Source organism: Pseudomonas sp. S2_A05 (assembly GCF_054668485.1).
This window is the reverse complement of sequence record NZ_CP162775.1, coordinates 4875001-5105686: the sequence shown is the minus strand read 5'-3', so window position 1 is coordinate 5105686 and position 230686 is coordinate 4875001. Positions and strand designations below refer to the sequence as shown.

The following is a 230686-nucleotide window of genomic DNA, read 5'->3' as shown; positions in this document are numbered from 1 at the left end:
CCACGAATATGCCACGTTGCAGCGTCACGCTGACCTGGCCAGCTGTCTGGAAAGTCTGGGTAACCCGCGCGTGTTCGCCTTCACCACCAAGGGCTCGCGGCCGTTCCATGATGCCGCGTTCGTGCCCGGCGACGCGTTTCTGTTCGGTCCGGAAAGCCGTGGCCTGCCAGCGGACGTGCTCGACGCCCTGCCCGCCGAACAGCGCCTGCGCCTGCCGATGCGCGAAGGCTGCCGCAGCCTGAACCTGTCCAACACCGTGGCGGTCGCCGTGTACGAAGCGTGGCGGCAGAACGACTTCAAGTAACGCCGCAAGCAAATGTGGGAGCGAGCCTGCTCGCGATTACGGAGTGTCAGTCAACATTGATGTGTCTGACAGACCGCTTTCGCGAGCAGGCTCGCTCCCACATGGGTATTACTGAACCGTCTTACTGAACGGTCGGGGTCTCGCCGCTTTCCTGCATGCGCTGCAGCTCTTGCGCGTACAGGGCGTCGAAGTTCACCGGGGCCAGCATCAGCGCCGGGAACGAACCGCGGGTGACCAGGCTGTCCAGGGTTTCGCGGGCGTACGGGAACAGGATGTTCGGGCAGAATGCACCGAGGGTGTGGCTCATCGAAGCCGCGTCCAGATTCTTGATCAGGAAGATACCGGCCTGTTGCACTTCAGCGATGAAGGCCACTTCTTCGCCGTTTTTCACGGTAACGGAAAGGGTCAGCACCACTTCGTAGAAATCGCCTTCCAGCGCTTTCTGGCGGGTGTTCAGATCCAGACCGACCGCCGGATCCCACTGCTGGCGGAAGATCGCCGGGCTTTTCGGGGCTTCGAAGGACAGGTCGCGTACGTAGATGCGCTGCAAGGAGAATTGCGGTGCGGTTTCTTCTTCGCTGGCTGCAGTGTTCTGTTGGTCAGTCATCTCAGATCCTTATCGATCTTGGGTCTTTTAGGGAGTGCTGTACGTGGGTGCAGCCGTTCAGCCCTTGAGCAGCGCGTCGAGTTTGCCGGCGCGCTCCAGAGCGTATAAATCATCACAACCGCCGATGTGCTTTGCGCCGATCCAGATTTGCGGCACGGACGTGCGCCCGGCCTTTTTGGTCATTTCGGCACGCAGCTGCGGCTTGCCATCGACCTTGATCTCTTCGAAGGCCACGCCTTTGCTGGCGAGCAGATGCTTGGCGCGCGAGCAGTAAGGGCAGTAATCGCTGGAATAGACGATGACTTCGCTCATGTCATTTCACCAGCGGCAGGTTGTCGCCTTTCCAGCTGGAAATCCCGCCGGACAGCTTGGCGGCGGTGAAGCCGGACTTCATCAGTTCGCGGGCGTGGGTGCCGGCGGTCTGACCGAGGGCGTCGACCAGAATGATGGTCTTGGCCTTGTGCTTTTCCAGCTCGCCGACGCGGGCAGCCAGTTTGTCTTGCGGGATGTTCACCGCGCCGACTATGTGGCCAGCGGCATAATCCTTGGCCGGACGGATGTCCACCACCACGCCTGCGTCTTTATTGACCAGTGCGGTCAGTTCGCCGGTGCTCAGGCTCTTGCCGCCGCCCTGCATCGTGTGCGCCAGCAACAGAGCCAGAAGTACGACGAAGATACCGACAAGAATGTAGTGGTTAGTGGCAAATTCAATCAGGTGAGCAACCATCGAAGGAGGTTCCAGGGCGTTAAAATGTCGGCCAGTATACACAGCCACTATGGTCGGCCAAACCCCGTCCGGCGGTGACGCGGTCGGAACTTCGCTTTAAACTCCAACTCCGTTTTCCATCGCCCTCTTCTTTATCAGCCACGAGTGGATTCCATGACGACTACGCCCAAACCTTTGGTCCTGATGATTCTCGACGGCTTCGGTCACAGCGACAGCCCCGAATCCAATGCTGTGTTCGCGGCAAAGAAACCCGTGCTGGATCGTCTGTGGGCCACCGTGCCGAACGGCCTGATCTCGGGCAGCGGCATGGACGTCGGTCTGCCGGATGGCCAGATGGGCAACTCCGAAGTCGGCCACATGAACCTCGGCGCCGGGCGCGTGGTGTATCAGGACTTCACCCGTGTGACCAAAGCGATCCGCGACGGCGAATTCTTCGACAATCCGACCATCTGCGCCGCTGTGGATAAAGCCGTGGCCGCCGGCAAAGCCGTGCACTTCATGGGCCTGCTGTCCGATGGCGGCGTGCACAGCCATCAGGATCACCTGATCGCCATGGCCGATCTGGCCTTCAAGCGCGGCGCCGAAAAAATCTATCTGCACGCCTTCCTCGATGGCCGCGACACGCCGCCGAAAAGCGCTGCCTCGTCGATCGAACTGCTCGACGCGACGTTCCAGGCATTGGGCAAAGGCCGGATCGCCAGCATCATCGGCCGCTATTTCGCCATGGACCGTGACAACCGTTGGGATCGCGTCGCCCAGGCCTATAACCTGATCGTCGACGGCAATGGCGAATTCAACGCCGCCACCGCTCAGGAAGGTCTTGAAGCTGCCTACGCCCGTGGCGAAAGCGACGAATTCGTCAAAGCCACCTCCATCGGTGAGCCGGTGAAAGTTGAAGACGGCGACGCAGTGGTGTTCATGAACTTCCGTGCCGACCGCGCCCGCGAGCTGACCCGGGTGTTCGTCGAAGACGATTTCAAGGAATTCGCGCGCGCCCGTCAGCCGAAACTGGCCGGTTTCGTCATGCTTACCCAGTACGCCGCAAGTATTCCGGCACCGTCGGCCTTCGCCGCCGGCAGCCTGGAAAACGTTCTCGGTGATTATCTGGCGAAAAACGGCAAGACCCAGCTGCGCATTGCTGAAACCGAAAAATACGCTCACGTGACCTTCTTCTTCTCCGGCGGTCGTGAAGAACCGTTCCCGGGCGAAGAGCGCATCCTGATCCCGTCGCCGAAAGTCGCTACTTATGACTTGCAGCCGGAAATGAGCGCGCCGGAAGTCACCGACCGTATCGTCGACGCGATCGAAAACCAGCGTTACGACGTGATCGTGGTCAACTACGCCAACGGCGATATGGTCGGCCACAGCGGTGTGTTCGATGCGGCGGTAAAAGCGGTCGAGTGCCTGGACACCTGCGTCGGTCGCATCGTTGAAGCGCTGGAAAAGGTCGGCGGCGAAGCACTGATCACCGCCGACCACGGCAACGTCGAGCAAATGGCCGATGAATCCACCGGTCAGGCGCACACCGCGCACACCACCGAGCCGGTGCCGTTCATCTACGTCGGCAAACGCGACCTGAAAGTGCGCGAAGGCGGCGTGCTGGCGGACGTAGCGCCGACCATGCTGATGCTGCTGGGTCTGGAAAAACCGGCGGAGATGACCGGTACCTCGATCCTGGTCTGAGCCGAATCCGGAAAACACCGCAAAAACCCTGTGGGAGCTGGCTTGCCAGCGATAACAATCTGACAGCCAGCATTTATGTTGAATGTGCAGCCGCCATCGCTGGCAAGCCAGCTCCCACAGTGGTTTGTGCTGGGTTCGAAGATTATTTTCAGCTGTATCTCCAGCCAGTTATCACACAGCCCCAATTGGGCGTTTTTTTTGCAGCCTCGGGCGGGCATACTAGGCCGTCCCTTACCCTGGTGCCGCCCGCCCCTATGCTTCGCGTCCTGATCGCCCTTGCTCTGACCTGTCTGCTCCAGCCGGCCTTCGCCGACGAGCGCGCGCAAACCCAACAGCAGTTGGAGGCCACGCGTCAGGATATCGCCGAGCTGAAAAAGCTTCTGGGCAAGCTGCAGGAAGAAAAGTCCGGCGTGCAGAAAGAGCTCAAGGGCACTGAAACCGAGATGGGCAAGCTGCAGAAGCAGGTCGACGCGCTGCAGAAAGAACTGCAGAAAAGCGAATCCGAGCTGCAGCGGCTCGATGCAGAGAAAAAAACTCCAGAGCGCGCGCACTGAACAGCAGCGACTGATCGCCATTCAGGCCCGAGCGGCGTACCAGAACGGCCGCCAGGAATACCTCAAGCTGCTGCTCAACCAGCAGAATCCCGAGAAATTCGCCCGCACCCTCACCTATTACGACTACCTGAGCCAGGCACGCCTGGAGCAGTTGAAGAACTTCAACGAAACCCTGCGCCAACTGGCCAATGTCGAAAAAGACATCGGTCTGCAGCAAGCGCAGTTGCTGGTGCAGAAAAGCGACCTCGACACGCAGCGCGAAGCACTCGAGAAAGTCCGCAAGGAGCGCCAGCAGGTTCTCGCCAGACTCAATGACGACGTCAAGGCCCGCGACCAGAAACTCGCCGCCCGCGAGCAGGATCAGGCAGACCTGTCTAAAGTCCTTAAAACCATTGAAGAAACCCTGGCCCGACAGGCTCGTGAGGCAGAAGAGGCGCGGCAGAAAGCGCTGATCGCCCAGCAGGAAGCGGAAAAAAAGCGTTTGCGTGAGGCGCAGGCTGAAAACAGCGACGCCCCACGAAAACCCGCCAGATCAAGCCCCGGCGCGCTGGTATCGAGCAGCGGCGAAACGTTTGGCGGGCCTTTTGCTGCAACGCGGGGAAAACTTCCGTGGCCGGTTGATGGTCGATTACTCGCACGCTTCGGTGAAAGCCGTGGCGACGACGCCCGCACCAAGTGGGATGGCGTGATGATCAGCGCCTCCGCCGGCAGCCAGGTGCACGCCGTACACGGCGGGCGCGTGGTGTTCGCCGATTGGCTACGCGGTGCCGGTTTGCTGGTGATTCTTGATCACGGCAACGGTTTTCTGAGTCTTTACGGCCACAACCAGACGCTGCTCAAGTCGGCGGGTGATGTGGTCAAGGCGGGCGAGTCGATTTCCACTGTCGGTAACAGTGGCGGTCAGGACACGCCAGCGCTGTATTTCGCAATTCGTCAGCAGGGTCACCCGAGTGATCCGGCGCAATGGTGTCGTGCGCAAGGATAAGCGCACCACCTAATTCAGGAGTTCGTTCGACATGCTGCATTTGTCCCGCCTTACCTCGCTGGCCCTGACGATCGCCCTGGTGATCGGCGCGCCTCTGGCGTTCGCCGCGCAACCGGCCCCGACCGTCGCTCCGGCAGGCACTGCCGCGACCGCCAAGGCGCCGTTGCCACTGGAAGAGCTGCGCACCTTCGCCGAGGTCATGGACCGGATCAAAGCCGCGTACGTCGAGCCTGTGGACGACAAGACCCTGCTGGAAAACGCGATCAAGGGCATGCTCAGCAACCTCGATCCGCATTCGGCCTACCTTGGCCCGGAAGATTTCACCGAACTGCAGGAAAGCACCAGTGGTGAGTTCGGCGGTCTGGGCATCGAAGTCGGCGCCGAAGACGGCTTCATCAAGGTCGTCTCGCCGATTGATGACACGCCAGCGTCGAAGGCTGGCATCCAGGCCGGTGACTTCATCGTCAAGATCAACGGCCAGCCAACCCGTGGCCAGACCATGACCGAAGCCGTCGACAAGATGCGCGGCAAGATCGGCCAGAAAATCACCCTGACCCTGGTTCGCGATGGCGGCACGCCGTTCGACGTGACCCTGGCCCGTGCAGTGATTCAGGTCAAGAGCGTCAAGGCGCAGCTGCTGGAATCGGGCTACGGCTATATCCGCATCACCCAGTTCCAGGTCAAGACCGGCGAAGAAGTCTCCAAGGCTCTGGCCAAACTGCGCAAGGACAACGGCAAGAAGCTCAACGGCATCATCCTCGACCTGCGCAACAACCCCGGTGGTGTGCTGCAATCGGCGGTGGAAGTGGTCGACCATTTCATCACCAAGGGCCTGATCGTCTACACCAAGGGCCGCATTGCCAACTCCGAGTTGCGCTTCTCCGCCACCGGCAAGGACGAGAGCGAAGCGGTACCGATGGTCGTGCTGATCAACGGTGGCAGTGCCTCGGCTTCGGAGATCGTCGCCGGCGCCCTGCAGGACCAGAAACGTGCCGTGGTCATGGGCACCACCAGTTTCGGCAAGGGCTCGGTGCAGACCGTGCTGCCGCTGAACAACGACCGCGCGCTGAAGATCACCACCGCGCTGTACTTCACGCCGAACGGCCGCTCGATCCAGGCTCAGGGCATCGTGCCGGACATCGAAGTGCGCCGCGCGAAGATCACCAACGAAGCCGACAGCGAATACTTCAAGGAAGCCGATCTGCAAGGTCACTTGGGCAACGGCAACGGCGGCGCCGACAAACCGAGCGGCTCCGGCGGCAAGGCCAAAGCGATGCCGCAGGATGACGATTACCAGTTGGCCCAGGCCCTGAGCCTGCTCAAAGGCCTGAGCATCACGTCCGGCCGCTGAGGATGTTGTTGCGTTCCCTCTGCGTTCTGTTGTGCTGTCTGGCGGGTCTTGCCCAAGCAGAGCCCGCCAGTTCCTCGCCGCACAAGGCCTACCTGACACTGATCATCGATGACCTGGGGCAGAACCTGCCCCGGGATCGTCGCGTGCTCGCCCTGCCCGGCCCGGTCACGGCGGCGATCATGCCCGATACCCCCCACGCCACCGAATTTGCCCGCGAAGCCCATCGCGCCGGCAAGATCGTCATCCTGCACATGCCCATGGACCCGGCCACCGGGCCGTACGCCTGGCACCCCGAACTGCCCATTGAAGAGCTGCAGAAACGCCTGAATGCCGCGTTTGAAAAAGTCCCGTTCACTGCCGGCATCAACAATCACATGGGCAGCCGCATGACCGCGCAGCCTGCGGCGATGGCGTGGTTGATGGGCGAATTGCAGCGTCGGCACAAGTTCTTCGTCGACAGCCGCACCAGCGCTCAAACGGTCGCTGCGCAGCAGGCGCAGAAGATCGACCTGGCCAGCGTTTCCCGTGATGTGTTTCTTGATGATGAGCGCACCGAAGCGGCCATTGCCACTCAGTTGCAGACCGCGATCGCCCTGGCGCACAAACAGGGTTCAGCGGTGATGATCGGCCATCCGTATCCGCAGACCCTGGCGGTGCTCGAGCGCGAATTACCCAAGCTCAAAGCGCAGGGCATCGACTGGATCGATATCAGGCAGATGATCAGCGTGCGCAGCAACCGCGCCATGGCTGGCCATGGCAAGGATGGCGTTTACCGGTAACACCCGGTCACGTTGCAATACATAGTTACCACCGAACGCCCCTCCCCCTTCCGGATAGTGAGACCTGCAACAGGTCGCGACTCCTTTGAGTCGCTTGCAACTATCAGGAGTGCCCATGACAAACAACGCCCCGATTATCCCGCCCGTTGGGCGGACTGAACCGATCCGCATCGATAACCTGCTGATCAACTTCACAACAGAATTTCTGCGCATCTGGGATACCAACGGTTTGTCGGCCAGACCCGCGTCGTTCTGGCGCCCGACCCCGGCTCCCGACGCGCTACCCGGTTATTTCCCCTTGGGCGACTTCGTCACCAGAGGCGTTGGCAACATCAACGGTGAACGCGTGGTCGCGGTTGTTTGTGAGGCAGACATTGCCAGCACTGACCCCACCAAAGGCAGGGCACTGCGACGTCCCGATGATTACGAGCTGGTCTGGAAGGACTCCGGATCAGGCTCGAAAAGAGATCTGTCGATCTGGCGACCGCTAGCTCCCGCAGGCTACGTAGCGCTGGGGTCGGTGTGCTCGAACGATCATGAAAAACCTTCGCTCAACGCGGTGCGCTGCGTTCGCGAAGACCTGGTGATCGCGTCGAATACCACCGATCTGATCTGGGACGACAAGGGCAGCAAGGCCCGACAGCGCGTCAGCACCTGGAGCGCCGTTCCTCCAGCCGCTTTGCCGGGCGAAGTCTACTTGGCATCGGGCAGTTTTTTCAGCTTGAGTGACTACACCCGACCGGCCAGTTTCCCGGTCTACTGCTTGCGCTTGCAGATCGGCCTGCAGATGTCTACACGCCCATCGCCACCGGTGCTCTGCGGCGAGACGCCAACACCTGTAGAGCCAACGGACGATGCGACTTACACCGCCAGCCTCCCCTGGTTCACGGTCAACGATCCGCGTTACACCGCCGCTGAGCAATGGCGTCACTCGCCCTTCTATCTGCTTGAACGCAAGGATCGCTACATCCTCGTCGGTCACGCACGCAACAGTGGCAACGACAGCCAGATATTCAGGTGGAATGCGCAGCGCGCCCAGCGTACTGGCGGCTTGCGTACTTTCACTCAAACCACCTGCATCGAATTCGGCGCGCAATGGCAAACCCGTCAGCACGGCGCGTTGATGTTTTCCGCACGGCTGGGCCACGATTTCACCCAATGCGAACTGCATTCGAATGAATGGCTCAATACAGCGACCATCGAAGTGGTTGCGGTGGTGGACAAAAACCGCTCAGTGGCCGCCTACCTGGCCCAGAGCGAATACAGACTGGTGCGCGCGGACGGCACGGCAGTGACGGATGGTTTCATCTACACCGATGGCAATAGCCTGCACATCAGCCAGTACGCACCCACCGAGCCTGCAACCATCGTCGCGTCGGAGCCAGAGGCGGTCGAAGATCAGACTGTGCTTGCGCCTGCGACCGAGGGCGAAATCAGCACCTCCCTGCCAGAGCCCGAGGAGTCAGCCGTTACAGATAGCGCGCCATGATTTCATCGACCACGCCTTCCTTGCGCAACTGATCCAGCGCGGTCTGTAGCCTGTTGACCACCTCATCGGAGACGTCCTTGTTCAGCGCCAGATATAACTCGGCGCTGTTGAAGCGCAGCACGGTCTTCAGGCCGGTCACGCCATCCTGCCGCGCCAGATAACGGCCGGCAGGATCACCCGTGGCCCACAGATCGATCTGGCCATTGAGCAGTTTTTTTGCGTTGTCCTGATCGCGCAGCACTACTACCGGTTTGAGGCCTTGCTTGGTGAGCGTCTCGGCAATCGCATCGCCCTTGTAGGCGCCGATCTTGTATTTGCGCGCATCATTGAGGGTTTCGAGGGTGATCTTGCTGTCAGCCTTGGCCAGCAGGATCCAGTCGTCCGGGCCGATTGGGCCGACCCATTTGAACAGTCTTTCGCGATCGGGCAGGCGCGCCATGACGAAGGCCCCGTAGCCGGGATTCTCCAGGGCGAGTTTGTAGACACGCTCCCAGGGGAAACGCAGGGTCAGGCTGTAAGTGAGGCCGGCGCGCTGGAACATCTCGCGAACGATGTCCGTGGCAATGCCGTTGATGTTGTCGCCCTGGGCGAAATTCTTGCCGTTCTTCGCCATGTTGTACGGCGGGAAGTTCTCGGTGAGCAGTACCAGATCGGTGTCGGGACTGGTTTCGGCCCGGGCATTGCTGATGAACAACAACGAGGCGCTGGCGAGAACAACAAGCAGGCGTTTGATCATGTCGGGCTACCGGAATCCATGGCGTGCCCAAGAGTGCCTTGGGCGCGCCATGCTGTCCACTGGCCTGTACGCTTTAGCGCATGACGATGCCGCGATGCGACATGTAGGCCTTGGCTTCCTGCACGGTGTATTCGCCGAAGTGGAAAATACTCGCCGCCAGCACCGCACTGGCATGACCTTCGAGAATGCCATCGGCCAGATGCTGCAGATTGCCGACACCACCGGAAGCGATCACCGGAATGCCCAGCGCGTCGCTGATGGCGCGGGTCACGCCGAGGTCGAAACCGTTTTTCATGCCGTCCTGATCCATGCTGGTCAGGAGGATCTCGCCGGCACCGAGGCCTTCCATTTTCTTCGCCCACTCGACTGCGTCGAGACCGGTCGGCTTGCGCCCGCCGTGGGTGAATATTTCCCAGCGCGGGGTTTCGCCGGGACCGGAAACTTTCTTGGCGTCGATGGCAACGACGATGCACTGCGAGCCGAAATGCTGCGCGGCCTCGCCGACGAACTCGGGGTTGAACACGGCGGCGGTATTGATCGACACCTTGTCCGCGCCGGCATTGAGCAGGTTGCGGATGTCCTGCACGGTACGCACACCACCGCCGACGGTCAGCGGGATGAATACCTGGCTGGCCATGCGCTCGACGGTATGCAGCGTGGTGTCACGGCCATCGACGCTGGCGGTGATGTCGAGAAAGGTAATCTCGTCGGCGCCCTGCTCGTCGTAGCGACGGGCGATTTCCACCGGGTCACCGGCGTCGCGGATGTTCTCGAACTTCACACCTTTGACGACCCGGCCGTTGTCCACGTCCAGGCAAGGGATGATGCGTTTGGCCAGCGCCATGGTCAGTCCTCAGCCTTGGTACGAATCGCAGAAAGCTTGCGCTTCGGCGACGTCGAGAGTGCCTTCGTAGATCGCCCGGCCGGTAATCGCGCCGATGATGCCCGGTGCCTTGGCGTCGAGCAGCGACTTGATGTCACCCAGGTTATGGATGCCGCCGGAAGCGATCACCGGAATCCCGGTGGCAGCGGCCAGCGCAGCGGTGAACGGTACGTTGCAGCCCTGCATCATGCCGTCTTTGGCGATGTCGGTATAAACGATCGAGGACACGCCGTCGGCTTCGAACTGCTTGGCCAGGTCAATGACCTGCACGGTGCTGATTTCCGCCCAGCCGTCGGTGGCGACGAAACCGTCTTTCGCATCCAGGCCAACGATGATCTTGCCCGGAAAGGCGCGGCAGGCCTCAGCAACGAACGCCGGATCTTTTACGGCTTTGGTGCCGATGATCACGTAGCTCACGCCCGCCTTAACGTAATGCTCGATGGTTTCCAACGAACGAATGCCGCCACCGATCTGGATCGGCAGGGTCGGGTAACGCTTGGCGATTGCGGTAACCACTTCGCCGTTGACCGGCTGGCCTTCGAACGCGCCGTTCAGGTCGACCAGATGCAGACGGCGGCAACCGCCCTCCACCCACTTGGCAGCCATGCTCACCGGGTCATCGGAGAACACCGTGGAATCTTCCATGCGGCCCTGGCGCAGACGTACGCAGGCACCGTCTTTGAGATCGATAGCGGGAATAATCAGCATCTGGCAAACCTTAAAATTGGAATGTTCAGCTTGGCTCGGGAATCAGTTTTTCTCGAGCGCCCACAGGTCGCTTTCGATGCTTTCAAACCGTTCCTTGAGGTGGGTCTGCACATCGAAAATCGCCCTGTTGTAATAGTGCGGAGCAATCTCGCGGGTAAACAGCTCAAGAATTTCCGCCGCTTCGAACGAACCCAGGTCCAGTTCGAAACGGTCTTCCATGAACCGCTGGATCTTGCGATTGGCCTCGCTCTCCTGCTCGGGAGTGAGGGTCAGGATCGGCGGTCTGGACTTCTTGACAGCCATTTACCAGCGACCGTCCCACGCAGCGAAGTTCTGCAGCAGTTGCAGGCCGTGGGTATGGCTTTTCTCCGGGTGGAACTGCACGGCGAAACGCGAACCGTCGGCCAGCGCTGCGGCGAAATCGACACCGTAATGACCGCTGCCCACCACCTGCCGCGCATTGGCGGCGGCGATGTAGTAGCTGTGCACGAAATAGAAACGCGCCAGGTCGGGGATGTCGTGCCACAGCGGGTGACTGATCTTCTGCTTTACCTCGTTCCAGCCCATGTGCGGGACTTTGAGGTGCTCGCCGTCTTCGTGCAGATCCTTGCCGAAGAATTTCACCGCGCCCGGAAACAGGCCGATGCAGTCGACGCCGGCGTTCTCTTCGCTGGTATCGAGCAGGGCTTGCATACCGACGCAAATGCCGAGGAACGGCCGATCCTGGCTGACCTCACGGACCAGCGAGTCGAAGCCGAGGCGACGGATCTCCGCCATGCAATCGCGAATCGCGCCAACGCCCGGGAATACTACACGGTCGGCTTCTCGAATCACGTTCGCGTCGCTGGTAATCAGCACCTTGCCGGCGCCGACGTGCTCGAGCGCTTTGGCCACCGAGTGCAGATTGCCCATGCCGTAGTCGATAACTGCAACCGTCTGCATTACAGAACGCCTTTGGTCGACGGCATTTGCCCGGCCATGCGCTCGTCCAGCTCGACGGCCATGCGCAGCGCGCGGCCGAAAGCCTTGAACACGGTTTCGATCTGGTGGTGAGTGTTGGTGCCGCGCAGGTTATCGATGTGCACGCTGACCAGCGCGTGGTTGACGAAGCCCTGGAAAAACTCCTGGAACAGGTCAACGTCGAAACCGCCGACGGTGGCGCGGGTGTACGGCACGTGCATCTGCAGGCCCGGGCGACCGGAGAAATCGATCACCACGCGCGACAGCGCTTCATCGAGCGGCACGTAGGCATGGCCGTAGCGACGGATGCCTTTCTTGTCGCCGATGGCTTTAGCGAACGCCTGGCCGAGGGTGATACCGACGTCTTCCACCGTATGGTGGTCGTCGATATGCAGATCGCCCTTGCATTCGATATCCAGGTCGATCAACCCGTGACGGGCGATCTGATCCAGCATGTGCTCAAGAAAAGGTACACCGATATCGAATCGGGCCTTTCCGGTGCCATCAAGGTTGATCGAGGCTTTGATCTGGGTTTCCAGAGTGTCGCGCTCGACAGACGCCTTACGTTCGGCCATCACCAGCTCCGCAAAATCATTGGGCGAAAAAGGCAGCCATTATAGGCACGCAGGAGGCAAACAGAAACACGAGAGGAGAGATGCCTGACGGATAGAACGCCCGGCTGTCGCGGGTAGACATGTCCATACAAGCCATTACAGGCATGCCAGAAACAAATGTGGGAGCGAGCCTGCTCGCGAATGCGGCAGGCCAGCCAACATTGATGTCGACCGGTGCTCCGTCTTCGCGAGCAGGCTCGCTCCCACAGGTTCGGCGTTTATTCAGCTAACACCTTAGTGAAACAGTACCGCCGTCTTCTGCAGGGTCACCCACACACCCCACGCCAACGGAATACCCACCACCAGCCATGCCGCGATCGCCAGAGGCTTGGTGCCCGGCGCCGCTTTCCACTCCAGAACGGTGCTGGCATCAGCACCTTTGTCATGACCCAGCGCCTGTTCGGCGGCCAGTTCGGCGTCGGTCATGAAGTACTTGTCGGCCACCGGGCGCACCATCAGATTGCACAGGAAGCCCAGCACCAGCAGGCCGGCGAGGATGTACAGGGTGATGTCGTAAGCGGCAGCGCGTTCCACGCCGATACTCAACTGATATTCACGCAGGTAGTTCACCAGCACCGGACCGAGCACGCCGGCAGCGGCCCAGGCAGTCAGCAGACGACCGTGGATCGCACCGACCATCTGCGTACCGAACAGGTCGGCCAGATACGCCGGGACCGTGGCAAAACCACCGCCATACATCGACAGGATGATGCAGAACGCCGCCACGAACAGCGCAACGTTGCCCAGATGGCCCATGTTCGGAATCAGCGCGTACAGGGCAAAACCCAGCGCGAAGAACACGAAGTAAGTGTTCTTGCGCCCCAGGTAGTCCGAGAACGAAGCCCAGAAGAACCGGCCACCGATGTTGAACAGGCTCAGCAGACCGGTGAAGCCCGCTGCGATCGCCGCGATCGAGGCCAGTTGGCCAGCGTCGAGCTGACCGAACGGCACATCGACGCCCAGCAGTTTGCCGCCGAACACTTCCTGCAACAGTGGCGAAGCCATGCCGAGGATGCCGATACCCGCCGACACGTTCAGGCACAGCACCAGCCAGACCAGACGGAATTGCGGAGTTTTCCACGCTACATTCACGTGAACGTGACGGTTGGTGATCATCGCGTTGGAAGCTTTCTTCGCCGGAGCGGTCCAGCCTTCAGGCTTCCAGCCGGTTGGCGGCACGCGGTAGGACAATGCGCCACCGATCATGAACACGAAGTAAATGGCCGCCATGGCCACGAAGCTCTGCCATACGCCCACGCCTTCTGGCGATGCGAAGTGGCTCATCAGCGCAGTCGCCAACGGTGCACCGACCATCGCGCCGCCACCGAAGCCCATGATCGCCATGCCGGTCGCCATGCCGCGCTTGTCCGGGAACCACTTGATCAGGGTCGACACCGGCGAGATATAGCCCAGGCCCAGACCGATACCGCCGATCACGCCGGAGCCGATCCACATCAGCCAGATCTGGTGGGTATAGATACCCAGCGCGGAAATCAGCAGACCGCCGCACCAGCACAAGGCCGAGACCACGCCCGCTTTACGAGGCCCGGCGTGTTCCAGCCAGCCACCCCAGATCGCTGCCGAGCAGCCGAGGAAGATGAAGAACAGCGTGTAGATCCAGCCGAGCATGGAGATCGGCCAGTCGCAGTTCGACGAAAATACCTGTGCGATGAAGCTCATGTCCGGCGCGCAAGCCACCGGCGCGGTAACGCCCAGCGCCTTGGACAGCGGCAACCAGAACACCGAGAAGCCGTAGGCCATGCCGATGCACAGGTGAATGGCCAAAGCGGCCGGTGGAACCAGCCAACGGTTGAAACCGGGCTTGGCGATGATGCGTTCCTTGGACAGGAACGCAGGCTGGTCGGCTCTGAGGCCGTCCGCCGTGATGCTCGTGCTCATTGTGTATCCCCCAATTGTTAGTATGGTTCGCCAGCCACTGCTCACCCTCGGCCTTATGCACGCAGGCATGACCGTTTTTTTAGGTGAAGCTCCTTGAAGGCGCGACGTTAAGTCGCAGACGGGCGGACGAACTGGCGAAGGTTACCATTCTCAGGTGACAGAAAAACCAAACTGATATCACCTTTTTTCAAGTCATCTGTTCTCGTACGACTCGGGAAGCCGCCAACCCCGCGTCTGCAAAGGCACCACGCCGCTTGCTACTTGTCCCATTTATGCGTGCGAAAAGTTACCCGTCGTCTGGGCGTGACTGAACGACGGGTGAACCAAGCGCAAAAAATGGCGTCGCAAGCGGGGGCCGGATTGCGCCCTCTGGCGCCCGCCGGGCATCCTCAAGCGCAGGCCCTGTGGCGAAGTTGCAGGTGCCGCCGCCGACCCTCGGCAGATGACGCCACACCGAACCGGGCGCCGGCAGCGCTATACTCCCCGGCCATATGACCAATTCGACTAACTACAAGGACTCGCCCATGAAAGCGTTCGGCAAAATCCTGGGTCTGGTACTTCTCGGGCTGTTGCTGATCATTGTGGCGGCAGGCTTTGCCCTGACCCACCTCTTCGATCCCAACGACTATAAAGACGAGATCCGCCAGATTGCCCGCGACAAGGCCCACATCGAGCTGACGCTCAATGGCGATATCGGCTGGAGCCTGTTCCCGTGGCTTGGTCTGGAACTGCACGAAGCCAGCGTCGCCACCCTGGCCAAGCCTGCCGAACCGTTTGCCGACTTGCAGATGCTCGGCCTGTCCGTGCGCGTGCTGCCGTTGTTGCGCCGCGAAGTGCAGATGAGCGACGTGCGCGTCGAAGGCCTCAACCTGCGCCTGAACCGCGACAAGAACGGCCACGGCAACTGGGAAGACATCGGCAAGGTGCCAGTGGCACCCGGCTCGACGCCACCCGCCACAACGGGCACGACCGCCAGCGAGCCGACCGTCGCCGTGGAAAAACCGGCGCAACCGATCCGCCTCGACATCGACAGCCTGACCGTCAACAACGCCCGCGTTGAATACACCGATGAGCTGACCGGCAAGCAGTTCAGTGCCGAAAGCATTCAGTTGAGCACCGGCCCGGTACACGATTCGACCAATATCCCGGTGAAAGCCACCGCGTTCCTCGGCACCAATCAACCGGTGCTGCGCGTGCGCACCGAGCTCAACGGCGAGCTGCGCTTCGAGCGCGCCCTGCAGCGCTACAAGTTCGAAGATCTGAAGCTGACCGGCGAGCTCGCTGGCGATCCGCTGCAAGGCAAGACCATGACCTTCTCTGCTCAAGGCCAGTTATTGCTGGATAAAGCGGCGAACGTCGCCGAATGGACCGGCATCAAGATTTCCGCCAACCAGTTGCGCGCCCTGGGCGAGCTGAAAGCCAACGACCTCGACAAGACGCCACAGATCAGCGGCGGCATTTCCATCGCCCAGTTCGATCTGGCGAAATTCGTCGACAGTATCGGCCAGACACTGCCGGCGATGGGCGAAGGCAGCCTGAGCAAGGTCGAACTGGTCAGCCGCGTTGCGGCCACCCCGACCAGCCTGTCGTTCGACAACATCAACCTGAAACTCGATGACAGCAGCTTCAGTGGCCGCATCGCCGTCGAGGACTTCGCCAAACAGTCGCTGCGCGCGATACTCAAGGCCGACACGTTCAACGTCGACCGCTACCTGCCACCGAAATCGGCTCAGGCCAACAACGCCACGCAAACCCGTCAGGCCGAAGTCGCCAGCACCGAGGCCGGCGCCGTCGCGGGTACCACGCCGCTGCCGGACAAACCGAGCAAAACCGCCTGGAGCACCGAGCGCCTGCTGCCGGTCGAACGCCTGGCCAAGCTGGATGTGGACGCGGACCTGACTTTCGGCCAACTGACCCTCGACAAGCTGCCGATCCAGAACGCCGCGCTCAAAGCCACCGGCCAGGGCGGCTTGCTGACGCTGACTAACCTGAGCGGCGATCTGTACAACGGCGGCTTCGTCGCCAACGGCACACTCGACGTGCGCCCAAGCGCGCCAGTGCTGAACCTGCAGACCCGGCTCAACCGCGTGCCGGCGGAAAAAATCATCGAAAGCCAAGGCAAAAATCCGCCGGTCAAAGGGCTGGTGACGCTGACCAGCAGCCTCACCGGCAGCGGCAACAGCCAACAGGCGCTGATCGACACGCTCAACGGCAACGCCAGTTTCGTCATCAACAACGGCGTGCTGCTCAACGCCAATCTCGAACAGCAATTGTGCAAAGGCATCGCCACCCTCAACCGCAAGACCCTTAGCGGCGAGCCTCGGGGCAAGGACACGCCGTTCGAGGAGCTCAAGGGCAACCTGACCGTGCGCAACGGCGTCGCCAGCAACCCCGACCTGAAAGTGCGCATCCCCGGCATGACCGTCAACGGTGACGGCGACATCGACCTGCGCGTGCTCGGCATGGATTACCGCGTCGGCATCATCGTCGAGGGCGATACCAGCGCCATGCCCGACCCGGCCTGTCAGGTCGGCGAGAAGTTCGTCGGCATCGAGTGGCCGCTGCGCTGCCGTGGCCCGCTGGAACTGGGGGCCAAGGCCTGTCGCGTCGACAATGACCGCCTTGGTCAGGTCGCCAGCAAAATGGCCGGCAACAAACTCAGCGAAAAGATCGACGAGAAATTGGGCGACAAAGTCAGTCCGGAACTGAAAAACGCATTGAAGGGGCTGTTCAAGCGATGACAGCGGAGCAGTTTTCCACGGCGGTGCTGGAATGGTTCGACCGCCATGGCCGCCACGATTTGCCGTGGCAGCAGGACATCAATCCGTACCGGGTCTGGGTGTCCGAGATCATGTTGCAGCAGACTCAGGTCAGCACCGTGCTCAACTATTTCGAGCGTTTCATGGCGGCGCTGCCAACAGTCGAAGCGCTGGCCGAAGCGCCGGAAGACGAGGTGCTGCACCTGTGGACCGGGCTGGGTTACTACACTCGCGCACGCAATCTGCAGAAGACCGCGAAGATCGTCGTCAGCCAGTACGCTGGCGAATTCCCGCGCGACGTGGAAAAACTCACCGAGCTGCCGGGCATCGGCCTGTCCACCGCGGGGGCGATCGCCAGCATCAGCATGGGCCTGCGCGCGCCGATCCTCGATGGCAACGTCAAACGCGTGCTGGCGCGCTTCACGGCGCAAGAGGGCTACCCCGGCGAACCGAAAGTCGCCAAACAGCTGTGGGCCAACGCCGAGCGCTTCACCCCGCACGATCGGGTCAACGCTTACACCCAGGCGATGATGGATCTTGGCGCCACACTCTGCACGCGCAGCAAGCCGAGCTGTCTGCTGTGCCCGCTCAAGCGTGGCTGTGAAGCGCACATGCTTGGTCTGGAAACACGTTATCCGATTCCCAAGCCACGCAAGGCCATCCCGCAGAAACGCACGCTGATGCCGATGCTCGCCAACGGCGAAGGCGCGATTCTGCTTTACCGCCGCCCGTCGACGGGACTGTGGGGCGGTTTGTGGAGCCTGCCGGAACTGGATGATCTGGAAGATCTGCAACATCTGGCCGATCAGCACTCGCTGACCATGGGTCAGCAGCAGGCGCTGCCGAGCCTGATTCACACCTTCAGCCACTTCCAGTTGTCCATCGAACCGTGGCTGGTTCAGGTGCAGGAAGCCAGCCATCACGTGGCCGAGGCCGACTGGCTCTGGTATAACCTCGCCACCCCGCCGCGCCTGGGCCTTGCTGCCCCGGTCAAGACCTTGCTCGAACGCGCGGCCGCCGTATTGAATGCAGGAGAATCGCCATGACCCGCACCGTAATGTGCCGCAAGTACAAAGAAGAACTGCCCGCGCTGGAGCGAGCCCCTTTCCCGGGCGCCAAGGGCCAGGATATTTTTGACCACGTCTCGGCCAAGGCCTGGGCCGACTGGCAGAAACACCAGACCCTGCTGATCAACGAAAAGCGCCTGAACATGATGAACGCCGAAGATCGCAAATACCTGCAGGGCGAAATGGACAAGTACTTCTCCGGCGAGGAATACGCCAAGGCCGAAGGCTACGTGCCGCCAGCCGAATAACCCGCAGATTTCGTAAGCGACGGAATTAATTTAAGAAATTTTCAAAAAGTCGTTGACGTAAATCCGAAAAACCCTTTTAATGCGCCCCGTTGCCCAGATAGCTCAGTCGGTAGAGCAGGGGATTGAAAATCCCCGTGTCGGCGGTTCGATTCCGTCTCTGGGCACCAAATACCGAAAACCCTGAATCGCAAGATTCAGGGTTTTTTTATGCCTGCGATTTGACCCCCTCCTCTCTTCGTCCTTCGATACACCCGGATTCCAGCTGTACTGGAAAAAACCCGAAATCTGTATCTCTCCGTGTAGATGGCGTTTCGCCAATACTTCAAGCAAGCCTTGGCGAGCCAATGACTGGCTCTACTTTGCGCCCCGCAACACTCTGGACTCCTGTAGCCCTCAGAGCGCAAACCCTGATTTTTTGAATCGATCGGCGTCGCCCGCAAGGTCACTTCCTGTCCAGCAAAAAATCTGAACCCAACCCACAGGCGAACTGCAGTTACTGCTTTTCAAACATTCCAGGATGAATGCTGGCGCCCCCGTGCGCCCGGCAAAAGAGCGAAACGGACGACGTATGATCAAGCAACTCATCAATGAAGACAGTTATGTGCAGATCGGCGATCTTTGCAGCGCAACGATCCAGCTGAAAATCGAAGGACTGAATCCCGCCGGCTCCATCAAGCTGAAGACCGCGCACGCGCTGATCACTGATCTTGAAGTTCGCGGACTGATCAACCACAAGACCCGCCTTATCGAATCCTCATCGGGGAATCTGGGCGTTGCGCTGGCCATGGTCTGCGCCGCCAAGGGCTACAAGTTCGTTTGCGTAATCGACCCGAATATTTCCGCGCCGAACCGCAAGCTGATTCAAGCCCTTGGCGCGCAAATGCTCATGGTCGATCAGCGTGACGAGAACGGCGGTTACCTGAATTCGCGGATTCGCCTGATCGAACAACTGGTCGCTGACAACGCCGACTACATCTGGCTCAACCAGTACAAGAATCCGACCAACCCCCTCGCCCACTATCAAGCGACTGCCAGGTCCATCGCGCGCAAGTTTTCCCAGGTGGATTACCTGTTCGTCGGCGCGGGCACCACCGGCACGCTGATGGGCTGCAAGAACTACTTCGCCGAACATCATCCGCAGACCAAAGTCATTGCCGTCGATACCGTCGGCTCGGTGACGTTCGGCCTGCCGGGCGGCACGCGCCATATCCCGGGGCTCGGCACCAGCCGCCTGCCGGAGATATTCGAGTCGTCGGGCATTCACGACTTCCTGTCGATTCCCGAGGAACAGACGATCAAGGTCTGCCGTTGGCTGGCGCAACGCTACGGCCTGCTCTTCGGCGGCTCCACCGGCACTGTGCTCGCCGGCATCCGCCAGTGGGCGCCGCATATCCGGCCCGACGATGTCGTGGTGGCGATCTCCCCCGACATGGGTGAGCGCTATCTCGAAACCATCTACTCCGACGACTGGGTCACCCAGCGGATCGGCGCAACCGCACTGCAGCCCCTTTTCCCTGAAATCGCTCTGGCACTCTCGGCGTAATCCTCATGACCACACAGAATCCGATCCAGCCGTTCCACGTCATCCCCGGCGCTGTCGTCAAAGACATCCTCAACGGGCTGCGGCATGCAACCATCGACATGGTGGCGCAGACCTACCTGACCCACGAGCGTGGCGAAACCGTTAACCCCGACAGTTATTTCCTGCGTTTCCCTGCGCAACCGGCGAACCGGATCATTGCGCTGCCGGCGGCCATCGTCGACAGCGAGGGCGATCAATCCGTCTCCGGGATCAAGTGGATTGCCAGTTATCCCGACAACATCAAGTCAGGCATTCCGCGCGCATCTGCCGTGCTGATTCTCAACGACCCGCAGACCGGTTATCCCTACGCCCTGCTCGAAGGCGCGCTGATCAGTGCCGTGCGCACGGCGGCGTCGGCGGTATTGGGTGCCTGGTGGCTGAATGGCCAGAACCGCCACGCGGCGACACTTTCGATCATTGGTGGCGGGGTAATCTCAAGAAATATCCTCGAGACTTTCGTCGCGGACGACTGGTCCTTCGACAGCGTGGGCATTCACGATCTCAACGCCGAATCGGCGCAAGCCCTCGCGGAATTTGGCGAACAACTGGGCCTGCCGGATGTGCGTCTGCTGTCGCTCGAAGACGCACTGACAGCCGACATCGTGGTGTTCGCCACCAGCGCGGGCGAGCCCTACGTAAAAGGCCAGGGCACGTTCCGCCCGGGGCAGATTGTTCTGAACATCTCGCTGCGGGATATCGGCGCCGAAATCATCGAGGAAAGTTACAACTACTTCGACGACATCACCCATTGCCTGAAGGCCAATACCTCACCGCATCTGGCCGAGCAGCAATACGGCCATCGCGACTTTGTCACCGGCACAGTGGCGCAGCTGATTCGCGGTGACCTGCATGTCGCCCAAGACAAACCGCTGATCTATTCGCCATTCGGCATGGGCATTCTCGATCTCGCGATTGGCCGGATGATCCACGACATTGCGGTGGCGGCCGGTACGGCAATTGCCATCCCGTCATTTTTTGGCGAGGAGCGCAGATGGTGAAGGCGCCTGTGCACATCGGCCTGGTCGGCTGCGGTTCGCGCGGAATGTCGGTATTCGAGCGCCTGTTGAGCCGCGCCGAGGAACGCCCGCAACAACCGGTCGTCATCGACATCTTCGAGCCCAACGTGCTCGGCAGCGGCGCGCACTGGCCCGATCAACCGGACTACCTGTTGCTCAACACCGTCGCCGGTCAGCTCGGAGTATTTCCCGACGCAGCAGCGTTCGGTGATCTGACCGACGCCCGGGAACGGCCAGGGCCGGACTTTCTCGCGTGGTGCCGAGCACAGCGCGTCAAGGTTGACCCCGACAGCGGCCTGCTCGCCGCCGACGGTCGCGACGTCGAGCCGGAGGATTTTCTGCCACGGCACCTGCTCGGCGCTTATCTGGCCGACGCCTTCACGCGGATCCTCGCGACCGCACCCGCTTGGGTCACGGTCAATCTGAATCGGCATCAGGTCACGGCGGTCGAGCGCAACGAGAATCAGCAATACCTTCTGCTAACCGCAGAAGGCGCTGCGGTGACGGTGGATCGTCTGGTGCTGACCGTTGGCCACACCGGGCGCCTGCGCCTGGCGGGGCAGAACCGGGTCGACAACGTTTACCCGCTGCCGGGCAGCCTCACCACCGTCGAGCCCGGCGAAACGGTGTTGATCGAAGGGTTGGGCCTGGGCGCCATGGACACCCTGGCGGCGCTGACGGCTGGCAGAGGCGGGATCTACAAACCCATGGCTGATGGCAGTCACACTTACCAGCCTTCGGGTCAGGAGCCGGTGATCTTCATTCAGTCGCGGGACGGGCTGCCGTTTCGCACGCGTCCCAATGGCTTGATCGGCTTCCCCCGCCATAGCGCCGTGCTGCTCACGAGCGAGCGTATCGAGTCGTTGCGGCTCAACGCGCACAACCGCCGACTGGATTTCGAACGGGACATTCTGCCGCTGATGCTGCTGGAGATGCGTGCCGCTGCGGTCGCCGTTCTGCATAAACCTTCAGCGCCGCAACAGCTGCTTGAGCAGCTCAGAACCGTCAGCGTTGCCGGCCCTGCCGGTGTGGCCGCTTGTGAAGCCTTGCTGCGCGAGTTCGAAGCGATTGCCGGCGCAATCAGTCCGCTGGAGCTGATCAGCCACAAACTGCCCGACAGCGTCACGCCTTACAACTATCACGCATGGATTTACGACACCCTCGAAGCCGACTTGCATGAAGCACGTCTGGGACGCGGCGCGTCGCCGATCAAAGCCGCCATCGAAGTCTGGCGCGACTTGCGTGACCGGCTGCGTGAGGCGGTCGATTTCGACGGGCTCACCGAAGATTCGCATCGGCAGTTCTATGGCCGCTGGCACAAGGCGATCAACCGTCTGGTCGCCGGCCCGCAGAAGGAGCGCCACGCCGATCTGCTCGCGCTGTGTGATGCCGGTTTGCTGACCTTTCTCAAGCCCGGCTCACGCCCCGCGATCGATCACTTCAAGCGAGTCGCCGGTTACGTCCAGAGCAGCGGCGTCACCCACAGCGACTGCGCACCTGTGCGCGACCTCGCGCGCCTGGGCCTTGTGCGTCCGCGCACCGATGTGCCGGGCATCGACGGCATCGATGTCGACGCGGCGTCCAACCCCAAGTCGAACAGCGGCGAAGCGGTGCGTGACATCTGGGTGCTGGGACCGCTCGCCGAAGGCTCTTGCTATTACAACCACTACGTCACCTCGGCGGGCGCACCTTCGCGGCTGTTCATGGACGCCCATCGAGTCGCCACCGCCATCCTTGAGACAGGAACTCGCGCATGAAACTCTACTATCAGACGCATTCGCCGTACGCCCGCAAGGTGTTGGTGCTGGCTCACGAACTTGGCATCGCATCGAGCCTTGAGGTGATACATCACGAGACCAGCCCGACTTCACCGAACGCGACCATTTACCAGGCCAACCCCTTGGGTAAAGTGCCGGTGCTGATGCTGCCCGACGACACCGCACTGTTCGATTCCATCGTGATTTGCGAATACCTCGATGACCTGAGCAACGGCCGTAAATTCATCCCGGCCAGCGGCCCCGAGCGCTACAAGGCGCTGCGCCTGCAGGCATTGGCGCAGGGCATGTGCGACGTCGGCATCAAGCTGCGCTGGGAAGTCGAGCGGCGCCCCGAGGCTTTGCGCTATCCGGCGTACGCGGACGGCCAGGCCTACAAACTCAAGGAGGCGTATCGCTTCATCGAAGAGCACGTCGACCTCAATGGCCCGATCACCGTTGGCCACATCGCCTTGGCGACCGCGCTGGACTGGATCGCTTTCCGTCAACTCTCGGACTTCTCGGCGCAAGCACGCCTGAGCGAGTGGTATCAGACGTTCTGCCAGCGCGCGTCCATGCGGGCGACCGAGTACAGCGGACAGACGCACGATTAAGCCAAGGAAACCGCTATGAGCTCTCTCTTGCTGCAAATGTCACCGATCGCGCTGGTGATCGCGCTGATCCTGATCCTCCGGCGTCCGCCGGTACAGGCCGCGCTGGCCGGTGTGGTGCTGGTCCTGGTGCTGTGGGCACTGGGCGCTGCCGGGCCGGTGTCGGCGGCGATCTCCTCGGCGATTTTTCAGGACACCACGATCCTGTTTCTCAGCACCGCGTGCGTCATCGTCCCGGGGCTGGCCTTCGTCATTCTGGTCGAGCGCGGCGGCGCGCCACAGGCCATCGGCGCGTGGGTCAAGGAACTCGGCTGGACACCCCCGGCGCAGGTGATTTTCATCGTGCTGGGTCTGGCGCCGCTGCTGGAAGCGATGACCGGCTTCGGCGTTTCGCTGATCGCCACGGTGCCGCTGCTGATGGGGCTTTTCACTCGCCAGTCGGGGATGAAAATCGCCCTCGCCGGCATGGTCATCATGCCGTGGGGCACGCTGGGTCTGGCAACGGTGATCGGCGCCTTGCTGGCACATTTGCCGGCGCAAACCCTCGGTAGCCATTCAGCGCTGATCAGCGCGCCGGTGTTCCTCTGCCTGGCGTCGCTGGCCTTGTGGCAGGCCGGCATCCGCAGGATTACTCCGTGGCTGGGGCTGATCGTCGTGACCGCCCTGTTCGTTGCCGTGCTGTATTGCGTCAACCTGTGGGTCGGCCCGGAAGTTTCCGGTGTGCTGGCCGGGCTGGCCGTGGCTTGCGTCGGCCTGGGCATCTCCTGGGCGCAACGGAAAAAACTGGTGCGCTGGCCGAGCGCGGCATGGCCTTATCTGGCCTTGCTGGGAGTGATTGTGGCGTCGCGCGGACTGTTCGTGCTGTCGGGTTGGGATGGCCTGTGGGTCATCAGGGGCGAACACGTTTCATGGAAGCCGCTGGCGTCTCCAGGGCTGGCGCTGCTGATCGTGACCGTGCTGATGGCGTTCAGGCAAACCGCGAGCGCGGGTTTCCCGTGGCCAGCGCTGTTCAACCGGGCGAAGTTTCCGGTCACGACAATCTTCCTGTTCCTGCTGCTGTCCCAGGTGATGGTCAACGCTGGATTCCTCGTCGAGGCGCAAAGCGCATTGCAATCCATGTCGGGTATTTCGCTGGCGCCGACGATCGCTCTGCTGGCGGGGATTGCCGGTTATGTCACCGGCTCCAACGTCGGCGGCAACACGCTGGTGATGCCGTCCATTGCCGCGCTGAGCAGCGAACACGGGGCGTGGCTGGCGGCAATGGTCAACAGCGCCGCCGGCCATGGCGCACTTGGCTCGCTGTCGATTCTGTCGTTGATCACCGGACTTGCCGGGGCCAACCGCCAGGAAGAAAACAGCCTGATCCGCTTCGCCTTCGGTCTGGTGGCGCTGAACATCGTCATAGTTGCTGCAACCGGGATCGTTTTGCTCTACTTTCTGTGAATTGTTTCGAATCATCACAGAGAACTTATGGACAGGTTTGATTTGCCGGACAAGCGCTGGCGGATAGTCAAGGACTGGATTATTCGCCAGATCGACAGCGGTGACCTGGCGGCCGAAGCGAAACTGCCGTCAATCCGCGTTCTGGCGCGGATGTTCGAGACCAGCATCACCACGGTGCAGCGGGCGCTGGCCGATCTCGAGGCCGACGCCTACGTCTCGACGGTGCCGCGCGTCGGCTACTTCGTCTCGGCATCAGGGCGGGCAAAACCGTCCGGCGCTTTCGACTTTTCCAGTGTCACCGTCAACGTCAATCATGCGGTGGTTGCGATGCTCTCCGAAGCGGCCTCGCGCACCACCGCATCGCTGAATTCGGCTGTCCTGCACAGCGATCTCACGCCCAACGTGCTGCTCAACAAATGCCTCTCGGTGCTGGCCGCCAAGACTGACAACACGCTGAGCGGCCTGGTCGCGCCACCCGGCCTTCCCGCGCTGCGAAGGCGTATTGCCGGCCTGATGCTGACTCGCGGAGTGGTATGCGGGCCGGACGACATTCTGGTGACATCGGGCGACACCATCGCTCTGGAACTCGCCCTCGAAGCAGTCGCGTCGAAAGGCGCTACCGTCGCCATCGAAACCCCGACCTATTACGGCATTCTGCAGACCATCGAACGCCTGGGCATGCGCGCCCTGCCTATCCGCACCGACGGCCGCACGGGCCTGGATGTCGATCATCTGGAAGAAGCCCTGAAGCAAAAAAGGTCGCGGTGATTTTTCTCAACCCGACCCTGCAGAATCCGCGTGGCTTCATCATGCCCGACGAAGCGCGCGCGCGACTTTCAAGGATCGCCCGGGAAGCGGATGTGCCGATCATCGAAGACGACATCTTCTTCGACCTGGTGCCCGAAGCTGATCGGCCGCGCGCCCTCAAGAGCTACGACAGCAGCGGCCAGACGATCTACTGCTCGTCCTTTTCCAAAACCATCGCGCCGGGTTATCGCGTCGGCTGGTGTCTGGCCGGCAAATACCGCAATGCCATCCTCGCGCAGATGTTTTCGCGCAACCTGGCCGTTTCCAGCCTGGCGCAAAATGTTCTCAATGAATTCATCGGCCGTGGCTACATGGACGAGCACTGCGCCAGATTGAGGTCGCAACTCTCTTCGCTGGCGAGTTTTGTCGAAGCGCTGGTGCGCACGGATTTCCCGCTCGGGACCGTCTATGTGCCACCGCGCGGCGGTTTCATCCACTGGGTCGAAATGCCTGCACACACCGACATGCCGGCGCTGCAGCAACTGGCCACGGAGCGTGGTTGCCACGTGGCTGGCAGCGGCATATTTTTCGCCGATGGCCAGGCCTCCACAGGCGTGCGCATTTGCCTCGGCACTACGCTGACCCCGGCGGTGATCGGCATTCTCAAGGTGATCGCCGAATGCGCCCACCTTGCCGCACGCCCGACGAGCCTTCAACAGATGCCGACTGAACAACTTCAAGAGCTGGCAGTTTCCTGACCGGCTTGCGCGAGCCTCGCTTATGAATCAGAAAAGAACCCGTATTCGCTTGCCGCATCCCCCGCCGTATCGCCCGAGCCACTGGACATTCTGGCTGACGGTGCTCGCTGGCGTGCTGATTGCCTTAGCCGTGTGTCTTTCGATCTACATGCTGATCGAAAGCTGGATCAGCGGTTCCATCACCACCAACAATCGCGGACCGCGCAGCACCTACACCTTGGCACTGCAACCTCGGCGATACTGGTTCGAGTTCATGTGGCAGAGCTTCTGGACCGCGTTCATGTTGGCCATCGGTGTGTTCGGGCTGTGGATTTATCGCAAAGGGCGGGTGCGTGAGCAGAGGCCGAAGGGCAAGCGCACAAGTCAATAGTGCATGCCGCCTTCACAGAGTGTTGATGTAATCGACGGGCAACAAGACTGTATCCACAGCGGCATCCACTGGCAGGGATACAAGAGTGATGACCGGGCAGACGATCATCATGTAACAGATGATCGCTGCCGGCATGCCATCGCTGCCTCCTCCCCGAACACCGAGCAGGTGTAGGCCGCCATCGACCCCTCGGTAATATTCGGCGTCGGACAGACCATCATTCAAGCGCCCGATAAACGTTCCGCAGCCAACCAACAGCAGTGCCAGGCCTATGACACAGCCAATTCGCAGAATCCCTTTCAAAACAGCGCTTCCTTACGTCACAAAATACTGGGCGCGGGATTGTACTCGCGCCTTTCGCTCGTGACTGCTTTACCTGCTGACTCGGCATATCGGTTAAACCAGATTGCCTGTTGCGCGACGGCGCATTCGAACGCTGTCATGTTGGCATTACGCCGCTGCGCGTTGCATGAACTGGAGCGGATGTGAAATGAACTGTCTCTCGGACTTATGTAAATCGTGACGCAGCGCGTCACGAATTCGATCACATTGAATTCGGAACGCACTGCGTTCCGTATGTTGCTCGGCGCCAGTTCCAGGCTCATTCTCGATCCACCTTCGCAAAGGCCGAGCCCTTATGAACAAATGCCTTTCGACCGACCCGGTAACCATTGGCGAATCGTTCATAGAGAACGCAGCCGACGGCTACGCACTCGGCGGCTTCACCTGGCGCCACAGTTCGCCCGATCCACAGCGCCCGGTGGTCGTCATCAACGCCGCCACCTCCGTGCGCTGTCGCCATTACTCAAGGTTCGCAGCCTATCTGTTCAGTCACGGCTTCGACGTCATGACCTACGACTACCGGGGCATTGGCGAATCACGCAGCGAATCGATCAAAGGGCTGCGTGCCTCGTGGACCGACTGGGGCGCGCTGGATTTCGAAGCGATGCTCAAACGCGCGCAGCGGGAGTTTCCCGGTCAGCCAATCGATGTGGTCGCCCATAGTTTCGGCGGTTGCGCGGCGGGCTTGGCGGAGTCGGGCAAGGTGATCCGACGGTTGGTAACCGTCGGTGCGCAGTTCGCTTACTGGCGCGATTACGCCCCCGAACAGCGCTGGCGGATGTTCGGCAAGTGGCATGTGGTCATGCCTTTGATGACGCTGCTCTGCGGCTATTTTCCAGGCAAGCGGATCGGCTGGCTGGAGGACACGCCAACCGGCGTAGTCTGCGACTGGAGCACACCCACCGCACGTTACGAGCAACGCCCAAGCGGTCGCGCGCTAATGAAAAAAACGGGCGCCGTGCCCTTCGCCAACGTCCGCGCGCAGACCCTGGCTATCAGCCTCAGCGACGACCCTTACGGCACGACTCCGGCGATCGAACGCCTGCTCGGCTACTTCAGCAACGCGGCAAAAACCCATCTGCGCATTGCGCCGCAGGACATCGGCGAACGACAAGTCGGACATTTCGGCTTTTTTCGCAGCGCATACCAAGCCACACTATGGCCCATTGCTCTGACCTGGCTGCAGACCGGCGCACTGGCCGCCGATACACCCGGCCGACAAGTGCCACGCAGCTGAGCCCCTCTCAACGCACGACGGAACACATCATGGCCTCCGCCAACAAGCAGCAAAAACGCGCCACCCGGGCCAAAGCCAAGGCCAAGCAGAACCGCACCAAGCGCGCCGAAGCGCCGGTCGAGCTGGACCCGAACGACGACCGCATCGATTTCGAATCGGTGGACTTGACCGAGCTGTTCAAGACAATGATCGACGCCGAAAAGATCAGTCAGCAAGCCATGTGCAGCGCGTTCCTTGAAGATCCGCTGCTGGAACTGGTCTATGAGCAGGAGGGTGAGGAAGGCGCGATGGATTTCATCCTCGCCGCGCTGATCGAGTATCGCCAGTGGTCGCAGGAAACCGACGAGGCCGGCGCGCTGGCGTGGATCGAATCCCCGGCCTTCCAGGCTGACTATGTAGCGGCATCCGACGCGATCGCTGCACAAACCCAACAGAAGAACTGAGCTCCCATGGCATCCCTGAACAAGCAACAGAAACGCGCCAAACGCGCCAAGGCCAAAGCCAAACAGATCCGTATGGTCGGGCGCAAACCGCTGGATCAGGACGAAGAGCTCGGCCACCTCGCCGAGCCGATCCCGGAATACACCCTGGCGATGTTCAGCAAAATGCGCGACGCCGAAGCCGTCAGCCGCAACGAAATGCTGCTGACGCTGCTGCGCGAACTGGCCTTCATCATCGTCGACCACCCCGAACTGCTCGACATGGAAAACGCCGACAACGAAGGCATGGCCGCCACCCACCTGGCCGCCGACATGCTCATCGACTACCGCATGTGGGCCGACGGCATGACCATCGAACAAGCCCAGGCCTGGCTGAGCGAGCCGCAGTTCATTACGGATTTCGGGGTGGCGCTGGATGCTTATGGGAAGTCGGTAGACACCCAGGAAGACAAGAGCGAATAAGCCCTTCTCAGAAACAAAAACGGCCGCTAGTCATCCCTGACAGCGGCCGTTTTTGTTTGGATGGCCTAGCTACTCTTTGTCCGGTGACGATGTATATCCCATTGACATATCCCCAGCACGATCTATCCTGAGCTAATCACAGGAACAGACCCGGGAGCTCGAATATGGAGCAGACCACAATTTTCATGAGCAACAGAAGTCAGGCAGTCCGACTGCCAAAGGCAGTTGCGATGCCCGGCGACGTTAAACGAGTGGAAGTCATCGCGATTGGCAGAACACGCGTCATTACGCCTGCTGGAGAAAGCTGGGATAGCTGGTTTGATGGCGACAGCGTCAGCCCTGATTTCATGGCTAACCGTGAGCAACCCACTGAACAGGAGCGCGAGTCGTTCTGATGATCAAGTACATGCTGGATACAAATATCTGCATCTTCACCATCAAGAACAAACCACAAATTGTCCGGGAAGCCTTCAATCGACATTCCGGGCAGTTGTGCATCAGCGCTATCACGCTTATGGAGCTTATTTACGGTGCTGAAAAGTCGGCGGCCCCGGAGAAAAATCTGGCAATTGTTGAAGGATTTGTCGCGCGACTGGATGTCTTGCCTTTCGATAACGACGCAGCCGCACAGGCCGGGATGGTTCGATCTGAACTCGCGAAGGCTGGAACGCCGATCGGGCCATACGACCAAATGATCGCTGGCCACGCACGCTCACTTGGACTCATTGTAGTGACGAACAACGTACGGGAGTTTCAACGCGTTTCCGGTTTGCGAATCGAGGACTGGGTTTAACCTGACTGGAAAGCTCAGAAACAAAAACGGCCGCTAGTCATCCCTGACAGCGGCCGTTTTTACATCACGCGTTACGACTCAGTTCAACACCACCGCACCACGCTTCTCCAGCTTGCGACGGCGCGACACCAGCAGACCAGCGGCTACCACCATCAGGCTCAGCAGGCCCGTGGCAAGGATCTCCACGCGGTGGGCTTCCTGGAACAGCATGATGGTCAGCGCGGCGACGATGAAGATGATCACCGCCCAGGTCAGCCCGGGGAACAGCCACATGCTGAAGACGATTTTCTCGCCGCGCGCCATGCGCTGTTTCCGCATGCGCAGTTGCGAGAAGGCGATCACCAGGTACACCAGCAGGGCGATGGCGCCGGAGCTGGCCAGGAGGAATTCAAACACCGCGGCCGGAGCCACATAGTTGGCGAAGGTGCAGAGAAACGCTGCGCCGGTCGACAACATCACCGCCCAGTAAGGCGTACCGCTCTTGTTGGTGCGGGTCGACATGGCCGGGGCATCGCCGCGCTTGCCGAGGGAAAAGAGCATGCGCGAGGAGGTGTACAGCGCCGAGTTCAGGCAACTGGTCACTGCGACCAGTACGACGATGTCGACGATCATCTTGGCGTTGGGAATGCCCATGCGCTCAAGTACGGTCTGGTAGGAACCCAGGTTGGCCAAGGTAGGATCGTTCCACGGCACCAGCGCAACCACGATGAAAATCGACACCAGATAGAACAGGCCGATCCGCCAGATCACCGAGTTGGTCGCTTTGGAAATCTGCTTGCCAGGGTCTTTCGATTCCGCCGCTGCGATGGTGACGATTTCGGTACCCATGAACGAGAACATGGTGGTCAGGATCGCGCCCAGCACAGCACCCATGCCATTGGGCAGAAAGCCGCCGCTGTCGAACAGGTGCGAAACGCCACTGACCTGGCTGGTCGGCAGGAAGCCGAAAATCGCTGCAAGGCCGAGGCCGATGAAGCCGATGATCGCAAGCACCTTGATCAGGGCGAACCAGAACTCGAACTCACCGTAATTCTTCACGCTGAACAGGTTGGTCACGGTCAGCAGCATGGTGATCACCAGCGCGAAAGCCCAAATGTCGACACCCGGGAACCACGCATGCAGGATGGTCGCGGCGGCGTTGGCTTCCAGCGGAATCACCAACACCCAGAACCACCAGTACAGCCAGCCGATGGTGAATCCGGCCCAGTGACCGATCGCGCGATCAGCGTAAGTCGAGAACGAACCGGTGTCCGGCGAAGCCACGGCCATCTCGCCGAGCATGCGCATCACCAGCACCACCAGAGTACCGGCAGCGGCGTAGGCCAGCAGCACGGCCGGGCCGGCGGCAGCGATGGCGTGGCCGGAGCCGACGAACAGACCGGCGCCGATCACACCGGCGATCGACAACATGGTCACATGACGCGGTTTGAGCCCCTGTTCGAGGCCAGTGGAGCTTGGGGTACTGCTCATAGAGACTACCTTTGCAAGGAAAGCGAGTGCGTCCGGCGCGTCTGTAAATTCTTTCTCGTAAAAAGAATCCAACGGCCTGTTCCTTATTCTGCACGCAATATTTGCGCCAAAATGTTTCAAGTCCTTGAGGGCCGGGGGCTCCGGCATCCGATGCAAGTCCTTGAGTTTAATGGCTATTCGCCAGAACGTTACCCGGCGACTCACTTTCAAGACGAATCCGCGCACCAGAAACACACAGAAAAAGTGTGCGGCGCACAGAAAAAGGGCGAATAAGGAACGTTCGGCCGGATAGCGCTTCCAACACCCCGCCAAAGCTGGCAACATCGCGCCTTTTTTTACGCGGCACCCACGGGTTTACACGATCAAACACCCGTTCGGTTGTTGACGGGGCGACAGTCTGCTGCGCCGATGCGACAACCCGCCACATGCCACCCGTTTACCGCTCGTAGCGCTGTTGGCTGCCATTGAAACGCTATGCTAGCTTGGCCGCCTCGCCAGGAAGGCCCGCCAACAGCAGGAGCGCAACATATATGAGGAACGCACATGGCTGAGGCCACGCCCGCGCTTGAAATCCGCAACTTGCACAAACGCTACGGACAGCTGGAGGTGCTCAAAGGCATCTCGCTGACCGCCCGCGACGGCGACGTGATCTCGATCCTCGGCTCTTCCGGTTCCGGCAAGTCCACGTTCCTGCGCTGCATCAACCTGCTGGAAAACCCGCATCAGGGCCAGATCCTGGTGGCCGGTGAAGAACTCAAGCTCAAAGCCGCGAAGAACGGCGAACTGGTCGCCGCCGACGGCAAACAGATCAATCGCCTGCGCTCGGAGATTGGTTTTGTATTTCAAAACTTTAATCTGTGGCCGCACATGAGCGTGCTCGACAACGTCATCGAGGCCCCGCGCCGCGTGCTCGGCCAGAGCAAGGCCGAGGCCATCGAAGTCGCCGAAGCGTTGCTGGCCAAGGTCGGCATCGCCGACAAGCGCCACGCCTACCCGGCGCAATTGTCCGGTGGTCAGCAACAACGCGCAGCGATCGCCCGCACGCTGGCGATGCAGCCGAAGGTGATCCTGTTCGACGAACCGACCTCCGCGCTTGACCCGGAAATGGTTCAGGAAGTACTTAGTGTCATCCGCGCATTGGCCGAAGAAGGCCGCACCATGCTGCTCGTGACCCACGAAATGGGCTTCGCCCGCCAGGTTTCCAGCGAAGTGGTGTTCCTTCATCAGGGCCTTATAGAAGAGCAAGGATCGCCACAGCAGGTGTTCGACAACCCGCTTTCGGCGCGCTGCAAACAATTCATGTCCAGCAACCGCTAACGGAGCAACATGCATGCAGAATTTCAAAAAGGTCTTCCTGGCCGCCGCCGTCACCCTCGCGTTCAGTGCCGGTGCCATGGCTGAAACCCTGAAGATGGGCATCGAAGCGGCCTACCCGCCGTTCAACAATAAAGACGCCAGCGGCCAGGTGGTCGGCTTCGACAAGGAAATCGGCGACGCCCTGTGCGCGAAGATGAAAGCCGAATGTTCCGTCGTCACTTCCGACTGGGACGGCATCATTCCGGCGCTGAACGCCGAGAAGTTCGACTTCCTGATCTCCTCGCTGTCGATCACCGAAGAGCGCAAAGCCGCGGTGGACTTCACCGACCCGTACTACTCGAACAAATTGCAGTTCATCGCGCCGAAAAACGTCGACTTCAAAACCGACAAGGACTCGCTCAAGGGCAAGACCATCGGCACCCAGCGCGCAACGCTGGCCGGCACCTGGCTGGAAGACACCTACGGTGACGATATCAAGGTCAGCCTCTACGACACCCAGGAAAACGCCTACCTCGACCTGACCTCCGGTCGTGTCGACGCGATCCTCGCCGACAAGTACGCCAACTATGACTGGCTGAAAACCGACGCTGGCAAGAACTACGAGTTCAAGGGCGACCCGGTAGTGGAAAGCGACAAGATCGGTATCGCCGTGCGCAAGGGTGACAACGAACTGCGCAACAAGCTGAACGCCGCGCTGAAGGAAATCGTCGCTGACGGTACCTACAAGAAAATCAACGACAAGTACTTCCCGTTCAGCATCTATTGATCTGACCTGTGGGACCGGCGCCGCGATCAAGCGGCACCGGCTCCCGACTTTGCCTGCCGCAATTTGAACAGAAACCCATGATTATCGACCTCTACGGATTCGGCCCGGCGCTCGCCGCTGGTGCGCTGATGACCGTCCAACTGGCCCTCACCGCCCTGTGCCTGGGCCTGGTGCTCGGCCTGCTCGGCGCCTTGGCCAAGACTTCCCCGTACAAGCCGCTGCAATGGCTTGGCGGTACCTACTCGACACTGGTGCGCGGCGTCCCGGAATTGCTCTGGGTGCTGTTGATCTACTTCGGTACGGTCAACCTGATGCGCGCCCTCGGTGAGTACTTCGGCAACCCCGACCTGCAACTCAACGCTTTTGCCGCCGGTGTCATCGCACTGGGTTTGTGCTTCGGCGCCTACGCCACGGAAGTGTTTCGTGGCGCCCTGCTGGCCATTCCCAAGGGCCACCGTGAAGCCGGCCAGGCCCTGGGCCTGTCGAAATGGCGGATTTTCACCCGGCTGATCATGCCGCAGATGTGGCGCATCGCCCTGCCGGGCCTGGGCAACCTGTTCATGATCCTGATGAAAGACACCGCGCTGGTATCGGTCATCGGTCTGGAAGAAATCATGCGTCACGCGCAGATCGGTGTGACCGTGTCAAAACAACCGTTCACCTTCTATATGGTCGCGGCGATCATGTACCTCGGCCTGACAGTGCTGGCGATGACCGGCATGCACTTGCTGGAAAAACGCGCCGCCCGCGGCTTTGCGAGGAGCGCGCAATGAACTGGGAAGTCATCATCAAGTGGCTGCCAAAACTGGCACAGGGCGCGACCCTGACGCTGGAACTGGTCGCCATCGCGGTCATCGCCGGCCTGCTGCTCGCGATTCCGCTGGGCATCGCCCGATCTTCGAAGCTGTGGTACGTGCGCTCGCTGCCTTACGCCTACATCTTCTTTTTCCGGGGCACGCCGTTGCTGGTGCAGCTGTTCCTGGTCTATTACGGCCTGGCGCAGTTCGACGCCGTACGTGAAAGCGCGTTGTGGCCCTACCTGCGCGATCCGTTCTGGTGCGCGACCGTGACCATGACCTTGCACACAGCGGCGTACATCGCCGAGATTCTGCGCGGTGCCATTCAGGCGATTCCACCGGGCGAAATTGAAGCCGCGCGAGCGTTGGGCATGTCCAGACCGAAAGCGATGTTCTACATCATCCTCCCGCGTGCTGCGCGCATCGGCCTGCCGGCCTACAGCAACGAAGTGATCCTGATGCTCAAGGCCAGCGCCCTGGCCAGCACCGTGACCCTGCTGGAACTCACCGGCATGGCCCGCACGATCATTGCCCGCACTTATCTGCCGGTGGAGATTTTCTTCGCCGCCGGTGTGTTCTATCTGGTCATGGCTTACGTGCTGGTTCGCGGCTTCAAGCTGCTGGAACGCTGGCTGCGCGTCGATGCCTGCCAAGGCCGCTGATACTTCCCACGTGCTGACGGGCGAGGCCCTACTCGCCCGTTTCACGGCGCTGGATGCTTTTCTGATTGAGCATCAGGCGCTGTGGAAACCTCGACCGTTCACTCACCTACAACTTCCATGGGAAGCGTCCTACCCGGAGTTGTCTGCGTGGCTACGCGGGCGGTCGCTGGAAGATGCAGAACGCGCGCATAACCATCCTGCTGATCTTGTCGATGCGCCAGAGCCGTTCGCTTCATTGGCGAAGTTGTCGGCAGAGTTGAGTGCGGTCGGTGAGTTTTCGGGGCATGCGCTTGAGGCTGCCGGGCATCGCTTGAATGTCGATGTGCCCGGGCGCAAGTGGCAGCAGATTGAAGCATTTGCCACTCGTTTGTCTTTTGCCTCGCAGCCGACGCATTGGCTGGACTGGTGCTCGGGCAAGGGACACTTGGGGCGGCGCTTACTGGGGTCGGGGCAGCAACTGACTTGCGTTGAATACGATCCTTTCTTGGTCGCCAGTGGTCAGGCACTGAGTCAGCGTCACCACTTGCACGCCCTGCATGTCGAACAGGATGTACTCGCGGCAGACGCCCCGGCCGTATTGAACGCCGCCCACACCCCCGTCGCCCTCCACGCATGCGGTGATCTGCACGTGCGCTTGATGCATTTGGCCAGTGCTGCCGGCTGCCAGCAAATGGCGATCGCACCGTGCTGTTACAACCGCATCAGTCGTAACGAATACCAGGCCTTGTCCTGCGCAGGATCGGCATCGCTTCTACAGCTCTCGCTGGAAGATCTGGCGCTGCCGATGAACGAAACCGTCACCGCCGGTGCGCGCGTCCGGCGCCAGCGTGACACATCGATGGCTCGTCGCCTGGCTTTTGACCTGCTGCAACGGCAAGTGCGCGGCGTCGATGAATACCTGCCAACGCCCTCCCTGCCCAGCGCCTGGCTGGACAAACCGTTCGCCGATTACTGTCGCGATCTGGCTGTGCTCAAAGAGTTATCCACAATCGGTGAGGCAGATTGGCCCGCACTCGAAGCAACCGGTTGGCAGCGGTTGGCCGAAGTTCGCAATCTCGAATTGCTTTGCGGTTTGTTCCGCCGACCGCTTGAGCTCTGGCTGAATCTGGATCGGGCGCTTTTCCTCGCAGAACAGGGATACGTCGTACGCCTCGGCACCTTTTGCGACGCCTCACTCACACCGCGTAACTTACTGCTGCTCGCCGAGCGCGCCTAAAACGTTACGACCTGTGGATAACTCTGTTGATGGATTTGCTGTGGATCCAATATCTGCGCCTGTTTCGTCGCTTTAACAACACTGGTCATTTTTTGTTCACATGAATAAAAAACCTGTAAAACAGGGATTTGCGAACAAGATGAGAATGGGTTCACAACACCTCGCATAAGCCAGTATCCGCGCCCCTCAGTTGTGCATAAGCTGCCAATCAAAACGACATAACCGACGAATATTGGGCTAGCCGAGTGAATAATTGTGGGGTCATGAAAGCCGAAGCTGACCCGTACGCCCTGTATAAATGTCTTACTACGCGCGAGGTACAAAAGCAGCGCATAAATTTGCGCTGGGCCTGATTTTTCCGGAATGCAAAAATAGTCTGAATTCAGGGGTTTACAGGATCTACCCAATCGCTATAATCGTCGCCCACACGCCGGTATAGCTCAGTTGGTAGAGCAACTGACTTGTAATCAGTAGGTCCCGGGTTCGACTCCTGGTGCCGGCACCATACAAAACAAAGCCCCTGCAGAAATGCAGGGGCTTTGTTGTTTCTGAGTCAGCCAAGACGTCCAAAATGGGGATCGGGCAGGATGTAAATCCCGCAACGCCTCAGGATGCTGACTTGCGACCCGCAAGAGAGTCTGCGCTGCACCCGTCGGTTGCCTGCGCCCCTGCTCCCAATCCTGCAAAGTCCGCGCTTATGCCTCGCAGTATCTGCACGAGCCAAGCAAGGCACTGATCGATGATGTGGTGAAAGTAATGGATTCGCCACCAGAAAGGCATTGATGCAAACCGCCATTCGAAGCCCTCGTTGATGCGAGGGCTTTTTGCATTTCAGGCCTGCCGAAAACATGCCGGCCTTCCTCAAGGTCCCTTGGTGCGGGGACATATCCGACTTCCCTCCTGCATCTATCCAGACAACCCGCCAGCCACTGGAGCGTTCTTGGCCAACGCATCGGCTGCCCAGCGGCCAATTGGGAACTAACGCCGAGCGCAACACTCCCTTACAAAGCGCGGCGCTGTGGAAGAGTCATCCCGCTTCATCACGTCAGCACAACGGACTGAATGCATGACATGGACCTAGAGACCATCGATGAACTCGACATCAAGAACGCCAAATGCCTCCCCACTTCCCCTCCACGTCAGGAACTTTGCTGACTGCCGAAATATCGCTCACGGCGCTGCATTCATCATCGTTTCGGGCAGCTCCGCGAAAGATTTTCCCATTGAACAGTTTGCCGACATCCCGATGATCACGGTGAACGGTGCGATATCCATGTTCATGGGAACAGGCATAAAGCCGTTCTTCTATGCATGCACCGACACCAGTTTTTCGATACAACAGCCTGACTTGTTTGCCTATGCGATGCGCACCAGTCAGCGAGTAGCTCTCTGGGCTCGCCAGGCCCAGGAACTGGCCGTTGAACCGACAGGTGATCTCTATCTTCTGAAGAAAGCGCCCAAACCAACCCTGACTGAATGGCTACTGCGCAACAACCAGGATCTGGTACGTAGTCGCGCTGTTCTAGGTAGCCGAAACCGCAGTATCGGATTCAGCAAAAACCTGGCCCATGGTTTTTTTGATGCCCGCACAGTCTTGTATCTCGCACTCCAACTTGCCTATCACGCAGGCTTTTCAAAGGTGATTTTGGTGGGAGCGGATATGAACCAGTCCGCGGGGCGCTTTTACGAGACTGATGGAAGCTCTATCTCGCCGTGCGGTCTGGACCAGCATTTTCATTCCAGAATTCTTCCATCTCTGAAACTCATGTCCGACAAAGTCGTCGGCAAAGAGTTTGCCGTTTACAACTTGTCGCCCTCTTCGCGAATTCCTTCCGGCGTCATTCCGGTCAAAACACTCGACGAAGTCAAAGCGATAATTCAGACCTGACTGACCTCGAACACAAACGAAATTCTGCCCTCACTTGCGCTCCAGACATAGCGCAAGTGCTTGCCCTGCTTCGGAATCGATACCGCCGGCGGACGAAACGCCGCAACGCATTCATGCCCAGGCAACCGGACGCTGCTATAGAGCAAGCCCCACGACTCGACGTCGCGCAGTTGCCGCGCGAACAGCTGTGATGGGCCATAGGCTTCAGGATCAGGCTGATGCAAGTGATCAAAGCCATGGCGGACATCATGCAGCGGTTTGGTCACCTGATTGATATAGGTACGCATGGTCAATTCGAGATCGGCTTCCCGGGTCGCGGCAAGAAAGCGTTCCTGGTGAAAACAGGTTTCGGCGATGGCCGCAGCCTGGCTGCTGGCGGCGTAATAGACGCCGAAGGTGCCGTCACTGAAACGGCTGCGTTTGCCGACGTGAGTGAACGCAGCCATCACCGGGCTGGAACCGGGGCCGGACAGGCGATCTTCGGGACGTACGCGGGCGAGTACGCCGGCCTGTTCGATCAGGCGATCATTGGTCAGCGCTTCGATGGCGTAGGCAACTTCGAGGTCCTCGGGATCGAGGACATCTTCGAACAGCGCAATCGGCGGGAAGCTGCTGTTGACGATGCGATACGCCCGCGGCCATGGCACATCCACCGGCGCCGGCGCTTTCAACCGCGCACTCCGTCGAGGTAGCGGCGTACATCGGCGATATCGACCACCCGGCCCGCCAGCATGTAATCCAGCGCGGTTTTGCCATTGAACGGTGCCGTGTTGTTCGGGCTGCTGACCCACTTGTAGGCGCGCTCGCGACTATTGCTGAAGATGATGCTCAACGCCTTGTGAATACCCATCAGGTAAGAGATGCGCTCGAGGGTGTCATGGGGCAGGCGTATGTTTGGCAGGTGTTTGTATTTATAGAACGTGGTGTTGCCGACTCCTCCGAGCAGGGTGCGTTGTTGCTCGGCGTTGCAGCCCCAGTGCTCCATGAGGTTGAAGAAGAACTTCAGCGCAACGCGGCCGGCTTCGGGGGCGTCGAGTTGTTCGCGTGGGGTGAGAGCTGGGGATGAGGTAGGCATAGACGCCTCCTGATTTTTTGTCTTAGCTGAAGACTAGTACATAACTGTAATTTTTTAGCGTTTTGATACACAAATGAACGAATCGTAACAATCACACGCACAGAAGCCGGAGTTAAGCCGGCTTATGTTTTTCTGCGCTATTTAAACAGTTCTGAATGACTCCCTAAACGATCCCAAGACTTCTTGAATTCAGAAGTCTGTGCACACTGTTTAGGCCGATCATCGCGTTTTTGCGTTTTCTCCTGTTTCGCCATCAGCATTCCTTAGCATGTCGTCTATCGAGTCGAAACGCTGACGGATTTCTCGTGCTTCCATCATTGCGCGGGCCGTCTTCTCCGATGGAACTCGCACCTCGAAGGGAAGCCCCTGAGTAGCAACAACCTGTCGCAGAAAAAGTCGCATGGCGTCGCTAATGCTCAGCCCGCAAGCGTTCAAGACTTCAGTGGCACGCGCTTTCAAATCCTCATCAATGCGGCAGCGCACATCGGTAGTTTTCAGTAGTGCAGCCATTTCAATTACCTCATCGCGGTTTTGTAGCTACATCAGCGCTACCTCTGCATTGTGTTCGGAGTGATCTTTGTGGGTCAATGCGAAGTTGATAGGTGGTTATCTACCACCATGGCTCGCATGCCAGACATCCATTTCAACTCCTTTGACTGTTGGGCGCTATCAGCTGAATCGTTACTTTACCTGAGACCTATCTGCGTATGACGCAGGCAAAAAGCTAGGAAGATGTAAGCTGTTTCTCTTCGAAAAAAATCTCACCGCGCACCAAAACCACGCACTTTTTTGACCTTCATCACCCCCACCCCAGCAAAAACCCCGATCCTCTGTCAGCCTCCAGCCATCGGCGGGGAAATCAATTCGCTACTAAATCCGCGACAACTATGCTCAGGTGCAGGAATATAGCCGGCATATGGCGCCGTTTCGGTCGTTTCGTAAACAACAATACCCAGCCCACTTCAGAGGGCATTACCCATGGATAGCAGAACCTTACGCAACCTCATGCGCATCGTGCAGACCGGCTCGTTGTCGGCCGCAGCCGAGCATTCGTGCCTGACCGTGCAGGCGTTGGCCGCACAGTTGAACAAGGTCGAAGAGCAGTTCGGTTTCCGCTTGTTTCGCCGCTCCAACAAGGGCCTGACGCTGACGCCGCAAGGTACGGAGCTCACGCCTTACATCGACAAAGTGTTGATCGCCACGCGACAGATGGAAGAAAAGGTCGAGGCGCTGAAGGTGCCCGGGCAGCGCACGTTGAAGGTGGCGTTGAACAACACGCTGTCGCCTGATTTCAACCGACGCATGATCGGACGCCTGATTGAGGTGTTTCCCGATTACCAGATGGAATTCAGCTACGCCGAGTCGATGGAAAACCTCAGCAAGCTGAGGAACGAAGATTTCGACCTTGCCGTGCTGATCGGCCCGCAGCGGCCGGGGCTGCCGAGCATCGTGCTGCCAGAGGTGCAGGTGCAGGTGGTCGGTGCGCATTGCGGTCAGGAAAACGATCCGCTGACCTTGCTGGGCAACAAGTTTCAGGTGCGTCCTGCGGAAGATTGTCCGTATTCCCACAGCTTCTTGCGGTTTCTCGACGCCGGGCTGGGCAATCACGAGAACGGCCAGCGCATGGTCTATTCCTGCAGCGAAACCCTGACGCTGTCGTTGATCACGCAGATGGATGCGGTCGGCATGGTCTCGCGTGAAGCAGCGCAGAAGAACGGTCTGACGATTTTTCCCGGTTTCGAGGATTTCCTCGAAGTGCGCCTGGCGGTAAACAATCCGGAGCTGTCGCACCAGGCGCTGAACGACGTCGTTGATCTGCCGCTACATGAACGAGCCGAGCGCAATGTACGCAGCCGTCCCCACCGCCACACTGAGAAAGAGGTTTTTGCTGAAATACGCACATAGCAACGTCGGAATCGCAGCATAGAATTCCGGGCGATCGAGCTGGATCTGCCGATCCTTGATCAACAGGGGTGTGAGGCTGATCGCAGCGACGATCGCCACCGGCAGATATTCCAGCGCCCGCGCCACGAACGGCGGCCAGTGTTCGGTGTTGATCTGCAGCGGCAAGGCGCGCGGCAGGAAGGTCACGGCCATCATCAGCACCACCACCAGAATCAGGAACGTTTGGTCAGGCATACACCCACTCCGCAGCCCACGAACGTGGCGATAAATACGTTGAAGGGCGAACTGCCGATCAGGCTCAGCGCCCCCATGCAGACCACGGCGGCAGCGGCGGCAATCAGTTTGTTGCGCGTGTTGCACAGCGAGACCAACACGTAAAGCATCATCGCCGTCAGCGCGTAGTCGAGCTGATATTTGATCAAGTGCGCCGCGTACTGCGCGCAGACCGCACCGAGCAAACCGCCGAGCACCCACGAGGTGTGGCAGAACAGATTGAAACCGATCAGATAACGCACGTTGACCGGCGCGCCTGTACCGAGCTTGACGCTGTGAAAGGCGAAGGATTCATCCGTCAGGCCACCGGCGTAAGCCCAACGCTCCATGCGGCTCAAGCCAAGGGCGCGCAGCGCCTCGGCCATGTACACCGACATCAGCATGTGCCGCGCATTGATCAGGAAAGTGGTCAGCACAATGGTGGTCAGCGATGCGCCGCTGGAGATCAGCGCCAGCGCGGCGAACTGCGAGGCGCCGGCATAGACGAACAAGCACATCGCTACTGGCAGCCACATCGGCAGACCGGCGTTTACCGCCATCAGCCCGAAAACAAACGACACGGTGAAATACCCGGCGACCACCGGGCTGGCTTCGGCAAACGTGCGCGACGGCTGATGAGTCGCCATCAGCGGCGCGCTGCCGGACCTTTCATTCATAGATCCCTCTCAAATGTTCGTTCGCCGTGAGGCTCGCAAAAACCCTGGGCAGTCCAGAATCGCTTGCCCGCGAGGTTAGCATCGTCGACGAACAGAAACATCCGCAGCACCCCGACCCGTTTCATGTCGGACGACGCTGCTTCAACCAGACGCTGGCCCACGCCCTGGCTGCGGTAGCGCGGGCTCACGGCCAGATGATTGATCGTGCCGCGACTGCCGAGCATGCCGCCGAGCACCGCGCCGACGATCTCGCCAGCCACATCGAACGCCAGATACGCCGTGGTGGTTTTCTGGATCAACACGCCGCGCAGGCATTTGGCGTCCTGCCATTCGCAGAACGACACTTCGTCGAACTGGCGGAAGAAGCGCTCCATGCGTTGCGCATCCTTGGCGGTGGCGCGGCGCAGTACCACTGGCGTCGAGCACTCGACGCCGTCGATTAGGGTGATCTGATTAGCGAACAATGTCGAAAGCGGTCCCGGGCCGCGAGAAGGAAATCGCCAGAATCTGCCGGTACGCCATGGCATGGGTGTGGGTATTGCGCGCCGGGGTCACGTAGTGGCGCATGTCGCGATCGAGGAAGAAGGTGGTATCGAGAATTTCCTCGTAGGTGGTCGCCGCCAGCTGATGCTCGTGGATGTCGTACAGTCGACTCTCGGCACCCTCTACGTTACTGCGGCCCCAGAAGTGCACACCGCTGAACGGATAGCCGTCGCAATGAATACCTTCAGGAGTGATTTCCAGCTGTTTGCCGGGTTTGATCTCGATGCGGATCTGATGGATCTGGCACTGCCAGATTTCATCGTGCAACTCTTCCGGCAGGACACTTTTGTACACTTCGAAATCGGTGTCGATCAGGCTGCGCATCACCGGCGAGGAGATCACTTCCTCGGAAAAGTCCTGGAAGTGGCGCACCACGCCACCGACGTAAGCGTTGTTCTCTTTCGATTGCACATAAGCGCGATGCTCAAGTTGCTTGAGCTCGCGGGTTTTCGGGTTGTATTCAAAGTCGCTGTAACGACGATAACGCATGCCGGCTTCGGCCTGACCGTAGTAGCTGTCTGGCTCCATGTTTTCCCAACTTTTGGTCAGTCTGACGAAGTCGGCAAAATGACCGTAGAGATTGAAGTCACCACCCTGGACGTTGACAAACTTGTCGCGCCGTAGCGATTCGCCCACTTCTCTGTTCAAAACGATCATTACCAAATTCTCCGCTGCGTTGAACGCCCTAATCTATTGGGTGGAGAATTTGCGTCCATGAGAAAGAATTTCAGGCATTTGAAGCACTGCTTGAAACGGAATCTGCAGCGCTTGAAAAACGACTTTTACATGACAAAAACACCGGTTATTTGCGGTTTTCGCTGAAGAACCGGCGAAAAAAAACCCCGATCGAATCGAGGTTTTCTCATTTCTCTTACAGCGGATCGATCATCAGAAGATGTTGATCGGATAGTCCACGAATACACGCAGCTCGTTACCGCTGACGTTGTACTCGCTGGATTTCTGCGACACGCGCAGGATCGAGCTGCGCAACTTCACGCTCAGGTCTTTGGCCGGGCCACTCTGCACGACGTACTTGAACTGGTTGAAGATTTCGCGCTCGGTGCCGCCTTCGCTGGTGGACGTGGTGATGTTGTCGCCGCGCACGTAAGCGAAGTTGTAGCTCAGACCCGGAACGCCGAACGAACCAAAGTCCAGACCGTAACCCAGCTGCCAGCTGCGTTCGTCTTCGGCGTTGAAGTCAGACCAGTAGGAGTTGGCCAGATAGATGGAGTTACCACCGTCGCCGACACGACCCTGGTCTTTCTGATAGCCGCCATAGGCGTAGCCCAAGTTACTGTCGCCAGTGGAACGCTGATGCGCCACGGTGAACGAGTGCGGGCCGGTGGCGAAGGTGGCTGCCAGGCTCCAGATCTTGTTGTCGCGACCGGTGACGATGCTTTCGCCCGGCACGGTGTTTTCGCGTACGTACGAGCTGTCCAGCTTGGTGCGATAACCGTTGAAATCCAGGGTCAGCGACTGATCCTTGTTGAACGGAATCACATAGTTGGCATTCACGTACTGTTTCTTCAAGACGTCCTCAACGTCGGAGGCGTACAGCGCGCCTTTGAAGTTTTCGGTGAACTGATAGCTGCCGCCCAACACGTTGATCGACTTCAGACCGCCGCTGTCACGGCCTTCATCGCTTTTGCGCGACTCGGCAGTGAAACGCCCGGCGTTTAATTCCAGGCCTTTGATCTCACGGGAGGTGATCAAAGTACCGGTATAGCTTTCCGGCAGCAGACGCACGTTGTCGTAGCTCAGCACCGGCAGGGCCGGCATCTGGTCGCCATAGGTCAACACGGTGTTGGAAACACGGAATTTGACCGCTGCGCCGCCCTTGGCAATGTCGTGGTTCGCGCGACCATCATTTTCCTGCCTGAAGAAGTCGATGCCGCCGGCGCCGCTACGGCCCTTGCCGCCGTCCAGGCGCAATGCGTACAGACCGAAAGCGTCCACGCCGACACCAACGGTGCCTTGGGTGAAGCCCGACGAGAACGTACCGATGGCCGCTTGGCCCCATTCGGCCTTGTCCTTGTTACCGTCTTTGTAATCACGATTGATGTAGGCGTTGCGCAGCAGCACTTTCAGGCTGCTGTCTTCAACGAAACCCTTGGACTCGGCCTGGTCGTTAGCCATGGCCTGTGTAGCACTCAACATCCCCAGTGCGATCAGACTGATTCGCTTGTTCAACATTTTGTTTTCCTTATTACGGGTTGAAACGCGCTGTGTCGAACGGCTGAAACGGCGCTTTCTGCACTCTTGTATTCACCCCGAAACAAAAAAGCCCGCCGACGTTAACGTCATGGCGGGCCTGCTCCTTATTTTGAGTCATGGCGGTTAGCCACAGGCGTTGGGCCGAATCGTAGCCGCGCCCTGAACTGTGTGTCAATTTCAAGAATCGTCTTTAAATAGGCGAAAAACGTCTAAGAAACGTAATTTTCTTGCTGGGCGGTTGCAGAAAAAACGGATTAAACAGGGAGTTTGAACTGTGGGGAGCGAGCCTGCTCGCGAAGCGCTGGATCAGTCAACAAAGTCATTGGCAGTGCTGACGTCTTCGCGAGCAGGCTCGCTCCCACTTCTGAATACCTGTGGATAAAAATCAGGCAAAAAAAGCGCCGCCATCCCGGCAGCGCTTTTACCAATCCCTATTGTTCTTATCCTTCCATCACATCCCACAAGGCTTCCAGCTCGGCCTCGCTGAACAGGCCAGCGGGGTAACGCTCGATCATCATCCGGCGCGGATCAGGTTGTCTGATCTGACGCGTTCCATTGGACTTCAACCAGTGCGCGACAAGCTGGAGCGATTCGCCGTTGACGGCCATGGGATGCACAGTCCGCTCGCTGATTACGTTCACTTCGGCGTTCATTTCAGCGCTCTCTCCCCGTTCGTGAGCGGCTACGTTATCCAAGGTTTGTGACAGAACTGTTGAAGTTCCCCGCCCTCCCTAGTGCATAAGGAGCAATACAAGAGCTATGCCAAGGCGACTCGAATGTCGACCGGCGGATACAAACAAGCCCGCGGTCCTGACGGGCCGCGGGCTTGCTTTCATGCAGAGCGAGCTAATCATTGCCTGGCTGATTTGTGAATCAACTCAAGCTGTTACGACTCAACTCACTCTTTGTGCGGGGCTGGCTGCTGTTGGGTAAGGCAGTGAATATTGCCGCCACCCAGTAACAGTTCACGGCCCGGCACCATCACGACTTCGTGTTGCGGGAACAGCTTCTGCAGGATTTCCCTGGCCGGGGCATCCATCGGGTCGTCGAAGCTCGGCGCGATAATGCCGCCGTTGACGATCAGGAAGTTCACGTAGGAACCGGCCAGACGCACGGAAGGATTGCGCTCCTGCGAGCCGTCCACCGCATCGACGCCGGCACACTCTTCTTCGGTCGCGTACAGCGGCCCCGGAATCGGCATTTTGTGCACCGTGAACGGGCGGCCCTTGGCGTCGGTGCTGCTTTGCAGCACTTTCATTGCGGCCTGGCAGCGCGGGTAGTTCGGATCCTGCGGATCATCGGTCCACGCCAGCAGCACTTCGCCTGGACGCACGTAGCAGCAGAAGTTATCCACATGGCCGTCGGTCTCATCGTTGAACAAGCCATCCGGCAACCAGATGATCTTGTCCACAGACAGGTTGTCGCTGAGTACGGCTTCGATTTCTTTGCGGCTCAGGTGCGGGTTGCGATTGCGGTTGAGCAAGCATTCTTCGGTGGTGATCAGCGTGCCTTCGCCGTCGACATGAATCGAACCGCCTTCGAGCACGAAACCTTCGGTGCGGTAACGCGGGCTGCGTTCGATCTCGAGGATCTTGCCGCCGACCTGCGAATCACGGTTCCACGGTGCATACAGGCCGCCATCGAAACCGCCCCAGGCGTTGAAATCCCAGTTCACACCGCGCACTTCGCCATGGTTATTGATCACGAAGGTCGGGCCGCTGTCGCGAACCCAGGCATCGTCGCTGGACATTTCCACCACGCGGATATTCGGCACATCGAGGCGCGCGCGGGCGTTTTCGTATTGGCCGGCGGAGACGGCAACCGTGACCGGCTCGAAGCGGGCGATGGCTTTGGCCACTGTGGCGTGCGCGGCCTGCGCCGGTTTGCCGCCCAGACGCCAGTTGTCCGGGCGCTCGGGCCAGATCATCCAGGTCTGGGTCTGTGGCGCCCACTCGGCCGGCATGTAGAAGCCATCGGCGCGTGGGGTACTTTTCAATGTGGTCATCAGGACTCCAGGGAACCGTCGAGGGTTTTCAACGCGCCGTACAGATTCGGCCGGCGGTCGCGGAATGAACCCCACGCGCTGCGAATATGTTCCAGCTCGTCGAGGTTGAACGTGTGCACAAGAATACCTTCTTCGGTTTTATTCAGCTCCTGCACTTTTTCGCCGAACTGGTTGGCGATGAACGAAGAGCCATAGAAGGTGATGTCGTAGCCGTCCTGCTCTTCATTGCCGATGCGGTTGCTGGCAACCAGCGGCATCAGGTTGGCGCCGGCATGGCCCTGCTGCACTCGCTGCCAGTGATCGCGCGAAGATATGGTCTTGTCGTGCGGCTCGCTGCCGATCGCGGTTGGATAAAAGAGAATTTCCGCGCCTTGCAGGGCCATGCTGCGCGCCGCTTCCGGGAACCACTGGTCCCAGCAGATGCCGACGCCGATTTTCGCGTAACGGGTATTCCACACCTTGAAGCCGGTGTCGCCCGGGTTGAAGTAATACTTCTCGTGATAGCCCGGGCCGTCCGGAATGTGGCTTTTACGATAAATCCCGAGGTTGCTGCCGTCGGCGTCGATGATCGCGATGCTGTTGAAGCGTGCACGCCCGGCCAGTTCGTAGAAGCTGATCGGCAGCACCACTTGCAGCTCTTTGGCAATTTTCCGGAAATGCTTGATGGCGACGTTTTCTTCAACCGTCGTTGCCAGTTGCAGGTAATCCGGATTCGGCTTCTGGCAGAAATACGGTGCCTCGAACAGTTCCTGGATGAGGATGATCTGCGCGCCTTTGCCGGCGGCTTCACGGACCAGTCTTTCAGCGGTTTCGAGGTTGGCTTCCAGGTCCCACGAACAGGCCATCTGCGTGGCGGCGACGGTAACGATACGGCTCATGAATCATCTCCGGACTAGTGCTTTGACGGTCGAAGAATTCGACCGAAAGAAAACGCGTGCACCGGACAAAAGATCGTCATGCCGGAGCAATGGCGAATTTATAACCGATAAATATCGGCTTTAAAAGCTATAAATCAGTAATCTCTTCGTTTGAACGCTAATTAAATCGATACAAATCGAACTTAAGAGCGAAAAAAAATGTGGGAGCGAGCCTGCTCGCGAATGCGCTGTGTCAGTCATCGCATGTGGCGACTGATACACAGCTTTCGCGAGCAGGCTCGCTCCCACAGGGGATGTGCCTTGCTTACAGGCCTTCGCTCAACACCCGATCCAGCATTTCGACGAAGAAATCCACGCTCTGGCGCGACGTCACCATCGGTGGCTTGATCTTGAGGATGTTCAAGTCATCGCCCGTCGGCTGCATGAAGATCCCCAACTCGCGCAGACGATCACACAGCAACGCAGTTTCGGCGGTCGCCGGCTCCAGCGTCTGGCGATTGCGGATCAGTTCCAGCCCGAGGTAGAAACCGGAGCCGTGCACCGCACCGACCAGCGGATGTTTATCGATTAACGCTTCCAGGCGCGCCTTGAAGTAACCGCCGACGACCTGGGCGTTTTCCCAGAGCTTTTCCTCCTCCATCACATCCAGCACCGCCATGCCGATCTGGCAACTGACCGGACTGCCGCCCGCCGACGAGAAGAAATAACCTTCGGCCTCCAGCGCCTCGGCGATTTCCCGGCGGGTGATCACCGCGCCAAGTGGCTGGCCGTTACCCATGCCTTTGGCCATGGTGATGATGTCCGGCACCACGCCCTGCTCTTCGAAGCCCCAGAAGAAATGGCCCATGCGCCCGTAACCGACCTGCACTTCGTCAGCGATGCACACCCCGCCCTGCGCGCGGACCTTTTCATACACCTGCGGCAGATAGCCCGGCGGTAAAGAAATACCCCCGGCATTACCGTAGACCGGCTCGCAGATGAAACCGGCCAGTTGCCGCTTTTGCTCGGCCAGTTTTTGCAGGTGATGTTCGACGCTGCGCACGTAATCCGGCGCCGAATCCGCGCCACGGAATTCGCCCCGATAAGTGTTCGGCGCCGGCACCGGATGCACCCAGTCCGGGCGACTTTCCAGCGCCCTCGGGTTGTCGGCAATCGACGTCGATACCGCATCGGCACCGATCGTCCAGCCGTGATACGCCTCGAGCACGCTGATCATGTCGCGCCCGCCGCTGAAAGCCCAGGCCAGACGAATCGCCAGGTCATTGGCCTCGCTGCCGCTGTTGACCAGGAACACGCGATCCATGCCCTTCGGCGCCAGCTTCAGCAAGCGCTCGGAGAACTCGGCGACCGCCGCATAGTTGAAGCGCGAATTGGTATTGAGCAACGACCACTGCCGCGCCGCGACCGCCGCCATCCGAGGGTGACCATGGCCGAGAACCGCGACGTTGTTGAGCATGTCCAGATAGGATCGGCCGTGCATGTCGATCAGGTGATTGCGCCAGCCGCGTTCAATACGTGGCGGGTCAACGTAATAGTGTTTTTGCGTGCGGGCGAAACTGGCATCGCGGCGTTCGAGCAGGGTTTGCGCGTCCAGCTCAGGCTCGGCGTCGCAGGCCAGCCCGAGCAAAGTCGCCGGTGACGGGCACACCGCCTGCCATGCGGATGCACGGGACGGCGTGCAGAACAGCGGCGCGTCGAGTTCTGCTCCCCGGCACATCTGCACTAGCAGCGGGCCCGTGACCGTACCGAGCTTCTGGCCTCGATCCAGTGCCGCGTCATGGCCAAGAACTGGCGTCACGCCCCACAGGCGAACGCTGAACTGCGGGCCATCGAGTTGCAGCGCCCCGTTTGCCGCTTGATTCAGAACGCCGGGGAACGGTGCTTGCACCTCGCTTCCGGTCGGCACACGCAATTCGACATGCAACGGGAACGTATCCGGTTCAGTCGCACTGTCCGGGCGGGTGCGTGACAAGCGGTACTGGCCATAACGCGTCGCCGCCAGCCCATGCACCGCTGCGGCTTCTGTCAGCAAGCGCTGATCAATGCCCGGCTGCTCCCAATTGCCCGCTTCGAAATGCGGACTCAACACGCCCAGATCGATCAGCGCAAATTCACGCCCGACCAGCCCGGGCAACAATGGTGCAAATTCTGTGTTTTCAGCCTCCGGCACGGTCTGTCCCACGGCGGTGAGAATCGCCGCTTCCATCAGCTCCAGTGGCACCGAGGTCGCGACGCGGAAGATTTCCCACTCGTGGCTGAGATTGTCGCGGCTATAAGTATTGGCGGGATCGATGCTCACCTGTTGCTCGCCACTGAGCACCAGCACCGCCGCCCGCGCCACGATCAAGGGCCACAGCGCTTGCAGTTCTGCGTACTGCAACGGATTGACCGCGTGATACGCCTTGACCGCCGGCAGGATGACAAACGGATCGCCATCGGCGTGATGCAGCAAAGCCGCACAGGTCACGGACAAATCAGTGATGCGCCAGGTGCGCACCAGATCACCGAAGTCGATCACCCCCTGCAATTGCCAATGCCGCTGGGCATCACGCGCCCAGACGACGTTGTCATCGGTGATATCCATGTGAATCGCCTGCACCGGCAGCTTGTCCAGCAGCGGCTGCAAACGGCGCTCGGCCTGCTCGGCGGCAGCGCTGATCACCGCACGCTGCTGCACGTCCGAGATCACCGGCAACAGATGACTGATCAAAGCGTTGGCGTGACGCGCGTCCCACTGCAAGGTGCGTTCAAGGCCGGGGTGATCGAAGCCTGCCAGCGCCAGATCCATCTCGCCACAGAGTCGGCCAAACCCGGCAACCACGTCCTGGCCAAGATGATCGAAATCGGTCAACGGCTGCCCGTCGATGTACTCCAACAACCGCACATGCACCGTTTCGCCATTGGCTTGCAACGACAACAGATCCGCACCGTTATTGGCTGCGATGACGCGCGGCACCTTGATCGCCGACTGCTCGGCCAGATAATTGAGGCCTGCGTGCTGGGCTTGCAGTTCCACAAGAGCGTAGTCGCCACGACAGACTTTCAACACGAAGCGCCCATTTGCGCTGTCGACGCGGTAATTCAGATCCTGCTGGCTGCCCAGCGCCTGCAGCGTGCCGCCAAGTCCGTAATATTCGGCCAGCCATTGCAGCGCCTGCGCCTCTGAAACCTGCGGACCGGGCAAACTGGCGCGATGAATCAACGTGGCGAGCGGCATGAAACGACCCCTGAAATTTTATTAGGCGCTTATATCGCCATTGCCTTGGCGGTTACGCAACCCCCAGCGTGACTGAACGGCCCAATTCAAACCGAACGCTCGCGCCCTGCAGCACTTTGCGCAAGAATGTCGGCCATTCACACCTGTCTATGGAAATCCTCATGAATGTCATCACCACCGATCTGCCCGGTGTTCTGATCATCGAACCCAAGGTGTTCGGCGACGAGCGCGGTTTTTTCTACGAGAGTTTCAATGCCAAGGCGTTTCAGGACGCTACCGGTCTGGAAACGCAGTTTGTGCAGGACAACCATTCGCGCTCGCAAAAAGGCGTGCTGCGTGGCCTGCATTACCAGTTGCAGAACACCCAGGGCAAACTGGTTCGCGTGACCGCGGGTGAAGTGCTCGATGTGGCGGTGGACATCCGTCGCAGCTCGCCGCATTTCGGTAAATCGGTGGCGGTGCGCCTGTCGGCGGAAAACCATCGCCAGCTGTGGGTACCGGAAGGTTTCGCTCACGGTTTCGTGGTGCTGAGCGAGTTCGCCGAGTTCCTCTACAAGACCACCAACTATTACGACCCGACCTCCGAACGCAGCATTCGTTGGGACGACCCGGCGTTGGGCATCGATTGGCAACTGGAGGAAGCGCCGAAGCTGTCGGCCAAGGACCAGGCGGCTGCGCTGCTCAAGGACGCTGACGTCTTCGCCTGAGGCCGGGCATAATGCGCCTGTCCCTACAGGCGTATCCGGCACATGAAACCACCGCTTCCCCGCAGACCTCGCTGGCGCAGCCTCGCGCTGTTGGCCCTGTGCCTGGCGCCGCTGCTGTGGCCGCTGGAGCACCTCGCCGAACGCTATTACCGCAGCGAACTCGCCGGACAGAATCGCCAGACCCTCGACCTCTACGTCGCCAATCTGCTCGGCACCCTGCATCGCTATGAAGTGTTGCCGCAGATTCTCGGCGATCTGCCGGCCCTGCGCGCGGTGCTCGGTGCGCCGGACGACGGCGTGACCCAAGGCAACGCCAATCGCCTGCTGAAAAACATCGCTGCGCAGACCGGCGCTGAAGTCATGTATCTGATGGACACCTCCGGCCAGACGCTGGCGGCGTCGAACTGGGACAAACGCGACAGCTTCGTCGGCCGCAACTTCGCCTTCCGCCCGTATTTCAGTGAAGCCATGGCCGGGCGCCTCGGACGCTTCTTCGGCCTCGGCACCACCTCGGCCAAACGCGGCTATTTCTTCGCCGCTGCTGTGCGCAACGGCGAGAAAATCATCGGCGTGCTGGTAATCAAGGTCGACCTCGACCACACGGAAAGCCTGTGGGGCAAAACCCCGGAACAACTGCTGGTGACCGACCATAACGGCGTGGTCATCCTGACGTCGCGCCCGGAATGGCGTTTCCGCTCCACTCGCGAGTTGAGCGATGCCGAGCGCGCCGCGATCACCGCGATCCAGCCCTACCCGACCCGTGAACCCCGGCCGCTGAACCTGAGCCCTGACGCCTGGCTGACGCAGACCCACGACATCGCCGAGACCGGCTGGAGCGTGAGCATCCTCGCCCCGCGCACGCTGATCGATCGTCCGGTGCGCACGGTTGTCGCGATCGGCGGCGCCACACTGTTGGTGGTGATGCTGCTGGTGGGTTTGATGATGCAACGTCGCCGGCATTATCTGGAGCGCATCGCTTTCGAGGCCAAGGCCCGCCGCGAACTGGAAGGCCGGGTGGCCGAACGTACCAGCGATCTGGAGGGCCTCAACCGGCGTTTGAAACAGGAAGTGCTCGAGCGTGAGCAGGCCCAGCAGGAGCTGGTACGCGCCCAGGACGATCTGGTCCAGGCCGGCAAACTGTCGGCGCTGGGGACCATGTCGGCGAGCATCAGCCACGAACTCAATCAGCCGCTGGCGGCGATTCGCAGCTATGCGGAAAACGCCGAAGTGCTGCTCGATCATCAGCGCACCGAGGATGCGCGCGGCAACCTCAAGCTGATCAGCGAACTGACCGGGCGCATGGCCTCGATCATCGCCCATCTGCGCGCCTTCGCTCGGCGCGATCGCCACGCACCGGAAAGCGTTGCCCTGCAACCGGCGCTGGACGATGCGCTGGCATTGCTGGCCAAACGTCGGCGCAGCATGGAAGTCGAACTGATCCGCGACCTGCCCGCCGCGACGCTGTGGGTCGAGGCCGGCGAAACCCGACTGCGCCAGGTGCTCGGCAATCTGCTGGCCAACGCCCTCGATGCGCTTACCGAAAAAGGCCCGCCGCGCAAATTGTGGCTGAGTGCCGAAGCCACCGCCGACGGCGTCAATCTGTACATTCGCGACAACGGCCCCGGGTTCTGCATGGAAGCTCTTGGCCGCGCCAGCGAGCCCTTTTACACCACCAAGACCCGCACACAGGGTCTGGGTCTGGGACTGGCCATTTGTGAAACGCTGATGCGCGCATTTGGTGGCGAGCTGTCGTTCGCCAACCACAAACAAGGCGGTGCCCTGATTACCCTGCGCCTGCGCGCCGGCGCGCCCGGAGTCAGCCTGCAACCGTCCGAGGATCGAAGTGCATGACCATCGACAATCGCATCCAGGTAGTGTTGATCGACGACGATCCGCACTTGCGCCAGGCTCTCGGCCAGACCCTGGACCTGGCCGGCCTGAAAATTCTGCCGCTGTCCGAAGCCAAGGGCCTCGCCGCACAGCTTGAGCGTGACTGGCCAGGTGTGGTGGTCAGCGACATTCGCATGCCGGGCATGGACGGCCTCGAGCTGCTCAGTGAATTGCACGCACAGGATCCCGAGTTGCCGGTGCTGCTGATCACTGGCCATGGCGACGTACCGCTGGCAGTGCAAGCGATGCGCGCCGGTGCTTACGATTTTCTGGAAAAACCCTTTGCCAGCGATGCACTGCTCGACAGCGTCCGTCGCGCCCTCGCGCTACGGCGGCTGGTGCTGGACAACCGCAGCCTGCGTCTGGCCTTGAGCGACCGCAACGAATTGAGCGCGCGGCTGGTCGGCCATTCGACGCCGATGCTGCGCCTGCGTGAGCAGATCGGTGCGCTGGCGGCGACCAAGGCTGACGTGCTGATCCTCGGCGAAACCGGTGCCGGCAAAGAAGTCGTGGCCCGCGCGCTGCACGACTTGTCGAGCCGCCGCAACGGTCCGTTCGTAGCGATCAACGCCGGCGCCCTGGCGGAATCGGTGGTGGAAAGCGAACTGTTCGGTCACGAGCCCGGCGCCTTCACCGGGGCGCAGAAACGTCGCATCGGCAAATTCGAATTCGCCAACGGCGGCACGCTGTTTCTCGACGAAATCGAAAGCATGAGCATGGACGTGCAAGTGAAACTGCTGCGCATGCTGCAGGAGCGCGTTGTTGAACGCCTGGGTGGCAATCAGTTGATACCGCTGGACATCCGCGTCATCGCCGCGACCAAGGAAGACCTGCGCCAGGCGGCGGATCAGGGTCGCTTCCGCGCCGACTTGTATTACCGCCTCAACGTCGCGCCGCTGCGCATCCCGCCGCTGCGCGAAAGGGGCGAAGACGCATTGGTGCTGTTCCAGCATTACGCCGATGAAGCCAGCGCCCGCCATGGCTTGCCGCCCCATGAGCTGCAGCCGGCACACCGCGCCCTGCTGCTGCGCCACACCTGGCCGGGCAATGTACGTGAACTGCAAAATGCCGCCGAACGCTTCGCCCTCGGCCTTGAACTGGCACTGGACAACAGCGCTGACGGCAGCGGCGGCGCGCCCGTAGAAGTGGTCAGCGGCGGCCTTAGCGAGCAAGTGGAAAACTTCGAAAAATCGTTGATAGCCGCCGAACTGGCGCGCTCGCACAGCTCGGTGCGCAGCCTCGCCGAAGCTCTGGGTATTCCGCGCAAGACCCTGCATGACAAGCTGCGCAAACACGGTCTGAATTTCGGCGACAGCAGCCACGGGGAAGACAACGAATGAGCAGCGAAAGCGAATACCTGCAAACGGTGCTGCATCACGACATTCCGCTGACCGCCGAAATGGGCCTCGAGGTGCTTGAGTGGCGCGAGCAGCAACTGAGCCTGCACCTGCCCCTCGCGCCCAACGTCAATCACAAGAGCACCATGTTTGGCGGCAGCCTGTACTGCGCAGCGGTGCTGGCCGGTTGGGGCTGGTTGCATTTACGTTTGAAGGAAGAAGGGATTGCCGACGGACATATCGTCATTCAGGAAGGACAGATCAGTTATCCGCTGCCGGTGACGGGAGACGCCGTGGCCATTTGCCCGGCGCCGGAGGCCGCGGTGTGGAAACGCTTTGTGGCGATGTATCGGCGATATGGACGGGCGCGGCTGACGCTGGATACGCGGATACTGAATGCGGGAAGTGAGGACGAGGCGGTGAGATTTACCGGGCAGTACGTTTTGCACCGTTGAAGATCAACAGCCCCTCACCCTAGCCCTCTCCCGAGGGAGAGGGGAACCGATACGGGGATGCTACAGATTTACGTCGACCTGAAACTGCTTCGCCGAATCCACGACTCGATTCTCCAGGTCGATGCATAGCGCCAGACAACTCGGTCGGCTCCCTCTCCTGGGGGAGAGGGCTGGGGTGAGGGGAATTGCGGATCAGGCAGTTAGCCTCGGGCCAACTCCAACAACCGTCCGCGCCACGCAGCCTTCGCCGGCAGCGCCAGAAAGAACTCGTTCAACAGCGATTCTCGCGGCGGATAACTGAACGCTTCACCCTTCAAATCCAGCACCTCGCCCCCCGCCCCTTCCAGCACGCCCTGCGCTGCCGCCGTGTCCCACTGCGAAGTCGGCGCCAGTCGCGGATAGCAATCAGCAGCACCTTCGGCCAACAGACAGAACTTCAAGGAACTGCCGATATTGGCCAGTTGCAACTCACCAAGACTGGCGCTCAACCCGGCCAGCAAACGCTCTTGCTCGGGACTTGAATGTCGACGGCTGGCCACCACAGTAAACGCCTCGCCCGGCGCAGGCACATCGCGCACCTGAATCGCCGTCGGCGTACCGCCCTCGTCGCCACGCCAGGCTCCAAATCCGGCGCCGCCGACATAAAAACGACCGTTGGTCGGCATCGTCACCACACCAAACACCACCCGGCCATTTTCGATCAGCGCGATGTTGACGGTGAATTCCTCGCTACCGCTGATGAACTCCTTGGTACCGTCCAGCGGATCCACCAGCCACCAGCGCTGCCAACCGGCGCGAACACTTTGCGGGATGTCGGCGTCCTCTTCGGACAGCACCGGAATGCTCGGTTCCAGCGCCGTCAGCCCGGCAACGATAAGGTGATGGGCGGCCAGGTCGGCGGCCGTGACCGGCGAATCATCGGACTTGGCCGTGACTTCAACGCCGGCGCGCCAGAACGGCAGAATCGCCTCGCCAGCCTGTAAAGCCAGCGCAACCACAGGTGCCATCAGCGGATGGGGAAAATTCATCGACGTCTCACTCATAGCTGAACACCCCGCGCTGGCTCAGCAGGTCGCGGGTCAGATACAGCGCAGCCAAGGCGCGGCCCTCGGAAAATTGCGGATTCTGCGCCAGTGCCGACAGTTCGCGCAGGTTGACCTTGTCGACCCGCATCGGCTCCGGCTCATCACCTTCCAGCCGCTCTTCATACAGGTCGGTGGCCAGCACCACCTGGATTTTCTGGCTCATGTAACCGGGCGACAGCGACAGCTCGGTCAGATGTTCCAGTTGACGTGCGCCATAACCGGCCTCTTCCTTGAGTTCCCGCTCAGCGGCCGCCAGCACGTCTTCGCCCGGCTCGATCAGGCCTTTGGGCAGAGACAGTTCGTATTCGTCGGTGCCGCCGCAGTATTCCTCGATCAACACTGCGTGTTCGGCATCAAGCATCGCGACGATCATCACCGCGCCGTAGCCCGCACCCTTGCCGACCAGACGCTCGTAAGTGCGCTCCACGCCATTGGAAAATCGCAGCTTGAGTTCTTCGACGCGAAACAGGCGACTGGTGGCGACGATCTCGCGGGCGAGTACGGTGGGTTTCTGGCGCATGCAAAGCTCCTTGGCGTGAACGCGCTACTATAACGCGGCTTTCCCGATTGTTTGCGTCGGATATCTTTTCACCGTTCGAGACGTTGCCATGCCTTCTTTACCGTGGTCCGACATCGATACCGTTCTGCTCGACATGGACGGCACGCTGCTGGATCTGCACTTCGACAACCATTTCTGGCTCGAACACCTGCCCCAACGCTACGCCGAACTGCACGGCATCAGCCGGGCCATGGCCGAGCTGGAATTGCAGCCGTTGTTCGAACGCCACGCTGGCCAGTTGCAGTGGTACTGCCTGGATTTCTGGAGCGCGGAACTGAAATTATCGGTGCGCGAACTGAAACAGGAAACTGCCCACTTGATCGCCCTGCGCGCCGATGCCGATACCTTTCTCGGCGCAATCAAACGCGCCGGCAAACGGGTGATCATGATCACCAACGCGCACCGCGATTCGCTGTCGTTGAAACTGGAACGGATCGAACTGGCGCCGTACTTCGAGCGGCTGATCAGCTCGCATGACTACGGTTATCCCAAGGAGAACCCGCAGTTCTGGGATGCCTTGCAGGCGGACATCGGTTTTGATCCGGCGCGCAGCCTGTTTATCGACGACACCTTGCCGATCCTGCGCAGTGCGCGGGATTTTGGCGTGGCGCACTTGCTGGCGGTGAAAGAACCGGACAGCCGCAAAGGGCCGAAGGACACAGCGGAGTTTGCCGCAGTCGAGGATTACCGCGATTTGATTGCAGGGCTTTGACCCCTGTAGGAGCTGCCGCAGGCTGCGATCTTTTGATCTGCTTTTTTAAAGTCCAAGTCAAAAGATCGCAGCCTTCGGCAGCTCCTACATGATTGCGTTATTTTGGAATGCGCAGTTTTTGTCCCGGATAGATCTTGTTCACATCCTTGAGCATCGGTTTGTTGGCATCGAAGATTTTCTGGTACTGGTTGGCATTGCCATAGACGCGCAGGGAGATCGCACTGAGCGTGTCACCTGCCTTGACCTCGACAAACTCGGCAGCCACGACGACCGGTCCGGTCACCGTGATCTGATCATCGACACTGCCTACGCCCGCAATGTTGCCCACCGCGAGCAGAATCTTTTCCTTCTCTTCCTGGCTCGCCACTTCACCGGTCACCGTCACCTTGTCGCCATCCACGGTCGCCTGCACGTTGGGATTGCCCAACCCGACCTTGCTGATATGTTCCTTCAACTGCTCACTCGCATTGGCATTGCCTGGGGTCAACAGATCAATCAGCTTCTCACCGGCCTCTTTCACAAAGCTCAACAGACTCATAGCGCACACTCCTTGATTTGGGTTCCAGTCGTCCAAGCCTAGACCACCCCGGCCAAACCCGGTTCCAGTCCGACCAATGACGCTGCCGCGCCGCTGGCGGTAGAATCGCCACACCCCGCCAACCGCCCGGAGCGAAGATGGACATCAAGCAACTGAAATTCCTCATCGCCCTCGACGAAACCCGCCATTTCGGCCAGGCCGCCGCGCGCTGCCACATCACCCAGCCGACCCTGTCGATGCGCTTGCGCAGCCTCGAGGAAGAACTCGACCTGCCATTGGTCAATCGCGGCCAGCGCTTCGAAGGCTTCACCGCACCGGGCGAACGCGTGCTGGCGTGGGCGCGTACGGTGCTGGCAGCCTATGACGGCTTGCAGGCGGAAGCGGCGGCCTGTCGCGGCAACCTGATCGGTACGCTGCGCCTGGGCGTGGTGCCGCTGTCGAGTTTCGATCCGTTACCGCTGATGCAACGACTGCACGCGGCGCACCCGGACCTGCGTTTCGAGCTGTCTTCGCTGAGCTCCGAGCAGGTGCTCGAACACCTGGCGAACAACCGCATCGACATTGGCGTGTCGTATCTGGAGCGTCTGGACAGCGAGCGCTTCGATTCGCTGGCCTTCAACGAGACGCGCATGGGCCTGCTCTATGACGAGCGCTCGTTCAGTTTCGGCGATGAACCCCTGAGCTGGGAATCGCTGATCGAACTGCCGCTGTGCATGCTCACCAGCGGCATGCATTTTCGCCAGTCCATCGACCACAACTTCCACAGCCGTGGCCTGACGCCGCAACCGCTGTTGCAAACCGACGCCGTGCATCAACTGCTGCAAGCAGTCCACGGCGGTTTTTGCTGCGCAATCATGCCCCTCGACGGCGGCGCGGAAACCCTCGCCGATCACCTGCGCCTGCAACCGATCGAAAATGCCCACACCCTCGCCCCGCTGGGCCTGATCATGCGCCGTGGGGCGCCGCGTTCAGCGCTGGCAGAAGCCTGTTTCGCGCTTTATCAGAAATCGTCAAAAGACGCTTGATCGACGGCATCTATCGGTAGATCGGTAATAGCGATTAGACGCGACAACTTGCCGCGCCTAGTCTTGACCTAGATCAAACCGTCGGTGATGCCATGAACGCCAAGCGCCCAGCCTGCGCGGCGCCAGCAATTGAAACGCCCGCGCCAGCCGCCAGCCAGACCTACAGCTACAGCGATCTACCCTTTGAGGCATCGGCCAGCACCGCGCTGGCCGAGGAAGTCGCGTTGGCGATCGCCTACAACGGCATCAGCCAGGCGGTGATGCTGGTGACCCCGACCGATCTGGAAGACTTCATTGTCGGCTTCAGCCTCGGCAGCGGCATCATCGAAGACGCCAGCGATATCTACGATCTGCAACTGACAGGCGCAGGCTCGGCGCAATACGCGCAAGTGACCATTGCCAACCGCGCGTTCTGGAACCTCAAACAGCAGCGTCGGCAGTTGGCCGGCACCAGCGGCTGCGGACTGTGCGGCGTCGAAGCGGTCGAACAGGCACTGCCTGATCTCAAGGTATTGCCGGGCGCAGCCTTGCCACCGATCGAATGGCTCGACGGTTTGCGCCAGCGCATCGGCGCGTTCCAGCCGCTCGGTCAGCACTGCGGCGCGGTGCACGCGGCGGTATTCATGAACGCCAGTGGTGAACTGCTGCTCGGTCGTGAAGACATCGGTCGGCATAACGCGCTGGACAAGCTGATCGGCGGACTGATCCGCCAGAAGATATCCACAGAGGGCGGGCTGGCGATCGTCACCAGCCGTTGCAGCCTCGAATTGATCCAGAAAGTCTTGCGTGCCGGCATCCAGACCCTGGTCAGCCTGTCGGCGCCTACCGGCCTGGCCGTGCAATGGGCCCGGCGCCACAACCTCAATCTCATCCACCTGCCGCAGAAAAGTGCGCCGCGGGTGTACAGCCCCGCGATGGAGAATCAAGCGTGAGCCAACATCATCAAGCCGACCAGAAACCTGTCCCGCGCTACAAGCCTTACAAAGGTGCCGCCGGCGGCTGGGGCGCCCTGATCAGTGTGGCCCAGGCGTGGCTGACCAGCGACAACGCCCTGAAAAACCTGCGCATGATGCTCAAGACCAACCAGAACGGCGGCTTCGACTGCCCGGGTTGCGCCTGGGGTGATTCGCCGGAGAGCGGCATGGTCAAGTTCTGCGAGAACGGCGCCAAAGCGGTGAACTGGGAAGCGACCAAGCGTCGCGTCGATGCCAAATTCTTCGCCAAGCACAGCGTCACTTCGCTGCTGGAGCAGAGCGATTACTGGCTGGAATATCAGGGTCGCCTGACCGAGCCGATGGTCTACGACGCCGAGTCCGATCGCTACAAGCCGATCAGTTGGGAAGATGCCTTCGCTCTGATCGGCAAGCACCTGCGCAATCTGCCGAGCCCGGATCAGGCAGAGTTCTACACCTCGGGGCGCGCCAGCAACGAAGCGGCGTATCTGTATCAACTGTTCGTGCGGGCTTACGGCACCAACAATTTCCCTGACTGTTCGAACATGTGCCACGAGGCCAGCGGCGTAGCGTTGGCGCAGAGTGTCGGGGTCGGCAAAGGCACGGTGACCTTCGACGACTTCGAACACGCCGACGCGATTTTCGTCTGGGGCCAGAACCCCGGCACCAACCATCCGCGCATGCTCGAACCGTTGCGTGAAGCGGTGAAACGCGGCGCCCAGGTGGTGTGCATCAATCCGCTGAAAGAGCGCGGTCTGGAGCGTTTTCAGCATCCCCAGCACCCCATCGAAATGCTCACCAACGGCGACAAGCCGACCAACACTGCGTACTTCCGCCCGGCACTCGGCGGTGACATGGCGGTGCTGCGCGGCATGGCCAAGTTCCTTCTGCAATGGGAACGCGATGCGCAGAAGGCGGGCGAGCCGGCGGTGTTCGACCATGACTTCCTCAATGCTCACAGCGCCAACGTGCTGGAGTACCTCGCCACGGTCGACGATACCTCGTGGGAGCAGATCGTCGAGCAATCGGGCCTGACCCTGGTCGAGATCGAGCAAGCAGCGCGCATGTACGCCAAAGGCAAGAACGTGATCATGTGCTGGGCCATGGGCATCACCCAGCACCGTCATTCGGTGCCGACCATTCAGGAAATCGCCAATCTGATGCTGCTGCGCGGCAATATCGGCAAACCTGGCGCCGGTCTGTGCCCGGTGCGTGGTCACAGCAACGTGCAGGGCGACCGCACCATGGGCATCAACGAGCGTCCACCGGTGGCGTTCCTCGATTCGCTGGAGCGTCGCTTCCAGTTCAAGGTGCCGCGTCATAACGGTCACAACGTGGTCGAGGCAATCCATGCGATGGCCGAAGGTCGCGCCAAGGTGTTTATCGGCTTGGGCGGCAACTTTGCCCAGGCCACGCCGGACAGCTCGCGCACTTTCGAAGCGCTGCGCAACTGCGACCTGACCGTGCAGATCAGCACCAAGCTCAACCGCAGCCACCTCGCTCACGGCAAAGACGCGTTGATCCTGCCGTGCCTGGGCCGTACCGACATCGACATCCAGACCGAAGGCCCGCAAGCGGTGACCGTGGAAGACTCGTTCAGCATGGTCCACGCGTCCAACGGCCAGTTGCAGCCGCTGTCGAACCAGATGCGCTCGGAGCCGTCGATCATCGCCGGCATCGCTGCCGCGACGTTGGGTAGCCAACCGGTGGACTGGAACTGGCTGGTAGCCGATTACGGGCGCATTCGCGAACTGATCGCCGACACCATCCCGAGTTTCAAAGACTTCAACGACAAGATCAAAAACCCGGGCGGCTTCTATCTGGGCAACTCGGCTGGCGCCCGCAAGTGGAACACGCCATCGGGCCGTGCCAATTTCCGCGCCAACCAGTTGCCGAAAGATCTGGTTCACGAACGCACCCGCGCCACCGGCCAGGTGCCGGATCTGATCCTGCAATCGATGCGCTCACACGATCAGTACAACACGACGATCTATGGTCTCGACGACCGTTATCGCGGCGTGAAGGGCCAGCGTGACGTGCTGTTCGCCAATGAGGCCGACATCATTCGTCTGGGCTTCCGTCCAGGGCAGAAGGCCGACATCGTGTCGATCTGGGACGACGGTCGCGAGCGTCGGGTGAAAGGTTTTACATTGTTGGCGTTCGATATTCCTGCGGGGCAGGCGGCGGCGTACTATCCGGAGGTCAATCCGCTGGTGCCGCTGGAAAGTACGGGGGATGGCAGCCACACGCCGACGTCGAAGTTCATTGCGATCCGGCTGGAAGCGGCGAGTGAGACTGGGTTGATCATGGCTAAATCCGCTTAACCGCGGAGCCAGATCCGGCCCCTTCGCGAGCAGGCTCGCTCCCACACTTGGAATGCATTTCAAAGGTGGGAGCGAGCCTGCTCGCGAATGCGATCGACCTGTCAACAGATCTGCCGTGGCGAAGATTTTCGACCGCCCACAAAAAAGGCCGTTTCTGCATGAAAACGGCCTGTCCGAAGTAGCTAAAGACCGGCGAAAATCGGTTAAGTTCCGGTGAAAAAACAGTAACTTGCATTATTGTATACAAGTCGTGTTATTCGTCGGATTTTGATTGTCACGCCCAATGCAGAGCCTCAGGATCGGCGCCGTCATCCCTTTGAGGCTCATCCTCTATGAAGTTCTCCTCGATTCTCTTGTTGTCCCTTGGCCTGGTCAGTGGCTTCGCTTCTGCCGGAGGCACCACCGAAGCAGGTGTGGGCGGCGCATTGGGCGGGGTTCTTGGCTCGGTCGTCGGTCAATCGTTAGGCGGCAACACAGGTTCCACCATCGGCGCAGCCCTGGGCGGCGCGGGTGGTAGTGCGGTCGGCGCAGACAAGCGCAGCCGTGGCGAAGCGGCCATCGGCGGTGCACTGGGTGCAGCCGGCGGTAACGTGGTTGGCCGTAGTCTCGGCGGCACCACCGGCAGCCTGATCGGCTCCGCCGCTGGCGGCGGCGCAGGTGGCGCACTGGGTAACTACATGGGCAACAAGAGTGACGACGATGATCGTCGTTACGACCGTCGCCATGATGACCGTCGCTACTACCGCGACCGTGGTCATCCAGGTCGCGGCCATGCCTACGGCCACCGCAAGCATCACAAGTACTATCGCCACCACTAAGGCGAAGGCTTGAACAAAAAATCGCAGCTTTTGGGCTGCGATTTTTTTGCGCGTCTAGACCACCAGCCGCTCCAGCGCCCCGCGTAAACCGGCAGGAATCGGCACCGGCTGATTGCTCGCCCGATCGACAAACACATGCACGAACCGCCCCGCCGCACACGCCTCGCTTCCGCCAACCTTGAACACAGCCAGTTCGTATTGCACCGAACTCTTGCCCAGCTTGCCGACCCGCAGTCCGATCTCGATCAGATCGGGGAAAGCGATCGAGGCAAAGTAATCGCAGGCGGAACTGACCACGAACCCAACCACTTCGCCGTCATGAATATCCAGGCCACCGACCTGAATCAGGTAGGTATTCACCGCCGTGTCGAAGAAGCTGTAGTAGGTAACGTTGTTGACGTGACCGTAGGCGTCGTTGTCATGCCAGCGTGTGGTGATGGGCTGGAAGTGGGGGTAGTCGCAGCGTTGATTCATGCAGGGTTCTCGCATTCTCTTAATTGAATTTGATCGTGATGACGAACACTTTACCTGTGGGAGCGAGCCCGCTCGCGAAGGCGTCAGCACAGCCGACTGGTGTCAACGATCAGCAAACCCCTTCCCCTGCGCCGCCAGTTCGCCAATCAACCGCGCCGGCTTCCACTGATCGCCCTGGCGTGTCTCCAGCGCCAGCAAGCGCTGATGAATATCCGCTAGCCCCTGCCGATCCGCCCACGCCATCGGCCCACCCTTATCCGCTGGAAAACCATAGCCGTTCAAGTACACCAGATCGATGTCATGGGCCGAGCCGGCAATGCCTTCCTGCAAAATCTTCGCGCCTTCGTTGACCAGAGCCAGCAAACAGCGCTCAACGATTTCTTCGGGACCGATGTCGCGACGCTGGAAACCCAGATCTTCGCTGACCCGCAGTACCAATGCATCGACCTCGGGATCATGCTCGGCCTGGCGACTGCCCGGCTCATAATGGTAATAACCGTTACCGGACTTTTGCCCGAACCGGCCCATCTCACACAGGCGGTTATCCACCTGAACTTCGGGCGCATCCTGCCCCTTGCCAGCTAGCTCCCGAGCACGCCATTCCAGATCGATGCCAACCACGTCGTACATGCGAAACGGCCCCATGGCGAAGCCGAAGCCTTGCAGCGCGGTATCCACCTGCTGTGGATAAGCGCCTTCGAGAAGCATCTTGCGCGCTTCCAGTACATACGGATGCAGCATGCGGTTGCCGATAAAACCGTGGCAGTTGCCCGACACCACACTGACCTTGCCCATGCGCTTGCCGAGTGCCAGCGCGGCCTCCAGCGCCGCTGGCGAGGTCTGCGCACCGCGCACGATTTCCAGCAATTTCATGATGTGCGCGGGGCTGAAGAAATGCAGACCCAGCACCTGTTCCGGGCGCCGGGTCGCAGCCGCGATGGCGTCGATGTCCAGCGCCGAGGTGTTGCTCGCCAGCAAAGCCTCGGGCTTGAGCAAGCCATCCAGCTCGCGAAAGATCTTCTGCTTCAGTTCAAGGTTTTCGTACACCGCTTCGATCACCAGATCGACATTGCGAATCGATGCGTAATCCGCCGCTGCTGATACGCGAGCCATTCGCGCATCCGCTTCGGCCTGATCGATGCGGCCCTGACGCACGTTGTGTGCATAAGTTTGCGCGACCGTCGTCAGCGCCTGCTCAAGCATCTGTGGATTGTTGTCCACCCACTGCACGCTCACGCCGGCATTGGCCAGGCACATGACGATGCCACGGCCCATGGTGCCCGCACCGATCACCGCAGCTTGCTGGATTTCGAAGGATGTCTGGCTCATGTTGTTCTCTTGTGGGTGGCCCGAAGACAGATTCCAACCTTAGTCAGGCAACGGCGGTTTTTGAAGTTTATTAGCGTGATGATCGACATTCAGCGGATGGATGGAGGCTCTGCCTTGATGACACTTGAAGTAGGAGCTGCCGAAGGCTGCGATCTTTTGATCTTGAAAAAATCAACATCAAAAGATCGCAGCCTTCGGCAGCTCCTACAGGGGTCAAAGGTGCTCTTGCGCCCACTCGCGGACCTGCGCGTAGGGGTATTCTTCCAACGCAGCAAAACCCGGTATCGCCCGCGCCTTGAGTTTGGTGAACAACGGCACGCTGATTCCGCACAGGAACCGCGTTAGGCGTTCGGCCGATGGAATACGCCCTGTTTGCTGCTCATGCCTGTGGATAAATTCACCACACAGCTGCGCGAAGTTTTTATCCACAAGCGGCGGCAATGGCGACGGCTCCGGCAACCGCGCGATCTGGCCGTGACATACCGAACAATGGCCACAACGCTCGGGGGCATTGTGGTCACCGAAATACTCGGCCAGGCGATAACCCAGGCAGCGTTCGGTGGCAAACACCTCAAGCATGGCGTGAATCCGCGCCACTTCAGTCTGTTCGTGGCGGGTGAAATACTCGTGCAGTTCAGCGCTCAGGGCGTCGCTGGCAAAATCACTGTGCAGCAGGCTGTAGACCTCGGTCATCTGCTTGCTCTCCAGCTCGACCCAGCCCTTTTCCTGAAAGTAATCCAGCGCTGTCACCACGCGATTGCGCTCGGCGGAATACTGCGAATACATCGCCTCGAAATCTACTGTGGCCCAGGTGCGTGCTCGTGTGGACGTCCTGATGATCGCCGCAACGAAATCCCTGCGCTCGCCTTCGAAGCGCTGGAGCAATGCCTCCGGCTCGAGCAGATATTTGAAGCGATACTCGGCGTAATAGGCATAACGCGGCGCGATCAGACCGCGCAGTTCCAGCTGCACCAACAACGTCTTCAATGGCAACGAGCGAATATTGCTCTGATCCGCCAATGGCCCAAGCAGAAACTCCCATTGTCCGTCCGGCACTGAGGCTTTGAGCTCTTCGAGCACATAATGAATCCCGTCGCGTTCGGGCGTATCACCGTAGACGAAGTTTTCCAGCACATTGAGGCTGTCGCGGTTGGCCAGTACCAGGCAGTCGGAGGGCTGTCCGTCGCGTCCGGCGCGGCCGATTTCCTGGCTGTAGTTTTCGATGGATTTGGGCAGATCAAAATGCACCACGTTGCGGATGTCGCTCTTGTCGATGCCCATGCCGAAGGCAATGGTGGCGACAATGCAATTGGACTGCCCGGCCATAAAGCGACGTTGAATGTCTTCACGCTGATCGTGGGGCAAACCTGCGTGGTATGCCTCGGCCTGGATTCCGTTGCGTTGAAGATGCTCGGCGATGTGCTCGGCGGTCTTCTGCAACGTCACGTAGACAATGCTCGGTTGCCCAGGACGCGCGCTCATCCATTCGACCAGACGCCGACGCTTGTCCTGACCGCGTACAGGCTCGACCAGCAAATTGAGGTTGGGCCGATAGAAACCAGTGGTCACTACATCGTCCGGAGCGATGGCGAATTTGGCCTGCATGTCGGCGATGACTTTTGGTGTCGCCGTGGCGGTGAGCAGCAAAGCCTGCGGAATGTTGAACTGACGCTGGTAGTCGGGGAGTTTCAGATAGTCCGGCCGAAAGTTGTGGCCCCATTCGGAAATGCAGTGCGCCTCGTCGACCACCAGCAACGAGATCGGCACCTGCTGCAGGAAATTGCGGAAGCGCTCGTTCTTCAAGCGCTCGACGGAGATCATCAGAATTTTCAGCTCGCCCGAACGCGCACGGGCCATGACGTCGTTGGCATCCTCGCGGCTCTGCGCCGAATCGATACTGCCTGCCGAGATGCCGCGGGACTTGAGAAACGCCAGTTGATCCTGCATCAACGCCAGCAACGGCGAGACCACCAATGTCAGGTGTGGCAGTAAAAGTGCCGGCAGTTGGTAGCAAAGCGATTTGCCGGAGCCGGTGGGAAAGATCGCCGCCGCGGATCGCCCCGCCAGCACCGCGCTGACAGCGGCCTCCTGACCGGGGCGAAACTGTGGATAACCAAAAACCTGTTCCAGGGTGTGGTGCATTTGCTGTCACTCCTTTGACTGCTGCCATGCCCAAAGCCTAGCGGGCGATTGCAGCGAGTCGAGAAAAGGTCGGGGTTGAATCAATACTGAATGATACATGGGAAGCGAAAACCAAGCGTTTAACAATCGAAGCGTCTCGACATACTTTCGAAAAGCTCAGCTACATATATATAACAAACTTCACATTACAAACACAGATACAACAGCGCCCTTTATTTTTTACACCACCTAAAACTAACTTGGCTGCTCTTATACATATGCAAGAGCAACGAAATGACAACTTTAACAATATTTTTCTGCGGCACCGGCTCCAACAAATTTGATGACAAACATAAAAGCTTCTGGGACGGCGAAATCGTTTCTACGCTCGCTGCACACCACAGCGGACGCGAATTTGCCGAGTGGATCGTCGTCGATGGCCCTGGCAGCGGCAATATGCAAGCCGACGACCTGTTCACCAAGACCTCTGAATACGGCCTGTCCGGCACGCTGTTCGGCAAAGGCTGGGATGAAAACGTGCAGCACGCTGTGAACATTATCAAAGGCAAATGCGACTGGCAGCGTAAACAACTGACCGAGTTAGAATATAACCGTCTGAAAGCCGCAGGCATTCCTATTGAAGATGTGAAAGTGGAAGGCTCCTGGTTCTGGCGCCAGTATAACTATGGCGATCGGAGTATCACGCAACAGAAGTTGCAGGAACAGATCATCAAGACTTTCCGCAAGAACGGCGTTATTCCTGCGCGAGTCAATCTGGTCGGCTGGAGCCGTGGCGGTATCAGTTGCCACATGCTCGCCAATGCGATGTTCCAGGACGCTGCACTCAAACATATTCCGGTGAATATATTTGCGATTGATCCAGTCCCGGGCATCGGCAACTTCCAGGAAAACCGCGTCAAACTTCAATCCAACGTCAAGGAATACATCGCCTTCTATGCCCGCGACGAGCGCTCAAAAGGCTTCAGCTGCGTGATCCCGCAAACCGCTACCGGCACCAAAACCTCGATCTATCCAATGGCCGGTCGCCACGCCACCCTCGCCGGCAACGCCACGGCCCTCGGCGGCGATCCCACCAACAGCAGCGACCTCAATGCGCTGATCGAGCCCGGCCGCATCGTTCGCCATCTGGCGGAAATCTGCCTCAAGCGTTGGGGCGTGCCACTGAGCAAAACGCTCAACCTGAGCGATGCCGACCTGCTGCGCTTCACCGGCACCATCGTCAGCGACGAAGCCCGCTACAAGAAGATGCACAGCCAGTCCTACACCTATTTCACCGAACAGGACAAAGGCGAGCGCTATGTCTCGCTGGGCAGCAAAGGCGTGCCGTTCTCGGCAGTCAAAGGCACGATCTACCGGCCGGCAACAGGACTGACCACAAGCCTGCTGGATATTTCTGGCTACCAACATTTGCGTTGAAAAGCGTTTAAGAATCGGTAGCAACGTCTGGCGAATTGTTCGTCCCGTTCCTACTTCACGCAATGCCTTGTCGGCTATCGCGAGCGGGTGGTGCGAACCTATAGTCGTGGGTGTCGCTGCTTTGGCAGCGACACCCACATCACCCACGCCCTGTACCTGCTGACACAGGACGGCTGGGACCTGCTGCAAGTCAGATGCCCCCGGCCAAGTAACAAACGAAACATCATCGCTGCACACGCCGTGTCCAGCACCAGGAGTCAAAATTTGCAAACTACTATTGATTGCGTACGATGGGAGCCATTACTCAGCGAAGGGCTCGCATTTATGGCCAGCACTGAAATCATCGATCACAGCGCCCTCGTTCGCTTGGTCGAAAACGGTTCTGTGAGCGGCACAATTATCGTCGCGAAACCAGGAGGCTGGTCGGTCGAGATTCGGCAAGGCAGCCGCAAATGCGCGCTGACAGCACAACGCAGTGGTCAGGTGCGCCTGTTCAAGAGGCTGGAGACGCTTGTGACCTATCTGCAGGGCTTGGGCATCAGCCAATTCAACGTGGATGCCTCCGGCTATGACCCGCTGCAACTGAAAACCTACGCCAGGCCTGATCGCTCTGAAGCGTTGAAACAAGCCCATGAAGCGGCCGCTTATGAGGAATGGTTCAAGCGACAGGTGCAGATCAGCATCGATGATCCAAGGCCAAGTATCAGCGATGAAGATGCTCGCCGAATATTCGCCGCCAAGCGTGATGCCCTGCGTCAACGAGGGCGCTGATGAGGTTGGTCTGGCGCCCGGAAGCGCTTGCTGACCGAGACCGGATAATGGACCGAATCGGTCAGGACAACCCAGACGCTGCTGCGGATCTCGATGAAATGTTCGAATCAAAAGGGGAAATAGCAAGACAGCGCCCAACCTTGTACCGAAAGGGCAGGGTCCTCGGAACACGTGAAATCGTTGCGGCCGCCAACTACGTCATCGTCTACGCAATCAAAAAAGACCGGGTGGAAGTGCTGCGTGTCATGCATGCACGGCAGCAATGGCCTTAATTAGAGGATCATGTTGCAGTACTGTTGAGTGGCATTACTCTGGCCGTATCAGGCCAAAAATGAATGAATACTGCTACATGGCAAGTGACGAACCGCCGTTGAGATGAGCTTACCCAAATCTTCGCCCATGAAAAAACCGCCCCAAAGGGCGGTTTTTTATTCACTGCAAACTACTACTTACAACTTCGGCCCAGCCGCCTTGATCGCGTCGCTCACTTCGAACTTCTTGAAGTTCTCGATGAACAGACCGGCCAATGCTTTCGCTGCCTCGTCGTACGCAGCCTTGTCAGCCCAGGTGTTGCGTGGGTTGAGCAGGTTGGTGTCGACGCCCGGAACGGCCAGTGGCACGTCGAGGTTGATGGTGTCGAGGTGCTCGGTGGCAGCACCGATCAGAGCGCCGCTCTGGATCGCTGCGATCACCGCGCGGGTGGTCGGGATGTTGAAGCGTTGGCCGACGCCGTAGCCGCCGCCGGTCCAGCCGGTGTTGACCAGGTAGACCTTGGAGCCGAAGCCGCGGATGCGCTTGATCAGCAGTTCGGCGTATTCGCCAGCCGGACGCGGGAAGAACGGTGCGCCGAAGCAGGTGGAGAAGGTCGACTTGATGCCGCTGCCCGAACCCATTTCAGTCGAGCCCACCAGTGCGGTGTAGCCGGAAAGGAAGTGGTAGGCCGCTTGTTCTTCGTTGAGGATCGACACTGGCGGCAGTACGCCGGTCAGGTCGCAGGTCAGGAAGATCACCGCGTTTGGCTCGCCACCCAGGTTCTTCTCGGAACGCTTGGCAACGTGCTCCAGCGGATACGCCGCGCGGCTGTTCTGGGTCAGGCTGACATCGGCATAATCGGCGTGCTTGGCGTCGTCGATGACGACGTTTTCCAGCACCGCGCCGTGCTTGATGGCTTTCCAGATAACCGGCTCGTTCTTCTCGGAGAGGTCGATGCACTTGGCATAGCAACCGCCTTCGATGTTGAACACCACGCCTTCGCCCCAGCCGTGTTCGTCGTCACCGATCAGGTAACGGCTTTCGTCGGCCGACAGGGTGGTTTTACCGGTGCCCGACAGACCGAAGAACAGGGTCACGTCACCGTCTTCGCCGATGTTGGCAGCGCAGTGCATTGGCAGCACGTCAGCGGCCGGCAGCAGGAAGTTCTGCACCGAGAACATGGCTTTCTTCATCTCGCCGGCGTAACGCATGCCAGCGATCAGCACTTTCTTCTGCGCGAAGTTGATGATCACGCAACCGTCGGAGTTGGTGCCGTCACGCTCAGGCACACACTCGAAGTTAGCAACGTTGAGCACTTGCCATTCTTCACGGCCAGCCGGGTTGTACTGGGCCGGGTTGATGAACAGGCAACGACCGAACAGGTTCTGCCAGGCAGTCTGTGTGGTCATTTTCACGGCCAGGTAGTGATCTTCCGCCGCGCCTACATGCACGTGGGAAACGAAGTGCTCTTGCGCGTTGTTGAAGGCCTCGACGCGAGCCCACAGGGCATCGAACTTGTCGGCCGGGAACTTGCGGTTGATCGGGCCCCAGGCGATAGCGGCCTGGGTGGAAGGCTCTTCAACGATGAAACGGTCGACTGGCGAGCGGCCGGTGCGGTGACCGGTGCGAACAACCAGAGCGCCGGTATCGGCAAGCTCGCCTTCACCGCGATTCAGGGCTTCTTTTACCAGATCATCAACACTCAGATCGGTGTACACGGCGTTATTGGCTTGCGTCATGAGGTTCCCCGTCGGCCAGTGGCCGAGTGTGCTCCAAACGTTTTGTAGTAGAAAGTCGTGCACTACTACCGCGAAAAAAGTGGGCCGGATTATGCCAGAAAAGCCCAAAAAGAGTAGGGTCCTCCCGTCGTAACGGCGATATTCCGTCATTCCGCAGTGAATTTACCTGCGCTGAACCGTTTTAGTGACGGGTATCTGACGGCGTATCGACGCCCGCGCCAGCGAACAATTGAGCAATATCGGCTGCGTCAAACAGGTACTGCTGATTGCAGAACTGGCAATCGATCTCGACTTTGCCGCCCTGCTCGGCGGCCAGCGCCAGCGCATCTTCCAGCCCAAGACTGACCAGCGCATTGCCGGAGCGTTCCCGCGAGCAGCTGCAACTGAAGCGCAGATGCTGCACATCAAACAGACGTACCTGCTCTTCGTGGTACAGGCGATGCAGCACGGTTTCGTTGTCCAGACTAATGAGCTCATCAGCGCTCAAGGTGCTGGCCAGTGCGGTGAGATGCTGCCAGCTGGCGGCGCGTTCCTCTTCGTCTTTCAAGCGATCGGCGGGGAGTTGTTGCAGCAACATGCCACGGGCACGACGACCGTCGGCGAAGAGCTTGAAGCGGGTGCCGACCTGTTGCGACATGACGAAATAGTTGGTGAAACAGTCCGACAGGGTCTCGCCGTCAAGATCAACAATGCCCTGATAGCGCTGGCCAACAGTCGGGTCGACGGTCAGGGCCAGAACGCCGTTCGGCATCAAGTCGGCAAGGGTCGCGTCAACCGCGATCTGCTCGGCGTTGTAACGCGCCAGACCACGGATCTCACGCTCGCTGGAGCACTCGATCATCAGCAGCGGAATCGGCCCTTCCGAGCGCGCCTGCAAAATCAGCAAGCCATCGAACTTGAGCGTGCCGACCAGTAACGACGCGGCCGCCATCAGTTCGCCGAGCAACTGCGCGACCGGCTCCGGGTACGGGTGTTTGGCGAGGACTTCGGCGTAGCTGCGCTCCAGCGCTACCAGTTCGCCGCGAGTGTCGCTGTCATCGAAGATGAAGCGTTGAGTGAAATCGGTATCCGCTAGGTCGGTCATAGGTCTGGGTATCTGAATGTGATGACAAAATGGTTACAAAACGTGAAAATTTGCGCTTGCTGGCACTTTTTTTGGTGCCGGCGCTTTTTCGCCATGGGAGGCATTTTATGAACAATCCGGGTTTGTTCCAATCAAGGTGGAACCTCGGCCGGCTGGTTCTGTGTAACGTAGTGCCGCTGGCGCTACTGGCTTTCTGGTTATGGCCTACCGGTCAGATGCTGTGTGTGATTTTCGACGAGTGGCTGTTCCGCTCGCTGAACGCGCCGCTGGCCAGCAACCCGATATGGCTCCACATTTGGGCAATTGCAAGTCTGCGCCCGTTCGACATCGTCGTCGGACTGATTCTGCTGACGCTGCTGATCAAGGGCGATTGGGTTTTCAGGGCGATCGACGTGCGTCGCGCGTTCTTCGGTTTTTTCTCGATCCTGCTGCTGATGGTGGTGATCCGCGCGCTGTTTTCCAAATTCGCCGATCACATGGGCTGGCAACACAGCAGCCCGTCAATGGTGCTTGAGGGCGCCGTGCACATCAGCGATTACTTTCCGCATCTGGAAAAAACCTGGGAGCTGAAGGACCGTTCGGGCCAGAGTTTTCCCGGTGATCATGCCTCGGTGTTGTTGATCTGGGCGTTGTTCATGGGCGTGTTCAGCCGCACCGTCGGACAATTTCTAACGGTCTGGGGTCTGGCCGTGTTGTTCATGTTGCCGCGTCTGGTGGCAGGCGCGCATTGGGGTCAGGACGACTACATCGGTGGTGTGCTGCTGGCGGTATGGGCGTTGGGCTGGGGTTACTACACGCCGTTTGCCTATCACGCGTCGAACCTCTGGTTGAAGCTGACCGCGCCGATTTTCGCGTTGCTGGGCAAGCTGCCGATGGTGTCGCGGATGAGTGTGGTGCGTAGCGCCTGATACCGCGTCGTACTCGATTCGCGAGCAGGCTCGCTGCCACAGACGACTCGATCGAATGTGGGAGCGAGCCTGCTCGCGAAGAGGCCGGCACAACGTTTCAATCTTCGTTGCTGCTACCGCGAAACTTGAACAGATCCCGCCGCTGCTTCTTGCTCGGTTTGCCATCGGTGCTCACGCCCAACGAGCCCGCCTTGCGCATCGCCGCAGCCGCTTCACGCTTGGCGACACTCGCTTCGGTCTCCGCGTACAAGGTTTGCGCCTCGGGTGCGCCACGACGCACGATCGACAATGCCTCGACCCTCACCGTGCGCACTTCGAAGCCGGTGCGAATCTCGAACTCATCACCAATGCGCGGCTCCTTGCCCGGCTTGCAGCGCTCGCCACGACAATGCACCTTGCCGCTTTCGATTGCTGCTTTGGCCAGAGCACGCGTCTTGTAGAAACGCGCCGCCCATAACCACTTATCGAGACGGACCTTGTCGTCCTCCTCCTGCTTCTGTCCCATATGAATTCCTCGCTCAGCCAGTAGTCGGAACTGTACTACCGTTTCTGTCGGGCGCAAGAACTCGGCCCTCCAGATTGATTGTGATCTTCGCCGCCCGACCGGCCTGGAGTGACCGCGTGACTAAATTTCCAACTTCGTTGACCTCACCCAGGGGCGGTTGCCAGGGCTGCCAGCAGAGCGAACCGCTGGATTTCGATTTTGCCTTCGCCTACCAGCCGATTGTTGACCTGCGCGATCAATCGGTATTTGCCCACGAAGCGCTGGTCCGAGGCGTGTCAGGGGAAGGTGCACTGTCGGTGTTAAATCAGGTTACAGAAGACAACCGCTACCGTTTCGACCAGCTCTGCCGGACCCGCGCGATCGAAGGCGCGGCGAGCCTAAATATGCAGACACACTTGTCGATCAACTTTTTGCCCAACGCCGTCTACCGTCCAGAGCTATGCATTCGCAGCACACTGGAGGCCGCACGAAAACACAACTTTCCGATCGACCGACTGATTTTCGAAACCCTGGAAATCGAGCACGTAGATAATTATCGCCATTTGACCAATATTCTGCGTGAATACCGCGAATTCGGCTTCAAGACCGCCATCGACGATTTCGGTGCCGGTTATTCGGGGCTCAATCTGCTGGCTGATTTCCAACCGGATCTGATCAAACTCGACATGGCTCTGATCCGCGATGTTGACCAGGATCGTGTCCGTCAGGTGATCGTTCGGGGGATTGTCACAATGTGTGCGGAGTTGGACGTTACAGTCATTGCCGAAGGCATAGAAAGCGCCGGGGAACGGGATTTCCTCGCGGACTGTGGAATATTCCTGATGCAGGGCTACTGGTTCGCCAGACCTGCGTTCAAAGCGTTGGCCCAGGTGCCGGACGAGGCCTGGAAGCGTTAACCCTTGGTTTTTTCTTTGAAGACATTTGATCATTTGACCGTTGTCGGTCTGCGCGAGTGGGTGGCGCTCCCGGGTTTGGGAGTTGCGGGCCTGCGCGCAAAAATCGACACCGGCGCCAGCACCTCCAGCCTGCACGCCACCGACATCGAGCCGTTCGAACGCGACGGCGAGAAATGGGTGCGCTTCACTGCGCATCTCGGCACGGTGGTGCAGTTGCGTCACCGGCGCTGCGAAGCGCCGCTGGTCACGCGCAAAACCATCAAGAGCTCCAACGGCCATGCCCAGGTGCGCTATGTGATCAGCACCACGCTGGCCCTGGGTGATCGGGTCTGGCCGGTGGAGTTCACTCTGGCCTGCCGCAAGTCCATGCGTTATCGCCTGCTGCTCGGTTCCAAAGCCCTGATCGATGGCCAGTTGGTGGTCAATCCGGGCATCAAATATGTACAAGACAAGCCGGTGTTCCCGGTATCTACCTCCTCCACAGGTGTTGCATGAAGATCGCTGTGCTGTCGCGTAATCCGCGTCTGTATTCCACCCGCCGTCTGGTCGAAGCCGGAATCGAGCGCGGGCATGAAATGGTAGTGATCGACACCTTGCGCGCCTACATGAACATTGCCAGCCACAAGCCGCAGATCCATTACCGCGGCAAACCGCTGGAAGGTTTTGACGCGGTGATCCCGCGGATCGGCGCATCGGTGACGTTCTACGGCTGCGCGGTGTTGCGTCAGTTCGAAATGATGGGCGTGTTCCCGCTCAACGAGTCGGTGGCAATTGCCCGCTCGCGGGACAAATTGCGTTCGCTGCAACTGCTGTCGCGGCGCGGCATCGGTTTGCCGGTCACCGGTTTTGCCCACTCGCCGGACGATATTCCCGACCTGATCGCCATGGTCAACGGTGCACCGCTGGTGATCAAGGTACTGGAAGGCACCCAGGGCATCGGCGTGGTGCTGTGCGAAACAGCCACGGCGGCAGAGTCGGTGATCGAAGCGTTCATGGGTCTCAAGCAGAACATCATGGTTCAGGAATACATCAAGGAAGCCGGCGGTGCGGATATCCGCTGCTTCGTGGTCGGCGACAAGGTGATCGCCGCAATGAAGCGCCAGGCCAAACCGGGCGAGTTTCGTTCCAACCTGCATCGCGGTGGCAGCGCCAGCCTGATCAAGATCACCCCGGAAGAACGCATGACCGCGTTACGCGCTGCCAAGGTCATGGGCCTGGCGGTGGCGGGTGTGGATATCCTGCGCTCCAATCACGGTCCGCTGGTGATGGAAGTGAACTCGTCGCCGGGACTGGAAGGCATCGAAACCACCACTGGCAAGAATGTCGCCGGAATCATCATCGAGCATCTGGAAAAGAATGGCGGGCCGAATATGACCCGCACCAAGGGCAAAGGTTAACCCAGAGATATTCGGCGGCTGGAAAGCCGCCTTCGCGAGCAGGCTCGCTCCCACAGTTGATCGCATTCCAAAATGTGGGAGCGAGCCTGCTCGCGAAGGGGCCATCCGCCCTCTTGAAGATCTCAGCGCTTAAACAGCATCACGCGGCAACATCAACCCCAACGGCAATCTCACCCGCGCCTCCAGTCCACCCCCGGACCGGTTGCGCAATTCGACATTGCCGCCATGCATCGCCGCAATCCTTTTCACGATCGCCAGCCCCAGCCCGGTGCCTTTGCCACCGCGAGCCCGATCACCTCGGGTAAACGGGTTGAAGATCGCCTCAAGCTCGGACGGGTCAATACCCGCGCCACGGTCCATAACGCTAAGGACCACATACGGCGCGCTGGTATCTCCCGACACATAAGCCGCGACTTCAACACCCGTGCCGGCATGGTTCAAGGCATTGCCGATCAGGTTGTTGAGCAGGCGTTTCATCGACACCCGACGCAGCGGAAACGGCTGGATCGGTTCCAGGCGCAGGCGCACTTTCTCTTCGTTCTGGTTGTATGGCGCGGCGACTTCGCGCACCAGATCGCTGAGGTCGACCTCTTCCACCGACTCGTCACGACCGTCGCGAATGAACGCGAGGAACTGGTCGAGAATCGCGTCCATGTCCTCGATGTCGCGGACCATGTCGTCGGTGAGGTCGGTGTGATCGCCCATCAGTTCCAGCGACAGGCGCAAGCGCGTCAGCGGTGTGCGCAAGTCGTGGGAAACCCCCGCCAGCATCAGCTCCCGCTCACGTCCGGCCTGTTCGACGTCCTCGGCCATCTGGTTGAAGGCGCGATAAACCTCGGTCATTTCGCTCGGCGTATCACTGATCGGCAGACGTACGCTGCGGCCCTGGCCGAGTTGCCGCGCGGCATACACCAGGCGCTTCAACGGCTGGTTGAGCTGGCTGACGAAAATCCATGCCGACGCCGTAGAAAGCAGGCCGATGGCGAGGAACCAGCCGAGCACGTTCCAGATCTTCTGGCCGCGCAGCGGGTGCGGATACAACGGCACTTTCAGCCAGCCATCGCCCAGGCTCGGTGCCCTCACCCACAATGCCGGCGGCGAGTGCATGCGCAAACGCACCTCGGTGTCGGCACCCAGTTCCGCCTGCATCTGACGTTGGTAGATTTCGCTGTACGGCCAGTGCTGTTCGCCTTCCGGCACACCGGCGCCGACCACACGAATCAGGGTCGCGGCATCGGCAATTTTTGCGCGGTTCTCTTCGTCGGCGGCCCAATAGGCGCGCAGCGTCAGAGCGACGCCATGGCTGTATTGGCGATCCACCAGCACGTCCTCGTTCATCAACAGATAAACCAGGGTCAGCGCCTTGGAAAACAGCACGACGATCAGCACCAGCCAGAGGGTGCGGGAGAAAAAACTTTGGGGGAACCAGACGGGGGTTTTCATCTTTAACCGCTACACACTTGCAGGAGCGAGCAATGCTCGCATATTGCGGATTGCGAGTCTGTGGCAATGGCCGTGCGACCAGAGCCTTGCAGACCCGCTCCTACAAATCACCGATCACTTGGTGGCGGTGCCATCCGGTACGAACACGTAACCCACGCCCCAGACAGTCTGGATGTAGCGCGGTTTCGACGGATCGGGTTCGATCATGCGGCGCAGACGCGAGATCTGCACGTCGATGGAACGCTCCAGCGCATCCCATTCACGGCCACGGGCGAGGTTCATCAGCTTGTCGCGGGTCAGCGGCTGACGGGCGTTCATCACCAGCGCCTTGAGTACCGCGAACTCACCGGTGGTGAGCATGTGCACTTCATCGCCACGCTTGAGCTCGCGGGTCGCCAGCGACAACACGTAATCACCGAAGGTGACGTTTTCGTCCTCACTGCCCGGTGCGCCCGGCACCGGTGCGGCCTGACGGCGCAATACCGCTTTGACCCGAGCCATCAGCTCGTCCGGGTTGAACGGCTTGGCCAGGTAATCGTCGGCACCCAGTTCAAGGCCCTTGATACGGCTCAGCTCATCGCCCTTGGCGGTGAGCATGATGATCGGAATCTGGTTGTTCGCGCTGCGCAGACGGCGGCACGCGGTCAGGCCGTCTTCGCCCGGCAGCATCAGGTCGAGAACGACCAGATTGAACACTTCACGCGCCAGCAGACGGTCCATCTGCTCGGTGTTCGGAACGGTACGGGCACGGTAGCCCTTGCTGACGAAGAAACGCTCCAGCAGGCTGCTCAGCCCCGGATCGTCATCAACGATAAGAATTTTTTCGCCTTCAGCAGTTTGTGCTGTGCTGCTCATTGGATGCTCCTTTTAGCTCGGCGCGCATTATGGCGTAGCTGCCGTTATACGCACCGTGTGCATTGTTAGCAGATTTTTCCTTCACTGCCAGAAAACCGAGGTTTATGCCTACAGCCTGCAACGCCCCCGAATGACAGAACGCTGGTTATAATGCGCGGCGTTTTGCGCCAGGCAACGTCTGAATCGTTACCGTAAGTGGCCGGTATTTTTTCCGGCCCTGTGCAGTAACTGTTCGATTTCACGGGTCAATGGGCAGCTTCTTGATCCAGGCAGCGGCAATTTTCCAGCCGCTCAATCAGCCTCCAGGCCATTATCTGCGTGCCTGCGAGCCTGCTTTCATACTATGTCAGGTGGTTTTATGGACAGCATCAACAGCCGCATCGCCGAGGAACTCGGCGTACGCCCACAACAGGTCGAAGCGGCCGTCGCGCTACTCGATGAAGGTTCTACCGTCCCCTTCATCGCCCGTTACCGGAAAGAAGTCACCGGCAGCCTCGATGACACCCAGTTGCGTCATCTGGAAGAGCGCCTGCGCTACCTGCGAGAACTCGACGAACGGCGCATCAGCATCCTCGCCAGCATCGAGGAGCAAGGCAAGCTCACCCCTGCCCTGGAACGCGACATCAAGCTCGCCGACACCAAGACCCGTCTCGAAGACTTGTACCTGCCGTACAAGCAGAAGCGCCGCACCAAGGGCCAGATCGCCCTCGAAGCCGGCCTCGGCGAACTGGCCGACGGCTTGTTCAACGACCCGAACCTGTCGCCGGAAACCGAAGCCGCGCGCTTCGTCGACGCCGAAAAAGGCGTGGCCGACGTCAAGGCTGCGCTGGAAGGCGCCAAATACATTCTCATGGAGCGCTTCGCCGAAGACGCCAGCCTGCTGGAAAAGCTGCGTAATTTCCTCAAACAGGAAGCGATCCTCAGTGCCCGCGTCATCGCCGGCAAGGAAGAGGAAGGCGCCAAGTTCCGTGATTACTTCGAACACGACGAGCCTCTGAAAAGCATGCCATCGCACCGTGCCCTGGCGATTTTCCGTGGCCGCAACGAAGGCATTCTCAGCTCCGCGCTGAAAGTCGGCGATGAGTTGCCCGGCACCATGCACCCGTGCGAAGGCATGATCGGCCAGCAGTTCGGCATCCAGAACCAGAACCGCCCGGCGGACAAATGGCTCGGTGAAGTGGTGCGCTGGACCTGGAAGGTCAAGCTCTACACCCACCTGGAAACCGACCTGCTCGGCGAGTTGCGCGACGGTGCCGAAACCGAAGCGATCAACGTTTTCGCGCACAATCTGCACGACCTGCTGTTGGCCGCTCCGGCCGGCCCTCGCGCGACGCTGGGCCTCGACCCGGGCCTGCGTACCGGCTGCAAGGTGGCCGTGGTCGACTCCACCGGCAAGCTGCTCGACCACGCCACGGTTTACCCGCACGTGCCGCACAACAAATGGGATCAGACCATCGCCATCCTCGCCGCCCTGTGCGCCAAGCACTCGGTGGATCTGATCGCCATCGGCAACGGCACTGCCAGCCGTGAGACCGACAAGCTGGCGATCGAACTGATCAAGAAATATCCAGCGATGAAAATGACCAAGGTCATGGTGTCCGAAGCCGGCGCCTCGGTGTACTCGGCCTCGGAACTGGCGGCCAAGGAATTCCCGGATCTGGACGTGTCGATCCGTGGCGCCGTATCGATCGCCCGTCGCTTGCAGGATCCGCTGGCCGAACTGGTGAAAATCGATCCGAAATCCATCGGTGTCGGCCAGTACCAGCACGATGTCTCGCAGCTGAAACTGGCGCGCGGTCTGGATGCCGTGGTCGAGGACTGCGTGAACGCCGTGGGCGTGGATGTGAACACTGCCTCCGTGGCATTGCTGGCGCGGATTTCCGGCCTCAATGCAACGCTGGCGCAGAACATCGTTGCTCACCGTGACGAACACGGCGCGTTCAAGACCCGTGCAGCGCTGAAGAAAGTCGCGCGTCTGGGCGAAAAAACCTTCGAACAGGCCGCCGGTTTCTTGCGCGTGATGAACGGCGACAACCCGCTGGATTCGTCGGCGGTGCACCCGGAAGCCTATCCGCTGGTGCAGCGCATTGCCGCTGAAACCGACCGCGACATCCGTTCGCTGATCGGCGATGCCGCGTTCCTCAAGCGCCTGGATCCGAAGAAATTTACCGACGAAACCTTCGGTCTGCCGACCGTCACCGACATCCTGCAAGAACTGGAAAAACCCGGTCGCGATCCGCGCCCGGAGTTCAAGACCGCCGAGTTCCAGGAAGGCGTCGAGGACCTCAAGGATCTGCAACTGGGGATGATCCTTGAAGGCGTGGTGACCAACGTGACGGCGTTCGGTGCGTTCGTCGACATCGGCGTGCATCAGGATGGTCTGGTGCACATCTCGGCGCTGTCGGAGAAGTTCATCAAGGACCCGCGCGAAGCGGTCAAGGCCGGTGACGTGGTGAAAGTGAAGGTCATGGAAGTCGATATCCCGCGCAAACGCGTCGGTCTGTCGATGCGCATGAGCGACACTCCCGGCGAGAAAATCGATGGCGCCCGTGGCTCGCGTCCGGGCTCGGCACCGCGCCAGTCTTCGGGCAACGCGCCGCGCAAGGAAACCGCCACAGCCGCGCCGGTGAACAATGCGATGGCCTCGCTGTTCGCCAACGCCAAGCAGTTGAAGAAACGCTGATGGAGATGCCGGCCGGGCTCGTCGAGAGCGCGTTTTTCAAGCTGTTGGGCTGTCGCCTGCACAGTCTCGAAACCGGGGTGGCGCAAGTCGCCCTGGCGCTTGAGCCCGAACTGCGCAATCGCGGCGGCAAACTGCACGGCGGCGCGCTGTTCAGTCTGGTCGACATCGCCATGGGCCTGGCTTGTTCCAGCAGCCATGGCTTCGATCAGCAGAGTGCGACCATCGAATGCAAGATCAACTACATCCGCGCCGTTTCCGACGGCGAGGTGCTGTGCACGGCGCGGGTGATCCACCCGGGCCGGCGCACGCTGGTGGTCGAAGCCGAGGTGATGCAGGGCGACAAACTGGTCGCAAAAGCGCAAGGCACCTTCGCTGTCCTGTAGATGTTGCTCATCATTTTGAGTTAATTTCGGCGCAACGAATCCTGTGGGAGCTGCCGAAGGCTGCGATCTTTTGATTTTGTTTTTCAACAGCAAGATCAAAAGATCGCAGCCTTCGGCAGCTTCTACGGGTTCATGTGTGCGGCTGACAGGCTAGAAAACCAGGCGATAACGCCAGTTTCAACTTCACCCTTGTAGACCGTCTTGCCCACCCCCATATTGGGGCGACTGACGCGTGAAGGAATCCAAATTGAGCGAACTTCTCAACCGCCGCCTGGCTCTGCTCGGCGAGCGCGCTAACCTCTCTCTGCTCAAGCAGTGCCTGCACGGTATCGAACGTGAATGCCTGCGCGTGACCAGTGAAGGTCGCCTGGCGCAAACGCCGCACCCCGAAGCCCTGGGTTCCGCGCTGACCAACGAACAGATCACCACCGACTACTCCGAGTCGCTGCTGGAATTCATTACGCCAGCCCTGCCGGATCCTGCCGACACGCTGGCGAGCCTGGACAAGATTCATCGTTTTGCCTACAGCAAACTCGGCAACGAGTACCTGTGGAGTCCATCGATACCGTGCCCGTTGCCGGCCGAGGAAGATATTCCGATCGCCTATTACGGCACCTCCAACATCGGTCAGCTCAAGTACGTTTATCGCAAGGGCCTGGCCCTGCGTTACGGCAAGACCATGCAATGCATTGCCGGGATTCACTACAACTTTTCCCTGCCGGAACAGCTCTGGCCATTGCTGCGCGAGGCCGAAGGTTTCGTCGGCACCGATCGCGATTTCCAATCGGTTTCCTACATCGCGTTGATTCGCAACTTCCGTCGCTACAGCTGGCTGCTGATGTACCTGTTCGGTGCCTCGCCGGCGCTGGACGCCGGCTTCCTGCGCGGGCGTTCGCATCAGCTCGAGCAGCTCGATCCGGACACGCTGTATCTGCCGCACGCCACCAGCCTGCGCATGAGCGATCTCGGTTATCAGAGCAATGCCCAGGCCGGCCTGACACCGTGCTACAACGACCTGGCGAGCTACACCGACAGCCTGCGCGAAGCCGTGGCCACGCCCTACGCGCCATACGTGGAAGTCGGCACGCACAAGGATGGCGAATGGGTGCAGCTCAACACCAACATCCTGCAGATCGAAAACGAGTACTACTCCAACATCCGCCCGAAACGCGTGACCTACACCGGTGAGCGGCCGATCCAGGCGCTGATGGCGCGCGGCATCCAGTACGTCGAAGTGCGCTGCCTGGACATCAACCCGTTCCTGCCGATGGGCATCGACCTCACCGAATCGCGCTTCATCGACGCCTTCCTGCTGTACTGCGCGCTGAACGACAGCCCGCTGCTGACCAACACTTCGTGCGGCAACGCCACCTCGAACTTCCTCAGCGTGGTCAAGGAAGGTCGCCGTCCGGGCCTGCAATTGCAGCGTGACGGTCAACCGGTCGAGATGAAGCAATGGGCGGCCGAACTGCTGGAACAGATTGCTCCGCTGGCGGCGATGCTCGACCAGAGCGTCGGCGGCGATGCCCACAGCAAGGCGCTGGATGCGCAACTGGCCAAGGTCAACGACCCGTCCCTGACCCCATCGGCGCAGGTGCTGGCGGCCATGGCTGAGCACAAGGAAAGCTTTGCGCAGTTCTCCCTGCGCCAGAGCCAGACCCACGCCGAGTTCTTCCGCAGCGAGCCGTTGGCGGCTGACGAGCAAGCGAAGTTTGAAGAACTGGCGCGCGCATCGCTGGCGCAGCAGACCGAGCTTGAACAGAACGAGGTTGGCGATTTCGATGTGTTTGTTGGCGCGTATCAGGCGAGCATCCTCGCCATCAGCAATTAAAAGCCCCTCACCCTAACCCTCTCCCAAAGGGAGAGGGGACTGACCGCGTTGTTCTTGCGAGCTACACCGACCTGAAATACCGGGCCGAACTCAGGCCTTGAAAAGCATGAAGATCAGCTCCCTTTCCCCCTCGCCCCCTTGGGGGAGAGGGCTGGGGTGAGGGGGCAAAGTTCTGACGTCGAACGAATCATCCGAAATCCCCACACCCTCTCCTATCCTTAGATTTTTCCGCTCATATGCTCATTCGAAAAAGTTATTTATTTATCGATTCTTAGATCATTTAGTCTCCATTCACGCCGACATTCGGTCGCCTGATCTGGAGCTCTCAATTGAAACTGAATTTCCCGCTTCGCCTGCTCGCCGCCGCCTCGCTGGCCGCTGCAAGCTTCCTGGCCCAGGCGGCCGATCTCACCGTCGCCTACCAGACTACCGTCGACCCGGCCAAGGTCGCTCAGGCCGACGGCGCCTACGAGAAAGCCACCAAGGCCGATATCAGCTGGCGCAAATTCGATAACGGTGCCGACATCATTGCCGCCATCGCGTCCGGCGATGTGCAGATCGGCTATCTCGGTTCGAGCCCGTTGACCGCTGCGATCACGCGCAAAGTGCCGGTGGAAACCTTCCTCATCGCCACCCAAATCGGCGCCGCTGAAGCATTGGTCGCGCGTGACGGTTCCGGCATCAAGACTCCGCAGGATCTGATCGGCAAGAAAATCGCCGTGCCATTCGTGTCCACCGGGCACTACAGCCTGCTCGCGGCGCTCAAGCACTGGAACATCGACCCGTCGAAAGTCACCGTGCTCAACCTCGCGCCGCCAGCCATCATCGCGGCGTGGAAACGCGGCGATATCGACGCCACTTACGTTTGGGATCCGGCACTGGGCGTCGCCAAGGAAAACGGCAAAGTGCTGATCACCTCCGGCGAACTGGCCAAGTTCGGCGCGCCGACCTTCGACGCTTGGATCGTGCGCAAGGACTTCGCCGAGAAGCACCCGGAAATCGTCACCGCGTTCGCCAAGGTCACCCTCGACGCCTACGCCGCTTACCGCAAGGATCCGCAGGCCTGGCTGGCCAATCAGAGCAACGTCGACAAACTGGTCAAACTCTCCGGCGCCAAGGCCAGCGACATCCCATTGCTGCTGCAGGGCAACGTCTACCCATTGGCGGCGGATCAGGTCAGTGACCTCGGCGCGCCGACCACCAAAGCCATCACTGACACCGCCGCGTTCCTCAAGGAGCAAGGCAAGGTCGAAGCCGTCCTGCCGGACTACGCGCCTTACGTCAGCGCCAAATACATCACCAACTGATCGGGAGATACAGCGATGGCCTTGCTACAGCTGGAGCGCATCAGCGCACAGTACCCGGGCAGCCCGGAGCCGGTGCTGGCGGATATTTCTCTGACCCTGGGGCCGCAGCAATTGCTGGTCGCCCTCGGCCCGTCCGGCAGTGGCAAGACTTCGCTGTTGAACCTGATTGCCGGCTTCGTCGAGCCGAGTGCCGGGCGCATCACCCTTGACGGCGTGCCGGTCAAAGGCCCGAGCGCCGAACGTGGCGTGGTGTTTCAGGACGACGCCTTGCTGCCTTGGCAGGACGTATTGGCCAACGTCGCCTTCGGCCTCGAACTGGCCGGTGTCGGCAAGGACAAACGCGAACAGCGCGCCCGTGAAATGCTCGCGCTGGTCGATCTTGCCGGCTTCGAAGACCGACGCATCTGGCAATTGTCCGGTGGCCAGAAACAACGCGTCGGCCTCGCCCGCGCCCTCGCCGCCGACCCGCGCGTGTTGCTGATGGACGAGCCTTTCGGCGCCCTCGACGCGTTCACTCGCGAACAGATGCAGGAACTGTTGCTGCAAGTCTGGCAACGCACGGCCAAGCCGGTTTTCCTGATTACCCACGACATTGAAGAAGCGGTGTTCCTCGCCACGGACCTGATTCTGCTGGCACCGAATCCGGGGCAGATCGTCGAGCGCCTGCAATTGGATTTTGGTCAGCGTTATGCCGCTGGCGAGTCGGCCCGCGCGATCAAATCCGATCCGCGTTTTATCGAAACCCGCGAGCATGTACTGAGCAAAGTCTTCTCGCAACGCAGCGCCGTACCCCGGCAGGAGCGCGCATGAGCAGTTACGACGTTTCCGCTGCGGCGGTGAAAACACCTTCGGTGAGCATCCCGCTGCGCCGCAGCCTCAGCACTCGCTGGATCAGCCTGCTGACCCTGTTCGGCCTGTTGGCGGTCTGGTGGGCGGTGACAGCTACCGAGTTGATCGAACCGCTGTTCTTGCCACCGCCCTCTGCCGTGCTGCAAAAAGGCTGGCTGCTGGCGACCTCGGGATATATGGATTCGACGCTGTGGCAGCACCTGGGCGCGAGCCTGAGCCGCATCGGCCTGGGTCTCGCTTTTGCGATTCTCACCGCCGTGCCGGTGGGTATTGCCATTGGTGCAAACCGCATCGCTCGCGGTGTGCTCGATCCACTGATCGAGTTCTACCGCCCGATCCCGCCGCTGGCGTATCTGCCGCTGATCGTGATCTGGTGCGGCATTGGCGAGTTGTCGAAAGTGCTGCTGATCTACTTGGCGATTTTTGCGCCGATTGCCATTGCCACCGCGACGGGTGTGCGCACGGTTGATCCAGCAAAACTGCGCGCGGCGCAGTCGTTGGGCGCAACGCGCGTGCAGTTGATTCGCCATGTGATTCTGCCCAGCGCACTGCCGGACATTCTCACCGGCGTGCGCATTGGCCTGGGGGTTGGCTGGTCGACCCTGGTCGCCGCTGAACTGATCGCGGCCACCAGTGGCTTGGGCTTCATGGTGCAGTCGGCTGCGCAATTCCTGGTCACCGATGTCGTGGTGCTGGGGATTCTGGTCATCGCCCTGATCGCCTTCGCCATGGAAATGGGCCTGCGCGCATTGCAGCGCAGACTGGTGCCATGGCACGGCCAGGCGCACTAAATCGCCTTGTGAAAATTCCCCTGTGGGAGCGAGCCTGCTCGCGAAAGCGTCAGATCATTCACTGCACTGTCGCCTGACACTCTGCATTCGCGAGCAGGCTCGCTCCCACAAAAGCATGACACTCCGAATTCGAAGAGAACGACCATGAGCACCCTCAACATCACCCCGTTAAGCTCGGCCCTCGGTGCGCAGATCAACGGCGTCGACATCAGCCAGCCGCTGAGCCTGGAACACCGCGACGTCATCGAACAGGCGCTGCTCAAATATCAGGTGCTGTTCTTCCGCAACCAGCCGATCGAGCCGGCACAGCAGGCACGTTTCGCGCATTATTTCGGCGACCTGCACATTCATCCGATCTACCCGAACGTGCCGGAACAACCGGAAGTGCTGATCCTCGACACCGCCGTCACCGACGTGCGCGATAACGCGATCTGGCACACCGACGTGACCTTCCTGCCAACGCCCGCGATGGGCGCAGTGCTCAGCGCCAAGTTGCTGCCGGAGTTCGGTGGCGACACGTTGTGGGCCAGCGGCATCGCGGCATATGAAGCGTTGTCGGCGCCGATGAAAACCCTGCTCGAAGGTCTGACGGCCACCCACGATTTCACTCGTTCGTTTCCGCTCGAGCGCTACGGCAACACGCCTGAGGCGCTGGCGCAGTGGGAAGAAGCGCGGCGCAAGAATCCGCCGCTGTCGCACCCGGTGATTCGCACCCACCCAGTGAGCGGGCGGCGCTCGCTATTCGTCAATGAAGGATTTACCTCAAAGATCAACGAATTGTCGGAAACCGAGAGCGAGGCGATTCTGAAGTTTCTGTTCGCCCACGCGACACGGCCGGAATTCACCATTCGCTGGCGCTGGCAGAAGGACGACATCGCCTTCTGGGACAACCGCGTGACGCAGCATTACGCGGTGGACGATTACCGCCCGGCGCGGCGGGTGATGCAGCGGGCGACGGTGTTGGGGGATGTGCCGTTTTTTCGCTGAGCCCTTTTAAAGGCAAAAGCCCCTCACCCTAACCCTCTCCCGGAGGGGAGAGGGGACTGATTGGGGATGCTGTAGAAGTACGCCGACCTGAACGTACTTTGCTGAATCCATAATCGACTCGGTATTTCAGGTCGATGTAAGACGCAAGACACCTCGGTCGGCTCCCTCTCCCTCTGGGAGAGGGCTGGGGTGAGGGTGGCTCACTCCGCCGTCGAAGGCTTCTCCCAAAGATTGATCCCGCCCTCCTGGGCAAACCGGTCAATCTCCGCCAACTCTTCAGCACTGAAATGCAGATTCTTCAGCGCGCCGACGTTCTCGATGATCTGCTCCGGCCGGCTCGCACCAATCAGCGCCGAGGTCACTCGTGGATCACGCAGCGTCCACGCAAGTGCCAGTTGCGCCAGGCTCTGGCCGCGACGCTGGGCGATCTCGTTCAACGCTCGCACGTGAGCGATGTTGGCCTCGGACAAGTGCGAAGCCTGCAACGAACCACCGCCGGGACGATTGACTCGCGCATCGGCCGGCACGCCGTTGAGGTATTTGTCGGTGAGCAAGCCCTGCGCCAGCGGCGTGAACGCGATGACGCCCGTGCCGAGTTCATCGGTGGTATCGAGCAGATCCTTTTCCACCCAGCGATTGAGCAGGTTGTACGCCGGCTGATGAATCAGCAGCGGCACTTTCCACTCTTTCAGCAGCGCGGCCATTTCTCGGGTTTTCACCCCTGAGTAGGACGAGATGCCGATGTAAAGCGCCTTGCCCTGCTGCACGGCGGTGGCAAGGGCGCTGGCGGTTTCTTCCAGCGGGGTGTCCGGGTCGAAGCGGTGCGAATAGAAGATGTCCACATAGTCCAGACCGAGGCGTTGCAGGCTCTGGTCGAGGCTGGCCAGCACGTATTTGCGCGAACCGCCGCCCTGACCATACGGGCCGGGCCACATGTCCCAACCGGCCTTGCTGGAGATGATCAGCTCGTCGCGATACTGCTTGAAGTCTTCGCGCAGCAGGCGACCGAAATTGATCTCGGCGCTGCCGTATGGCGGGCCGTAGTTGTTGGCCAGATCGAAATGATTGATGCCCAGATCGAACGCGGTGCGCAGCAAGGCACGCTGGGTCTCGATCGGCGTGCTGTCGCCAAAGTTGTGCCACAGGCCCAACGACAAGGCCGGCAGCACCAGACCGCTGCGGCCGACGCGGCGGTAGGGAATGGAGTCGTAGCGATTTTCGGCAGCGGTGTAAGTCATCGAATCCTCTCTTGTCTGTCTTTTAGTCATCTGCAACCGGACACCTTTGTGGCGAGGGGATTTATCCCCGATGGATGGCGAAGCCGCCCCAAAACCTGAAACCTCGGCGAATCTGGTGTACCGAATGCGCTGTTTTACGACTGCTTCGCAGCCGAACGGGGATGAATCCCCTCGCCACAAAAGCCCCATCAATCATGCAAAGCGATTTGCAGGTCGAACCAGCCCCAGGTTCTGCCGCAGCGTGCGGCCTTCATATTCAGTTCTGAACAAGCCACGCCGTTGCAGTTCCGGCACCACGCCATTGGCGAAATCTTCCAGCCCGCCCGGCAGGTGCGGCACCAGCACATTGAAGCCGTCCGCCGCGCCTTGTTCGAACCACTCCTGCAGGCAATCGGCAATCTGTGCCGGCGTGCCGACCAGGCTGTGATGCCCCCGCCCGCCAGCGATCCTGCGACCAAGCTCGGCGAGGGTCAGGCTCTCCCGCCCGGCCAGCTCGGTCAGCAATTTCTGTCGGCTCTGCTGACCGCTGTCAGTCAGCGGCAATGGCGGCAGCGGCCCGTCCAGCGGGTACTTCGATAAATCGAAGTTGCCCAGCATACGCCCAAGCAGCGCGACGCCCACCTCCGGTTCGACCAATTGCTGAAACGTTTCAAACTTTTCCTGCGCTTCAGCTTCGGTAGCAGCGACCACCACGAACACACCGGGCATGATTTTCAGCGAATCGGTGCTGCGCCCGAACTTGGCCAAGCGTCCCTTGATATCAGTGTAAAACGCCTGTGCGGCGGCCAGCGAAGTCTGCGCGGTGAACACCACTTCCGCCGTTTGCGCCGCCAGTTCGCGCCCGGCTTCGGAAGAACCGGCCTGGACGATCACCGGTTGCCCCTGCGGCGAGCGCGCGACGTTCAGCGGGCCTTTGACCCGGAAATGTTCACCGACATGATCGAGCACGTGCAGCTTCTGCGGGTGGTAATAGGCGCCGCTGGCCTTGTCGCGGTGGAAGGCATCGTCTTCCCAACTGTCCCAGAGCCCGGTGACCACCTGATGAAACTCACGGGCGCGGCTGTAGCGTTCGGCGTGGCCGATGTGTGCGTCGCGGCCGAAATTCAGCGCCTCGGCCGCATTGTCCGAAGTCACCAGATTCCATCCCGCCCGTCCGCCCGACAAATGATCGAGCGAAGCGAACTTGCGCGCGACGTGGTATGGCTCGTTGTAACTGGTGGTGGCCGTGGCGATCAGGCCGATGTGCTCGGTCACCGCGCTCAGTGCCGAGAGCAAGGTCAGCGGCTCGAAGTGATCGGAGCGCGCCATGCGGCTGGCGATGTTTTCGGTCGGTGCGGCGACGCTGTCGGCGACAAACAGCGCATCGAACTTTGCCGCTTCGGCGATCTGCGCCAGACGTTTGTAATGGGCGAAATCCAGCCCAGCATCCGCCGGCACGTCCGGGTGCCGCCAGGCCGCTACGTGATGCCCGGTGGCCATGAAAAACGCACCGAGTTTCATCTGTCTGCTCATCTCAGAAATCCTTGCGCAGTTGCACGCCGAAATAGCGCTCGTCATCCCGTGGCACGGCGCGATAGATGTAGCTGCCGCCACTGGCCAGCAATGACGAATAGGATTTGTCGGCGAGGTTCTTGCCGAGCAGGGCGACACGCCAGCCATTGCTGTAATCGGCCAAGGCGACGCTGGCGTTCCACAGCCCGTAGGCGCCCTGTTTGGTATCGGGGTTCTGGCTGATGTCGTACTGCACTTCGCTCTGCCAGCTGTAGTCAGTGCCCAGTTCGATATCGAGACCGTTGTCCAGCGGAATTGTGTAGTCGGCGCGCACGTAGCTTTTCCAGTCCGGGCTGAACGGCAATGGTTTGCCGTTGACGTTGCACGACGCCGCCGCGCCGGCCGGGCAGGCGAATTCGTCGATGCGTGCGCGGGTGTAGGCCAGTGAGCCGGAGAACTTCAGTTGCTGGGTGGCTTGCAGGGCGTAATCGAGTTCGATGCCTTCACTGGTGACGCTGCCGGCGTTGATCAAACGCGTCACCACCTGCCCGGCGACGGTGTCGAAAAAGTTCGCCTGATAGTTGTCGTACTCGCTGTGGAAGATCGCCAGGTTGGTGGTCAGGCGGTTGTTCCAGGAGGTGGCTTTGATCCCCACTTCCCAGGTGTTGGAGGTCTCCGGTTTCAGCGCTTCGGTGTCGCGCGGCTGCATGTTGAAAAACACGTTGTACGCCGGGCCTTTGTAACCGCGCGAATAGGTCAGGTAACTGGTAACGGTATCGCTCAGGTCATATTGCAGACCGAGGCGACCGGACCAGCCGTCCTCGTCCACCGAGCCAGAGCTACTGGTCGCCGGTTGAATGCCGCTGACGGTGGTCGCTGATGTTGAAACGCGACGGTGATCGTATTTCAGATCATCGTGGGTATAGCGCAGACCGGCGATGCCGCGAAAGTTCGAAGTGAAGTTCAGCGTGCTCTCACCAAACACCGCGTAGCTGTCGCTGGTGGTGCTGTAATCGGCAACGCCACGGTCGGTGCGTGTGGTGGTCGTGAGGGTGCGCTGATAGGTCTCGTCGTCCTTGCCGTGCATGTAGAACAGGCCGCCGACGTACTCGAGAAACTCGCCCTTCGGTGAGGCCAGACGCAGCTCTTGCGAATACTGGTCGAAGGCCAGATCGCCTTTATCTGCCGTGCCGGGGAACGCCGCCGTCACGGTGCCGAGGCGATCACCATCCTGATACTGGGTATTGTCCCAGCCGCGCCATGCGGTGATCGATGTCAGCGTGTAATCGCCCAGTTGCCAGTCGAGCTGGCCGGACAGGCCTTTGTTGATGTCCTCGATGTGAGAGCGGGTGTCGGTGTTGATGTCGCGGTTGTGGCTGCTCGCGCTCACCGGACTCAGCGCGTTGGCGAAGGCCGGCGTCAGCGCTTGGCTGACGACACCATTGGGCGCGTCATCGTGGGACTGCATGTAGTCCGCGATCAGGGTGAAAGTAATGTCGTCGTTCGGGGTGAATTCGAGTTTGCCGCGCACACCGCGGTGGTTGTAACCGTTGACCTCGTGGCCGTTGTGTTGATTGTCGATGTTACCGTCGTACGTGCCGAACAAGGTGCTGATCGAGCCCTTCAGCGTGTCCGGAATCAGACTGCCGCCAAGGCCGAAACGGCTGCGGCTTTCGTTGCCGCTGTAGAACGCCTGATCGATATAGCCGTGTGTTTCGGCGGTCGGTGCCTTGCTGGAGATGTTGAGTACACCGGCCGAGGCGTTCTTGCCGAACAGCGTGCCTTGTGGGCCACGCAACACTTCGACGCGCTCCAGATCGAGCAGATCCAGCGTGGCCTGACCGGGCCGCGCGTACACCACGCCGTCGATCACTGTCGCCACGGTCGGCTCGACGCCGGGCGAGGTGGAAATCGTGCCGACGCCGCGCACGAATAACGAGGTGTCCTTGTTCGAGGCGCCGGTACGGAAATTCAGCGACGGCACTTGCTGAACGATGCTCGCCAAGCTATTGCGGTTATCGCGTTCGAGCTGTTCGCCGTCGAGCACGGAAACCGCCACCGGCACTTTCTGCAGGGACTCTTCGCGGCGAGTCGCGGTCACCGTGACGGATTTCAGCGTCGGTTCCTGATCGCTGCTGTCAGCGGCAAACGCCATGGGCAGCGGCAGCGCCGCCAGCCCGGTGAAAATCCAGCCCGCCGCGTGTATCGACTGCGTCAGTGTGTGTAATGCCCCAGGAAAATTACGCATAGGTGTTCGCTCGAAAATGGCCCTGAACCGCTGCCGTTCTGCGACGACAGCGCCTGAATCTGTCTTGGGCATTCGCTCGAGCGAGTAGCAGACAACGCGCCTTGTTAGCGCTAACATCGGCAATATTGGCCATCGGCGAATAGAGCGTCCAATACTGAAAAATTACTTTTATATGCGATTTGGTTTTTAGAAAGGATCGAGTCTTGAACGTTGAAAAACCGCGTAAACGTCGTGGCGCCGGCCGTGTAACGTTGAATGCCGTGGCGCGTGCGGCCGGGGTGTCGGCGATTACCGTGTCGCGGTATTTCAATCAGCCCGAACAGGTTTCGCCCGAGCGGCGCGAGCGTATTGCAGCGGTGGTTGCCGAGCTCGGTTATGTGCCGAATCTGGTGGCGGGTGGTCTGGCCTCGGCGCGGGGGAAAATCGTCGGCATGGTCATTCCGAACATCTCCGGGCCGATTTTTGCCAACACGATCCAGGGCTTCAGCGACACCCTTAGCCGTCACGGTTATCAACTGTTGCTGGCGTCGAGTTATTTCGATATCAAGCAGGAAGAAAATGCCGTGCGCACGTTTCTCGGCTGGTCGCCGGCAGCGCTGGTGCTGACCAGCCACTTCCACAGCGCAGGCACCGAGAAGATGCTCGCCGAGGCGGATATCCCGGTCATCGAAACCTGGGATTACCAGCCGGAACGCGGGCCGATGCAGATCGGCTTTTCGCATTTCGAAGTGGGCGTGACGGCGGCAAGGCATCTGCTGGAAAAAGGCTACCAACGCATCGCCTTCGTGCAAAACAGCGCGCCGGGGGACTTCAGTGCCTTGGAGCGCCGCGATGGTTATGCCGCCACTCTGCGAGGCGCAGGGAGGGAGCCATGGCTCTTCGCCCCGGACGCCGACCGCGCACCGTTCGAGGCCGGTAAGCAGGCGATGGAAGCCTTGATGAATGCCTCACCACGCCCCGACGCGATCATCTTCGCCAACGACAACCTCGCCGCCGGCGGCCTGCTCGCCGGGCAACGCGCCGGTTTGAGAATTCCCGAAGACTGCGCCGTTCTCGGCTTCGGTGATTACCCGTTCGCCGAGATGCTGTTGCCCAGCCTGAGCACGATCAAACCACCGGCACTGGAGATCGGTGTACTCGCCGCGACACGCGTGCTGGAAAGCCTTGGCGTGTTGCCGAGCGACGAAGTGCAGCGGCTGAATCTGCTGCAGTGCCAGGTGATCGAGCGCGAAAGCATCTGATGAATATGGCGGGGGCTGGATTGGCTATGCTCTGAAGGACACAGAGGTGGCCCTTTCGCGAGCAGGCTCGCTCCCACAGGGATTTCCTGTGTACATGAAATTTATGTCCAGCCGAGATCCAATGTGGGAGCGAGCCTGCTCGCGAAGGGGCCCTTCCCGGCACTGCACCTCCATCAGGCAGAACGCACCATGCACACCACCATCATCATTGTCTTCGGCCTGGTCCTGCTCGCGCTGATGCTTTACATCGGCGAGCACATCGGCTTCAGCCGCCACACGCTGGCCTACGCTTTCGCAGCGCTGTGGCTGGCGTTGACGCTGATCAACGGGGCGGTCGGCGTGGTGCATGCGGGGCAGCCGTTGGGGACGGAGATTGCGATGGGCAGTGCGGTGTTTGGCGTGCCGGTGGCGGCGATGGTGTTGTTCATGGTGCTGAGCGCCGAGGCGTAAAACCTCTCGGCGCTCAGCCGCTGGATCAACGCACCAGATGCAGGAACTGCATGTGCCGTTCGTACTGGTCGAGGATGTCGTTGATGATCTGCTCTTTGGTGTAGCCGACCAGATCGTAGTCCTGACTGCCCTCGCTCAAGTGCACTTCGGCGCGGTAGTAGCGGCGATTGTTGAGTTGCTTGGAACCCATGCCGCCGCGCGCGAACGATGGCGTGAAGTAGCCGCGCATCTGCACCTGATAGATGAACGGATGCTGCTCGCCATGACCGATTTCCAGGCTGACGTTGTCATGCGCCGGATCCGGCTGGGTAACCACGTGCAGGCCTTTTTCGACGAACACGGCGGTCACTTCTTCGATCGCCGGGCGGACGGTGCTTTCCATGAAGCGGTACACCTCGTCGCGGGACGGGAAGTGCACGGCCTGACTCAGGCGCTGACGCCAGCCACCGGTGCCACGCCGCGAACCGGAGACCGGCGCCAGCGAATGCAACTGCGCGATCTGCTTCTGCGACTCCAGATAGAACGCCTTGTGCAGGCCCCACATCATCAGCAGCAGAATCAACGAGAACGGCAATGAGGTCAGCACCACCGCCGACTTCAACGCGTCGATGCTGCCGGAAAACAGCAGTGCGCTGGTGATCAGCGCGGTCATCGCACCCCAGAAGACCCGCAGCCATTTCGGCCCGTCTTCATCCGGGTTGCCGCCTTTCGCCGACAGGGTGGAGAGCACCACGGTGCCGGAATCCGCAGACGTCACGAAGAACACGAAGCTGATGAACACCGTCACGGCGATGACAGTCTTGCTCCACGGATAGGTTTCCAGCAGCAGATAAATGCTCATCGACGGATTGTCGATGGCCGACATGCCCAGCGCACTCATGCCGTGATTGAGCACTTGATCCAGGGCGCTGTTGCCGAAGATCGACATCCACGCCAAGGTGAAACCGAGCGGAATCAACAGCACGCCGAAGACGAATTCACGGATGGTGCGGCCACGGGAAATCCGCGCGATGAACAGGCCCACGAACGGCGACCATGCGATCCACCAGGCCCAGTAGAACACGGTCCAGCCGCCCAGCCAGTCGCTCGGTTTGTCGTAGGCGTAGAGGTCGAAACTCTTCATCGGCAGCGCGCCGAGGTAATCGCCGACGTTCTGGATCAGGGTGTTGAGCAGGTGCTGTGTCGGCCCGGCAAACAATACGAACAGCAGCAGCCCGCAGGCCAGCAGCATGTTGATGTCCGACATCACCCGCACGCCTTTGTCGACGCCGGAGACGGCCACAATGATCGCCGCACCCATCATCAGCGTGATCAGGCCGACCTGAATCCACTGCGTGTGGGCGATGCCGAACAGGTAGTCCAGCCCGGAGTTCAGATGCAGCACGCCGAAGCCCATGTCGGCACCAAGACCGAACACCGTGGCGATGATGCCGAAGCCGTCCACCGCATAGCCGATCGGGCCGTTGATGCGTTTGCCGATCAGCGGATACAGCGCCGAACGCAGGGCCAGCGGCAGATTGTGCCGATAGGCGAAATAGGCCAGCGCCATGCCGACGAAGGCAAACACGCCCCAGCCATGCAGGCCCCAATGCAGGAACAGGATCTGCATCGCCTGGCGTGCCGCATCCGCCGTGCCCGCGTCGCCTTGCGGTGGCTGGAGCATGTGGGTCAGCGGTTCGGAGACGCAGAAGAAAAACAGCGTGATGCTGATCCCGGCGGCGAACAGCATGCCGGCCCAGGACAGGTAACTGAATTCGGGTTCGTCGTGGTCGGCACCGAGTTTTATCTTGCCGTAGCCGGATAAGGCGGTGACCACCACGAAGATCAGATACAGGGTCATCGCGAGCATGTAGTACCAGCCGACCGTGTTGGCCGCCCAGTTTTGCGCTTCCAGCAACCAGGCGCCGGCCTGCTCGGGGATGGCGATGACGACAAGACCAAACAGCAGAATGACCGTCGCGGCGAAGTAGAACACCGGCGGATTCATGCGCACCAGACCGCTGGCGGGGGTAGACGATGCACTCATGAAAGGTGCACCTCGAAGGGTTGAAACGTGGCTGAAATGATCGGACTCAGCAAAGGCAAGCCTCCTGTTGTGAGCGGGCAGCGAACCACCGGTTTAACTTGAATGAACGTTCAAGTTAAACATGAATGGGGTGGTAAGGACTAATCGCAGGGCTGGGCGGTAGGTTTCCTACAGCGCCCGAGGAGGTTTATGACGCGGGTTTTGTGAGATTCGTTCACTGCGCCAAGCAAGAATCAAAAGCCCCTCACCCTAACCCTCTCCCAGAGGGAGAGGGGACTGATTGGGGGATGTTCAGAATGTGCGCCAACCTGAGGAAACCGTGCCGAATCCATAATCGACCCGGTATTTCAGGTCGATGTATGACGCAAAACACCTCGGTCGGCCCCCTCTCCCTCCGGGAGAGGGCTGGGGTGAGGGGAAAAGGATTCCACGGCCTACTTCTGCGTCCCGTCATCATGCTGCAGATTTGCCTGCGTCAGATTCGCCCCCGCCGGCACACTGCGCGTCAGCCAGACGTTGCCGCCAATGGTCGAGCCCTTGCCGATGGTGATCCGTCCGAGAATCGTCGCCCCGGCATAAATCACAACGTCATCCTCAACGATCGGATGGCGCGGGTGGCCCTTCTGCAATTGGCCGTCCTCATCCGCCGGAAAGCGCTTGGCACCCAAAGTCACCGCCTGATAAATGCGCACCCGTTCGCCAATGATCGCGGTTTCGCCAATCACTACGCCTGTGCCGTGATCGATAAAGAAACTGCGGCCGATCTGCGCGCCCGGGTGGATATCGATGCCCGTCGCCGAGTGCGCGATTTCCGCGCTGATCCGCGCCAGCAGTGGCAGTCCGGCACGGTATAAATGGTGCGCCAGGCGATGGTGAATCACCGCAAGAATGCCCGGATAGCACAGCAGCACTTCATCAACGCTGCGCGCCGCCGGGTCGCCGTGGTAGGCCGCCAGCACGTCGGTGTCGAGCAGCGTGCGCAAACCCGGCAATGCGAGGGCAAAATCCTGCACGATCTGAATGGCGCGGGTCTCGACTTCACTGTCGTCCTGCGCGCTGTGGCGGGCAACGTAACGCAGCTCCAGGCGCGTCTGCGCCAGCAATGCATTGAGCGCTACATCAAGCGTGTGGCCGACGTAGAAGTCTTCACTTTCTTCACGCAGATCGACCGGCCCCAGACGCATCGGGAACAGCGCGCCACACAGCGCCTCGAGGATTTCCGCCATCGCCGCTCGCGACGGCAATTCGCGGCCGCCCTGCTCTCCTGAAGCCCGACCATTCTGTGCGCGCCACTGATCCCGCGCGCTGCGCAGCTGGCTGACGATGGTCTGCAATTGCCAATGGCTGGAACGCTCGCTCACGGTAAAGACTCCTCACGGGCGGCCGGACTGTCTGGCCGCGTCAACGGCGCCTACTTTACGGCATGCCTTTGCCGACGAATTAAGAACCGATAGTGCTGGCCTCAGTCCATTTGGCTATAAGCGATTGGCGGTTGCCCGGGCAAAAACGCGTGCCTATAGTCCTTTCATTCTTCTGCGCCAGTACGGACCCATGATCAAACAACAGCTGCAACGCTTCCCCCGTCTCGAACTGCTGAGCCACCCTACTCCGCTGGAAAAACTCGAACGCCTGTCCACCTGGCTTGGTCGCGAGGTGTACATCAAGCGCGATGACCTGACGCCGCTGGCGATGGGCGGCAACAAGCTACGCAAACTCGAATACCTGGCCGCCGACGCGCTCGCGCAAGGTGCTGACACGCTGATCACGGCCGGTGCGTTGCAATCGAACCACGTGCGCCAGACCGCCGCGCTGGCCGCGAAACTCGGCCTCGGTTGTGTGGCGCTGCTGGAAAACCCGCTCGGCACTGATGATGGAAATTACACCGGCAACGGCAACCGCTTGCTGCTGGATCTGTTCGACACCAAAGTCGAGCTGGTCGACAACCTCGATAATGCCGACGAACAACTGGCCGCCCTCGCCGTGCGCCTGCGCAGCAACGGCAAGAAGCCGTATCTGGTGCCGATCGGCGGCTCCAACGCCCTTGGTGCTCTGGGTTATGTGCGCGCCGGGCTGGAACTGGCTGAGCAGATCAAGGACAGCGGCCTCGATTTCGCCGCTGTGGTGCTGGCTTCAGGCAGTGCCGGTACTCACAGTGGTCTCGGACTGGCGCTGAGTGAGGTGCTGCCGCAACTGCCGGTGATCGGCGTGACCGTTTCGCGCAGTGAAGAAGATCAGCGCCCGAAGGTTCAGGGTTTGGCCGAATGCACCGCTGAGCTGCTGGGCATCGAGTTGCCGGCCAGCTTCAAGGTCGAGCTGTGGGAAGAATATTTCGGCCCACGTTATGGCGAACCGAATGCCGGGACTTTGGCGGCGGTGAAACTGTTGGCGGCTCAGGAAGGTCTGTTGCTTGACCCGGTGTACACCGGCAAGGCCATGGCCGGCCTGTTAGACGGGATTGGCCGGCAGCGATTCGATGACGGCCCGGTCATCTTCCTGCACACCGGGGGCGCGCCAGCGTTGTTTGCCTACAAGGATTTTCTGTAAGAGCAGATCAAGAGATTGCAGCCTTCGGCAGCTCCTACATGAGATCACCTGCAGCGGCTGCCGAAGGCTGCGATCTTCAAGCAGTCACACATATTCCTGAAATGAATAACAATTTTAGTATTAAGTATTTTCAAGTCTAAAACAGACATCTTATAGTCTCGCCGCAGGCGAATTTCGGGCGAGACGCTTAAGCTGCTTTAAGGCAGGATAGCGCTGTCGTCCAGATCACCAATTTGCCTACATTCCTTAAGCGTCTTCCATAAGAAAACACAGGGGCTTGTCATGAATTTTTCCGCACTACGTCGCACTCTGCTGGTCGGTTCGCTGGGTCTTGCGCTCAGCGCCGGCCTGATCGGTCAGGCAGTGGCCGGTGAGCAGTTGCAACAGATCAAGGACAAGGGCGTTCTGAACGTCGGCCTGGAAGGCACTTACCCCCCGTTCAGCTATGTCGACGAGAACGGCAAGCTGTCGGGTTTTGAAGTGGAGCTGTCCGAAGCGCTGGCGCAAAAGCTCGGCGTCAAGGCCAAGATTCAGCCGACCAAATGGGACGGCATCCTCGCCGCACTGGAATCCAAGCGTCTGGATCTGGTGGTCAACCAAGTGACCATTTCCGACGAGCGCAAGAAGAAGTACGACTTCTCCGAACCGTATACCGTCTCTGGCATTCAGGCCCTCGTGCTGAAAAGCAAAGAGTCGGCGCTGAACATCAAGACTGCCGCTGACCTGTCCGGCAAGAAAGTCGGTGTCGGCCTGGGTACCAACTACGAGCAGTGGGTCCGCGCCAACGTGCCGGGTGCTGACGTGCGCACCTACGATGATGATCCGACCAAATTCGCCGACCTCAACAACGGTCGTACCGATGCCATCCTGATCGACCGTCTGGCTGCCCTCGAATACGCCAAGAAAGCCCCGAAAACCGTAGCTGCCGGTGAGGCCTTCTCGCGTCAGGAATCCGGTATCGCCCTGCGCAAAGGCGAGCCTGAACTGCTGGCTGCGGTGAACAAGGCGCTCGACGAACTGCGTGCTGACGGCACTCTTGAGAAACTGTCGAAGAAATACTTCAACGCAGACGTCACTAAATAATGGAAGAGGCTTTCCAACTCGCGCTGGATTCCGCGCCCTTTCTGTTGAAGGGCGCGTACTACACGGTAGTCCTCAGCCTCGGCGGGATGTTCTTCGGTCTGCTGCTGGGCTTCGGCCTCGCGCTGATGCGCCTGTCGCGCTTCAAATCGGTCAGCTGGCTGGCCCGCATCTACGTGTCGTTCTTTCGCGGCACGCCGTTGCTGGTGCAGTTGTTCGTGATCTATTACGGCTTGCCGCAACTGGGCATGGAGCTTGATCCGCTGCCAGCAGCGCTGATCGGTTTCTCGCTGAACATGGCCGCCTACGCCTGTGAAATCCTTCGGGCCGCGATCGGTTCGATCGAACGCGGTCAGTGGGAGGCTGCTGCGAGTATCGGCATGACCCGCGCGCAGACCCTGCGCCGGGCCATCCTGCCGCAAGCGATGCGCACGGCATTGCCGCCGCTGGGCAACAGCTTCATTTCGCTGGTCAAGGACACGGCGCTGGCCGCGACCATTCAGGTGCCGGAGCTGTTCCGTCAGGCGCAGCTGATTACCGCCCGGACTTTTGAAGTCTTCACCATGTATCTTGCCGCCGCGCTGATCTACTGGATTCTGGCCACGGTGCTTTCGCACTTGCAGAACAAGTTGGAAGAGCGGGTCAATCGGCACGACCAGGAGTCCTGACGCGATGATTGTCGTGGAAAAACTGACCAAGCAATTCAAGGGACAGGTCGTGCTCAACGGCATCGACCTTGAGGTAAAGGAAGGCGAAGTCGTCGCGATCATCGGTCCCAGTGGTTCGGGGAAAACGACGTTCCTGCGCTGCCTGAATTTCCTCGAAGAACCCACCAGCGGCCGGATCAAGGTCGGCGATATCGAAATCGATACCAGCCGCCCGCTGAACCAGCAGCAAAGCCTGGTGCGCAACCTGCGCCAGCACGTCGGCTTCGTGTTCCAGAACTTCAACCTGTTCCCCCATCGCACCGCTTTGGAAAACGTCATCGAAGGCCCGATCGTGGTCAAGAAGATGCCGCGCGACCAGGCAGTTGCTCTGGGTAAAAAGCTGCTGACCAAAGTGGGGCTTGCCGGCAAGGAGGACGCGTATCCGCGCCGGCTTTCCGGTGGCCAGCAACAGCGCGTGGCAATTGCCCGGGCGCTGGCGATGGAGCCGGAAGTCATTCTGTTCGACGAACCGACCTCCGCCCTCGACCCGGAACTGGTCGGCGAAGTGCTGGCGACCATCCGCGGTCTTGCCGAAGAAAATCGCACCATGGTGATTGTCACCCATGAAATGGGTTTTGCCCGTGACGTGGCCAATCGCGTGGTGTTTTTCGACAAGGGCGTAATTGTTGAACAAGGTGAAGCCAAGGCACTGTTTGCCAACCCGAAAGAAGAACGCACCAAACAGTTTCTCAGCAAGTTTCTGAATCACGCCTGAGAACTTTCTCTACCACAGCCCTCAACTTCCACGGACGGAAGTTATCCCTCCCCCGGCATTTCATTCTTCTAAATATTTATTACTTGTGCGCGCAGATATACATTGCGCAACGATGACGCACGTTCTCGACTCGTCATATTTCCACACGTTTGCCGGTGAACGAACCCGCACAAAACGCCGCGAAACCGCTGTTTATCTGTAGCTGATTTCGCGCTTACGCCTAGGCTTAGTGCCTCGATGACGTAGGAGCTTTCTGATTAACTTGTAATTTACGCATTAACTAATCCCCTCTATTGACACCCCTCTCCGCAGACTTTTATCTAGTCGGCAACCGGCGCCCATTAGTTCAAACAACCCGCACTAATACCGAGCAAATACTTGTCGCTTTTATTGCCAGTTGATTCGCGCCTTTTTTGTTTTCCAGAAACGGATTTCGCTGCAAGACTTCAAGGAGAGAAACCGATGACCCGCACTTCGCACACACCCGAACTTGCAGCGCCAACGCTGGCATGCGCACAAAAAACCGGCATTAACCTGGCAACAGCAGCCCACCTGCTCATCGACGTGCCGCCCTACTGCGACATGGACGTTGGCGATCTGATCGAACTGTTCTGGGACAAATGCTATGTCGCGTCAAAAGTCCTCAGCGCGGCCGATGTGGGCGAGTCGGTCAGCCTGCGGGTGCCGGAGAGTTTCATCACCAACGGCACCGCGCGCATTCACTACCGCGTGATGCAGGTCGGCCAGGGCGCCGCGCTTTCGGCAACGACGCGGATACAGGTCAAACTCGATTGCCCGGGTGGCCAGCCCGCTGCGCACTGCGAAGATGAAAACCAGCAACTGGCACCGGTGATCATCCCCGAAGCGATTCGCCGCCAGGGCGTCAACCCCAGCCAGATCAAACGCGGCGTGCCGCTGACTATCGAGCCTTATCTGAACATGGCCGAAGACGACGCCATCACATTGCGCTGGGGTGATGTGCGCATGGATCTGGCGGCGCTCACTGCGGCCGACGTCGGGCTGCCGATTCAGGTCTGGGTGCCACCGGCGGTCATTGTCGAAGCGGGCGAAGACCTGCGGCTGGACGTGACCTACTGCATCCTCGACCGGGTCGGTAACAACTCGCGCTGGGCACCGCCGCGCACACTCAAAATCGGTTGCGTGAATCCGTACGTGAAAGTCCCGTTGAAGCCCGAATTCAAGGCCGCTGAATCACGTACCAAGTGAGACCTGCTCAAGGTGGGAGGTCAGTTATCTCTCACCTGAACCTCGTTAACCAAGCCGAACATCCACCCTTCTATGCATATTCCTAAAAGTTAGTTCATTTAATTTTTATACACGCTTAGGGTATATGCACCGGACCACCGGACATTCTTTCAATCGTCGCACTCCGCGGCGTTTTTCATGAGATGTGAGGTAGGTATGGTCCGGAACACAATCACCCCAGTGCAGATCGCCAGGGCATTGCGTGCAGCCAGGGAGCGGCACTGATGTCCAGTCTGGCAGATGCGAATCTGCAGTCCGATCTGGACATCGCCCCACTGTTATTGCCCGCGCAAGTACTGCGCAACGACGCTCAAGCCATCAAGGCCGCCCACGAGCTGGCGCAGGCCGCCCGCGTGCAGGCGGCCAAACGCGACCGTCAGCGCAAGCTGCCATGGTCGGAAATTGAACAGTTCACCCGCAGCGGTCTGGGCAGCATTGCCATCCCGCGCGAATACGGTGGCCCGCAGGTTTCCTTCGTCACATTGGCTGAAGTATTCGCGATCATTTCTGCCGCCGACCCGGCGCTCGGACAGATTCCGCAAAACCAGTTCGGCATCATCCATCTGGTGCTCGGCACCGCTACCCAAGCGCAGAAAAAGCAGCTGTTCCAGAGTGTTCTGGAAGGTTGGCGCATCGGCAATGCCGGCCCGGAACGCGGCACGAAAAACACCTTGGAACTGAAGGCGCGAATCAGTGCAGATGGCGACGACTACGTGATCAACGGCCAGAAGTTCTATTCCACCGGCGCCCTGTTCGCCCACTGGGTCGCGGTGAAAGCGCTCAACGATGACGGCAAGCAAGTGCTGGCCTTCGTCCGTCGCGGCACGCCAGGTTTGCGCATCGTCGATGACTGGTCGGGTTTCGGCCAGCGCACCACCGCCAGCGGCACGATCCTGCTGAACAACGTGCGCGTCGAGTCGAGCCTGGTCATCGACAACTGGAAGATCAACGACAAGCCGAACACCCAAGGGGCAGTGTCGCAGCTGATTCAAGCGGCCATCGACGCCGGCATCGCACGCGGTGCTATCGACGACGCCATCGACTTCGTCAAAAGCCGCGCGCGGCCATGGATCGACGCCAAGGTCGAGCGCGCCAGCGATGACCTCTACGTGATCGCCGATATCGGCAAACTGAAAATCGAACTGCACGCCGCCGAAGCGCTGCTGCGCAAGGCCGGACAAGTGCTTGATCAGGTTCACGCGGCGCCACTCACTGCTGAGTCCGCTGCTCGCGCTTCGATCGCCGTGGCTGAAGCAAAAGTACTGACCACCGAGATCTCGCTGCTGGCCAGCGAAAAGCTCTTCGAACTGGCCGGCAGCCGCGCGACCCTCGCCGAATTCAACCTCGACCGCCACTGGCGCAACGCCCGCGTGCACACCCTGCACGACCCGGTGCGCTGGAAATATCACGCAGTCGGCGCCTATCGCCTGAACGGCACCTTGCCGGCTCGCCATTCCTGGATCTGAGACGACCAGTCATCTGGAGAACCCCCTATGACGCTTTCCCATCACGTCGCGCTCATCACCAGCGATGAGCAAGCCCTGATCGTCGCCAGCGACCTGGCCGAAGATTTCAAACGCGACAGCGCCCTGCGCGACCGCGAACGCCGCCTGCCATTGGCAGAACTGGAAGTGTTTTCCCGCTCCGGCCTGTGGGGCATCAGCGTGCCGAAGGAATATGGCGGCGCAGGTGTTTCCAACGTCACCCTGGCCAAAGTCATCGCCCTGATTGCGCAGGCCGACGGTTCACTCGGGCAAATTCCGCAGAACCATTTCTACGCACTGGAAGTGCTGCGCGTGAATGGCAGCGATGAACAGAAACAACGTCTGTACGCCGAGGTCCTCGCCGGTCAACGCTTCGGCAATGCGCTGGCAGAACTGGGCACCAAAACCGCTCACGACCGCGTCACCAGCCTCGAACGCGACGGCGCTGGTTATCGCATCAACGGTCGCAAGTTCTACTCGACCGGGGCGATTTACGCGCAGCGCATTCCGACGTCGGTGGTCGATGAAAACGGCGTACAGCAACTGGCCTTCGTCCCGCGCGAGAGCAAGGGCCTGACGGTGATCGACGACTGGAGCGGCTTCGGCCAGCGCACCACTGGCAGTGGCTCGGTGGTGTTCGAAGATGTCTATGTAGCGGCTGAAGATGTGCTGCCGTTCCAGAGCGCTTTCGAACGCCCGACCACGGTCGGCCCGCTGGCGCAGATTCTCCACGCCGCGATCGACACCGGCATTGCCCGCGCCGCTTTCGAAGATGCCTTGCATTTCGTGCGCAGCAAAACCCGTCCGTGGATCGATTCCGGCAACGACAAGGCCACCGAAGATCCGCTGACATTGAAGAGCTTCGGCCACTTGAGCATTCGGTTGCACGCCACCGAAGCCTTGCTCGAACGTGCCGGCGAAATCCTCGATGCCGCGCAAGCCGAAACCAACGCCGAAACCGTCGCCGCCGCATCGATCGCGGTTGCCGAAGCGCGGGCGATCAGCACGGAAATTTCCCTCGCCGCCGGCAGCACCCTGTTCGAACTGGCCGGCAGCCAGGCGACGCTGAGTGAACACGGCCTCGACCGCCACTGGCGCAACGCCCGAGTGCATACCCTGCATGACCCAGTGCGCTGGAAATATCACGCAGTTGGCAATTATTACCTCAACGACGAAAACCCTCCGCTGCGAGGGACGATCTGATGAGCGCTGCGAAAAAGAAAATTCTGCTCAACGCGTTCAACATGAACTGCATCGGCCATATCAATCACGGCCTGTGGACGCATCCGCGCGACACTTCGACCCGCTACAACACGATCGAATACTGGACCGAACTGGCGCAGTTGCTTGAGCGTGGATTGTTCGATGGTTTGTTCATCGCTGACATCGTCGGCGTCTACGACGTCTACCAGAACTCGGTGGACGTCACGCTGAAAGAGTCGATCCAGTTGCCGGTCAACGATCCGCTGCTACTGGTTTCAGCGATGGCAGCCGTCACCAGAAACCTCGGCTTCGGCCTGACCGCCAATCTCACTTACGAGCCGCCATATCTGTTCGCCCGACGCATGTCGACGCTCGATCATTTGAGTCGCGGCCGGGTCGGCTGGAACATCGTCACCGGTTATCTGGACAGCGCCGCCAAAGCCATGGGCCTGCGCGAACAGGTCGAACATGACCGCCGCTACGACCAGGCCGAAGAGTATCTGCAGGTGTTGTACAAGCTCTGGGAAGGCAGTTGGGAGAACGGCGCGGTGCTCAACGACCGCGAGGAGCGTATCTACGCCAATCCGGAAAAAGTGCACAAGGTCGAGCACAAGGGCGAGTTCTATCAGGTCGAGGGTTATCACCTCTGCGAGCCGTCACCGCAGCGCACGCCGGTATTGTTCCAAGCCGGCAGCTCCGATCGCGGCTTGCTCTTCGCCGGGCGTCATGCCGAGTGCGTATTCATCAGCGGCCAGAACAAACCATCGACCAAAGTGCAGGTCGACAAGGTCCGTGCCAGCGCGGTCGAAGCCGGGCGCAATCCTCAAGACATCAAGGTGTTCATGGGCCTCAATGTGATCGTCGGCGCCACCGAAGAAGCGGCGTGGGCCAAGCATGCCGAGTACCTGAGTTACGCCAGTGCCGAGGCCGGCGTGGCGCATTTTTCCGCCTCCACCGGCATCGACTTTGCCCAGTACGAAATCGACGAACCGATCCAGTACGTGAAGAGCAACGCGATTCAGTCGGCGACGAAAAACCTGCAAAACAACGACTGGACCCGGCGCAAATTGCTCGACCAGCACGCCCTCGGTGGTCGTTACATCACCGTGGTCGGCTCGCCCGAGCAAGTGGCGGATGAACTGGAATCGTGGATCGCCGAAACCGGTCTGGACGGCTTCAATCTGACCCGCATCGTCACCCCGGAAAGCTATGTCGATTTCATCGAGCTGGTGATTCCCGAGCTGCAGTGGCGCGGCTCGTACAAGACTGCGTATGACAGCGGGACCTTGCGCGAGAAGTTGTTTCACGGTGAGGCGCAATTGCCTGAGCAACACAGCGGATCTTCGTACAGGCATCAGAAGCTTCGCGAGCAGGCTCGCTCCCACATTTGAAATGCGTGCCCCTGTGGGAGCGAGCCTGCTCGCGAAGAGGCCCTCCCCGACAGCAAAAATTCATGCACTGACTGGAAAAACCACCATGACCAAAAAAATCCTGACCCACCCAGTCAAAGCACTGGCTCTGGTCTTCGGCCTGTTCAGCTCGGCGGTATTCGCTGCGGATGCGCCGCTGAAAATCGGCACCACCGCCGCTTTTGCCATCCCGCTGGAAGCCGCCGTCGAGGAAGCCTCCAAACAAGGCCTGAAAGTCGAACTGGTGGAATTCACCGACTGGATCGCGCCCAACGTCAGCCTCGCCGCTGGCGACATCGATGTGAATTACTTCCAGCACATTCCGTTCCTGGAAAACGCCAAAGCCGCGTCCGGTTTCGATCTGGTGCCATTCGCTCCTGGGATCATTAACAACGTCGGTCTGTATTCGAAGCGATACAAAAGCTTCGATGAGCTGCCCGAAGGCGCCAGCGTCGCCATCGCCAACGACCCGATCAACAGCGGACGCGGTTTGCAATTGCTCGCCAAGGCCGGGTTGATCAGCCTGAAACCGGGCGTCGGCTACAAAGCCACCGAAGACGACATCGTCGCCAATCCGAAGAAGATCAGGATTCTTCAGGTCGAAGCCGTGCAACTGGTGCGCGCGTATGACGACGCCGATCTGGTCCAGGGTTATCCAGCCTATATCCGCTTGGCGAAGACCTTCGATGCCGGCTCGGCACTGCTGTTCGACGGTCTCGATCACAAGGAATACGTGATCCAGTTCGTCATCCAGCCGAAGAGCAAAACCGACCCGCGCCTGATCAAGTTCGTCGACATCTATCAGCATTCGCCGGCCGTTCGCGCGGCACTGGACAAGGCCCACGGCAAGCTCTATCAGGCCGGCTGGGAAAGCTGAACATGACTGCGGCGATCCAACGGCGACTGGAGCTTCCAGAGCCACACAATGCTGAAAAAACCGAGCTGCACCCCGAGTTGAATCGCGCCCACGTACGCTTTATTGGCGTGGGCAAAACCTACAACGGCCGGCAAGGACCGGTCGCGGCCTTGCAGGGCATCGACCTGGCGATTCAGCGTGGTGAAGTGTTCGGCATCATCGGCCGCAGCGGCGCCGGCAAGTCGTCGCTGATTCGCACGATCAATCGCCTGGAACAGCCGACTTCAGGACGCGTGCTGATCGATCAGGTCGATATCGGCGAGCTCGATGAAGACCGTCTCGTCGCTCTGCGCCGGCGTATCGGCATGATCTTCCAGCACTTCAATCTGATGTCGGCCAAGACCGTCTGGCAGAACGTCGAGTTGCCACTGAAAGTCGCCGGCGTGCCGAAGGAACAGCGCGACAACAAGGTGCGCGAACTGCTCGAACTGGTCGGCCTGCAAAGCAAGCACAAGGCCTACCCGGCACAACTCTCCGGCGGGCAGAAGCAGCGTGTCGGCATCGCCCGCGCGCTGGTGCATGACCCGGACATTCTGCTCTGCGATGAAGCGACATCGGCACTCGATCCGGAGACCACGCAGTCGATCCTCGGCCTGTTGCGCGAGATCAACAAACGCCTCGGCCTGACCATTGTGCTGATCACTCACGAAATGGCAGTGATCCGCGACATCTGCGATCGCGTCGTCGTGCTTGAGCATGGCCATGCGGTCGAGCAAGGGCCGGTGTGGCAAGTGTTCGGCAATCCGCAACACGAGGTCAGCCAGACCTTGCTCGCGCCGCTGCAACACGCCTTGCCGGAAGAATTGCAAAGCCGTTTGCAGGCGCAATCCACGGCTTCTGATGCAGCGTTGGTGTTGCGTTTGCAGTTCACCGGCAGTGCCGCTGATGAGCCGGATCTGGCTGCATTATTTGCGGCATTGGGTGGCCAAGTGAAGCTGCTTCAGGGCGGCGTGGAAAGGATTCAGGGTCACGCACTGGGGCAGCTGTTGCTGGCCGTCAGCGGCTCGGCGTTCAGCGCCGGGCAATTGCGCGAACGCGCCGGGCAATGGGCGCAACGAGTGGAGGTATTGGGCTATGTGGTTTGATCGCTTGCTGCAGGGTTTTATCGACACTTTCCTGATGGTCGGCGTGTCGTCGCTGATCGCGCTGCTGGTGGGGATTCCCATGGCGGTGATTCTGGTCACCAGTGACAAGGGCGGGATCTATGAGGCGCCGCTGTTGAACCGTGCGCTGGGCGCCTTCGTCAATCTGTTCCGCTCGATCCCGTTCCTGATTCTGATGGTTGCGCTGATTCCGTTCACCCGCCTGATCGTCGGCACCACCTATGGCGTGTGGGCCGCTGTGGTACCGCTGACAATCGCCGCAACGCCCTTCTTCGCGCGGATCGCCGAAGTGAGTCTGCGCGAGGTCGATCATGGCCTGATCGAAGCCGCGCAGGCCATGGGTTGCCGGCGCTGGCATATCGTCTGGCATGTGCTGCTGCCCGAGGCGCTGCCGGGGATTGTCGGCGGTTTCACCATCACCCTGGTGACGATGATCAATTCGTCGGCCATGGCTGGGGCAATTGGTGCTGGTGGGCTGGGGGATATCGCTTACCGCTACGGTTATCAGCGCTTCGACAGCCAGATCATGTTGACGGTGATTGTCTTGCTGGTGGCGTTGGTGGCGGTGATTCAGTTGGGTGGGGATCGGTTGGCTCGGGGGTTGAATAAGCGGTGAAGCAGACTCTTTGCTTCCGATGGCTGGGACGCCAGCGCCCACCATCAGATGCGAACTGGTGGCGCTACTGTGAGTGTTCACCCGACATAACCTGGAGTAATCGAATTTTTTTTCAGAAAAGCCCGGGTATTTCCCTGATCAAGCGTGTTTTCCATGTTTTCTCTTGTCTGAAAAATCAGACTCGTCATGTCTTTCCACTTCACGCTGTTATGAGATTGCCACTCCACATACTCATCAGGCGAAGCCAGATCCGTTTCGACACCCGACATAATCCTTGTCAATACTTGCCACGTTTTGGATTGCATTTTGTGAAACACTGGATACAGATTTCCAAATGAAGCCAGATTATTGATTGAAGGCTTCAGATCAAAGCTGTCGACTCCGGTCAACGTCATATATTTACGTGACTCATCCTTCAGATGGAAGGCAGCAGCCCCATAGGCTGAAGCGCCACCCGCGCTGGCCAGACCGGAAGAGAGTTTCAAAGCCCCATAAAAAGGCCTGAAATCCCCATTGAATTTCGGATGATCTAGCGAGCCATACTCTTTTATTATTCTGGAAGGGGAATGAGCATAGTCAAACATGCCCATTTCGAAACCATCCCGGATCTCCGTTGCAAAACCTGGTTTAACCCCTTGATGCCACATATTCATGAGGCCATCACCTTCTAGATCAGGGATGCTTTCCGGATTGATATTGAAAGTCAGTTTCGCCCTGGATATGACATCAACAGCGGCTTCCAGCAATTCATCCGCAGCCACATCGCTCTGGATGCGCGCCAGCTTTTTAATTTTGCCAATGGCAGAACTCTTATCCGTGTCCTTTCTAGCCATGATGCTGGGGAGCAAATGCAATTTGAAATGGGCCCTGCGCGCATGCTCCGCGTCACTTTCGCCGCTCAAAACGCTACTCAAACCTCTGACCGTCCCCTGTTCATCAACGAAAATCAGCGGACTATTTCCTAGCATTGCGTAAAGATTGATTCCATCGATATCTCGGCCAGGATCGGGACTTGTCCAGCGCTGTAACCACGGCGCGTAATAACGATAGCCATAATAGTAAAGACCGGTCGCATCCCGCTCTTTGCCTGAGTAACGAATCGTTTTGTTTTTCACCGCCAATGAATTCTTACCCGCCCAGCACGCCGTGCCACCAAACGGGTAATAGTGCTCCTGAGTCAAAATCCCCGAACCATCATCCAATTCCAGCGTGCTGGAACCAAGATGATCATTGAGGCTGTAACGCAGTTGGTCGCTTTCCACCCCGCTTGGCCAGTGCAGCAGTCGTACCTGATTGCGCCCGGTGTCGACACTGAAGACATGTCGCTCGACACCATCGACTTCGCGATGAATCTCAAGCCCCGGCAGATAACGAAGTTCTACCGTCAGCTTCTGACCGGACGCTTGGCTGACAGTCGTTTTACGCAACCGATGGCCCGGCTCGTCGTAGCCATAACACTCGTAGTCATCGCTTTCATTCGGACGTTTCAGCAACACAACCCGGCTCAACTCATTGCGTACGTTCCAGCACATGGCCTGACCACGTTGCAACTCCAACTGATTACCCGCCGCATCAAATCCCTGCGCTATCTCCGCTTCCCCGGGCAAGGAACCATCGTCGCGCTGCATCAAGCTTCGGTTGCTGCGATGGGAGGTGTACATCGCAAAACCCGGCGCACCGCTGTGGTGGCGAGTGATCAGGTTGCCCGCTGCATCGTAGTCGAATTTCTGCGTGTAGTTGCGCCGTTGATTAGGATCCAGCGGCGTTGGCAGCAGCTCCGGCAAGGCCGGGCCATGACTGGGCTGGCTGACTTCCCAGCCGCTGGCCTCGACCAGTTGATAAAGGCTGTCGTAGCGATACCGACTGACCGGATCGATGCGCTGATTGTTGAGCCAGGACACGGCTTGAGTCTTGTCTTCCAGGCTGATGATGTTGCCCACCGGATCGTAGACGTAATTCAGATCCTGCAACGGAGGGTGCGTGCCGACACTGGCGAGCAGGCTCAGCAACCGGCCGTCATCGCGGCTGTATTCGGCGCGGGCGATGACGCCGTTGCCGGCCGTTTCGCTTTCGATCTGACCCTGCGCGTTGTAGCGAATCGCGCTGACCAGGCACTTCGGCTGCCTGCCCTCGCCGGCCTGCAACAGCCAGGTCGCGCAAGCTTGCCCGGCGATGTTGTAATGCTGGGTCCGGAGGTTGCCTACCGCGTCGGTGTGATGCTGCAACTCGCCGGTTGGAGTGAAAGTCTGCCGGGTGACGTAGGTTGTTTCCTCGAGATAGTCATCCCGCCGGTCGGGTTCGAGTGGCCAGTCAGGCGTCTCGAGCTCGATCAAAAAGCGTCGCGACTCAACCATCACTGCGCCAGCGAGGCCGTAGCCATCGAAATGCCGATTGCCGGCCGGGTCGTCGTGGCGGATTGGTCGACCGCACTGGTTGTGCTGTGCGTGATCATCGGTGGCTTTTGCATAGGTCCAGCGCTCGACCACGCGAGGCTGCCCGTCGTGCGCCTGCTCGGTGAGGGCTAGCGGTCGCAGCAGATCATCGTATTGGCGGTGACTCTGACTGCCCCGGGCATCCCAGCCAGAACACATCGAGCCCGCTTCATTCAACAGCCGCACCTGCCAACCGGCGTCGACGCTGTCTGCGAGTAAGTCTTGACCGCTCAATGCGTAGAGTGTGGCCAGATTCGGCTTGGGCGCAACGCCGTACAAACGCGGATCCCACGACGCTACCTGACGCCCCGCCTCATCAAAGATCTGCCGGGTGATGCGCGATTCGATGTCGGCTTTATCCGGGTGTCGGCAATAGGCAACGCTGCGAACCACCAGTGCGCGCGGGTCAATGACCGACAAGGTCGGAGTGGCGGTGTCATGGCGGGTATTCACGGCTACGCGAGTCCCTGATGTCTATACGCTGAGACTGAACCAGTTTTCTCCATCCCGATACTGTAAGAACTACCAGTTGCATTCAGGTTTGCGCACCCATGCGGTCATTCAGACAGGCTGGCGCGAGGACTGAATAAGCGCTAAGGTCGATGGCGGCAGGTGGCCATCAATCAGGCCCTTGTGATCGCGATATCTTAGGCAACGCCCTTCGCAAAAATCAGATGCTTCCTACACCACTTTTGTCGTTTCGCCAGCCCGAACCACGGGGGTTTGCAGGACGATTCCTAGAATATTTTGCCCGCTTGTACCCGAAATATCCTGTAGCTAATCTCCGGTCGTCACTGTTTTGCGGTGACTGGATTCAGTTGTCCGGCCGGCGACTGATCCGCGTGCAGCCGCCGTCCTGCTCGTTTAGTCGCGAAATGGTTGGCTCCCACTTGAAGTCAGGAGTTTACCCATGGAAAAAAATCTTGCCGATCCGCCACTCAGCCTTACCTCAAGCAAGCGGTTCACCGAGGATTTGCTCAAGGATCGCTCTGCACTGTGCCGCGCCGTCGACTCACATCTGGCCGGCAATCAGGTCACGTTGGCGGGACAGAAACGCGTCTACAGCATCAGCGAAGATGTGACGCTGGAGGACGCCCAACTGTATGTTGCCGATCTACTGCGCTGCGCCTCGGTGACCGTCCATCAATGCGGTGACCAGCTCGGGGGCGCGGATCGGGCCATGGTGTTCTCGGTCTGGCATCTGCTGGAAATGGCCAAGGCGATGATGGACCGCTCGATCGATTGTCTGGGAGCGAAGCAGCACTGAAGCCTGGCACCCATTGCCGCCTGCACTGGCCCCAGCGCAGGCGGCGTTTTTTTGCCGGTGAAAAGGCTTATAGTCCGCCCTCACACCGCCAATACAGCATTGATCATGAAGCAAACGCCCAGCGACCTCGAACAGATCACCGCCACCACCCTTGGACACTACAACTCGGTGGCCGAGGATTTCCGTGAAGGCACGCGCGACCACGATGTCAGCCAGAATATCGAGGCCTTGCTGCGCCACATTCACGGTGAAGCACCCTTCACGATTCTCGATTTCGGCTGCGGGCCGGGGCGGGATTTGCAAACCTTCACGCGCATGGGCCACGTCGCGATCGGCCTTGATGGCTCACAGGAGTTCGCGCGCATGGCCCGCGAAGACAGCGGTTGCGAAGTCTGGCAGCAGGACTTTCTCAAGCTCGATCTACCCGCCGAGCGCTTCGACGGGATCTTCGCCAATGCCGTGCTGTTTCATGTGCCGTTGCAGGTGTTGCCGCAAGTGCTACGGCAACTGCACGGCACCTTGAAACCGGGTGGCGTGCTGTTCAGTTCCAATCCGCGTGGCGACAACCAAGAGGGCTGGAACGGGCCGCGCTACGGCTCGTATCACGATCTCGAGGCCTGGCGCGGGTTGCTGACGGCGGCGGGGTTTGTCGAGCTGGAGCATTATTACCGGCCTGCGGGCTTGCCGCGCGAACAGCAGCCGTGGCTGGCGAGCGTGTGGCGTCGAGTTGATTGAAGATCAAAAGATCGCAGCCTTCGGCAGCTCCTACGTTGGAATGCGTTTCCCTGTAGGCGCTGCCGAAGGCTGCGATCTTTTGCTTTTGCTTCAGGAAGATTCTTTTTCAGGCTCGCGAATCTTGTACCAGGCCACATACAGCGCCGGCAGGAACAGCAGCGTCAGCAGCGTCGCCACGACAATCCCGCCGATCATTGCGTAGGCCATCGGTCCCCAGAAAACTTCGCGGGCGATCGGGATCATGCCCATGCTCGCTGCCGCTGCGGTCAGCAGGATCGGTCGGCGCCGGTGTTCGGTGGCTTCGACCACCGCGTCCCACGGCGCATAGCCTTTCTGCTCGAACTCATCGATCTGCGTCACCAGAATCACCGAGTTGCGGATGATGATGCCGATCAGCGCGAGAATCCCCAGGATCGCCACGAAGCCCATCGGCGTGCCGGTCGGCACCAGCGCCAGGACCACGCCTATCAACCCCAGCGGCGCCACACTGGCGACCAGGAACATCTTCTGCACGCTGTGCAACTGAATCATCAGGAACGTCGCCATGAGGAACAGCATCAGCGGCAACACCTTGGCAATCGGCCCTTGGGCCTTGCCGCTTTCCTCGACCGTGCCGCCGGTGGCGACCTTGTAGCCGACCGGCAGTTTCGAGGCAAAAGCATCGATCGACGGCTTGAGCAGTTTCACCAGATCGGTCGGCTGAATCTCGTCGCGCACCGAGGCCTTGATGGTAATGGTCGGCAAGCGGTCGCGACGCCAGACCAACGGCTGCTCCAGTTCATAGCGCACGGTGGCAAACGCCAGCAGCGGAATCGAGGTGCCGCTCGGCGTGACGATCTGCAGGTTCTGCAGGGTTTCCGGGGTACCGCGCTCGGAATCCACGGCGCGACCGACCACGTTGATCAGGTAGATATCGTCATCGACCTGGGTCAACGGCGAGCCGCTGACAATGCTGTTCATCAGGTTGGCGACGTCTTCGGACGACAGCCCGAGTTGCCGCGCCTTGTCCTGGGCAATATCGATGCGCAGGACTTTGCCGGGCTCGTTCCAGTCGTAAATGATCTCGCCGATGTGCGGGTTCTTGTCCAGTTCGGTGGCCAGGTCGATGGCGTGTTTGCGCACCTGATCGACGTCTTTGCCGCTGACTCGATACTGAATCGGACGCCCCACCGGCGGGCCCATTTCCAGAGCCTGCACGTAGCTGCCGATGCCGACGAAGTCTTTGTGCAGGCGCTCACGCAAGCGCTGGCTGAGTGCCTCGCGGGCTTCGAAATCCTTGCTGACGATCACCAGTTGCGCGTAGTACGGGTTCTGCAACTGTTGGTCCAGCGGCAGGTAGAAACGGATCGCCCCCTGACCGATGTAAGTGCTCCAGCGCACGATGTCCGGGTCGCCCTTGAGCGTCGCTTCGAGCTTGTCCACCGCCTTGCGGGTTTCGTCGATCGAGGCGTTTTGCGGCAGGTTCAGGTCGACCAGAATTTCCGGGCGGTCGGAAGCGGGAAAGAACTGGTTCTGCACGAAACGCATGCAGAACACCGCCAGCACGAACAACAGCACGGTGACGCCGATCGCCCACCAACGATTGCGCATGGCCCACAACAGACCACCGTTGAAGGCGCGACCGACGCGACCCGGCTCGGCATCGTGGGCCTTCACCTTGTCGCTGAGGATGTGCACGCCAATCACTGGTGCGAAGAACACCGCCACCACCCACGAGACGATCATCGCCACGGCAATCACCGCAAACAGCGTGAACGTATATTCACCCGCCGAACTGGCGTTGAGACCAATGGGCACGAAACCGGCGACGGTCACCAGCGTACCGGTGAGCATCGGGAATGCCGTCGAGGTGTAGGCGAACGTCGCCGCCTGCTCCTTGCTCTCGCCCATTTCCAGGCGCGTGACCATCATCTCTACGGTGATCATCGCGTCGTCCACCAGCAGACCGAGGGCAATGATCAATGCGCCGAGGGAAATCCGCTGCATGGTGATGCCGCTGTACTCCATGAACACGAAGACCATGGCCAGCACCAGCGGAATCGAGCAGGCCACCACCAGACCAGCGCGCACGCCGAGGCTGATGAAACTCACCACCAGCACGATGATGACCGCTTCGAACAGCGCGCTGGTGAAACCGCCGACGGCCTCTTCCACCACCACCGCCTGATCGGAAACGGTGTGCACGCCGACGCCGACCGGCAAATCTGCGGTGAGCTGGTCGATGCGCTCATGCAGCGCTTTACCGAATTCCTGAACGTTGCCACCCTTCTGCATGGCAATCGCCAGGCCGATCGCCGGTTTGCCGTCGAAGCGGAATTCCGGTGTCGCCGGATCGACGTAGCCACGGCTGATCTCGGCGATGTCGGCCAGACGATAGAAGCGATCGTTGAGTTTGAGATTGACCTCGGCCAGATCTTTCTCCGATTCGAACTGGCCCGAGGTGCGCACGGAGATCCGCTCCGGCCCCGCCTCGATCACCCCGGCCGGAGTCACTGCGTTCTGCGATTGCAGGCTCTGCACCACCTGGCGCTGGTCGATACCCAGTGCGGCGAGTTTGCGCGTGGAGAAATTCAGGTAAATCGTTTCGTCCTGCTGGCCGACCATTTCGATCTTGCCCAGCCCCGGCACGCTGCGTATTTCGGCGCGCGCCTGTTCCACGTAATCGCGCAACTGACGCATGGTCAGGCCGTCGGCGGTGAAGGCGTAGACCGAGCCGTACACGTCACCGAACTCATCGTTGAACCCCGGCCCCTGAATGCCCTGGGGAAACTGGCCGCGAATGTCGTCGATCTTCTTGCGCACCTGGTACCAGATTTGCGGAATGTCCTCAGCGCTGGTGGTGTCGCGCAGGTACACGTACACCGTCGACTCGCCGGGGCGGGTGTAGCTTTTCACGTAATCGAGGGAATCGAGCTCTTCGAGTTTTTTTTCGATGCGGTCGGTGACCTGCTTGAGGGTTTCTTCCTGGGTCGCGCCCGGCCATTTGGTCTGGATCACCATGGTCTTGATGGTGAATGACGGGTCTTCTTCGCGGCCGAGATTGAAGTAGGAGAACACCCCCATCAGCAGCCCGACGAACATCAGGTACCAGACGAATGACTGGTGCTTCAAGGCCCATTCGGAGAGGTTGAAAGAGCCTTTCATTGACTGTCCTCGTCAAGTTTTACCGATTGTCCGGGTTTGAGACTGTTGACGCCGGCGCTGACCACGCGCTCGCCGTTTTGCACGCCACCGGCCAGCACCACGCTGTTGTCGCCACGGCTGACCACGCTGACGTCGCGCGGGTTGACGGTTTTGTTCTGCGTGTCGATGACCCAGATCCGGGTTTTACCGTCGGCTTCCTGCAACGCCGTCACCGGCAGTTCGATGCGCGGCTTGATCGCCGAGCTGAGGGTCACGCTGATCGCGGTGCCGAGGCGGAAACCGTCCGGCGTATCCGACAGGGTCAGGCGCGCGCGGCGGGTGCGCGTGGCGCTTTGCGCCCTGGGGTTCGATCTCGCGGATGATCGCCGTGGTGTTGATGCTCGGGTCGAGTTGCGCGGCCACCGAGAACACCACGTCGCTGGGCAACTGATCGACCAGCGTATCGGGCAGATCGATCACCGCTTCCTTGATGTCCGGTTGCGCCAGCGTCACCACCTGTTGGCCGGCAGTTACCACTTGCCCGGCTTCGGCGTTCCACGCGGTGACCACGGCTTTGTGATCGGAGCGCAGCTCGGTGTAGCTCAGTTGATCCTTGCTCTGGCTGACCGCCGCGCGTGCCTGATCGAGCGAGGCCTGAGTGGTTTTCAGATCGGTGTTGGCGACGTCCAGTTGCGCCTGCGCACCGACGCCGCGATCGAACAGCGCTTGCTGACGGCGTGCATTGGCCTGGGCGTTGATCAACTGCGCCTGGATCCTCGCCAGATCGCCTTGAGCCGAGCGCAACTGGTTTTGCTGATCGGACGGATCGAGGGTGGCGAGCAAGGTGCCCTTCTGCACCTCGGCGCCGACATCGACGTTGCGGCTGGCGATGCGTCCACCGACGCGGAAACCGGTGTTGCTCTCGTAACGCGCCTGAATGCTCCCGGCAAAGCGCCCGAGGCTTTCTTCGTTGAGCGCTTTGACCGTGACCGACAGCACCGGACGTACCGGTTCCGGCGGCGTTTCCTTTTCCGAGCAGGCGCCCAGCAGCAACGCCATGCACAACAGGCCGAGGCGCTTCATGGCTGCGCTCCCGGTTGCAGATCCTTGTAGGTGTTTTCGGCAATCTCGACTTTCATGCCGGGGTGCAGCAACTGGCCGCCGGCGACAATGACTTTCTCACCGCCCTTGAGGCCTTCGCTGATGATCACTTTGCCGGTCAGGTAACGGCCGACCGTGACCGTATGCAACTGCGCCTCGCCCTTGTCATCGACCAGCCATACCGCCGGGTCGCTGATGTTTTTTGTCAGCGCCGACCAGGGCAGTTCCACCGCCGATTTGCCGGTGCCTTTTGCGGTGGCGCTGACCACAGAACCGAGTTGCATGCCCGGCGGCAGCTTGTCGAGGCTGACCTTGACCTGCACGGTGCCCGATTGCGCCGACACCGACGGCGTGATTTCACGCACGGTGCCGGTGGTCTTGATCTCGGGATTGTCGAGCAGGCTGACCACGATCGAGCGATCGGACGGACGCTCGGCCAGCAGCGATTCGTAGACATTGAACACCGCGTCGCGGTCGCCATCGCGGGCGAGGCTGAAAATCGGCGCGGTGGCCTGCACCACCTGGCCGACTTCGGCCTGGCGCTCGGTGATCACCCCGGGTGCATCGGCGATCAGCGCGGTGTAGCCGAGCTGGTCCTTGGCGTTCGCCAGTTGCGCCTGCGCCGCGCTCAATGCGCTCTGACTGCTGCGCAGCGCGGCTTGTGCCGAATCGTATTCGCTCTGGCTGGTGTAGCCCTTGGGCAGGAGTTTTTGCTGACGCACGAAAGCGGCTGCCGCTTGCTTCACGCGGGCCTGTTCGGCGACGACCTGGGCCTGAGCGGAATCGACGTTGGTCTGCAGATCCTTCGGATCGAGTTTGGCCAGCACCTGTTTGGCCGTGACGCGGTCGCCGACATCGACCATGCGCTGGATGATTTTGCCGCCGACGCGAAATGACAGCTGGGTCTGCACCCGCGCCTGCACATCACCGGTGAGGGTCACCGCTGCGGCGTAGTTGGCCGGTTCGACCTCTTGCACAAAGACCCGTGGCAAGTATTCCTCAGCAGGCTTCTTGTCGCCGCAAGCGGTGAGCAACGCCATGGCGCTCACGGCCATCAGCACTTTCAATCCGGGACCCGCCATGCACACTCCTTGGCCTTAAATGCTGCTGTCGAGACGATACGACTTCAGAGCTTAGAACAGGGTTCCACGGTTGCGGACGCCAACACCAGATTTATCTCATTAAAGGTATGCTCCCCGCGTATCGCAGTGACCCGGAGAAGGATTTCATGCTCAACACCCTGGCGGTGGCCAACTACCGCTCGATCAACAAACTGGTGATTCCGCTCGGGCGCCTGAACCTGATTACCGGGCCTAATGGCAGCGGCAAGTCCAACCTCTACCGCGCCTTGCGCCTGCTGGCGGAAACCGCCCAGGGCGGTGTGGTCAATGCACTGGCGCGTGAGGGCGGGCTGGAATCGACGTTCTGGGCCGGGCCGGAAACCATCAGCCGACGCATGCGCAACGGTGAAGTGGCGATCGAGCCGACGGTGCGCCAAGGCGTGAAAAGGTTGCGCTTGGGATTCGCCGGCGAGGATTTCAGTTACGCCATCGGCCTGGGCCTGCCGGAGCCGAGCACTTCATGCTTTTCCTCGACCCGGAAATCAAGCGTGAGTGCATCTGGGCCGGCCCGGTGTTTCGCCCGGCGAGCCTGCTGGTCGACCGCAACGGCCCGATGATCCGCGCCCGTGAAGGTCGCGCCTGGGATGTGCTGGCGCAACACACGCCGAACTTCGACAGCCTGTTCGATCAGGTCGGCAATCTGCGCAGCTCGCCGGAAGTGTTTCAGATGCGCGAATTCATCCGGCGCTGGCGCTTTTATGATCACTTTCGCAGCGATGCCGACGCGCCGGTGCGTCAGCCGCAACTGGGCACGCGCACGCCCGTCCTGCACCACGATGGCCGTGATCTGGCGGCGGCCTTGCAGACAATTATCGAGATTGGCGATCCGCAAGCACTGAGCGCGGCGATCAGCGATGCGTTTCCCGGCGCGCGGCTGAATATCGCACTGTTGGCCGGTGGCCGTTTCGCTATCGAGTTTTATCAGGAAGGCTTGTTGCGACCGCTGTCAGCGGCAGAACTGTCGGACGGCACTTTGCGTTATCTGCTGCTGATCGCCGCCCTGCTGACCCCACGACCGCCATCGCTGATGGTGCTCAACGAACCGGAAACCAGCCTGCACCCGGACCTGCTGCCGGCGCTGGCGCGGCTGATCATTCGCGCTTCGGAGCAGTGTCAGGTGTGGGTGGTGTCACATGCGCGACGATTGATCTCGGCGTTGCAGGAAGACCCGGAATGCAATTGCATCGTGCTGGAGAAGACGCTGGGCCAGACCGGGATTGTCGGGCAGCGGGTGCTGGATGAGCCGGCGTGGCAGTGGCCGGATTGAGGGTGCCAGCGAAAAGCCCCTCACCCTAACCCTCTCCCAGAGGGAGAGGGGACTTCACCGAGTTGTTTGCGAGAGTTACGCCGACCTGAAAGCCTGAAGTCGAACCTGATTTTGAAAAGCCCAGACATCGGCTCCCTCTCCCTAGGGAGAGGGCTGGGGTGAGGGGCGAGCCTCACCGCTGATCCAACGGGCAATCACCCCAACCACTTGCCCCCTTCACCAATCACACTCTCAGGCCGGGTGTCATCACTCAGCTCTTTGCGCACATATTGGGTGACCGAATTTTGCTTAGCCCATCTGGGCTGCCCACATTCATATCGCTTAAACATTATTCTGCGGGTTTGCCGGGAAGGAATAAGACGGCTATTTTTCCTTGCGCTGTAGGACGGATCTTTTTTTCAGGAAAGACCTCCAAGGACCCACAGCTTTTGGCCAGACTCTCCGGCCCATCCACCACAAGGAAGAACAACATGGACGTAAAAGTGCCGCAGCGGCTGGATCCGCAGGACATTGTGAAATTGCTCAGGGCGTTGCGCCGGGCGTTGAAGACTACAGCGTAAGTCGAAAGCCCCTCACCCCAACCCTCTCCCTAAGGGTGAGGGGGCCGACCGTGGTGTCTTTCGTCGTACATCGACCTGACGAACCGAGTCGATTATGGATTCAGCGACGCACGAACAGGTCGGCGGGCCTCTACAGCATCCCCCAATCGGTCCCCTCTCCCTCTGGGAGAGGGCTAGGGTGAGGGGCTTTTCAAGACACACAAAAACGCCGATGACCATCACTGGCCATCGGCGTTTTCACGTCTGAAGCGGATTCACTCAAGCGTCAGCTCAGAACGCCGGCAATACCGCGCCGCTGTACTTCTTCTCGATGAAGGCTTTGACTTCCGGGCTGGTCAGGGCCTTGGCCAGTTTCTGGATCGCGTCGCTGTTCTTGTTGTCCTCACGGGCCACCAGGAAATTCACGTACGGCGAGTCAGCGCCTTCGATCACCAGCGCATCTTTCTGCGGGTTGAGCTTGGCTTCCAGCGCGTAGTTGGTATTGATCATGTCCAGATCAACTTCTTTCAGCACGCGCGGCAGCAGGGCCGATTCCAGTTCCTTGAACTTGAATTTGTGCGGGTTCTTGGCGATGTCTTTCGGCGTTGCCAGAGCGTTTTTCGGATCTTTCAGTTCGATCAGACCGGCCTTCTGCAGCAGGATCAGCGCACGGCCGCTGTTGCTGCCTTCGTTCGGGATGGCGATGGTGGCGCCATCCGGCAGTTCAGCCAAGGTTTTGTACTTGCTCGAGTAACCACCGAACGGTTCAACGTGGACGCCCTGCACGGTCACCAGGTACTTGGACTTGTCGTCCTTGTATTTGCCCTGGTTGAAGCTGTTCAGGTACGGCAGGGTCTGGAAGTAGTTGGCGTCCAGACGCTTCTCGCCAACCTGTACGTTCGGCTGCACGTAGTCGGTGAAGACCTTGATTTCCAGATCCACGCCTTCTTTGGCCAGGGTCGGTTTGATCAGCTCAAGGATTTCAGCGTGGGGCACCGGCGTTGCGGCAACCACCAGTTTCTCGCCGGCGTTGGCGAAAGAAGCCGTCAGCGCAGCCGCCAATGCGGTAAACAACAGAACCTTTTTCATGCAGTGTCCTTATCGAAAATCACGGTCGTCATCGACGACGGCATTTAATACGTGTGCCAGTGAAGTGATATCGCTGGCGTGGGTCGGACAATACCCGGATTTTTTATTCCCGGACAATAACGTTTATTCAGCTTCATATTCCATTTTGTTCATGTTGAAGAAAATGCTCACACCGCCTCGCTCAAGCGAATCAGCCAATCTTTCAAGGCCTTACGCTCTGCACTGCTACCGCCGATGTGGGTCTGCCTCACCAGACGTTCGATCTGAACCTGCGGCGCAGACGCGTCAGGCAGGTTCAGATGTTCCGGCAGGATCTCGTCGCCGGTGCTGACCAGCAGAGCGAAATGAATGACGTTTTCCAGCTCGCGGGTGTTGCCCGGCCAGCTGTGTTGTTCGAGTACATGCTGAGCGGCTTCGCTGATCAGCGGCACGGGCAGGTCAAGACGCTGGCTGTAGATGCCAAGGAAATACTCGGCGAGCGAGAGAATGTCGCCAGTCCGCGCGCGCAACGCCGGCAGCTCCAGATGACCCTCGCTGAGATAGTGATAGAGCCGCTCGTGAAATTTCCCGGCGTCCACGGCCTGGGCCAGATCGATGCTGGTCGCCGCCACCAGGCGCACATCCACCGGGCTCGGCTGATGCGCACCGACGCGGGTGACTTCGTGGTTTTCCAGCGCCGCGAGCAGCTTGACCTGAATCGGCAGCGGCAAATCGCCGATCTCATCCAGGTACAAGGTGCCGCCGTTGGCCGAACCGAACCAGCCGGCGCGGCTGCTGGCCGAACCGCTGTAACTGCCGGCGGCGTAGCCGAACAGCTCGGCGTCGGCGTAGGTCGGGCTGATCGCGCCGCAGTTCACCGAAACGAACAGACCGCTGCGGTCACTGGCGCGATGGATATGCCGGGCGAGCAGCTCTTTACCGGTGCCAGTCTCACCGCGAATCAACACTGAAATCGAACGGGGAGCCAACTGCTCCAATTCCTCGCGCAATTGCCGCGAGCGTGGGTCGACGAACACCAGGGCCTTGGCGCGAATGCTCAGAGGGCTTTTTTCCGCATCGGGAAAGGTCAGCAAGGGCTGACCGAAGGTTTCAAAACTCATGGCAGGCTCCCGCCCAAAACCGCCAGCCGACGGGGGCGTTGAAAAATTAGATCAGGCGCGACGGCGGGCGTGGTCTTCCAGGCGGTTTTGCAGGCGATAGAGATAGGCGAAACCCTGCTCCCAACGCTGATGCCCGGACTTGACGTTGATGTGCCCGGCACCGGCAAGAATCCCCGCCTCCGCCCCCCAGTTGCGTGCCAGTTCGAGCGCGCGCGGGGCACTGACGGCGGCGTCGTTGTCGGAGCTGATGACCTGACTTGGGAACGGCAGCAGGTCCGTCGGTATTGGTGCGAAATTGCGCAACGCCGGCGCGCACGCAGGACGCTCGACATCGGCGGGCGCAACCAGCAACGCCCCGCGCACCTGACGCAGGTATTGCAACGGCGCTGTCGCCGCCCAGTGGGCAACGGTGATGCAGCCGAGGCTGTGAGCGATGAGGATCACTGGCGTGCTGTCGGCGGCAATCGCTTCGGCCAGCGCGGCGACCCAGTCCTCACGGCGCGGCGTCAGCCAATCGGCCTGTTCCACCCTTGCGCTGTTCGGCAGGCTGTTCTGCCAATGGCTTTGCCAATGATCTTCTGGCGATCCTTGCCAGCCCGGCACAATCAGGTAGCGGATTGATTCGTTGCGCATGGGGAAGCTCTCCTGCGTCGTGTCTGTTCCGGGTCGAGTATAGGGAGAGGAGTTATATTCGTTAAGGAATAAGAAGCTATTTATTAAGACCTGTATCGAATATGTGATCTGTGTAGGGCGTGAGATTCTTCCCCCTCACCCCAGCCCTCTCCCCCAAGGAGCGAGGGGGAAAGGGAGCTGATCTTCAGGCTCTTCAAATCTTGAGTTCGACTGGATTTCTCATATCGGTGTATAGCCGCCAGACAACCCGGTCAGTCCCCTCTCTCTTCGGGAGAGGGCTAGGGTGAGGGGCTTTTCAAAAACTGAACGCAAAAAAAGGGCCGCACCCTGCCAAGGAGACGGCCCCGGAAAAACGAAAATCTGTTACCGCGCAGTAATCACCGACAACTTGGTAATCCCCGCCCGTTCGATCGAAGCCATGGCTCGCGCCACTTCGCCGTAATTCACCCCGTCATCGGCCTGCAATTGCACGCGCACCTCCGGGTCCTTGGCTTTGGCCGACTTGAGGTTGAATTCGAGCAAGTCGGGCTGAATCTCGTCCTTGTTGATAAACAGTTTGCCGGCGCCGTCGATGCTCACCACCAGCGGGTCCTTCTGCTCGACCGGCGCCACCGCTTCGGTCTTCGGCAGGTTGATCGGGATCGCGTTGGTCAGCAGCGGCGCGGTGACGATAAACACCACCAGCAGCACCAGCATCACGTCTACCAGCGGCGTCACGTTGATTTCACTGAGCACCTCATCCGTGTCTTGCGTGGAGAAGGCCATATCAGGAGGCCTCCTTCACTTTTGCCGCGTTGCCCGACGTTGCCACCTTGTGTGCGGTCGGGTGGATCAGCACGCGGAACGCGCTCTTCTGCGCCAGGCTGTAGAAGTCGTGGGCGAAGTCATCCAGATCCGCGGCGGTCAGTTTCAGCCTTCGCAAAAAATAGTTGTAAACCAGCACCGCCGGCACCGCGACGGCGATGCCCACGCCGGTCGCGACGAGTGCCGCACCGATCGGCCCGGCCACCGTTTCCAGGCTCGCCGAACCGGCGGCGCTGATGCCTTTCAAGGCCTCCATGATTCCCCACACCGTGCCAAACAGACCAATGAACGGCGAGGTGCTGCCGATACTCGCGACAACCGCCAGACCGGTTTCCAGCGAACGCCGTTCGCGGACGATCTGCTGGCGCAAGGCACGCTCGAGGCGATCCTGATGGTTGATCGCCTGGCTCAGATCATTCGCCTGCGGCGCCTCGCCCACCTGGATCGCTGCATAGCCAGCCTGCGCCACTCGCGCTGCGGCGCCGGGCTGGGTTTCGCTCAACTCTGCCGCGGCATCCAGACTCGACGCCGCCCAGAAACGTTTGTGAAAGCGCCGATCCTGCGCTTTCAGACGACCGAACTGCACAGCCTTGAGCAACGCCAGGCCCCAAGTGGCGACGGAAAAAACCACCAGCAGCCAGATCACCGCGCTTTCGATGGATTCCAGTGGAGATGCCAGTAACGTCATGATGTGTTCCCTCGTGTAAACATTTCGCGCGAATTTGGTTTCGGTTTAATGAATCTTGAAATCGATGGGCACGCTGACCCAGCCGTCCTGGGCGACATCACCCTGTTTGGCCGGAACGAAACTCCAGCGCTTTACAGCGTTGAGCGCTGCGTCGTCGAGCTGCTGCCGGCCACTGCTTTTGGCAATCTGGATCTCGCCCGGTTTACCGCTGGCCAACACATGCACCCGTAACAACACCGTGCCTTCCCAACCGCGCCGCTGGGCCAGCGACGGGTATTCCGGCGCCGGATTTTTCAGATACGCAGCGTTGGCTGAAGCCGGGGTAACGGGCGCCGGTGCCGGTGGCGCAGGAGGCGCTGGCGCGGCGACCGGGGCTGCCGGTTTCGCTGGCGCTTGCTCCACCGGCTTGGGCGCGGGTTTGGGCGGCGCCTTGACCACCGGCTTGGGTTTGGGAATCGGCTTGGGCGGCGGCGGTTTTACCGCCAATTCGTCTTCCACTGGCGGTGGCGGTTCGACCACCGGCGCCGGCGGCGGCGGCGCAACAACCGGCGGCGCGGGCGGAGCCGGACGCGAAAACTCGATGGTCATCGGCGGAATTTCCGGCGGTACCACCGGCAGCACTGGCGTCGGCTTCTGGCTGACCCAGTAAATCACCGCGCCATGCACGACCAACGCGAGCACACCGAGCAAAAGGGTTTCGCGTCGACTCAAAATGCCCTTGGGAGCACGTTGCAAACGCAACTGCCCCAACGGCACCCTATGCGGCCGGCCAAGATCGACCAGCTCGCCACTCGGCGTGTGCCGCCACAGCAATTCCCCTGCGCTGGCGGCGGTCTGGACATTGCCCATTGTTCAACTCCCTGCGGTCTCTTTCGTTCTACTAGCCAAAGCGATCGTCTCGCCATTCGTGAAGCCCCCACGGCGTAGTCGACGGGGCAATCATTGGGCCTGAACGCTTATCACCGAAAGTAATCTTTGAAGTTATGTATAGATCTGCATGGAATATACAAATCGGCCTTTTTCACCGAGGCCACGCGCTACAAGGGCTGCAGCGATGAGCCGTAAATCGCATGCCTTTGCGGCATGAAAAGTATTCGTCCACGGCATCCATCCGCGCCCTTCAACGGCTGGCATTGGTTTGCTGCACGCCGACAGCGGGCGCGATCACTGCAGTCTCTGAACGCGGTGTACCGGCAGGCACCCAGTCATAGCTCACCGGCAGCGCTCGATACACCCAGTTGCTGATTGCATCGCTGCCCGGCGCTTTGCCCAGATACGGGCTGACGTATTCCCAAACGTTTTCACCACTGGCGGTTACCTGGAAAAACCGTCCGTTCATGCCTTCGTCGATCAACGTGTTGCCGTTGGGCAACCGCCGCGCACTGCTGATGAACGAGCTATAGAACGCCCAGCCCGGCTGCTTCGTATTGGCCGCGCTGTACTGCCAGACGATTTGGTTTTTCTGTGGGTCGATTTCCAGCACCCGCGAGCCGGATATCAACCCAAGGGTGACGTTTGGATAGCCCGCCGAGCCCTGGTTATCGAACACCAGCAGATTGCCGGCGCCGGGCAGCCCGGCGGGGATGATGTGCGCGTCATGCTGGCCGACGAACTGATCGACCGGACGCGGCAGTTTCTGCGCGGTTTTCGGATTGATCAGCGGCAGATTCGGCCCCAGCCGCCAGACCACTCTGCCGCTGCTTTTGTCGATGATGGCGATGAAGTTGGCGTTGCGTGAATCGATCAACAGATTGTCCGGACTGAAGCGCTTGTCACCGGCGTCGAACCACTTGTTCGGCCCGACCAGACTGAGGTTGTTGATGTGCAGGTAATCCGGATTGTCACTGGCGCGCACCAGTTTCAATTGCTCGGCAGTGAAGCCGAATTCGCTCAGATGATCCGAGGCCAGCCACTGCCATTTCACTGCACCGTCGGGGCTGACTTCGTAGATCACATCATCGATTACTTCGGGCGCCTTGAAGCCTGTGACCTTGTGCACCTTGTTCGCCAGCACCACGGTGTTGCCATTGCTCAAGCGCCGCTGATCGTGATGTTGCTGCGCCGCGCCACCAGGAGCCTTGTCGCCCCACTGCCAAACCACTTTGCCGTCCCAGTCGAGTTCGCCGACGCTCTGGTTGCCCAGGCCATTGCCCGCCGAGCCGAGCTTGCCGGGGTCCTTGTCACTCAATTGCAGCAGCACATGGCCGCGTTTACCGCCGACCAGTTGCGGATCGATGATTGCGGACGGGAAACCTGCCTGCGGCCAGGTCTTCACTTCGTTGCCGTTCATGTCGATCAGGTGCGTCTGTTTGTCGGCACCGCTGAAGATCACGTACTGGTTAAACGCCTTGTCTGGGTCATAACGGGTGACTCCAGTCGGGTACACACTGGGCGCGGCGAAAGCACCGCTGCTCAGGACTGCGCCGGATAGCAGCAGGGGTAAAGCGCTTTTGATGGGCAACATGGTGCAGCTCCTTGAAGGCAAATCAGAAGTCGTAGCGACCGGTAACGCCGAGGGTGCGCGGGGTGCCGAGCAGGCCTTCATAGCCGCCGTTACCGCCGGTCCACAGGGTCGTGTAGTAGGTTTTGTCGAAGGCGTTCTTCAGCCACAGCGAGACATCCCACTGGCCCTGATTGAAATCGCCGCGCAGGCCGGTGGAAAGGTTGACCACCGCGTAACTGGGTATCTGCCCGTAATCGGAATCCTCGACCGTGCCCACCGCTTTGGAGCGAAACGCATAGCTGCCGGTGACGTAGGGTTCGAAGCCGTTAGCCAGATTCCATTTGTATTCGCCGTTGGCGTTGCCGATCCATTTCGACGCGCCGACCACTTGATGGCCGCTGAGGTCGCACGAGGCCGGTGCACCCGGGGCCTGGCTGACTTCCGGCGGGCACGGCGCATCCTTGTACGAGAGGTAGCTGACGTCGTTGTACGAGCCGTTGAAATTCAGGGTCAGGCCACGCAGCGGCACCAAGCTGCTTTCGAACTCGATGCCACGCGAGCGCACCGAGCCTGCGTTGGTCAGGTATTGCACGCGGTTGGCGGCGTCGTAGGCGTTGGTCTGGTAAGCGTTGACCTGGGTCCAGAACACGTTGGCGTTGAGTTGCAGGCGGCGATCCCACAGGGTGCTTTTGAAGCCGAGTTCGGCGTTGTTGGCGCGCTCGGTGCCGATCAATAACGAGTCGGCGCCAGCGGTAGGTGCGGAGCCGACCGCAAGGTTGACCCCGCCGGATTTCTCGCCGTGGGACAGCGTGGCGTAACCGAGTATGTCGTCGGTGATGCGATAGCTCAGGTTGAGCAGTCCCGAGGGGCTGGAGCTGTACTGATTCAAGTCTCCGGAATCGTAGACGCCGGCACGGCCGCGACGCGCATTGGCTGCCGCACCCGCCACCGCCATGCCACCGAGCGGCGCGTTGCGGCTGACCGAGGCGTTTTTCTCCTCGTAGGTGCCACGCACCCCGGCGGTGAAATCCAGCCGCTCGCTCAGGTGCCAGGTGCCTTGGGCAAACAGGGCGAAACTGTCGGTCTTGATATGGCCGTTGCCGACGCTGCTGACGTTGGCCAGGGCGCCTGCCGGCGTGCCGTTCCAGATATCCGCTTGCGGGCCGTAATAGGCGAAGGATTTGTTGTCCAGGTCCGAGCCGAAATAGTAGGCGCCGACCACGTAATCGAAGAACTCGCCCTTGGGCGAGGCCAGGCGAAATTCCTGCGAATACTGTTTGTCTTCCACCGACACACCGGCGTTGTAACTGGCCGGCACATTGAGGCCGTCATCGTTGCGCGGGGTGAAATTCCAGAAACGATAAGAGCTGACCGACGTCAGGGTGAAGTCGCTCGGCAACGTCCAGTTGGCTTCCACTGAAGTGCCGCCCTGATGCACGGTGACGTGCTGGTCATTGTCGAGATTGACCTTGCGATGCCGGCCGTTGACCAGCGTCGCCCCGGCCGCGCTGGCCCGCGATTCATACAGATTGACGCCGTTGATGGTCGGCCCGGTGTTGTACAGCACGCGGGTGCCGGCACTGGAATCTTCTTCGTTGTAATCGCCGATCCAGCGCAGATTGAAATTTTCATTGGGCTTGAACAACAGCTGCGCGCGGAAGCCCTCGCGGGAGCCGCCGTTGAGGTCGTGGCCGTCATATTCGTTCTTGATGTCGCCGTCACTGCGCGTGCGATAGGCGGAAAAACGTCCGGCCAACTCATCATTGAGCGGCCCGGAAATCGTGCCCTTGGTCTGGAAATAACCGTCCTCGCCGACCGATGTTTCGATGCTGCGCTCAGGCGTGAAACTGGGCGCGCGGGTGCTGATATTGATGACCCCGGCGGTGGTGTTCTTGCCGAACAGCGTGCCCTGCGGCCCGCGCAAGACCTCAAGCTGCTCGATATCCATCAAGTCGAACACTGCCATACCCGGACGGCCCAGATAAACGTTGTCGATGTACAGGCCAACGCTGCCTTCCAGGCCATCACTGGCCGGGTTGTTACCCAGGCCACGGATCGACACGCTGGACTGCCGCGCATGCATGTAAGCGACGTTGACGCTGGGCACCAGTTGCTGCAAATCCTGAATCCGGTAAACCCGTTGCGTCTCCAGATTCTGCCCGCTGACCACGCTCATTGGCGTCGGCACGTCTTGCGAACTTTCTTCGCGGCGGCGCGTGGTGACGGTCACGGTTTCCAGCTGCGAACCGTTGGCCGCCGCTGTGTCTGCGGGGACGGGCGGAGGGGTTTCGGCTTCGGCGGCATAGCCGTGAGTCCAGCTGGCGCTGCCTGCCAGCAACAGCGCCAAAGGCAGGCGTTTGAGCCGTCGGGGAGATGGGGGTAACGCGAGATTCAACGGACTCATGGCGCGGCTCCTGGTCAAAAAACACACAGACATCTTCAGTGCTGCATATTCTTTTCAGTTATTTATTTATGGATTTACAAATATTTACTGCATAAGAGATTGCCTTTATAAGGAGTCGACCTAATGCATATCCAATGCATTTCCCGGATATTTTTTATGTGAAAAATGCATATCGACTTGCGCCAATTGCGTCACTTCATCGCTCTGGTTGAGCAACGCAGCTTTGTCGCTGGCGCGCAGGCGGTGAACCTGTCGCAGTCGGCATTCAGCCGCAGCATCCAAGCACTGGAACACAGCGTCGGCTGCCAGTTGGTCGACCGTGGGCGCAAGGAATTGCCGCCGACCAAACAGGGCCATGTGCTGCTCGAACATGCGCGGCGACTGGTCAGCGGTGCGCAGCAGATGGCCAATGAGATCAGCCAGTTCAATGGCCTCGAGGCCGGGGAATTGCGCTTTGGTTGCGGGCCGGCGCCAGCCGCCGGATTGATCCCGCGCGCGATCGGCGCATTCATCGGCCGCTACCCGAAGGCGCGCGTACAGTTTCTGGTCGATGACTGGCAGAGCCTGAGCAAACGCCTGCTCAGCGAAGAGTTCGAATTTTTCGTCGCCGATACCCGACAATTCGAGGCCGACCCGGATTACCAGACCCACCGCCTGCGGGCGCGCAAATGGCATTTCTGCTGCCGCGCCGGGCATCCGCTGACGGCGTTCGAACGCATCACCGCCGAGCAGTTGCTGAGTTATCCACTGGCCGTAAGCATTCGCCCGCCGAACCTGCGCAAGGTCATCGTCGACCTCAGCGGCCGCCCTGATTTCACCCCGAATGTGGAATGCGAAAACGGTTCGACGCTGTTGAGCGTGGTGCTGCGTTCGGAGGCGATCGGAATTGTCGGCGCGTATTCCGATGCGCTGCATCTGGCCAAGGGTGAGCTGGTCTGTTTGAAGATCGAAGGCCTGGCGGATGATCTGGAGGAGCTGTACACCCGCTATGGGATTGTCAGCCGCGCGGGGTATCGGTTGTCGCCACTGGCCGAGGCGATGATCGAACAGATCAAGGCGATTGATGCGGAGGATGAGGAGGTGTGTTCGCTGGAGAATTTCGCGGTCTGAGCTGGCCCCTTCGCGAGCAGGCTCGCTCCCACAGGAATACGCATTTCAAATGTGGGAGCGAGCCTGCTCGCGAAGAGGCTGATGCAATCGCTGCATAAAAACCATTCCCCAAATGCACTTGCCGAAAACCCCCACCGACAGCGAAAACCCTCACCTGTCCCACTGACCGGTGAACTCCATGCCCACCCCATCCAACCCCGTGCGCAACGTGCTGTACATCATGTGCGATCAACTGCGCCGCGATTACCTGTCCTGCTACGGCCACCCGCATCTGCACACACCGAACATCGATCGCCTCGCTGCCGAAGGCGTTCGTTTCAGCCGTGCCTACACCCAAGGTACGATCTGCGGCCCGTCGCGGATGTCGGCCTACACCGGGCGCTATGTCAGCAGTCATCAAGTGGCCTGGAACTCGGTGCCGTTGCCGCTGGATGAATTGACGATCGGCGATTACCTGCGACCTCACGGCATCCGCACCGCGCTGGTCGGCAAGACCCATGCGACGGCCAATGTCGACGCCTTGCAGCGGCTGGCGATCAACCCGCAAAGCGCGCAAGCCGAGTTGCTCAATGAGGTCGGCTTCGAACCGTACCTGCGCCACGACGGCATCTACCCCGACGATCCGTCATTCGACGACAAGCGCGAATCCGCGCCCTATACCCAATACCTGCGCGCGCAGGGCTTCGATGGCAAGAATCCCTGGCACGACTGGGCGAATGCCGCCGAAGGCGAGAACGGTGAAATCCTCAGCGGCTGGAAAATGCGTCATGCGAATTTGCCAGCACGAATTCCCGAGCAACACTCAGAGACCGTCTACACTACAACTCGGGCCATCGACTTCATCGCTGAGCAAGGCGAGAAATCCTGGTGTTTACACCTCTCGTACATCAAACCACATTGGCCATATATCGTACCGTCGCCATACCACGCCTTGTACAGTACGAAATCGATTCTGCAACCGATCCGCGCGACGCTCTCCGAAGCCAGCAAACACCCCGTATACACTGCCTTTCGCCAACATGAGGAAAGCCGCAACTTCTCCCGCGATTCAGTACGATTGAATGTAATCCCCACCTACATGGGCCTGATCAAGCAAGTGGATGATCAGTTGGGGAGACTGTTCGATTTTCTACAGAGCAACGGGCGCTGGGATGACACGTTGATCGTGTTCACCAGCGATCACGGCGATTTCCTCGGCGATCATTGGCTCGGCGAGAAGGAGTTTTTGCTCGAGCAGGCGGTGGGTGTGCCGTTGATCGTGCGCGATCCTCGGGGGGCGGCGGATGTCACTCGCGGCACTGTCGATGAGCGCTTGGCAGAAACCATCGATGCGCTGCCGACATTTCTTCAAGCACTGGGATTGCCGGCAGCAGAGCATCGGCTTGAAGGGCGTTCATTGATCCCGTTGCTGCACGGGGAAAATCCCGATTGGCGCCGCTATGCAATCAGCGAATACGACTACGCCTTCCAGGCCCCGGCGCGGGAACGTCTCGGCCAGCCGATCGACCGTTGCCGCATGACCATGGTGCGCAGCGAGCGCTGGAAATACCTGGCGTACGACGGGTTTAGACCGCAGCTGTTTGATCTGTTGAATGATCCGCAGGAGCTGAATGATCTGGGTGAGGACCCGGCATACGCGGCGGTGTGCGAGGAGCATGCCGGATATCTGTTTGAGTGGCTGAGGGGGTTGAAGCGGCGGACGACGATCAGCCATCCGGAGATCGATTTGCGCGGGCAGCGGTTTCGTTATGGCGAACCGGAAACCGAGAAGGTTGTTCAGATTGGTGTTTGGTAGCGGGAAGAGCCCCTCACCCTAACCCTCTCCCGGAGGGAGAGGGGACTGAATGGGGGATATTTCAGAGGTGCACCGACCTGATCCAGCTTCACCGAATCCATAATCGATAAGGTCTTTCAGGTCGATGCATAACGCGAGATAACTCGGTCGGCTCCCTCTCCCTCTGGGAGAGGGCTGGGGTGAGGGGCTCTTGATCTTCAATCACGACCTTTGATGGTCTGGCTGCGCTGCCCATTCACCCCCACCGGCACCTCGCCCTTGAGCGTCACCCGGCGCACCACGCGATCCTGGGTGCCGTAATCATCAATCGCGTAATGCTGCGTCGAGCGGTTGTCCCAGATCGCCACATCTCCAGCCTGCCAGCGCCAGCGCACGGTGTTTTCCTGGCGGATCACATGGCTCTGCAGCAAGCCGAACAGGTGTGCCGAATCGGCCTGTGAATAACCTTTGATGCGTTTGACGAAATGCCCCAGCAGCAAGCTCTTCTCGCCGCTGATCGGGTGCACGCGCACCACCGGGTGCTCGGTTTCGTAGACGGTCGAGGTGAAGACTTTGCGATAGCGCTCCAGCTTCTCTGCCGAGACGTCCGGCTTCGCCCCGGCGTAGTCGTACTCGTTGCTGTGCACAGCGGTCAGTTTGTCGGCCAGCTCACGCAGCTCGCTCGGCAAACCGCTGTAAGCGGTCGCGGTGTTGGCCCACAGCGTATCGCCGCCGAATGCCGGCGCAACCACCGAGCGCAGGATCGATGCTTTCGGATAGGCATCAACGAAGGTCACGTCGGTGTGCCAGGAATTGGCGCGCTGGCCCTCGGCGCCGTCCAGCTCCAGAAGGTAGCGAGTGCCTTCACGCACCGGCACGGTCGGGTGCGCCACCGGTTCGCCAAGCAGATGGGCAAAGGCTTCCTGACGCTGATCGTCGAGTTGCGTCTGCTCGCGGAAGAACAGCACTTTGTATTCGACCAAGGCTTGCTGGATGGCTTCGACAGTGGCGGCGTCCAGCTCACCGGACAGGTGAACGCCGCGGATTTCGGCACCGATACGACCGGCCACCGGGTGAATTTCCAGCGCGTGAGAAACGGGTTTTACAGCGAGTGCGGCATTGCTCATGGGAAGACCCTCATCGACGGCTTGCGGTTTTGACGGCAGCGAAACAACGCTCTATCTATATTCCATTTACATCTAATAGATAATCACATGCTTCGTTGACGGAATAAGAGCTTGCATTTAAAACCTCAAGCAACCCTCGTCGCAAATGCCTTCGAGCTATTTTTAGGATGCCGGAAAAGCATATGGATCTTCGCCAGTTGCGCTACTTCATCGCCCTTAACGAACACCGCAGTTTTGTCCGTGCGGCAGACGCCATGGGCATCACTCAACCGGCGTTCAGCCGCAGCATTCAGGGGCTGGAGCAGGAATTCGGTTGCGTGCTGGTCGATCGCGGCAACAAGGATCTGCGCCCTACGCCCGAAGGCCAGGTGGTGCTGCAACACGCCCTGAGCCTGGTGCAGGGCGCAGCTTTGCTCAGCGCCGAAGTGACGCAGATGACCAAGCTCGACGCTGGCGAAGTGCACTTCGGCTGCGGCCCGGCGCCGGCAGTGAAACTGGTGCCGGATGCGGTGGCGCAGTTCATCAATGCGCACCCGAAAGTGCGCACCTGTTTTCAAGTGGATAACTGGGAAAAACTCAGCCGTGCGCTGAGCCGCGAAGAGATCGAATTCTTCATCGCCGACATCCGCCATTTCGAGTCCGACCCGAATTTCCAGACGCAACCGCTGACGCCCAAGCGCGGCGTGTTTTTCTGCCGACCGGGGCATCCGTTGCTGGCCAAGGAAAGCCTGTCGACCAACGACATGTTCGACTACCCGCTGGCCGCCACACTGATCCCGCCGGGCATTCGCAAGCTGCTGGCGAACCTGAGCGGGCGCATCGATTTCTCGCCGACCATCGAGACCGAGCACTTTCCGGCACTGGTCAAAGTGGTGCTGCAATCCAATGCGATAGGTGTCGGTACCGAGGAGGCGTTTGCCGAGGATGTCGCCAAGGGCTCGCTGGTGCTGCTGCACTGGCGCAACCTGCCGCAGAACCTCGAAAGCATGAACGCCCGTTGCGGCATCGTCAGCCGCACCGGGTTTCGACTATCACCAGCAGCGAGGGCAATGATCGAGACGTTGATTGCGGTGGATCGGCAGGACGTCAGCGTCGCTGTCTGAAACCCTTTCGCGAGCAGGCTCGCTCCCACACAGGACCTGTGTACACATCCAATGTGGGAGCGAGCCTGCTCGCGAAGAGGGCAGCGAAGACGCTGGAGATCTAAAGCTTGGCGGCTGAGAGTTCAGGCGCCACCCAATCGCTGATCTTGAACGGCTTGCGGATCAGCTTCTGCTGCGCCGCCAGGTCGACCTTGTCCTGCAGGCCGCTCAAGAACACCGGATCCAGTGTCGACGGGAAAATCTCACTGAGATTCTGGTCCTTCAGATCCTGAGCCAGAATCACCGGCGGATAACTGGCCAGCCCTGATACCAGCTGCACATAGGCGTCCTTGTTGCTGTCCTGCGTCAGCCACTCGACCGCTTGCTGCTGCGCCTTGAGCAGTTTCGCAATGACCTCAGGATGGGCGTCGACAAACTTGCCATTACCCAGCAGCACCGCCTGCACGCTGCCAGCGCCGCCAAGGTCCTTGGTGTTGAGCGGCAATTCCGCCAGGCCTTTGGCTTGCAAGGCACTCAGCGCGGAGCTGCCCCACGAGGCATCGATCTGCTTGGCCGCGAGTGCCGAAACCGCCGCGTTGAAATCCAGATTGATGACCTTCAGATCCTTCTCGCTCAGGCCCTGACTGGCGAGCGCCGCATCGAACGACAGCTGCGTCGCCGTCCCGCGAAAGATCGCCACGCGTTTGCCCTTGAGATCCTGCAAGGTCTTGATCCCCGAGCCGGGCACCACGCCGAGGTATTGCTTGACCCCACGCGCCGTCGCGCTGAGCAGGCGCGTGTCCAGACCGTTGGACTTGCCGATGATGGCGGCAAGGTCGCCCAGATACGCCAGATCGACCTGACCGTTGGCAAACGCCTCATTGATCACCGGCCCGGCGCCCTTGAAGAAACTCCACTGAATCCTGATGCCCTGCTCGGCGAAGGCCTTTTCGAAAATCTGCTGATCGCGCAACACATCGACGATGCCGCCGCCGCTGTGCTGCGTACCGGCGCTGAGGTCGGGCACGGCGATGCGGATTTCCTTGAGCTCCTCGGCTTGGGCGCCAAGCGCGAGAAAGCCTGCAAGCGCGGGGACGGCAAACAGGCTGAGGATTCGTTTGAAGGGAAGGTTCATGGGTGCGGCTCCTTGATCGCTGAGGAGCCGAAAGTAGGCTGACTGGCTACATTCGCTTAAATACTAAAAATTCACATTTTTATATCTTTATGAGCTAAGCAAGTGGTTGTGCGGCGTGCAGCGCGATATGCATTAACAGCATCGAAAATATTCTTCGAATGCATTGGATGCGCGTAAGCAGGCAAGCCTTAAATGGATTCGCTTATCTCCCGATAGCATCGAACGCAACTTTGTTAGATCAGTTTCATATATGACGAAACCCAGTGTGGGAGCGAGCCTGCTCGCGAATAGGCCATACCAGCCGACATCAGTGCTGCCTGAAACAGCCATTCGCGAGCAGGCTCGCTCCCACATGAAAAGCGGTTCGCCATGCAACCCGACAACGGAGGTCACCCATGGCCCGTCAATCTCTGCTCAGCCTGCCGCTGGCCGCGCCGCCGCTGAAAAGCCGTCGCACCTGGCCGAGCCTGAATCAACGCCTGTTGCCCTGGCTGTTGCCCGTCAGCCTGTTCGTCCTGTGGTGGCTGGCCGCGCGCAATCAGTGGATGAGCGAGCAGATCCTGCCGGCGCCATCGCTGGTGTGGAGCAGCGCTGTGGAACTGGCCCAAGGCGAGTTGTGGAGTCATTTGTGGATCAGCCTGCAACGGTTGTTCTGGGGCTTGTTGGCAGGCGTTTCGACCGGCGCGGTGCTTGGCGCCGCACTGGGCTTCAGTCGACGTCTGGAGCGCCTGGTTTTTCCGACATTCGCTGGATTGGCGCAGGTGCCGACGCTGGCGTGGATTCCGCTGTTCATGGTGTTCTTCGGCATCGGCGAAGTGCTGAAACTGGTGGTGCTGATCAAGGCCATTGTGGTGCCGGTGACCTTGCACACACTGGTTGGCGTGCGCGATGCGCAACCGAAACTGCGCGAAGCCGCCGCCGTGTTGCGCCTGCCGCCGCGTCTGCTGATTCGTCGTCTGGTGCTTCCCGCTGCGCTGCCGGCGTTCATGGCTGGCGTGCGCCTGGCACTCGCCGCCGGCTGGACCTCGTTGCTGGCGGTCGAGCTGCTGGCCTCCAGTGAAGGCATCGGCTATCTGATGGTCTGGGCGCGGCAGCTGTTCATGCTCGACATCGTGTTCGTGTGCATCGTGGTCATCGGTCTGATCGGTGTGGCCATGGATCGCGGCATCGGCCTGCTCGACCGCAGACTGGTGCACTGGCCGCACCCGGCCACCGCGCAAATCACTCGCGGCCCGCGCTATCAGGGCTGGCAACGCCTGCAACCGTGGCTGTTGCCGCTGGGCTTGTTGGCGCTCTGGCAACACGCCAATGATCAGCAGTGGGTCGACGCGAATATTCTGATCAGCCCTGCGGCTGTGCTGAGCACGACGTGGGACGGACTACTCGACGGCACGCTGGTCAACGGCATGGCGCTGAGCCTGAGCCGCACCCTGGGCGGCTTGCTGATCGGTGGCGGCCTCGGCTTCGCCCTGGGCTTGCTGCTCGGCCTGTCGCGTTTCAGCGAACGCCTGCTCGGCCCGACACTCGCCGCACTGCGGCAGATTGCGATTTTCGCCTGGGTGCCGCTGCTCACCGCGTGGTTCGGCCTCGGCGAACTGGCCAAGTGGGTGTTCGTCGCTCTCGCTGCATTCTTTCCGCTGTTCGTCGCCACCCAGCGCAGCGTCGCCAACCTCTCGCCGCAACTCAACGAAGCCGCGCAAGTGCTGCGCCTGAGGCTCGGCCAGCGCCTGCGTCGACTGGTGCTGCCCGGCGCTGCGCCGGGGATTTTCGCAGGGCTGCGATTGAGCCTGATCTACGCCTGGCTCGGCACCATCGGCGCTGAATATTTCATGCCGTCCAATGGCGGCATCGGCAGCCAGATGATCGGCGCGCAGCAGCTGTTGCGCATGGATCTGATCATGGCCGGCATGCTGCTGGTCGGCCTCACCGGCGCCCTGCTCAACCTGATCGGCCAACGCCTGGAAATTCGCGCGACCCGCTGGAGACACGCATGAACGCACCGATTGTCAGCTTCAACCACGTAGGCAAATCCTTCGCCGTCAACGGTTTCGAACTGGAGGCGATTCGCGAATTCAACCTGGACATTGCCGAGGGCGAATTCGTCGCCATCGTCGGCTCCAGCGGCTGCGGCAAATCCACTTTGCTGCGTTTGCTGGTCGGCCTCGACACCGAGTTTCGCGGACAGATCAGTGTCGATGGCAAGGCCGTCAGCGGCATCGGCGGCGAGCGCGGTATCGTCTTTCAGGAACATCGTCTGTTTCCGTGGCTGACGGTCGCCGACAACATCGGCCTCGGTCTGGTCAATGAACCGCTGAGCGGAGCGCAGAAACAACAACGCATCAAAGACTTTATCGAGCTGGTCGGCCTCAGCGATTTCACCGCGGCCTATCCGCATCAACTCTCCGGCGGCATGGCGCAGCGCGTGGCGATTGCTCGCGGTCTCGTCGCCAGCCCGCGAATCCTGTTGCTCGACGAACCCTTCGGCGCCCTCGACGCACTGACCCGCCAGCAAATGCAGGACGAACTGCTGGCAATCCGCGAACGAGCAAAGATCACCACGATTCTGGTGACCCACGATGTCGAGGAAGCGATTTTTCTGGCCGATCGCGTGGTGGTGATGGAGCCGCGTCCGGGGCGGATCAAGCAAGTGGTCGACATCGCCCTGCCGCACCCGCGCCAGCGCAGCAGTTACGACTTTCATCAGCTGCGCGAAGAACTGCTGCACGAGCTGACCAGTGATGACCATTACCAACCGAGCGCACCGGTGCAGATCCGCGATCTGCCGCTGACGTTCATTGCCTGCTGAACAGGAGTTTCGCGATGCCGCAACGTCCCAACTTTCTAGTGATTCTGGCCGACGACCTAGGCTTTTCCGACATCGGTGCGTTCGGCGGCGAAATCGCTACGCCGAACCTCGATGCGCTGGCCGAGAACGGCCTGCGCCTGACCGATTTCCACACCGCACCGACCTGCTCGCCGACGCGCTCGATGCTGCTGACCGGCACCGATCACCACATCGCCGGCATCGGCACCATGGCCGAAGCGTTGACCCCGGAACTGATCGGCAAACCTGGCTACGAAGGCTACCTGAATGACCGCGTCGTCGCCCTGCCCGAGCTGCTGCGCGAGGCTGGCTATCAAACCTTGATGAGCGGCAAATGGCATTTGGGTCTGAAGGCTGAACTGGCGCCCCATGCGCGCGGTTTCGAGCGCTCGTTTTCACTGTTGCCGGGCGCTGCCAACCACTATGGTTTCGAGCCGACCTACGATGAGCAAACGCCGGGCCTGCTGAAATCCACCCCGGCGCTGTACATCGAGGACGATCAGTTTGTTGACGAGTTGCCGAAGGATTTCTATTCCTCCGATGCCTTCGGCGACAAGCTGCTGCAGTACCTCAAGGAACGCGATCAGACCCGGCCGTTCTTCGCTTACCTGCCCTTCTCCGCGCCGCACTGGCCGCTGCAGGCACCGGCCGAGATCGTCGAGAAATACCGTGGCCGCTATGACGCCGGCCCACAAGTGCTGCGCCTCGAACGCCTGGAAAAACTCAAGGCACTGGGTCTGATCGAGGCAGACGTCGAACCGCACCCGCTGATTCAGCTCAGCGCGCAGTGGGACGCGATGAGCGATGAACAAAGGCAGATTTCCGCACGAGCCATGGAGGTCTACGCGGCGATGGTCGAGCGCATGGACTGGAACATCGGCCGGGTCGTCGATTACCTGCGCCAGCAAGGCCAGCTCGACAACACCTTCATCCTGTTCATGTCCGACAACGGTGCCGAAGGCGCGCTGCTGGAAGCGTTCCCCAAATTCGGCCCGGAGCTGATGACCTACCTCAACCAGCATTACGACAACAGCCTCGACAACATCGGCCGGGCCAATTCCTACGTCTGGTACGGGCCGAACTGGGCGCAAGTGGCAACCGCGCCGTCACGCTTGTTCAAGGCTTTCACCACCGAGGGCGGGATCCGCGTGCCGGCGCTGCTGCACTATCCACAATTGCCGCTGAAAGGGCAGATCAGCCATGGTTTCGGCACGGTGATGGATATCACCCCGACCATTCTCGATCTGGCTGGCGTGCGGCATCCGGGTAAACAGTGGAAAGGCAAAGCGGTGGCGCCACTGCGCGGCAAGTCGTGGCTGGGCTTCCTGTCCGGCGAGACCGCGCAGGTGCATGACGAGCACACGGTCACCGGTTGGGAATTGTTCGGACGCCGGGCGATTCGCCAGGGCTCGTGGAAAGCGGTATGGATTCCCGGGCCGGTCGGGCCAGCGACCTGGCAACTTTATGATCTGGCGAGCGATCCAGGGGAGATTTATGATCTGGCGTTGAGTCAGCCGCAGAAACTCAATGACTTGATCGGGCATTGGCAGCGGTATGTAGAAGAGACCGGGGTGATCCTCAGTGCTTCGCCGTTTCAGCCGGATTGAACCAAGATCAAAAGCCCCCCTCACCCCAGCCCTCTCCCTGAGGGAGAGGGGGAAAGGGAGCAGATCTTCATGCTTTTCCAACCTGAGGTCGGCTCGAAATTTCAGGTCGATGTATCCAGCATAAACAGCTGGATCAGTCCCCTCTCCCCTGGAAGAGGGTTAGGGTGAGGGGCATCTGTCAGGCCTCCACCGCCTCCCCGGACACCACTTCCTCATCTCCGCGCACAAACCGGTTCGCCCGGCCGAACGTGCCGAAATCATTGAACCGCACACCCATCTCGCGCATCACCTTGTGCGCCACCGGCACGGTCATCTGACGAATGTAAAACGGCTCCTTGACCACGAAATGATGAATCCCGTGACTGCTGCCGAAGTTGAAGCAGAACGCTTGCAACGGCCACAGCCACCACGGGTTCAGCACCTGGCATTGCTGCAGCACATTGCCCGGTTCGACGTCGCCGTAGTAATGCATGTTCGAGCTGATGAAGTGCAGGCAGAAAGTGCGCAGCACGTTGGGGCCGATGATCACCACGGCGGCGATATCGATCACCTGCATCACCGACAGCGTGGTGGCCGACCATTCGATGGGCGAGCCGAGCAAATGCGCGATGCCATTGGCCGCGTGAAAGCCGAGAAACACGTACCACGCTCCCCAATGCAGCAGCGCCAGCGGTGCGTAGACCTTGAGCACGCGTTTGGCGATGCTCCACTTGTGTGCCCAGGTCCTGGCGCGGAGCAGGCGGATAAACGCCGACATGACGTTATCGCCAACCATCAGCAGACGGGCAAACCCCCACGGCTCGCCATTGGTGATTGCGCGCTCTTCCATGTCGGCTTCAGTGCCGGAAACCTTGTGATGGTTGAGGTGCAGATGACGACGGATCCACGGGTTGATCGTGCTCGGTCGCGCCAGCCAGACCAGGCCCATCATCAGGTTGTGCGGCACGCGCTGCTTGCGGAAGTACATGCTGTGGATCAGGTCGTGTTCCAGCTCATGGGTCAGCGAGGCGAAAAACCCGTTGAGCAGCAGGCACACCCACCAGGCCATATGGCCAGTGATGTACAGCGCCGCCGAGCCGATCATCCCGGCCAGCGCGAACGCCAGAATCCCCGCACCGAGGGCATCCTGACGCTGAAGAATCGGGTAGCGCTCACGCAATTGCGCACCCTTGGCCAACACCACTTGGCGAATATGTGCCGAGCGCTGCGCCGCATTCAGTCGTTCAGGGCTTGCAGAAGTACCGTCCATGCTTCCATCCTCGGGTCTAAGATGAATGCATCGTGCCTTGCCGGGGTTCGATCCGCGCTAGCCAAGAACGCCAACCTGTTGACCGGACGCGCCAATCCGCATGAAGGAACCGACCTCCCTCGCCAGCTGGACTCGCGCCTTGCGCAAACAACTCGACGCGCTCGGGCTGGACAGCCTTGCCTTGTGCCAACAGGCCGGGCTCGACCCTACGCTGATGGACGACCCCAATGCGCGCTATCCGCTATCCGGTACCACGCGCCTGTGGGCGCTCGCCGTTGAAGCCAGCGGCGACCCGGCGCTGGGCTTGCGCGTGTCGCGTTTCGTCAGCCCGACCACGTTCCACGCGCTCGGTTATGCGCTAGTGGCCAGCGGCAGCTTGCGCGAAGTGTTCGAGCGCATCGTGCGCTATCACCCGGTGGTCAGCGATGCGCTGGAACTGGAGCTGAGCCGTAGCAATGACCGTTATCAATTTCGCCTGAAAATTCCGCCCGGCAACCCGGCGCCGGCCTTCGAAGCCATCGACGCATTTACGGCGATCTACGTGCGCACCTGCCGCAATCGCCTCGGCCGTGACTACGCACCGCTGGCGGTGTACTTGCGCCGCCCCGAACCGAGCGATGCCCAGCAATGGCACAAAGTCTTCCGCGCGCCGGTGTATTTTTCCGCCGCCGAAGACCGCCTGGAATTCGCCCTCGGCGACTTCGACAGCCACCTCGACGACGCCAACCCGGAACTGGCCGAGCACAACGAAGCCGTACTCAAACGCACCCTCGCCCAGCTCAAACCGCTGACCTGGGAGCGCAAGGTGCGCGATGCCATTGAAGAACAACTGCCCGAAGGCGAACCGAGCGCCGAGCGCATCGCCCAGGCCTTGCACCTGAGCCTGCGCAGCCTGCAGCGGCATCTGGCGGATGAGGGCTGTCGCTTCGACACCCTGCTCAACCAAAGCCGCGAAAACCTCGCGCTGCTGCACCTGCGTGACCCGCAGTGTTCCTTGAGTGAAGTCAGCTATCTGCTGGGATTCGCCGACACCAGCAGCTTCAGCCGCGCGTTCAAGCGCTGGACCGGGATGACGCCGGGGCAGTTTCGGGATCAGTTGCGCTGATCCGAAATCACCATTGTGTGATCCAGCGCCTTCGCGAGCAGGCTCGCTCTCACAGTTGGAATGCGTTTCCTTGTGGGAGCGAGCCTGCTCGCGAAGAGGCCGTCAGACCACCACAAACCCCAGCTCAAAAACAGTGCCGTCGGCGTCACTCCTCACCCGCACTTGCCCGCCATGCAACTGCATGATCGACTGCACGATCGCCAAACCCAGCCCACCCGAATCTCCCGGTTCCGCACGTGAAGGATCGACGCGGTAGAAACGGTCGAACAGTTTGCCCAGATGCTCAGGCGCGATGACCGGGCCGTGGTTGTGCACTTGCAGCCAGCACATACCCGGTTCATCGCGGCGTTGCAGGCTGATCAGGCTGCCGGGGTCGGCGTGGCGTACGGCATTGGCCAGCAGGTTGCCGAGGGCGCGTTGCAGCAGTTGCTGGTCGGCGAGCAATTCGCCGTGCATGCGGTTTTGCAGTTGGAGGTCGCGGTCATCGGCCAGGGCTTCGAAGTAATCGCAGAGCTCGTCGCCGACGTTGCGCAAGTCCAGTGTGTGCAGATTGAGCGCACGTTCGGCCTGTTCGGCGCGGGCGAGGAACATCAGGTTCTCGGCCATGCGCTTGAGCCGTTCGAACTCTTCCATGTTCGAGGCCAGCACTTCCTGATATTCGGCCGTGCTGCGGGGATGGTTCAGGGCCTGGCCGTTGCTGGCGAGCAAGGTGTGCAGCGGCGTGCGGATTTCGTGCGCGAGGTCGGCGGAGAATTGCGACAGGCGCTGCACGCTGTCGTCCAGCCGCGCCAGCATGGTGTTGAGCGCGTGCACCGGCTCGCGCAGTTCGGTCGGCGTGCCCTCGGTAGGCAGGCGTCGATCGAGGCTGCGCAGATCGATACTGCGCACCGCTTCGCTCAACTGATGCAAGGGCTGCAAGCCACGCCGCAGCAATAACAGGCCCAGAGCAAACGCGAGCACCGCGCCGAGGCCGACGGACAGGTACAGACGCAGGCGATAACTGCCGAGCATCTGCTCACGCTCGGTGAGCACTTTGCCGGCGATCACCGTGAGGGTTTCACCGTTGGGGCCTTGGGCCTGGCCGGACAGCAAGGCCAATTCGGCGCCGTCGCTGGCCTGCCAGGTGAGCACGTCACGGCGCTGCGGCATTTGCTCTCGCGGTAATGCATTGAGCGCGGGCAGTTCACGCTGACGCGGGTTGATCGCGATCACGCTGGAGCCGTCGGCCCGGCGCACCAGCAGCAGACTGTCGAGATTACCGAGCATGTTCTGATACAACCGTGGCCGTGCCTGCAAGGCGTCGAGGCTGTCGCTGTCGGCGAGCAAGGCGCGTACTTGCTCGAGGCGACCGAGCAAGGCCATGTCATCACGAAAGGCCAATTCCGAGGCCAGCGAGCGGTAGAGAAACACGCCGATTGCGCTCAGCACCAGCGCGCAGACCATGGCGAAGGCCAGTGCCAATCGCCAGGCGATCGACTTACTCCACATCGTCCGGCGCTTCCAGTTGATAACCGACGCCGCGCACGGTGTGGATAAGTTTCGGCATGTACGGATCATCAACCTTGGCGCGCAGACGCCGGACGGCGACTTCGACCATGTTGGTGTCGCTGTCGAAATTCAGGTTCCACACTTGCGAGGCGATCAGCGTGCGCGAAAGCACTTCGCCCTGGCGGCTGGCGAGCAGTTGCAAGAGGGCGAATTCCTTGTTGGTCAGGGCAATGCGCTGGCCGCCGCGACTGACCCGTCGGCGCAATACGTCGATTTCCAGGTCGGCGATGCTGTACGACTCGGCTTCGCGCATCGGCCCGCGCCGCAGCAGCGTGCGCACGCGCGCGAGCAGTTCGGCGAAAGCGAAGGGTTTGAGCAGGTAGTCATCTGCGCCCAGCTCAAGACCACGCACACGGTCTTCGATAGCGTCCTTGGCGGTGAGAAACAGCACCGGTGTGGCGCCGCGCTGGCGAATCAGCTGGAGCAATTGCCAGCCGTTGAGGCCAGGCAGCATCACGTCGAGGATGATCAGGTCGTATTCCTGTTGCTCGATAAAATAGCGGCCGTCGAGGCCATTGAGCGCAACATCCACGGCGAAACCCGACTCGCCCAGACCCTTGGCGAGGAAGTTGGCGGTTTTGGCTTCATCTTCTACGACCAGCAAACGCATGGCACACCTCGATTGATCAGGCACACAGGCTAGGCGTGTTCGGCGCCGTTGCCCATTACAAACTTGTAATCCGCCTGACGGGGTTCTGACGAAGTGCGCCGGTTAAGGTGCAGACCTTCCCATTCGGAGCCTGCACATGACCGTCAAATACCTTGTCGCCAGCCTGATCCTCGGCCTCAGCGGCGCTGCAAGTGCCACGCCAGAACTGCCGCGCCACGCCGATCTCGACCTGAAAACCGCACGCTGGCTGGCGGACAAGGCGATGAGCAGTTGCACCGGCACGGTGTCGGTGCTCGACCGTGGCGGTAACTTGCTGGTGACGTTGCGTGGTGACGGCGTCGGGCCGCACAACACCGCCGCCAGCCAACGCAAGGCCTACACCGCGCTGTCGACCAAGACGCCGACGCGGCTGTTCGCCGAGCGCGCCCGCAGCAACCCGGAAACCGCCAACCTCAACACCCTCGATGAATTGCTTTTGCTCGGCGGCGGCATTCCGTTGTTCGCCGGCAGCGAACTGGTCGGCGCCATGGGCGTGGCCGGTTCCGGCGGCGGTGAGCAAGACGAAAACTGCGCCCGCGCCGCCGCCGACAAAGCCGGCCTGACCATCACCCGTTCCCACTAAGGAGATCCACCATGACCACCCTGCGCATGACTCTCGCCGCCCTCGGCCTGAGTGCTGTTTCCAGCCTGACGATGGCCGCCGGCAATCCGCTGAGCGTGCACGTGCTCAACCTGGAAAACGGCCTGCCGTCACCGGGCATCAACGTCACCCTGGAAAAACACGTCGGCGAAAACTGGCAACCACTGGCCCAAGGCACCACCAACGAGCAAGGGCGGATCGCCGAGCTGTTCCCGGCCAAACAGCCATTCGAAGCCGGTGAATACCGCGTGGTGTTCAAGACCGGCGAGTATTACCAGAAGATCAAGCATGAGACGTTCTTCCCGGAAATTCCGGTGATCTTTCAGGTCAAGCAGACCGATCAGCACTACCACATCCCGCTGCTGCTGAGCCCGTACGGTTTCTCGACCTATCGCGGTTCGTAAAATAAACACAGATCCTTTGTTGGAACTGGTTTCTGTGGCGAGGGGATTTATCCCCGTTGGACTGCGCAGCGGTCCCATTTTTCAGGGCCGCTTCGCGCCCCAGCGGGGATAAATCCCCTCGCCACAGGTGCCAGTTCCGACATTGGATCGGTTTCAGTTTTCAGATCGTGGCCAAGGCACGCAATCTCACCGCATCGAGAATTTCGATTTCGCCGTATGCGAGCCCGATAATCCCCTGCCCCTGCAGATCCTTGAGGATCTGATTGGTGGTCTGCCGCGACAGCGACAGCATCGCCGCCAACTGCTCCTGCGGCAGTTGCAGCATCCGGCGTGGTGCGTCGAGTTCGCCGTAGCCTTCGGCAATCATCAGCAGCCGATGGGCGAGACGCGCCGGGGCTGGCAGCAGGCTCAGCTGTTCGAGATTGATGAAGGCCAGGCGCAATTTGTGGCTCATCAACAGCGCCAGATGCCGCCAGTACTGCGGCTGTTCGTCGAGCAATTTGAGCAACGCCGCTTGCGGAACATTCAGCAAGGTGCACGACCCGACTGCATAGGCATCGTGAGTGCGAGGCTGGCCATCGAACAGGCAGATTTCGCCGAACCAGTGCGGCGCCTCCACCAGACTCAACAACGCCTCCTTGCCCTGCTCGCTCACCGCGCCGATGCGCACGGCGCCATCGAGCACTGCATACAGACCGCACGGCGCATCGCCACGCTGGAACAATCGTTGTCCCGCCGTCAGCCGCCGCTCCCGAGCCAGCGCCAGCAGGCTATCCTGAAAAGATGCAGGCAAATGACTGAACCACTGGCCGCTGAGTAACTGTGCACGAATTTGCATAACCACTCCTGGAGTGTCGCCTGCCCGACAGAGCGAACGCGGATCCCGAGGGATGATGCATTCAACCCCACTGGAGGAACAACAATGAAAAGCCTCGTCGACCATCTCAGTCAATACGCCGCCTACCACCGCGACCCGCGCAACATTGCCAGCCACTTTATCGGCATTCCGCTGATCGTGGTGGCGGTGGCTGTCCTGCTGTCACGGCCGCAGTGGGAGCTGGGCGGGCTGTGGATATCTCCAGCCGTTGTGGTGGCGCTGGCCTCGGCGTGGTTTTACCTGCGTCTGGAGTTGAAGCTTGGCGTGTTGATGACAGTACTGATGGGGCTGTCGGTGTGGGCCGGGCATGCACTGGCGCAGCAGAGCACCATGGTCTGGCTGAGCAGCGGCCCGGCGATGTTCGTGATCGGCTGGGTGATCCAGTTTGTCGGGCATCACTATGAAGGGCGCAAACCGGCGTTTGTCGATGACATCAGCGGGCTGATTGTCGGGCCGTTGTTCGTTGTGGCTGAGTTGGCGTTTCTGCTGGGGATACGGCAGGAATTGAAACAAGAGATCGAGTTGCGGGCGGGGATGGTGCGGGTCAATCCGAATCGCGCTGCTGTCTAGATCGTATTCGCGAGCAGGCTCGCTCCCACATTTGGAATGAGTTTTCCCTGTGGGAGCGAGCCTGCTCGCGAAGCTTTTGCCTTTAAATATTGGCGACTTTCTGCCAGACCTTCGGCTTGAAGAACAGGGTTTCACCCTTGGCCAACCCGATCAGGCTGTCGTGGTCTTTCACCACTTCGGCCTCGATCAAATCCGTCTGCCCCTCAACCTTCAACGTCACCCGCGTGGTCGCGCCCAACGGCCGGATATCGCGCACTTCAGCGGCATGGTGATCTTCCAGCTCATGCTTGGACAACGACACTTCGTGCGGGCGGAACAGCACGTGGTTGTCGTCGCTCAACAGCAAGCGGTTCGAATCGCCGAGGAAGTGATAGACGAAATCGCTGGCCGGGTTTTCGTAGACGTCGCCCGGTGAGCCGATCTGCTCGATCACACCCTTGTTCATCACCACGATGCGGTCGGCGACTTCCATCGCTTCTTCCTGGTCGTGGGTCACGAACACCGACGTCAGGTTGATGTCTTCGTGCAGCCGCGCCAGCCAGCGCCGCAGTTCCTTGCGCACCTTGGCATCGAGGGCGCCGAACGGTTCATCCAGCAGCAGCACTTTCGGCTCCACCGCCAGGGCACGGGCCAAAGCGATACGCTGACGCTGACCACCGGACAACTGCTCCGGGTAGCGATCCGACAACCAGTCCAGCTGGACCATGTTCAGCAGTTCGTGAACCTTGGTGGCGATCTGGCTTTCGCTCGGGCGCTGGTTTTTCGGTTTCATCCGCAGGCCGAACGCGACGTTGTCGAACACTGTCATGTGGCGGAACAAGGCGTAATGCTGGAACACGAAACCGACGTTGCGATCACGCACATCGTGGCCGGAAACGTCCTCGCCGTGAAAAACGATGTTGCCCTGATCCGGGGTTTCCAGACCGGCAATAATGCGCAGCAAGGTGGTTTTGCCGCAGCCCGACGGGCCAAGCAGCGCGACCAGTTCACCGCTGTGGATATCCAGGCTGATGTTGTCCAGCGCCTTGAACGCGTTGAAATTCTTGCTGACGTTACGCACTTCGATCGACATGAATTATTCCTCCGCGGCGCTGGCGCGCAGGCGGTTGATACGGTTTTCGCTCCACTGCTTGAGCAGCAGGATGAAGAGCGCCAGGATCAGCAACAGGCTCGCCACGGCGAACGCGGCCACGTGGTTGTATTCGTTGTAGAGGATCTCGACGTGCAGCGGCAAGGTGTTGGTCACCCCGCGAATGTGCCCGGAGACCACCGACACCGCACCGAACTCGCCCATGGCCCGCGCGGTACACAGCACCACGCCATAAATCAGGCCCCACTTGATGTTCGGCACGGTGACGTGCCAGAACATCTGCCAGCCATTGGCACCGAGCAGGCGCGCGGCTTCCTCCTCTTGGGTGCCTTGTTCCTGCATCAGCGGAATCAGTTCACGGGCCACGAACGGCACGGTGACGAAAATCGTCGCCAGCACAATGCCCGGCAGGGCGAAGACGATCTGGATGTCGTGATCCTGCAACCACGGCCCGAACAGGCCCTGCGCACCGAACATCAGCACGTAGACCAGACCGGCGATCACCGGCGACACCGAGAACGGCAGGTCGATCAGCGTCACCAGCATGCTCTTGCCACGGAACGAGTATTTGCTCACGCACCACGCCGCGCTGACGCCGAACACCAGGTTCAGCGGCACCGAAATCAGCACGGCGAACACGGTAAGTTTCAGTGCCGACAGTGCGTCCGGTTCAAAGATCGCGGTGAAAAATGCACCGAGGCCATTCTTCAAACCCTGCGACACCACGATGAACAATGGCAGCAGCAGAAACAGGAAAAAGATCAGCCAGCCAAGACCGATCAGTATTCTGCGTGAAGTGGCGCTGCCACGCCGCGCTGCGTTGGCCGAAGAGGCGGCCGCAATGGACGATTGGGACATGTTCGCGCCTCCTTATGGGGTTTCGATGCGCCGCTGCAGCAAGTTGATCAGCAGCAACAGGATGAAGGAAACCACCAGCATCAATACGCCGATGGCGGTAGCGCCGGTGTAATCGTATTGGTCGAGTTTGACCATGATCAGCAGCGGCAGGATCTCGGTTTTCATCGGCATGTTGCCGGCAATGAAAATCACCGAACCGTACTCGCCGACGCCACGCGCGAACGCCAGCGCAAAACCGGTCAGCCAGGCGGGCAGCAGTGCCGGAACCAGAATGTGGCGAAATACCTGCCATGGCTTCGCACCCAGGCACGCCGCCGCTTCTTCGACTTCACGGGGAATATCGGCCAGCACCGGCTGCACCGTGCGCACCACGAACGGCAGCGTGACGAAGGTCAGCGCCAGGGTGATGCCCAGCGGGGTGTAGGCGATCTTGAAACCGAGGTCAGCGGCAAATTGCCCGACCAGCCCGGCCGGCGCGTACAGCGCGGTCAGCGCAATACCGGCCACGGCTGTCGGCAGGGCGAACGGCAGATCGATCATCGCGTCGATCACCTTGCGTCCGGGGAAGGTGTAGCGCACCAGCACCCAGGCCAGCAACGTGCCGATGATGCCGTTGATGATCGCCGCACACAGCGCGGTACCGAAGCTCAGCTTCAACGCCGCCAGCACCCGCGGTGCGGAGATGATCGTCCAGAACTGATCCCAGGTCAGCTGGGCGGCGTGGACGAACATCGCCGCCAGCGGGATAAGCACAATCAGGCTGAGGTACACCAAGGTGTAACCCAGCGTCAGCCCGAAGCCGGGTATGACGGGGGAGATACGACGCGACATAAAAGTCCCTGGTTGAAAACGCATCAATGTGGGAGTGAGCCCTGTGGTGAGGGGACTTATCCCCTCACCACAAAAGCTCAGTCCCACATGTCATGTGCCCAGACATCAGGCCGGTTGAAGGCGAGATTACTGCGCCTGATAAATCTGGTCGAACACGCCGCCGTCGTTGAAGAATTTCGGCTGCGCGGATTTCCACCCGCCGAAGTCCTTGTCGATGGTCACCAGTTCCAGTTTCGGGAACTGCTGGGCGTACTTGGCCGCTACGTCCTTGTCACGTGGACGATAGAAGTTTTTCGCGGCGATTTCCTGGCCGGCCGGGCTGTACAGATGCTTGAGATAGGCCTCGGCAATCTGCGCGTTGCCCTTCTTCTCGGCATTCTTGTCGACCACCGCCACTGGCGGTTCGGCGAGGATCGACAGCGACGGCACGACGATGTCGAACTTGTCTGCGCCGCCGTCTTCTTTCAGCGCCAGGAACGCTTCGTTTTCCCAAGCCAGCAACACATCGCCCTGACCGTTGTTGACGAAGGTAATGGTCGAACCACGGGCGCCGGTGTCAAGGATCGGCACGTGCTTGAACAGGGTCTGTACGTATTCCTTGGCCTTGGCTTCGTCACCACCGTTGGCTTTCAGGCCATAGGCCCACGCGGCGAGGAAGTTCCAGCGCGCACCGCCCGAGGTTTTCGGGTTTGGTGTGATCACCGAGACATCGTTCTTGACCAGATCGCCCCAGTCCTTGATGCCTTTCGGGTTGCCCTTGCGCACCAGGAACACGATGGTCGAGGTGTACGGCGTGCTCGCTTGCGGCAGACGCTGCTGCCAGTCGGCCGGCAGGCTCTTGCCGAGCTTGGCGATTTCATCGATGTCACCGGCCAGGGCCAGGGTCACCACGTCAGCACGCAGGCCATCGATCACCGCACGCCCCTGCTTGCCCGAGCCACCGTGGGACTGCTGGATTTTCACCGTGTCGCCGGCATGGTCCTTCTGCCAGAACTTGATGAATTCGGCGTTGTATTCCTGATACAGCTCCCGCGTCGGGTCATACGACACGTTGAGCAGCTCGTAATCCTTGGCAACGGCGGAACCGGCAAACACGGCACTGACCAGCGCGGCCAGAGCGTAACGGCGAATCGACGACATGGTGAAAGCTCCTGGAATTCTTGGTGATGGCTTTTTCTTATGTATTGCTGGAATCGGATCGCGTTGAAAGATCGCCGCCTTCGCCAGCTCCTGCACGCAGCCCCCTGTAGGAGCTGCCGAAGGCTGCGATCTTTTGATCTTCAGCTCAGCCCGGTTGCTTACCGGGTTGCTGCAAACGGAATTTCTCTTTGCGTTCGATCTGTACGACTTGCGCGTTGTGCACAGTGATCTCCACTGCGCCGAACCGCAGATCGCGCAGGGCACTCTGGATTTCACGCAAGATCGTGGCTTCGTCCTGACCGTCAACGCTGCGAAGGGATGCGCTCATGGTGCTGCTCCTTTGAAGGGGATTTGCCTGGCAGTGGGCGGCACTGCGTTCGGCGTGGGAGCAATATAAGAGAGGCACGGATATTCTTAAAAAGACTATTTAAGAATGTTTATATAACCAGAAAACAATATGAGAGTGGGCAAGGGGTTTGCGCTGATTTGAAGTCGTCAAAAGAACTTGTGGCGAGGGGATTTATCCCCGTTGGACTGCGTAGCAGTCCCATTTCTTGGGGTCGCTACGCGACCCAACGGGGATAAATCCCCTCACCACAAGGTCGGTGATAGCCTGATAGGCCTTTTCAGCCAATCATTGGCGTTTTCGCCCAATCAAGCCGATCAGCAGACACCGGCCGCCCAAACCAGTAGCCCTGCCCCAGATCGCATTCCTGCGCCAACAGAAATGCCGCCTGCTCAACCTGTTCGATCCCTTCGGCATGGACCTGCATGCCCATGCTGCGGGCCAGCGCGATGATCACCCGGACAATCGCCACGTCATCTTCATCCCACGGCAACCCGGCGACGAAGCCCTGATCGATCTTGAGTTTCTGCACCGGCAGGCGCTTGAGCCGCAGCAGCGACGAATAGCCAGTACCGAAATCATCAATAGCCAGACGCACACCCAGCTCGCGCAAGCGATGCATCTGTTCCAGCGCCACTTCAGGGTCATCCATCACCGCGCTTTCGGTGACTTCCAGTTCCAGATAGACCGGATCCAGCCCCGTGTCGTGCAGCACCTGCGCCACCTGCTGGTACAACTCGCGCCGGGCAAACAGCCGCGAGGAGACATTCACCGCGACGAACGCCAGCACCACGCCGCTCTGCTGCCATTGGCACATCTGTCGGCAAGCCTGCTGCATCACCCAGGCATCGATCTCGGCGATCAGCCCGGTGCGCTCGGCAATCGGAATGAATTCCGCCGGTGACACCAGACCGCGTTGCGGATGCTGCCAACGCACCAGTGCCTCGACGCCAACCAGACGGCCGCTTTGCAGGTCATGCACCGGTTGGTAGTAGACGCGCAGTTCCTCCTGCTCCAGTGCGCGGCGCAGCTCGAAGGCGATTTCGACCCGTTGCTGGGCATGGGCGGTCAGCTCTTCGGTATACAGCGCGTAGCCATTGCGCCCGCTGCTTTTGGCCTTGAACAGCGCGCTGTCGGCGTTGCGTAACAACTGCTCGGCGCTGAGGGCATCGCTGGGAAACAGGCTGATGCCGATGCTCGCGTTGATGAACAGTTGATTGCCATCTACCAGCACCGGCTCCTTCAAGGCGTCCAGAGTCCGTTGCGCCAGCGCGGCAGCCTGGGCCGGCTGTGGACAACTTTCCGCGAGCACCGCGAACTCGTCACCGCCGAGCCGCGCCAAGGTAATGCCGTGGCCGAACAGTTCCTGCAAACGCGTCGCCACCGCTTTTAGCAACCGATCGCCGACGTTATGCCCGAGGCTGTCGTTGATCATCTTGAAATGATCCAGATCGAGCATCAGCAGCGCGCAGCCACGCTTGTGCGTCTGCGCGGAAGCCAACGCCTGTTCGGCGCGGTCGCTGAACAGCAGGCGATTGGGCAGATCGGTCAACGGATCGTGATGCGCCAGGTGTTTGAGCTCGGACTCGGAATCCTTGATCGCACTGATGTCGGAGAACACCGCCACGTAATGGCTGAGCCGGCCGGAATCATCGTGAATCACCCGGATGGTTTGCCACTGTGGATAAATCTCGCCGGTCTTGCGCCGGTTCCAGATCTCGCCGCTCCACTCACCTTCAGCCTCGAGGGTAGCGAACATCGCCTGATAGAAGCCCGGCGGATGATGGCCGGACTTGAACAGACTGGGCTGCTGGCCGATGACCTCGTCGCGCCGATAACCGGTGATCTCGATAAAGGCGCGATTGACGTGGACGATCAGGCCCCGGTGGTCGGTAACCAGCACCCCTTCGCGAGTGCAGTCGAACACGGCGGCCGCCTGACGCAGACGCTCACGGTCGGTGTGGCGCTCGCGCAAATGCGCGCCGATGCCGAGAAACCCGCACAGCCGCGCCCGTGCGAGGAAAATCAGCGCGGCGCTGATCGTCGCCAGCAGATAACCGTTGATCAGTTGCCAATGGGTCAGCTCACGGGAGTCATCGAAGAATCTGCTTAATAAATGATCAGAAACTTGCAGCCACAGGGCGGCCAGTACGAGGTAGAGCAACGCTGCACGCAAGGCATCGCGGTAAGTCGCAGACATTCGGTCGTCCATGTCCCTACAAAAAGGTTGGAATTATAGGTCAAGAAACATTCAGCGACTTCTTATCTGAAAGGGCGACTGGTTTTATCTGTGTGCTTAGTGATAATGCAACGGCTGTTTTTATCTTTATCGAGGGCCCTATAGCCTATGTGGTACGAAGGTTTTCTTGGCTTGTCGGCCTGGTCACTGGTCGCGGTCACCCTGCTGATGACCCATGTGACGATTGTTGCCGTCACGGTCTATCTGCACCGTTACTCGGCCCACCGCTCGCTCGAGCTGAATGCGGGTCTGAAGCACTTTTTCCGTTTCTGGCTGTGGCTGACCACGGCGCAGAACACCCGCGAGTGGACTGCCATCCACCGCAAACACCACGCCAAATGCGAGACCGAGGATGACCCGCACAGCCCGGTCATCAAGGGTCTGTCCACCGTACTGCGCACCGGCGCCGAGCTGTACCGCAGCGAAGCGCAGAACCCGGAAACCCTGCGCATCTACGGCAAGAACTGCCCGGAAGACTGGGTCGAACGCAACGTCTACAGTCGCTATCCGCTGCTGGGCGTGGCGATCATGGGCGTGATCGACCTGCTGCTGTTCGGCACCATCGGCATCACCATCTGGGCGATCCAGATGATGTGGATTCCGGTGTGGGCCGCTGGGGTGATCAACGGTCTGGGCCATGCCGTCGGCTATCGCAATTTCGAATGCCGTGACGCAGCGACCAATCTGGTGCCGTGGGGCATCCTGATCGGCGGCGAAGAGCTGCACAACAACCATCACACCTACCCCAACTCGGCCAAGCTGTCGGTGAAGAAGTGGGAATTCGACCTCGGCTGGGCGTGGATCAAGGTCTTCTGCTTCCTGCGTCTGGCCAAAGTGCAGCGGGTCGCACCGATTGCCCACCGCGTCGAAGGCAAGGGCAGCCTGGACATGGACACCGCCATGGCGATCCTCAACAACCGCTTCCAGATCATGGCCCAGTACCGCAAATTGGTGATCGGCCCGCTGGTCAAGCAAGAGCTGGCCAAGGTCGATCATTCGGTGCGCCACCAGTTCCACCGGGCCAAACGCCTGCTGTCGCGGGAAACCAGCCTGCTGGAAGACCGTCATCACCTGCGCATCCAGACCATGCTCGAACACAGCCATGCGTTGAAAGTGATCTACGAGAAGCGCCTGGCTTTGCAGCAGATCTGGGTCAAGACCAGTTCCAATGGCCACGACATGCTGGCCGCCATCAAGGAATGGATTCACGAGGCCGAGGCCAGTGGCATCCAGTCGTTGCGGGATTTTGCTGATCAGCTGAAAACCTACTCGCTGCGTCCTGCGACTGCCTGACCGGCAACGAGGCTGCGATCTCAAAGATCGCAGCCTCGTTGCGCTCTTCGGTTCCTGCACCTCGCCGCCCGGCGGGACTCGGTAATGGCCGGGAACTTCGCCGAAAATCCTCTATCTCAATGACACTTCGCCATCCCGGCGGGCTGTCCTGTGGCCGTTGTCGACATTGCGGCGCGCCCTTTGAGATTTGTGCCGATGGTCAACAACAACCAGAAAGACACGTCCTTCACTCAATGGCCCGAGGCCGCGCAAACGCTGATGGCGCTGATGCACGCGCAGGGCGAAGTCGCGCGCCTGAGCGAGCGCGAACAATTGATCAGTTCGCTGCTGGTCAGCGTCAACGCCGTGCTCTGGGCTTTCAACTGGGAAACCCGACAGGTGTTGTACGTCAGTCCGGCCTATGAACGGATCTTCGGCCGTTCCGCCGCGCTGTTGTTGGCGGATTACAACCAGTGGCGCGACAGCATTTATCCCGATGATCTGGAGTACGCCGAGCAGAGCCTCGCCGAAGTCCTGCACCGAGGTGCGGTGGAAGATCGCGAGTACCGCATCATTGCCGCCGATGGCCAGGTGCGCTGGCTCAGCGACAAATGTTTTATCAATCGCCAGGACGAGCCTGGACAGCCGGTAATCATCGTCGGCATCGCCGAAGACATCACTGACAAGAAAAACATGGAAACCGAGCTGCAGCGCTTGGCCACCACCGATGTGCTGACGCAAAGCAGCAACCGCCGCCACTTCTTCGAATGTGCCCACCGCGAGTTCGCTGAGGCCCGCCGCCAAGGCACACCGCTGGCCTTCCTGTTGCTGGACATCGACGATTTCAAAGTGATCAACGACAGCTACGGCCACCCCGAGGGCGACAACGTGCTGCAACGGATCGCCGAATGCGGGCGCGGCTCATTGCGCCGTGGCGATCTGTTCGGGCGGATTGGTGGTGAGGAGTTCGCTGCGGTGTTTCCCGGCTGTGCGCCGGACATGGCCGTGCAAGTGGCAGAGCGACTGCAGCAGGAGATCCAGCGACTGCGCTTCAACCACGACGGGCAAGCATTCAGCATCACCGTGAGCCAGGGCCTTACCAACCTCACCGACGAAGACAAGAGCCTGGACAGCCTGTTCGCCCGCGCGGATGCGGCGATGTACGAGGCGAAACGGCAGGGCAAGAACCGGATTATTGCGGCCTGATCCGTATTTTGTGGCTGCCGCAATTCCTGTGGGAGCGGGCTTGCCCGCGATGAGGCCCGCACTTTCAACAAAAATGTTGCCTGCGCTGGCGCCTTCGCGAGCAGGCTCGCTCCCACATTGGAATGTGGTGATCTGTCATTTGCGCATCCGCAGCAACTCCGGCAAGCCGATCTTGAGCAACCGCGCCGTCCGGCTCTTCGCCAGTTCCTCAACGCCTTCATGCTCGGTCAGCCGTGCCATCTGCGCCGCCATGTGCATCACCAGCGCCTCGCGACTGTAAACGCCACCACCGAGCTGGTAGGCCGAAGCAATCAACTCGCGCAACTCCAGCGGCAGACGCCAGCGAGTGCGCAATGCCGAGCCGTAAGAAGCGGCAAACTTCGCCAACGCTTCACCGACCTCCTGCAACTCGTCCAGCTCGCCGCCGGCTTGTTGCCACTCCTGCAAGCAGCGCAGCAGCGCCAGATCGCCGAGCCGATGCAGCATGCCCGCGCAATAGCAACGCTCCTGATCCAGATCGAGCAGGCGCGCCAGCGTGCGCGCATATTCCGCCGTGTGCAGGGACAGTCCCCAATAGCGCTCGGCGTAATCCGCCAGGCATGGATCGCTGAGCCGCGCGCTGCGTTTGAGCGCCAGGCCGAGAATCAGGTTCATGCTCTGCCCGGTGCCGAGTCGGTGCAGCGCCTGGGCCAGGGTTTGCACCGGCGCGCCGTAGTGTTGCGCGGCACTGTTGGCGGCTGCGATCAGCACGGCGGTAATCTGCGGATCGGTGCGGACCTCTTCCTCCAGCAACTTGAGGTCCAGCCCTTCGGGATTGAGGCTACGCTTGACCGCCACTTGCACGTCGGTCATCAACGGCGCGCCATCGGCCTGCTCGCGACGCCGCTCAAGGAACACCGACAGGGTCATGCCCGGCGCCAGTGCCGGCACTTCGCAAACCACCGCTTCGCCAGCGTTGAGCAGCAAGCCCTGCAAGCGCTCGGTCAGGCCTTCCATGTTCAACGGTTTGGTCAGGTACGCCGTCGGCGCCAGCGGAATCGCTTCGCGCACGCTGGCGCTGTCGTTGCGGCTGCTCATCAGAATGAACGGCAACGGCGGATTGCGTTTGCGCTGGCGGACGCTGCGCAGCACATGCAATCCGTCGATGCCGGGCAGCTCCCAATCGACGATGGCCAAGTCATAGGGCACCTCGCTGAGCAACGACATTGCCTGCTGGCCATCGGCACACAAATCCAGACGCGCATCGCAGCGCACATTGAGTAGCACTTGTTTGAGCAGGTCACGGGACCAGGGATCGGCCTCGGCAATCAACACCCGAGGTACGGCGGGTAAATCAACGGCAGTCATGCGCGCTCTCCTTGCAATGTCTGAACCTTAGCCAATGCTGGCGATTCGATACAGCGCAAACAGGTCCGATGTGTTTCAAGGGACGAAAAAAACCCGCCGAAGCGGGTTTTTGTCGAGCTAGTCACACCAACGGATCAGAGCTCAGAGAAGCACTCTTCGATGATCGCCAGACCTTTGTCCAGTTGCTCATCGGGCGACGTCAGCGGAACCAGCACGCGCAGCACGTTACCGTAAGTGCCGCAGGACAGCAGGATCAGGCCCTTGTCACGCGCCTTGGCCACCACGGCAGCCACGGCAGTCGGGTTCGGCTTGTGGCTGTCGCCGTTTTCGAACAGCTCGACCGCGATCATCGCGCCCAGCGCACGCACTTCACCGATCACCGGGTACTTGGCCTGAATGGCCTTCAGGCCAGTGACCAGACGCTCACCGACAGCCTTGCAACGGTCCAGCAGTTGCTCTTCTTCAAACACTTCCATCACTGCCAGTGCAGCGGCGCAAGCGATCGGGCTACCGGCGTAGGTGCCGCCCAGGCCGCCCGGCGCAATGGCGTCCATGTACTCGGCCTTGCCGCACACGCCGGCCAGCGGGAAGCCGCCAGCGATGGACTTGGCGAATGTGGTGAGGTCGGCGGCAACGCCCATCTGTTCCATAGCGAAGAAGGTGCCGGTACGGCCAGCGCCGGTCTGCACTTCGTCAGCGATCAGCAGGATGCCGTGCTGGTCGCACAAAGCGCGCAGACGCTTCATGAATTCCTTCGGCGCGACGTAGAAACCACCTTCGCCCTGCACTGGCTCGATGATGATCGCAGCGATGTCTTTCGGCTCGGCGTCGTTCTTGAAGATGCGTTCGATGGAAGCGATCGAATCGTCGATGCTCACACCGTGCAGTTCGTTCGGGTACAGCGCGCGGAAGATGCCGCCTGGCATCAGGCCCATGCCGGCCGAGTAAGGCACGACTTTACCGGTCAGGCCGAGGGTCATCATCGTGCGACCGTGGTAAGCGCCGGTGAATGCGATCACGCCAGCGCGGCCAGTGGCGGCACGGGCGATCTTCACGGCGTTTTCCACCGCTTCGGAACCGGTGGTGACCAGCAGGGTTTTCTTGGCGAAATCACCCGGCACCTTGGCGTTGATTTTTTCGCACAGCTCAACGTACGGCTCGTAGGCCAGTACCTGGAAGCAGGTGTGGGTCAGCTTGTTCAGCTGTTCGGTCACGGCGGCGATGATTTTCGGGTGCACGTGGCCGGTGTTCAGTACAGCGATACCGCCAGCGAAGTCGATGAACTCACGACCTTCAACGTCGGTCACGGTGGCGTTCTTTGCCGACTCGGCGAAGATCGGGTGAATCTGGCCAACACCACGAGGTACGGCATTGGTGCGGCGGGCCATCAGTTCAGCGTTAGTCTTGCTCATTACAGTCCTCATTCGCCGCTCATCGGGCGGCGTGGTTCAAGGATGAAGCGGGAGAAATCGGCGGTAGCAGCATGCGATGATCGACTGCCACGGCGTTCCTGGCCGCAGAGAAAATTCCTGTTTGAAACCACGCAAAGGGACAGCGCTCTCGTGCCCTTTGCGTTTGCAGCGATCCCTTTCCCGGCTTAGATGCCCAGGCAGAGGTATTTGATTTCCAGGTAGTCTTCGATGCCGTACTTGGAGCCTTCACGGCCCAGGCCCGAAGCCTTGATGCCGCCGAACGGCGCGACTTCGTTGGAGATCAGCCCGGTGTTGACGCCGACCATGCCGTATTCCAGCGCTTCGGCGACACGGAACACACGGCCGAGGTCACGTGCGTAGAAGTACGAGGCCAGACCGAATTCGGTGTCGTTGGACATGGCGATCACTTCGGCTTCGTCTTTGAAGCGGAACAGCGGCGCCAGCGGACCGAAGGTTTCTTCCTTGGCCACGGCCGCGTTTTTCGGCACGTTGGTGAGAATGGTCGGCTCGAAGAAGTTGCCTTCCATCGCCTTGCCGCCCGCCAATACGGTGGCACCTTTGCTCACGGCGTCAGCGATGTGTTCCTGAACCTTGGCCACGGCTTTTTCGTCGATCAGCGGGCCGGTGGTGGTGCCGTCTTCCAGACCGTTGCCGATCTTCAGTTTGGCTACAGCTACTTTCAGCTTCTCGGCGAACGCATCGTAGACCGCGTCCTGAATGTACAGACGGTTGGCGCAGACGCAGGTCTGGCCATTGTTGCGGTATTTGGAGATGATCGCGCCTTCGACGGCCTTATCCAGATCGGCGTCGTCGAACACGATGAACGGCGCGTTGCCGCCCAGTTCCAGCGAGACTTTCTTGATGTCCTTGGCGCATTCGGCCATCAACTGGCGACCGATTTCGGTCGAGCCGGTGAAGGACAGTTTGCGCACGATCGGGTTGCTGGTCAGCTCGCTGCCGATGTCGCCAGCGCTGCCGGAGACCACGCTGAACACGCCCGCAGGAATGCCCGCGCGCTGAGCCAGTTCGGCCAGGGCGAAAGCGGAAAATGGAGTTTGCGATGCTGGCTTGAGCACCATGGTGCAACCGGCGGCCAGCGCCGGGCCGGCCTTGCGAGTGATCATTGCCGCCGGGAAGTTCCACGGGGTGATCGCGGCGGTGACGCCAATCGGTTGTTTGATGACGATCAGGCGCTTGTCCGGCTGATGACCCGGAATCACGTCACCGTAGATGCGTTTGGCTTCCTCGGCGAACCACTCGATGAACGATGCGGCGTAAACGATTTCGCCCTTGGCTTCGGCCAGCGGCTTGCCCTGCTCGAGGGTCATCAGGCGCGCGAGGTCGTCCTGGTTCTCGATCATCAGCTCGAACCAGCGACGCAGTTTGCCGGCACGCTCTTTGGCGGTCAGTGCACGCCAGGCCGGCAGCGCCTTGTCGGCGGCCTCGATGGCACGGCGGGTTTCAGCGGCGCCCATCTTCGGCACGGTGCCGAGGATTTCGCCGGTTGCCGGGTTGTTGACCTTGATCGTCTGACCGTTGTCGGCATCGACCCAAGCGCCATCGATGAAGGCTTGCTGGCGGAACAACTGGGTGTCTTTAAGCTGCATGTCGGCTTTCCTTAACAGCACCGCGGCCTGCGCGGAGCAAATTATGATTGTAGAAAGGCGCCTCGCAAGGCTGCCGTCAGGGAAATCAGTGAGCGGATTGTGGCGCATCAACAGTGCACGACCGGGCGCACCTGCGCTGCAACATCCCGCCAAAGAGCGTTTGAAATCTCAAACGGATCGTAGGTTCAAAGGGGGTAAAGGACAATAGGTCGTTCGAAAAAAAGAACAAAAATGCCGCTTTTCAGATCAACGCACACAATACCCATGCCGCAGGAAAAACCTTAGATCAACCCCGACGAAGCGCCAAGCGAGGGTTTTGCAGGACGTTACCGCTTTAAGGAATGCAGCGATTTTGCGCCGACACGCACACTGACAAAACCCGCCAAACCCGGCATGGACGCCCCGAGCCGACCTAGGTATGATGTCGCCCGCTGCACCAGTAGCTCAGCTGGATAGAGTACTGCCCTCCGAAGGCAGGGGTCGTGGGTTCGAATCCCGCCTGGTGCACCATGAATCAAACGAGAAAGCCCCGGACTGTGATGGTCCGGGGCTTTTTTGTGGGCGATGGCAAGATCGCTGGAACGCCGTCACTCCGTCGTCCAGTCAAACTCGTCATATTCATCGTCGTCATCCCCCTCCTCCTCAGCCTCGTCAAATACCTCGTCTTCTTCAACGAGGTCTTCTTCCGGCTGATTCAGCAGAAACTCCTTACGTGTCTCGGTTACTGCACGCCGCATTTGTTCGCCCTTTTCCGGGCAGTTGAGTAGCTGGGCGATGCGGTCGATTTTTGCTGCCACGGTGTCCTCCAGCGCATTGGCAATGGCTTGATAGTGCGCGTTTTCGCGGGGCAATGCCAAATGGCTGGGGAATCAGGGCAGTCAGCCGCCCGTGAGCGGCCGAACCTCAGCGGTGATAACGCCGCACCGCGCTGCTGTTGCGCAGCACATGGCCTTTGATTTTTTCCATCAGCTCGGCGCGGGTCAGGCCGGCAGGCAGGGCGTCCGGGGCGAGGTCGAGGGCGTAGATCTGGATGATGTAGTGGTGCGCGCTGTCGCCCACTGGCGGGCACGGACCCATGTAGTGGGTGTTGCCTTTGCTGTTGGTGCCGCCGACGCCTTCGAGGGCGGATTTGGCACCGACGCCGGCCGCGATCTGGTGGGTGGTGGGTTTGATGCCGTAGTGAATCCAGTGATCGACGCCCAAGCCTTTCTGGCCATCCGGGTCGTGCATGACGATGGCGTAGCTCTGGGTACCGGCAGGGCCGGCGTTCCAGCTCAACGCCGGCGACTGGTTCTTGCCGCCGCAGCCGGGTGCGTCACTTGCCGCTGCCGAGGTGAACAGACGGTTATCCGACACGCCGGGGATGCTCAGGGTGAAGCGCTCCTGGGCCTGCGCCGGGAACTGCACGCAAAGGGTCACGGCGATGGCCGCCAGCCATGGGTTGAGAGAGGTCAATCGGGTCATTCCGGGAGCACCTTGTGCAGTGAGGCCGTCGTCGGCCCGCAGACTATAGCTGTACCGTTCGTGCCTTGGCAGTAGCAAATGGCTGAACCTCGCGCGGCGCCGCCAACTCACAAGAGAAATGCCTGCGAGGAAGCCGAACATGTCCCTGCACCGTGTCGCCCGTTTCGCCGATGTCCTGCAAGACCGTGGCCTGCAAGTCGAAATCGGCGACTGCAAGATCGTCCTGCTGCGTGCCAACGGCGAGTTGCGGGCGTTTCAGGGCCTGTGTCCACACGCCGGAGCGCCGTTGGCCGAGGGGGCCTTGTGTCACGGCAGGTTGATCTGCCCCTGGCACAAAGCCGCGTACCGTGCCGAGGACGGCGGCCTGTGCGAGCCGCCATCGCTGGACAGTCTCAAGCGCTATCCGCTGGAGTTGCGCGGCGATGAAGTCTGGGTCGATGACCAGCCGTTGACCGATCCGCACACCCCGCCCGCTGACGACCCAAGAACGTTCGTGGTGGTCGGCGCCGGGGCGGCGGGCACGGCTTGCGCGGCGGCGCTACGGGAGAAGGGTTTCGGCGGACGCATCGTGCTGGTCGATGGCGAACCGGATGCCGGCTACGACCGCACGGTGTTGAGCAAATTTGTTCTCGCCGGGGAGATGTCGCCGAAAGAAGTGCCGCCGCTGCGCGATGAGGCGTTCTATCAAGCGCAACGGATTGAGCGCGTGCAAGGCGAAGTAACTTCACTCGACGCCCAAGGCAAAACGCTGCATCTGAACAACGGCGGCATCCTGCGCTACGACGCCGCTGTACTCGCCACCGGTGGCGCGCCCAATCCGTTGAAGCTGCCTGGTGCCGGGCTGGCCAACGTCTTCGTCCTGCGGTCGAAAGCCCAGGCTGAACAGATCATCAACGCCGCTCAACCGGGCCAGCGCGCGGTGATCATCGGCGACAGTTTTATTGCTCTCGAATGCGCGTCTGCCCTGCGCGAGTACGGCCTCGACGTTACCGTGCTGGCACGCCACTCAGTCCCGTTTGCCAAACAATTCGGCGAGGCCGTGGGCAAGGCGATTCGCGCCCTGCACGAAGAGCACGGGGTGAAGTTCATCAGCGAACACGAGGCTACGCAGATCCTTGGCGAGGACAAGGTCGAGGGCGTGCTGCTCGACAACGGTCTGCGCCTGGCGGCGGATCTGGTTCTCGCCGGCGTCGGCGTTCAACCGGCCACTGCACCTTTCGAATCATTGCCCAGGGAAGAAGACCAATCGTTGCGTGTCGACGACGGCATGCGCGTGAGCGATGGTTTATGGGCCATCGGTGATATCGCCACGTTTCCGCTGAGCGGCCAGCCCACTCGCATCGAGCATTGGCGCCTGGCCCAGCAACACGCGCGGATTGCTGCGGCGAACATGCTGGGTGGTGAGGAGCATTATCTGGATGTGCCGTTCTTCTGGACGTACCACTTCGGCAAGAACTACGACTATCTCGGTCACGCGCAGGAGTGGGACGAGGTCGAGTTCAGCGGTGAGCCGGAACAGCCGCCATTCATTGGCCTGTTTGCAAAAGACGGTATCGTCGTTGCGGCGGTGGCCTGCGACAAGCAACGCGCGATGGCGCTGCTGGCCGAGCGGATGAAGCAACCTCTGCGGATCAAAGAGGCCTGGACGCTGATTCAGGCCTGACACCGGTCCTGTAGGAGCTGACGAGTGCAACGAGGCTGCGATCTCTTGATCTTGTTTTTACATAAGCAAAATCAAAAGATCGCAGCCTTCGGCAGCTCCTACAGTGGAGGTCACGTCAGCCGGTTCACCGGCTCGCGTTGATCATCGCCATCGGCATGCAGAAAGATCACCCGCTGTTGCCCTGGCGGCGCGGGCAGGGCCTGCTGCTGTACCGGCCAGAAATGCGTTTCCACATGGCTGATGTCGCCGTCCTGATCGTTATGAATGGTCATCACCCCCGGCGTGCGCAGTTTCTGGAAACGCTCGTCGCACAACTTGAAACTCTTGCTCAGACCTTCATCACCAATTACCGGCGACGGCAAACGGCGCTGGGCGAAGCTGCGGCTTTTGCGTTGCTGGTAACGCGCCCAACCGATCAGAATCACCGCGTTGACGAGCGCCACCCACATATAAACCTGCAAAGTGCCCAAGGCGTCGAACGCCGAATGATCGATGCGCGGCCCGCCGGTGGTTTCGATCAACGGCCATAACCCGCGTACCAGCAGGAACAGCAGGCCAACCCAGGCCAGGACGGTGAGGATCACGTCGATCACCACCAGAAAGGGCCGCTGGCGAGTGCGGATAATTTTCATTTGATGACTTCCTCCTGGTCGTCGCCCAGCGGGCGAATGCCCCGATCAGGACTGACCCAGCGCGCGCGTTTTTTGTGTTGGCTGAACAACACTTTGGGGAAACTGACCAGGGTGGTCAGCAGACTGACGAGCCAGAACACCAACGGATACCAGACCACCCAGAACATGGTCTTGCCCAGACCCGGCTCATAGCGCCGGTCAATGACGATGCTGACGGCAAACTGCACCAGGCAGACAAACGCCAGCAACAGACCGGTGAAGGCCGGCGGCATCAGGTGATCCACGGCGATCGCGTCGGGCATGACCATGAACTTGCCCATGCCCCAGAAAATCACCGACAGCAGGAAAGTGAACGCCCAACCGGTGGACAGGCAGTATTCGAACAGCAGCGGCCACAGGTAGCGATGGCGGTACTGCCAGATGCCGCGAATGTTCTTGAACAGCACTTCGGCGCCGCCCTGAGCCCAGCGCAGACGCTGCTTCCACAGACCGCCGAGGGTTTCCGGCATGAGGATCCAGCACAGTGCGCGCGGTTCGTAGAAGATGCTCCAGTGATCCAGTTGCAGCTTCCAGCTGATGTCGATGTCTTCGGTGATCATGTCCGGGCTCCAGTAGCCGACCCGGTTCAGCGCGGTGCGGCGGAACGCGACGATCACCCCGGAGACGGTAAAGATGCGCCCGAAGACCCGTTGCGTACGTTTGATCAGGCCGATGATCGAGGAGAACTCGCCGACCTGCACCCGCCCGATCAAGGTCGAACGCGTGCGGATCCGCGGGTTGCCGGTCACTGCGCCAAGGCGTGCGTTATCCAGCATCGGCGCGACCAGATAAGCCGCAGTGTTTGGGGCCAGCAAGGCGTCGCCATCGATGCACACCAGATACTCGCTGCGCGCAGCAATCGCGCCCATGCGCAGGGCTACAGCCTTGCCCTGGTTTTCCGCCAGATGCAGAACCCGCAGTCGCGGATCTTCCTTGGCCAGCGCATCGAGCACAGCGGCAGTGTTGTCCTTGGAGCCGTCGTTGATCGCGATGACTTCGATGTTCGGGTAATGCTGCGCCAGCGCCGCGTGGATGGTATCGGCAGCGTTATCGCCTTCGTTGTAGCAAGGAATCAGGATCGAAATCAGCGGTTCGCCTTCCAGCGGCGGCGGCAGCGTGTCGTCCTGCCATGGCCAGTGGCGCTCCCAGTGCAGCCAGAAATACAGGCCGCCGGCGATCCACAACCCGGACATGAACAGTGGGTAGAAGAACACGAACGACATCAGGAACTGGCCGGTCACGAGGAAGATCAGCCCCAGCGGAACGCCAAGGACAATCGCCAGAACAAGCAGGGCTAACAGTCTATCCAGCATGTTATGGATTCCATTTGTTGGAGAGTGCAGGCCTTACGGTTTTCAGGTCTGGCAGGTTGTCGAGAAAGTTGTCCGGGTAGTAACCGAAACTGGTCGCGCCCTGGCGCTTGAGCCGGCCCATCCAGTCCGCCAGATGCACGGCGTCGATATCGGCCTGATCCTTCTGGTTCCAGTCACGCGCCTGCAATTCGAACACGGTGCGGTTGAGCGCGCCGGGACGTTTCTTCACTGTGGCGACCAGTTCTTCCAGCCACGGGCCGGACTCGGCCAGCGTCTGTTTTTCCATCAACGGCATGGCCATTGGCGCCGTCCAGTCGTAGGTGGCGAGGAAGTCATCGAGGTTCTGTGCGAACCACGCTTCGCTCTCTGGATTGAGCATCGGTTCGGCAAAGATGTTGCGTGCCGTCAGCACTTGCGGGCCGCGAATCGCACGGACTTTCGCGGTCAGTTCGTTGGTGAAGTCGATCAGGTAGCGGCTCTTGAAACGCGTCCAGCGTTGCATCGCCGCCGGATCGTCGCGCAGCGCGGCAATCGAAACTGGCAGACCTTGAGCGGCGTAGGCCTTCAGGGCATCCGGGCTGGCGTCCTCAAAATCCGAGAGCACCGCATCGTCGTGGTAGAGAATGCCGTCGACCGAGGTCAGCCGCGCCACGTCTTCATAGATTTCACCGATGATCTTGCGCACTTCGGGATTGAACGGTGACAGGCGTTTGTACTGTTTCGGATCGACCGAGGTAGTGGCGGTTTTCGGGTCCCAGCGGGTCACGCGCGGCAGCTTCGAATCCAGTTCGAAACTCAGCACCGGCATCCACGCAAAGACCTTCACGTGGGCACGGGTGCGCAGTTGCCAGGCGACGCGGTCGAACAGGTCGGCGCGCATCGGCAAGTGACGGTTGGGGAAGTACAGCGAATGCACCAGACCATCGCCCTTGGGATCGGCGAAGGCTTGCAGGAACACCGTGCTGGCGCCCAGGTCAGCCATGCGCTGCACCAGTTTGCCGAGGTTGATGTCCTGCTGGGCCGGGTCCGGGTCGTAGACGTTGTCGAGGTCGACATGCACCACGCGCATCGGCGCTTCGGCCTGCACCGAGACGATGCTGTTGGCGAAATGCTCGCCATCAGGATCGGAGGCGACCAGAAAGCGCGGCCCGCTCATCAGGTTATCGAGGGTGTCGAGGCCGTCGTCCAGGGTCAGGGCCATTTCATAGCCCTCCTCACCGACCACGGTCAGCGAGGTACCGTCGGCGGTGCCGTACGGCCAGACCCAGACGCGTGGTTTGTAACCGGTGGCCTTGCGGATCTTCTCGGAAATGTTTTTCACGTCGGTGCGAATGCGCGCCTGGAAATCGGCTTCGGATTCGTAGCGTTTGGTCACCGGGTCATAACGCCGGGTCGCGGCGGCCGGCTGCAGGTTGCCCTGCGGGTTGCCAAGGATGCCTTTGTGGTTGGCATCGGTGTGAGCGGCGATCTCTACCAACCCGGACCTGGAAATTTCGCGGATCTGCTGCCAGGTCAGGAAGTTCTCACGGTTACGCGGCGTGCCGGCGAAATCCACCGGTTGATTGAGCGGCGTGTCGATCCAGGTGCCGACCGGCGCCAGCAACGCGTGCCAGTTGTAGGCGCGCAGCACTGGCAGCACGCGGGTATAGAAGCTGGCGTAACCGTCGTCGAAACTGAGCAGCACCGCTCTCGCCGGCAGCTCCGGGCCGCCCTTGCGTGCGGCCATGATCTGATCGACGGTCACTGGTTTGTAGCCGTTCTCGCGCAGCCAGGCGAGCTGCTCGATCATGCGCTCGGTGCGCACCGCCACCACGGCCTGATCGGGATCACGGTCTTCGACATCGTGGTAGGCAATGCCGAGCACGTGGTTTTTTGGCCACGGTTGTTCACTCGCCGCGACCGGGCGCTCGGAGGGCGGCGCGAAGGCCGGGGCTTGCTGGGCGCAGGCGCTGACCAGCAGCGCTCCCAGCAGAAGGATGAAACGCGAGATAAAAGGCATCTTCAAACTCTTCTAGAAGCGGAAAGTGAGGTCGACAAGCAGACGCAGATCAGTTTCCCGATCACCGTCATAAGGCCGGTTGATCACACTGAACATGCCGCCCACATCGAACACGTCGTTCCAGGCGTACCGTTGGCCGTAACCGAGCAATGCCATGCCGCCGGTGCCGTGGTCGCGCTGACTGTAAGTGCCCGCGCCGGCCTGGAATTGCTGGCTCCAAGAAGTCTCGTAGCGGTGGTAGAGCACGTGGTTGACGTTGACCAGCGGCATCACGCTGAAGTCCGACTTCGGGTTGAAGTAGGGCACGTCGTCGGATTTCGAGTTGTGGCTGGTGCCGACTTCCAGACCAGCGTCGACCTGGATGTTCGGCGCGGTGTAGATGCCCTCGCGCCCGGTCACCAAGGCTTCGACGCGGTTGTTGCCATCACTGAAGTGCGACGGGCTGACCGACACGCGCCACTCGCGGCTTTCGTTGGCGCGCCAGCGCAGGAACGCACTGCCGCCATTGGCCTTGATGTCGCTGTTGAGCGCGCGCAGCGGCGTTTCCGCCGAGAGGTATTCGAGGCTGCCGCCGTACTGCCAGTGATCGTTGATGTCGCGGGCTATCGCCAGGCGTGCGCCTTGTTTGTCACCGAAACCGTAATCGTGATTCGACACCTCGGCTTCGAGGGTCATGTCACGGGTGCGCCGTTCCAGGCCGACACGCTGGAAGCGATGGTGGCCGGTGCCTTCGGCGAAATCACCGGTGGCATAACCGGCCCCGGCGAAGACACGCCAGTCTTCATTGATCGGTGGGCTGTAAAGGGTGCTCTGGATACCGAAATCACGGCTGCCGCTGACCGCACCGGCATCGCCGCTGCCGCCACCGTTGGCCTTGCCGCCGTAGGCTTCGACGCGCAGTTCGGCCATGTCATGCACTTCCCGTTCGCGAGCCAGGCGCTGCACCTGGCGGTTGTCCGGATAGCGCGCGACCACGTCGTCGACCAGCGCATCGTTCTGCCGCCACTCCTGCAACTCCATCGCGGTGCGCGCCTGAGCGACTTCCAGGCCGGCATCGCGGGGCGCCATGCTCTCGGTTTCCTTGAGCTGATTTTCCGCGCGGCGCGGCCACTGGCGGGCGAGGTAAAGATCGGCCTGGGCCAGACGCAAGCCAAGGTTGCCCGGCGCCTGATCGACCAGAGTCTGCAAACGCTCTTCACCGTGAGGCAGGTCGGAACCATAGGTGCCGGCCTGGGCGGCGAGTTGCTGGGCGTCCATCCATTCATCGTTGGGGTTGCCGATGGGCAGACCTTTGAGCTCGACGCGCGGACGCTGGGCTTTCGCTGCGTCCTCGGCGACCTTGCGCGCCTCATCGGCGCGGTCGCTTTCTAGCAAGGAGTAATACAGCGCAGTGCTGTCCTCAAGACGATCACCGACATCGGCGTCCGGCGCCGAAAGCACCTGGCGATACAGATCGGTGGCAATCTCGGGCTCACGCTGATCCAGATAAGACGCTGCCACCCAGCGCAGGGCATAGGTCGGAATTTCCACGCCCTCGGCTTGCAGTTTCTGGTATTCGCTGATGACGTCGGCGGTGCGCGCGCGGGCCTTGAGCGCGCCCATGCGGTCGATGCGCCAGCGCGTCACGTCGTCGTGAGCAGTGGCGTCAGGCGTCCAGGTCGCGAGCAATTTGTCGTAATCGGCCAGCGCGCGGTCGGCGATGACGTAGCGTTCCTTTTCGCTGCGGGTGGCCAGTTCGGCGAGGCGCACGCGTTCGGCGGCGAGATCGCCTTCCAGGCGGCGCAAGGTCACCGGATCAATCAGGCCTGGACGTTGACTGGCCAGCCGCAGCGCCGGTTCTGGCAGGCGGGCCTTTTGCAGGGCGACCACGTACTCGCGGGCAACTTCCGGCTTGTTGCCGGCGCGGATGAAGGCCTGATCGTATTCGAAGAGTGCGTCGTACTGTTTGCCGGCGCGACCGAGTGCGTAGCCCAAGGCGAGACGGCGTGACGGATCGTCGGGTTTGGCGGCGACCAGCGCCTGGGCGCGGGTGACGGCCTGATCGGGTTTGCCGGAATCGGCCTGGGTCAGCGCGAGACCCAGTTGCAGGTCGGCGTTGTCCGGCTCCAGCGCCAGCGCCTTGTTGTACACCTGGGTGGCCTGATCCCAGCGCTTGAGGTTGCGATAGGCACGCGCAACGGCAGTCAGCGCCTGCACCGGCAGAACGCGGTCACGGCCTTGGGTTTCATAGACCTTGACCACTTCGGCATCGAGCCCGGCCCAACTGGCGATTTGCAGATGATCGCTGATCTGGCCTTCGCTGGCCTGGCCAGGCGGCACCTGACGCAGCACGGTCAACGCAGGCGTGTAATGCCCGGCCCGGGCATCGCGCACCATCTCGTCGTAGGGTGTGTCGGCCAACGCCAGCAGCGGCCAGAGCAACTGGCTGCACAGGGCGAATCGGAACAAAGGGCGTAAACCACGATGTAATACAGGGCCATCAATACGCGGCATTTGTCAGCATCCTTACATGGCCAGCCGGGTCGCAATGCCCTCCTTGCCCATTCGTAACGGTGGCCGACAAAAACAGCCTTCGGCCAAGCTTGGTGAGGCAGTCTGCACGCAAGCGAGAGCGAATTTTCACAACGCAATATTTGTTCAGAATCGGTCCATCTGTACAAAATCCGTACAGCAAAACGCCCGGCGCCTGTTCACACAGGGGCCGGGCGTCTGGGGGGCGCGGTTGGGTTTATTGCTCTTGGGTGACGCCGGCAAACTTGCTCATGAGGAAACCGATGAACTGCTCGACGGTCATCTTCTGGCCGTTGAATTCGACCTGATTGGCCGCGTAATGCAGTTTTGTCACCACGTTGGTGCCGTCGGCGACAGCCAGTTGCGAGCCGACCGCCATGCCGGCGAACATGTCCGCCGCTTCCTTGGACTGATCGACGATGGCTTTGGCGTCAGTCTGGCCATCGAGTTGCGCCTGCACGCTGAGCAGATCGACCAGCATCGGCTTGGATACCTGAATGTTCAGGTCGAGCAGCGCGATCAGTTGCTTGCCGAGTTGATCCGGCGGCAGATCCATCGATTGCGGCTTGGTCAGGTCGATCACCAGATTGGCGCGGCTTTCACCGTTGGCGGTGTTGAACGACAGGTTCTCCAGCGCCAGTTGCGGGCCGGCCGCCAGCAACTTTTGCAGATCGGCTTTGACCTGGGCATTTTCCGCTTCGGTCAGATTCAGCTCCGGTGCCGGCAAACCCTGCGCGGCGGCCTCGGCGGCAGCTTTTTCGTATGGCTGCAATTTGGTCTGATAGATCTGCATCAGCGACATGGTCGACGGAATGTCGAGGTTCTTCAGGCTCATGGCCATGGCCGCCGAACCGACTTTCTTGTCGTTGAGCGTCACTTCGCCGATTTTGTAGTCGGCACGCCCCGAGGCGTTGCTGCCGCTTTCTTCGGTGCGGTTCTTCATTTCGAAGTTCTTCACGCCCAGCACCATCGGCTTGGCACCGAAGGTGGTTTTGCTGCTGGTCACTTCCAGGGTGTTTTCCCCGGTGTAGTAGCCGTAGCTGCTCTTGGCGAGGTTGCTGGCCAGGGTCAGACCGTTGAGCTCGACCTGCACCGGCGCCTGGTCTTCCGACACGGTGACCAGTTTCAGGTTGTCCATGTAGCCGTCGGCCTTGACCTTCTGCGCCTGGGCGCTGGCGGCGATGTCCATGCTCAGACCGGAAAACTTCAGGCTCGACTGCTCATCCAGCGCGGTTTCGAACGGCACCAGATTCAGAGTGCTGGTGGTCGATTCGTCGTAGCCGATGTTGGTCACGCCCTTGAGCGGCGCGGCGCCGTTGGTGGCGGCGAACCATTTTTCCGTGGACGGGCTCTTTTCCAGCTCGTAGTTGCTGGTGGCCATGACCGGCAGCCACTTCAGCGAAACCAGGCGCGAGAACGGCAGCGGGCCGTGTTCGATGTGGTCGACGAACAGCAGCTCGACCGGCGCATCGCCGAACATTTCGCCCTCGCCCTTGAGACGATAGTGCGCGGTGCTGGTGAAGGTGTGGCGCTCCAGCGATACCAGTTCCAGCGACGCGGTGCCGTTGGAGCCGGCCATGGCGGTCTGCAGCTCTTTGTTGGCGTTGGTCACGGCGTTGTTCAGTACGCCTTCGATCTTGGTCCCGGTGTACCAGGCCCCGCCTGCGCTGATCGCGCCAATGGCAACAACAATTCCGAGAAGCACGCCTGCTGATTTATTCATGAATGACCTGATCGGTTTCCGTGGCTGTGGATGAAGTCGTCTTCCTTGAACCCGGGATCGGGTCGCGGCTCGACTGTGCGCAATTAAGCGGTGGAGATTAGCACCGGGCGCGGACGACGGCCCAATGTTTAAAGGTTAAAGAGTGTCTATGGACACTTGGGAGAGCAAAAAGATCGCAGCCTTCGACAGCTCCTACATTTGCAATCCGATTGTCCTGTAGGAGCTGCCGAAGGCTGCGATCTTTTGATTTCAGGAATACTGAACCTCGATTTCATCCAGCTGATGATCAAAGCTCTTCAGCCGCGCGGTCCAGGTATACACCAGCACTTCGAAGTCACGATCGATCACCGCTCCGCCGGTGGTATCCGCCCGCACATCGCAGAAATCCAGTTGATAGCGTTCACGAGCCATGGCCGTGGCGACGTCGGACAGCTCGCGGGCGTTGCTCAGCCAGTGCCAGCCGTCATCGGCGATCTGCTTGTCGAGTTCCAGGCATTGCTTCTTCAGCGCTTCGAGGCTTTTTTCCAGCGGCGTGCCGGTGAGCTCGCCCATGACTTCGGCGAAGGTTCGCCCGGGCTGCCAATAGCTACCCCAGAAGTAGCGGTCGAACACGGTTTCGACCCGGCGCAGGGCGACTTTGGTGTCCCAGATCAGGACGAGCATCCTGCCCCGTTCGAGCTGGCGCTTCTTGACCCGTTGCAGCTGAATCGAGGTCCACGCGACGACGACGATCGCCATCACCGCGATCAACGCAACGGCGCTGTCGAGGAAAACCATTGCCGTGTCGATCTGGTGGGCCAGCATGATCCCGTAGAAATACGTGGCCGAGAGCAGCACCAGCGCCACCAGAGCGCACCAGAAGCCGAGAGCGTAAGGGTTTTTCATTATTGGTTTCCCTGGGCCAGCACGAGCAATGTGCATTGCAGGAGCGCTTGGCATGGGGCGCCCCTCCAACACTTCAAAGCATAGCAACGGCCTCAGGGTTTGCTGGCGCTCGAGGTGTTCGTTCGTCCGCTTTCCCAGCCACCGCCCAGGGCGAGGAACAAATCGATCTGGCTCATTGCGACCTGGGTGTTGGCGGCGGCCAGTTGCGCGGTGACATCGGTGTAGGTGCGGGTTGCTTGCAGGTCGGCGAGGAACGACTCGCGGCCGGCCTGGAAGAAGCGGTGCGTCTGCTCGGCGGCGAGCTTGGCCGACTGCTCGGCTTCGGCCAGCGCATCGCGGCGTTGCAGCAGCGCGCTGTACTGGGCCAGACCGGTCTGGGTCTCGCGGATGGCGTTGAGCACCACGCCGTCGAAATGCGCTAGCGCGCCTTGAGTGTTGGCCTCGGCTTCACGGATGCGCGCGCGGGCGCCGTTGGTCGGTACTTTCCAGCTCAACGACGGGCCGAAGCCCCAGCGGTTGGTCGACGGGTCGCCGAGGTCATCAATGATGCCGACGGTGCCGATGGTCGCGCCGATGCTGATGTCCGGGTACAGCTCACCGGTGGCGATGCCGATGCCGGCGGTTGCCGCAGCAAGACGCCGCTCGGCCTGACGAATATCCGGGCGGCGCTTGAGCAGCGCAGCGCCGTCACCGACCGGCACCAATTGCGCGATCTTCGGCAACTCGGCGCAACTGGCGGTACCTGCCGGCAACTGCTCGACCGGTTTGGCCAGCAGCATCGACAGACGGAACAGCCCGGCCTGACGCGCCGCTTCATAACGCGGCAAGTCGGCGCGCAGGGATTTGAATTGGGTCTGCGAACGGGTGACCTGGGTCTCGTCACCACGCCCGGCGTCACGTAGACGCTGGATCAGCGTGGTGCTCTGCGATTGCAGGTCGAGAGAATGCTCAGCGATTTCCCGCTCTTCGTTGGCTGCGCAGACCTGGGTGTAAGCACGAACCACGTCCGCCACCAAGGTGATGCGCGCAGTGTCGGCTGCGGCCTGAGTCGCATCGGCATTGGCTTTGGCCGCTTCGATGCCGCGCTGCAAGGTGCCCCACAGGTCGAACTGATACGAAGCGCTGATGCCGATATCGGCGATGTTGGCCACCGGGACTTTTTCCGGCAGCAGGAACGCCTGACCGGATTCCTGCAGACGTTGCGCACCCATTTTCACCCCGCCGCTCCAGCCGCCAGCGGCCTCGGCTTCATCCACCTGAGCGCGCGCCCGCGACAGGTTCGCCGCCGCTACACGCAAATCGGTGTTGGAAGCCATGGCCTGCTGTACCAGTTGATCGAGGCGCGGGTCTTTATACAGCCGCCACCAGTCCGCCGGCACCGGCGCCGAGACCACCGGTTTGCCGGCGACTGCCAGCTCACCCTGAATATCCTTGCGCTGCACCGCCGCGTCGGCGGGCACCTGATAATCCGGGCCGACCATCTGACAGGCCGAGAGCATCACGCCCAACCCGGCGATCAACCAGGCCCTGCTCATGGCTGCGACTCCTCATGCTGGTCGTCGATGATCGACACGGTGGCGGTACGCCCGGCAATCATGCGGAAGTCGGCCGGCACATCATCGAATGCGATGCGCACCGGAATCCGCTGCGCCAGGCGCACCCAACTGAACGCCGGGTTGACGTTGGGCAGCAGGTTGCTGCCGCTGGTGCGGTCGCGGTCTTCGATACCGGCGACGATACTTTCGACATGCCCGCGCAACCTGGCGCGGTCGCCGATCACGCGGATATCCACCGATTGCCCGACGTGGATGCCGTCGAGTTTGGTTTCTTCAAAATAGCCGTCGATGTGAAAGGAGTTGCTGTCGACCACCGACAACACCGGGCGCCCGGCGGTGACGAATTCCTGCGGACGCGGCGCGCGGTCGTTGACGTAACCATCGACCGGGCTACGGATCACCGAGCGATCGAGGTTGAGCTGCGCACTGTCGACCGCCACCAAGGCTTCGGCCAATGCCGACTGCGCACGGGCGACGCGCGACTGGCTTTCTTCCAGTTGTTCGGCCGGCACCAGGTTGCCGAGGCCACGGTTACGCTTGGCTTCACGCTGCGCCTGGGCGAGGGTTTCTTCGCGATCGGCAACGGCGGCCTTGGCCTGGCGCAGAGCCAGTTTGAAGCGATCCTGGTCGATGCTGAACAGTACCTGGCCACGCTTGATCAACTGGTTGTCCTTTACCTCGACCTGCTGGATCAGCCCGGAAACGTCAGGGGCGATCTGGATGATGTCGGCGCGAATGTGGCCGTCGCGCGTCCACGGCGCGAACATGTAATACATCACCATGCGCCAGACGAGGACAACGGCAAAAGTCACGATCAGCAGGGTCAGGACCACGCGACCGATGGTCAGAAACGGTTTTTTCATGTCATCAGGTATCGACTGAGTGAGTCCACGCCGTACAGCAGCACGGCGTAGAGCGCCACGTTGAACAATGCCCGGTGCCAGACCAGACGGTAAAAGTGCAGGCGTTGCAGCACGCCATGGACCAACAAAAACAGCACGTAAGTGATGCCCATCAGCACCAGCAGGGTCGGCAGGAAGATGCCGCTGATATCCAGATCACCGATCATAGGGGCGCTCCATCGGGCAGCGGTTCTTCGGGCTCGGCGCTGGAGACGAACTCGACGCCGGGCAGCAAGGCCAGACGCAGACCGCTCAAGGCGTGCAACAGGTGTCGACGGGTTTCATCGTCGCCCCGGCCGTTCAGCGCACGGCGGGTACGATCGAGTGTCATCAGCAGACCGCTTGGCGCCGGCAGGCGTTCGTCGGCTTTGAGGCAGGCACGGAAATATTCGCCAACCTCGCCCACCACTTGTCGCAGCAGGGCATTTGGCACGCCGGTGACGCGCGGGGTGTAGGCAAGCAGATCGAGCATATTCAGACCGACACGCACTTCGCGCATGGCGATGCCGGTGTCCTGACCTGTCAGGGCCAGACGCGGCAGGTGCTGCATCAGCCGATCGAGCAGCTGCACGCCCAACTGCCGATGCTCGGCGAGGCTGGCCGGCTCGGTCATGCTGACGATGTCTTTCCAGCTGAATCGGGTCAGACGCTTGGCCGCCAGTTCGGCACCGAATGGCCGCGCCACCAGCGTCCAGATGAAGGCGAACAACAGCCCCAGCGGTCCAGCCAGATTGGAGTTGGCGAAGGCGAAAAAGTCCGCGTCGTAGGCACCCTGAATACTGATGAACGACGAGGTATTGACCAGCGTCAGCAGCATGCCGAGGTAGAAACGCGGCTGCACGGTCAGCGTACCGATGCAAATGAACGGCACGGCAAACGCCAGCACCAGCATCGGGAAATCGTGCAGGTTGGGCAGAATCAGAAACAGATAAAGACTGGCGAACAGCACCGACATCCCGGTCCAGAAAAAGAACCGGTAAATCTGCGGCGCCGGGTCGTCCATCGAGGCAAAGAAGCTGCACGCCACCGCCGCCAGAATCACCGCGCTGCCGCCGTCCGGCCAGCCGAGCAGAATCCACAGCACCGAAGCGACGATGATCGCCAGGATGGTCGAGGCCACCGAATACAACATCAGCCCGCGATCGATGAACGGCGTCAACCGGCCCAGGCGCCAGTGCCGGTACACCGCGCGCCAGCTGTCCTGGCGCTCGCAAAGAATCGCATCCTGCAGGCTGCGGCAGTCCTGCCACAGATCGATGAATTCACCGAGGCGGTAAATCGCATTGGAGAACAGCAACTGTTTGCGCTCCTCCAGCGCTTCGGCGCTCGGTTGCAACGCGTCGAGTTGATCTCTCAGTGCTTGCCAGCGCTCGAGATTGGCGTCTGCGTGGTCCAGCCATTCCCGGGTCGCAGTCAGCAATGGCTGGAATTTTTCCACCAGTTCCGGGGTGCGGCGTTCGAGGGCGTACAGCGAATCCTCTAGGGCATCGATCACTGGCAACAGGTGAATCATCCGGCCGCGCAGTTCCTTGGTGTTACGCACGGTTTGTGGCCGCGCGCCTTCGTGGGGCAACTGGCCGATCATCAACTCGAGGCTGTTGAAATTGGCGACCATGGCCATGCGCAGCGCGGTGACCTCTTCCGGCTGCACATCGCGGCTGAGAAACTTCAGGCTGTAGCTCGTCGCATCGGCGAACCATTTGCTCACGGCATCATTGAACACCGGCGCCAGGCGTCGCGGCCAGAACATCGCACCGACCACCGCAGCGACGGCGATGCCAAGGAAAATCTCTTCGGTACGCGCCTCGGCCACGTCCCACACCGCCAGCGGATTATCGACCACCGGCAGGGCAATCAGCGGCAAGGTGTAACCGGCCAGCATCAGCGCATAGCTGTTGGCGGTGCGCAGATGCAGGGACATGAACAGCAGAATGCCGGTCCACAAAGCGATCACCACCACCAGCACGTACGGGCTCTGCACGAACATCGGCACGAACAGCACCGCCGCCGCTGCGCCGAGAAATGTACCGGCCGCGCGGTACAGCGCTTTGGAGCTGGTCGGGCCGAGAAACGGGCTGGAGACGATGTACACCGTGGCCATCGCCCAATACGGACGCGGCATTTGCATGAGCAAGGCGATGTACAGCGCAATCATCGACGCGGCAAAAGTACGGACCCCGTAAAACCAGTCACGGGCCGGCGGCATGCCAGTGAAAAAACCGTTCAAGAATTGACCACCACAGGCGAACTCGCCGCCTCAAAAGCCCTCAGTACCCGAAGCGTAGCTTCCAGATCACTGCGCTCGATGCCTTCCAGCACCTCATGACGCAAGCGCACCAGCTCAGCCTCCACCGCCTGCACCAGCTCGCGACCGGTATCGGTCAGGCTCAGGCACTTGGCCCGGCGATCCTGGGCATCTTCGGTGCGACAGACGTAACCGGCGTGGCACAGCTGATCGAGCAAACGCACCAGCGAAGGACTCTCCATCCCCGCAGCCTGGGCGACTTGCACCTGACGCACGCCCTCGCCCAAACGCCCGATCATCAACAAGGGCACGGCGCAGGCTTCGGAAATTCCGTAATTGACCAGCGTGGTCTGGCAGATCTTCCGCCAATGCCGGGCGGCCACCACCATGGCGCTGCTGATGTTCATCTGGAGACTGTCGAGGGAATCGGACACGGGATAACGTACACTGTTAGTTTGCTAACTATCAATATCGCATTGGAGGGGAATTTCAGTCAAGTTTTGAAACAAATCTCTCCGTTAGTCGCCCTATCTGACTCAAAGCTATCTCCTTCGATACTGACAAGGTATATATGTTGTCATCACCAAATTCAGGAGCCCAACATGTCAAAACAAGCCGTTTTCACAATGAAACTGGAGCCGGAACTGCGGGAGGAGTTCATGGCGGAAGCCGAAGCGGCACACCGGCCGGCGTCGCAAATCATGCGAGACATGATGCGTCAGTATGTTCAAACCCAGCGAGAGGCCCGCGAATATGAAGCGTTCCTGCAACGCAAGGTTGAAATCGCTCGGGAATCCGTACGTGCCGGAGACGGATTGAACAACGAAGACGTAGAAGCAGCGTTCGCGGCAAAGCGCAGGCAGGCAGAAGATCACCTATGAAAATCATATGGACGCCAGCCGCCGCACAGGATCGTGCAGACATTTGGGACTACTTGCAGGCCGCCAACCCAAGAGCGGCCATCGAAATGGATCTGCGCTTCAGCGAAGCGGTTCATCGCCTTTCCGACAATCCGTTGATTGGCCGTGCCGGCATCATTGCCGGTACGCGTGAGCTGATTCCGCATCCCAGTTACCGTCTTGTCTATCAAACGGAGAGAGATGCCGTCTGGATCATGGCGCTGGTGCATACGGCACGGACTTGGCCTCAGCCGAAGTAATCAGCCCGCCCCTTGCGCAACATCACATTCAACTGATCCACCACCTCCGCCCAATCCGCATCGTCGAGAATCTCCTCGCGCAGAAACTGCGCCTGACTTTCCGTCCAGAAAAACGCGTCAGCCAGATGCAATTCCGGTTTGAGCGGTGAATGGCTGGCGATGAATTGTTCGATGCCGGTCGGATCGTCTTCGAGGCCGAGCTGTTTGAACAGGGCCGGTAGGCTGTGCTGCGGATTTCCATGATGCAACTCCTCTGCAATTCAGGTCCGGCGTTGCGCCGTTTGCTGCAATGGAGTTGATCATAGCTGGCGCTGCGGGTTCAGGGTCTGGCGACGTCAGGCGAGCCTGCGGCCAGTTGCGCTGACGGATAGACCGATTGCCATCCGCCGCCCAACGCCTTGTACAAACCGACCATCGCCAGGGAAACGCCGGTCGAGCTTTCCACCCATTGCTCCTGCGTGGCGAGCAAGGCGCTCTGCACGGTGAGGACGTTGACGAAATCGACCACGCCTTCGACGTATTGCTGTTGCGCGGTGCGCAGGGCGATCTGGTTCTGACGCACGGCTTCGGCGAGGCTGTCGCGCCGGCGCTGGCTGGCGTTGTAGGCGGTCAGCTGGTCGTCGATTTCATGCCAGGCACGCAGCACAGTCTGCTGGTAGGCGATGGCCGCTTCTTGTTGCTGGGCTTCGCGCAGTTGCAGCATGCCGCGAAGGCGACCGCCGTCGAACAACGGCAAGCTGAATTGCGGGCCGATGGCAAAGGCACGCGAGCCCCATGAACCGAAATCGCTCAGCTGCATGGCCTGGGAACCGAGGTTGCCGGACAGGGTGATGCGCGGATAGAAATCGCCCTTGGCCACGCCGATGTTGGCGGTGGCGGCGTGCAGACGCGCTTCGGCCTGGCGGATATCGGGGCGGCGTTCGGCCAATTGCGACGGCAGGCCGATGGCGACTTGCAGTGGCGACTGCGGCACTGCCGCGTCTGTGGATAACGTTTGAGCGAGAGCTTGCGGTGGCTCGCCCATCAACAGACTGATCGCGTTGATCAGTTGCGCCTGACGCTGCTCGAGCGCCGGCAGCCGTGCCTCGATGGCGGCGACTTGCGCGGCGGCTTCGGCGACGTCCAGATCGGTCGCCACGCCATCGGCCAGCCGTAGCTGCGAGAGTTTCAGGCTGTGGCGAGCGACGTCGAGGTTCTGCTCGGTGACGGCGCGGGTGTTCTGCACGCCGCGCAGCTGAATGTAGTTTTGCGCGGTGTCGGCGAGCACGGTCAGCAGTACGTCACGACGGTCGTTTTCTGCCACTTCGAGATTGGCATCAGCGGCTTCGGTTTCACGGCGCACGCGGCCCCAGAAGTCCAGTTCCCATGAAGCCGAGAAACCGGCATCCCACAGGTTGAAAGCCTCGTCGCCGTTATTTCCCGATGGATCGTTCAAGCCTTTGCCACTGTTGCGTTTACGTGCGTAGCTGCCGCTGGCGGCGCTGTTCGGATAACGCTCGGCGGTGATCACCTGGCGCGCGGCGCGGCTTTGTTGCAGGCGGCTGCTGGCCAGTTGCAGGTCGAGGTTGCTGTTCAGCGCGCGCTGGGTGAGCGCGGAAAGTTGCGGGTCGTGGAAGGTTTCCCACCAGCGTTCGTTCAAGGGTTCGCTGACGGCCTGGCTCGGGGCGGACTGCGCTGGTGTGGCCCAGTCGGCAGGTTGGGTGGCTTCGGGTTTCTGGAAGTCCGGGCCGACGGTACAAGCGCTGAGGCTGACTGCAAGCAAGGCACTCAGGGTGAGCTGCTGCCTATGCCGCCATCGCTGGCAAGCCAGCTCCCACAAGGATTGTGCAGGTTGTGCAAAATGGTTCAGCCTGCCAATGACCCCTGTGGGAGCTGGCTTGCCAGCGATGAGGCCAACCGATTCAACACCGATCATCGCTGCGTCACCTCGCGCCCGGACGCCTTTGAGCTGGCGGTATCAATACTCGCCTCGACCGACATCCCCACCCGCAACCGCTCAGCCAGTGGCTGGCCCGGCTCCAGCATGATCTTCACCGGAATCCGCTGCACAACCTTGGTGAAGTTGCCCGTCGCGTTATCCGGCTTCACCGCCGCAAAGGTCACGCCAGTTGCCGGCGCAATGCTCTCGACGCGGCCGGTCAGGGCTTCGCCGCCCAAGCTGTCGACCCGCACTTGCACATCCTGACCCGGCTGCACGTCGGTCAACTGGGTTTCCTGAAAATTGGCGACCACATAAGCCTGCTGCAACGGCACCACCGCCAGCAGTTTGCTGCCCGGGGTGACGTAGGCACCGACACGCACCGCGCGCTCGCCGATCATGCCGTCCTGCGGCGCGGTAATGCGCGTGTAAGAGAGGTTGAAACTGGCGATTTCCAGTGCCGCCTGCGCGTGTTTCAGATTGCCTTCAGCGGCGTTGCGCTGGGCAGTGAGGATTTCGACTTGTTTGCGTTCGGCCGCCAGTTTCGCCGTCGCGGTGTCGAGACGCGCCGAGGCCTGATCGATGCGCGTGCGCGCCTGCTGCGCGTTCTGCACGGTGCCAGCGCCGACACCGGCGAGATGGTTGTAGCGGTTCAGTTCCTGCTGCGCAAAAGCCATTTGCGCTTTGGCCGAGACCACGGTGGCCTGCGCCTGAGCGATCAGCGACGCCTGCCGCTCCAGGGTCGCATTGGCGTTCTGCAATTGCGCCCGCGCGACCAGGGTTTGCGCGTCCGCCGCTTCCGCCGCTGCGCGCAAATCACGGTCATCGATCAGCGCCAACAATTGCCCGGCCTTGACCTGCTGGTTGTCTTCGACCAGCACCTGCTTGATGAACCCGGCCACGCGGGGCACCACCAGCGTGTAGTCGGCGGAGACGAAGGCGTCATTGGTGGTTTGCTCGGTGCGTTGCCCGAACAACCCGGGCATCGCCAGGTACACCAGCACGCCCACCGCCAGCGCGGCAGCCACGGCCACCGCGAGTTTTTGCTTGGATTGAGTCATAAAAAACCTTCAGTTTCAGTACAGCGATCAGGTCGGCGCGCGCGGCGGATAAATCCGCGTCGGCAGCCAGAAAATCAGCAGGATCAACGCCACGGCGACGCCGGCCATGCACACGTAGAGATCGGCCGAAGTCAGCACCACCGCCTGCTCGTGCACGCGGTGAGCGAGGCCCGGATCGCTGTGATCGGCCAGCGGCGAATTGCCCAGGCTGTCGACCAACATGGTCGAATGGAAATGCAGGCGCGCGGTGGTCAGCGCTTCGATCACGCCGGTGGCGACCACTGCGGCGAGACCTTTGACGGTGTTGAACCACGCCGACGCGAACGGCCCTTCCATCGGCGTGATACTGCCGGTCGACAACATCAGCAGTGGCAACACCGCCATCGGCTGGCCGAAAATCTGCAGCCATTGCAGGACGTAGAAGTCATCGCGAATCCACGCCGAAGTCAGGTGCGAACCACCGAGGCAAGACAGCGCGAGCATGCTCAGACCAATGCCAAGCACCCAGCGGCAATCGACCCAGCGCAAGTTGCATAGCGCCGCCACCAATGGCAGCGCGATCAACTGCGGCAGCGCGGCAATGAGCATGATCGGCGCGGTTTGCGCCGGACGATAACCCTGCACCTGGGCCAGATAACTCGACGGAATCAACACCACCGCCAGCAGCACGATCAGCACCCCGGCGAGGGTGATCAGGGCGAACAGCAGGTTGCGGATGCCGAGCATCTGCAGCTTGAAAAACGGAATCGGCTGCGACCATTCATTGATCATAAAAGCCACCAGCAGCAGCGAACCGGCACCGAGTAATCCACAGATCAGATTCGACTCGAACCAGTCCAGCCGATTGCCCTGCAACAGACCGATGACCAACATGCAGATCGCTGGAAAGCCCAGCAGCAGGCCTTTCCAGTTGAACGTCTTGAGACGCTCCAAGCGCAGCGGATCCTGCGGCAAACCGTAGGCTACGGCGGCCATGGCAATCAGGCACGGCACGATTATCTGCCAGAAAGTCCATTGCCAGCCGACGTATTCAGTCCACAGACCGGCCAGCGGCGTGCCGAGTCCCGGGCCGAAAGTCGCGGTCAGTGCGTAGCCGGCCAGTCCGTACAGTTTGATGTTCGCCGGGAGGAAGCGCAGTGCAACGGTCATCAGCATCGGCGGCAATGCACCGCCGGCGAGGCCTTGGAGGATGCGCATCAGCAGCAGACTTTCGTAGTTCGGGGCGAACGGGCACAGCACGCCGAGCACGGTAAACAGACCGATGGCGCAGAGGGTGAAGCGACGCAGCGAGAAGGTCACCGAGCACCACGGCGCAAAGGCCATGGCTGCGACCGACGTGGCGGTGTAGCTGGCGACCAGCCAGGTGCCTTCGTCGTAGCCGATGTGCAGCGCGCCGCGAATATCGGCGAGTGCGACTTTGGTGACCATCTCGTTGAGGCCCGAGACCAGCACGGCCAACAGCACGCCGACCAGACCAATGATGATCCGCGCCCCGAACACCGGTGGCGCAGCCGCCGTCGCCGGGCTGGTCGCGGCGAGAGGCGCCGAGACCGTCAGGGATGTCATGAATGAAAAGCTCCGGGGGTGAAATACCGGAGCATTTTAGTGGGGCTTGATGCTGACGAAAATTGACTTATTGGCAGGTTATAAGTGCATCAGACACAACGGTGAATGCCTATGTGGGAGCGAGCCTGCTCGCGAAAGCGGTGGACCAGCCGCCATTGAGGTGACTGACGACGCCTTCGCGAGCAGGCTCGCTCCCACAGGGATTCGATGGTGCCTGATGATTTACGGCTGTGCCGCCAGCCACGTTTCATCGCAGCAGGTCTTGAGGGTTTCGCGCAGCCAGCGGTGGGCCGGGTCCTTGTCGAAGCGCGGGTGCCAGGCTTGGGTCAGCATCAGCATGGGCAGCGGAATCGGCAGGTCGAATGAACGCAGTTTCAGGCCCAGCCGCCGCACGCTGAGCAGGGCCTCTTTGGGCACCGGCAGGATCAGGTCGGAGTCGGGCAGGGCAAACATCGCCGCATGAAAACTCGGCGCGATCACCGCCACCCGGCGCTCCAGACCCAGTGCGTTCAACGCCGTATCGATCGGGCCGCGAGCGATGCCCCGGCGCGACATGCTGATGTGGGAAAACCCGGCGTAGCGTTCGGCAGTGATTTCGCCATCGAGCAACGGATGATTCTCGCGCACCAGGCCGACGAAATGCGTGGAGAACAGGTTCTGCACTTTCACTTCCGGCGTGAGCGGACGGGTATTGCTGACGCTCAGATCGATGCGCCCTTCGCGCAGCGCTTCATCGTCGCCATCGCCTTCCGGGACGAAGCGCAATTCGCAATGCGGGGCGAGTTGGTCGAGGGTGTCGAACAGCTTGCCGCCGTAAACGCCGACGAAGAAATCATTGGCGCGAATGCTGAAACGTCGACGCAAGGTGCCTAGCTCGACGCTGTCGGCGGAACGAAACAGCAGCGCCGCCTGCTCGACCACGTCGCGCACCTGTTCGCGCAGTTCGAGGGCTTTGGGGGTCGGCACCAGGCCACGCCCGGCGCGCACCAGAATCGGATCGCCGATGGCTTCGCGAATCCGCGTCAGCGTGCGGCTCATGGCCGCCGGGCTGAGGTTCATCCGCCGCGCCGCGCCGACCACACTGCCCTCGTCGAGCAAGGCATCGAGGGCGACCAGAAGGTTCATGTCCGGGAGTTGCATGCTGAGCACTCTTGGCTGATCTGGATTGATCCGGGCGCAATGCTAGCAAACATCCCTAAAGAGTGACGATGCCAGCGCTGGCCTCTTCGCGAGCAGGCTCGCTCCCACCCTGGAATGCGTTCTCATGTGGGAGCGAGCCTGCTCGCGAAGAGGCCGGCCCAGCCAACGAAGATCTCAGCGCTGCATACCCCAGCGCTTGACGGTCACGCGCTCGAGGGTGGCAAACACCAGATTTTCCACCAGCAGACCAATCAGGATCACCACCGCCAACCCGGCAAACACCTTGTCGGTGTACAGCTCATTGCGATTCTGGAAGATGTACCAGCCCAGCCCGCCCTTGCCGCTGGTCGCGCCAAACACCAATTCGGCCGCGATCAACGTACGCCAGGCAAACGCCCAGCCAATCTTCAAACCGGCGAGAATCGACGGCAGTGCCGCCGGGATCAGGATGAACAACACAAGGCGCAAACCCTTGAGGCCATAGTTGCGCCCGGCCATGCGCAGCGTCTCGGACACACCGAGAAATCCGGCATAGGTGTTCAGCGCCAACGCCCACAACACTGAATGCACCAGCACGAAAATCAGACTGTTCTGGCCCAAGCCGAACCAGAGCAGCGCCAGCGGCAGCAGGGCAATCGCCGGCAACGGGTTGAACATCGAAGTCATGGTGCTGAGCAGATCACGTCCCAACTGGGTCGAGACCGCCAATGTCGTCAGGGCGAACGCGAGGACGATGCCGATCAGGTAGCCCTTGATCAGCACCACCAGCGAGATCCACACCTTGGCCAGCAGCTCGCCACTGAGCAGCCCGTCGAACAGGGCCTGCGCGGTTTGCAGAAAACTCGGCAGCATCAGGTCATTGTTCTGAATCCGCGCGACCACCTCCCAGATGATCGCCAGCACAATCAGGATCAGGCTTTTGCGCAACCAGCCCTGTTGCCACAGGCGCGTGCCAAGCGGCAACTCGCGCTCGACCGGCACTGCGGTCAGCGGCTCGAGCACGGTTTCGAATTCTTCACGCACGGATGATGAATGGCTCATCGGGTAGTCCTCCTGGCCGCTCAATAGGCGATGCGAATGTCGTTGAAATCGTGATCACGTTCGGTCTCCGGCGCCTGGCCCTCATCGAACAGCAGACGATGAATGCGCCGCGCCGACGCCTGAAACGCCACGCCGCCGAGGCTGTGCAGATCGTATTGATGGCTGTGCACTTCGGCGCGCACCCGCCCCGGATGTGGCGACAACAAGAGGATGCGATTGCCCACCACCAGGGCTTCTTCGATCGAATGAGTAACGAACAGCAGGGTGAAACGAACCTCTTCCCAGAGCAGCAGCAATTCCTCCTGCATCTTGCGGCGGGTCAACGCATCGAGTGCAGCGAAGGGTTCGTCCATCAAAAGAATTTTTGGTTGCATGGCCAACGCCCGGGCGATCGCCACCCGCGCCTTCATGCCGCCGGACAAGGTGTGTGGATAGGCGTCGGCGAACGCTGCCAGACCGACCTTTTCCAGGTAGTGCAGCGCACGCTCTTCGGCGTCTTTCTTGTTCAAGGTGCGCGAGGCCAGCAGCGGGAACATCACGTTCTGCTTCACGGTTTTCCAAGGCGGCAACTGGTCGAATTCCTGAAACACCACAATGCGGTCCGGCCCCGGCGCATCGACGCGCTGGCCTTGCAGGCGGATCTCGCCTTCGCAGGGCTGGATGAATCCGGCGACCGCTTTGAGCAAGGTCGATTTCCCGCACCCGGACGGGCCGAGCAGGACGAAACGATCAGCCGGGTCGACGGCGAAACTGACTTGATGGGTAGCGCGCACCACGCGCTGCGGCGTGCGGTATTCGAGGCTGACGTGATCGACGGCCAGCAACGCTTCGCTGTGGGCGATCGGGTTGCTGGCCGCGTGGCCTGGCAAAGGGGCGTTCATGGTCGATCTCCGGCAAATCAGAAAGGCGCATCGCCCTGAATGGTCGTGCGATACAGCTTGCGGCGCAGATGCGCGGGGCAGCCGGCGGCGAGATGGATCAGCGAGCGGTTGTCCCAGAACACCAGATCATGCGGCTCCCATTGATGGCGGTAGATGTTTTGCGGCAGCACGCTGTGAGCGAAGAGTTCGCCGAGCAGCTGACGACTTTCGTCTTCCGGCAGACCGACGATGCGCGTGGTGAAGCCTTCGCTGACGAACAAGGCTTTGCGGCCGTTTTCCGGATGGGTGCGCACCACTGGGTGCACCACTTCGGCGACTTGGGCCAGTTGCTCTGGGGTCAGGGTCGGGCGCCAGTTGCCCTCGAATTTGCTTTCGCTGTAGCGCGCGGTGTAGGAATGCGCGGCAAAGCGGCCTTCGACCGCATTACGCAACGCAGCCGGCAGGTTGTCCCAGGCTTTGTGCATGTCGGCAAACAGCGTGTCGCCGCCCTCGGCGGGCAGCTCTTGGGCGTGCAGCATCGAGCCGAGACTTGGCAGCTCTTTATAGGAGAGATCGGAATGCCAGAACTTGCCGGCGTCACCGAGACCGATGTTCTGGCCGTTCTCGATAATGTTGGAAACGATGAGGATTTCCGGGTGATTGGCCAGCAGGAACTGCTTGAGCACATGGATCTGCAACACGCCGAAACGGCGGCTGAAATCGATTTGCTGTTGCGGGGTGATCTGCTGATCGCGAAAGACCACGACGTGGTGATCCAGGTGCGCGCGGTGAATCCGCGCGAAGTCCTGATCATTGACCGGCCGGCGCAGGTCGAGGCCAACGATCTCGGCGCCGACGGCACCGCTGAAGGGGCGAATTTCGAAGATTTGCGGCGCGGCAGTTGCGGCGCTTTCGGTGGCAGTAGCGGCGGACATCAATCATCTCCCACGCACGGCGCGCTCGTGGACGCGCTCGTCGATCAGACACTCACGCTGGATTGCGTGTCGGTTCAGGTCGTGCGGCGCGCCGATTGGTCGGCAGGTACGCAGGTGGGTGACTTTATAGCTATAAGAATTGGAAATTAAATACCGTTAGAGAATAACGATATGGCGAATGGTGAGGGGGTGGGTGACCATTTGTGTCACTTACCGACGGATATGTAGCGCTTCGGAGGACGCCTTCGCGAGCAGGCTCGCTCCCACAGTTGGAATGCAATCTCCTGTGGGAGCGAGCCTGCTCGCGAATAGGCCGTCACCAGCGCCGAAGATCTAGCGCTCGTGCAACGCTTCAGCCCGCGCCCGAATGATCGGCTTGAGCAAATAGCTCAACACCGATTTCTTGCCAGTGATGATATCCACCGAAGCGACCATCCCGGGAATGATCAGCAAAGGCTTTTCATCCGTGCCCAAGTGGCTGCGCTCGGTGCGCACTTTGATCACGTAGTAGGTGGTTTTCTTGTCTTCGTCGGTGATGGTATCCGCACCGATCTGCTCCAGCTGTGCCTTCAGGCCGCCGTAAATCGTGTAGTCATAGGCGGTGAATTTGACGATCGCTTCCTGACCCGGATGCAGGAACGCGATGTCCTGCGGGCGGATCTTGGCTTCGACCAGCAGGGTGTCGTCCAGCGGCACGATTTCGACCATGTCGCTGCCCGGCTGGATCACACCGCCGATAGTGTTGACCAGCAACTTGTTGACGATGCCCCGCACGGGTGAGGTAACCAGCGTACGGCTGACGCGGTCTTCCAGCGCCTTGCCGGTGGCCTGGGCCTTGTTCAGATCGGTGCGCGCTTCGTTGAGTTGGGTCAGCGCTTCGCTGCGGAATTTGCCGCGGGTTTCGTCGATCTTGCGCTGCACTTCCTTGATCGCCGATTCGGCGCGCGGGATGGCCAGCGTGGTCGCGTCGAGCTGGCCACGGGTTTCCACTTCGGCACGCTTGAGGCGCAACACTTCCACCGGCGAGACCGCGCCCTGCGCCACCAGCGGCTCGGACATGTTGATTTCCTGACGCTGCAAGCCGAGTTGCTGACGGTACTGCGCCTGCTTGGAGCTGAACTCACGCAGCTCTTGCTGACGCTGGATCAACTGCTCCTGCAAGCCGCCGATTTCATCGTGTAACTGCTGACGGCGGCTGATGTACAGCGACTCTTCGCTTTTCGCCTGGCCCGGCACGGCTTTGAGTACGTCCTCGGGGAAGTTCAGCGGACGATCATCGACTTCCGCGCTCAGACGCTCGACCCGCAGCAGCATCGACAGGCGATCAGCCTCGGTTTCGCCGACGTTGGAGGCAAAACGCGTGTCGTCGAGACGAATCAGCGGCGCGCCGGCCTCGACGATCTGGCCTTCCTTGACGAACAGCTCGGAGACGATACCGCCCTCCAGGTTCTGGATTTTCTGAATCTTCGACGACGGAATCGCCTTGCCGTCGCCCTTGGTCACCTCGTCGATCACGGCGAAGTTGGCCCAGAGCATGAGGAACACGAAAAAGCCGATGATCGCCCAGATGGTCAGGCGCACGACGCGCGGGGCGTCTTCGATCAGCGCCTTGTTGACCTCCGGCAGCGGCTGACCCTGCAGCGAGGCAGAGCCCTTGAAGTAGCGACGGATCGACTCCTTGACACCGGACTTAAGCAACACTGATCTGCCCCTTCTTCAACGCTTCCATCACGGCGGCTTTCGGGCCGTCGGCGAGAATCTGCCCGCGATCGATCACCAGCAGGCGATCGACCAGCGACAACAGCGATGCCCGGTGCGTGACCAGCACCACGGTCTTGTTTTCAATCACTGCTGCGAGGCGTTGCTTGAGGCGTTCTTCACCGGTGTTGTCCATCGCACTGGTTGGCTCATCCATCAGCAGAATCGGCGGATTGAGCAACAGCGCCCGGGCCAGGGCGACGTTTTGCCGCTGGCCGCCGGAAAGGTTCTGCCCGCGCTCGCCGACTTGCAGTTCGTAGCCTTGCGGGTGCAGACGGGCGAATTCGTGGACGCCGGCCAGTTCGGCGGCTTGCAGCACCAGCTCGTCTTCGACGTAACGCGCGCCGGACACCAGGTTGTCACGCAGGGTGCCGGACAGCAGCTGGATGTCCTGCGGTACGTAGCCGATGTTGTAGCGCAGTTCGCTGACGTCGATCTGGCGGATGTCCACGCCGTCGACCAGCAAGGCACCGTCGTCCGGTTGGTACAGGCCCACCAGCAGTTTCGCCAGCGAACTCTTGCCCGAGCCGCTGCGGCCGATGATGCCGATCTTCTCGCCGGGACGGATGACCAGGTTGATGTTCTTCAGCGCAGGGTTCTGCTGGTCCGGGTAGGTGAAGCTGAGCTGACGGCATTCGATCGCACCCTGCAAAACCTTGCGGCTCAGCGGGCGCTCTTCGAAATTGCGCTCCTGCGGCAGCTCCATCATCTGGTCGACCGAAGTCATGGTCACCCGCGCCTGTTGATAGCGCGTGAGCAGGCCGGACAGCGACGCCAGCGGGCTCAGCGCACGACCACTGAGCATGTAGCAGGCAATCAGCCCGCCCATGCTCAGGTTGCCGGCGATGATCTGGTATACGCCGAAGACGATCATGATCACCCCGGCCAGTTGCTGGATCAGCAAGGTGATGTTCATCGCCAGACCGGAGAGCATTTTCACTCGCAGCTCTAGGCGGCTGAGGGTGCCGATGGTCTGCTCCCACTGATACTGGCGCTCGCTTTCGGCGTTGTTGACCTTGACCGCATCCAGACCGGCGAGGGTTTCGATCAGGCTCGACTGGCGCTCGGCGCCCAGCGCCATGGTCCGTTCCATGGTCGCGATCAGCGGCTTCTGCAAGGCGTAGCCGATCAGCAGGGCAATCGGGAACGCCAGCACCGGAATCCACACCAGATGCCCGCCGAGAATGGCGATGACGATGAAAATCAGGATGGTGAACGGCAGGTCGATCAGGCTGGTCAGGGTCAGCGACGCGAGAAAGTCGCGCAGGCTCTGAAACTCATGGATGTTCTGGGCAAAGCTGCCGACCCGCGCCGGGCGGTATTTCATCGCCATGCCGACAATGCGCTCGAACAGCGTGGCGGAGATGATCAGGTCGGTTTTCTTCCCGGCCAGATCCAGGCACAGGCTGCGCAGGCTCTTGAGGATCAAGTCGAAGATGTAAGCGCCGGTGATGCCCAGCGCCAGCACCCAAAGGGTTGCTTCGGCCTGGTTCGGCACTACGCGGTCGTAGACGTTCATCACGAACAGCGGCGCGGCCATGGCGATGATGTTGATCAGAAAACTGGCGGCGATCGCATCGGCATACAGCCAGCGCGAACGCTTGAGGGTGTCGCGAAACCACGAGCGTGCGCGCGGGATCAGCGTGCCGTGGTTGACGTCGAACTTGTGCTGCGGCTGGGCGAAGAACACTTTGCCGGTGTAATCGTCGCTCAGCAGTTCGCGGCTGACCATCGATTCGCCGCCATCGCTTTCGCTGAGCAGCACGCGTGCTTCGTTGTCGCCCTGCCAGCCGAGCAGAACGGCGCTGCGGCCATCCTTGAGCAGCAACAGCGCGGGCATGGCGATCGCCGGAATTTCTTCGAGTTTGCGCTGCAACACCCGCCCCTGCAGCCCGGCGCGAGCCGCTGCGCGCGGCAGCAACTCGACACTCAAACGTTGTTTGGGCAGCGGCAGGCCGGTGGTCAGCATCGCCGCGCTGGCAGGCTTCTGGTGCAGCATGCACAGGGCGAGCAGACCATCCAGCAACGGATCGTCATGCAACGCGCGTGGATCATGGCTGAGTTGAACTCGACTGACTTCTGATTCCACGCTCGACACTCTTTAACAGTTGAAAGGGATAACTCAGTTCATCCCAGGCAGCTGGACCTTGGGCTTCACGTCGTTCTGCACAACGGATGCCAACGGCGCGACCACTCCCTGGCTTTTGAGCAATTGGCCCATGGTCGCCTTGATTCGATACTGAGTAAATAACTGAATGTTCTTGATTTCCGCCAGACGCCGCGAGGCGGTGAACAGCTCGTTTTCGCTGTCGAGCAAATCCAGCAGGGTGCGTTCGCCGAGGCTGAATTGACGCTGGTAGGCAGTACGCACCGAAGTGCTGCGATCGACGTATTGCTGAGCGATCGGCACCTGAGCGTTGGCGTTGTTCAGCGCGTTCCAGGCGAGGCCGAGCTCTTCGTTCAACTGACGCAGGGCGTTGTTGCGGATGTCCAGCGCCTGGTTGGCCAGGTACGACTTGGACTCCAGATCAGCCTTGTTGCTGCCACCGGAATACAGGTTGAAGCGCATGCGCAGCATGGCCTGCCATTCATTGTTGTGGCCGTTCTGGCCATCGAGATCGTTGTCGGCGGAGCGGCCCAGTTCGGCGTCGAAACGCGGGTAGAAGGTCGATTTGGCGGTGGCGAACTGCTTCTCGGCAGCGGCAATATCCGACTCGGCGGAACGCAGGATCGGGCTGTTTTCCAACATCTGCGCGCGGGCTTCATTGAGGTTGGCGGGCATCATCGCCATGAACGGCGCCGGGCGCTCGAGCTGGTCGGGCATCTGGCCGACGGCGCTGAGGAAGTTGGTTTCCGCATCGGCGAGGTTGGTCTGTTCGGTGATCAGATTGTTGCGGGCCTGGGCCATACGGGCTTCGGCCTGATCAAGGTCGGCACCGCTGCCGACACCGCGCTGGGTGCGCAGCTGGATCTGATCGTAGATGCGCTGGTGGCTCTTGAGGTTTTCCTCGGCCAGACGGACGAATTCGCGACGGGTCAGCACGTCCAGATACACCTGGGCGACAGTCAGTGCAGTACGCTCGGAAGTGCCCAGCAGTGAGTAAGCACGGGAGCTGACGTTGGCTTGTTGACGCGCAACTTCGTTGGACGTCGCGAAACCGTCAAAAACCATTTGCGAGAGACGTAAACTTGACTCGCTGCGGTTCAACGTCTCCCAGTGATTGCTTCCACCGTTCGCTCGCGTGGTCACACTGTCAGTGCCTTCACGGCCATAACCGCCCAGCAGATCGACCTTGGGCAGGTATCCCCCTTTCGCAGCCTTTAACTGATAATCCGCCGCCAATCGACTGTTGACCCCCGCCTGAATCTCCGGATGGACATCCAGCGCCTGTTGCATGGCTTCTGGTAAGGATTGTGCTTGTACAAAAGAGGCGGCGAGAGCGAAGGGAGCGGCAAGGAGCAAAAGCGAACGCATGGTTGGAATTTTCCCGGAACTTCTTGTCTTGAATCACAGCAGAAACGTGGTGCTGCGTCGGATGATGGCAACCCGAAAGACCGTATGTCGGAAAGTTCAAAACAGGAACTGGATGACAGGCTGAAGGACAGGTCGCCGCGGAAATATCAATGTGACATTAGTGGGGCGATTGTTTAGGATGGCTCCCAGAAGGTCAATAGTTTGGCATAAAGTTAATCGCGATAATTTATAGCCAGATTATTGACGGAGATACAGCGTCAATAAGTTATCCATTTATAGAAAGTACGTCCAGACTGAAGTGGCGCCGACGCCCGTCAGGTCCATGGAAGTCAACTGAATGTGACACCCCGGAGAGTCTTCAATGAGCAGTGTTGTTGCCGTCGTCAAAAGCATTGTCGGTCAGGTTTTCGTGGTGTCCCCAGAGGGCGTGCGTCGCGTACTCGTTGAAGGCGATCGCCTGTATGTCGGCGACCAGATCGATACCGGTCTGTCCGGCGCGGTGTCGCTGGAACTGGCCGATGGCCGCATGCTCGATCTGGGCCGTGACACTCAGTGGAGCGCCAGCTCGCCTGACTCCAGCACTGACCTGGCCGAAGCCACGGCGCAGGCTGCGCCTTCTGTAGAAGAACTGCAGCAAGCCATCGCCGCCGGTGTCGACCCGACCACCGCACTCGAGTCCACCGCGGCCGGCCCGACCGCCGCAGGTACCGGTGGTGCTGCCGGCGGCGGTCACAGCTTCGTCATGCTCGACGCCACCGCTGGCCGCGTCGATCCGACCATTGGCTTCCCCACGGCGGGCATCAATTCTGCCGGGCAAGTCGCGCAGGACACCACGGGCGGCCTGACCACCGACACCACCACCAACGCACTGCGTGACTCGACCCTGAGCCTCAGCGCCACGCCGACCATCACCGAAGCCGGCGGCGTGCTGGTGTACACCGCGACCCTGACCCAGGCGCCGCTGACCGACCTGACTATCACCCTGTCCAACGGCGCAGTCATCGTCATTCCCGCCGGCGCCACCACCGGCACCGTCAACGTGCCGCTGGCGCCGAACGACACGGTCTACAACGACCCGACCCAGATCGACGTGACCGTCACTGGCACCAGCGGCGGCAACGGCATCACCGTGACCCCGCCGACTGTCCCGGCGACCACGCAAGTGACCGACACCGTCGATACCACTACCGTCACGTTGACGGCTGGTTCGAGCGTGACCGAAGGCGGTCAGATTACCTATACGGCGACTTTGACCAACCCGGCGCAGACACCGGTAACCGTCACACTGTCGAACGGCTCGACCATTACCATTGGCGCTGGCCAGACTACCGGCACCGTCAACGTGCCGACCCCAGCCAATGACGTTTACAACAATGGCAGCACCGTTACGACCACGATCACCGGGGCTACCGGCGGCAACTTCGAAAATCTGGTGCCGAACCCGACACCAGCCGTTACGACCATCACAGACTCGGTTGATAACACCGGCCTCACGCTGACCGCGACCAACAACATCGTCGAAGGCGGCCAGATCACCTACACCGCGACGCTGACTAATCCAGCGCAGACGCCGGTAACCGTCACTCTGTCCAACGGTTCGACCATCACCATCGCGGCTGGCGAAACCGTCGGCACCGTCAACGTGCCGACGGCGGCCAATGACGTTTACAACAATGGCAGCACCGTCAGCACCACGATCACTGGCGCTACCGGTGGCAATTTCGAAAACCTGGTGCCAAGCAACACGCCTGCGGTCACCACGATCACCGATTCTGTCGACAACACCGGCCTGACCCTGACCGCGACCAACAACGTCGTTGAAGGCGGACAGATCACCTACACCGCGACCCTGACCAACCCGGCACAAACACCGGTAACCGTCACTCTGTCGAACGGTTCGACCATCACCATTGCTGCGGGCGAAAGCGTTGGCACCGTGAACGTGCCGACTGCGGCCAACGACGTGTACAACAATGGCAGCACCGTTACGACCACGATCACCGGCGCTACCGGTGGCAATTTCGAAAATCTGGTGCCGAATCCGACGCCAGCCGTTACCACCATCACTGATTCGGTTGATAACACCGGCCTGACCCTGACCGCGACCAACAACATCGTTGAAGGCGGTCAGATCACTTACACCGCCACGCTGACTAATCCAGCGCAGACGCCGGTTACCGTCACGCTGTCCAACGGCTCGACCATCACCATCGCGGCTGGCGAAACCGTGGGCACCGTCAACGTGCCGACTGCGGCCAACGACGTCTACAACAATGGCAGCACCGTCAGCACCACGATCACTGGCGCTACCGGTGGCAATTTCGAAAATCTGGTGCCAAACACCACGCCAGCCGTTACCACGATCACTGATTCGGTTGATGACACCGGCCTGACTCTCACCGCGACCAACAACATCGTTGAAGGCGGTCAGATCACTTACACCGCCACGCTGACTAATCCAGCGCAGACGCCGGTTACCGTCACGCTGTCCAACGGCTCGACCATCACCATCGCGGCTGGCGAAACCGTCGGCACCGTCAACGTGCCGACTGCGGCCAACGACGTCTACAACAATGGCAGCACCGTCAGCACCACCATTACTGGCGCTACCGGCGGCAACTTTGAAAACCTGGTGCCAAGCAACACGCCAGCGGTGACCACGATTACCGACTCGGTGGATGACACTGGCCTGAGCCTCAGCGCCACCGGTTCTGTGGCCGAGGGTGGCCAGATCACCTACACCGCCACGCTGACGAATCCGGCCGGCACCCCGGTAACCGTGACCCTGAGCAACGGCTCGGTGATCACCATTGATGCCGGCAAAACCACGGGCACCGTTAGCGTTCCAGCGCCGGCCGATGACGTCTACAAAGACGCCGGCCAGGTCGAAGTCAGCATCAAGGACGCCACCGGCGGCAACTTCGAAAATCTGGTGCCGAACACTACTCCAGCTGTGACCGAAATCACTGACACCGTCGATACCTCGACGGTGAAGCTGACCGCAGACACCTCGGTTGCCGAAGGCGGCACCGTGACTTACACCGCCACCGTCGGCGCGCCAGTCACCGGCTCGCCTGTGGTCGTGACGTTGGCCAATGGTCAGAACATCACCATCGCCGTCGGCCAGACCACCGGCTCCATCACCTACACCGCACCGAACGATGCCTTGACCGGCAACGCTCCGCTGACCAACTCGATCACTGGCGTAAGCGGTGGCAACTACGAAGATCTGGTGGCGGACAAAACTCCAGTTTCGACCACCGTCACCGACGTGGCCGACACCACCAATCTGTCGCTGAGCGCGACCGCTTCCGTGGCTGAAGGCGGCCAGATCACTTACACCGCAACCTTGACCAATGCTGCTGGCTCGCCAGTGACCGTGACCTTGTCGAACGGCGCCGTCATCACCATCAAGGCAGGCGAAACCAGCGGTAATGTGAGCTTCCCGGCTCCGTTCGACGACGTCTACAAAGACGCCGGCTCCGTGCAGGCCACCATCACCAGCGCCACCGGCGGCGACTTCGAGAACCTCGTTCCGAGTACCACGCCAGCGGTCACTCAAGTCACCGACACCATCGATACCTCGACGGTCAAATTGACCGCCGACACCTCGGTCGCTGAAGGCGGCACCGTCACCTACACCGCCACTGTCGGCGCGCCCGTCACCGGCTCGCCAGTAGTCGTGACCCCGGCCAACGGCCAGAACATCACCATCGCCGTCGGCCAGACCACCGGCAGCGTCACCGCCCCGGTATCGAATGACGTGCAGATCGGTCACGCACCGCTGACCAACTCGATCACCAACGTCAGCGGCGGCAACTACGAGAATCTGGTCGCCGACAAGACCCCGGTCAGCACCACTGTCACCGACACCGTCGACACCACCAGCGTCGCGCTGACTGCCACCGGCAACGTCAACGAAGGCGGGCAGATCACCTACACCGCGACGCTGAGCAACCCGGCCGGTACGCCGGTCGCCGTCAATCTGAGCAACGGTTCGGTCATCACCATTGAAGCTGGCAAGACCACCGGCACCGTGACCGTTCCGGCACCTGCCGATGACGTCTACAAAGACGCCGGCAAAGTCGAAGTCACCATCAAGGACGCCACCGGCGGCAACTTCGAAAACCTGGTGCCGAGCACTACGCCTGCGGTGACCAACGTCGCCGACACGGTCAACACCACGCACCTGACCCTCAGCGCAGAAAGCTATGTGCTCGAAGGCTCTTCGATCACTTACACCGCAACGTTGACCAACGCCGCGCAGACGCCGGTAACCGTCAACCTGAGCAACGGCCAGACCATCACCATCGAAGCCGGCAAGACCAGCGGTTCGGTGACGATTGCCGCACCGAGCGATGACGTCTACAAGGACGTCAGCAAGCTCACCGTAACCATGACCGACGCCAGCGGTGGCAACTTCGAGAAACTCGACGTCAGCAAGACTCCGGTCAGCACCACGGTCAACGACACCGTCGACACAACCGCACTGACCCTGACCGCCAGCGATACCGTCAGCGAAGGTGGCCAGATCACCTACACCGCGACCCTGAGCAACCCGGCCGGCACTGCGATGACGGTGACCCTGGCCAACGGCGCGGTGATCAACATCGCGGCCGGTGCTACCAGCGGCTCGGTGAATTTCCCGGCGCCCGCCAACACCCCGTACATCGATGGCAGCAACGTGCGGACGGCGATCGCCAGCCACAGCGGCGGCAATTTCGAGCGAGTCGAGGCCGACCGTTCGGCTGTGGTGACCAAAGTCACCGACGCCGTCGACACCACCAACATCAGCCTGAGCGCCACCGGCAGCGTTGCCGAGGGCGGCTCGATCGTCTACACCGCCACCCTGAGCAATCCGGCCGGCACCGCCATGAGCGTGACCCTGAGCAACGGCGCGGTGATCAACATTGCCAAGGGTGCGAGCACTGGCACTGCGACCGTCGCCGCGCCTGGCGATGATGTGTACAAGGACGCCGGCAAGGTCGATGCGAGCATCACCAAGACCAGCGGCGGCAACTTTGAAAATCTGGTGATCGACAAGACGCCTGCGGTAACTGATGTCACCGACACCATCGACAACAGCACCGTTGCGCTGACCGCCAGCGCCAGCGCGGTAGAAGGCGGCGTGGTTGTATACACCGCGTCCGTGACCGCCCCGGTCGCCGGTTCGCCAGTGCTGGTGACCCTGTCCAACGGCCAGACCATCACCATTCCGGTCGGCGCCAGCAGCGCCAGCGTCAACTTCACCGCGCCGAACGATGCACAGGCCGGCGGCAACACCCTGAGTGTGAAAATCGACGGCGCCAGCGGTGGCAATTACGAAAATCTCGTCGCCGACCAAACCCCGGCGGTGACCTCGGTAACCGACGTCGCCGACACCACCAACCTGTCGCTGTCCGCGACCGGCTCCGTGGCCGAGGGCGGTTCGATTGTCTACACCGCGACCCTGAGCAACCCGGCCGGTACCCCGGTGACCGTGAATCTGAGCAACGGCGCGGTGATCACCATCGAGGCCGGCAAATCCACCGGCACCGTCACCGTTCCGGCACCTGCCGACGACGTCTATAAAGACGCTGGCAAAGTTGAAGTCACGATCAAGGACGCCACCGGCGGCAACTTCGAAAACCTGGTGCCAAGCACCACGCCAGCGGTCACTGATGTCACCGACACCGTCGACACCTCGACGGTCAAGCTGACCGCCACCGAAACCGCGGCCGAAGGTGGCACCGTCACCTACACCGCCACCGTCGGCGCGCCGGTCACCGGTTCGCCTGTGGTCGTCACCCTGGCCAATGGTCAGAACATCACTATCGAAGTCGGCAAAACCAGCGGCAGCGTGAGCACCACCGCGCCGAACGACGTCCTCGCCGGCCACGCGCCGCTGACCAACTCGATCACCAACGTCAGCGGCGGTAATTTCGAAAATCTTGTCGCCGACCAGACCCCGGTCAGCACCACCGTGACCGACACCGTCGACACCACCAACCTGTCGCTCAGCGCGACCGGCGCGGTGAACGAAGGCGGCCAGATTACCTACACCGCAACCCTGAGCAACGCCGCCGGCACACCGGTCACCGTGACCCTGTCGAACGGTGCGACAATCCTCATCGAGGCCGGCAAATCCACCGGCACCGTGACCGTCGATGCACCGAAAGATGACGTCTACAAAGACGCCGGCAGCGTTGAAGCGACCATCCAGAGCGCAACCGGCGGCAACTTCGAAAACCTCGTCACCAGCACAGCGCCGGCGGTGACCACGGTCAACGACACCATCGACACCACCACCGTGTCGCTGAGCGCCACTGCGAACGTCGCCGAAGGCGAAACCGTGGTCTACACCGCGACCGTGGGCGCGCCAGTGACCGGTTCGCCGGTCACCGTCAGCCTGTCCAACGGCCAGACCATCACCATCGCCGTTGGCGAAACCACCGGCAGCGTCAACTACGTCGCGCCGAACAGCCCATTGGCGGGCGGCAGCTCGCTGAGCGTGACCATTGATGGCGCCACGGGTGGCAATTACGAAAAACTGGTGGTCGACGGCAAGTCCGCAGACACCGTGGTTTCCGACACCACCGACACCACCAACCTGAACCTGACCGCCAGCGATTCGGTAGCCGAAGGCGGCCAGATCACTTACACCGCAACCCTGACCAACCCGGCCGGCACACCGGTGACCGTGACCCTGTCGAACGGCGCCACGATCACTATTGATGCAGGCAAAACCACCGGCACCGTGACCGTCGACGCACCTAAAGATGACGTCTATAAAGATGCCGGCAAAGTCGAAGTGACCATCGAGGGTGCGACCGGCGGCAACTTCGAGAACCTGGTGCCAAGCGCGGTTCCAGCGGTGACGAATGTCACCGATACCATCGACACTTCGACGGTCAAACTGACCGCCGATACTTCGGTGGCTGAAGGCGGCACCGTGACTTACACCGCCACCGTCGGCGCGCCAGTCACCGGCTCGCCTGTGGTCGTGACTCTGGCCAACGGTCAGACCATCACCATCGGCGTCGGCCAGACTACCGGCACCGCAACCGCTGTTGCTGCGAACGATGCGTTGGCCGGTAATGCTCCGATCACCAACTCGATCACTGGCGTGACCGGCGGCAACTTCGAAGATCTGGTGGCGGACAAAACTCCAGTTTCGACTTCAGTCACGGACGTTACCGACACCACCAACCTGTCGCTCTCGGCGACCGGTTCTGTGGCTGAAGGTGGCTCGATCGTTTACACCGCTACGCTGACCAACGCCGCTGGCTCGCCAGTGACCGTGACCCTGTCGAACGGTGCTGTGATCACCATCAAGGCTGGCGAAACCAGCGGTAATGTGACCGTTCCTGCACCGTCCGACGACGTCTACAAAGACGCCGGTTCTGTGCAGGCGACGATCACTAGCGCCACCGGTGGCAACTTCGAGAATCTGGTACCGAGCACAGCTCCGGCCGTGACGACTGTCACCGACACCATCGATACCTCGACCGTCAAATTGACCGCCGATACATCGGTGGCTGAAGGCGGTACCGTGACTTACACCGCCACCGTCGGTGCGCCAGTTACCGGTTCTCCTGTCGTCGTGACATTGGCTAACGGCCAGACCATCACCATCGGCGTCGGCCAGACTACTGGCACCGCAACCGCTGTTGCTGCGAACGATGCGTTGGCCAGTAATGCTCCGATCACCAACTCGATCACTGGCGTGACCGGCGGCAATTTCGAAGATCTGGTTGCGGACAAAACTCCAGTTTCGACTTCTGTCACGGACGTTACCGACACCACCAACCTGTCGCTGAGTGCGACCGGTTCCGTGGCCGAAGGTGGCTCGATCGTTTACACCGCTACGCTGACCAACGCCGCTGGCTCGCCAGTGACCGTGACCCTGTCGAACGGTGCTGTGATCACCATCAAGGCTGGCGAAACCAGCGGTAATGTGACCGTTCCGGCACCGTCCGATGACGTCTACAAAGATGCCGGTTCGGTGCAGGCGACGATCACAAGCGCTACCGGCGGTAACTTCGAGAACCTGGTACCGAGCACTGCTCCGGCCGTGACGACAGTCACCGACACCATCGATACGTCGACCGTCAAATTGACCGCCGATACATCGGTGGCTGAAGGCGGCACCGTGACTTACACCGCCACCGTCGGTGCGCCAGTTACCGGTTCTCCTGTCGTCGTGACATTGGCTAACGGCCAGACCATCACCATCGGCGTCGGCCAGACTACTGGCACCGCAACCGCTGTTGCTGCGAACGATGCGTTGGCCAGTAATGCTCCGATCACCAACTCGATCACTGGCGTGACCGGCGGCAATTTCGAAGATCTGGTTGCGGACAAAACTCCAGTTTCGACTTCTGTTACCGACGTTACCGACACCACGAGTCTCTCGCTCAGCGCCAGCAATTCGGTGGCGGAAGGTGGCCAGATCACCTACACCGCGACCTTGACCAACGCCGCTGGCTCGCCAGTGACCGTGACTTTGTCGAACGGTGCAGTGATCACCATCAAGGCTGGTGAAACCACCGGCACCGCAACCGTTGCGGCACCGTCCGATGACGTCTACAAAGACGCCGGTTCCGTCCAGGCGACGATCACCAGTGCCACCGGTGGTAACTTCGAAAATCTCGTGCCGAGCACCACTCCAGCGATCACTCAGGTCACTGACACCATCGATACTTCGACCGTCAAACTGACGGCTGATACTTCGGTGGCTGAAGGCGGCACCGTGACTTACACCGCCACCGTCGGCGCTCCGGTTACCGGCTCTCCAGTTGTGGTAACTCTGGCCAACGGTCAGACCATCACCATCGGCGTCGGCCAGACTACTGGCACCGCAACCGCTGTTGCTGCGAACGATGCGCTGACTGGCAACGCTCCGATCACCAACTCGATCACTGGCGTAACCGGCGGCAACTTCGAAGATCTAGTCGCCGACAAAACTCCGGTTTCGACTTCTGTCACCGACGTTACCGACACTACAAATCTGTCCTTGAGCGCCAGCAATTCGGTGGCGGAAGGTGGCCAGATCACCTACACCGCGACCCTGACCAATGCCGCAGGCTCGCCTGTAACCGTGACGCTGTCGAATGGCGCCGTGATCACCATCAAGGCTGGCGAAACCACCGGCACCGCAACCGTTCCGGCCCCGTCCGATGACGTCTACAAAGATGCCGGCTCCGTCCAGGCGACGATCACTAACACCGCCGGCGGCAACTTCGAAAACCTGGTTCCGAGTACCACGCCAGCGATCACCCAAGTCACCGACACCATCGATACGTCGACCGTCAAATTGACCGCCGATACATCGGTGGCTGAAGGCGGTACCGTGACTTACACCGCCACCGTCGGCGCTCCGGTTACCGGCTCTCCAGTTGTGGTAACTCTGGCCAACGGTCAGACCATCACCATCGGCGTCGGCCAGACCACTGGCACCGCAACCGCTGTTGCTGCGAACGATGCGCTGACCGGCAACGCCCCGATCACCAACTCGATCACAGGCGTAACTGGCGGCAATTTCGAAGATCTGGTTGCAGACAAAACTCCAGTTTCGACTTCTGTCACGGACGTTACCGACACCACCAACCTGTCGCTCTCGGCGACCGGTTCTGTGGCTGAAGGTGGCTCGATCGTTTACACCGCTACGCTGACCAACGCCGCTGGCTCGCCAGTGACCGTGGCCTTGTCGAACGGTGCAGTGATCACCATCAAGGCTGGTGAAACCAGCGGTAATGTGACCGTTCCTGCACCGTCTGATGACGTCTACAAAGATGCCGGCTCTGTGCAGGCGACGATCACCAGCGCTACCGGTGGCAACTTCGAGAACCTGGTACCGAGCACTGCTCCGGCCGTGACGACTGTCACTGACACCATCGATACCTCGACAGTCAAACTGACCGCCGATACATCGGTGGCTGAAGGCGGCACCGTGACTTACACCGCCACTGTGAGTGCTCCGGTCACCGGCTCGCCTGTGGTCGTGACTCTGGCCAACGGTCAGACCATCACCATCGGCATTGGCCAGACTACTGGCACTGCAACCGCTGTTGCTGCGAACGATGCGCTGACTGGCAACGCTCCGATCACCAACTCGATCACTGGCGTAACCGGTGGCAACTTCGAAAATCTGGTGGCGGACAAAACTCCAGTTTCGACTTCTGTCACGGACGTTACCGACACCACCAACCTGTCGCTGAGTGCGACCGGTTCCGTGGCCGAAGGTGGCTCGATCGTTTACACCGCTACGCTGACCAACGCCGCTGGCTCGCCAGTGACCGTGACCTTGTCGAACGGTGCAGTGATCACCATCAAGGCTGGTGAAACCAGCGGTAATGTGACCGTTCCTGCACCGTCTGATGACGTCTACAAAGATGCCGGCTCTGTGCAGGCGACGATCACCAGCGCTACCGGTGGCAACTTCGAGAACCTCGTTCCGAGCACTGCTCCGGCCGTGACGACAGTCACTGACACCATCGACACGTCGACCGTCAAACTGACCGCCGATACTTCGGTGGCTGAAGGCGGCACCGTGACTTACACCGCCACGGTCGGTGCGCCTGTTACTGGTTCGCCTGTGGTTGTGACTCTGGCCAACGGCCAGACCATCACCATCGGCGTCGGCCAGACTACTGGCACTGCAACCGCTGTTGCTGCGAACGATGCGCTGACTGGCAACGCTCCGATCACCAACTCGATCACTGGCGTAACCGGTGGCAACTTCGAAAATCTGGTGGCGGACAAAACTCCAGTTTCGACTTCTGTCACGGACATTACCGACACCACCAACCTGTCGCTGAGTGCGACCGGTTCCGTGGCCGAAGGTGGCTCGATCGTTTACACCGCTACGCTGACCAACGCCGCTGGCTCGCCAGTGACCGTGACCTTGTCGAACGGTGCAGTGATCACCATCAAGGCTGGTGAAACCAGCGGTAATGTGACCGTTCCTGCACCGTCTGATGACGTCTACAAAGATGCCGGCTCTGTGCAGGCGACGATCACCAGCGCTACCGGTGGCAACTTCGAGAACCTCGTTCCGAGCACTGCTCCGGCGGTGACGACAGTCACTGACACCATCGACACGTCGACCGTCAAACTGACCGCCGATACTTCGGTGGCTGAAGGCGGCACCGTGACTTACACCGCCACGGTCGGTGCGCCTGTTACTGGTTCGCCTGTGGTTGTGACTCTGGCCAACGGCCAGACCATCACCATCGGCGTCGGCCAGACTACTGGCACTGCAACTGCTGTTGCTGCGAACGATGCGTTGGCTGGTAATGCTCCGATCATCAACTCGATCACTGGCGTAACCGGTGGCAACTTCGAAAATCTGGTGGCGGACAAAACTCCAGTTTCGACTTCTGTCACGGACATTACCGACACCACCAACCTGTCGCTGAGTGCGACCGGTTCCGTGGCCGAAGGTGGCTCGATCGTTTACACCGCTACGCTGACCAACGCCGCTGGCTCGCCAGTGACCGTGACCTTGTCGAACGGTGCAGTGATCACCATCAAGGCTGGTGAAACCAGCGGTAATGTGACCGTTCCTGCACCGTCTGATGACGTCTACAAAGATGCCGGCTCTGTGCAGGCGACGATCACCAGCGCTACCGGTGGCAACTTCGAGAACCTCGTTCCGAGCACTGCTCCAGCGGTGACGACAGTCACTGACACCATCGACACGTCGACCGTCAAACTGACCGCCGATACTTCGGTGGCTGAAGGCGGCACCGTGACTTACACCGCCACGGTCGGTGCGCCTGTTACTGGTTCGCCTGTGGTTGTGACTCTGGCCAACGGCCAGACCATCACCATCGGCGTCGGCCAGACTACTGGCACTGCAACTGCTGTTGCTGCGAACGATGCGTTGGCTGGTAATGCTCCGATCATCAACTCGATCACTGGCGTGAGCGGCGGCAATTTCGAAGATCTGGTTGCAGACAAAACTCCAGTTTCAACTTCTGTCACGGACGTTACCGACACTACAAATCTGTCCTTGAGCGCCAGCAATTCGGTGGCGGAAGGTGGCCAGATTACGTACACCGCGACCCTGACCAACGCCGCTGGCTCGCCAGTGACCGTGACCTTGTCGAATGGCGCCGTGATCACTATCAAAGCAGGCGAAACCACCGGCACCGCAACCGTTCCTGCACCGTCCGATGACGTCTACAAAGACGCCGGCTCCGTGCAGGCGACGATCACCAGTGCCACCGGCGGCAATTTCGAGAACCTCGTTCCGAGCACTGCTCCAGCGGTGACGACAGTCACTGACACCATCGACACGTCGACCGTCAAACTGACCGCCGATACTTCGGTGGCTGAAGGCGGCACCGTGACTTACACCGCCACCGTCGGCGCGCCGGTAACCGGTTCGCCTGTCGTCGTGACTCTGGCCAACGGCCAGACCATCACCATCGGCGTCGGCCAGACCACTGGCACCGCAACCGCTGTTGCTGCGAACGATGCGCTGACTGGCAACGCTCCGATCACCAACTCGATCACTGGCGTAACCGGCGGCAACTTCGAAGATCTAGTCGCCGACAAAACTCCGGTTTCGACTTCTGTCACCGACGTTACCGACACTACAAATCTGTCGCTCAGCGCCACCAACTCGGTGGCCGAAGGTGGCCAGATCACCTACACCGCGACCCTGACCAACGCCGCTGGTTCGCCAGTGACCGTGACCTTGTCGAACGGCGCTGTGATCACCATCAAGGCTGGCGAAACCACCGGCACCGCAACCGTTCCGGCCCCGTCCGATGACGTCTACAAAGACGCCGGTTCCGTCCAGGCAACGATCACTAGCGCTACCGGTGGCAACTTCGAAAACCTGGTACCGAGCACCACGCCAGCCGTGACCAGCGTCACCGACACCATCGACACCACCACCGTAAAACTGAGCGCAACCGCCACAGCGGCAGAAGGCGGCAACGTCGTCTACACCGCGACCGTCGGCGCGCCAGTCACCGGTTCGCCAGTGGTGGTCACTTTGGCCAACGGCCAGAACATCACCATCGCGGTCGGCCAGACTACCGGCACCGTAACTGCCGTCGCACCGAACGATGCGCTGACCGGCAACGCGCCGCTGACCAACTCGATTACCAACGTCAGCGGCGGCAACTTCGAAAACCTCGTCGCCGACAAGACTCCGGTCAGCACCACCGTGACCGACACCGTCGACACCACCAACCTGTCGCTCAGCGCGACCGGTTCCGTGGCCGAAGGTGGCCAGATCACTTACACCGCGACCCTGACCAACGCCGCTGGCTCGCCAGTGACCGTGACCCTGTCGAACGGTGCCGTGATCACCATCAAAGCGGGCGAAACCACCGGCACCGTGAACGTTCCAGCGCCAGCTGACGACGTCTACAAAGACGCCGGCACCGTGCAGGCGACCATCAGCAGCGCCACCGGTGGCAACTTCGAAAAACTGGTATCGAGCACCACGCCAGCGGTGACCAGCGTCACCGACACCGTCGACACCACCACCGTCAGCATCACTGGCAGCAGCTCGGTGACCGAAGGCCAGACCGCCAGCTACACCGTCAGCCTCAATCACCCGGCGCAGACCGAAGTGACCCTGAAAATCGTCTACAGCGGCACTGCTGCCGACGGTTCGGACTTCACCGGTGTGTACACCGTGAAGATCCCGGCGGGCGCCAGCAGCGCGCAGTTCAACGTCGCCACCCTCGATGACAAGATCACCGAAGGCACCGAGAACTTCGTGGTCAAGATCGATTCGGCTACCGGCGGCAACTTCGAGAACCTCGCGGTCAGCAGCACCAATGGCAGCGTCAGCACCTCGATCATCGACAACGATGCGCCACCGGTGCTCGATCTGGACGCCAACAACTCCAGCGGTGCGACCGGTGCCGATTACAAGGTGACGTTCACCGAGAACACCCCGGGCGCCGGCGTGTCGATCGCTGACACCGACATCAGCATCACCGACCCGGACAGCACGATGCTGACCGGCGCCACTGTGGTACTGACCAACCGTCAGGACGGCGATGCGCTGAATCTGGGCAACAGCGTCAACGGCATCACCATCAATGCCAACAGCACCAACGGCACGGTGACCCTGACCCTCTCGGGTAACGCGACCCTGGCCGACTACATGCAGGCCATCAAGAACATCAGCTTCACCAACAGCAGCGAAAACCCGAGCACCGTGCCGCGCGTCATCACCGTGACGGTGACTGATGGCGGCAATTACTCCAACACCGCGACGACCACGGTCAACGTGGTGGCGGTCAACGATGCACCGGTCGCTGCGCCAAACAATGTCACCGGCACCGAAGACACGCCGCTGGTACTCGGCTGGTCGACCTTTGGCGTCAGCGATGTCGATAGTCCGGCGAGCAGCCTCGGTATCAAGATCACGCAGCTGCCGGGCGAGGGCAAACTGCAGTATCTGGACGGCTCGACCTGGAAGGATGTTGCCAACAACCAGACCTTCAGCAAGGCCGACATCGACGCCGGCAAGCTGCGTTTCCTGCCGGATGCCAACGAGTCGGGCACCAACGGTTACGGCGGCACCGGCCTGGGCAACAATCAGGCGGACTACGCGCAGATCAAGTTCCAGCCTACCGATGGCCAAGCGCTGGGCAGCACCGGCACAGTGAAGATCGACATCACGCCAGTGGCGGATGCGCCGACCGTGGCCGTGGCCGATAACAGCGTTAAATCCACTGGCCTGATCAAGGAAGTCTGGACCGGTCTGTCGGGTCTGGGCACTGACGGCAGCGGAGCGAATTCGACCACCCTGAAAAACGTGATCGACGCCGCCGGCAAACCGAACTCCAGCGCCAACGTCACCAACGTGCAGTCTGACGGCAGTGTCGCCGCCGGTACGGCGTCGAAGACCTCTGGCCTGATCTACCTGGAAGCCGGCAAGACCTACAGCTTCAGCGGCGTGGCCGATGACAGCCTGCTGATCACCATCGGTGGAAAGAACGTGGCGTCGGGTACCTGGGGCGCGGGCGGTGCGATCAATGGTTCGTTCACCCCGACCACCAGCGGTTATTACACCCTCGACATCTACCACCACAACCAGAGCGGCCCGGGCAGCTACGACGTCAACCTGTCGGTCAACGGCGGCACGCCAATCGATCTGAGCAACGCCGGCGTGCCGATCTACACCGGTGTGCAGGACCTGATCAACTCGGGCGTGACCGTCTCCGATCTGCACGGCACCAACGGCGAAGGTTATTACGACGGCTACAAGCTCAACACCGGCGCTGAAGGCACCACGGTGAAACTGTCGGCAATCAGCACCGCGCTGACCGACACCGACGGCTCGGAAACCCTGAGCGTGAAGATCAGCGGCGCACCGGTCGGTTCGGTGCTCAGCGATGGCGCGGGCCATACTTTCACCGTTACCGCGAGCAATGGCGAAGCCAACGTCACCGGCTGGAACCTCGGTTCTCTGACCGTGACTCCGCCGACCTACTACAACGGCCAGTTCAACCTGACCGTGACCTCGACGTCCACCGAACAGGTCGGCGGCTCGGCAAGCAGCACCGCGACCATTCCGGTCACGGTAGTGCCTGCGGTGTACAACGCGGTCACCGCCACCTCGGGTGATGACAACGTCATCGGCACCGACGCCAACGACATCATCGTCGCTGACATCGGCGGCCTGACCGTGGTGCCGGGCACCAACTACAACATCGCGTTCATGGTCGACAGCTCGGGCAGCATGAGCACTTCGTCGCTGAACGCCGCGAAAGACTCGCTGACCTCGGTGTTCAACAGCCTCAAGCAAAGCCTTGGCGGCAGCAACTCGGGCACGGTGAACATCTTCCTGGTGGACTTCGATACCCAGGTCAACAAATCGGTGTCGGTGAATCTCAACGATCCGAACGCGCTGACGATGCTCAAAGCCGTACTCAACTCGATGGGCTCTGGCGGCGGTACCAACTACGAGGACGTGTTCAAGACCACGGCCAACTGGTTCCAGAGTGCCGACGCAGTGGCCAACACCGGGGCGAAGAACCTCACGTACTTCATCACCGACGGCCAGCCGACTTACTACCAGACCGGCGAGCAGACCAACCCGACGCTGTATGGCAACGTGAAACTCGACAGCGTGGTGAACGCCAGCAACTACAAGCAGGGCGACACGTTCAGCACCTACATCGACAACTCGCACTACCTGACCATCAACAGTGCTGGCAGCGTTGTGCTGCAAACCTACAACTCGTGGTGGGGCTGGAGCAGCGAAACCCTGGGCACGATTCATGCGCAGGGCGACGGTACTTATGAATTGTCGAACCTCGCGGGTACCGGCAACAGCACCAACTCGTCGACGACCAGCAATTCGACCAGCGGCTTCGCTTTGTTGAGCGGATTGTCGAGCGTCGAAGCCATTGGTCTGAACAACGACGTCAGCCTCAACGACCTCAAGCCGTATGATTCGGACAAAACGCCGCAAACCAACATCGATCCGAAGGATCTGGCCAACTCGATCATCGGCCATACCGAAGCGACGATGCCGGGTAACGACACCGTCAACGGTGGCGAAGGCAACGACATCCTGTTCGGCGATCTGGTCAGCTTCAACGGCATTGCCGGCGAGGGTTACCAGGCGATGCAGGCGTTCGTCGCCAAAGAAACCGGCGTCGACGTCAGCAAAGTCACCACCAGCAACGTGCACCAGTACATCACCGAGCACTATCAGGCGTTCGATGTGTCCGGCGCGCACGATGGCAACGACACGCTGCTGGGTGGCGCGGGCAATGACATCCTGTTCGGCTCGGGCGGCAACGACCTGCTCGACGGCGGCAAAGGCAATGACATCCTGCTCGGCGGCACCGGCAACGACACGCTGATCGGCGGTCAGGGCAATGACATCCTGATTGGCGGTTCCGGTGGCGACACCTTCGTCTGGAAATCGGGCGACACCGGTAGCGATGTGATCAAGGATTTCAAAGCCAGCGAAGGCGACCGCATCGACCTGCGCGACCTGCTGCAGGGCGAGACCGGCAGCACGATCGACAACTTCCTGAAAATCACCACAGTGGATGGCACGTCGTCGCTGCAAGTCAGCTCGGCGGGCAAATTCAACTCGGGCGATGCCGCTGCGGCCACGCCGGACGTGACGATCAAACTGGAAGGCAACAACTGGGCGAGCGCCAACCTGCACAACCTGATTGCCGGCAGCGATCCGACCATCAAGGTCGATCACAACAACAGCTGAGGCTGAAACAACAACGGCCGCCTCTTGTGAGGCGGCCGTCGCGTTTGCGGGCAATGTAGCGGTGACGATTTCATCGGCGCCCCGCATACTGGCCCGCAGTTGGCTATGCTGCTGACAGCATGACGCTGTTCATTTGTGAGGGATGCTCAATGTTTTACGTGCAACGCGATGCGCAAGGCCAGTTGATTCGCGTGGAAGCTGCGGCGTACGCCGAGGCCACGGAAACGCTGCCCGCCGATAACCATGAGATTCAGGCGTGGTACGCCAACGAAGCCGTGGAAAACAGCCTCAAACAGCTCAAGCAGAGCGACTTTGAAATGATTCGGGTACTCGACGACCTGATTCAGGTGCTGACCCAGAAAGGCGTGATCCGCGTCACTGACCTGCCAGCGGCGGCCCAGGCCAAACTGATGGATCGTACCCAGGCACGTGAAGCGCTGGGCGGGTTGAGCCAGTTGATCGATGAGGATGAGGGCGGGTTGATCTGATCCTCCCAGGATCCAAAGCTTACCCTCACCCCAGCCCTCTCCCGGAGGGAGAGGGGGCCGATCGAGGTGTCTTGCGCTATCCATCGACCTGAGAGATCGAGTCGATTTTGGATTCAGTGGAGCTCTTGCACGTCGGCGTATCTCGTAAATATCCCACGGTCAGTCCCCTCTCCCTCTGGGAGAGGGTTAGGGTGAGGGCGCTTATTGGCTCACCCCCAAGGCTTCGGCTCACCGAGCAACTGCCCCTGCACGCCATACAAGCCCATCTCGCGAATCACTGACAACTCCCCTTCAGTCTCGACCCGCTCGGCAATCAGCGGCAGATCGATGCTGTGCGCCGCGCGCTGGATCGCTTCGATGAACAGGCGCTTGTCGCTCTCCTGATCGATCGCCCGAATGTAGCTGCCATCGATCTTCAAATACGCCAGACCCAACCGCGCCAGGTTGCCGATCATGCTGAAGCGCCCGCCGAAGCGCTGCAGGCTCAGCGAGAAGCCAAGCTCGCGCAGGCGTCGGGTCAACTGCTCCAGCACGGCCTGTTCAGGCAATTGCTCCTCACCGATTTCCAGAGTCAGACGCGCGCCGAGATTGGAATGCGCGCGCAGAATTTCGAAGACTTTGTTCAGCGCCTGCGGGTCGGCCAGCGTCGCCGAGGACAGGTTCAGCGCCAGCGAATCCTCGTGCCCTTTCATCTGATCAAGCACGCGTTCGAGCATCAGCCGATCAAGCCGCGCGGTCCAGCCGAAGCGCTCCAGCCACGGCAGAAAGCGCCCGGCGGGAATGGTCTGGCCCTGCTCGTCGAGCAAGCGCGACAGGACCTTGTAATGCAGCACCAGTTGCGTGTCCTGCGCGGCGACCACCGGCTGGAAATACAACTCGAAACGCTGCTGACTCAAAGCCTGATCCAGCAGTCGATGCCAAGCGTGATGGTCGTCACCGACCTCCGCCACCAGACTCTGATCGATGCACGCCCAATTCTGCTCGCCCTGCCCTTCGGCCTGCGCGAGTGCCTGATCGCCCAGTGTCAGCACCGCTTGCGGGGAGTCGCCGTGAGCGAAGGGCGCTAGCCCGATCGAAGCCACCGCTGGCACATCAGTCGCGCCAGTGGCATGCAGGCTGCTCAAGGCATTGTCGAGATTCTGCGCCAGCTGCAGCGCTTCCTCACGCACCAGCCCCGGCGCCAGCACGGCGAATTCACCGCCGCGAATACGCGTGACCAAGTCCTGGGTTTGTGGATATCTGGCGCACTCGCGGGTCAGTTGCTCACCGACAGCCTTGAGCAATTGGTCGGTACGCTGGCCGCCGAGACGCTGGTTGAGCCCGGCCAGATCCTTGACCCGCAACAGCAGCAAATAACCGGAACTGGCCTGCTCCGGGTTGCTCACACGGTTGTTCAGTTGCATCTCGAAATAACGACGGTTGGCCAGGCCGGTGAGGTTGTCCTGATAGGACTCGGTACGCAGTTTTTCACTGCGCTCGGCCTGCTCCTGGAACAATGTCTTGAGCTTCTCGACCATCTGATTCATCGCCTGCACCACGCGACGCAATTCAGGCGTGCGCGGCAGATCCGGCAGGCTGAGAAATTCGCGGCGGGCAATCGCATGGGACTGCTGGACCATGTAATCGAGCGGCTTCAACTGCCGACGCAGCAACAGCGCGCCGAGCACCGCACTCAATGCGCCGCAGATCAGCAACCAGCCAAGGCTGCCCAGTGCGCTCTGCCACAGCTTGGCCACGGCGAACATCGGATGGCTGACCACCTCGACCCGCGCCGCCTGCTCCCAGCCACGGCTGACCAGCGCATCGCCACCCGCCGGTTCGAGGCCGATCAATTTGACGAACCAGTCCGGCACGTTGCTCACCGCCGGGGTACCGCTACGCTCGACAATGGTCTGCTCGGTCTTCACGTCGACCACGCGGATGCTCGCGTAATAACCGCTGTCGAAAATCGAACTGACCAACAGCTCGACCATCGCCGGGTCGTCGATATTCGGCGTCAGCGACAACGCCAGCGCCGTCGCCGCGTCCTGTGCGTGGGAGCGCAACTGGTTGACGTACTGGGTGCGCGAGCTCTCCAGGCTGACCATGAAGCTGCCGGTGAAGGCCACGACCAGGAACAGACAGATAGCGATCAACAGCTGTTTGAACAAAGACATCTGAGCGCGTGCTCCTAGTTAGTCGTCTCGACCGGGAAACCTTCGGCCTGCATTTTTTTCAGCACATCCTGCCAGCGTGACAGGCGTTTGGTGTCGCCGACCTTTTTGTTGCCCTTGGCGCCGGGCAAATACAGGCCTTCGGCATTGAAAGAGTAGACCGGCAGCAAATCGGTTCGCTGCGCCGCCGGCTGGATCGGATCGATCAGGCTGTCGAGCACCAGCGGCATGGCATCGGGGGTCGCATAGTACGTCAACACCATGTGCGCGCGGTTCTGCCGCAGCGCCTTGACGTAGGTGATGCGCAGCTTGTCACTGGAAACGCCGAGATGGCGCAGGCTGAAATACTTGGCGATGGCGTAGTCTTCGCAGTCGCCGGCGCCCTTCCACAGCGCTTCGATCGGGGTTTCCCAGTAATCCACTTCGCGCCACAGATCGATGTCTTCGACGTAACGCACCTGCTTGTTGAAGAACAGGTTCACCACTTTGAGCTTGTCCATCTCACTGGCCTGCTTCTGCGTCGCCAGCAGATTCTGCCAGGCATCGATGCGCTGCTGCCCGGCGCCCAGTGGCCCATAAAGAGCAGTGGCCTTGCGGCTGATCGCGGAAAAATCCCAATCGGCGTGCAGACCGCCCAGCATGACACCGGCCAGCAGCAATGCGCAGCCAAGCCAGCGCAAGGTCCGAGGGATCGCGAAACGTACCGCCACTGCAGGTTTCCAGATGGGTAAAAAGGAGGCGTTTGATGGTGAAGCTTAGCCCGGCAAAAAACAATGGCACCGTGAGATCATCGAAGACCCGCTAGACTTGAGATTGCCGCGCAACGTTTTACAAGGTTTGACAACCTGTAGAGCAATCACTAGTGTCATTTGGATCCAAATATTGCGACCTACAGGGTGTGTTGTCGTGACTCAGAAGCCCAAACCGCTGCACAGCATCAAAGTCGAAGGACCGATTCCTGCGCATCTGGCCCGGTCGGTGATTGAAGAGACCCTGCGCTCGGCCATTCTCGATGGCCGCCTGCCCTGTGGCACTGCGCTGCGCCAGCAGGATCTGGCCGATCTGTTCGGGGTCAGCCGCATGCCGGTGCGCGAAGCCTTGCGTCAGCTCGAAGCGCAAGAGCTGCTCAGCGTCACCACGCACAAAGGCGCCGTAGTCGCGCCACTGATCCAGGGCGATGCCGCTGAAACCTACGAGTTGCGCATTTTGCTCGAATCGGAGGCATTGCGGCAGTCCATTCCGCTGCTGACTGAGGCCGAGCATCAACTCGCCGCCGGCTACATCGAAGAACTGGAAGCGCAGCACGACTACAACGAGATCGGCCGCCTCAACCGTCTGTTCCACATGGCCCTGTACAGCAAGGCGCCCAATCAGCGACTGCTGCGTCTGGTGGAAGACGGTCTGAATGAAGAAGAACGTTTTCTGCGTTTCAATCTGGAAGCCATGGGCCTGGGCAAGCTGTCCCAGGATGACCATCGCGCCATGCTCCAGGCCGTGATCGAGCGGGACATCCCGCGCTCGCTCGAAATGCTGGAGCAGCACCTCAACCGTGGCGTCGAGGTCATCACCCGCTACCTCGCGACTCCCGCCGCACAGAAGCGCCACACCGCACGCTGATATCTCGTACGTCGAATAATCCCCTTACAAATCTTCGCGACCGCTCTGCTGCCGGGTCTGGCAGCGGATCGGCGTGCCCGCTGGCGACCGCCCCGACCCTGCCGACGCGTTTCCGCTGCCCGCCGATGACCAATCGGTAATAGCCCTGACGGCAATTTACCCGCACTCTTCCAGCGCCACCCCTACAGAACGGGGACGCGCCGCCCTGACGGCACAGTCCCCGCAACAGGAACCTACGGAAGGAGCCTTGTCACGGGAAACAGGAAGTCATGGCGCCGGTCCCGGCCAACTTTCGCCCCCTTTGAATTCATAAACTTCCCTTGTTTAAAAAGTTGCTTCGAGTGAGGCATTCACTCTTGTTATCGATTTTGGCCGTTATTAGCCGAAAGGAGTAACTACGCCCAAATAAAACTTGATCCGAAAGTTTTATCGGCCACTCTCATATTCAAAAAACAGCCAACTTAAAATAATTAAAAATAAACTTGTTAAATGCATTTGCCCTGTATTAGTTTTTCTCTCGCCAGGTTTGAACGTCGCCGTTCAGCGCGGCATACCTTACGCAGCAGATGTAGCAACCGTGGCGCCGCAACGGCGTTACACCGCAATCAAGCTATTGCCCGGACAAGTTCCCATCCAACTTGCTCGACCGTTTAAAGCAATGGCAAAGAACCGTGCACTTCATATCAATGATAAAGGACATCATGATGCCTACTAAGCAGCAACTCGCCCTGAAGAAAGCCGAACTGAGTATTCACCCGATCTTTTCCGAGATTACTTCGTTATCGGTATTACGCCGTTTCATGGAAACCCATGTATTTGCCGTATGGGACTTCATGTCGCTGACCAAGCGCCTGCAACAGGAACTGACCTGCACGCGTTTGCCCTGGTTGCCGCCGCGCGATCCCCACGCCGCTCGGTTGATCAACGAGATCGTGCTGGGCGAGGAATCGGACGATCGCCTCGATGCCGGCCATTATAGCCACTTCGAGTTGTACCTGGATGCGATGCGCGAAATCGGCGCGAGCACCTCGGCGGTGGAGCGCTTCGTCGCGTTGCAGCGCGAAGGCGTGAGTTATGACGTCGCATTGCAAAGCGTCGACGTCGACCCGGCGGCGGCACAGTTTGTTCGCGATACCTTGCGCATTGCCCTGGAGGCGCCGGGACACAGCGTTGCCGCCGCGTTCCTGCACGGTCGCGAGAGCGTTATTCCGACGATGTTCCAGCGCATCCTTGATGACTGGGGCATCGGCATCGAACAGGCGCCGACCTTCCGCTACTACCTGCAACGGCATATCGAAGTCGATTCCGAAGACCATGGCCCCGCCGCCGAACAGTTGCTGGAGCGTCTGGTCGATGGCGATCCGCAGCGCGCAGCCGAGGTTTACGCCAGCGCCATCGCTGCCGTGGAAAGCCGCATCGCCTTGTGGGACGGGCTGCGCTTGAGCATGGGCGTGGAAGTTGCCGAGGTGGCCCAATGAACGCTGCCGACTATCAATCCTTCGCCGAGGCCTGGGAAAGCCGCGCGACCATCCGCACCCGTCCACGGCGGTTGCTCGAAGACGATCAGCGCTTGATCTATCCACTCAGCCGCCAGCCGCTGGTGCTCAGCGAAACCTTCCTGCGTGAATGCCCGCAACAACGTGATTTCGCCCTGGTGCAGACGTTGTACAAATTCATCAATGACGTAGTGATTTTCGAGACCGAAATCGTCGACAAGACCGCCCGCAGCATTGCCAAGAATCGCTTCGCCGTGGCGTTCCCGTTCGCCTGTCGTTACGACGCGATGACCGTGGTGGTCGATGAGGATTACCACGCGCTGGTGGCCATGGATTTCATGCAGCAAACGGTGGCACTGACCGGTATCGAACCGATTCCGTTGCCCGACGAAATCGAATTGAGCCGGGCGATTCCCGCCGCTGTTGCGCTGGCGCCGGAACACCTGCGCAGCGCGGTGGAACTGATCTGCGTGGCGATCGCCGAAAACACCGTGACCGGTGATGTCGCCGCGTTCGCCCGCGACGATTCGGTCAAGCCGTCGATCAAGGGCCTGATGGCCGACCACTTGCTCGACGAAGGTCGCCACTCGAGTTTCTGGGCGCGGATGGTGCGCATCTATTGGCACACCGCCAGCGACGCAGACCGCGAAACCATCGCGCAGATTCTGCCGGTGTTCATCGGCCATTACCTGACCAACGACATCCAGAAGTCCTTCGATTTGCGCCTGATCGATGCGCTGCCGGTCAGCGAAACCACGCGCCATTCACTGCGCGAAGAAATCGCCGGACTGGCCTTCCCGATCAATCGCCACCACCCGCTGGTGGGCAACATCGTCAGGTTTTTCCACAACAGCTCGCTGCTCGACACACCGTGCGTGCAGCACGCGCTGCGCGACTATCTGGTTTGAGGAGGCTGACATGAAACGTCTCGACATTTTGCTCACCGGCGCCAGCCAGGCCATGACCGATCTGGCCCGGGAGCTCGAACAGCATGGCCATGCTGTGACCCGCAGCGGCGTGGCTCAAACGGCGGTGGATCTGATCATCGACGATGGTTTTATCGCTGCCGGCGACTTCTGCGCGATCCCGCATCTGCACCTGCGCCTGGGTGTCGCCGCGCAAGACCATGGCGGCCTGCCGACCCTCGACTTGCTGTGCTTTCTCGGCTCGTCGCTGATCAGCCGTGTGCCGATTGGCGATGAGCCGTCCGGCAACGGTCAGTCGCTACGCCAACGAGCGCTTGCCCATGTGGTCGATGAGGTGGCGTTGCTGGTCAGCCGCTTTTCCCGCGATGCCGATTATTTCCGCCATGCCCCTGCGCTGATCGCGCCGGATTTCGAACGGCTGGAAGACCTGCTGTTTATCGACAAACTGGCGTATGTCCACCGTCTCAACGACACGGCAAACCCGGCGCTGCTGCAACAAGCGCAAATCCCGCTGATCGAGCGCCTGCAACAGAGCCTGATCGAACATGCCGAACGACCTGCCCTGCACCTCGGCGGACAGTCCATCAGCTACCGCCAGTTGCACGCCCACAGCCGCGCGATTCAACAGCGCCTGCTGCCCTTGCTCGAGCAACATTCGCAGCCGTGGGTGGTCGCTGTCTGCCAAGGCAAAAGCCCGGCACTGTTCGCCTCGATTCTGGCGATTCTCGGCAGCGGCGCGGTGTACTTGCCGCTGGAGCCGAGCCATCCGTTGCCGCGCCAGCAATACATCCTGGAAAACGCCGGCGCGGTGCTGTTGCTTCACGATGGACGGCAGGCGCTCAGCGAATCGATAGCGGGGCTGGATGTCAGTGACATCGAAGCGCCGAAAGCCGATCTCGATCGGCCGCTGATGCAGCACCGCCCGGAACTTGATGCGCCGTGCATGGCGCTTTATACCTCGGGCACCACCGGGCATCCTAAAGGCGTGCTGCTCAGCCAGGCCAATCTCGCCCACTTCACCGCGTGGTACGCCGACTACGTGCAGTTGCACGCCGGAAGCCGGGTGTTGCAGTTCTCTTCGCTAAGCTTCGATTCGTCACTGATCGACATCTTCCCCAGCCTGCTCGCAGGGGCGGAACTGGTCGTGCCCGACGACACCCAGCGCCGCGATCCATTGCAGCTGGTTGCGCTGATTCGCCGACGGCAACTGACCCACGCCTTCCTGCCGCCGGCATTGTTGAGCATCCTGCCACTGGAGCAACTGGAGGGCGTGCAGGTGATGACCGGCGGTGATGTCTGCGAGCCGTACGTCATCGAGCAACTGACCCGCCAAGGCACCCTGCACAACCTGTATGGCCCGACCGAAGCCACCGTGCTGATCACCGCGCGCCAGCTCAAACCGGGCGACAGCAACCGCACGCTGGGAGGGCCAATCGCCAACAGTCGGGTGCTGATTCTCGACGACGATCTGCAACCGGTGCCCGATCAAACCGTCGGTGAACTGTTCATCGTCGGGCCTGGTGTCTGCCTCGGTTACCTGAACAATCCGCAGCAGACCGCCGAGCGCTATCTGAACCTGTCCTTGCCCGGGGGCGAGACCCTGCGCGCCTATCGCAGCGGCGACATGGCCCAGTGGGGCGAGCACGGTATCGAGCTGTGCGGGCGGCGCGACAATCAGGTGAAAATCCGTGGCTTTCGCGTCGAGCCGGAAGAGATCGAGCGCTGCCTGCGCGAGAGCCGCTTGTATCGGCAGATTGCCGTGGTCATCGACAGTCAGCGACGCATTCTGGCGTTTATCGCCCAGCCACAAATCGAGACTGCCCGCGACGAATTGAAGGCTCACGCCCGGCAGTTTCTGCCGGACTACATGCAACCGGTAGCGTGGACTGAACTGGCGCAGATGCCGTTCGCCAGCAACGGCAAAGTCGATCGCAACGCGCTGCTTGCATTGCCGGTGACGGTGCAGGACAGCGCTGCGAAATGCCTGCCGGCCAATGCTGACGAAGCGCTGCTTCTGGAGATCTGGGCCGAATTGCTGGAGCTGCCGACCAGCGACATTTCCACTGACGAAAGCTTCTTCAATCTCGGTGGTCATTCGATTCTGCTGTCGCGGATGTTGCTGCGCTTGCGTGAGGAATTCGGCCGAAGCATTTCGATCAATCGCTTCATCGAACAGCCGACCATCAGCAAACTGGCGACGCTGGTGCGCGGCACCGACGACAGCGCGGTACTCAGCGCCCAAGCCATGGCCGACGCCGAGCGCGAGCTGGATATCGAACCGTTACCGATCAGCCGCATGGGCGATGTGCACAAGGTCATCGTCACCGGTGCCAACAGTTTTGTCGGCGTGCACATCGTCGAAGCGCTGCTCGGTTGGGGCGCCAGCGAGGTCGCCTGTCTGGTACGTGATAGCGCCGGGCAAACGGCGACGCAACGCTTCGCTCAGGCACTGCGCGAAAACCGTCTGGAGCACCTCGATCTCAGCCGTGTGCGGGTTTACGCAGCTGATATCAGTCGCCCGCAACTGGGCCTGGGCGATGAGGATTATCAGCGCCTGGACCGCGAGTTCGGTGCACTGGTACACAACGCCGCCAACGTCAACCACGTGCTCGATTACGAGTCCCTGGCGGCGGACAACGTCGAGCCGATTTTCGCCCTGCTGAAGCTGTGCGAAGGGCAGCGCAAAAAGCTCTTCAACTTTGTCTCGACGCTGTCGGCATCCAGCACCGTGGATGACGCCGGTCGAGTGCTGGAACTGCCCGCCGCCGCGACGCCGCCGATCTACATTCGCAACGGCTACAACCTGTCGAAATGGGTCGGCGAACGCATTCTCGAACGGGCGCGCGAGCAGGGTGTGCGGGTCAATCTGTATCGCCCCGGCAACATCAGCTTCAACAGCCTGAGCGGCGTTTGCCAGCCGCACAAGAACCGTTTGATGCTGATGCTCAAGGGCTCGATCCAGCTCGGTCAGGTACCGGCCTTTGCGCTGAATTTCGACCTGATGCCAGTGGACTTTCTCGCCCGCTTCATCGCCTTCCATGCCAGCCGTTATTCAGCGGATCGTGCGGTGTTCAACCTGCACAACCCCGAGCCGCTGAGCTGGGATGCCTACGTCGCTTCGTTCCGCGAAACCGGTAGCGAGTTTGCGCTGGTCAGCGTCGCCGATTGGCAACAGCAACTGAGTCGGGTCGACGCCGACAACGCGCTGTTCGGCGTGCTCGGTTTCTACCTCAACGGCTTTGAAGAAGACATCGGCGACATCTCGCTGATCGGCCACGCCAACGCCGAGGCCGGCGTGCAGCAGATGGGCGCGCACTACCCGCAGAAATCCCCGGCGCTGCTGCGTCGCGGCTGCGACTACCTGAAAGAAATCAACTTCATCTGACTCATCCCAAAGGAGCAACACCATGAGCAATCTGCAACCCGACACCCTGATCAAAAACCCGCAAGGCTGCCACGTTGTGTCGTCGGTGGAAGTGCCGGCGGACGCGGCAAAAGTCTGGGCGATCGTTGGCGATTTCGCTGGCTTCGAACGATTCATTCCGGCGCTGTCGCACACCGAAATGACCGGCGAGGGCGTGTCTTCGCTGCGCAAGAAAATCTTCAAGGACGGCAACGTCGTGGTCGAACAACTCAACTCGCGCGATGAACAGGCACAGCGCATGACCTGGACGACGATTTACAACACCCTGGGGGTGGCGAATCTGTGGGCGGCAATGCAGGTGGAATCGCTGAGCGAAGGGAAGTCGCGAGCGACCTGGACGATCATTGCCGAACCGGCTTCCGGTGGGGAAGAGGCGTTGCCGGGATTCAGGGAATTCGTGCAAGGGTTTGCCGATGATGCGATGGGGAATGTCTTGAAGTTGTTTGTTTAAGGCATCGGTTTGGCGGTGATTGAACCGCCGCTTTCGCGAGCAGGCTCGCTCCCACATTTGGAATGCATTTTCCCTGTGGGAGCGAGCCTGCTCGCGAAGAACGATAACGCGGTCTGCGATCTGTGAATCAGATCTTGAAGCTGTCGACCAACTGCTTCAACCGGTTCGCCTGCTGCGACAACGCATCACAATCCTTCAACGTTTCGTTGAGGTTGGCCACGCTCTGCTGGTTCAACAGGTTGATCTGGTTGACGTCGACGTTGAGAGTTTCCACCACCGCAGTCTGCTCTTCAGTCGCAGCTGCCACCGACTGGTTCATACCGTCGATTTCGCCGATGCGCTGGGTCACGCTGACCAGACGCAGACCGGCCTGATTCGCCACTTCCACGCTTTGCTCGCTGGACGCCTGACTGGCGTTCATCGTGCTCACCGCCTCACGCGAGCCGACCTGCAGCGAGGTGATCATCTTGTGGATCTCTTCCGCCGATTCCTGGGTGCGATGCGCAAGGTTGCGCACCTCATCGGCGACCACGGCAAAACCGCGCCCGGCTTCACCGGCACGTGCGGCTTCGATGGCAGCATTGAGCGCCAGCAGGTTGGTCTGCTGCGAGATGCCTTTGATCACATCGAGAATGTGGCCAATGTTGTCGGTGCTGGCGTTCAGGGTTTCGATCTGTGTGCACGACAGGCTGATTTTCTGCGACAGCTCGGTCATCGCCTGAATGGTTTGCTCGACCACCTGACGACCGTCGTCAGCTTGCTCGCTGGCGCCACTGGCGTGCTGCGAAGCATCCGCCGCGTTGCGCGCGATCTCCTGAGTAGCGGCGCCCAGCTGATTGATCGCCGCCGCGACGCTGTTGGTGCGCGCACTTTGCTCGTCGGAACCGACGATCGAAGCGTTGGACGACGCCATCACCCGTTGCGACAAGTCGTGAACGTGACGAGTCGCCGACGACACTTCGGAAATCGATGCGTGAATCCGTTCAACGAACTGGTTAAACGCGCTGCCCAGTTCACCGAACTCGTCTTTGCTCTCGACCACCAGACGCCGGGTCAGATCGCCCTCGCCCTGGGCAATGTCTTTCATCGCGCGGCCCATGGTGGTCAGCGGACGCATCAACACGTTGATCAACAGGCTCAGCAGCAAAGCAATCGCCGCGACCGCGACAAACATCGCGATCAGCGCTGAGGTGCGGAATTGGCTGAGGGCGGCATAGGCCTTGTCGCGATCGATCGACAGACCGATGTACCACTGCGCATTCGGCAGATCGCTGACCGGGGTGAACGAAAGAATGCGCTCCTGACCGTTGAGCACGACGTTCTGGTTGCCCTTCTCGATGCGCACGCTGGTGTTCGGGTAGATGTCCTTGAGGTTTTTCATTACCTGATCTTTGTCCGGGCTGACGATCACCTGACCGTCAGCACTGACCAGAAACGCATGGCCGAGGCCACCGAAGTCCACCGAGTTGATGATCTTCACCAGGGTTTCCAGGCTCAGGTCACCACCGACCACACCGAGCAATTCACCGTCCTTTTTCACCGGCATGGCGATGGTCACCACCAGGCCACCGACGGCCGCCATGTACGGCGGGGTCAGCATGGTTTTGTCGGCGGCCACGGCCTGCTTGTACCAAGGCCGCTGACGCGGATCGTAACCGTCCGGCATCTTCGCATCGGGACGCTGGGTGAAGACACCGTTGGCCTGCCCGACATAAGTGAACTGGAAATTCGAAGTGAAGGCCGGTTGATCGACAAGGCCCGGCAAGTCGGCATTCCTGCCTTGATGGGCAACGTTCTGCGCGAGGTTTTCCAGCACCAGAATCCGTCCGCTCATCCAGTTCTGCACGCTGCTGGCGGTGAGGTCACCGGCCTGCTGCACAGAGGACTGCAGATTCTGGCGAATGGTGTTTCGCTGCAAGTAATCGTTGTAGAGCGTGAACAGCGCGAACGCCAGGACGACGACGCCCGAAGCGGCCAGGAGGATTTTATGGCTGAACTTGAGATTCATTTCATGGGACTTCTTATGCCAAAAGTGGGGATGCGTTCCGGTTGCAACATTCCATGTACAGCGCAGGCAGCGTTCTTCTGGCCGCTCTACTTTGGTGCACGCATTTCTCACCAGTCTGTCGGCCAACGGCGGAGAAATCTTAGGGCCGCGTGAGAAATGGACGCTTTCTGGACAGGATTCCCGCCGGACGGCGTGCCAGAGCGGCTGCGAGGGAATTTTTCACAACCGCCATAGGGACGACGGTTGCAAAATCTGTAACCCTTGATGACAATGCGACTAATTATCATTTGTGACGTTCGGGCTGGCGTGTCATGTCTTCACCTGAGTTGGTCGTACAGGCGCTTTACGGTAGTCATCACGGCTGGCTCAATGCTTGGTTGCGCGCGCGGCTGGGCAACGCAGCGGATGCGGCGGATCTGGCTCAGGACACTTTCCTGCGCCTGCTGCAACGTACTGAACGCCTCGAACTCAAAGCGCCTCGCGCTTTCCTGCGGACCATCGCGCGCGGCCTGGTGATCGATCATTGGCGTCGCGAGGAAATCGAGCGGGCCTATCTGGAAACCATTGCTCATTTGCCTGAAGGCGAAGTACCTGACGCCGAATCGCGCGCGTTGGTGCTGGAACTGCTGGAAAGCATTGCGCGCATGCTTGAGGGGTTGAAGCCGAAAGTGCGTCAGGCGTTTCTCCTGGCGCAGTGCGAAGGTTTGACTCACAAACAGATCGCCGAGCAGTTGGGCGTGTCGGTACGTTCAGTGGAACGCTACGTCGCCGATGCGCTGTATCACTGCTATGTGTTGCGATATGAAAGCTGATGCCTGTGGATAATCTCTCACTCGGTCGCCGCGTCGAACCGCGTCACCACGTGGTCAAGCAAGCGATTCACTGGCTGCTGCGGCTGCGCAATAACCACGGTAATTCGCGGCTGACTCGCCAATGCGAGCAGTGGCGCGCCGAGCATCACGAACATGAAATCGCCTGGCAGCGGGTACAGTCGCTGCAAGCCGAATTGAGCTCCAGTCTGCGCGCCGTGCCGGGTGCGCAGGTCGCTTTCAATACCTTGGAAAACAGTGCGCAGGGGCTGGGCCGACGCCAGGCCTTGAAGTTGTTGTCGGGCGCGCTGTTGATGGGCTCCGCCGCGTGGCTGGCCAAGGACAGCGCCGCTTGGCAGCAATGGAGCGCCGACTACGCGACGGCGACCGGCGAACGGCGCGGTTTCCAGTTGCCCGACGGCACGCGCATCGAACTCAATACCGCCAGCGCCGTGGACCTGGATTACACCGCGCAGCAGCGCCTGATCAAACTGACCCGTGGCGAAATCATCGTTACCTGCGGCGGCTCTGACGAAGGCGCGGCATCCGATCGACCGCTGCGCGTACAGAATCGCCACGGGAGTTATGAACCGTTCGACGCGCGTTTCATTTTGCGTCAGGACGATCAGTGCACGCGGCTCAGCGTTACCCGCGGCCGAGTGTTGGTTCGCGCTGGCGGTCATTCCCTCGAAGCGCTCGCCGGGCAAAGTTTTCTGGTCAACCAAAGCGGTTTGCGCGCAGCGCCTACGCCGGATATGGATGCGGGCGCCTGGCTCGACGGTTTGATCGTCACGCGCAATATGCGCCTGGGTGATTTTCTTGCTGAAGTCGCCCGTTATCGCCCGGGGTTTCTGAGTTGCGCGGCGGATATCGCAGACTTGCGCCTCTCTGGGGTGTTCCGTCTGGAGGACACCGACAGGCTGCTGGCGGTCCTGCCGCAGACGCTGCCGGTGCAATTGCGTTATCGCACCCGTTGGTGGGTGACTCTGGAGCGTGCGGTCTGAACATTTTTTGGCGGGTTTTCGCAGGCAGTCCGGCTTAGTCAGTAAGCACTTCAACTCAGCCCCCGCGACTGCCTACGGAAATCCACAATGACTGTCCGCGCCACTTGTAAGAACCCTCTGAATTTCACTGCAGAATCGACACTGCTGCGCCATGCGGTTCGGGCCGCACTGCTGACCACCGCGCTGGGCGTCAGCGTGTTACCGAGCCTGAGTCTGGCCGCCAACACCGGCACCGAGATCAGCCACCGCTACAACATTGCTGCCGGGCCATTGGGCGAGGCGTTGAATCAGTTTGCCCGGCAGGCCGGTATCACCCTGGCGATGACACCGCAACAGACTCAAGGTCAGCAATCACCCGGCGTGCAGGGTGAATATTCGACCGACCAGGCCTTGAGCCATTTGCTCGGCAGCTCAGGGTTGGAAGCCGTCAGCCAGGACGGCAGCAGCTACATTCTGCGCCCACTCGCTGAAAGCGAAGCTCTGGCCTTGCCGACCACTGATATCAAAGGTTTTGCCCTCGGCAACGCGCTGGGCAGCATGGCCGGCTACAACGCCACGCACAGCCAGATCGCCACCAAGACCAGTACCGCATTGCTGGAAACCTCGCAAAGCGTATCGGTGGTCACGCGCGAGCAAATGGATGACCAAGGCTCGCAGACCGTCTCGCAAGCGATGCGCTACGCCCCGGGCGTGCTGACCAACCCGTATGGCGCTACGCACCGTTACGACTACGTGGCGATGCGCGGTTTCAACGACGGCTCGGTGGACAACATCTACCTCGACGGCCTCAAGTCGATGGGCGACAGCGGCACCTACAGCACCATGCAGGTCGATCCGTATTTCCTTGAGCGTGTGGACATTCTCAAAGGCCCGTCGTCCGTGCTGTACGGCCGCAGTTCGCCCGGAGGCCTGGTCGCATTGACCAGCAAAAAGCCGTTGTATGAGGCCTACCATCAGGTGCAGGCGACAGTGGGGACGCAAGGCCAGCGTGGGGTTGGTTTTGACTTCAGCGGTCCGGTCGATGACGACAAGCGCATTGCCTATCGTCTGACCGGACTAAGCGATCAGTCCGACACGCAATTCGACCATAACAAGGAAAAACGCTTCGCCCTTGCGCCGACGCTGAGCGTCGATTTCAGCGAAGACACCTCGCTGACTCTGCAAGCCTATCTGCAGCACGATCCGGACGGCGGCTATCACGGCGGCGTTCCGGCGGACGGCACAGTCCATCAGCGCAATGGCGAGCGCATCTCGCCGCGCTTCTTCGAGGGCGAGCCGGGGATCGATGGCTACTCCCGTGACCAGCAGTCGTTTGGCTATCAGTTCGAACATCGCTTCAACGATGTCTTCACCGCCCGGCAGAACTTCCGCTATCTCGATTCCAAAGTGAACATGGATCAGGTCTACGCCTATGGCTGGACCACCCCGACCAGCAATGAACTGAACCGCTATTACACCGGCGGTGATGAGCGCCTGCATGCGTTCATCGTCGACAACATGTTGCAGGCCGAATTCTTCACCGGCGCGACCAAGCACACGGTGCTGATGGGCGCGGATTATCAACGGCGCAAAACCGTGGTCGACTGGACCAGTGGTGGACTGGCGCCGATCAATGCGTTCAATCCGGTATACGGCAACTCGGCGATCGAAATGTACGGCGACACCAGCTATCTGCGTCGCCTCGAACAGACCGGTGTGTACCTGCAAGACCTGATCGAGATGGACAAGTGGCGCTTCTCGCTGGGCCTGCGTCAGGACTGGGTCGAGACATCCGATGAAAACCGCATCGCCGAAGCGGGGCGTCCGGTTGGTACAGAAATCAATGATCGGCGCACGAAACTCACTGGCCGCGCCGGCGCGTTATACCTGTTCGATAACGGTCTGGCGCCATACATCAGCTACTCCGAGTCGTTTAACCCGAACTCCTATGCCGACAGCGCCGGTAATCCACTCGCCCCTACCGATGGCACACAGTGGGAAGTCGGTTTGAAGTATCAGCCGCCGGGCACCGATAACCTGTTCACCGCCTCGCTGTTCCGCATCGACCAGGAAAACCTCGCGACCAAACTGCCGCAGGAAAACTTCTATCGCGCGGTCGGCGCCGTGCGCTCGCAAGGTCTGGAGCTGGAAGCGCATATGCAACTGACCGATAACTTGAAAGTGCTCGGCAGTTACACCTTCACTGATATCGAATATTCCAAATCGATGATCAGCACCTTGAGCACGCCGACCGATGTCATCGAGAACAAGGGCAACTCGCCAACTCAAGCGCCGCGCCACATGGCCTCGCTGTGGGCTGACTACAAGTTCGACAGCGCCGCACTTGATGGGCTGCGCCTGGGTGGTGGGGTGCGCTATGTCGGCTACAGCTGGGCCGATGCGGAGAACACGATGAAGGTGCCGTCTTACACGCTGTTCGATGCCTCGATTGGTTATGACCTGGGCAAGGTCGGCTTGAAGGGTGTGGATGTACGGCTCAACGCGAACAACCTGACCAATGAATCCTATGTCGCGTCCTGCGCCAGCCTCAACTTCTGCTACATGGGCGAAGAACGCAACGTAGCGGCGACCGTCAGCTATCAGTTCTAAAGCATTGTTCTGTGCATAAAAAAGCCAGCCCCTGATATCAGGGGCTGGCTTTGTCGTTTCTTCGGGGTGTTTTGTATGCGTGCGTTTCTGGTTTTATTGCATCGATATATCGGCCTGGCCATTGCGGTGTTTCTATTGCTGGCGGGCCTTACAGGCAGTGTGCTGGCGTTCAATCATGAACTGGATGAATGGCTGAATCCGCAATTCTATAAAGCGACGTCAGTGGGTGAGCGCCTGCCGCCCGGCGCGTTGGTAGAGGCGGTGCAAACTGCACATCCGAAACTGCAAGTCTGGTACATGGAGTATCCGCAGGAGGCGGGGCATACGGCGCTGCTGGCGGCCGTTCCGCGTAAAGATCCGGCGACGGGCCAGCCGTTCGATGAGCGCAATCAGGTGTTCTATCTGGACCCGATCAGCGCGGAGCAAAAAGGCGCGCGCTACTGGGGTGAATGCTGTTTTCAGCGGGAGAACTTCATCCCGTTCATTCTGGAGTTTCACTACAACCTGACATTGCCGGGTAACTGGGGATTGCTGTTGATGGGTGGGGTGGCGATCGCGTGGGTGATCGACTGCTTTGTCGCATTGTTCCTGACCTTGCCGCGCGGCAAGCCCTTCTGGAAGAAGTGGGCGACTGCTTGGAAGGTCAAAGGCGGGCATGCCTACCGCTTGAACTTCGACCTGCATCGCGCCGGAGGATTGTGGTTGTGGCTACTGCTGTTACCGATCGCCGTCAGCAGCGTAGCAATGAACTTGCCGAGCCAAGTGTTCAAGCCTGCGGTTTCTTTGTTTTCGCCCATCGAGCCGAGCGTTTATGAAGCCAGAGGACGAATGCCCGCCAATCAACTGGGGACGACACAGTTGAGCTATCAACAGGCGTACGAAAGGGCATTGCAGGAAGGGGAACGATTAGGACTGACGGCCGCGATCGGCGAGTTGTATTACAGCTTTGAGTACAACTTCTACGGCGCAGGATTTGGACAGCACGATACGGACGCTCACGGTAAATCCTGGTTGTTCTTTCACGGTACCGATGGCCGATTATTGGGACAGGAGGTCGCGGGACAGGGCACGCTTGGAGAGCAGTTCTATCGACTCCAGTTGCCCATACATGGGGGACGGATCATCGGGGTGACAGGGCAGGTAATGATCGCGGTACTGGGTGTGTTGATTGCGGGGTTGTCAGGGACGGGCGTTTATATCTGGTGGCGCAAGTGGCGGGCAAGACGCAGCAGCAAGACTCGCAGAACGGCATGATCTTTCGTACACGCTTAAATGACAAAACCCCTGTCTGCGTTAGCAGACAGGGGTTTCGGAATTCAATCTTGACGATGACCTACTCTCACATGGGGAAACCCCACACTACCATCGGCGATACATCGTTTCACTGCTGAGTTCGGGATGGGATCAGGTGGTTCCAATGTTCTATGGTCGTCAAGAAATTCTTTATCTGGCCCGTCAACACGGTAACAAACCAGCAAAAACAGGAACTTCTACTAAAACAAAACCCCAACTGCTTTCGCAATTGGGGTTTCGGAATTTAATCTTGACGATGACCTACTCTCACATGGGGAAACCCCACACTACCATCGGCGATGCATCGTTTCACTGCTGAGTTCGGGATGGGATCAGGTGGTTCCAACGCTCTATGGTCGTCAAGAAATTCGGGTACTGACTCGGGACCGGATGGCCTCGCTTCAGAAAATTGGGTATGTGACAGCTAGGTGTTTGTGAATTTCGAACTTTCGGTTCGTTTCGTCTTCACACACCGCAATCTGGTGCCTTTTCAGGTCAGCAAATTGCTTGGGTGTTATATGGTCAAGCCTCACGGGCAATTAGTATTGGTTAGCTCAACGCCTCACAGCGCTTACACACCCAACCTATCAACGTCGTAGTCTTCGACGGCCCTTCAGGGAACTCAAGGTTCCAGTGAGATCTCATCTTGAGGCAAGTTTCCCGCTTAGATGCTTTCAGCGGTTATCTTTCCCGAACATAGCTACCCGGCAATGCCACTGGCGTGACAACCGGAACACCAGAGGTTCGTCCACTCCGGTCCTCTCGTACTAGGAGCAGCCCCTCTCAAATCTCAAACGTCCACGGCAGATAGGGACCGAACTGTCTCACGACGTTCTAAACCCAGCTCGCGTACCACTTTAAATGGCGAACAGCCATACCCTTGGGACCGGCTTCAGCCCCAGGATGTGATGAGCCGACATCGAGGTGCCAAACACCGCCGTCGATATGAACTCTTGGGCGGTATCAGCCTGTTATCCCCGGAGTACCTTTTATCCGTTGAGCGATGGCCCTTCCATACAGAACCACCGGATCACTAAGACCTACTTTCGTACCTGCTCGACGTGTCTGTCTCGCAGTCAAGCGCGCTTTTGCCTTTATACTCTACGACCGATTTCCGACCGGTCTGAGCGCACCTTCGTACTCCTCCGTTACTCTTTAGGAGGAGACCGCCCCAGTCAAACTACCCACCATACACTGTCCTCGATCCGGATAACGGACCTGAGTTAGAACCTCAAAGTTGCCAGGGTGGTATTTCAAGGATGGCTCCACGCGAACTGGCGTCCACGCTTCAAAGCCTCCCACCTATCCTACACAAGCAAATTCAAAGTCCAGTGCAAAGCTATAGTAAAGGTTCACGGGGTCTTTCCGTCTAGCCGCGGATACACTGCATCTTCACAGCGATTTCAATTTCACTGAGTCTCGGGTGGAGACAGCGCCGCCATCGTTACGCCATTCGTGCAGGTCGGAACTTACCCGACAAGGAATTTCGCTACCTTAGGACCGTTATAGTTACGGCCGCCGTTTACCGGGGCTTCGATCAAGAGCTTCGCGTTAGCTAACCCCATCAATTAACCTTCCGGCACCGGGCAGGCGTCACACCCTATACGTCCACTTTCGTGTTTGCAGAGTGCTGTGTTTTTAATAAACAGTCGCAGCGGCCTGGTATCTTCGACCGGCATGAGCTTACGGAGCAAGTCCTTCACCCTCACCGGCGCACCTTCTCCCGAAGTTACGGTGCCATTTTGCCTAGTTCCTTCACCCGAGTTCTCTCAAGCGCCTTGGTATTCTCTACCCAACCACCTGTGTCGGTTTGGGGTACGGTTCCTGGTTATCTGAAGCTTAGAAGCTTTTCTTGGAAGCATGGCATCAACCACTTCGTGTTCTAAAAGAACACTCGTCATCAGCTCTCGGCCTTAAGATCCCGGATTTACCTAAGATCTCAGCCTACCACCTTAAACTTGGACAACCAACGCCAAGCTGGCCTAGCCTTCTCCGTCCCTCCATCGCAATAACCAGAAGTACAGGAATATTAACCTGTTTTCCATCGACTACGCTTTTCAGCCTCGCCTTAGGGACCGACTAACCCTGCGTCGATTAACGTTGCGCAGGAAACCTTGGTCTTTCGGCGTGGGTGTTTTTCACACCCATTGTCGTTACTCATGTCAGCATTCGCACTTCTGATACCTCCAGCAAGCTTCTCAACTCACCTTCACAGGCTTACAGAACGCTCCTCTACCGCATCACCCGAAGGTGATACCCGTAGCTTCGGTGTATGGTTTGAGCCCCGTTACATCTTCCGCGCAGGCCGACTCGACTAGTGAGCTATTACGCTTTCTTTAAAGGGTGGCTGCTTCTAAGCCAACCTCCTAGCTGTCTAAGCCTTCCCACATCGTTTCCCACTTAACCATAACTTTGGGACCTTAGCTGACGGTCTGGGTTGTTTCCCTTTTCACGACGGACGTTAGCACCCGCCGTGTGTCTCCCATGCTCGGCACTTGTAGGTATTCGGAGTTTGCATCGGTTTGGTAAGTCGGGATGACCCCCTAGCCGAAACAGTGCTCTACCCCCTACAGTGATACATGAGGCGCTACCTAAATAGCTTTCGAGGAGAACCAGCTATCTCCGAGCTTGATT

185 protein-coding genes, 3 tRNA genes, 3 rRNA genes and 7 pseudogenes (2 of these 198 running past the window's edge) are annotated in these 230686 nt (G+C 60.4%); 98 read left to right on the top strand and 100 right to left on the bottom strand.

Translation table 11 applies throughout. The annotated features are described in order from the left end of the window. On the top strand, window positions 1-304 hold the 3' portion of the coding sequence (locus AB4O12_RS23255; RefSeq protein ID WP_016772113.1) for a tRNA (cytidine(34)-2'-O)-methyltransferase. It extends 152 nt beyond the left edge of the window; the window shows 304 of its 456 coding nt (coding positions 153-456); its start codon lies off the left edge, out of view; its stop codon occupies window positions 302-304. Window positions 305-425: 121 nt separating this feature from the next. Here the strand turns inward: AB4O12_RS23255 and secB are convergent, their stop codons facing one another. From secB to AB4O12_RS23240, 3 genes are read right to left on the bottom strand one after another with little or no spacing between them, the layout of a single operon-like run. After that, on the bottom strand, window positions 426-911 hold the full coding sequence (secB, locus tag AB4O12_RS23250; protein WP_016772114.1) for a protein-export chaperone SecB: 486 nt from the start codon (window positions 909-911) through the stop codon (window positions 426-428). A gap of 57 nt (window positions 912-968) precedes the next feature. Continuing rightward, window positions 969-1223: a glutaredoxin 3 gene (gene grxC / locus AB4O12_RS23245; protein ID WP_016772115.1), complete on the bottom strand. Its 255-nt coding sequence runs from the start codon at window positions 1221-1223 to the stop codon at window positions 969-971. A 1-nt stretch (window position 1224) separates the two neighbouring features. Next, a complete protein-coding gene (locus AB4O12_RS23240) occupies window positions 1225-1638 on the bottom strand; it encodes a rhodanese-like domain-containing protein (RefSeq protein WP_016772116.1) in 414 nt (137 codons plus the stop codon). Window positions 1639-1791: 153 nt separating this feature from the next. Between AB4O12_RS23240 and gpmI the strand changes: the two genes are divergently transcribed. From gpmI to AB4O12_RS23215, 5 genes and pseudogenes are all read left to right on the top strand, one after another. Next, entirely contained in the window at window positions 1792-3321 is a 1530-nt protein-coding gene (gene gpmI, locus AB4O12_RS23235; protein WP_460059784.1) for a 2,3-bisphosphoglycerate-independent phosphoglycerate mutase, read from the top strand. Window positions 3322-3575: 254 nt separating this feature from the next. Further along, window positions 3576-4860 (top strand): annotated as a pseudogene (locus tag AB4O12_RS23230) (murein hydrolase activator EnvC family protein). A gap of 31 nt (window positions 4861-4891) precedes the next feature. Then, window positions 4892-6211, top strand: coding sequence for a S41 family peptidase (locus AB4O12_RS23225; RefSeq protein ID WP_039756590.1), 1320 nt, complete (start codon window positions 4892-4894; stop codon window positions 6209-6211). Between the two features lie 2 nt (window positions 6212-6213). Beyond that, complete coding sequence (locus tag AB4O12_RS23220) at window positions 6214-6990, top strand: divergent polysaccharide deacetylase family protein (RefSeq protein ID WP_041477527.1); 777 nt, start codon at window positions 6214-6216, stop codon at window positions 6988-6990. Window positions 6991-7105: 115 nt separating this feature from the next. Next, entirely contained in the window at window positions 7106-8479 is a 1374-nt protein-coding gene (locus AB4O12_RS23215; protein ID WP_258707466.1) for a Vps62-related protein, read from the top strand. Here AB4O12_RS23215 and AB4O12_RS23210 read toward each other — a convergent pair. The 7 genes from AB4O12_RS23210 to AB4O12_RS23180 form a co-directional block, all read right to left on the bottom strand. After that, a complete protein-coding gene (locus tag AB4O12_RS23210) occupies window positions 8460-9215 on the bottom strand; it encodes a substrate-binding periplasmic protein (RefSeq protein WP_130929050.1) in 756 nt (251 codons plus the stop codon). The two genes, AB4O12_RS23215 and AB4O12_RS23210, sit on opposite strands and share 20 nt — an antisense overlap. Before the next feature lie 73 nt (window positions 9216-9288). After that, entirely contained in the window at window positions 9289-10059 is a 771-nt protein-coding gene (gene hisF / locus AB4O12_RS23205) for an imidazole glycerol phosphate synthase subunit HisF (RefSeq protein WP_016772122.1), read from the bottom strand. A gap of 9 nt (window positions 10060-10068) precedes the next feature. Then, the gene (hisA, locus tag AB4O12_RS23200; RefSeq protein WP_460059783.1) at window positions 10069-10806 is read right to left on the bottom strand and encodes a 1-(5-phosphoribosyl)-5-[(5-phosphoribosylamino)methylideneamino]imidazole-4-carboxamide isomerase; all 738 of its coding nucleotides are present in this window, start codon (window positions 10804-10806) and stop codon (window positions 10069-10071) included. A gap of 42 nt (window positions 10807-10848) precedes the next feature. Next, on the bottom strand, window positions 10849-11109 hold the full coding sequence (locus AB4O12_RS23195) for a DUF2164 domain-containing protein (protein WP_056787227.1): 261 nt from the start codon (window positions 11107-11109) through the stop codon (window positions 10849-10851). Continuing rightward, entirely contained in the window at window positions 11110-11748 is a 639-nt protein-coding gene (gene hisH, locus AB4O12_RS23190; RefSeq protein WP_056787225.1) for an imidazole glycerol phosphate synthase subunit HisH, read from the bottom strand. Next, the gene (gene hisB, locus AB4O12_RS23185; protein WP_016772125.1) at window positions 11748-12341 is read right to left on the bottom strand and encodes an imidazoleglycerol-phosphate dehydratase HisB; all 594 of its coding nucleotides are present in this window, start codon (window positions 12339-12341) and stop codon (window positions 11748-11750) included. Before hisB ends, hisH begins: the two co-directional genes overlap by 1 nt. Before the next feature lie 273 nt (window positions 12342-12614). Continuing rightward, window positions 12615-14279 carry an OFA family MFS transporter gene (locus AB4O12_RS23180; protein ID WP_024011221.1) on the bottom strand — a complete coding sequence of 555 codons (1665 nt, stop codon included), beginning with the start codon at window positions 14277-14279 and terminating at the stop codon, window positions 12615-12617. Between the two features lie 228 nt (window positions 14280-14507). Here AB4O12_RS23180 and AB4O12_RS23175 point away from each other — a divergent pair. The 12 genes and pseudogenes from AB4O12_RS23175 to AB4O12_RS23120 all read left to right on the top strand — a co-directional run. Then, a pseudogene (locus AB4O12_RS23175) lies at window positions 14508-14725 on the top strand (acetyl-CoA sensor PanZ family protein); the annotation flags it as partial. A gap of 78 nt (window positions 14726-14803) precedes the next feature. Continuing rightward, on the top strand, window positions 14804-17020 hold the full coding sequence (locus AB4O12_RS23170) for an AsmA family protein (RefSeq protein ID WP_457264642.1): 2217 nt from the start codon (window positions 14804-14806) through the stop codon (window positions 17018-17020). Further along, window positions 17017-18084 (top strand): A/G-specific adenine glycosylase, encoded by a 1068-nt coding sequence (mutY, locus tag AB4O12_RS23165; protein ID WP_041477524.1) that lies wholly within the window; start codon window positions 17017-17019, stop codon window positions 18082-18084. The genes AB4O12_RS23170 and mutY overlap by 4 nt, the downstream gene beginning before the upstream one ends. Further along, entirely contained in the window at window positions 18081-18353 is a 273-nt protein-coding gene (locus AB4O12_RS23160; RefSeq protein WP_016772129.1) for an oxidative damage protection protein, read from the top strand. The genes mutY and AB4O12_RS23160 overlap by 4 nt, the downstream gene beginning before the upstream one ends. 91 nt (window positions 18354-18444) lie before the next feature. Next, a tRNA-Phe gene (locus tag AB4O12_RS23155) sits at window positions 18445-18520 on the top strand. Window positions 18521-18921: 401 nt separating this feature from the next. Further along, the gene (sbnA, locus tag AB4O12_RS23150) at window positions 18922-19896 is read left to right on the top strand and encodes a 2,3-diaminopropionate biosynthesis protein SbnA (protein ID WP_252887170.1); all 975 of its coding nucleotides are present in this window, start codon (window positions 18922-18924) and stop codon (window positions 19894-19896) included. 5 nt (window positions 19897-19901) lie between these two features. Beyond that, entirely contained in the window at window positions 19902-20933 is a 1032-nt protein-coding gene (gene sbnB, locus AB4O12_RS23145) for a 2,3-diaminopropionate biosynthesis protein SbnB (RefSeq protein WP_041477521.1), read from the top strand. Beyond that, window positions 20927-22708, top strand: coding sequence for an FAD/NAD(P)-binding protein (locus AB4O12_RS23140; protein WP_457264644.1), 1782 nt, complete (start codon window positions 20927-20929; stop codon window positions 22706-22708). Before sbnB ends, AB4O12_RS23140 begins: the two co-directional genes overlap by 7 nt. Then, on the top strand, window positions 22705-23319 hold the full coding sequence (locus AB4O12_RS23135) for a glutathione S-transferase family protein (RefSeq protein WP_150637956.1): 615 nt from the start codon (window positions 22705-22707) through the stop codon (window positions 23317-23319). Before AB4O12_RS23140 ends, AB4O12_RS23135 begins: the two co-directional genes overlap by 4 nt. Before the next feature lie 15 nt (window positions 23320-23334). Further along, complete coding sequence (locus AB4O12_RS23130; RefSeq protein ID WP_150637955.1) at window positions 23335-24759, top strand: L-lactate permease; 1425 nt, start codon at window positions 23335-23337, stop codon at window positions 24757-24759. Window positions 24760-24786: 27 nt separating this feature from the next. Next, window positions 24787-26264 (top strand): annotated as a pseudogene (locus AB4O12_RS23125) (aminotransferase-like domain-containing protein). Window positions 26265-26286: 22 nt separating this feature from the next. Further along, complete coding sequence (locus tag AB4O12_RS23120; RefSeq protein WP_252868628.1) at window positions 26287-26634, top strand: hypothetical protein; 348 nt, start codon at window positions 26287-26289, stop codon at window positions 26632-26634. 12 nt (window positions 26635-26646) lie between these two features. Here the strand turns inward: AB4O12_RS23120 and AB4O12_RS23115 are convergent, their stop codons facing one another. Both AB4O12_RS23115 and AB4O12_RS23110 read right to left on the bottom strand, forming a co-directional pair. Further along, a complete protein-coding gene (locus tag AB4O12_RS23115; RefSeq protein WP_252868627.1) occupies window positions 26647-26937 on the bottom strand; it encodes a YceK/YidQ family lipoprotein in 291 nt (96 codons plus the stop codon). 17 nt (window positions 26938-26954) lie between these two features. Beyond that, window positions 26955-27239 (bottom strand): hypothetical protein, encoded by a 285-nt coding sequence (locus AB4O12_RS23110; RefSeq protein ID WP_133337418.1) that lies wholly within the window; start codon window positions 27237-27239, stop codon window positions 26955-26957. A gap of 32 nt (window positions 27240-27271) precedes the next feature. Between AB4O12_RS23110 and AB4O12_RS23105 the strand changes: the two genes are divergently transcribed. The 5 genes from AB4O12_RS23105 (at window position 27272) to vapC (ending at window position 29908) form a co-directional block, all read left to right on the top strand. Next, on the top strand, window positions 27272-28213 hold the full coding sequence (locus AB4O12_RS23105) for an alpha/beta hydrolase family protein (RefSeq protein ID WP_460059781.1): 942 nt from the start codon (window positions 27272-27274) through the stop codon (window positions 28211-28213). 29 nt (window positions 28214-28242) lie between these two features. Next, the gene (locus AB4O12_RS23100) at window positions 28243-28656 is read left to right on the top strand and encodes a hypothetical protein (RefSeq protein ID WP_150637948.1); all 414 of its coding nucleotides are present in this window, start codon (window positions 28243-28245) and stop codon (window positions 28654-28656) included. A 6-nt stretch (window positions 28657-28662) separates the two neighbouring features. Then, the gene (locus tag AB4O12_RS23095) at window positions 28663-29115 is read left to right on the top strand and encodes a hypothetical protein (protein ID WP_150741762.1); all 453 of its coding nucleotides are present in this window, start codon (window positions 28663-28665) and stop codon (window positions 29113-29115) included. Between the two features lie 164 nt (window positions 29116-29279). Continuing rightward, entirely contained in the window at window positions 29280-29510 is a 231-nt protein-coding gene (vapB, locus tag AB4O12_RS23090; RefSeq protein ID WP_024011210.1) for a type II toxin-antitoxin system VapB family antitoxin, read from the top strand. Then, entirely contained in the window at window positions 29510-29908 is a 399-nt protein-coding gene (vapC, locus tag AB4O12_RS23085; RefSeq protein WP_016772140.1) for a type II toxin-antitoxin system tRNA(fMet)-specific endonuclease VapC, read from the top strand. Before vapB ends, vapC begins: the two co-directional genes overlap by 1 nt. 78 nt (window positions 29909-29986) lie before the next feature. On the opposite strand, the gene gabP is transcribed toward vapC, so the two are convergent. Further along, on the bottom strand, window positions 29987-31378 hold the full coding sequence (gabP, locus tag AB4O12_RS23080; protein WP_016772141.1) for a GABA permease: 1392 nt from the start codon (window positions 31376-31378) through the stop codon (window positions 29987-29989). 543 nt (window positions 31379-31921) lie between these two features. Between gabP and AB4O12_RS23075 the strand changes: the two genes are divergently transcribed. The 6 genes from AB4O12_RS23075 (at window position 31922) to AB4O12_RS23050 (ending at window position 36641) form a co-directional block, all read left to right on the top strand. After that, the gene (locus tag AB4O12_RS23075) at window positions 31922-32695 is read left to right on the top strand and encodes an ABC transporter ATP-binding protein (RefSeq protein ID WP_024011209.1); all 774 of its coding nucleotides are present in this window, start codon (window positions 31922-31924) and stop codon (window positions 32693-32695) included. A 13-nt stretch (window positions 32696-32708) separates the two neighbouring features. Next, window positions 32709-33461, top strand: a complete 753-nt coding sequence (locus AB4O12_RS23070) for an ABC transporter substrate-binding protein (protein ID WP_056787192.1) — start codon at window positions 32709-32711, stop codon at window positions 33459-33461. Window positions 33462-33538: 77 nt separating this feature from the next. Continuing rightward, window positions 33539-34234 (top strand): ABC transporter permease, encoded by a 696-nt coding sequence (locus tag AB4O12_RS23065; RefSeq protein ID WP_016772144.1) that lies wholly within the window; start codon window positions 33539-33541, stop codon window positions 34232-34234. Then, entirely contained in the window at window positions 34231-34920 is a 690-nt protein-coding gene (locus AB4O12_RS23060) for an ABC transporter permease (protein WP_056787188.1), read from the top strand. The genes AB4O12_RS23065 and AB4O12_RS23060 overlap by 4 nt, the downstream gene beginning before the upstream one ends. Next, window positions 34901-36136, top strand: a complete 1236-nt coding sequence (locus AB4O12_RS23055) for a methyltransferase (RefSeq protein ID WP_460059780.1) — start codon at window positions 34901-34903, stop codon at window positions 36134-36136. The genes AB4O12_RS23060 and AB4O12_RS23055 overlap by 20 nt, the downstream gene beginning before the upstream one ends. Before the next feature lie 429 nt (window positions 36137-36565). Beyond that, a tRNA-Thr gene (locus tag AB4O12_RS23050) sits at window positions 36566-36641 on the top strand. Window positions 36642-36726: 85 nt separating this feature from the next. Here the strand turns inward: AB4O12_RS23050 and AB4O12_RS23045 are convergent. Further along, window positions 36727-36828: pseudogene (locus AB4O12_RS23045) on the bottom strand (helix-turn-helix domain-containing protein); the annotation flags it as partial. On the opposite strand from AB4O12_RS23045, the gene AB4O12_RS23040 reads away from it, so the two are divergent. Together AB4O12_RS23040 and AB4O12_RS23035 are read left to right on the top strand one after the other, a co-directional pair. Next, window positions 36797-36919 (top strand): DUF3077 domain-containing protein, encoded by a 123-nt coding sequence (locus AB4O12_RS23040; protein ID WP_370695126.1) that lies wholly within the window; start codon window positions 36797-36799, stop codon window positions 36917-36919. The pseudogene AB4O12_RS23045 and the gene AB4O12_RS23040 sit on opposite strands and share 32 nt — an antisense overlap. Window positions 36920-37226: 307 nt before the next feature. Further along, on the top strand, window positions 37227-38024 hold the full coding sequence (locus tag AB4O12_RS23035) for a lipopolysaccharide biosynthesis protein (RefSeq protein ID WP_460059779.1): 798 nt from the start codon (window positions 37227-37229) through the stop codon (window positions 38022-38024). Here the strand turns inward: AB4O12_RS23035 and AB4O12_RS23030 are convergent. From AB4O12_RS23030 to AB4O12_RS23020, 3 genes are all read right to left on the bottom strand, one after another. Then, the gene (locus AB4O12_RS23030; protein WP_460059778.1) at window positions 38015-38695 is read right to left on the bottom strand and encodes an RES family NAD+ phosphorylase; all 681 of its coding nucleotides are present in this window, start codon (window positions 38693-38695) and stop codon (window positions 38015-38017) included. The two genes, AB4O12_RS23035 and AB4O12_RS23030, sit on opposite strands and share 10 nt — an antisense overlap. Next, a complete protein-coding gene (locus AB4O12_RS23025; protein ID WP_460059777.1) occupies window positions 38692-39099 on the bottom strand; it encodes an MbcA/ParS/Xre antitoxin family protein in 408 nt (135 codons plus the stop codon). The genes AB4O12_RS23030 and AB4O12_RS23025 overlap by 4 nt, the downstream gene beginning before the upstream one ends. A gap of 219 nt (window positions 39100-39318) precedes the next feature. Next, window positions 39319-39609 (bottom strand): type II toxin-antitoxin system RelB/DinJ family antitoxin, encoded by a 291-nt coding sequence (locus AB4O12_RS23020; RefSeq protein WP_056787159.1) that lies wholly within the window; start codon window positions 39607-39609, stop codon window positions 39319-39321. A 468-nt stretch (window positions 39610-40077) separates the two neighbouring features. On the opposite strand from AB4O12_RS23020, the gene AB4O12_RS23015 reads away from it, so the two are divergent. Beyond that, entirely contained in the window at window positions 40078-41004 is a 927-nt protein-coding gene (locus tag AB4O12_RS23015; RefSeq protein WP_041477504.1) for a LysR family transcriptional regulator, read from the top strand. On the opposite strand, the gene AB4O12_RS23010 is transcribed toward AB4O12_RS23015, so the two are convergent. The 9 genes from AB4O12_RS23010 to AB4O12_RS22970 form a co-directional block, all read right to left on the bottom strand. Continuing rightward, window positions 40921-41238, bottom strand: a complete 318-nt coding sequence (locus AB4O12_RS23010; protein WP_024011198.1) for an AzlD domain-containing protein — start codon at window positions 41236-41238, stop codon at window positions 40921-40923. The two genes, AB4O12_RS23015 and AB4O12_RS23010, sit on opposite strands and share 84 nt — an antisense overlap. Next, entirely contained in the window at window positions 41217-41933 is a 717-nt protein-coding gene (locus tag AB4O12_RS23005; RefSeq protein ID WP_460059776.1) for an AzlC family ABC transporter permease, read from the bottom strand. Before AB4O12_RS23005 ends, AB4O12_RS23010 begins: the two co-directional genes overlap by 22 nt. Beyond that, window positions 41930-42307: a GNAT family N-acetyltransferase gene (locus tag AB4O12_RS23000; RefSeq protein ID WP_008080517.1), complete on the bottom strand. Its 378-nt coding sequence runs from the start codon at window positions 42305-42307 to the stop codon at window positions 41930-41932. Before AB4O12_RS23000 ends, AB4O12_RS23005 begins: the two co-directional genes overlap by 4 nt. Before the next feature lie 79 nt (window positions 42308-42386). Continuing rightward, a complete protein-coding gene (locus AB4O12_RS22995; RefSeq protein ID WP_041477502.1) occupies window positions 42387-43133 on the bottom strand; it encodes a 2OG-Fe dioxygenase family protein in 747 nt (248 codons plus the stop codon). 231 nt (window positions 43134-43364) lie between these two features. Further along, window positions 43365-44669: an OprD family porin gene (locus AB4O12_RS22990; RefSeq protein WP_150741768.1), complete on the bottom strand. Its 1305-nt coding sequence runs from the start codon at window positions 44667-44669 to the stop codon at window positions 43365-43367. Between the two features lie 461 nt (window positions 44670-45130). Next, window positions 45131-45343, bottom strand: coding sequence for a hypothetical protein (locus AB4O12_RS22985; RefSeq protein WP_016772156.1), 213 nt, complete (start codon window positions 45341-45343; stop codon window positions 45131-45133). A 245-nt stretch (window positions 45344-45588) separates the two neighbouring features. Beyond that, complete coding sequence (gene aguA, locus AB4O12_RS22980) at window positions 45589-46695, bottom strand: agmatine deiminase (RefSeq protein WP_460059775.1); 1107 nt, start codon at window positions 46693-46695, stop codon at window positions 45589-45591. Further along, the gene (gene aguB, locus AB4O12_RS22975) at window positions 46695-47573 is read right to left on the bottom strand and encodes an N-carbamoylputrescine amidase (RefSeq protein WP_041477498.1); all 879 of its coding nucleotides are present in this window, start codon (window positions 47571-47573) and stop codon (window positions 46695-46697) included. Before aguB ends, aguA begins: the two co-directional genes overlap by 1 nt. A 304-nt stretch (window positions 47574-47877) precedes the next feature. Next, window positions 47878-50790 (bottom strand): aminotransferase, encoded by a 2913-nt coding sequence (locus AB4O12_RS22970; protein WP_460059774.1) that lies wholly within the window; start codon window positions 50788-50790, stop codon window positions 47878-47880. A gap of 161 nt (window positions 50791-50951) precedes the next feature. On the opposite strand from AB4O12_RS22970, the gene rfbC reads away from it, so the two are divergent. From rfbC to AB4O12_RS22950, 4 genes are read left to right on the top strand one after another with little or no spacing between them, the layout of a single operon-like run. Next, window positions 50952-51497: a dTDP-4-dehydrorhamnose 3,5-epimerase gene (gene rfbC / locus AB4O12_RS22965; RefSeq protein WP_423664295.1), complete on the top strand. Its 546-nt coding sequence runs from the start codon at window positions 50952-50954 to the stop codon at window positions 51495-51497. A 42-nt stretch (window positions 51498-51539) separates the two neighbouring features. Continuing rightward, complete coding sequence (locus AB4O12_RS22960) at window positions 51540-53348, top strand: sensor histidine kinase (RefSeq protein WP_130902949.1); 1809 nt, start codon at window positions 51540-51542, stop codon at window positions 53346-53348. Then, window positions 53345-54727: a sigma-54-dependent transcriptional regulator gene (locus AB4O12_RS22955; protein WP_041477494.1), complete on the top strand. Its 1383-nt coding sequence runs from the start codon at window positions 53345-53347 to the stop codon at window positions 54725-54727. Before AB4O12_RS22960 ends, AB4O12_RS22955 begins: the two co-directional genes overlap by 4 nt. After that, complete coding sequence (locus AB4O12_RS22950) at window positions 54724-55179, top strand: thioesterase domain-containing protein (protein WP_252877249.1); 456 nt, start codon at window positions 54724-54726, stop codon at window positions 55177-55179. The genes AB4O12_RS22955 and AB4O12_RS22950 overlap by 4 nt, the downstream gene beginning before the upstream one ends. Before the next feature lie 200 nt (window positions 55180-55379). Here AB4O12_RS22950 and cysQ read toward each other — a convergent pair whose 3' ends face one another. Together cysQ and nudE are read right to left on the bottom strand one after the other, a co-directional pair. Beyond that, window positions 55380-56207 carry a 3'(2'),5'-bisphosphate nucleotidase CysQ gene (gene cysQ, locus AB4O12_RS22945; RefSeq protein WP_056787137.1) on the bottom strand — a complete coding sequence of 276 codons (828 nt, stop codon included), beginning with the start codon at window positions 56205-56207 and terminating at the stop codon, window positions 55380-55382. Window positions 56208-56214: 7 nt separating this feature from the next. Next, window positions 56215-56784 (bottom strand): ADP compounds hydrolase NudE, encoded by a 570-nt coding sequence (nudE, locus tag AB4O12_RS22940; RefSeq protein WP_016772166.1) that lies wholly within the window; start codon window positions 56782-56784, stop codon window positions 56215-56217. 88 nt (window positions 56785-56872) lie between these two features. On the opposite strand from nudE, the gene yrfG reads away from it, so the two are divergent. Then, a complete protein-coding gene (gene yrfG / locus AB4O12_RS22935; RefSeq protein WP_056787135.1) occupies window positions 56873-57535 on the top strand; it encodes a GMP/IMP nucleotidase in 663 nt (220 codons plus the stop codon). Window positions 57536-57632: 97 nt separating this feature from the next. On the opposite strand, the gene lysM is transcribed toward yrfG, so the two are convergent. Continuing rightward, window positions 57633-58073 carry a peptidoglycan-binding protein LysM gene (lysM, locus tag AB4O12_RS22930; RefSeq protein ID WP_123585632.1) on the bottom strand — a complete coding sequence of 147 codons (441 nt, stop codon included), beginning with the start codon at window positions 58071-58073 and terminating at the stop codon, window positions 57633-57635. A gap of 137 nt (window positions 58074-58210) precedes the next feature. On the opposite strand from lysM, the gene AB4O12_RS22925 reads away from it, so the two are divergent. The 4 genes from AB4O12_RS22925 to AB4O12_RS22910 all read left to right on the top strand — a co-directional run bounded on the left by AB4O12_RS22925 (window position 58211) and on the right by AB4O12_RS22910 (window position 63193). Continuing rightward, on the top strand, window positions 58211-59098 hold the full coding sequence (locus tag AB4O12_RS22925; RefSeq protein WP_252868618.1) for a LysR family transcriptional regulator: 888 nt from the start codon (window positions 58211-58213) through the stop codon (window positions 59096-59098). A 92-nt stretch (window positions 59099-59190) separates the two neighbouring features. Then, a complete protein-coding gene (fdhD, locus tag AB4O12_RS22920; RefSeq protein ID WP_016772170.1) occupies window positions 59191-60030 on the top strand; it encodes a formate dehydrogenase accessory sulfurtransferase FdhD in 840 nt (279 codons plus the stop codon). Beyond that, complete coding sequence (locus tag AB4O12_RS22915) at window positions 60027-62375, top strand: FdhF/YdeP family oxidoreductase (RefSeq protein WP_016772171.1); 2349 nt, start codon at window positions 60027-60029, stop codon at window positions 62373-62375. The genes fdhD and AB4O12_RS22915 overlap by 4 nt, the downstream gene beginning before the upstream one ends. Before the next feature lie 332 nt (window positions 62376-62707). Further along, complete coding sequence (locus AB4O12_RS22910; RefSeq protein WP_039756448.1) at window positions 62708-63193, top strand: glycine zipper domain-containing protein; 486 nt, start codon at window positions 62708-62710, stop codon at window positions 63191-63193. A 54-nt stretch (window positions 63194-63247) separates the two neighbouring features. On the opposite strand, the gene AB4O12_RS22905 is transcribed toward AB4O12_RS22910, so the two are convergent. From AB4O12_RS22905 to AB4O12_RS22895, 3 genes are all read right to left on the bottom strand, one after another. Further along, window positions 63248-63667 (bottom strand): acyl-CoA thioesterase, encoded by a 420-nt coding sequence (locus AB4O12_RS22905; protein WP_457264672.1) that lies wholly within the window; start codon window positions 63665-63667, stop codon window positions 63248-63250. A gap of 102 nt (window positions 63668-63769) precedes the next feature. Next, a complete protein-coding gene (locus AB4O12_RS22900) occupies window positions 63770-64996 on the bottom strand; it encodes a 3-hydroxyacyl-CoA dehydrogenase (RefSeq protein ID WP_460059773.1) in 1227 nt (408 codons plus the stop codon). A 213-nt stretch (window positions 64997-65209) separates the two neighbouring features. Next, complete coding sequence (locus tag AB4O12_RS22895) at window positions 65210-67138, bottom strand: RecQ family ATP-dependent DNA helicase (RefSeq protein WP_460059772.1); 1929 nt, start codon at window positions 67136-67138, stop codon at window positions 65210-65212. A gap of 273 nt (window positions 67139-67411) precedes the next feature. Here AB4O12_RS22895 and AB4O12_RS22890 point away from each other — a divergent pair, with 273 nt between their 5' ends. From AB4O12_RS22890 to AB4O12_RS22880, 3 genes are all read left to right on the top strand, one after another. Next, window positions 67412-68554 (top strand): lipase family protein, encoded by a 1143-nt coding sequence (locus AB4O12_RS22890; protein ID WP_252887128.1) that lies wholly within the window; start codon window positions 67412-67414, stop codon window positions 68552-68554. 324 nt (window positions 68555-68878) lie between these two features. After that, entirely contained in the window at window positions 68879-69325 is a 447-nt protein-coding gene (locus tag AB4O12_RS22885) for an antitoxin PaaA2 family protein (protein WP_056787116.1), read from the top strand. Next, a complete protein-coding gene (locus tag AB4O12_RS22880; protein ID WP_056787114.1) occupies window positions 69325-69597 on the top strand; it encodes a type II toxin-antitoxin system RelE/ParE family toxin in 273 nt (90 codons plus the stop codon). Before AB4O12_RS22885 ends, AB4O12_RS22880 begins: the two co-directional genes overlap by 1 nt. 177 nt (window positions 69598-69774) lie before the next feature. Here the strand turns inward: AB4O12_RS22880 and AB4O12_RS22875 are convergent, their stop codons facing one another. Beyond that, complete coding sequence (locus AB4O12_RS22875; RefSeq protein ID WP_016772179.1) at window positions 69775-71316, bottom strand: phosphoenolpyruvate carboxykinase; 1542 nt, start codon at window positions 71314-71316, stop codon at window positions 69775-69777. Between the two features lie 181 nt (window positions 71317-71497). Next, entirely contained in the window at window positions 71498-72400 is a 903-nt protein-coding gene (gene hslO / locus AB4O12_RS22870; RefSeq protein WP_460059771.1) for an Hsp33 family molecular chaperone HslO, read from the bottom strand. A gap of 107 nt (window positions 72401-72507) precedes the next feature. Here hslO and AB4O12_RS22865 point away from each other — a divergent pair, with 107 nt between their 5' ends. Further along, window positions 72508-73308, top strand: coding sequence for a phosphatase PAP2 family protein (locus AB4O12_RS22865; RefSeq protein WP_041477480.1), 801 nt, complete (start codon window positions 72508-72510; stop codon window positions 73306-73308). A gap of 97 nt (window positions 73309-73405) precedes the next feature. On the opposite strand, the gene AB4O12_RS22860 is transcribed toward AB4O12_RS22865, so the two are convergent. After that, the gene (locus AB4O12_RS22860) at window positions 73406-73813 is read right to left on the bottom strand and encodes an RNA-binding S4 domain-containing protein (RefSeq protein ID WP_016772182.1); all 408 of its coding nucleotides are present in this window, start codon (window positions 73811-73813) and stop codon (window positions 73406-73408) included. A 116-nt stretch (window positions 73814-73929) separates the two neighbouring features. Between AB4O12_RS22860 and rimA the strand changes: the two genes are divergently transcribed. The 3 genes from rimA to rimK are packed head-to-tail and all read left to right on the top strand — an operon-like array spanning window position 73930 to window position 76106. Continuing rightward, entirely contained in the window at window positions 73930-74709 is a 780-nt protein-coding gene (gene rimA, locus AB4O12_RS22855) for a S6 modification regulatory phosphodiesterase RimA (RefSeq protein ID WP_460062496.1), read from the top strand. 15 nt (window positions 74710-74724) lie between these two features. Beyond that, window positions 74725-75204, top strand: coding sequence for a retropepsin-like aspartic endopeptidase RimB (gene rimB / locus AB4O12_RS22850; RefSeq protein WP_016772184.1), 480 nt, complete (start codon window positions 74725-74727; stop codon window positions 75202-75204). After that, window positions 75201-76106, top strand: a complete 906-nt coding sequence (gene rimK, locus AB4O12_RS22845) for a 30S ribosomal protein S6--L-glutamate ligase (RefSeq protein ID WP_024011184.1) — start codon at window positions 75201-75203, stop codon at window positions 76104-76106. Before rimB ends, rimK begins: the two co-directional genes overlap by 4 nt. A gap of 129 nt (window positions 76107-76235) precedes the next feature. On the opposite strand, the gene AB4O12_RS22840 is transcribed toward rimK, so the two are convergent. Together AB4O12_RS22840 and ompR are read right to left on the bottom strand one after the other, a co-directional pair. Further along, complete coding sequence (locus AB4O12_RS22840; RefSeq protein ID WP_016770645.1) at window positions 76236-77549, bottom strand: ATP-binding protein; 1314 nt, start codon at window positions 77547-77549, stop codon at window positions 76236-76238. A 114-nt stretch (window positions 77550-77663) separates the two neighbouring features. After that, window positions 77664-78404 carry an osmolarity response regulator transcription factor OmpR gene (ompR, locus tag AB4O12_RS22835; RefSeq protein WP_016772186.1) on the bottom strand — a complete coding sequence of 247 codons (741 nt, stop codon included), beginning with the start codon at window positions 78402-78404 and terminating at the stop codon, window positions 77664-77666. A 358-nt stretch (window positions 78405-78762) separates the two neighbouring features. Between ompR and AB4O12_RS22830 the strand changes: the two genes are divergently transcribed. From AB4O12_RS22830 to tauD, 7 genes are all read left to right on the top strand, one after another. Further along, window positions 78763-81087: a Tex family protein gene (locus tag AB4O12_RS22830; protein WP_110644785.1), complete on the top strand. Its 2325-nt coding sequence runs from the start codon at window positions 78763-78765 to the stop codon at window positions 81085-81087. Next, window positions 81087-81470 carry a PaaI family thioesterase gene (locus AB4O12_RS22825; RefSeq protein WP_052512482.1) on the top strand — a complete coding sequence of 128 codons (384 nt, stop codon included), beginning with the start codon at window positions 81087-81089 and terminating at the stop codon, window positions 81468-81470. The genes AB4O12_RS22830 and AB4O12_RS22825 overlap by 1 nt, the downstream gene beginning before the upstream one ends. 247 nt (window positions 81471-81717) lie before the next feature. Beyond that, a complete protein-coding gene (gene gshA, locus AB4O12_RS22820; protein ID WP_460059770.1) occupies window positions 81718-83301 on the top strand; it encodes a glutamate--cysteine ligase in 1584 nt (527 codons plus the stop codon). A 329-nt stretch (window positions 83302-83630) separates the two neighbouring features. Beyond that, window positions 83631-84608 carry a taurine ABC transporter substrate-binding protein gene (tauA, locus tag AB4O12_RS22815; RefSeq protein WP_024011179.1) on the top strand — a complete coding sequence of 326 codons (978 nt, stop codon included), beginning with the start codon at window positions 83631-83633 and terminating at the stop codon, window positions 84606-84608. A gap of 15 nt (window positions 84609-84623) precedes the next feature. Then, entirely contained in the window at window positions 84624-85418 is a 795-nt protein-coding gene (gene tauB / locus AB4O12_RS22810) for a taurine ABC transporter ATP-binding subunit (protein ID WP_071174062.1), read from the top strand. Further along, entirely contained in the window at window positions 85415-86248 is an 834-nt protein-coding gene (gene tauC, locus AB4O12_RS22805; RefSeq protein ID WP_150637913.1) for a taurine ABC transporter permease TauC, read from the top strand. Before tauB ends, tauC begins: the two co-directional genes overlap by 4 nt. 144 nt (window positions 86249-86392) lie before the next feature. Continuing rightward, window positions 86393-87235, top strand: coding sequence for a taurine dioxygenase (gene tauD / locus AB4O12_RS22800; protein ID WP_423663629.1), 843 nt, complete (start codon window positions 86393-86395; stop codon window positions 87233-87235). Window positions 87236-87435: 200 nt separating this feature from the next. Here tauD and mgrA read toward each other — a convergent pair whose 3' ends face one another. From mgrA to AB4O12_RS22785, 3 genes are all read right to left on the bottom strand, one after another. After that, the gene (mgrA, locus tag AB4O12_RS22795) at window positions 87436-88473 is read right to left on the bottom strand and encodes an L-glyceraldehyde 3-phosphate reductase (RefSeq protein ID WP_076565051.1); all 1038 of its coding nucleotides are present in this window, start codon (window positions 88471-88473) and stop codon (window positions 87436-87438) included. Window positions 88474-88665: 192 nt separating this feature from the next. After that, on the bottom strand, window positions 88666-89985 hold the full coding sequence (locus AB4O12_RS22790; RefSeq protein WP_056787075.1) for an LLM class flavin-dependent oxidoreductase: 1320 nt from the start codon (window positions 89983-89985) through the stop codon (window positions 88666-88668). A 1-nt stretch (window position 89986) separates the two neighbouring features. Then, the gene (locus AB4O12_RS22785; RefSeq protein WP_056787072.1) at window positions 89987-92212 is read right to left on the bottom strand and encodes a TonB-dependent receptor; all 2226 of its coding nucleotides are present in this window, start codon (window positions 92210-92212) and stop codon (window positions 89987-89989) included. Window positions 92213-92415: 203 nt separating this feature from the next. On the opposite strand from AB4O12_RS22785, the gene AB4O12_RS22780 reads away from it, so the two are divergent. Then, window positions 92416-93453, top strand: coding sequence for a LacI family DNA-binding transcriptional regulator (locus AB4O12_RS22780; RefSeq protein WP_460059769.1), 1038 nt, complete (start codon window positions 92416-92418; stop codon window positions 93451-93453). Window positions 93454-93642: 189 nt separating this feature from the next. Continuing rightward, entirely contained in the window at window positions 93643-93903 is a 261-nt protein-coding gene (locus AB4O12_RS22775) for a hypothetical protein (protein WP_460059768.1), read from the top strand. Between the two features lie 25 nt (window positions 93904-93928). Here AB4O12_RS22775 and betT read toward each other — a convergent pair whose 3' ends face one another. Beyond that, window positions 93929-95890, bottom strand: coding sequence for a choline transporter BetT (betT, locus tag AB4O12_RS22770; protein ID WP_256808615.1), 1962 nt, complete (start codon window positions 95888-95890; stop codon window positions 93929-93931). A 473-nt stretch (window positions 95891-96363) separates the two neighbouring features. Next, the gene (epsC, locus tag AB4O12_RS22765) at window positions 96364-97290 is read right to left on the bottom strand and encodes a serine O-acetyltransferase EpsC (RefSeq protein WP_024011175.1); all 927 of its coding nucleotides are present in this window, start codon (window positions 97288-97290) and stop codon (window positions 96364-96366) included. Between the two features lie 190 nt (window positions 97291-97480). Between epsC and AB4O12_RS22760 the strand changes: the two genes are divergently transcribed. The 11 genes from AB4O12_RS22760 (at window position 97481) to AB4O12_RS22710 (ending at window position 108972) form a co-directional block, all read left to right on the top strand. Beyond that, entirely contained in the window at window positions 97481-98473 is a 993-nt protein-coding gene (locus tag AB4O12_RS22760; RefSeq protein ID WP_460059767.1) for a D-cysteine desulfhydrase, read from the top strand. 282 nt (window positions 98474-98755) lie between these two features. After that, entirely contained in the window at window positions 98756-99556 is an 801-nt protein-coding gene (tcyJ, locus tag AB4O12_RS22755; RefSeq protein ID WP_016772199.1) for a cystine ABC transporter substrate-binding protein, read from the top strand. Then, entirely contained in the window at window positions 99556-100221 is a 666-nt protein-coding gene (gene tcyL, locus AB4O12_RS22750; protein ID WP_016772200.1) for a cystine ABC transporter permease, read from the top strand. The genes tcyJ and tcyL overlap by 1 nt, the downstream gene beginning before the upstream one ends. A gap of 4 nt (window positions 100222-100225) precedes the next feature. Beyond that, on the top strand, window positions 100226-100975 hold the full coding sequence (tcyN, locus tag AB4O12_RS22745; RefSeq protein ID WP_076565047.1) for an L-cystine ABC transporter ATP-binding protein TcyN: 750 nt from the start codon (window positions 100226-100228) through the stop codon (window positions 100973-100975). 462 nt (window positions 100976-101437) lie between these two features. Beyond that, window positions 101438-102202, top strand: a complete 765-nt coding sequence (locus AB4O12_RS22740) for a hypothetical protein (RefSeq protein WP_150637905.1) — start codon at window positions 101438-101440, stop codon at window positions 102200-102202. A 263-nt stretch (window positions 102203-102465) separates the two neighbouring features. Further along, on the top strand, window positions 102466-103707 hold the full coding sequence (locus tag AB4O12_RS22735) for an SfnB family sulfur acquisition oxidoreductase (RefSeq protein ID WP_150637903.1): 1242 nt from the start codon (window positions 102466-102468) through the stop codon (window positions 103705-103707). Between the two features lie 27 nt (window positions 103708-103734). Then, a complete protein-coding gene (locus AB4O12_RS22730) occupies window positions 103735-104928 on the top strand; it encodes an SfnB family sulfur acquisition oxidoreductase (RefSeq protein WP_252868605.1) in 1194 nt (397 codons plus the stop codon). After that, window positions 104928-106319, top strand: a complete 1392-nt coding sequence (locus AB4O12_RS22725) for an LLM class flavin-dependent oxidoreductase (RefSeq protein WP_406228018.1) — start codon at window positions 104928-104930, stop codon at window positions 106317-106319. The genes AB4O12_RS22730 and AB4O12_RS22725 overlap by 1 nt, the downstream gene beginning before the upstream one ends. An 85-nt stretch (window positions 106320-106404) precedes the next feature. Further along, a complete protein-coding gene (locus AB4O12_RS22720) occupies window positions 106405-107214 on the top strand; it encodes a MetQ/NlpA family ABC transporter substrate-binding protein (protein WP_406228017.1) in 810 nt (269 codons plus the stop codon). Between the two features lie 2 nt (window positions 107215-107216). Continuing rightward, the gene (locus AB4O12_RS22715) at window positions 107217-108338 is read left to right on the top strand and encodes a methionine ABC transporter ATP-binding protein (protein WP_460059766.1); all 1122 of its coding nucleotides are present in this window, start codon (window positions 107217-107219) and stop codon (window positions 108336-108338) included. Continuing rightward, complete coding sequence (locus tag AB4O12_RS22710) at window positions 108328-108972, top strand: methionine ABC transporter permease (RefSeq protein ID WP_039756400.1); 645 nt, start codon at window positions 108328-108330, stop codon at window positions 108970-108972. The genes AB4O12_RS22715 and AB4O12_RS22710 overlap by 11 nt, the downstream gene beginning before the upstream one ends. 77 nt (window positions 108973-109049) lie before the next feature. Here AB4O12_RS22710 and AB4O12_RS22705 read toward each other — a convergent pair whose 3' ends face one another. Then, window positions 109050-111857, bottom strand: a complete 2808-nt coding sequence (locus tag AB4O12_RS22705; RefSeq protein WP_460059765.1) for an RHS repeat domain-containing protein — start codon at window positions 111855-111857, stop codon at window positions 109050-109052. 457 nt (window positions 111858-112314) lie between these two features. Between AB4O12_RS22705 and AB4O12_RS22700 the strand changes: the two genes are divergently transcribed. Together AB4O12_RS22700 and AB4O12_RS22695 are read left to right on the top strand one after the other, a co-directional pair. Then, window positions 112315-112671 (top strand): DUF6124 family protein, encoded by a 357-nt coding sequence (locus tag AB4O12_RS22700; protein ID WP_041477463.1) that lies wholly within the window; start codon window positions 112315-112317, stop codon window positions 112669-112671. A gap of 105 nt (window positions 112672-112776) precedes the next feature. After that, complete coding sequence (locus AB4O12_RS22695; RefSeq protein WP_056787053.1) at window positions 112777-113406, top strand: class I SAM-dependent methyltransferase; 630 nt, start codon at window positions 112777-112779, stop codon at window positions 113404-113406. A 90-nt stretch (window positions 113407-113496) separates the two neighbouring features. On the opposite strand, the gene AB4O12_RS22690 is transcribed toward AB4O12_RS22695, so the two are convergent. The 3 genes and pseudogenes from AB4O12_RS22690 to AB4O12_RS22680 all read right to left on the bottom strand — a co-directional run bounded on the left by AB4O12_RS22690 (window position 113497) and on the right by AB4O12_RS22680 (window position 118712). After that, a complete protein-coding gene (locus AB4O12_RS22690; RefSeq protein WP_460059764.1) occupies window positions 113497-116550 on the bottom strand; it encodes an efflux RND transporter permease subunit in 3054 nt (1017 codons plus the stop codon). Beyond that, window positions 116547-117612: pseudogene (locus tag AB4O12_RS22685) on the bottom strand (efflux RND transporter periplasmic adaptor subunit). The gene AB4O12_RS22690 and the pseudogene AB4O12_RS22685 overlap by 4 nt, the downstream one beginning before the upstream one ends. Continuing rightward, window positions 117609-118712 carry an efflux RND transporter periplasmic adaptor subunit gene (locus AB4O12_RS22680; protein ID WP_056787047.1) on the bottom strand — a complete coding sequence of 368 codons (1104 nt, stop codon included), beginning with the start codon at window positions 118710-118712 and terminating at the stop codon, window positions 117609-117611. The pseudogene AB4O12_RS22685 and the gene AB4O12_RS22680 overlap by 4 nt, the downstream one beginning before the upstream one ends. A gap of 146 nt (window positions 118713-118858) precedes the next feature. On the opposite strand from AB4O12_RS22680, the pseudogene AB4O12_RS22675 reads away from it, so the two are divergent. After that, a pseudogene (locus AB4O12_RS22675) lies at window positions 118859-120018 on the top strand (AAA family ATPase). A gap of 830 nt (window positions 120019-120848) precedes the next feature. Here AB4O12_RS22675 and AB4O12_RS22670 read toward each other — a convergent pair. The 8 genes from AB4O12_RS22670 to AB4O12_RS22635 all read right to left on the bottom strand — a co-directional run bounded on the left by AB4O12_RS22670 (window position 120849) and on the right by AB4O12_RS22635 (window position 129718). Continuing rightward, the gene (locus AB4O12_RS22670) at window positions 120849-121646 is read right to left on the bottom strand and encodes a MetQ/NlpA family ABC transporter substrate-binding protein (RefSeq protein ID WP_056787041.1); all 798 of its coding nucleotides are present in this window, start codon (window positions 121644-121646) and stop codon (window positions 120849-120851) included. A gap of 167 nt (window positions 121647-121813) precedes the next feature. Further along, on the bottom strand, window positions 121814-122746 hold the full coding sequence (locus tag AB4O12_RS22665; RefSeq protein WP_423521723.1) for a sigma 54-interacting transcriptional regulator: 933 nt from the start codon (window positions 122744-122746) through the stop codon (window positions 121814-121816). 51 nt (window positions 122747-122797) lie between these two features. Next, entirely contained in the window at window positions 122798-123379 is a 582-nt protein-coding gene (locus tag AB4O12_RS22660) for an alpha/beta hydrolase (RefSeq protein WP_460059763.1), read from the bottom strand. Window positions 123380-123742: 363 nt separating this feature from the next. Next, window positions 123743-124144, bottom strand: coding sequence for an ExbD/TolR family protein (locus tag AB4O12_RS22655; RefSeq protein ID WP_007972930.1), 402 nt, complete (start codon window positions 124142-124144; stop codon window positions 123743-123745). Between the two features lies 1 nt (window position 124145). After that, window positions 124146-124871 (bottom strand): MotA/TolQ/ExbB proton channel family protein, encoded by a 726-nt coding sequence (locus tag AB4O12_RS22650; protein ID WP_041477454.1) that lies wholly within the window; start codon window positions 124869-124871, stop codon window positions 124146-124148. A 45-nt stretch (window positions 124872-124916) separates the two neighbouring features. Continuing rightward, entirely contained in the window at window positions 124917-125720 is an 804-nt protein-coding gene (locus AB4O12_RS22645) for an energy transducer TonB (protein WP_315434845.1), read from the bottom strand. 271 nt (window positions 125721-125991) lie between these two features. Next, window positions 125992-127335 carry an aryl-sulfate sulfotransferase gene (locus AB4O12_RS22640; protein WP_056787033.1) on the bottom strand — a complete coding sequence of 448 codons (1344 nt, stop codon included), beginning with the start codon at window positions 127333-127335 and terminating at the stop codon, window positions 125992-125994. A gap of 22 nt (window positions 127336-127357) precedes the next feature. Then, window positions 127358-129718 carry a TonB-dependent receptor gene (locus tag AB4O12_RS22635; RefSeq protein WP_305381961.1) on the bottom strand — a complete coding sequence of 787 codons (2361 nt, stop codon included), beginning with the start codon at window positions 129716-129718 and terminating at the stop codon, window positions 127358-127360. 165 nt (window positions 129719-129883) lie between these two features. Here AB4O12_RS22635 and AB4O12_RS22630 point away from each other — a divergent pair, with 165 nt between their 5' ends. Both AB4O12_RS22630 and AB4O12_RS22625 read left to right on the top strand, forming a co-directional pair. Then, on the top strand, window positions 129884-130828 hold the full coding sequence (locus AB4O12_RS22630) for a LysR family transcriptional regulator (RefSeq protein WP_056787027.1): 945 nt from the start codon (window positions 129884-129886) through the stop codon (window positions 130826-130828). A gap of 178 nt (window positions 130829-131006) precedes the next feature. Further along, window positions 131007-132623, top strand: coding sequence for an alkaline phosphatase family protein (locus AB4O12_RS22625; RefSeq protein ID WP_460059762.1), 1617 nt, complete (start codon window positions 131007-131009; stop codon window positions 132621-132623). Window positions 132624-132820: 197 nt separating this feature from the next. Here the strand turns inward: AB4O12_RS22625 and AB4O12_RS22620 are convergent, their stop codons facing one another. Continuing rightward, entirely contained in the window at window positions 132821-133729 is a 909-nt protein-coding gene (locus tag AB4O12_RS22620; protein WP_056787022.1) for a TauD/TfdA dioxygenase family protein, read from the bottom strand. Between the two features lie 182 nt (window positions 133730-133911). Between AB4O12_RS22620 and AB4O12_RS22615 the strand changes: the two genes are divergently transcribed. Then, window positions 133912-134832 carry a LysR family transcriptional regulator gene (locus AB4O12_RS22615; protein ID WP_041477448.1) on the top strand — a complete coding sequence of 307 codons (921 nt, stop codon included), beginning with the start codon at window positions 133912-133914 and terminating at the stop codon, window positions 134830-134832. A gap of 100 nt (window positions 134833-134932) precedes the next feature. On the opposite strand, the gene AB4O12_RS22610 is transcribed toward AB4O12_RS22615, so the two are convergent. Then, window positions 134933-135946, bottom strand: a complete 1014-nt coding sequence (locus tag AB4O12_RS22610; RefSeq protein WP_460059760.1) for an ABC transporter substrate-binding protein — start codon at window positions 135944-135946, stop codon at window positions 134933-134935. A gap of 395 nt (window positions 135947-136341) precedes the next feature. Between AB4O12_RS22610 and AB4O12_RS22605 the strand changes: the two genes are divergently transcribed. Genes AB4O12_RS22605 through AB4O12_RS22595 form a run of 3 tightly spaced genes read left to right on the top strand, consistent with a single transcriptional unit; the run spans window position 136342 to window position 140377 of the window. Further along, on the top strand, window positions 136342-137940 hold the full coding sequence (locus tag AB4O12_RS22605) for an ABC transporter permease (RefSeq protein ID WP_252877225.1): 1599 nt from the start codon (window positions 136342-136344) through the stop codon (window positions 137938-137940). Next, window positions 137937-138752, top strand: coding sequence for an ABC transporter ATP-binding protein (locus AB4O12_RS22600; RefSeq protein ID WP_041477445.1), 816 nt, complete (start codon window positions 137937-137939; stop codon window positions 138750-138752). The genes AB4O12_RS22605 and AB4O12_RS22600 overlap by 4 nt, the downstream gene beginning before the upstream one ends. A 14-nt stretch (window positions 138753-138766) precedes the next feature. Then, window positions 138767-140377 (top strand): arylsulfatase, encoded by a 1611-nt coding sequence (locus tag AB4O12_RS22595; RefSeq protein ID WP_353188854.1) that lies wholly within the window; start codon window positions 138767-138769, stop codon window positions 140375-140377. Between the two features lie 178 nt (window positions 140378-140555). Here the strand turns inward: AB4O12_RS22595 and AB4O12_RS22590 are convergent, their stop codons facing one another. Next, on the bottom strand, window positions 140556-141626 hold the full coding sequence (locus tag AB4O12_RS22590) for a fatty acid desaturase (RefSeq protein WP_460059759.1): 1071 nt from the start codon (window positions 141624-141626) through the stop codon (window positions 140556-140558). Between the two features lie 100 nt (window positions 141627-141726). Between AB4O12_RS22590 and AB4O12_RS22585 the strand changes: the two genes are divergently transcribed. Further along, window positions 141727-142731, top strand: a complete 1005-nt coding sequence (locus tag AB4O12_RS22585; RefSeq protein ID WP_460059758.1) for an AraC family transcriptional regulator — start codon at window positions 141727-141729, stop codon at window positions 142729-142731. A 102-nt stretch (window positions 142732-142833) separates the two neighbouring features. Here the strand turns inward: AB4O12_RS22585 and AB4O12_RS22580 are convergent, their stop codons facing one another. After that, window positions 142834-144219, bottom strand: a complete 1386-nt coding sequence (locus AB4O12_RS22580; RefSeq protein WP_460059757.1) for a heavy metal sensor histidine kinase — start codon at window positions 144217-144219, stop codon at window positions 142834-142836. After that, window positions 144209-144889: a heavy metal response regulator transcription factor gene (locus AB4O12_RS22575; protein ID WP_041477440.1), complete on the bottom strand. Its 681-nt coding sequence runs from the start codon at window positions 144887-144889 to the stop codon at window positions 144209-144211. The genes AB4O12_RS22580 and AB4O12_RS22575 overlap by 11 nt, the downstream gene beginning before the upstream one ends. A 136-nt stretch (window positions 144890-145025) precedes the next feature. On the opposite strand from AB4O12_RS22575, the gene AB4O12_RS22570 reads away from it, so the two are divergent. Beyond that, complete coding sequence (locus tag AB4O12_RS22570; protein ID WP_041477439.1) at window positions 145026-145511, top strand: GlcG/HbpS family heme-binding protein; 486 nt, start codon at window positions 145026-145028, stop codon at window positions 145509-145511. Between the two features lie 11 nt (window positions 145512-145522). Further along, window positions 145523-145933, top strand: a complete 411-nt coding sequence (gene uraH, locus AB4O12_RS22565; RefSeq protein ID WP_056786996.1) for a hydroxyisourate hydrolase — start codon at window positions 145523-145525, stop codon at window positions 145931-145933. A 160-nt stretch (window positions 145934-146093) separates the two neighbouring features. Here the strand turns inward: uraH and AB4O12_RS22560 are convergent, their stop codons facing one another. Next, the gene (locus tag AB4O12_RS22560; RefSeq protein ID WP_236168252.1) at window positions 146094-146771 is read right to left on the bottom strand and encodes a Crp/Fnr family transcriptional regulator; all 678 of its coding nucleotides are present in this window, start codon (window positions 146769-146771) and stop codon (window positions 146094-146096) included. Between the two features lie 84 nt (window positions 146772-146855). On the opposite strand from AB4O12_RS22560, the gene AB4O12_RS22555 reads away from it, so the two are divergent. After that, window positions 146856-147380 carry an Mpo1 family 2-hydroxy fatty acid dioxygenase gene (locus AB4O12_RS22555; protein ID WP_460059756.1) on the top strand — a complete coding sequence of 175 codons (525 nt, stop codon included), beginning with the start codon at window positions 146856-146858 and terminating at the stop codon, window positions 147378-147380. 82 nt (window positions 147381-147462) lie between these two features. On the opposite strand, the gene AB4O12_RS22550 is transcribed toward AB4O12_RS22555, so the two are convergent. The 6 genes from AB4O12_RS22550 to dibA all read right to left on the bottom strand — a co-directional run bounded on the left by AB4O12_RS22550 (window position 147463) and on the right by dibA (window position 153845). Continuing rightward, window positions 147463-148452: a sulfate/molybdate ABC transporter ATP-binding protein gene (locus AB4O12_RS22550; protein ID WP_056786991.1), complete on the bottom strand. Its 990-nt coding sequence runs from the start codon at window positions 148450-148452 to the stop codon at window positions 147463-147465. Between the two features lie 3 nt (window positions 148453-148455). Further along, complete coding sequence (cysW, locus tag AB4O12_RS22545) at window positions 148456-149328, bottom strand: sulfate ABC transporter permease subunit CysW (protein WP_007917679.1); 873 nt, start codon at window positions 149326-149328, stop codon at window positions 148456-148458. Between the two features lie 12 nt (window positions 149329-149340). Beyond that, a complete protein-coding gene (gene cysT / locus AB4O12_RS22540) occupies window positions 149341-150159 on the bottom strand; it encodes a sulfate ABC transporter permease subunit CysT (protein WP_016772245.1) in 819 nt (272 codons plus the stop codon). Between the two features lie 126 nt (window positions 150160-150285). After that, window positions 150286-151299 carry a sulfate ABC transporter substrate-binding protein gene (locus AB4O12_RS22535; protein ID WP_150637858.1) on the bottom strand — a complete coding sequence of 338 codons (1014 nt, stop codon included), beginning with the start codon at window positions 151297-151299 and terminating at the stop codon, window positions 150286-150288. Between the two features lie 145 nt (window positions 151300-151444). Further along, on the bottom strand, window positions 151445-151627 hold the full coding sequence (gene oscA / locus AB4O12_RS22530) for a sulfur starvation response protein OscA (protein WP_041477433.1): 183 nt from the start codon (window positions 151625-151627) through the stop codon (window positions 151445-151447). 298 nt (window positions 151628-151925) lie between these two features. Then, window positions 151926-153845, bottom strand: coding sequence for a phosphodiesterase DibA (gene dibA / locus AB4O12_RS22525; protein WP_150743108.1), 1920 nt, complete (start codon window positions 153843-153845; stop codon window positions 151926-151928). Window positions 153846-153992: 147 nt separating this feature from the next. On the opposite strand from dibA, the gene desA reads away from it, so the two are divergent. Together desA and AB4O12_RS22515 are read left to right on the top strand one after the other, a co-directional pair. Continuing rightward, window positions 153993-155177 carry a delta-9 fatty acid desaturase DesA gene (gene desA / locus AB4O12_RS22520; RefSeq protein WP_041477431.1) on the top strand — a complete coding sequence of 395 codons (1185 nt, stop codon included), beginning with the start codon at window positions 153993-153995 and terminating at the stop codon, window positions 155175-155177. Window positions 155178-155372: 195 nt separating this feature from the next. Beyond that, window positions 155373-156362, top strand: a complete 990-nt coding sequence (locus AB4O12_RS22515; protein ID WP_150638089.1) for a GGDEF domain-containing protein — start codon at window positions 155373-155375, stop codon at window positions 156360-156362. Window positions 156363-156497: 135 nt separating this feature from the next. Here AB4O12_RS22515 and AB4O12_RS22510 read toward each other — a convergent pair whose 3' ends face one another. The 3 genes from AB4O12_RS22510 to gabD all read right to left on the bottom strand — a co-directional run bounded on the left by AB4O12_RS22510 (window position 156498) and on the right by gabD (window position 160749). Beyond that, the gene (locus tag AB4O12_RS22510) at window positions 156498-157709 is read right to left on the bottom strand and encodes an HDOD domain-containing protein (RefSeq protein ID WP_460059755.1); all 1212 of its coding nucleotides are present in this window, start codon (window positions 157707-157709) and stop codon (window positions 156498-156500) included. A 134-nt stretch (window positions 157710-157843) separates the two neighbouring features. Continuing rightward, on the bottom strand, window positions 157844-159121 hold the full coding sequence (gabT, locus tag AB4O12_RS22505; protein WP_016772251.1) for a 4-aminobutyrate--2-oxoglutarate transaminase: 1278 nt from the start codon (window positions 159119-159121) through the stop codon (window positions 157844-157846). 185 nt (window positions 159122-159306) lie between these two features. Continuing rightward, window positions 159307-160749 (bottom strand): NADP-dependent succinate-semialdehyde dehydrogenase, encoded by a 1443-nt coding sequence (gene gabD / locus AB4O12_RS22500; RefSeq protein ID WP_024011131.1) that lies wholly within the window; start codon window positions 160747-160749, stop codon window positions 159307-159309. A gap of 433 nt (window positions 160750-161182) precedes the next feature. Here gabD and AB4O12_RS22495 point away from each other — a divergent pair. Beyond that, a tRNA-Arg gene (locus tag AB4O12_RS22495) sits at window positions 161183-161259 on the top strand. Between the two features lie 77 nt (window positions 161260-161336). Here the strand turns inward: AB4O12_RS22495 and AB4O12_RS22490 are convergent. Further along, entirely contained in the window at window positions 161337-161606 is a 270-nt protein-coding gene (locus AB4O12_RS22490; RefSeq protein WP_071174021.1) for a hypothetical protein, read from the bottom strand. Window positions 161607-161652: 46 nt separating this feature from the next. After that, window positions 161653-162213 (bottom strand): YbhB/YbcL family Raf kinase inhibitor-like protein, encoded by a 561-nt coding sequence (locus AB4O12_RS22485; protein WP_016772253.1) that lies wholly within the window; start codon window positions 162211-162213, stop codon window positions 161653-161655. Between the two features lie 139 nt (window positions 162214-162352). Here AB4O12_RS22485 and AB4O12_RS22480 point away from each other — a divergent pair, with 139 nt between their 5' ends. Further along, window positions 162353-163876 (top strand): FAD-dependent oxidoreductase, encoded by a 1524-nt coding sequence (locus tag AB4O12_RS22480; protein WP_460059754.1) that lies wholly within the window; start codon window positions 162353-162355, stop codon window positions 163874-163876. 110 nt (window positions 163877-163986) lie between these two features. Here the strand turns inward: AB4O12_RS22480 and pgaD are convergent, their stop codons facing one another. The 11 genes from pgaD to AB4O12_RS22425 form a co-directional block, all read right to left on the bottom strand. After that, window positions 163987-164508, bottom strand: coding sequence for a poly-beta-1,6-N-acetyl-D-glucosamine biosynthesis protein PgaD (gene pgaD / locus AB4O12_RS22475; RefSeq protein WP_041477426.1), 522 nt, complete (start codon window positions 164506-164508; stop codon window positions 163987-163989). Beyond that, window positions 164505-165860, bottom strand: coding sequence for a poly-beta-1,6-N-acetyl-D-glucosamine synthase (pgaC, locus tag AB4O12_RS22470; RefSeq protein ID WP_095181141.1), 1356 nt, complete (start codon window positions 165858-165860; stop codon window positions 164505-164507). Before pgaC ends, pgaD begins: the two co-directional genes overlap by 4 nt. 1 nt (window position 165861) lies before the next feature. After that, complete coding sequence (gene pgaB / locus AB4O12_RS22465) at window positions 165862-167859, bottom strand: poly-beta-1,6-N-acetyl-D-glucosamine N-deacetylase PgaB (RefSeq protein WP_460059753.1); 1998 nt, start codon at window positions 167857-167859, stop codon at window positions 165862-165864. Between the two features lie 12 nt (window positions 167860-167871). Beyond that, window positions 167872-170352, bottom strand: a complete 2481-nt coding sequence (gene pgaA / locus AB4O12_RS22460; RefSeq protein WP_460059752.1) for a poly-beta-1,6 N-acetyl-D-glucosamine export porin PgaA — start codon at window positions 170350-170352, stop codon at window positions 167872-167874. 235 nt (window positions 170353-170587) lie between these two features. Beyond that, window positions 170588-172093 carry a YdgA family protein gene (locus tag AB4O12_RS22455; RefSeq protein WP_016772258.1) on the bottom strand — a complete coding sequence of 502 codons (1506 nt, stop codon included), beginning with the start codon at window positions 172091-172093 and terminating at the stop codon, window positions 170588-170590. Between the two features lie 249 nt (window positions 172094-172342). After that, window positions 172343-172978, bottom strand: coding sequence for an NADH:ubiquinone oxidoreductase subunit N (locus AB4O12_RS22450; RefSeq protein ID WP_150637846.1), 636 nt, complete (start codon window positions 172976-172978; stop codon window positions 172343-172345). Window positions 172979-173070: 92 nt separating this feature from the next. Continuing rightward, window positions 173071-174513, bottom strand: coding sequence for an efflux transporter outer membrane subunit (locus AB4O12_RS22445; RefSeq protein WP_073471477.1), 1443 nt, complete (start codon window positions 174511-174513; stop codon window positions 173071-173073). Next, a complete protein-coding gene (locus AB4O12_RS22440) occupies window positions 174510-175397 on the bottom strand; it encodes an efflux RND transporter periplasmic adaptor subunit (protein ID WP_151552973.1) in 888 nt (295 codons plus the stop codon). Before AB4O12_RS22440 ends, AB4O12_RS22445 begins: the two co-directional genes overlap by 4 nt. Next, window positions 175394-175603, bottom strand: coding sequence for a DUF1656 domain-containing protein (locus tag AB4O12_RS22435; protein ID WP_016772264.1), 210 nt, complete (start codon window positions 175601-175603; stop codon window positions 175394-175396). The genes AB4O12_RS22440 and AB4O12_RS22435 overlap by 4 nt, the downstream gene beginning before the upstream one ends. Then, entirely contained in the window at window positions 175600-177663 is a 2064-nt protein-coding gene (locus tag AB4O12_RS22430) for an FUSC family protein (RefSeq protein WP_460059751.1), read from the bottom strand. Before AB4O12_RS22430 ends, AB4O12_RS22435 begins: the two co-directional genes overlap by 4 nt. Further along, window positions 177660-178088 (bottom strand): MarR family winged helix-turn-helix transcriptional regulator, encoded by a 429-nt coding sequence (locus AB4O12_RS22425; protein ID WP_016772266.1) that lies wholly within the window; start codon window positions 178086-178088, stop codon window positions 177660-177662. Before AB4O12_RS22425 ends, AB4O12_RS22430 begins: the two co-directional genes overlap by 4 nt. A 195-nt stretch (window positions 178089-178283) precedes the next feature. Between AB4O12_RS22425 and AB4O12_RS22420 the strand changes: the two genes are divergently transcribed. Together AB4O12_RS22420 and AB4O12_RS22415 are read left to right on the top strand one after the other, a co-directional pair. Next, window positions 178284-178562 carry a hypothetical protein gene (locus AB4O12_RS22420; protein ID WP_016772267.1) on the top strand — a complete coding sequence of 93 codons (279 nt, stop codon included), beginning with the start codon at window positions 178284-178286 and terminating at the stop codon, window positions 178560-178562. Beyond that, complete coding sequence (locus AB4O12_RS22415; RefSeq protein WP_016772268.1) at window positions 178559-178840, top strand: type II toxin-antitoxin system RelE/ParE family toxin; 282 nt, start codon at window positions 178559-178561, stop codon at window positions 178838-178840. The genes AB4O12_RS22420 and AB4O12_RS22415 overlap by 4 nt, the downstream gene beginning before the upstream one ends. Here AB4O12_RS22415 and AB4O12_RS22410 read toward each other — a convergent pair. The 11 genes from AB4O12_RS22410 to AB4O12_RS22360 all read right to left on the bottom strand — a co-directional run bounded on the left by AB4O12_RS22410 (window position 178828) and on the right by AB4O12_RS22360 (window position 192594). Further along, window positions 178828-179088, bottom strand: coding sequence for a DUF2789 domain-containing protein (locus tag AB4O12_RS22410; RefSeq protein ID WP_256811073.1), 261 nt, complete (start codon window positions 179086-179088; stop codon window positions 178828-178830). The genes AB4O12_RS22415 and AB4O12_RS22410 overlap by 13 nt on opposite strands. 71 nt (window positions 179089-179159) lie before the next feature. Continuing rightward, complete coding sequence (locus AB4O12_RS22405; protein WP_256811071.1) at window positions 179160-180755, bottom strand: efflux transporter outer membrane subunit; 1596 nt, start codon at window positions 180753-180755, stop codon at window positions 179160-179162. Further along, complete coding sequence (locus AB4O12_RS22400) at window positions 180752-181819, bottom strand: HlyD family secretion protein (RefSeq protein ID WP_150637840.1); 1068 nt, start codon at window positions 181817-181819, stop codon at window positions 180752-180754. Before AB4O12_RS22400 ends, AB4O12_RS22405 begins: the two co-directional genes overlap by 4 nt. Window positions 181820-181846: 27 nt before the next feature. Then, on the bottom strand, window positions 181847-183385 hold the full coding sequence (locus AB4O12_RS22395) for an MFS transporter (RefSeq protein ID WP_460059750.1): 1539 nt from the start codon (window positions 183383-183385) through the stop codon (window positions 181847-181849). A gap of 222 nt (window positions 183386-183607) precedes the next feature. Next, window positions 183608-184525, bottom strand: coding sequence for a LysR family transcriptional regulator (locus AB4O12_RS22390; protein ID WP_016772273.1), 918 nt, complete (start codon window positions 184523-184525; stop codon window positions 183608-183610). A 174-nt stretch (window positions 184526-184699) separates the two neighbouring features. After that, window positions 184700-185566, bottom strand: a complete 867-nt coding sequence (locus AB4O12_RS22385) for an ABC transporter permease (RefSeq protein WP_041477414.1) — start codon at window positions 185564-185566, stop codon at window positions 184700-184702. A 20-nt stretch (window positions 185567-185586) separates the two neighbouring features. After that, complete coding sequence (locus tag AB4O12_RS22380) at window positions 185587-186447, bottom strand: ABC transporter ATP-binding protein (RefSeq protein WP_457264733.1); 861 nt, start codon at window positions 186445-186447, stop codon at window positions 185587-185589. Between the two features lie 17 nt (window positions 186448-186464). Then, window positions 186465-187361 carry a TauD/TfdA dioxygenase family protein gene (locus AB4O12_RS22375; RefSeq protein ID WP_460059749.1) on the bottom strand — a complete coding sequence of 299 codons (897 nt, stop codon included), beginning with the start codon at window positions 187359-187361 and terminating at the stop codon, window positions 186465-186467. Window positions 187362-187694: 333 nt separating this feature from the next. Continuing rightward, on the bottom strand, window positions 187695-189062 hold the full coding sequence (locus AB4O12_RS22370) for an HlyD family type I secretion periplasmic adaptor subunit (RefSeq protein ID WP_024011116.1): 1368 nt from the start codon (window positions 189060-189062) through the stop codon (window positions 187695-187697). After that, window positions 189052-191208, bottom strand: a complete 2157-nt coding sequence (locus AB4O12_RS22365; protein WP_460059748.1) for a type I secretion system permease/ATPase — start codon at window positions 191206-191208, stop codon at window positions 189052-189054. Before AB4O12_RS22365 ends, AB4O12_RS22370 begins: the two co-directional genes overlap by 11 nt. A 33-nt stretch (window positions 191209-191241) precedes the next feature. Continuing rightward, complete coding sequence (locus tag AB4O12_RS22360) at window positions 191242-192594, bottom strand: TolC family outer membrane protein (RefSeq protein WP_095181152.1); 1353 nt, start codon at window positions 192592-192594, stop codon at window positions 191242-191244. A 361-nt stretch (window positions 192595-192955) separates the two neighbouring features. Between AB4O12_RS22360 and AB4O12_RS22355 the strand changes: the two genes are divergently transcribed. Both AB4O12_RS22355 and AB4O12_RS22350 read left to right on the top strand, forming a co-directional pair. Then, the gene (locus AB4O12_RS22355; RefSeq protein ID WP_460059747.1) at window positions 192956-209794 is read left to right on the top strand and encodes a LapA family giant adhesin; all 16839 of its coding nucleotides are present in this window, start codon (window positions 192956-192958) and stop codon (window positions 209792-209794) included. Between the two features lie 149 nt (window positions 209795-209943). Beyond that, window positions 209944-210282, top strand: a complete 339-nt coding sequence (locus AB4O12_RS22350; protein WP_016772279.1) for a hypothetical protein — start codon at window positions 209944-209946, stop codon at window positions 210280-210282. A 209-nt stretch (window positions 210283-210491) separates the two neighbouring features. Here the strand turns inward: AB4O12_RS22350 and lapD are convergent, their stop codons facing one another. After that, window positions 210492-212438: a cyclic di-GMP receptor LapD gene (gene lapD, locus AB4O12_RS22345; protein ID WP_252868571.1), complete on the bottom strand. Its 1947-nt coding sequence runs from the start codon at window positions 212436-212438 to the stop codon at window positions 210492-210494. Between the two features lie 14 nt (window positions 212439-212452). After that, window positions 212453-213145, bottom strand: a complete 693-nt coding sequence (gene lapG, locus AB4O12_RS22340) for a cysteine protease LapG (protein WP_056786901.1) — start codon at window positions 213143-213145, stop codon at window positions 212453-212455. Window positions 213146-213341: 196 nt separating this feature from the next. Between lapG and AB4O12_RS22335 the strand changes: the two genes are divergently transcribed. From AB4O12_RS22335 to AB4O12_RS22315, 5 genes are all read left to right on the top strand, one after another. Next, window positions 213342-214052 (top strand): GntR family transcriptional regulator, encoded by a 711-nt coding sequence (locus tag AB4O12_RS22335; protein ID WP_056786898.1) that lies wholly within the window; start codon window positions 213342-213344, stop codon window positions 214050-214052. A gap of 701 nt (window positions 214053-214753) precedes the next feature. Next, window positions 214754-215530, top strand: coding sequence for a DUF3050 domain-containing protein (locus AB4O12_RS22330; protein WP_236169884.1), 777 nt, complete (start codon window positions 214754-214756; stop codon window positions 215528-215530). Further along, on the top strand, window positions 215527-216456 hold the full coding sequence (locus AB4O12_RS22325; protein WP_460059745.1) for a diiron oxygenase: 930 nt from the start codon (window positions 215527-215529) through the stop codon (window positions 216454-216456). Before AB4O12_RS22330 ends, AB4O12_RS22325 begins: the two co-directional genes overlap by 4 nt. Before the next feature lie 10 nt (window positions 216457-216466). Further along, window positions 216467-219859 (top strand): non-ribosomal peptide synthetase, encoded by a 3393-nt coding sequence (locus AB4O12_RS22320; protein WP_460059744.1) that lies wholly within the window; start codon window positions 216467-216469, stop codon window positions 219857-219859. Window positions 219860-219881: 22 nt separating this feature from the next. Next, complete coding sequence (locus AB4O12_RS22315) at window positions 219882-220349, top strand: SRPBCC family protein (protein ID WP_457264746.1); 468 nt, start codon at window positions 219882-219884, stop codon at window positions 220347-220349. A gap of 127 nt (window positions 220350-220476) precedes the next feature. On the opposite strand, the gene AB4O12_RS22310 is transcribed toward AB4O12_RS22315, so the two are convergent. Next, window positions 220477-221262 carry a methyl-accepting chemotaxis protein gene (locus AB4O12_RS22310; protein WP_370593577.1) on the bottom strand — a complete coding sequence of 262 codons (786 nt, stop codon included), beginning with the start codon at window positions 221260-221262 and terminating at the stop codon, window positions 220477-220479. A 117-nt stretch (window positions 221263-221379) separates the two neighbouring features. Continuing rightward, a pseudogene (locus AB4O12_RS22305) lies at window positions 221380-222357 on the bottom strand (cache domain-containing protein); the annotation flags it as partial. A 311-nt stretch (window positions 222358-222668) separates the two neighbouring features. On the opposite strand from AB4O12_RS22305, the gene AB4O12_RS22300 reads away from it, so the two are divergent. From AB4O12_RS22300 to AB4O12_RS22285, 4 genes are all read left to right on the top strand, one after another. After that, the gene (locus AB4O12_RS22300) at window positions 222669-223169 is read left to right on the top strand and encodes a sigma-70 family RNA polymerase sigma factor (protein WP_041479723.1); all 501 of its coding nucleotides are present in this window, start codon (window positions 222669-222671) and stop codon (window positions 223167-223169) included. Then, on the top strand, window positions 223169-224170 hold the full coding sequence (locus AB4O12_RS22295; protein ID WP_460059743.1) for a FecR domain-containing protein: 1002 nt from the start codon (window positions 223169-223171) through the stop codon (window positions 224168-224170). Before AB4O12_RS22300 ends, AB4O12_RS22295 begins: the two co-directional genes overlap by 1 nt. Window positions 224171-224257: 87 nt before the next feature. Continuing rightward, window positions 224258-226759, top strand: a complete 2502-nt coding sequence (locus AB4O12_RS22290) for a TonB-dependent siderophore receptor (protein WP_150637821.1) — start codon at window positions 224258-224260, stop codon at window positions 226757-226759. A 75-nt stretch (window positions 226760-226834) separates the two neighbouring features. Then, window positions 226835-228013: a PepSY-associated TM helix domain-containing protein gene (locus AB4O12_RS22285; RefSeq protein WP_095181160.1), complete on the top strand. Its 1179-nt coding sequence runs from the start codon at window positions 226835-226837 to the stop codon at window positions 228011-228013. Between the two features lie 66 nt (window positions 228014-228079). Here AB4O12_RS22285 and rrf (AB4O12_RS22280) read toward each other — a convergent pair. The 3 genes from rrf (AB4O12_RS22280) to AB4O12_RS22270 all read right to left on the bottom strand — a co-directional run. Next, window positions 228080-228195: ribosomal RNA gene (gene rrf, locus AB4O12_RS22280) — 5S ribosomal RNA — on the bottom strand. 105 nt (window positions 228196-228300) lie between these two features. Beyond that, window positions 228301-228416: ribosomal RNA gene (rrf, locus tag AB4O12_RS22275) — 5S ribosomal RNA — on the bottom strand. A 154-nt stretch (window positions 228417-228570) separates the two neighbouring features. Next, a 23S ribosomal RNA gene (locus AB4O12_RS22270) occupies window positions 228571-230686 on the bottom strand (it continues 778 nt past the right edge of the window).

Excerpts from the sequence above, each read along its gene's own strand:
- tcyJ (WP_016772199.1), top strand. The coding sequence starts at position 98,756 with ATGAATTTTTCCGCACTACGTCGCACTCTGCTGGTCGGTTCGCTGGGT.
- AB4O12_RS22665 (WP_423521723.1), bottom strand. The coding sequence starts at position 122,746 with ATGAGTTTTGAAACCTTCGGTCAGCCCTTGCTGACCTTTCCCGATGCG.
- AB4O12_RS23130 (WP_150637955.1), top strand. The coding sequence starts at position 23,335 with ATGAGCTCTCTCTTGCTGCAAATGTCACCGATCGCGCTGGTGATCGCG.
- AB4O12_RS22840 (WP_016770645.1), bottom strand. The coding sequence starts at position 77,549 with ATGAAAACCCCCGTCTGGTTCCCCCAAAGTTTTTTCTCCCGCACCCTC.
- AB4O12_RS22600 (WP_041477445.1), top strand. The coding sequence starts at position 137,937 with ATGAACGCACCGATTGTCAGCTTCAACCACGTAGGCAAATCCTTCGCC.
- tcyN (WP_076565047.1), top strand. The coding sequence starts at position 100,226 with ATGATTGTCGTGGAAAAACTGACCAAGCAATTCAAGGGACAGGTCGTG.
- aguB (WP_041477498.1), bottom strand. The coding sequence starts at position 47,573 with ATGAGCCGTATCGTTACCGTCGCCGCCACGCAGATGGCCTGTTCGTGG.
- AB4O12_RS22700 (WP_041477463.1), top strand. The coding sequence starts at position 112,315 with ATGGAAAAAAATCTTGCCGATCCGCCACTCAGCCTTACCTCAAGCAAG.
- AB4O12_RS22635 (WP_305381961.1), bottom strand. The coding sequence starts at position 129,718 with ATGAGTCCGTTGAATCTCGCGTTACCCCCATCTCCCCGACGGCTCAAA.
- desA (WP_041477431.1), top strand. The coding sequence starts at position 153,993 with ATGTGGTACGAAGGTTTTCTTGGCTTGTCGGCCTGGTCACTGGTCGCG.
- AB4O12_RS22985 (WP_016772156.1), bottom strand. The coding sequence starts at position 45,343 with ATGAACGCCGAAGTGAACGTAATCAGCGAGCGGACTGTGCATCCCATG.
- dibA (WP_150743108.1), bottom strand. The coding sequence starts at position 153,845 with ATGTCTGCGACTTACCGCGATGCCTTGCGTGCAGCGTTGCTCTACCTC.
- AB4O12_RS22580 (WP_460059757.1), bottom strand. The coding sequence starts at position 144,219 with ATGTGGAGTAAGTCGATCGCCTGGCGATTGGCACTGGCCTTCGCCATG.
- AB4O12_RS22555 (WP_460059756.1), top strand. The coding sequence starts at position 146,856 with ATGAAAAGCCTCGTCGACCATCTCAGTCAATACGCCGCCTACCACCGC.
- AB4O12_RS23010 (WP_024011198.1), bottom strand. The coding sequence starts at position 41,238 with ATGCCTGACCAAACGTTCCTGATTCTGGTGGTGGTGCTGATGATGGCC.
- lysM (WP_123585632.1), bottom strand. The coding sequence starts at position 58,073 with ATGAGTCTGTTGAGCTTTGTGAAAGAGGCCGGTGAGAAGCTGATTGAT.
- AB4O12_RS22890 (WP_252887128.1), top strand. The coding sequence starts at position 67,412 with ATGACAACTTTAACAATATTTTTCTGCGGCACCGGCTCCAACAAATTT.
- vapC (WP_016772140.1), top strand. The coding sequence starts at position 29,510 with ATGATCAAGTACATGCTGGATACAAATATCTGCATCTTCACCATCAAG.
- AB4O12_RS22910 (WP_039756448.1), top strand. The coding sequence starts at position 62,708 with ATGAAGTTCTCCTCGATTCTCTTGTTGTCCCTTGGCCTGGTCAGTGGC.
- AB4O12_RS22875 (WP_016772179.1), bottom strand. The coding sequence starts at position 71,316 with ATGACGCAAGCCAATAACGCCGTGTACACCGATCTGAGTGTTGATGAT.
- AB4O12_RS22960 (WP_130902949.1), top strand. The coding sequence starts at position 51,540 with ATGAAACCACCGCTTCCCCGCAGACCTCGCTGGCGCAGCCTCGCGCTG.
- AB4O12_RS22880 (WP_056787114.1), top strand. The coding sequence starts at position 69,325 with ATGAGGTTGGTCTGGCGCCCGGAAGCGCTTGCTGACCGAGACCGGATA.
- AB4O12_RS22400 (WP_150637840.1), bottom strand. The coding sequence starts at position 181,819 with ATGACTCAATCCAAGCAAAAACTCGCGGTGGCCGTGGCTGCCGCGCTG.
- AB4O12_RS22515 (WP_150638089.1), top strand. The coding sequence starts at position 155,373 with ATGGTCAACAACAACCAGAAAGACACGTCCTTCACTCAATGGCCCGAG.
- tauC (WP_150637913.1), top strand. The coding sequence starts at position 85,415 with ATGAGCAGTTACGACGTTTCCGCTGCGGCGGTGAAAACACCTTCGGTG.
- ompR (WP_016772186.1), bottom strand. The coding sequence starts at position 78,404 with ATGAGCAGCACAGCACAAACTGCTGAAGGCGAAAAAATTCTTATCGTT.
- AB4O12_RS22995 (WP_041477502.1), bottom strand. The coding sequence starts at position 43,133 with ATGATCGTTTTGAACAGAGAAGTGGGCGAATCGCTACGGCGCGACAAG.
- AB4O12_RS22865 (WP_041477480.1), top strand. The coding sequence starts at position 72,508 with ATGAACAATCCGGGTTTGTTCCAATCAAGGTGGAACCTCGGCCGGCTG.
- AB4O12_RS23220 (WP_041477527.1), top strand. The coding sequence starts at position 6,214 with ATGTTGTTGCGTTCCCTCTGCGTTCTGTTGTGCTGTCTGGCGGGTCTT.
- secB (WP_016772114.1), bottom strand. The coding sequence starts at position 911 with ATGACTGACCAACAGAACACTGCAGCCAGCGAAGAAGAAACCGCACCG.
- AB4O12_RS22435 (WP_016772264.1), bottom strand. The coding sequence starts at position 175,603 with ATGATCGGTGATCTGGATATCAGCGGCATCTTCCTGCCGACCCTGCTG.
- AB4O12_RS23195 (WP_056787227.1), bottom strand. The coding sequence starts at position 11,109 with ATGGCTGTCAAGAAGTCCAGACCGCCGATCCTGACCCTCACTCCCGAG.
- pgaC (WP_095181141.1), bottom strand. The coding sequence starts at position 165,860 with ATGCTGGATAGACTGTTAGCCCTGCTTGTTCTGGCGATTGTCCTTGGC.
- rimK (WP_024011184.1), top strand. The coding sequence starts at position 75,201 with ATGAAGATCGCTGTGCTGTCGCGTAATCCGCGTCTGTATTCCACCCGC.
- uraH (WP_056786996.1), top strand. The coding sequence starts at position 145,523 with ATGACCACCCTGCGCATGACTCTCGCCGCCCTCGGCCTGAGTGCTGTT.
- AB4O12_RS22790 (WP_056787075.1), bottom strand. The coding sequence starts at position 89,985 with ATGAGCAGACAGATGAAACTCGGTGCGTTTTTCATGGCCACCGGGCAT.
- sbnA (WP_252887170.1), top strand. The coding sequence starts at position 18,922 with ATGATCAAGCAACTCATCAATGAAGACAGTTATGTGCAGATCGGCGAT.
- AB4O12_RS22455 (WP_016772258.1), bottom strand. The coding sequence starts at position 172,093 with ATGAATAAATCAGCAGGCGTGCTTCTCGGAATTGTTGTTGCCATTGGC.
- nudE (WP_016772166.1), bottom strand. The coding sequence starts at position 56,784 with ATGCGCCAGAAACCCACCGTACTCGCCCGCGAGATCGTCGCCACCAGT.
- mutY (WP_041477524.1), top strand. The coding sequence starts at position 17,017 with ATGACAGCGGAGCAGTTTTCCACGGCGGTGCTGGAATGGTTCGACCGC.
- AB4O12_RS22425 (WP_016772266.1), bottom strand. The coding sequence starts at position 178,088 with ATGAACATCAGCAGCGCCATGGTGGTGGCCGCCCGGCATTGGCGGAAG.
- AB4O12_RS22375 (WP_460059749.1), bottom strand. The coding sequence starts at position 187,361 with ATGTCCGCCGCTACTGCCACCGAAAGCGCCGCAACTGCCGCGCCGCAA.
- AB4O12_RS22605 (WP_252877225.1), top strand. The coding sequence starts at position 136,342 with ATGGCCCGTCAATCTCTGCTCAGCCTGCCGCTGGCCGCGCCGCCGCTG.
- AB4O12_RS22320 (WP_460059744.1), top strand. The coding sequence starts at position 216,467 with ATGAAACGTCTCGACATTTTGCTCACCGGCGCCAGCCAGGCCATGACC.
- AB4O12_RS22660 (WP_460059763.1), bottom strand. The coding sequence starts at position 123,379 with ATGCGCAACGAATCAATCCGCTACCTGATTGTGCCGGGCTGGCAAGGA.
- gabD (WP_024011131.1), bottom strand. The coding sequence starts at position 160,749 with ATGCAGCTTAAAGACACCCAGTTGTTCCGCCAGCAAGCCTTCATCGAT.
- AB4O12_RS22825 (WP_052512482.1), top strand. The coding sequence starts at position 81,087 with ATGGAGATGCCGGCCGGGCTCGTCGAGAGCGCGTTTTTCAAGCTGTTG.
- AB4O12_RS23020 (WP_056787159.1), bottom strand. The coding sequence starts at position 39,609 with ATGGCTGCACTACTGAAAACTACCGATGTGCGCTGCCGCATTGATGAG.
- AB4O12_RS23135 (WP_150637956.1), top strand. The coding sequence starts at position 22,705 with ATGAAACTCTACTATCAGACGCATTCGCCGTACGCCCGCAAGGTGTTG.
- hisH (WP_056787225.1), bottom strand. The coding sequence starts at position 11,748 with ATGCAGACGGTTGCAGTTATCGACTACGGCATGGGCAATCTGCACTCG.
- AB4O12_RS22485 (WP_016772253.1), bottom strand. The coding sequence starts at position 162,213 with ATGACCCGATTGACCTCTCTCAACCCATGGCTGGCGGCCATCGCCGTG.
- AB4O12_RS23070 (WP_056787192.1), top strand. The coding sequence starts at position 32,709 with ATGCAGAATTTCAAAAAGGTCTTCCTGGCCGCCGCCGTCACCCTCGCG.
- AB4O12_RS22860 (WP_016772182.1), bottom strand. The coding sequence starts at position 73,813 with ATGGGACAGAAGCAGGAGGAGGACGACAAGGTCCGTCTCGATAAGTGG.
- AB4O12_RS22385 (WP_041477414.1), bottom strand. The coding sequence starts at position 185,566 with ATGAGCCATTCATCATCCGTGCGTGAAGAATTCGAAACCGTGCTCGAG.
- AB4O12_RS22350 (WP_016772279.1), top strand. The coding sequence starts at position 209,944 with ATGTTTTACGTGCAACGCGATGCGCAAGGCCAGTTGATTCGCGTGGAA.
- AB4O12_RS22690 (WP_460059764.1), bottom strand. The coding sequence starts at position 116,550 with ATGAAAGGCTCTTTCAACCTCTCCGAATGGGCCTTGAAGCACCAGTCA.
- AB4O12_RS22295 (WP_460059743.1), top strand. The coding sequence starts at position 223,169 with ATGCCTGTGGATAATCTCTCACTCGGTCGCCGCGTCGAACCGCGTCAC.
- AB4O12_RS22950 (WP_252877249.1), top strand. The coding sequence starts at position 54,724 with ATGAGCAGCGAAAGCGAATACCTGCAAACGGTGCTGCATCACGACATT.
- AB4O12_RS22285 (WP_095181160.1), top strand. The coding sequence starts at position 226,835 with ATGCGTGCGTTTCTGGTTTTATTGCATCGATATATCGGCCTGGCCATT.
- AB4O12_RS23060 (WP_056787188.1), top strand. The coding sequence starts at position 34,231 with ATGAACTGGGAAGTCATCATCAAGTGGCTGCCAAAACTGGCACAGGGC.
- yrfG (WP_056787135.1), top strand. The coding sequence starts at position 56,873 with ATGCCTTCTTTACCGTGGTCCGACATCGATACCGTTCTGCTCGACATG.
- AB4O12_RS22550 (WP_056786991.1), bottom strand. The coding sequence starts at position 148,452 with ATGTCGATCGAAGTGCGTAACGTCAGCAAGAATTTCAACGCGTTCAAG.
- tcyL (WP_016772200.1), top strand. The coding sequence starts at position 99,556 with ATGGAAGAGGCTTTCCAACTCGCGCTGGATTCCGCGCCCTTTCTGTTG.
- AB4O12_RS22620 (WP_056787022.1), bottom strand. The coding sequence starts at position 133,729 with ATGAGCAATGCCGCACTCGCTGTAAAACCCGTTTCTCACGCGCTGGAA.
- AB4O12_RS22480 (WP_460059754.1), top strand. The coding sequence starts at position 162,353 with ATGTCCCTGCACCGTGTCGCCCGTTTCGCCGATGTCCTGCAAGACCGT.
- AB4O12_RS23140 (WP_457264644.1), top strand. The coding sequence starts at position 20,927 with ATGGTGAAGGCGCCTGTGCACATCGGCCTGGTCGGCTGCGGTTCGCGC.
- pgaB (WP_460059753.1), bottom strand. The coding sequence starts at position 167,859 with ATGCCTTTTATCTCGCGTTTCATCCTTCTGCTGGGAGCGCTGCTGGTC.
- AB4O12_RS22360 (WP_095181152.1), bottom strand. The coding sequence starts at position 192,594 with ATGCGTTCGCTTTTGCTCCTTGCCGCTCCCTTCGCTCTCGCCGCCTCT.
- AB4O12_RS22560 (WP_236168252.1), bottom strand. The coding sequence starts at position 146,771 with ATGCAAATTCGTGCACAGTTACTCAGCGGCCAGTGGTTCAGTCATTTG.
- hslO (WP_460059771.1), bottom strand. The coding sequence starts at position 72,400 with ATGACCGACCTAGCGGATACCGATTTCACTCAACGCTTCATCTTCGAT.
- AB4O12_RS22415 (WP_016772268.1), top strand. The coding sequence starts at position 178,559 with ATGAAAATCATATGGACGCCAGCCGCCGCACAGGATCGTGCAGACATT.
- mgrA (WP_076565051.1), bottom strand. The coding sequence starts at position 88,473 with ATGACTTACACCGCTGCCGAAAATCGCTACGACTCCATTCCCTACCGC.
- AB4O12_RS22895 (WP_460059772.1), bottom strand. The coding sequence starts at position 67,138 with ATGCACCACACCCTGGAACAGGTTTTTGGTTATCCACAGTTTCGCCCC.
- AB4O12_RS22715 (WP_460059766.1), top strand. The coding sequence starts at position 107,217 with ATGACTGCGGCGATCCAACGGCGACTGGAGCTTCCAGAGCCACACAAT.
- AB4O12_RS23015 (WP_041477504.1), top strand. The coding sequence starts at position 40,078 with ATGGATAGCAGAACCTTACGCAACCTCATGCGCATCGTGCAGACCGGC.
- AB4O12_RS22970 (WP_460059774.1), bottom strand. The coding sequence starts at position 50,790 with ATGCCGCTCGCCACGTTGATTCATCGCGCCAGTTTGCCCGGTCCGCAG.
- AB4O12_RS22610 (WP_460059760.1), bottom strand. The coding sequence starts at position 135,946 with ATGAACCTTCCCTTCAAACGAATCCTCAGCCTGTTTGCCGTCCCCGCG.
- AB4O12_RS22905 (WP_457264672.1), bottom strand. The coding sequence starts at position 63,667 with ATGAATCAACGCTGCGACTACCCCCACTTCCAGCCCATCACCACACGC.
- AB4O12_RS22440 (WP_151552973.1), bottom strand. The coding sequence starts at position 175,397 with ATGAAAAAACCGTTTCTGACCATCGGTCGCGTGGTCCTGACCCTGCTG.
- AB4O12_RS22510 (WP_460059755.1), bottom strand. The coding sequence starts at position 157,709 with ATGACTGCCGTTGATTTACCCGCCGTACCTCGGGTGTTGATTGCCGAG.
- AB4O12_RS23110 (WP_133337418.1), bottom strand. The coding sequence starts at position 27,239 with ATGAGCCTGGAACTGGCGCCGAGCAACATACGGAACGCAGTGCGTTCC.
- AB4O12_RS22290 (WP_150637821.1), top strand. The coding sequence starts at position 224,258 with ATGACTGTCCGCGCCACTTGTAAGAACCCTCTGAATTTCACTGCAGAA.
- AB4O12_RS22355 (WP_460059747.1), top strand. The coding sequence starts at position 192,956 with ATGAGCAGTGTTGTTGCCGTCGTCAAAAGCATTGTCGGTCAGGTTTTC.
- AB4O12_RS22735 (WP_150637903.1), top strand. The coding sequence starts at position 102,466 with ATGTCCAGTCTGGCAGATGCGAATCTGCAGTCCGATCTGGACATCGCC.
- AB4O12_RS22420 (WP_016772267.1), top strand. The coding sequence starts at position 178,284 with ATGTCAAAACAAGCCGTTTTCACAATGAAACTGGAGCCGGAACTGCGG.
- AB4O12_RS23105 (WP_460059781.1), top strand. The coding sequence starts at position 27,272 with ATGAACAAATGCCTTTCGACCGACCCGGTAACCATTGGCGAATCGTTC.
- AB4O12_RS23215 (WP_258707466.1), top strand. The coding sequence starts at position 7,106 with ATGACAAACAACGCCCCGATTATCCCGCCCGTTGGGCGGACTGAACCG.
- pgaD (WP_041477426.1), bottom strand. The coding sequence starts at position 164,508 with ATGAAAATTATCCGCACTCGCCAGCGGCCCTTTCTGGTGGTGATCGAC.
- AB4O12_RS23120 (WP_252868628.1), top strand. The coding sequence starts at position 26,287 with ATGAATCAGAAAAGAACCCGTATTCGCTTGCCGCATCCCCCGCCGTAT.
- betT (WP_256808615.1), bottom strand. The coding sequence starts at position 95,890 with ATGAATCCGCCGGTGTTCTACTTCGCCGCGACGGTCATTCTGCTGTTT.
- AB4O12_RS22325 (WP_460059745.1), top strand. The coding sequence starts at position 215,527 with ATGAACGCTGCCGACTATCAATCCTTCGCCGAGGCCTGGGAAAGCCGC.
- cysW (WP_007917679.1), bottom strand. The coding sequence starts at position 149,328 with ATGTCCCAATCGTCCATTGCGGCCGCCTCTTCGGCCAACGCAGCGCGG.
- AB4O12_RS22710 (WP_039756400.1), top strand. The coding sequence starts at position 108,328 with ATGTGGTTTGATCGCTTGCTGCAGGGTTTTATCGACACTTTCCTGATG.
- AB4O12_RS23160 (WP_016772129.1), top strand. The coding sequence starts at position 18,081 with ATGACCCGCACCGTAATGTGCCGCAAGTACAAAGAAGAACTGCCCGCG.
- cysQ (WP_056787137.1), bottom strand. The coding sequence starts at position 56,207 with ATGAATTTTCCCCATCCGCTGATGGCACCTGTGGTTGCGCTGGCTTTA.
- AB4O12_RS22695 (WP_056787053.1), top strand. The coding sequence starts at position 112,777 with ATGAAGCAAACGCCCAGCGACCTCGAACAGATCACCGCCACCACCCTT.
- AB4O12_RS22590 (WP_460059759.1), bottom strand. The coding sequence starts at position 141,626 with ATGGACGGTACTTCTGCAAGCCCTGAACGACTGAATGCGGCGCAGCGC.
- AB4O12_RS22645 (WP_315434845.1), bottom strand. The coding sequence starts at position 125,720 with ATGGGCAATGTCCAGACCGCCGCCAGCGCAGGGGAATTGCTGTGGCGG.
- AB4O12_RS23025 (WP_460059777.1), bottom strand. The coding sequence starts at position 39,099 with ATGCCTACCTCATCCCCAGCTCTCACCCCACGCGAACAACTCGACGCC.
- AB4O12_RS22680 (WP_056787047.1), bottom strand. The coding sequence starts at position 118,712 with ATGGCGGGTCCCGGATTGAAAGTGCTGATGGCCGTGAGCGCCATGGCG.
- AB4O12_RS22315 (WP_457264746.1), top strand. The coding sequence starts at position 219,882 with ATGAGCAATCTGCAACCCGACACCCTGATCAAAAACCCGCAAGGCTGC.
- AB4O12_RS22650 (WP_041477454.1), bottom strand. The coding sequence starts at position 124,871 with ATGACGTTACTGGCATCTCCACTGGAATCCATCGAAAGCGCGGTGATC.
- AB4O12_RS22640 (WP_056787033.1), bottom strand. The coding sequence starts at position 127,335 with ATGTTGCCCATCAAAAGCGCTTTACCCCTGCTGCTATCCGGCGCAGTC.
- AB4O12_RS22570 (WP_041477439.1), top strand. The coding sequence starts at position 145,026 with ATGACCGTCAAATACCTTGTCGCCAGCCTGATCCTCGGCCTCAGCGGC.
- AB4O12_RS22670 (WP_056787041.1), bottom strand. The coding sequence starts at position 121,646 with ATGAAAAAGGTTCTGTTGTTTACCGCATTGGCGGCTGCGCTGACGGCT.
- AB4O12_RS23210 (WP_130929050.1), bottom strand. The coding sequence starts at position 9,215 with ATGATCAAACGCCTGCTTGTTGTTCTCGCCAGCGCCTCGTTGTTGTTC.
- hisF (WP_016772122.1), bottom strand. The coding sequence starts at position 10,059 with ATGGCGCTGGCCAAACGCATCATCCCTTGCCTGGACGTGGACAACGGC.
- AB4O12_RS23170 (WP_457264642.1), top strand. The coding sequence starts at position 14,804 with ATGAAAGCGTTCGGCAAAATCCTGGGTCTGGTACTTCTCGGGCTGTTG.
- AB4O12_RS22535 (WP_150637858.1), bottom strand. The coding sequence starts at position 151,299 with ATGTCGTCGATTCGCCGTTACGCTCTGGCCGCGCTGGTCAGTGCCGTG.
- AB4O12_RS22450 (WP_150637846.1), bottom strand. The coding sequence starts at position 172,978 with ATGAAAAACCCTTACGCTCTCGGCTTCTGGTGCGCTCTGGTGGCGCTG.
- AB4O12_RS22575 (WP_041477440.1), bottom strand. The coding sequence starts at position 144,889 with ATGCGTTTGCTGGTCGTAGAAGATGAAGCCAAAACCGCCAACTTCCTC.
- rfbC (WP_423664295.1), top strand. The coding sequence starts at position 50,952 with ATGAATGTCATCACCACCGATCTGCCCGGTGTTCTGATCATCGAACCC.
- AB4O12_RS22300 (WP_041479723.1), top strand. The coding sequence starts at position 222,669 with ATGTCTTCACCTGAGTTGGTCGTACAGGCGCTTTACGGTAGTCATCAC.
- AB4O12_RS22445 (WP_073471477.1), bottom strand. The coding sequence starts at position 174,513 with ATGAGCAGGGCCTGGTTGATCGCCGGGTTGGGCGTGATGCTCTCGGCC.
- AB4O12_RS23100 (WP_150637948.1), top strand. The coding sequence starts at position 28,243 with ATGGCCTCCGCCAACAAGCAGCAAAAACGCGCCACCCGGGCCAAAGCC.
- AB4O12_RS22310 (WP_370593577.1), bottom strand. The coding sequence starts at position 221,262 with ATGGCGTCGTCCAACGCTTCGATCGTCGGTTCCGACGAGCAAAGTGCG.
- fdhD (WP_016772170.1), top strand. The coding sequence starts at position 59,191 with ATGAACGCCAAGCGCCCAGCCTGCGCGGCGCCAGCAATTGAAACGCCC.
- AB4O12_RS23035 (WP_460059779.1), top strand. The coding sequence starts at position 37,227 with ATGAACTCGACATCAAGAACGCCAAATGCCTCCCCACTTCCCCTCCAC.
- pgaA (WP_460059752.1), bottom strand. The coding sequence starts at position 170,352 with ATGCCGCGTATTGATGGCCCTGTATTACATCGTGGTTTACGCCCTTTG.
- gpmI (WP_460059784.1), top strand. The coding sequence starts at position 1,792 with ATGACGACTACGCCCAAACCTTTGGTCCTGATGATTCTCGACGGCTTC.
- AB4O12_RS22630 (WP_056787027.1), top strand. The coding sequence starts at position 129,884 with ATGCATATCGACTTGCGCCAATTGCGTCACTTCATCGCTCTGGTTGAG.
- AB4O12_RS22725 (WP_406228018.1), top strand. The coding sequence starts at position 104,928 with ATGAGCGCTGCGAAAAAGAAAATTCTGCTCAACGCGTTCAACATGAAC.
- AB4O12_RS22595 (WP_353188854.1), top strand. The coding sequence starts at position 138,767 with ATGCCGCAACGTCCCAACTTTCTAGTGATTCTGGCCGACGACCTAGGC.
- AB4O12_RS22740 (WP_150637905.1), top strand. The coding sequence starts at position 101,438 with ATGACCCGCACTTCGCACACACCCGAACTTGCAGCGCCAACGCTGGCA.
- aguA (WP_460059775.1), bottom strand. The coding sequence starts at position 46,695 with ATGACCACATTGAAAAGTACCCCACGCGCCGATGGCTTCTACATGCCG.
- hisB (WP_016772125.1), bottom strand. The coding sequence starts at position 12,341 with ATGGCCGAACGTAAGGCGTCTGTCGAGCGCGACACTCTGGAAACCCAG.
- hisA (WP_460059783.1), bottom strand. The coding sequence starts at position 10,806 with ATGCTGATTATTCCCGCTATCGATCTCAAAGACGGTGCCTGCGTACGT.
- AB4O12_RS22830 (WP_110644785.1), top strand. The coding sequence starts at position 78,763 with ATGGACAGCATCAACAGCCGCATCGCCGAGGAACTCGGCGTACGCCCA.
- AB4O12_RS22655 (WP_007972930.1), bottom strand. The coding sequence starts at position 124,144 with ATGGCCTTCTCCACGCAAGACACGGATGAGGTGCTCAGTGAAATCAAC.
- AB4O12_RS22380 (WP_457264733.1), bottom strand. The coding sequence starts at position 186,447 with ATGAACGCCCCTTTGCCAGGCCACGCGGCCAGCAACCCGATCGCCCAC.
- gabT (WP_016772251.1), bottom strand. The coding sequence starts at position 159,121 with ATGAGCAAGACTAACGCTGAACTGATGGCCCGCCGCACCAATGCCGTA.
- tauB (WP_071174062.1), top strand. The coding sequence starts at position 84,624 with ATGGCCTTGCTACAGCTGGAGCGCATCAGCGCACAGTACCCGGGCAGC.
- AB4O12_RS23225 (WP_039756590.1), top strand. The coding sequence starts at position 4,892 with ATGCTGCATTTGTCCCGCCTTACCTCGCTGGCCCTGACGATCGCCCTG.
- AB4O12_RS22775 (WP_460059768.1), top strand. The coding sequence starts at position 93,643 with ATGCACACCACCATCATCATTGTCTTCGGCCTGGTCCTGCTCGCGCTG.
- grxC (WP_016772115.1), bottom strand. The coding sequence starts at position 1,223 with ATGAGCGAAGTCATCGTCTATTCCAGCGATTACTGCCCTTACTGCTCG.
- AB4O12_RS23095 (WP_150741762.1), top strand. The coding sequence starts at position 28,663 with ATGGCATCCCTGAACAAGCAACAGAAACGCGCCAAACGCGCCAAGGCC.
- sbnB (WP_041477521.1), top strand. The coding sequence starts at position 19,902 with ATGACCACACAGAATCCGATCCAGCCGTTCCACGTCATCCCCGGCGCT.
- AB4O12_RS23065 (WP_016772144.1), top strand. The coding sequence starts at position 33,539 with ATGATTATCGACCTCTACGGATTCGGCCCGGCGCTCGCCGCTGGTGCG.
- oscA (WP_041477433.1), bottom strand. The coding sequence starts at position 151,627 with ATGAGCGCATCCCTTCGCAGCGTTGACGGTCAGGACGAAGCCACGATC.
- AB4O12_RS23240 (WP_016772116.1), bottom strand. The coding sequence starts at position 1,638 with ATGGTTGCTCACCTGATTGAATTTGCCACTAACCACTACATTCTTGTC.
- AB4O12_RS22900 (WP_460059773.1), bottom strand. The coding sequence starts at position 64,996 with ATGAGCCAGACATCCTTCGAAATCCAGCAAGCTGCGGTGATCGGTGCG.
- AB4O12_RS23000 (WP_008080517.1), bottom strand. The coding sequence starts at position 42,307 with ATGGAGCGCTTCTTCCGCCAGTTCGACGAAGTGTCGTTCTGCGAATGG.
- AB4O12_RS23180 (WP_024011221.1), bottom strand. The coding sequence starts at position 14,279 with ATGAGCACGAGCATCACGGCGGACGGCCTCAGAGCCGACCAGCCTGCG.
- AB4O12_RS22395 (WP_460059750.1), bottom strand. The coding sequence starts at position 183,385 with ATGACATCCCTGACGGTCTCGGCGCCTCTCGCCGCGACCAGCCCGGCG.
- gabP (WP_016772141.1), bottom strand. The coding sequence starts at position 31,378 with ATGAGCAGTACCCCAAGCTCCACTGGCCTCGAACAGGGGCTCAAACCG.
- AB4O12_RS23075 (WP_024011209.1), top strand. The coding sequence starts at position 31,922 with ATGGCTGAGGCCACGCCCGCGCTTGAAATCCGCAACTTGCACAAACGC.
- AB4O12_RS22925 (WP_252868618.1), top strand. The coding sequence starts at position 58,211 with ATGGACATCAAGCAACTGAAATTCCTCATCGCCCTCGACGAAACCCGC.
- AB4O12_RS22990 (WP_150741768.1), bottom strand. The coding sequence starts at position 44,669 with ATGTTGAACAAGCGAATCAGTCTGATCGCACTGGGGATGTTGAGTGCT.
- AB4O12_RS22885 (WP_056787116.1), top strand. The coding sequence starts at position 68,879 with ATGGCCAGCACTGAAATCATCGATCACAGCGCCCTCGTTCGCTTGGTC.
- AB4O12_RS22760 (WP_460059767.1), top strand. The coding sequence starts at position 97,481 with ATGATCAAACAACAGCTGCAACGCTTCCCCCGTCTCGAACTGCTGAGC.
- AB4O12_RS22390 (WP_016772273.1), bottom strand. The coding sequence starts at position 184,525 with ATGCAACTCCCGGACATGAACCTTCTGGTCGCCCTCGATGCCTTGCTC.
- lapD (WP_252868571.1), bottom strand. The coding sequence starts at position 212,438 with ATGTCTTTGTTCAAACAGCTGTTGATCGCTATCTGTCTGTTCCTGGTC.
- tauD (WP_423663629.1), top strand. The coding sequence starts at position 86,393 with ATGAGCACCCTCAACATCACCCCGTTAAGCTCGGCCCTCGGTGCGCAG.
- cysT (WP_016772245.1), bottom strand. The coding sequence starts at position 150,159 with ATGTCGCGTCGTATCTCCCCCGTCATACCCGGCTTCGGGCTGACGCTG.
- AB4O12_RS22730 (WP_252868605.1), top strand. The coding sequence starts at position 103,735 with ATGACGCTTTCCCATCACGTCGCGCTCATCACCAGCGATGAGCAAGCC.
- AB4O12_RS22625 (WP_460059762.1), top strand. The coding sequence starts at position 131,007 with ATGCCCACCCCATCCAACCCCGTGCGCAACGTGCTGTACATCATGTGC.
- AB4O12_RS22615 (WP_041477448.1), top strand. The coding sequence starts at position 133,912 with ATGGATCTTCGCCAGTTGCGCTACTTCATCGCCCTTAACGAACACCGC.
- AB4O12_RS23005 (WP_460059776.1), bottom strand. The coding sequence starts at position 41,933 with ATGAATGAAAGGTCCGGCAGCGCGCCGCTGATGGCGACTCATCAGCCG.
- AB4O12_RS22330 (WP_236169884.1), top strand. The coding sequence starts at position 214,754 with ATGATGCCTACTAAGCAGCAACTCGCCCTGAAGAAAGCCGAACTGAGT.
- AB4O12_RS23055 (WP_460059780.1), top strand. The coding sequence starts at position 34,901 with ATGCCTGCCAAGGCCGCTGATACTTCCCACGTGCTGACGGGCGAGGCC.
- AB4O12_RS22585 (WP_460059758.1), top strand. The coding sequence starts at position 141,727 with ATGAAGGAACCGACCTCCCTCGCCAGCTGGACTCGCGCCTTGCGCAAA.
- AB4O12_RS22785 (WP_056787072.1), bottom strand. The coding sequence starts at position 92,212 with ATGCGTAATTTTCCTGGGGCATTACACACACTGACGCAGTCGATACAC.
- AB4O12_RS22720 (WP_406228017.1), top strand. The coding sequence starts at position 106,405 with ATGACCAAAAAAATCCTGACCCACCCAGTCAAAGCACTGGCTCTGGTC.
- vapB (WP_024011210.1), top strand. The coding sequence starts at position 29,280 with ATGGAGCAGACCACAATTTTCATGAGCAACAGAAGTCAGGCAGTCCGA.
- AB4O12_RS22405 (WP_256811071.1), bottom strand. The coding sequence starts at position 180,755 with ATGATCGGTGTTGAATCGGTTGGCCTCATCGCTGGCAAGCCAGCTCCC.
- AB4O12_RS22955 (WP_041477494.1), top strand. The coding sequence starts at position 53,345 with ATGACCATCGACAATCGCATCCAGGTAGTGTTGATCGACGACGATCCG.